225 protein-coding genes and 3 pseudogenes (2 of these 228 cut by a window edge) are annotated in these 222,973 nt (G+C 68.2%); 113 read left to right on the plus strand and 115 right to left on the minus strand.

Going from position 1 to position 222,973, the window contains the following annotated elements:
• Window positions 1-788 carry the 3' portion of a winged helix DNA-binding domain-containing protein gene (locus E0H73_RS18125; protein WP_131357351.1) on the plus strand. The gene continues 130 nt to the left of window position 1, outside the view, so only the last 788 of its 918 coding nucleotides appear in the window; its start codon lies beyond the left edge, outside the window; the stop codon is at window positions 786-788.
• Between the two features lie 32 nt (window positions 789-820).
• Window positions 821-1,636, plus strand: coding sequence for an SRPBCC family protein (locus E0H73_RS18130; RefSeq protein ID WP_131357354.1), 816 nt, complete (start codon window positions 821-823; stop codon window positions 1,634-1,636).
• Here the strand turns inward: E0H73_RS18130 and E0H73_RS18135 are convergent.
• The gene (locus E0H73_RS18135; protein WP_131357357.1) at window positions 1,583-3,889 is read right to left on the minus strand and encodes an ATP-binding cassette domain-containing protein; all 2,307 of its coding nucleotides are present in this window, start codon (window positions 3,887-3,889) and stop codon (window positions 1,583-1,585) included. The two genes, E0H73_RS18130 and E0H73_RS18135, sit on opposite strands and share 54 nt — an antisense overlap.
• A gap of 85 nt (window positions 3,890-3,974) precedes the next feature.
• Entirely contained in the window at window positions 3,975-4,508 is a 534-nt protein-coding gene (locus E0H73_RS18140; RefSeq protein WP_420323429.1) for a MarR family winged helix-turn-helix transcriptional regulator, read from the minus strand.
• A gap of 49 nt (window positions 4,509-4,557) precedes the next feature.
• Here E0H73_RS18140 and E0H73_RS18145 point away from each other — a divergent pair, with 49 nt between their 5' ends.
• The 5 genes from E0H73_RS18145 to E0H73_RS18165 all read left to right on the plus strand — a co-directional run bounded on the left by E0H73_RS18145 (window position 4,558) and on the right by E0H73_RS18165 (window position 9,590).
• Window positions 4,558-5,274, plus strand: coding sequence for an SDR family NAD(P)-dependent oxidoreductase (locus E0H73_RS18145; RefSeq protein WP_238164065.1), 717 nt, complete (start codon window positions 4,558-4,560; stop codon window positions 5,272-5,274).
• 36 nt (window positions 5,275-5,310) lie between these two features.
• Window positions 5,311-6,360 carry a LacI family DNA-binding transcriptional regulator gene (locus E0H73_RS18150; protein WP_131357364.1) on the plus strand — a complete coding sequence of 350 codons (1,050 nt, stop codon included), beginning with the start codon at window positions 5,311-5,313 and terminating at the stop codon, window positions 6,358-6,360.
• Between the two features lie 92 nt (window positions 6,361-6,452).
• Window positions 6,453-7,754 (plus strand): extracellular solute-binding protein, encoded by a 1,302-nt coding sequence (locus tag E0H73_RS18155; RefSeq protein ID WP_131357367.1) that lies wholly within the window; start codon window positions 6,453-6,455, stop codon window positions 7,752-7,754.
• 13 nt (window positions 7,755-7,767) lie between these two features.
• Window positions 7,768-8,712, plus strand: coding sequence for a carbohydrate ABC transporter permease (locus tag E0H73_RS18160; protein WP_131357370.1), 945 nt, complete (start codon window positions 7,768-7,770; stop codon window positions 8,710-8,712).
• Window positions 8,709-9,590 (plus strand): carbohydrate ABC transporter permease, encoded by an 882-nt coding sequence (locus tag E0H73_RS18165; protein ID WP_131357373.1) that lies wholly within the window; start codon window positions 8,709-8,711, stop codon window positions 9,588-9,590. The genes E0H73_RS18160 and E0H73_RS18165 overlap by 4 nt, the downstream gene beginning before the upstream one ends.
• 624 nt (window positions 9,591-10,214) lie before the next feature.
• On the opposite strand, the gene E0H73_RS18170 is transcribed toward E0H73_RS18165, so the two are convergent.
• The 8 genes from E0H73_RS18170 to E0H73_RS18205 form a co-directional block, all read right to left on the minus strand.
• Window positions 10,215-10,565 carry a YciI family protein gene (locus E0H73_RS18170; RefSeq protein ID WP_131357376.1) on the minus strand — a complete coding sequence of 117 codons (351 nt, stop codon included), beginning with the start codon at window positions 10,563-10,565 and terminating at the stop codon, window positions 10,215-10,217.
• Between the two features lie 84 nt (window positions 10,566-10,649).
• Window positions 10,650-11,093, minus strand: coding sequence for a carboxymuconolactone decarboxylase family protein (locus E0H73_RS18175; RefSeq protein WP_238164066.1), 444 nt, complete (start codon window positions 11,091-11,093; stop codon window positions 10,650-10,652).
• Between the two features lie 44 nt (window positions 11,094-11,137).
• On the minus strand, window positions 11,138-11,920 hold the full coding sequence (locus E0H73_RS18180) for a sugar phosphate isomerase/epimerase family protein (RefSeq protein ID WP_131357382.1): 783 nt from the start codon (window positions 11,918-11,920) through the stop codon (window positions 11,138-11,140).
• Window positions 11,921-12,772 carry a carbohydrate ABC transporter permease gene (locus E0H73_RS18185; protein ID WP_131357385.1) on the minus strand — a complete coding sequence of 284 codons (852 nt, stop codon included), beginning with the start codon at window positions 12,770-12,772 and terminating at the stop codon, window positions 11,921-11,923. It lies immediately after the preceding gene.
• Window positions 12,762-13,712, minus strand: a complete 951-nt coding sequence (locus tag E0H73_RS18190; protein ID WP_131357388.1) for a carbohydrate ABC transporter permease — start codon at window positions 13,710-13,712, stop codon at window positions 12,762-12,764. Before E0H73_RS18190 ends, E0H73_RS18185 begins: the two co-directional genes overlap by 11 nt.
• 5 nt (window positions 13,713-13,717) lie before the next feature.
• The gene (locus E0H73_RS18195; protein WP_131357391.1) at window positions 13,718-15,028 is read right to left on the minus strand and encodes an ABC transporter substrate-binding protein; all 1,311 of its coding nucleotides are present in this window, start codon (window positions 15,026-15,028) and stop codon (window positions 13,718-13,720) included.
• 10 nt (window positions 15,029-15,038) lie between these two features.
• Window positions 15,039-16,184: a mandelate racemase/muconate lactonizing enzyme family protein gene (locus E0H73_RS18200; protein WP_131357394.1), complete on the minus strand. Its 1,146-nt coding sequence runs from the start codon at window positions 16,182-16,184 to the stop codon at window positions 15,039-15,041.
• Between the two features lie 12 nt (window positions 16,185-16,196).
• On the minus strand, window positions 16,197-17,222 hold the full coding sequence (locus E0H73_RS18205) for a hydroxyacid dehydrogenase (RefSeq protein WP_202867438.1): 1,026 nt from the start codon (window positions 17,220-17,222) through the stop codon (window positions 16,197-16,199).
• Between the two features lie 96 nt (window positions 17,223-17,318).
• Here E0H73_RS18205 and E0H73_RS18210 point away from each other — a divergent pair, with 96 nt between their 5' ends.
• The 3 genes from E0H73_RS18210 (at window position 17,319) to E0H73_RS18220 (ending at window position 20,141) form a co-directional block, all read left to right on the plus strand.
• Entirely contained in the window at window positions 17,319-18,206 is an 888-nt protein-coding gene (locus E0H73_RS18210) for a LysR family transcriptional regulator (RefSeq protein ID WP_131357397.1), read from the plus strand.
• A gap of 34 nt (window positions 18,207-18,240) precedes the next feature.
• Window positions 18,241-19,191 carry an SDR family NAD(P)-dependent oxidoreductase gene (locus tag E0H73_RS18215; RefSeq protein WP_131357400.1) on the plus strand — a complete coding sequence of 317 codons (951 nt, stop codon included), beginning with the start codon at window positions 18,241-18,243 and terminating at the stop codon, window positions 19,189-19,191.
• Window positions 19,192-19,319: 128 nt separating this feature from the next.
• Complete coding sequence (locus E0H73_RS18220) at window positions 19,320-20,141, plus strand: putative protein N(5)-glutamine methyltransferase (protein ID WP_131357403.1); 822 nt, start codon at window positions 19,320-19,322, stop codon at window positions 20,139-20,141.
• Here E0H73_RS18220 and E0H73_RS18225 read toward each other — a convergent pair.
• Window positions 20,098-22,074, minus strand: coding sequence for an elongation factor G (locus E0H73_RS18225; RefSeq protein ID WP_131357406.1), 1,977 nt, complete (start codon window positions 22,072-22,074; stop codon window positions 20,098-20,100). The genes E0H73_RS18220 and E0H73_RS18225 overlap by 44 nt on opposite strands.
• A 337-nt stretch (window positions 22,075-22,411) precedes the next feature.
• On the opposite strand from E0H73_RS18225, the gene E0H73_RS18230 reads away from it, so the two are divergent.
• Window positions 22,412-22,732, plus strand: a complete 321-nt coding sequence (locus E0H73_RS18230; protein ID WP_131357409.1) for a phosphotransferase — start codon at window positions 22,412-22,414, stop codon at window positions 22,730-22,732.
• Here E0H73_RS18230 and pyrH read toward each other — a convergent pair.
• Complete coding sequence (pyrH, locus tag E0H73_RS18235; RefSeq protein ID WP_131357412.1) at window positions 22,729-23,436, minus strand: UMP kinase; 708 nt, start codon at window positions 23,434-23,436, stop codon at window positions 22,729-22,731. The two genes, E0H73_RS18230 and pyrH, sit on opposite strands and share 4 nt — an antisense overlap.
• 84 nt (window positions 23,437-23,520) lie before the next feature.
• Between pyrH and E0H73_RS18240 the strand changes: the two genes are divergently transcribed.
• Window positions 23,521-24,351, plus strand: coding sequence for a DinB family protein (locus E0H73_RS18240; protein ID WP_238164067.1), 831 nt, complete (start codon window positions 23,521-23,523; stop codon window positions 24,349-24,351).
• A 54-nt stretch (window positions 24,352-24,405) separates the two neighbouring features.
• On the plus strand, window positions 24,406-25,089 hold the full coding sequence (locus E0H73_RS18245; protein ID WP_238164068.1) for a VOC family protein: 684 nt from the start codon (window positions 24,406-24,408) through the stop codon (window positions 25,087-25,089).
• A gap of 12 nt (window positions 25,090-25,101) precedes the next feature.
• On the opposite strand, the gene E0H73_RS18250 is transcribed toward E0H73_RS18245, so the two are convergent.
• Together E0H73_RS18250 and E0H73_RS18255 are read right to left on the minus strand one after the other, a co-directional pair.
• On the minus strand, window positions 25,102-25,866 hold the full coding sequence (locus E0H73_RS18250) for an SDR family NAD(P)-dependent oxidoreductase (protein ID WP_131357415.1): 765 nt from the start codon (window positions 25,864-25,866) through the stop codon (window positions 25,102-25,104).
• 106 nt (window positions 25,867-25,972) lie between these two features.
• On the minus strand, window positions 25,973-26,302 hold the full coding sequence (locus E0H73_RS18255) for a nuclear transport factor 2 family protein (RefSeq protein ID WP_131357417.1): 330 nt from the start codon (window positions 26,300-26,302) through the stop codon (window positions 25,973-25,975).
• A 79-nt stretch (window positions 26,303-26,381) separates the two neighbouring features.
• Here E0H73_RS18255 and E0H73_RS18260 point away from each other — a divergent pair, with 79 nt between their 5' ends.
• Complete coding sequence (locus E0H73_RS18260) at window positions 26,382-27,185, plus strand: MerR family transcriptional regulator (protein WP_131357420.1); 804 nt, start codon at window positions 26,382-26,384, stop codon at window positions 27,183-27,185.
• Here E0H73_RS18260 and E0H73_RS18265 read toward each other — a convergent pair.
• Window positions 27,182-28,126: a helix-turn-helix domain-containing protein gene (locus E0H73_RS18265; RefSeq protein WP_165555735.1), complete on the minus strand. Its 945-nt coding sequence runs from the start codon at window positions 28,124-28,126 to the stop codon at window positions 27,182-27,184. The genes E0H73_RS18260 and E0H73_RS18265 overlap by 4 nt on opposite strands.
• Before the next feature lie 137 nt (window positions 28,127-28,263).
• On the opposite strand from E0H73_RS18265, the gene E0H73_RS18270 reads away from it, so the two are divergent.
• Together E0H73_RS18270 and E0H73_RS18275 are read left to right on the plus strand one after the other, a co-directional pair.
• Entirely contained in the window at window positions 28,264-29,052 is a 789-nt protein-coding gene (locus E0H73_RS18270; RefSeq protein WP_131357426.1) for an alpha/beta hydrolase, read from the plus strand.
• A 20-nt stretch (window positions 29,053-29,072) separates the two neighbouring features.
• A complete protein-coding gene (locus E0H73_RS18275; protein ID WP_131357429.1) occupies window positions 29,073-29,840 on the plus strand; it encodes a phosphotransferase in 768 nt (255 codons plus the stop codon).
• On the opposite strand, the gene E0H73_RS18280 is transcribed toward E0H73_RS18275, so the two are convergent.
• Together E0H73_RS18280 and E0H73_RS18285 are read right to left on the minus strand one after the other, a co-directional pair.
• On the minus strand, window positions 29,816-30,250 hold the full coding sequence (locus tag E0H73_RS18280) for a GNAT family N-acetyltransferase (RefSeq protein WP_131357432.1): 435 nt from the start codon (window positions 30,248-30,250) through the stop codon (window positions 29,816-29,818). The genes E0H73_RS18275 and E0H73_RS18280 overlap by 25 nt on opposite strands.
• Before the next feature lie 10 nt (window positions 30,251-30,260).
• On the minus strand, window positions 30,261-31,019 hold the full coding sequence (locus tag E0H73_RS18285) for an aminoglycoside phosphotransferase family protein (RefSeq protein ID WP_131357434.1): 759 nt from the start codon (window positions 31,017-31,019) through the stop codon (window positions 30,261-30,263).
• Window positions 31,020-31,099: 80 nt separating this feature from the next.
• Here E0H73_RS18285 and E0H73_RS18290 point away from each other — a divergent pair, with 80 nt between their 5' ends.
• Window positions 31,100-31,408, plus strand: a complete 309-nt coding sequence (locus E0H73_RS18290) for an NIPSNAP family protein (RefSeq protein ID WP_131357437.1) — start codon at window positions 31,100-31,102, stop codon at window positions 31,406-31,408.
• 46 nt (window positions 31,409-31,454) lie between these two features.
• Here the strand turns inward: E0H73_RS18290 and E0H73_RS18295 are convergent, their stop codons facing one another.
• From E0H73_RS18295 to E0H73_RS18305, 3 genes are all read right to left on the minus strand, one after another.
• Window positions 31,455-32,249, minus strand: coding sequence for an alpha/beta fold hydrolase (locus E0H73_RS18295; RefSeq protein WP_238164069.1), 795 nt, complete (start codon window positions 32,247-32,249; stop codon window positions 31,455-31,457).
• Window positions 32,246-32,665 (minus strand): VOC family protein, encoded by a 420-nt coding sequence (locus E0H73_RS18300; protein ID WP_131357440.1) that lies wholly within the window; start codon window positions 32,663-32,665, stop codon window positions 32,246-32,248. The genes E0H73_RS18295 and E0H73_RS18300 overlap by 4 nt, the downstream gene beginning before the upstream one ends.
• A 79-nt stretch (window positions 32,666-32,744) precedes the next feature.
• Window positions 32,745-33,686, minus strand: a complete 942-nt coding sequence (locus tag E0H73_RS18305) for a helix-turn-helix domain-containing protein (RefSeq protein ID WP_131357443.1) — start codon at window positions 33,684-33,686, stop codon at window positions 32,745-32,747.
• A 96-nt stretch (window positions 33,687-33,782) separates the two neighbouring features.
• Here E0H73_RS18305 and E0H73_RS18310 point away from each other — a divergent pair, with 96 nt between their 5' ends.
• The gene (locus tag E0H73_RS18310; RefSeq protein WP_131357446.1) at window positions 33,783-34,793 is read left to right on the plus strand and encodes a saccharopine dehydrogenase NADP-binding domain-containing protein; all 1,011 of its coding nucleotides are present in this window, start codon (window positions 33,783-33,785) and stop codon (window positions 34,791-34,793) included.
• Between the two features lie 437 nt (window positions 34,794-35,230).
• Here the strand turns inward: E0H73_RS18310 and E0H73_RS18315 are convergent, their stop codons facing one another.
• Window positions 35,231-35,422: an alpha/beta fold hydrolase gene (locus E0H73_RS18315; protein ID WP_131357449.1), complete on the minus strand. Its 192-nt coding sequence runs from the start codon at window positions 35,420-35,422 to the stop codon at window positions 35,231-35,233.
• 61 nt (window positions 35,423-35,483) lie between these two features.
• Between E0H73_RS18315 and E0H73_RS45880 the strand changes: the two genes are divergently transcribed.
• Together E0H73_RS45880 and E0H73_RS18320 are read left to right on the plus strand one after the other, a co-directional pair.
• Window positions 35,484-35,645 (plus strand): hypothetical protein, encoded by a 162-nt coding sequence (locus E0H73_RS45880; protein WP_165555736.1) that lies wholly within the window; start codon window positions 35,484-35,486, stop codon window positions 35,643-35,645.
• A gap of 15 nt (window positions 35,646-35,660) precedes the next feature.
• The gene (locus tag E0H73_RS18320; RefSeq protein WP_131357452.1) at window positions 35,661-36,620 is read left to right on the plus strand and encodes a hypothetical protein; all 960 of its coding nucleotides are present in this window, start codon (window positions 35,661-35,663) and stop codon (window positions 36,618-36,620) included.
• A gap of 4 nt (window positions 36,621-36,624) precedes the next feature.
• Here the strand turns inward: E0H73_RS18320 and E0H73_RS18325 are convergent, their stop codons facing one another.
• Window positions 36,625-37,329, minus strand: coding sequence for an alpha/beta fold hydrolase (locus E0H73_RS18325; protein WP_202867439.1), 705 nt, complete (start codon window positions 37,327-37,329; stop codon window positions 36,625-36,627).
• A gap of 80 nt (window positions 37,330-37,409) precedes the next feature.
• On the opposite strand from E0H73_RS18325, the gene E0H73_RS18330 reads away from it, so the two are divergent.
• The 8 genes and pseudogenes from E0H73_RS18330 to E0H73_RS47240 form a co-directional block, all read left to right on the plus strand.
• Window positions 37,410-37,859, plus strand: coding sequence for a helix-turn-helix transcriptional regulator (locus tag E0H73_RS18330; protein ID WP_131357455.1), 450 nt, complete (start codon window positions 37,410-37,412; stop codon window positions 37,857-37,859).
• Between the two features lie 5 nt (window positions 37,860-37,864).
• Window positions 37,865-38,275 (plus strand): VOC family protein, encoded by a 411-nt coding sequence (locus E0H73_RS18335; protein WP_131357458.1) that lies wholly within the window; start codon window positions 37,865-37,867, stop codon window positions 38,273-38,275.
• A gap of 70 nt (window positions 38,276-38,345) precedes the next feature.
• The gene (locus tag E0H73_RS18340) at window positions 38,346-40,721 is read left to right on the plus strand and encodes an ATP-binding cassette domain-containing protein (protein WP_131357461.1); all 2,376 of its coding nucleotides are present in this window, start codon (window positions 38,346-38,348) and stop codon (window positions 40,719-40,721) included.
• Window positions 40,722-40,800: 79 nt separating this feature from the next.
• Window positions 40,801-41,874, plus strand: a complete 1,074-nt coding sequence (locus E0H73_RS47235; RefSeq protein ID WP_238164070.1) for an HAD family hydrolase — start codon at window positions 40,801-40,803, stop codon at window positions 41,872-41,874.
• 27 nt (window positions 41,875-41,901) lie between these two features.
• The gene (locus E0H73_RS18350; protein WP_131357464.1) at window positions 41,902-42,297 is read left to right on the plus strand and encodes a tautomerase family protein; all 396 of its coding nucleotides are present in this window, start codon (window positions 41,902-41,904) and stop codon (window positions 42,295-42,297) included.
• 7 nt (window positions 42,298-42,304) lie between these two features.
• A complete protein-coding gene (locus tag E0H73_RS18355; protein ID WP_165555737.1) occupies window positions 42,305-43,360 on the plus strand; it encodes a serine hydrolase domain-containing protein in 1,056 nt (351 codons plus the stop codon).
• Window positions 43,338-43,676 (plus strand): putative quinol monooxygenase, encoded by a 339-nt coding sequence (locus tag E0H73_RS18360; RefSeq protein ID WP_131357470.1) that lies wholly within the window; start codon window positions 43,338-43,340, stop codon window positions 43,674-43,676. Before E0H73_RS18355 ends, E0H73_RS18360 begins: the two co-directional genes overlap by 23 nt.
• Window positions 43,676-44,212, plus strand: a pseudogene (locus E0H73_RS47240) (class I SAM-dependent methyltransferase); the annotation flags it as partial. The gene E0H73_RS18360 and the pseudogene E0H73_RS47240, both read left to right, overlap by 1 nt.
• Window positions 44,213-44,268: 56 nt before the next feature.
• On the opposite strand, the gene E0H73_RS18370 reads toward E0H73_RS47240, so the two are convergent.
• Together E0H73_RS18370 and E0H73_RS18375 are read right to left on the minus strand one after the other, a co-directional pair.
• A complete protein-coding gene (locus E0H73_RS18370) occupies window positions 44,269-45,486 on the minus strand; it encodes an RNA polymerase sigma factor (protein WP_131357476.1) in 1,218 nt (405 codons plus the stop codon).
• Window positions 45,480-45,827, minus strand: coding sequence for a YciI family protein (locus tag E0H73_RS18375; RefSeq protein ID WP_131357479.1), 348 nt, complete (start codon window positions 45,825-45,827; stop codon window positions 45,480-45,482). Before E0H73_RS18375 ends, E0H73_RS18370 begins: the two co-directional genes overlap by 7 nt.
• 99 nt (window positions 45,828-45,926) lie before the next feature.
• Between E0H73_RS18375 and E0H73_RS18380 the strand changes: the two genes are divergently transcribed.
• The 3 genes from E0H73_RS18380 to E0H73_RS18390 all read left to right on the plus strand — a co-directional run bounded on the left by E0H73_RS18380 (window position 45,927) and on the right by E0H73_RS18390 (window position 47,843).
• Window positions 45,927-46,451, plus strand: coding sequence for a putative immunity protein (locus E0H73_RS18380; protein ID WP_131357482.1), 525 nt, complete (start codon window positions 45,927-45,929; stop codon window positions 46,449-46,451).
• A 298-nt stretch (window positions 46,452-46,749) separates the two neighbouring features.
• Window positions 46,750-47,178, plus strand: coding sequence for a hypothetical protein (locus E0H73_RS18385; RefSeq protein ID WP_131357485.1), 429 nt, complete (start codon window positions 46,750-46,752; stop codon window positions 47,176-47,178).
• On the plus strand, window positions 47,175-47,843 hold the full coding sequence (locus E0H73_RS18390) for a class I SAM-dependent DNA methyltransferase (protein WP_131357488.1): 669 nt from the start codon (window positions 47,175-47,177) through the stop codon (window positions 47,841-47,843). The genes E0H73_RS18385 and E0H73_RS18390 overlap by 4 nt, the downstream gene beginning before the upstream one ends.
• A 3-nt stretch (window positions 47,844-47,846) precedes the next feature.
• Here E0H73_RS18390 and E0H73_RS18395 read toward each other — a convergent pair whose 3' ends face one another.
• Together E0H73_RS18395 and E0H73_RS18400 are read right to left on the minus strand one after the other, a co-directional pair.
• Window positions 47,847-48,623 carry a maleylpyruvate isomerase family mycothiol-dependent enzyme gene (locus tag E0H73_RS18395; protein ID WP_165555738.1) on the minus strand — a complete coding sequence of 259 codons (777 nt, stop codon included), beginning with the start codon at window positions 48,621-48,623 and terminating at the stop codon, window positions 47,847-47,849.
• Between the two features lie 11 nt (window positions 48,624-48,634).
• Entirely contained in the window at window positions 48,635-49,186 is a 552-nt protein-coding gene (locus E0H73_RS18400) for a dihydrofolate reductase family protein (protein ID WP_131357494.1), read from the minus strand.
• Window positions 49,187-49,318: 132 nt separating this feature from the next.
• Between E0H73_RS18400 and E0H73_RS18405 the strand changes: the two genes are divergently transcribed.
• Window positions 49,319-50,008: a class I SAM-dependent methyltransferase gene (locus E0H73_RS18405; protein WP_202867467.1), complete on the plus strand. Its 690-nt coding sequence runs from the start codon at window positions 49,319-49,321 to the stop codon at window positions 50,006-50,008.
• A 22-nt stretch (window positions 50,009-50,030) separates the two neighbouring features.
• Here the strand turns inward: E0H73_RS18405 and E0H73_RS18410 are convergent, their stop codons facing one another.
• Together E0H73_RS18410 and E0H73_RS18415 are read right to left on the minus strand one after the other, a co-directional pair.
• Complete coding sequence (locus E0H73_RS18410) at window positions 50,031-50,813, minus strand: LLM class flavin-dependent oxidoreductase (protein ID WP_131357499.1); 783 nt, start codon at window positions 50,811-50,813, stop codon at window positions 50,031-50,033.
• Between the two features lie 173 nt (window positions 50,814-50,986).
• Entirely contained in the window at window positions 50,987-51,877 is an 891-nt protein-coding gene (locus tag E0H73_RS18415) for an acetamidase/formamidase family protein (RefSeq protein WP_131357502.1), read from the minus strand.
• Between the two features lie 204 nt (window positions 51,878-52,081).
• Here E0H73_RS18415 and E0H73_RS18420 point away from each other — a divergent pair, with 204 nt between their 5' ends.
• The 5 genes from E0H73_RS18420 (at window position 52,082) to E0H73_RS18440 (ending at window position 58,987) form a co-directional block, all read left to right on the plus strand.
• The gene (locus tag E0H73_RS18420; RefSeq protein ID WP_131357505.1) at window positions 52,082-52,726 is read left to right on the plus strand and encodes a VOC family protein; all 645 of its coding nucleotides are present in this window, start codon (window positions 52,082-52,084) and stop codon (window positions 52,724-52,726) included.
• 70 nt (window positions 52,727-52,796) lie between these two features.
• The gene (locus tag E0H73_RS18425) at window positions 52,797-56,342 is read left to right on the plus strand and encodes an ATP-binding cassette domain-containing protein (RefSeq protein WP_131357508.1); all 3,546 of its coding nucleotides are present in this window, start codon (window positions 52,797-52,799) and stop codon (window positions 56,340-56,342) included.
• A 114-nt stretch (window positions 56,343-56,456) separates the two neighbouring features.
• Window positions 56,457-56,678, plus strand: a complete 222-nt coding sequence (locus E0H73_RS45885; RefSeq protein ID WP_272949136.1) for an amidohydrolase family protein — start codon at window positions 56,457-56,459, stop codon at window positions 56,676-56,678.
• Between the two features lie 87 nt (window positions 56,679-56,765).
• On the plus strand, window positions 56,766-57,587 hold the full coding sequence (locus E0H73_RS18435) for an SCO6745 family protein (RefSeq protein WP_131357514.1): 822 nt from the start codon (window positions 56,766-56,768) through the stop codon (window positions 57,585-57,587).
• A 167-nt stretch (window positions 57,588-57,754) separates the two neighbouring features.
• Window positions 57,755-58,987: an RNA polymerase sigma factor gene (locus E0H73_RS18440; protein ID WP_131357517.1), complete on the plus strand. Its 1,233-nt coding sequence runs from the start codon at window positions 57,755-57,757 to the stop codon at window positions 58,985-58,987.
• Between the two features lie 3 nt (window positions 58,988-58,990).
• Here E0H73_RS18440 and E0H73_RS18445 read toward each other — a convergent pair whose 3' ends face one another.
• Complete coding sequence (locus E0H73_RS18445; RefSeq protein ID WP_131357520.1) at window positions 58,991-59,560, minus strand: DinB family protein; 570 nt, start codon at window positions 59,558-59,560, stop codon at window positions 58,991-58,993.
• 146 nt (window positions 59,561-59,706) lie between these two features.
• Between E0H73_RS18445 and E0H73_RS18450 the strand changes: the two genes are divergently transcribed.
• Window positions 59,707-60,429 (plus strand): VOC family protein, encoded by a 723-nt coding sequence (locus tag E0H73_RS18450; protein ID WP_131357523.1) that lies wholly within the window; start codon window positions 59,707-59,709, stop codon window positions 60,427-60,429.
• 42 nt (window positions 60,430-60,471) lie between these two features.
• Complete coding sequence (locus E0H73_RS18455; RefSeq protein WP_131357526.1) at window positions 60,472-60,930, plus strand: NUDIX hydrolase; 459 nt, start codon at window positions 60,472-60,474, stop codon at window positions 60,928-60,930.
• Here the strand turns inward: E0H73_RS18455 and E0H73_RS46600 are convergent.
• Together E0H73_RS46600 and E0H73_RS48410 are read right to left on the minus strand one after the other, a co-directional pair.
• On the minus strand, window positions 60,919-61,200 hold the full coding sequence (locus E0H73_RS46600) for a phosphotransferase (RefSeq protein ID WP_202867440.1): 282 nt from the start codon (window positions 61,198-61,200) through the stop codon (window positions 60,919-60,921). The genes E0H73_RS18455 and E0H73_RS46600 overlap by 12 nt on opposite strands.
• Window positions 61,201-61,282: 82 nt before the next feature.
• Window positions 61,283-61,744: pseudogene (locus E0H73_RS48410) on the minus strand (aminoglycoside phosphotransferase/kinase family protein); the annotation flags it as partial.
• Between the two features lie 127 nt (window positions 61,745-61,871).
• On the opposite strand from E0H73_RS48410, the gene E0H73_RS18465 reads away from it, so the two are divergent.
• On the plus strand, window positions 61,872-62,810 hold the full coding sequence (locus E0H73_RS18465; protein WP_131357529.1) for an aldo/keto reductase: 939 nt from the start codon (window positions 61,872-61,874) through the stop codon (window positions 62,808-62,810).
• Here the strand turns inward: E0H73_RS18465 and E0H73_RS18470 are convergent.
• Complete coding sequence (locus tag E0H73_RS18470) at window positions 62,801-63,310, minus strand: cysteine dioxygenase family protein (RefSeq protein WP_131357532.1); 510 nt, start codon at window positions 63,308-63,310, stop codon at window positions 62,801-62,803. The two genes, E0H73_RS18465 and E0H73_RS18470, sit on opposite strands and share 10 nt — an antisense overlap.
• Window positions 63,311-63,384: 74 nt before the next feature.
• Here E0H73_RS18470 and E0H73_RS18475 point away from each other — a divergent pair, with 74 nt between their 5' ends.
• Together E0H73_RS18475 and E0H73_RS18480 are read left to right on the plus strand one after the other, a co-directional pair.
• Complete coding sequence (locus E0H73_RS18475; RefSeq protein ID WP_131357535.1) at window positions 63,385-64,251, plus strand: LysR family transcriptional regulator; 867 nt, start codon at window positions 63,385-63,387, stop codon at window positions 64,249-64,251.
• Window positions 64,248-64,916 carry an HAD family hydrolase gene (locus E0H73_RS18480; protein WP_202867441.1) on the plus strand — a complete coding sequence of 223 codons (669 nt, stop codon included), beginning with the start codon at window positions 64,248-64,250 and terminating at the stop codon, window positions 64,914-64,916. Before E0H73_RS18475 ends, E0H73_RS18480 begins: the two co-directional genes overlap by 4 nt.
• On the opposite strand, the gene E0H73_RS18485 is transcribed toward E0H73_RS18480, so the two are convergent.
• On the minus strand, window positions 64,909-65,460 hold the full coding sequence (locus E0H73_RS18485; protein WP_131357538.1) for a cysteine hydrolase family protein: 552 nt from the start codon (window positions 65,458-65,460) through the stop codon (window positions 64,909-64,911). The genes E0H73_RS18480 and E0H73_RS18485 overlap by 8 nt on opposite strands.
• A 35-nt stretch (window positions 65,461-65,495) precedes the next feature.
• Window positions 65,496-66,467, minus strand: coding sequence for a helix-turn-helix transcriptional regulator (locus E0H73_RS18490; protein ID WP_131357541.1), 972 nt, complete (start codon window positions 66,465-66,467; stop codon window positions 65,496-65,498).
• Between the two features lie 52 nt (window positions 66,468-66,519).
• Between E0H73_RS18490 and E0H73_RS18495 the strand changes: the two genes are divergently transcribed.
• Together E0H73_RS18495 and E0H73_RS18500 are read left to right on the plus strand one after the other, a co-directional pair.
• On the plus strand, window positions 66,520-67,056 hold the full coding sequence (locus E0H73_RS18495; RefSeq protein WP_131357544.1) for a DinB family protein: 537 nt from the start codon (window positions 66,520-66,522) through the stop codon (window positions 67,054-67,056).
• Window positions 67,057-67,114: 58 nt separating this feature from the next.
• Window positions 67,115-68,041: a helix-turn-helix transcriptional regulator gene (locus E0H73_RS18500; RefSeq protein ID WP_238164071.1), complete on the plus strand. Its 927-nt coding sequence runs from the start codon at window positions 67,115-67,117 to the stop codon at window positions 68,039-68,041.
• On the opposite strand, the gene E0H73_RS18505 is transcribed toward E0H73_RS18500, so the two are convergent.
• Window positions 68,026-68,460: a GNAT family N-acetyltransferase gene (locus E0H73_RS18505; protein ID WP_131357550.1), complete on the minus strand. Its 435-nt coding sequence runs from the start codon at window positions 68,458-68,460 to the stop codon at window positions 68,026-68,028. The two genes, E0H73_RS18500 and E0H73_RS18505, sit on opposite strands and share 16 nt — an antisense overlap.
• A gap of 93 nt (window positions 68,461-68,553) precedes the next feature.
• Between E0H73_RS18505 and E0H73_RS18510 the strand changes: the two genes are divergently transcribed.
• Entirely contained in the window at window positions 68,554-69,450 is an 897-nt protein-coding gene (locus tag E0H73_RS18510; RefSeq protein ID WP_131357553.1) for an LppU/SCO3897 family protein, read from the plus strand.
• 31 nt (window positions 69,451-69,481) lie between these two features.
• On the opposite strand, the gene E0H73_RS18515 is transcribed toward E0H73_RS18510, so the two are convergent.
• Together E0H73_RS18515 and E0H73_RS18520 are read right to left on the minus strand one after the other, a co-directional pair.
• A complete protein-coding gene (locus E0H73_RS18515) occupies window positions 69,482-69,907 on the minus strand; it encodes a nucleoside deaminase (RefSeq protein ID WP_131357556.1) in 426 nt (141 codons plus the stop codon).
• An 11-nt stretch (window positions 69,908-69,918) separates the two neighbouring features.
• Window positions 69,919-70,755: a TIGR03619 family F420-dependent LLM class oxidoreductase gene (locus E0H73_RS18520; protein ID WP_131357558.1), complete on the minus strand. Its 837-nt coding sequence runs from the start codon at window positions 70,753-70,755 to the stop codon at window positions 69,919-69,921.
• A 94-nt stretch (window positions 70,756-70,849) separates the two neighbouring features.
• On the opposite strand from E0H73_RS18520, the gene E0H73_RS18525 reads away from it, so the two are divergent.
• From E0H73_RS18525 to E0H73_RS18535, 3 genes are read left to right on the plus strand one after another with little or no spacing between them, the layout of a single operon-like run.
• A complete protein-coding gene (locus tag E0H73_RS18525; RefSeq protein ID WP_131357562.1) occupies window positions 70,850-71,311 on the plus strand; it encodes an Lrp/AsnC family transcriptional regulator in 462 nt (153 codons plus the stop codon).
• Between the two features lie 33 nt (window positions 71,312-71,344).
• The gene (locus E0H73_RS18530; protein ID WP_238164072.1) at window positions 71,345-72,190 is read left to right on the plus strand and encodes a hypothetical protein; all 846 of its coding nucleotides are present in this window, start codon (window positions 71,345-71,347) and stop codon (window positions 72,188-72,190) included.
• Window positions 72,187-72,969 (plus strand): SDR family oxidoreductase, encoded by a 783-nt coding sequence (locus E0H73_RS18535; RefSeq protein WP_131357564.1) that lies wholly within the window; start codon window positions 72,187-72,189, stop codon window positions 72,967-72,969. Before E0H73_RS18530 ends, E0H73_RS18535 begins: the two co-directional genes overlap by 4 nt.
• Here the strand turns inward: E0H73_RS18535 and E0H73_RS18540 are convergent.
• Window positions 72,953-73,393, minus strand: coding sequence for a MarR family transcriptional regulator (locus E0H73_RS18540; protein WP_131357567.1), 441 nt, complete (start codon window positions 73,391-73,393; stop codon window positions 72,953-72,955). The genes E0H73_RS18535 and E0H73_RS18540 overlap by 17 nt on opposite strands.
• A 70-nt stretch (window positions 73,394-73,463) precedes the next feature.
• On the opposite strand from E0H73_RS18540, the gene E0H73_RS18545 reads away from it, so the two are divergent.
• A complete protein-coding gene (locus tag E0H73_RS18545; protein ID WP_131357570.1) occupies window positions 73,464-74,270 on the plus strand; it encodes an alpha/beta fold hydrolase in 807 nt (268 codons plus the stop codon).
• Here E0H73_RS18545 and E0H73_RS18550 read toward each other — a convergent pair.
• Together E0H73_RS18550 and E0H73_RS18555 are read right to left on the minus strand one after the other, a co-directional pair.
• Window positions 74,267-74,701, minus strand: coding sequence for an OsmC family protein (locus E0H73_RS18550; protein WP_131357573.1), 435 nt, complete (start codon window positions 74,699-74,701; stop codon window positions 74,267-74,269). The two genes, E0H73_RS18545 and E0H73_RS18550, sit on opposite strands and share 4 nt — an antisense overlap.
• A gap of 30 nt (window positions 74,702-74,731) precedes the next feature.
• Window positions 74,732-75,391 carry an SDR family oxidoreductase gene (locus E0H73_RS18555; RefSeq protein ID WP_131357577.1) on the minus strand — a complete coding sequence of 220 codons (660 nt, stop codon included), beginning with the start codon at window positions 75,389-75,391 and terminating at the stop codon, window positions 74,732-74,734.
• A gap of 42 nt (window positions 75,392-75,433) precedes the next feature.
• Here E0H73_RS18555 and E0H73_RS18560 point away from each other — a divergent pair, with 42 nt between their 5' ends.
• Window positions 75,434-76,204: an alpha/beta fold hydrolase gene (locus E0H73_RS18560; RefSeq protein WP_131357580.1), complete on the plus strand. Its 771-nt coding sequence runs from the start codon at window positions 75,434-75,436 to the stop codon at window positions 76,202-76,204.
• On the opposite strand, the gene E0H73_RS18565 is transcribed toward E0H73_RS18560, so the two are convergent.
• On the minus strand, window positions 76,198-78,108 hold the full coding sequence (locus tag E0H73_RS18565) for a propionyl-CoA synthetase (protein WP_131357582.1): 1,911 nt from the start codon (window positions 78,106-78,108) through the stop codon (window positions 76,198-76,200). The genes E0H73_RS18560 and E0H73_RS18565 overlap by 7 nt on opposite strands.
• Window positions 78,109-78,125: 17 nt before the next feature.
• On the opposite strand from E0H73_RS18565, the gene E0H73_RS18570 reads away from it, so the two are divergent.
• Window positions 78,126-79,046 (plus strand): threonine/serine dehydratase, encoded by a 921-nt coding sequence (locus E0H73_RS18570; protein WP_131357585.1) that lies wholly within the window; start codon window positions 78,126-78,128, stop codon window positions 79,044-79,046.
• Here E0H73_RS18570 and E0H73_RS18575 read toward each other — a convergent pair.
• Window positions 79,039-79,671 (minus strand): rhomboid family intramembrane serine protease, encoded by a 633-nt coding sequence (locus tag E0H73_RS18575; protein ID WP_131357588.1) that lies wholly within the window; start codon window positions 79,669-79,671, stop codon window positions 79,039-79,041. The two genes, E0H73_RS18570 and E0H73_RS18575, sit on opposite strands and share 8 nt — an antisense overlap.
• Before the next feature lie 82 nt (window positions 79,672-79,753).
• On the opposite strand from E0H73_RS18575, the gene E0H73_RS18580 reads away from it, so the two are divergent.
• Entirely contained in the window at window positions 79,754-80,983 is a 1,230-nt protein-coding gene (locus tag E0H73_RS18580; RefSeq protein ID WP_238164073.1) for a Cmx/CmrA family chloramphenicol efflux MFS transporter, read from the plus strand.
• Here the strand turns inward: E0H73_RS18580 and E0H73_RS18585 are convergent.
• Window positions 80,925-82,340, minus strand: a complete 1,416-nt coding sequence (locus E0H73_RS18585) for an APC family permease (RefSeq protein ID WP_131357591.1) — start codon at window positions 82,338-82,340, stop codon at window positions 80,925-80,927. The genes E0H73_RS18580 and E0H73_RS18585 overlap by 59 nt on opposite strands.
• A gap of 195 nt (window positions 82,341-82,535) precedes the next feature.
• Between E0H73_RS18585 and E0H73_RS18590 the strand changes: the two genes are divergently transcribed.
• Both E0H73_RS18590 and E0H73_RS18595 read left to right on the plus strand, forming a co-directional pair.
• Window positions 82,536-83,495, plus strand: a complete 960-nt coding sequence (locus E0H73_RS18590) for a DUF389 domain-containing protein (protein WP_131358093.1) — start codon at window positions 82,536-82,538, stop codon at window positions 83,493-83,495.
• A 190-nt stretch (window positions 83,496-83,685) separates the two neighbouring features.
• Window positions 83,686-84,633: a helix-turn-helix domain-containing protein gene (locus E0H73_RS18595; protein WP_131357594.1), complete on the plus strand. Its 948-nt coding sequence runs from the start codon at window positions 83,686-83,688 to the stop codon at window positions 84,631-84,633.
• Between the two features lies 1 nt (window position 84,634).
• Here the strand turns inward: E0H73_RS18595 and E0H73_RS18600 are convergent, their stop codons facing one another.
• From E0H73_RS18600 to E0H73_RS18610, 3 genes are all read right to left on the minus strand, one after another.
• Window positions 84,635-85,264, minus strand: a complete 630-nt coding sequence (locus E0H73_RS18600; protein WP_131357597.1) for an HNH endonuclease family protein — start codon at window positions 85,262-85,264, stop codon at window positions 84,635-84,637.
• Window positions 85,265-85,376: 112 nt separating this feature from the next.
• Entirely contained in the window at window positions 85,377-86,135 is a 759-nt protein-coding gene (locus E0H73_RS18605; RefSeq protein WP_238164074.1) for a YaaA family protein, read from the minus strand.
• Complete coding sequence (locus tag E0H73_RS18610; protein WP_131357600.1) at window positions 86,135-87,079, minus strand: aldo/keto reductase; 945 nt, start codon at window positions 87,077-87,079, stop codon at window positions 86,135-86,137. The genes E0H73_RS18605 and E0H73_RS18610 overlap by 1 nt, the downstream gene beginning before the upstream one ends.
• Window positions 87,080-87,113: 34 nt before the next feature.
• Here E0H73_RS18610 and pepN point away from each other — a divergent pair, with 34 nt between their 5' ends.
• The 4 genes from pepN to E0H73_RS18630 all read left to right on the plus strand — a co-directional run bounded on the left by pepN (window position 87,114) and on the right by E0H73_RS18630 (window position 92,248).
• A complete protein-coding gene (gene pepN / locus E0H73_RS18615; RefSeq protein WP_131357603.1) occupies window positions 87,114-89,570 on the plus strand; it encodes an aminopeptidase N in 2,457 nt (818 codons plus the stop codon).
• Between the two features lie 188 nt (window positions 89,571-89,758).
• Window positions 89,759-91,102: a septation protein SepH gene (sepH, locus tag E0H73_RS18620; protein ID WP_131357606.1), complete on the plus strand. Its 1,344-nt coding sequence runs from the start codon at window positions 89,759-89,761 to the stop codon at window positions 91,100-91,102.
• Between the two features lie 204 nt (window positions 91,103-91,306).
• Window positions 91,307-91,720: a hypothetical protein gene (locus tag E0H73_RS18625; RefSeq protein WP_131357610.1), complete on the plus strand. Its 414-nt coding sequence runs from the start codon at window positions 91,307-91,309 to the stop codon at window positions 91,718-91,720.
• Between the two features lie 87 nt (window positions 91,721-91,807).
• A complete protein-coding gene (locus E0H73_RS18630; protein WP_131357613.1) occupies window positions 91,808-92,248 on the plus strand; it encodes a VOC family protein in 441 nt (146 codons plus the stop codon).
• Between the two features lie 34 nt (window positions 92,249-92,282).
• Here the strand turns inward: E0H73_RS18630 and E0H73_RS18635 are convergent, their stop codons facing one another.
• Window positions 92,283-92,666, minus strand: a complete 384-nt coding sequence (locus E0H73_RS18635; RefSeq protein ID WP_131357616.1) for a winged helix-turn-helix transcriptional regulator — start codon at window positions 92,664-92,666, stop codon at window positions 92,283-92,285.
• An 89-nt stretch (window positions 92,667-92,755) separates the two neighbouring features.
• Between E0H73_RS18635 and E0H73_RS18640 the strand changes: the two genes are divergently transcribed.
• Entirely contained in the window at window positions 92,756-93,574 is an 819-nt protein-coding gene (locus tag E0H73_RS18640; protein ID WP_131357619.1) for an NAD(P)H-binding protein, read from the plus strand.
• Here the strand turns inward: E0H73_RS18640 and E0H73_RS47245 are convergent.
• A complete protein-coding gene (locus E0H73_RS47245) occupies window positions 93,567-93,713 on the minus strand; it encodes a hypothetical protein (protein ID WP_238164075.1) in 147 nt (48 codons plus the stop codon). The genes E0H73_RS18640 and E0H73_RS47245 overlap by 8 nt on opposite strands.
• A gap of 87 nt (window positions 93,714-93,800) precedes the next feature.
• On the opposite strand from E0H73_RS47245, the gene E0H73_RS47965 reads away from it, so the two are divergent.
• A complete protein-coding gene (locus tag E0H73_RS47965; RefSeq protein WP_272949134.1) occupies window positions 93,801-93,929 on the plus strand; it encodes a hypothetical protein in 129 nt (42 codons plus the stop codon).
• On the opposite strand, the gene E0H73_RS18645 is transcribed toward E0H73_RS47965, so the two are convergent.
• Both E0H73_RS18645 and E0H73_RS18650 read right to left on the minus strand, forming a co-directional pair.
• The gene (locus E0H73_RS18645; RefSeq protein WP_202867442.1) at window positions 93,919-94,896 is read right to left on the minus strand and encodes a quinone oxidoreductase family protein; all 978 of its coding nucleotides are present in this window, start codon (window positions 94,894-94,896) and stop codon (window positions 93,919-93,921) included. The two genes, E0H73_RS47965 and E0H73_RS18645, sit on opposite strands and share 11 nt — an antisense overlap.
• 39 nt (window positions 94,897-94,935) lie before the next feature.
• The gene (locus E0H73_RS18650; protein WP_131357622.1) at window positions 94,936-95,808 is read right to left on the minus strand and encodes a helix-turn-helix transcriptional regulator; all 873 of its coding nucleotides are present in this window, start codon (window positions 95,806-95,808) and stop codon (window positions 94,936-94,938) included.
• A 131-nt stretch (window positions 95,809-95,939) separates the two neighbouring features.
• Between E0H73_RS18650 and E0H73_RS18655 the strand changes: the two genes are divergently transcribed.
• Both E0H73_RS18655 and E0H73_RS18660 read left to right on the plus strand, forming a co-directional pair.
• Window positions 95,940-99,758, plus strand: a complete 3,819-nt coding sequence (locus tag E0H73_RS18655; protein ID WP_131357625.1) for a discoidin domain-containing protein — start codon at window positions 95,940-95,942, stop codon at window positions 99,756-99,758.
• A gap of 7 nt (window positions 99,759-99,765) precedes the next feature.
• Entirely contained in the window at window positions 99,766-100,854 is a 1,089-nt protein-coding gene (locus E0H73_RS18660; RefSeq protein WP_131357628.1) for a Gfo/Idh/MocA family protein, read from the plus strand.
• A 74-nt stretch (window positions 100,855-100,928) separates the two neighbouring features.
• On the opposite strand, the gene E0H73_RS18665 is transcribed toward E0H73_RS18660, so the two are convergent.
• The 8 genes from E0H73_RS18665 to E0H73_RS18700 form a co-directional block, all read right to left on the minus strand.
• Entirely contained in the window at window positions 100,929-101,486 is a 558-nt protein-coding gene (locus E0H73_RS18665; RefSeq protein ID WP_131357631.1) for a GNAT family N-acetyltransferase, read from the minus strand.
• Complete coding sequence (locus tag E0H73_RS18670) at window positions 101,483-102,763, minus strand: ROK family transcriptional regulator (RefSeq protein ID WP_131357634.1); 1,281 nt, start codon at window positions 102,761-102,763, stop codon at window positions 101,483-101,485. Before E0H73_RS18670 ends, E0H73_RS18665 begins: the two co-directional genes overlap by 4 nt.
• Window positions 102,764-102,819: 56 nt before the next feature.
• Window positions 102,820-104,073 carry an enolase C-terminal domain-like protein gene (locus E0H73_RS18675; protein ID WP_131357637.1) on the minus strand — a complete coding sequence of 418 codons (1,254 nt, stop codon included), beginning with the start codon at window positions 104,071-104,073 and terminating at the stop codon, window positions 102,820-102,822.
• Window positions 104,074-104,949 (minus strand): NAD-dependent epimerase/dehydratase family protein, encoded by an 876-nt coding sequence (locus E0H73_RS18680; protein ID WP_131357640.1) that lies wholly within the window; start codon window positions 104,947-104,949, stop codon window positions 104,074-104,076.
• Window positions 104,946-105,827, minus strand: a complete 882-nt coding sequence (locus E0H73_RS18685) for a carbohydrate ABC transporter permease (RefSeq protein ID WP_131357643.1) — start codon at window positions 105,825-105,827, stop codon at window positions 104,946-104,948. The genes E0H73_RS18680 and E0H73_RS18685 overlap by 4 nt, the downstream gene beginning before the upstream one ends.
• The gene (locus E0H73_RS18690) at window positions 105,824-106,738 is read right to left on the minus strand and encodes a carbohydrate ABC transporter permease (RefSeq protein WP_131357646.1); all 915 of its coding nucleotides are present in this window, start codon (window positions 106,736-106,738) and stop codon (window positions 105,824-105,826) included. Before E0H73_RS18690 ends, E0H73_RS18685 begins: the two co-directional genes overlap by 4 nt.
• Window positions 106,739-106,742: 4 nt before the next feature.
• Entirely contained in the window at window positions 106,743-108,125 is a 1,383-nt protein-coding gene (locus E0H73_RS18695) for an ABC transporter substrate-binding protein (protein WP_131357649.1), read from the minus strand.
• Between the two features lie 130 nt (window positions 108,126-108,255).
• Window positions 108,256-109,032: an alpha/beta fold hydrolase gene (locus E0H73_RS18700; RefSeq protein WP_131357652.1), complete on the minus strand. Its 777-nt coding sequence runs from the start codon at window positions 109,030-109,032 to the stop codon at window positions 108,256-108,258.
• A 63-nt stretch (window positions 109,033-109,095) separates the two neighbouring features.
• Between E0H73_RS18700 and E0H73_RS18705 the strand changes: the two genes are divergently transcribed.
• On the plus strand, window positions 109,096-109,476 hold the full coding sequence (locus E0H73_RS18705) for a VOC family protein (RefSeq protein WP_131357654.1): 381 nt from the start codon (window positions 109,096-109,098) through the stop codon (window positions 109,474-109,476).
• Window positions 109,477-109,513: 37 nt separating this feature from the next.
• Window positions 109,514-109,990, plus strand: coding sequence for a GNAT family N-acetyltransferase (locus E0H73_RS18710; RefSeq protein ID WP_131357656.1), 477 nt, complete (start codon window positions 109,514-109,516; stop codon window positions 109,988-109,990).
• A 463-nt stretch (window positions 109,991-110,453) separates the two neighbouring features.
• On the opposite strand, the gene E0H73_RS18715 is transcribed toward E0H73_RS18710, so the two are convergent.
• Window positions 110,454-111,515, minus strand: coding sequence for a DUF4185 domain-containing protein (locus E0H73_RS18715; protein WP_131357659.1), 1,062 nt, complete (start codon window positions 111,513-111,515; stop codon window positions 110,454-110,456).
• Between the two features lie 190 nt (window positions 111,516-111,705).
• Here E0H73_RS18715 and E0H73_RS18720 point away from each other — a divergent pair, with 190 nt between their 5' ends.
• Window positions 111,706-112,449: an SDR family NAD(P)-dependent oxidoreductase gene (locus E0H73_RS18720; protein WP_131357663.1), complete on the plus strand. Its 744-nt coding sequence runs from the start codon at window positions 111,706-111,708 to the stop codon at window positions 112,447-112,449.
• Between the two features lie 3 nt (window positions 112,450-112,452).
• Here the strand turns inward: E0H73_RS18720 and E0H73_RS18725 are convergent, their stop codons facing one another.
• Together E0H73_RS18725 and E0H73_RS18730 are read right to left on the minus strand one after the other, a co-directional pair.
• Window positions 112,453-113,271 (minus strand): sulfurtransferase, encoded by an 819-nt coding sequence (locus tag E0H73_RS18725; protein ID WP_131357666.1) that lies wholly within the window; start codon window positions 113,269-113,271, stop codon window positions 112,453-112,455.
• A gap of 76 nt (window positions 113,272-113,347) precedes the next feature.
• On the minus strand, window positions 113,348-114,001 hold the full coding sequence (locus tag E0H73_RS18730) for a thymidine kinase (protein WP_131357669.1): 654 nt from the start codon (window positions 113,999-114,001) through the stop codon (window positions 113,348-113,350).
• A 114-nt stretch (window positions 114,002-114,115) separates the two neighbouring features.
• Between E0H73_RS18730 and E0H73_RS18735 the strand changes: the two genes are divergently transcribed.
• Entirely contained in the window at window positions 114,116-115,759 is a 1,644-nt protein-coding gene (locus E0H73_RS18735; protein ID WP_238164076.1) for a S8 family peptidase, read from the plus strand.
• On the opposite strand, the gene E0H73_RS18740 is transcribed toward E0H73_RS18735, so the two are convergent.
• The 5 genes from E0H73_RS18740 to E0H73_RS18760 all read right to left on the minus strand — a co-directional run bounded on the left by E0H73_RS18740 (window position 115,756) and on the right by E0H73_RS18760 (window position 121,068).
• The gene (locus E0H73_RS18740; RefSeq protein WP_131357672.1) at window positions 115,756-116,877 is read right to left on the minus strand and encodes an alkaline phosphatase family protein; all 1,122 of its coding nucleotides are present in this window, start codon (window positions 116,875-116,877) and stop codon (window positions 115,756-115,758) included. The two genes, E0H73_RS18735 and E0H73_RS18740, sit on opposite strands and share 4 nt — an antisense overlap.
• Before the next feature lie 4 nt (window positions 116,878-116,881).
• The gene (locus E0H73_RS18745; protein ID WP_131357675.1) at window positions 116,882-117,490 is read right to left on the minus strand and encodes a DUF5998 family protein; all 609 of its coding nucleotides are present in this window, start codon (window positions 117,488-117,490) and stop codon (window positions 116,882-116,884) included.
• A gap of 57 nt (window positions 117,491-117,547) precedes the next feature.
• The gene (locus E0H73_RS18750) at window positions 117,548-119,188 is read right to left on the minus strand and encodes an FtsX-like permease family protein (protein WP_238164077.1); all 1,641 of its coding nucleotides are present in this window, start codon (window positions 119,186-119,188) and stop codon (window positions 117,548-117,550) included.
• Between the two features lie 5 nt (window positions 119,189-119,193).
• Window positions 119,194-119,904 carry an ABC transporter ATP-binding protein gene (locus E0H73_RS18755; RefSeq protein WP_131357681.1) on the minus strand — a complete coding sequence of 237 codons (711 nt, stop codon included), beginning with the start codon at window positions 119,902-119,904 and terminating at the stop codon, window positions 119,194-119,196.
• Between the two features lie 108 nt (window positions 119,905-120,012).
• A complete protein-coding gene (locus tag E0H73_RS18760; protein WP_131357684.1) occupies window positions 120,013-121,068 on the minus strand; it encodes a P1 family peptidase in 1,056 nt (351 codons plus the stop codon).
• 73 nt (window positions 121,069-121,141) lie between these two features.
• Between E0H73_RS18760 and E0H73_RS18765 the strand changes: the two genes are divergently transcribed.
• Window positions 121,142-121,651, plus strand: a complete 510-nt coding sequence (locus E0H73_RS18765) for a DUF2087 domain-containing protein (RefSeq protein ID WP_131357687.1) — start codon at window positions 121,142-121,144, stop codon at window positions 121,649-121,651.
• Here the strand turns inward: E0H73_RS18765 and E0H73_RS18770 are convergent, their stop codons facing one another.
• Complete coding sequence (locus E0H73_RS18770; RefSeq protein ID WP_131357690.1) at window positions 121,652-124,351, minus strand: bifunctional acetate--CoA ligase family protein/GNAT family N-acetyltransferase; 2,700 nt, start codon at window positions 124,349-124,351, stop codon at window positions 121,652-121,654.
• A 42-nt stretch (window positions 124,352-124,393) separates the two neighbouring features.
• Here E0H73_RS18770 and E0H73_RS18775 point away from each other — a divergent pair, with 42 nt between their 5' ends.
• Genes E0H73_RS18775 through E0H73_RS18790 form a run of 4 tightly spaced genes read left to right on the plus strand, consistent with a single transcriptional unit; the run spans window position 124,394 to window position 128,227 of the window.
• Window positions 124,394-125,443: an ArsB/NhaD family transporter gene (locus tag E0H73_RS18775; RefSeq protein WP_238164078.1), complete on the plus strand. Its 1,050-nt coding sequence runs from the start codon at window positions 124,394-124,396 to the stop codon at window positions 125,441-125,443.
• Between the two features lie 18 nt (window positions 125,444-125,461).
• Window positions 125,462-127,171, plus strand: a complete 1,710-nt coding sequence (locus E0H73_RS18780) for an AMP-binding protein (protein ID WP_131357696.1) — start codon at window positions 125,462-125,464, stop codon at window positions 127,169-127,171.
• Between the two features lie 43 nt (window positions 127,172-127,214).
• On the plus strand, window positions 127,215-127,982 hold the full coding sequence (locus E0H73_RS18785) for an ABC transporter permease (RefSeq protein ID WP_131357699.1): 768 nt from the start codon (window positions 127,215-127,217) through the stop codon (window positions 127,980-127,982).
• Window positions 127,979-128,227 carry a DUF2630 family protein gene (locus E0H73_RS18790; protein WP_131357702.1) on the plus strand — a complete coding sequence of 83 codons (249 nt, stop codon included), beginning with the start codon at window positions 127,979-127,981 and terminating at the stop codon, window positions 128,225-128,227. Before E0H73_RS18785 ends, E0H73_RS18790 begins: the two co-directional genes overlap by 4 nt.
• Before the next feature lie 45 nt (window positions 128,228-128,272).
• On the opposite strand, the gene E0H73_RS18795 is transcribed toward E0H73_RS18790, so the two are convergent.
• Genes E0H73_RS18795 through E0H73_RS18810 form a run of 4 tightly spaced genes read right to left on the minus strand, consistent with a single transcriptional unit; the run spans window position 128,273 to window position 131,060 of the window.
• The gene (locus E0H73_RS18795) at window positions 128,273-128,695 is read right to left on the minus strand and encodes a TIGR03667 family PPOX class F420-dependent oxidoreductase (protein WP_131357705.1); all 423 of its coding nucleotides are present in this window, start codon (window positions 128,693-128,695) and stop codon (window positions 128,273-128,275) included.
• Window positions 128,696-128,712: 17 nt separating this feature from the next.
• Window positions 128,713-129,114, minus strand: coding sequence for a CoA-binding protein (locus E0H73_RS18800; RefSeq protein WP_131357708.1), 402 nt, complete (start codon window positions 129,112-129,114; stop codon window positions 128,713-128,715).
• A 21-nt stretch (window positions 129,115-129,135) separates the two neighbouring features.
• Complete coding sequence (locus tag E0H73_RS18805; protein WP_131357711.1) at window positions 129,136-129,789, minus strand: response regulator transcription factor; 654 nt, start codon at window positions 129,787-129,789, stop codon at window positions 129,136-129,138.
• Window positions 129,771-131,060 carry a sensor histidine kinase gene (locus tag E0H73_RS18810; RefSeq protein WP_238164079.1) on the minus strand — a complete coding sequence of 430 codons (1,290 nt, stop codon included), beginning with the start codon at window positions 131,058-131,060 and terminating at the stop codon, window positions 129,771-129,773. The genes E0H73_RS18805 and E0H73_RS18810 overlap by 19 nt, the downstream gene beginning before the upstream one ends.
• A gap of 109 nt (window positions 131,061-131,169) precedes the next feature.
• Between E0H73_RS18810 and E0H73_RS18815 the strand changes: the two genes are divergently transcribed.
• Complete coding sequence (locus tag E0H73_RS18815) at window positions 131,170-131,937, plus strand: ABC transporter ATP-binding protein (protein ID WP_131357714.1); 768 nt, start codon at window positions 131,170-131,172, stop codon at window positions 131,935-131,937.
• 124 nt (window positions 131,938-132,061) lie between these two features.
• Here the strand turns inward: E0H73_RS18815 and E0H73_RS47250 are convergent, their stop codons facing one another.
• Complete coding sequence (locus E0H73_RS47250) at window positions 132,062-132,289, minus strand: hypothetical protein (protein ID WP_238164100.1); 228 nt, start codon at window positions 132,287-132,289, stop codon at window positions 132,062-132,064.
• Here E0H73_RS47250 and E0H73_RS48240 point away from each other — a divergent pair.
• The 8 genes from E0H73_RS48240 to E0H73_RS18850 all read left to right on the plus strand — a co-directional run bounded on the left by E0H73_RS48240 (window position 132,186) and on the right by E0H73_RS18850 (window position 142,372).
• The gene (locus E0H73_RS48240; protein ID WP_337590323.1) at window positions 132,186-132,674 is read left to right on the plus strand and encodes an FtsX-like permease family protein; all 489 of its coding nucleotides are present in this window, start codon (window positions 132,186-132,188) and stop codon (window positions 132,672-132,674) included. The two genes, E0H73_RS47250 and E0H73_RS48240, sit on opposite strands and share 104 nt — an antisense overlap.
• Window positions 132,675-133,524: 850 nt before the next feature.
• Complete coding sequence (locus E0H73_RS48245) at window positions 133,525-133,845, plus strand: ABC transporter permease (RefSeq protein WP_337590324.1); 321 nt, start codon at window positions 133,525-133,527, stop codon at window positions 133,843-133,845.
• A gap of 133 nt (window positions 133,846-133,978) precedes the next feature.
• On the plus strand, window positions 133,979-136,441 hold the full coding sequence (locus E0H73_RS18825) for a DNA gyrase/topoisomerase IV subunit A (RefSeq protein ID WP_131357717.1): 2,463 nt from the start codon (window positions 133,979-133,981) through the stop codon (window positions 136,439-136,441).
• A 5-nt stretch (window positions 136,442-136,446) separates the two neighbouring features.
• Window positions 136,447-137,154, plus strand: a complete 708-nt coding sequence (locus E0H73_RS18830) for an LppX_LprAFG lipoprotein (RefSeq protein WP_131357720.1) — start codon at window positions 136,447-136,449, stop codon at window positions 137,152-137,154.
• A complete protein-coding gene (locus E0H73_RS18835) occupies window positions 137,151-138,848 on the plus strand; it encodes an MFS transporter (RefSeq protein WP_238164081.1) in 1,698 nt (565 codons plus the stop codon). The genes E0H73_RS18830 and E0H73_RS18835 overlap by 4 nt, the downstream gene beginning before the upstream one ends.
• Before the next feature lie 46 nt (window positions 138,849-138,894).
• Entirely contained in the window at window positions 138,895-139,836 is a 942-nt protein-coding gene (locus E0H73_RS18840) for a sucrase ferredoxin (protein WP_238164082.1), read from the plus strand.
• A complete protein-coding gene (locus E0H73_RS18845) occupies window positions 139,833-140,330 on the plus strand; it encodes a beta-class carbonic anhydrase (protein WP_131357726.1) in 498 nt (165 codons plus the stop codon). The genes E0H73_RS18840 and E0H73_RS18845 overlap by 4 nt, the downstream gene beginning before the upstream one ends.
• On the plus strand, window positions 140,330-142,372 hold the full coding sequence (locus E0H73_RS18850; RefSeq protein ID WP_131357729.1) for a beta-L-arabinofuranosidase domain-containing protein: 2,043 nt from the start codon (window positions 140,330-140,332) through the stop codon (window positions 142,370-142,372). The genes E0H73_RS18845 and E0H73_RS18850 overlap by 1 nt, the downstream gene beginning before the upstream one ends.
• Here the strand turns inward: E0H73_RS18850 and E0H73_RS18855 are convergent.
• A complete protein-coding gene (locus E0H73_RS18855) occupies window positions 142,369-142,665 on the minus strand; it encodes a hypothetical protein (protein ID WP_131357732.1) in 297 nt (98 codons plus the stop codon). The two genes, E0H73_RS18850 and E0H73_RS18855, sit on opposite strands and share 4 nt — an antisense overlap.
• 60 nt (window positions 142,666-142,725) lie before the next feature.
• Between E0H73_RS18855 and E0H73_RS18860 the strand changes: the two genes are divergently transcribed.
• Genes E0H73_RS18860 through E0H73_RS18870 form a run of 3 tightly spaced genes read left to right on the plus strand, consistent with a single transcriptional unit; the run spans window position 142,726 to window position 144,637 of the window.
• Window positions 142,726-143,355, plus strand: a complete 630-nt coding sequence (locus tag E0H73_RS18860; RefSeq protein WP_131357737.1) for a TetR/AcrR family transcriptional regulator — start codon at window positions 142,726-142,728, stop codon at window positions 143,353-143,355.
• A complete protein-coding gene (locus E0H73_RS18865; protein WP_131357740.1) occupies window positions 143,352-143,984 on the plus strand; it encodes a hypothetical protein in 633 nt (210 codons plus the stop codon). Before E0H73_RS18860 ends, E0H73_RS18865 begins: the two co-directional genes overlap by 4 nt.
• 8 nt (window positions 143,985-143,992) lie before the next feature.
• On the plus strand, window positions 143,993-144,637 hold the full coding sequence (locus tag E0H73_RS18870) for a hypothetical protein (protein WP_131357743.1): 645 nt from the start codon (window positions 143,993-143,995) through the stop codon (window positions 144,635-144,637).
• On the opposite strand, the gene E0H73_RS18875 is transcribed toward E0H73_RS18870, so the two are convergent.
• Window positions 144,630-145,382: a carbonic anhydrase gene (locus tag E0H73_RS18875; protein WP_131357746.1), complete on the minus strand. Its 753-nt coding sequence runs from the start codon at window positions 145,380-145,382 to the stop codon at window positions 144,630-144,632. The two genes, E0H73_RS18870 and E0H73_RS18875, sit on opposite strands and share 8 nt — an antisense overlap.
• Before the next feature lie 249 nt (window positions 145,383-145,631).
• On the opposite strand from E0H73_RS18875, the gene E0H73_RS18880 reads away from it, so the two are divergent.
• Window positions 145,632-146,927, plus strand: a complete 1,296-nt coding sequence (locus E0H73_RS18880) for a pyroglutamyl-peptidase I (RefSeq protein WP_131357749.1) — start codon at window positions 145,632-145,634, stop codon at window positions 146,925-146,927.
• Here E0H73_RS18880 and E0H73_RS18885 read toward each other — a convergent pair.
• Window positions 146,924-147,250, minus strand: a complete 327-nt coding sequence (locus E0H73_RS18885) for a hypothetical protein (protein WP_131357752.1) — start codon at window positions 147,248-147,250, stop codon at window positions 146,924-146,926. The genes E0H73_RS18880 and E0H73_RS18885 overlap by 4 nt on opposite strands.
• A gap of 170 nt (window positions 147,251-147,420) precedes the next feature.
• Between E0H73_RS18885 and E0H73_RS18890 the strand changes: the two genes are divergently transcribed.
• Entirely contained in the window at window positions 147,421-151,626 is a 4,206-nt protein-coding gene (locus E0H73_RS18890; RefSeq protein WP_131357755.1) for an nSTAND1 domain-containing NTPase, read from the plus strand.
• On the opposite strand, the gene E0H73_RS18895 is transcribed toward E0H73_RS18890, so the two are convergent.
• The 6 genes from E0H73_RS18895 to E0H73_RS18920 form a co-directional block, all read right to left on the minus strand.
• Entirely contained in the window at window positions 151,623-152,924 is a 1,302-nt protein-coding gene (locus E0H73_RS18895) for a Gfo/Idh/MocA family protein (protein WP_131357758.1), read from the minus strand. The genes E0H73_RS18890 and E0H73_RS18895 overlap by 4 nt on opposite strands.
• An 11-nt stretch (window positions 152,925-152,935) precedes the next feature.
• Complete coding sequence (locus tag E0H73_RS18900; RefSeq protein ID WP_131357761.1) at window positions 152,936-153,766, minus strand: carbohydrate ABC transporter permease; 831 nt, start codon at window positions 153,764-153,766, stop codon at window positions 152,936-152,938.
• The gene (locus E0H73_RS18905; RefSeq protein ID WP_131357764.1) at window positions 153,763-154,770 is read right to left on the minus strand and encodes a carbohydrate ABC transporter permease; all 1,008 of its coding nucleotides are present in this window, start codon (window positions 154,768-154,770) and stop codon (window positions 153,763-153,765) included. Before E0H73_RS18905 ends, E0H73_RS18900 begins: the two co-directional genes overlap by 4 nt.
• Entirely contained in the window at window positions 154,770-156,251 is a 1,482-nt protein-coding gene (locus E0H73_RS18910) for an ABC transporter substrate-binding protein (protein ID WP_165555741.1), read from the minus strand. Before E0H73_RS18910 ends, E0H73_RS18905 begins: the two co-directional genes overlap by 1 nt.
• Before the next feature lie 4 nt (window positions 156,252-156,255).
• Window positions 156,256-159,390 (minus strand): endo-1,4-beta-xylanase, encoded by a 3,135-nt coding sequence (locus E0H73_RS18915; protein ID WP_238164083.1) that lies wholly within the window; start codon window positions 159,388-159,390, stop codon window positions 156,256-156,258.
• A 211-nt stretch (window positions 159,391-159,601) separates the two neighbouring features.
• Complete coding sequence (locus tag E0H73_RS18920) at window positions 159,602-160,702, minus strand: LacI family DNA-binding transcriptional regulator (protein ID WP_131357767.1); 1,101 nt, start codon at window positions 160,700-160,702, stop codon at window positions 159,602-159,604.
• Window positions 160,703-160,947: 245 nt separating this feature from the next.
• Here E0H73_RS18920 and E0H73_RS18925 point away from each other — a divergent pair, with 245 nt between their 5' ends.
• The gene (locus tag E0H73_RS18925; protein WP_131357770.1) at window positions 160,948-162,942 is read left to right on the plus strand and encodes an MGH1-like glycoside hydrolase domain-containing protein; all 1,995 of its coding nucleotides are present in this window, start codon (window positions 160,948-160,950) and stop codon (window positions 162,940-162,942) included.
• On the opposite strand, the gene E0H73_RS18930 is transcribed toward E0H73_RS18925, so the two are convergent.
• Window positions 162,911-163,555, minus strand: a complete 645-nt coding sequence (locus tag E0H73_RS18930) for an HAD family hydrolase (protein ID WP_131357773.1) — start codon at window positions 163,553-163,555, stop codon at window positions 162,911-162,913. The two genes, E0H73_RS18925 and E0H73_RS18930, sit on opposite strands and share 32 nt — an antisense overlap.
• Window positions 163,555-165,639, minus strand: coding sequence for a DNA gyrase/topoisomerase IV subunit B (locus tag E0H73_RS18935; protein WP_131357776.1), 2,085 nt, complete (start codon window positions 165,637-165,639; stop codon window positions 163,555-163,557). Before E0H73_RS18935 ends, E0H73_RS18930 begins: the two co-directional genes overlap by 1 nt.
• Window positions 165,640-166,099: 460 nt before the next feature.
• Between E0H73_RS18935 and E0H73_RS18940 the strand changes: the two genes are divergently transcribed.
• Window positions 166,100-166,342: a DUF7455 domain-containing protein gene (locus E0H73_RS18940; RefSeq protein WP_238163208.1), complete on the plus strand. Its 243-nt coding sequence runs from the start codon at window positions 166,100-166,102 to the stop codon at window positions 166,340-166,342.
• Window positions 166,343-166,521: 179 nt separating this feature from the next.
• Here E0H73_RS18940 and E0H73_RS18945 read toward each other — a convergent pair whose 3' ends face one another.
• Window positions 166,522-167,997: an aminotransferase-like domain-containing protein gene (locus E0H73_RS18945; protein WP_202867443.1), complete on the minus strand. Its 1,476-nt coding sequence runs from the start codon at window positions 167,995-167,997 to the stop codon at window positions 166,522-166,524.
• An 88-nt stretch (window positions 167,998-168,085) separates the two neighbouring features.
• Here E0H73_RS18945 and E0H73_RS18950 point away from each other — a divergent pair, with 88 nt between their 5' ends.
• A complete protein-coding gene (locus E0H73_RS18950) occupies window positions 168,086-168,709 on the plus strand; it encodes a LysE family translocator (protein ID WP_131357785.1) in 624 nt (207 codons plus the stop codon).
• Here the strand turns inward: E0H73_RS18950 and E0H73_RS18955 are convergent, their stop codons facing one another.
• Window positions 168,710-170,701 carry an amylo-alpha-1,6-glucosidase gene (locus tag E0H73_RS18955; RefSeq protein WP_131357788.1) on the minus strand — a complete coding sequence of 664 codons (1,992 nt, stop codon included), beginning with the start codon at window positions 170,699-170,701 and terminating at the stop codon, window positions 168,710-168,712. It abuts the gene before it with no gap.
• 42 nt (window positions 170,702-170,743) lie between these two features.
• Here E0H73_RS18955 and E0H73_RS18960 point away from each other — a divergent pair, with 42 nt between their 5' ends.
• From E0H73_RS18960 to E0H73_RS18975, 4 genes are all read left to right on the plus strand, one after another.
• A complete protein-coding gene (locus E0H73_RS18960; RefSeq protein WP_131357791.1) occupies window positions 170,744-171,229 on the plus strand; it encodes a DUF456 domain-containing protein in 486 nt (161 codons plus the stop codon).
• 112 nt (window positions 171,230-171,341) lie between these two features.
• Window positions 171,342-171,875 carry a hypothetical protein gene (locus E0H73_RS18965; RefSeq protein WP_131357794.1) on the plus strand — a complete coding sequence of 178 codons (534 nt, stop codon included), beginning with the start codon at window positions 171,342-171,344 and terminating at the stop codon, window positions 171,873-171,875.
• Between the two features lie 69 nt (window positions 171,876-171,944).
• Window positions 171,945-172,646, plus strand: coding sequence for a response regulator transcription factor (locus tag E0H73_RS18970; protein WP_131357797.1), 702 nt, complete (start codon window positions 171,945-171,947; stop codon window positions 172,644-172,646).
• Window positions 172,646-174,139, plus strand: coding sequence for a sensor histidine kinase (locus E0H73_RS18975; RefSeq protein WP_131357800.1), 1,494 nt, complete (start codon window positions 172,646-172,648; stop codon window positions 174,137-174,139). Before E0H73_RS18970 ends, E0H73_RS18975 begins: the two co-directional genes overlap by 1 nt.
• A 126-nt stretch (window positions 174,140-174,265) precedes the next feature.
• On the opposite strand, the pseudogene ppk2 reads toward E0H73_RS18975, so the two are convergent.
• Window positions 174,266-174,997 (minus strand): annotated as a pseudogene (gene ppk2, locus E0H73_RS18980) (polyphosphate kinase 2); the annotation flags it as partial.
• Between the two features lie 115 nt (window positions 174,998-175,112).
• On the opposite strand from ppk2, the gene E0H73_RS18985 reads away from it, so the two are divergent.
• Window positions 175,113-175,931: a phosphotransferase gene (locus E0H73_RS18985; RefSeq protein ID WP_202867444.1), complete on the plus strand. Its 819-nt coding sequence runs from the start codon at window positions 175,113-175,115 to the stop codon at window positions 175,929-175,931.
• Between the two features lie 25 nt (window positions 175,932-175,956).
• Here the strand turns inward: E0H73_RS18985 and E0H73_RS18990 are convergent, their stop codons facing one another.
• Window positions 175,957-177,456, minus strand: a complete 1,500-nt coding sequence (locus E0H73_RS18990) for an MFS transporter (RefSeq protein WP_131357805.1) — start codon at window positions 177,454-177,456, stop codon at window positions 175,957-175,959.
• 134 nt (window positions 177,457-177,590) lie between these two features.
• Here E0H73_RS18990 and E0H73_RS18995 point away from each other — a divergent pair, with 134 nt between their 5' ends.
• A complete protein-coding gene (locus E0H73_RS18995) occupies window positions 177,591-178,322 on the plus strand; it encodes a TetR/AcrR family transcriptional regulator (protein ID WP_131357808.1) in 732 nt (243 codons plus the stop codon).
• A gap of 12 nt (window positions 178,323-178,334) precedes the next feature.
• Here E0H73_RS18995 and E0H73_RS19000 read toward each other — a convergent pair whose 3' ends face one another.
• From E0H73_RS19000 to E0H73_RS19045, 10 genes are all read right to left on the minus strand, one after another.
• The gene (locus tag E0H73_RS19000; protein ID WP_131357811.1) at window positions 178,335-179,390 is read right to left on the minus strand and encodes a Gfo/Idh/MocA family protein; all 1,056 of its coding nucleotides are present in this window, start codon (window positions 179,388-179,390) and stop codon (window positions 178,335-178,337) included.
• A gap of 1 nt (window position 179,391) precedes the next feature.
• Entirely contained in the window at window positions 179,392-180,234 is an 843-nt protein-coding gene (locus tag E0H73_RS19005) for a sugar phosphate isomerase/epimerase family protein (protein ID WP_131357814.1), read from the minus strand.
• Window positions 180,231-181,391: an ROK family transcriptional regulator gene (locus E0H73_RS19010; protein WP_131357817.1), complete on the minus strand. Its 1,161-nt coding sequence runs from the start codon at window positions 181,389-181,391 to the stop codon at window positions 180,231-180,233. Before E0H73_RS19010 ends, E0H73_RS19005 begins: the two co-directional genes overlap by 4 nt.
• A gap of 89 nt (window positions 181,392-181,480) precedes the next feature.
• Window positions 181,481-182,158: a YidC/Oxa1 family membrane protein insertase gene (locus E0H73_RS19015; RefSeq protein ID WP_131357820.1), complete on the minus strand. Its 678-nt coding sequence runs from the start codon at window positions 182,156-182,158 to the stop codon at window positions 181,481-181,483.
• 45 nt (window positions 182,159-182,203) lie between these two features.
• Window positions 182,204-182,464 (minus strand): DUF6412 domain-containing protein, encoded by a 261-nt coding sequence (locus tag E0H73_RS19020; RefSeq protein ID WP_238164084.1) that lies wholly within the window; start codon window positions 182,462-182,464, stop codon window positions 182,204-182,206.
• A gap of 5 nt (window positions 182,465-182,469) precedes the next feature.
• Window positions 182,470-183,789: an RNA polymerase sigma factor gene (locus E0H73_RS19025; RefSeq protein ID WP_131357826.1), complete on the minus strand. Its 1,320-nt coding sequence runs from the start codon at window positions 183,787-183,789 to the stop codon at window positions 182,470-182,472.
• A gap of 274 nt (window positions 183,790-184,063) precedes the next feature.
• Complete coding sequence (locus E0H73_RS19030; RefSeq protein WP_131357829.1) at window positions 184,064-184,684, minus strand: HhH-GPD-type base excision DNA repair protein; 621 nt, start codon at window positions 184,682-184,684, stop codon at window positions 184,064-184,066.
• 1 nt (window position 184,685) lies between these two features.
• Complete coding sequence (locus E0H73_RS19035; protein WP_131357832.1) at window positions 184,686-185,099, minus strand: universal stress protein; 414 nt, start codon at window positions 185,097-185,099, stop codon at window positions 184,686-184,688.
• A gap of 379 nt (window positions 185,100-185,478) precedes the next feature.
• Window positions 185,479-186,957, minus strand: coding sequence for a glutamate-cysteine ligase family protein (locus E0H73_RS19040; RefSeq protein WP_131357834.1), 1,479 nt, complete (start codon window positions 186,955-186,957; stop codon window positions 185,479-185,481).
• A 79-nt stretch (window positions 186,958-187,036) separates the two neighbouring features.
• Window positions 187,037-187,798: an MBL fold metallo-hydrolase gene (locus tag E0H73_RS19045; RefSeq protein WP_202867445.1), complete on the minus strand. Its 762-nt coding sequence runs from the start codon at window positions 187,796-187,798 to the stop codon at window positions 187,037-187,039.
• A gap of 36 nt (window positions 187,799-187,834) precedes the next feature.
• On the opposite strand from E0H73_RS19045, the gene E0H73_RS19050 reads away from it, so the two are divergent.
• Window positions 187,835-189,190, plus strand: coding sequence for a DNA polymerase IV (locus E0H73_RS19050; RefSeq protein ID WP_238164099.1), 1,356 nt, complete (start codon window positions 187,835-187,837; stop codon window positions 189,188-189,190).
• Between the two features lie 6 nt (window positions 189,191-189,196).
• Here E0H73_RS19050 and ddaH read toward each other — a convergent pair whose 3' ends face one another.
• A complete protein-coding gene (gene ddaH / locus E0H73_RS19055; RefSeq protein ID WP_131357842.1) occupies window positions 189,197-189,958 on the minus strand; it encodes a dimethylargininase in 762 nt (253 codons plus the stop codon).
• Between the two features lie 69 nt (window positions 189,959-190,027).
• On the opposite strand from ddaH, the gene E0H73_RS19060 reads away from it, so the two are divergent.
• Window positions 190,028-190,537 carry a hemerythrin domain-containing protein gene (locus E0H73_RS19060; protein ID WP_131357845.1) on the plus strand — a complete coding sequence of 170 codons (510 nt, stop codon included), beginning with the start codon at window positions 190,028-190,030 and terminating at the stop codon, window positions 190,535-190,537.
• A gap of 3 nt (window positions 190,538-190,540) precedes the next feature.
• On the opposite strand, the gene E0H73_RS19065 is transcribed toward E0H73_RS19060, so the two are convergent.
• From E0H73_RS19065 to E0H73_RS19080, 4 genes are all read right to left on the minus strand, one after another.
• Window positions 190,541-191,272, minus strand: coding sequence for an MBL fold metallo-hydrolase (locus E0H73_RS19065; RefSeq protein WP_131357847.1), 732 nt, complete (start codon window positions 191,270-191,272; stop codon window positions 190,541-190,543).
• Complete coding sequence (locus E0H73_RS19070) at window positions 191,269-191,661, minus strand: YccF domain-containing protein (RefSeq protein ID WP_131357851.1); 393 nt, start codon at window positions 191,659-191,661, stop codon at window positions 191,269-191,271. The genes E0H73_RS19065 and E0H73_RS19070 overlap by 4 nt, the downstream gene beginning before the upstream one ends.
• Before the next feature lie 93 nt (window positions 191,662-191,754).
• Window positions 191,755-192,891 carry a saccharopine dehydrogenase family protein gene (locus E0H73_RS19075; RefSeq protein ID WP_131357854.1) on the minus strand — a complete coding sequence of 379 codons (1,137 nt, stop codon included), beginning with the start codon at window positions 192,889-192,891 and terminating at the stop codon, window positions 191,755-191,757.
• Window positions 192,888-193,772, minus strand: a complete 885-nt coding sequence (locus E0H73_RS19080; protein WP_131357857.1) for an SDR family oxidoreductase — start codon at window positions 193,770-193,772, stop codon at window positions 192,888-192,890. The genes E0H73_RS19075 and E0H73_RS19080 overlap by 4 nt, the downstream gene beginning before the upstream one ends.
• A gap of 73 nt (window positions 193,773-193,845) precedes the next feature.
• Between E0H73_RS19080 and E0H73_RS19085 the strand changes: the two genes are divergently transcribed.
• The 4 genes from E0H73_RS19085 (at window position 193,846) to E0H73_RS19100 (ending at window position 198,736) form a co-directional block, all read left to right on the plus strand.
• Window positions 193,846-194,436, plus strand: coding sequence for a TetR/AcrR family transcriptional regulator (locus tag E0H73_RS19085; protein ID WP_131357860.1), 591 nt, complete (start codon window positions 193,846-193,848; stop codon window positions 194,434-194,436).
• A gap of 9 nt (window positions 194,437-194,445) precedes the next feature.
• The gene (gene xth, locus E0H73_RS19090; RefSeq protein WP_131357863.1) at window positions 194,446-195,249 is read left to right on the plus strand and encodes an exodeoxyribonuclease III; all 804 of its coding nucleotides are present in this window, start codon (window positions 194,446-194,448) and stop codon (window positions 195,247-195,249) included.
• A gap of 57 nt (window positions 195,250-195,306) precedes the next feature.
• Window positions 195,307-197,385, plus strand: coding sequence for a S9 family peptidase (locus tag E0H73_RS19095; RefSeq protein ID WP_202867446.1), 2,079 nt, complete (start codon window positions 195,307-195,309; stop codon window positions 197,383-197,385).
• A 391-nt stretch (window positions 197,386-197,776) separates the two neighbouring features.
• Window positions 197,777-198,736 (plus strand): sigma-70 family RNA polymerase sigma factor, encoded by a 960-nt coding sequence (locus E0H73_RS19100; protein WP_131357865.1) that lies wholly within the window; start codon window positions 197,777-197,779, stop codon window positions 198,734-198,736.
• A 119-nt stretch (window positions 198,737-198,855) separates the two neighbouring features.
• Here the strand turns inward: E0H73_RS19100 and E0H73_RS19105 are convergent, their stop codons facing one another.
• Both E0H73_RS19105 and E0H73_RS19110 read right to left on the minus strand, forming a co-directional pair.
• Window positions 198,856-199,572, minus strand: coding sequence for an HAD family hydrolase (locus E0H73_RS19105; RefSeq protein ID WP_131357867.1), 717 nt, complete (start codon window positions 199,570-199,572; stop codon window positions 198,856-198,858).
• A 58-nt stretch (window positions 199,573-199,630) separates the two neighbouring features.
• Complete coding sequence (locus E0H73_RS19110) at window positions 199,631-200,890, minus strand: CPBP family intramembrane glutamic endopeptidase (RefSeq protein ID WP_131357870.1); 1,260 nt, start codon at window positions 200,888-200,890, stop codon at window positions 199,631-199,633.
• A gap of 48 nt (window positions 200,891-200,938) precedes the next feature.
• On the opposite strand from E0H73_RS19110, the gene E0H73_RS19115 reads away from it, so the two are divergent.
• The 6 genes from E0H73_RS19115 to E0H73_RS19140 all read left to right on the plus strand — a co-directional run bounded on the left by E0H73_RS19115 (window position 200,939) and on the right by E0H73_RS19140 (window position 206,675).
• Window positions 200,939-201,904 (plus strand): Dyp-type peroxidase, encoded by a 966-nt coding sequence (locus tag E0H73_RS19115; protein ID WP_238164085.1) that lies wholly within the window; start codon window positions 200,939-200,941, stop codon window positions 201,902-201,904.
• Between the two features lie 36 nt (window positions 201,905-201,940).
• The gene (locus tag E0H73_RS19120) at window positions 201,941-203,521 is read left to right on the plus strand and encodes an ATP-dependent DNA ligase (RefSeq protein WP_238164086.1); all 1,581 of its coding nucleotides are present in this window, start codon (window positions 201,941-201,943) and stop codon (window positions 203,519-203,521) included.
• Window positions 203,514-204,197: a class I SAM-dependent methyltransferase gene (locus E0H73_RS19125; RefSeq protein ID WP_131357876.1), complete on the plus strand. Its 684-nt coding sequence runs from the start codon at window positions 203,514-203,516 to the stop codon at window positions 204,195-204,197. Before E0H73_RS19120 ends, E0H73_RS19125 begins: the two co-directional genes overlap by 8 nt.
• A gap of 111 nt (window positions 204,198-204,308) precedes the next feature.
• Window positions 204,309-205,181 carry a phosphotransferase gene (locus tag E0H73_RS19130; RefSeq protein WP_131357880.1) on the plus strand — a complete coding sequence of 291 codons (873 nt, stop codon included), beginning with the start codon at window positions 204,309-204,311 and terminating at the stop codon, window positions 205,179-205,181.
• Between the two features lie 68 nt (window positions 205,182-205,249).
• Window positions 205,250-205,738, plus strand: coding sequence for a GNAT family N-acetyltransferase (locus E0H73_RS19135; RefSeq protein WP_131357883.1), 489 nt, complete (start codon window positions 205,250-205,252; stop codon window positions 205,736-205,738).
• Between the two features lie 64 nt (window positions 205,739-205,802).
• Window positions 205,803-206,675, plus strand: coding sequence for a helix-turn-helix domain-containing protein (locus E0H73_RS19140; RefSeq protein WP_238164087.1), 873 nt, complete (start codon window positions 205,803-205,805; stop codon window positions 206,673-206,675).
• Here the strand turns inward: E0H73_RS19140 and ctaD are convergent, their stop codons facing one another.
• From ctaD to E0H73_RS19155, 3 genes are all read right to left on the minus strand, one after another.
• The gene (ctaD, locus tag E0H73_RS19145) at window positions 206,676-208,436 is read right to left on the minus strand and encodes an aa3-type cytochrome oxidase subunit I (protein ID WP_131357886.1); all 1,761 of its coding nucleotides are present in this window, start codon (window positions 208,434-208,436) and stop codon (window positions 206,676-206,678) included.
• Window positions 208,437-208,522: 86 nt separating this feature from the next.
• Window positions 208,523-209,320, minus strand: coding sequence for an LLM class flavin-dependent oxidoreductase (locus E0H73_RS19150; RefSeq protein ID WP_202867447.1), 798 nt, complete (start codon window positions 209,318-209,320; stop codon window positions 208,523-208,525).
• Window positions 209,317-210,144 (minus strand): alpha/beta fold hydrolase, encoded by an 828-nt coding sequence (locus E0H73_RS19155; protein WP_131357889.1) that lies wholly within the window; start codon window positions 210,142-210,144, stop codon window positions 209,317-209,319. Before E0H73_RS19155 ends, E0H73_RS19150 begins: the two co-directional genes overlap by 4 nt.
• 171 nt (window positions 210,145-210,315) lie before the next feature.
• On the opposite strand from E0H73_RS19155, the gene E0H73_RS19160 reads away from it, so the two are divergent.
• Window positions 210,316-210,885, plus strand: a complete 570-nt coding sequence (locus E0H73_RS19160) for a TetR/AcrR family transcriptional regulator (protein WP_131357892.1) — start codon at window positions 210,316-210,318, stop codon at window positions 210,883-210,885.
• Window positions 210,886-210,943: 58 nt separating this feature from the next.
• On the plus strand, window positions 210,944-212,131 hold the full coding sequence (locus tag E0H73_RS19165) for a Cmx/CmrA family chloramphenicol efflux MFS transporter (protein WP_131357895.1): 1,188 nt from the start codon (window positions 210,944-210,946) through the stop codon (window positions 212,129-212,131).
• On the opposite strand, the gene E0H73_RS19170 is transcribed toward E0H73_RS19165, so the two are convergent.
• Together E0H73_RS19170 and E0H73_RS19175 are read right to left on the minus strand one after the other, a co-directional pair.
• On the minus strand, window positions 212,092-212,895 hold the full coding sequence (locus E0H73_RS19170) for a TIGR02569 family protein (RefSeq protein ID WP_131357898.1): 804 nt from the start codon (window positions 212,893-212,895) through the stop codon (window positions 212,092-212,094). The genes E0H73_RS19165 and E0H73_RS19170 overlap by 40 nt on opposite strands.
• Complete coding sequence (locus E0H73_RS19175) at window positions 212,892-214,088, minus strand: MFS transporter (RefSeq protein WP_131357901.1); 1,197 nt, start codon at window positions 214,086-214,088, stop codon at window positions 212,892-212,894. The genes E0H73_RS19170 and E0H73_RS19175 overlap by 4 nt, the downstream gene beginning before the upstream one ends.
• Window positions 214,089-214,216: 128 nt before the next feature.
• Here E0H73_RS19175 and lexA point away from each other — a divergent pair, with 128 nt between their 5' ends.
• The gene (gene lexA / locus E0H73_RS19180; protein ID WP_238164088.1) at window positions 214,217-214,870 is read left to right on the plus strand and encodes a transcriptional repressor LexA; all 654 of its coding nucleotides are present in this window, start codon (window positions 214,217-214,219) and stop codon (window positions 214,868-214,870) included.
• A gap of 3 nt (window positions 214,871-214,873) precedes the next feature.
• On the opposite strand, the gene E0H73_RS19185 is transcribed toward lexA, so the two are convergent.
• The 4 genes from E0H73_RS19185 to E0H73_RS19200 all read right to left on the minus strand — a co-directional run bounded on the left by E0H73_RS19185 (window position 214,874) and on the right by E0H73_RS19200 (window position 218,211).
• Window positions 214,874-215,728: an alkylmercury lyase family protein gene (locus E0H73_RS19185; protein ID WP_238164089.1), complete on the minus strand. Its 855-nt coding sequence runs from the start codon at window positions 215,726-215,728 to the stop codon at window positions 214,874-214,876.
• 2 nt (window positions 215,729-215,730) lie between these two features.
• The gene (locus tag E0H73_RS19190; protein WP_131357910.1) at window positions 215,731-216,132 is read right to left on the minus strand and encodes a MerR family transcriptional regulator; all 402 of its coding nucleotides are present in this window, start codon (window positions 216,130-216,132) and stop codon (window positions 215,731-215,733) included.
• A gap of 56 nt (window positions 216,133-216,188) precedes the next feature.
• Window positions 216,189-217,370, minus strand: a complete 1,182-nt coding sequence (locus E0H73_RS19195) for an acyltransferase family protein (protein ID WP_131357915.1) — start codon at window positions 217,368-217,370, stop codon at window positions 216,189-216,191.
• A 184-nt stretch (window positions 217,371-217,554) separates the two neighbouring features.
• Window positions 217,555-218,211 carry a response regulator gene (locus E0H73_RS19200; RefSeq protein WP_131357918.1) on the minus strand — a complete coding sequence of 219 codons (657 nt, stop codon included), beginning with the start codon at window positions 218,209-218,211 and terminating at the stop codon, window positions 217,555-217,557.
• 68 nt (window positions 218,212-218,279) lie between these two features.
• Between E0H73_RS19200 and E0H73_RS19205 the strand changes: the two genes are divergently transcribed.
• The 3 genes from E0H73_RS19205 (at window position 218,280) to E0H73_RS19215 (ending at window position 221,491) form a co-directional block, all read left to right on the plus strand.
• Window positions 218,280-218,678 (plus strand): pyridoxamine 5'-phosphate oxidase family protein, encoded by a 399-nt coding sequence (locus E0H73_RS19205; protein ID WP_131357921.1) that lies wholly within the window; start codon window positions 218,280-218,282, stop codon window positions 218,676-218,678.
• Between the two features lie 27 nt (window positions 218,679-218,705).
• Window positions 218,706-220,136, plus strand: coding sequence for a sensor histidine kinase (locus E0H73_RS19210; RefSeq protein WP_131357924.1), 1,431 nt, complete (start codon window positions 218,706-218,708; stop codon window positions 220,134-220,136).
• Between the two features lie 452 nt (window positions 220,137-220,588).
• Window positions 220,589-221,491 (plus strand): carbamate kinase, encoded by a 903-nt coding sequence (locus tag E0H73_RS19215; RefSeq protein WP_131357927.1) that lies wholly within the window; start codon window positions 220,589-220,591, stop codon window positions 221,489-221,491.
• Window positions 221,492-221,496: 5 nt separating this feature from the next.
• Here E0H73_RS19215 and wrbA read toward each other — a convergent pair whose 3' ends face one another.
• Window positions 221,497-222,105, minus strand: a complete 609-nt coding sequence (gene wrbA, locus E0H73_RS19220) for an NAD(P)H:quinone oxidoreductase (RefSeq protein WP_131357930.1) — start codon at window positions 222,103-222,105, stop codon at window positions 221,497-221,499.
• 24 nt (window positions 222,106-222,129) lie between these two features.
• Window positions 222,130-222,570 carry a YybH family protein gene (locus E0H73_RS19225; RefSeq protein ID WP_131357933.1) on the minus strand — a complete coding sequence of 147 codons (441 nt, stop codon included), beginning with the start codon at window positions 222,568-222,570 and terminating at the stop codon, window positions 222,130-222,132.
• Window positions 222,571-222,668: 98 nt separating this feature from the next.
• On the opposite strand from E0H73_RS19225, the gene sigJ reads away from it, so the two are divergent.
• Window positions 222,669-222,973: the start of an RNA polymerase sigma factor SigJ gene (gene sigJ / locus E0H73_RS19230; RefSeq protein WP_131357936.1), read on the plus strand. 595 nt of this gene lie beyond the right edge of the window; the window shows 305 of its 900 coding nt (coding positions 1-305); its start codon is at window positions 222,669-222,671; its stop codon lies off the right edge, out of view.

A 222,973-nucleotide genomic window follows, 5' to 3' on the forward strand; every position in this document is an offset into this window, starting at 1 on the left:
TGCGAGGAACACTGCAACTCGTCGCGGTCGAGGACGCCGGCCCACTGCTCGGGCTGCTCGGGCCGAAGCTGATCAAGGACACCGAGCGCCGGTACGGCGAACTCGGCCTGACCGAGGCGATCCGGGCCGAAGCGGCCGACGTTCTCGAGGAGCATCTGCTCTCCCACGGACCGACTGGTCGCGCCGCGTTGGCCGACCTACTCGTGAAGGCCGGGTTGATCGAGGAACCGCGAGGGCAGGCGGTGTATGCGCTGATCCGGCACACCGGGCTGCTCGGGCGGCTGTGTTACGGGCCGGGACACGACAAGGACGAGACCTGGGTCGCGGTGCGCGACTGGCTGGGGAAGCCGCTCGTGCTGGAAGGCGATGTCGAGGATCTGGCTCGGCGATACCTGACGGCGTACGGGCCGGCGACGGCTCGGGACTTCGCGACCTGGTCGGGGCTGCCGGTGCCGGCCGCGCGGGCCGGAGTGAAAGCCGTGGCGACAGAATCGTTCGAGATCGAGGGAGACGTTCTGCTCGCCGTCGAGGATCTGCCCGGGAGCGAGGCAGTGCGCCTGCTGGGGGAGTTCGACGCTTATCTGCTCGGATATCAGGATCGGCGCCATGCACTGGCCAAGGAGTACCAGCGGAAGGTCTATCCGGGCGGCGGAATGCTTCGGCCGGCAGTGGTGCGGGGCGGGCGCGTGATCGGAACCTGGCGACATGCCGACCGCTCGTACGAGCTCTTCGGCCCGCGGGTGGACCTCGCCGATGAACTCGCGGATCTGGCCCGGTTCGCCGGTTGATCGTATATGCCTGATCCGGTATATATGGGGTCATGACCGAGACCTTGAGCACGGAGAACGGCCGGACGGTACTGCGGATGCAGCGGGCACTACGGCATCCGGTGGAGAAGGTCTGGCGAGCGATCACCGAGCCGGGGGAGCTGGCCGGGTGGTTCCCCGCTGCGGTCGAGCTGGACCTGCGGCTCGACGGTGCGGTCACGTTCACGTTCGAGGAGGACCCGGGTGCGCCCGTCGACCTCGAGAACGGTGGAGTGATCCGCGCCTACGAACCACCGCACCTGATCGAGTACACCTGGGGCGTCGAGGTGCTCCGCTGGGAGCTGGTCCCGGCGGGCGATGGGTGCACCTTGCACCTCACCGCGACGTACGACGATCGTCCGGGGTCCGCGAGCTTCTCCGGCGGTTGGACGCTGTGCTTCGACGCGCTCGAGCGGGTGCTCGGCGACACGGTGCCGGAGCGCGACTACGCCGTACTGCACGAGCACTTCGTCAAGGCGTACGGGCTCGACCAGGGCGTCGTGCTGGACGACGGGGGAGTGCGGTTCGAGCGGCAGTTGGTGCGGCCGAAGGAAGCGCTGTGGGAATTGATCACCGGAGCCGAGTCTGCGGCAGTCGGTAGCCCGCCACCTGCGGGGTTCGTTGCCAAGGGCATTGATCCGGGGGCAGTGACCGACGTAGTCGAGGCGGAGCGGCTCACCTATACGTGGTCACAGGGCGAGGTCACCTGGGCATTGCGCGACGGCAACGGCGGAGCCCGCCTGGTGCTCATCCAGACCGGCCCCGCCGCCGGCTACCTAGATGCTTGGCGCGACGTGATCGAGAACCTCGCCGCCGAACTCGTTCGCTGAGGTCACGTACTCGCGGAGGTGCTCCGCGGTCAGCGTGGGGCTGCTCTCGACCAGATCGGCCGGGGTACCGGTGAAGACGACGCGGCCGCCGTCACTGCCGGCCCCCGGGCCGATGTCGATCAGCCAGTCGGCGTGTGCCATCACCGCCTGGTGGTGCTCGATCACGATCACCGTGTTGCCGTCGTCAACGAGTTCGTCGAGCATCGCGAGCAACTGATCGACGTCGGCCAGATGCAGACCGGTCGTTGGCTCGTCGAGGATGTAGATCGAGCCGCTCTTGCCCATGTTGATCGCGAGCTTCAGCCGCTGGCGCTCACCACCGGACAGCGTGGTCAACGGCTGCCCGAGACCGAGGTAGCCGAGCCCCACCGTCGACAGCCGCTCGAGAATCGTGCCGGCCTGTCCCTTGGTGAAGAACTCCCGCGCCTCGGACACCGTCATCCGCAGTACCTCGCTGATGTTCTTCCCGCGCAGGCGATACGCGAGCACCTCCGCGGTGAAGCGGGCGCCGTTGCAGTCCTCGCAGGTCGACGCGACCTCGGCCATCATCGCCAGATCGGTGTAGACGAGCCCGATGCCCTTGCAGGTCGGGCAGGCGCCGACCGAGTTCGCGCTGAACAACCCGGGCTTCACCTTGTTCGCCTTCGCGAACTCCGCCCGGATCGGGTCGAGCAGCCCGGTGTACGTCGCCGGATTGCTCCGCTTCGAGCCGCGGATCGGCTCCTGCCCGGCGATGATCACGCCGTCGCGCCCGGCCAGCGACCCGTGGATGAGCGAACTCTTCCCGGATCCCGCGACCCCGGTCACGACGGTCAGTACGCCGAGTGGGATGTCGACGTCGACGTTCCGCAGGTTGTGCAGCGTCGCGTTCTCGATCGCGAGCCACCCGGTCGGGCGCCGTACGTCGTCCCGTACGGGGACGCGATGATCCAGGTACCGGCCGGTCAGCGTGCCGGACGTCTTCAGCCCGTCGAGATCGCCCGCGTAGCAGAGGCGTCCGCCGGCCAGACCGGCACCCGGTCCGAGATCCACCACGTGGTCGGCGATCCGGATCGTCTCCGGCTTGTGCTCGACCACCAGCACTGTGTTGCCTTTGTCCCGCAGTTGCAGGAGCAGGTTGTTCATCCGCTGAATGTCGTGCGGATGCAACCCGATGGTCGGCTCGTCGAACACGTAGGTGACATCGCTCAGGCTCGACCCGAGATGGCGGACCAGCTTGACCCGCTGTGCCTCACCACCGGACAGGGTCGACGACTCCCGGTCCAGGCTCAGGTAGCCGAGCCCGATCGTGACCATCGAGTCGAGCGTCTGCCGCAACCCTTCTACCATCGGTCCGACGCCCGGATGCTTGACTCCGGCAACGAACTTGGCGAGGTCGCTGATCTGCATCGCCGAGCACTCGCCGATGGTCATGCCGTCGACTGTGACCGACCGGGCCGCTTCATTCAGCCGGGCGCCACCACACGCGGCGCAGGTCTGCTGATGAACGGCCCGCTCCGCGAACGCACGAAGGTGGCCCTGCATCGACTCGCGGTCCTTGCCGAGGTATTGGCGCCGGAGCCGGATGACGAGACCCTCGAAGGTCAGGTTGCTCTTCCCGACCCGGATCTTCGTCTGCTCCTGGTAGAGGAACTGCCGCCAGGTTTCCTCGGGATACGCCTGTAGCGGCAGATTCGGATCGAACAGTCCGGAGTGTGCCATCACCTGCCACGGCCAGTCGCCTACGGCGTACCCGGGTACCGTGATCGCACCCTGGTTCAGGCTCTTGCTTCGGTCGACCAACTCGTCCAGATCGAACTCGGTGGTCCGGCCGAGTCCTTCGCAGTCAGGGCACATACCCTCGGCCCGGTTGAAGCTGAACACCGACGGCGGACCGGCGTACGGCGTCCCGGCGCGGCTGAAGAGGATGCGAAGCATGGTGTGCGCGTCGGTCGCGGTACCGACGGTGGAGCGGGCGTTGGCGCCGATCCGTTCCTGGTCGACGACGATGGCGGCGGACAGGTTGCCGAGCGAGTCGACGTCCGGCCGGCCGAGACTGGGCATGAAGTTCTGCACGAACGCGGTGTAGGTCTCGTTGATCAGCCGCTGCGACTCGGCGGCGATCGTGTCGAAGACCAGCGACGACTTGCCGGAGCCGGAGACCCCGGTGAAGACGGTGAGCCGGCGCTTCGGGATGTCGAGCGAGACGCCGGCGAGATTGTTCTCGCGGGCTCCCCGCACCTGGATGGCATCGTGATTGTCGGCAGCAAGCATCCTTCAATTGTTTCATTGAACCGGTTGTACAAAGTTGGCTCGCGGATGCAGGCTCACTCGGTCCCATGAACCCTCTACGCCCGGATTAAGGCTTGCGGGCTCGCCGGCCGACGTCGTCGAGCAACTCCTGCAGCTGGGAGGCGAGCTCGGCGCGGCCGGTGGGGGACAGCGACGCGACCAGCTCGGACTCACGCGTCAGCACCTGGTCGACGGTCCGCTCGATCAGATCGTGGCCGGTCTTGGTGAGAGTCACGACCACCGCGCGGCTTCCGTCGTCGGCACTCCGGCGGGTGACCAGCCCGGAATCCTCGGCACGTGCGACCCGCTGCGAGATGGCGCCGGCAGTGACGAGCGTCCGGCGACTCAACTCACGCGTCGTCAACTCGTACGGCGCTCCGGCTCGGCGCAGCACGCTGAGCAGGTCGAGCGTGGCGGGGTCGACGCCGAGATCGGCGAGCAGCCGCCGCCGGTCGTCGGCGAAGAGCTTGGCCAGCCGCCACAGGGGAGTGACGATCTCGATCGAGTCGGTCGGTGTCCCGGGTCGCTCCCGCCGCCAGGCGCGGGCGATCTCCGCGGCGGGGTAGGGGCTCGGTGAATCGAGGGGATAGGAGTCGGCCACGACCACCATGCTACGTTTAGAGCTAAATATTTAGACCTAAACGTGAGGGATGAACGTGACACGGACGATCGTGGTGACCGGGGGAGCGACCGGAATCGGGCGGGCGACCGCCGAGCGGTTCCGCGCGGACGGCGACGAGGTGGTGATCACCGGGCGCCGGGAGGATGTGCTGGCCAAGACCGCGGCGGACCTGGGAGTCAGGGGAGTGGTGTGCGATGCGACCGACCCGGCACAGATCGGGCGACTGCTCGACGCGCTGCCGGACCGGATCGACGTACTGGTCAACAATGCCGGCGGCAACACCGACTTCGGCGCGCCGGAAGGTGGCCTGGAGCAACTGAAGGCGAACTGGCTGGCGAACCTGGACGCCAACCTGCTCAGTGCGGTGCTCACCACGACAGCCCTCGCGCCGCGACTCACCACGGCAGTCGTCCATCTCGGGTCGATCGCCGGTGCCCGTGGTGCCGGCTCGTACGGCGCGTCCAAGGCGGCGCTGGCGATGTGGAACGTGGATGCGGCGACCGAACTCGGACCACGCGGTATCACCTCGAATGTGGTGGCCCCGGGCTTCACCGCGGAGACCGAGTTCTTCCAGGGACGGATGACCACCGAACGCCGTCAAACGTTGCTGGAAGCAACGATGACCAAACGTGAGGGTGAAGTCGAGGACATCGCCGCGACGATCCATTTCCTGGCCTCGCCGGCCGCACGCCATCTCACCGGTCAGGTCCTGCACGTCAACGGCGGGGCGCTGAGTACACGCTGACTACGTGACAACGTGGCCAGATGTGACAATGGCGGCATGCGTGCCACCGTCAAAGATGTCGCCAAGCTGGCCGGGGTGTCCCCGAAGACGGTGTCGAACGTCATCAACGGTGTCGTGTTCGTCCGGCCGGAGACGCGGGCCAGGGTCGAGCAGGCGCTGGCCGAACTCGACTACGTTCCGAACATGAGTGCACGCGGCCTGCGCAACGGCCGGTCCGGGATGATCGCGCTCGCGCTGCCCGACCTGCTCCGGCCGTACTCCGCGGAGATCGTCCATCTCGTGGTGGAACTCGCGCACGAGCGCGGTTGGGGCGTGCAGATCGAGCAGACCGCCGCAGAGCCCAAGCGTGAGTTCGAGCTGCTGTCCAAGGCCCGCGCCTACCTGGTCGACGGCCTGATCCTGAACCCGGTGAACCTCGACGACAGCGCCGTACTGTCGGCCGGTCCGCTGCCGCCGCTCGTGCTGATCGGCGACGTGGACCAGGACCTGGTCAGCCAGGTCGCGATCGACAACGTCGCCGCGGCCCGCGACCTGACCAAACACCTGCTGGCACAGGGATGCCGGCGGATCGCCGTCGTCGGTACGCCGGAAATCCCGCGCGGCTCGAGTGGTGCCGGCGTCCTGGCCGGCTCGGCCGAAGCACCGGGTACGGCGGCCTCCCGGTTGCGGACTGCCGGCTATCACCAGGCGCTCGAGGAGGCCGGCGTACCGATCGATCCGGCGCTGGAGATCGGGCTGGACCGGTGGCGGCCCGAGGGCGCGGCCACGGTGGTGGGGAAGTACCTGGCCGAGCACGAACTGCCGGATGCGTTCTTCTGCTTCACCGACACGATCGCGTCGGGCACGCTCTCGGCGCTGTGGAGCGCGGGCATCGCCGTGCCGCAGCAGACGCTGGTGGCGGGGTTCGACAACATCCTCGAAAGCCAGTTCATGATCCCGCCGTTGACCACGGTCGACTTCGACCGGCGTGCGTTCGTCGAGGCGGCTCTCGACCTGCTCGGCGAGCGGATGAGCGACAAGAACGCGGCGCCACGCCGGGTGATGGTCCCGCACCGCATCGTGATACGCAACAGCACCACACGCTAGCGGACACAATTCAGCAGAAATCCACACCGGCCTCTTGTGGACTGGATTCTAACGATGTAATCATCGGTCCCGCCGCCCGAAGGAGAGACCGAATGACATCGCTTGATCGGCACATTTCCCGGCGTCGTCTGCTCTCCGGAGCGGCCGCGCTCGCTGGTGGCGGGATGCTGTTCGGCTGCGCGCCCGGTGCGTCGCGGTCGACCGCGAATCTCGACTACTGGCACCTGATGACCGGTGGTGACGGCATCGTGATGGCCGGCCTGGTGGACGCCGTCAACGCCGCGAACCTCGGCTTCCACGCGACCCAGACGGTGCTCGCCTGGGGACCGCCGTACTACACCAAGCTGGCGATGGCCTCGGCCGGCGGCCGGGCTCCGGACGTCGCGATCATGCACGCGTCCCGGATCGCCGGCTATGCGCCCGGCGGGCTGCTCGAGCCGTGGGACCTCGATCTGCTCGCCGAGGTCGGCCTGAAGGAGAGCGACTTCCCGCCGCTGGTGTGGCAGAAGGGCATGTACGACGGCAAGCTCTACTCGATCGCCCTCGACACGCACCCGTTCGTCCTCTACTACAACACCGAGCTCGCCACGAAGGCCGGCGTCACGGACGCGTTGCAGACGATGAAGAGCCCGGAAGAGTTCACCGAGGTCGCCACCAAGCTGCAGGAGGTGACCGGGAAGCACGGTGTCTCGTACGGCTACCTGGGCGACGGCTCGCAGATGTGGCGGCTGTTCTACACGTTCTACCGGCAGCTGGGCGCGGAGATGAAGCTCGTGCCGGGCCAGAAGGCAGAGGTCGACGAGGATGCGGCGGTGAAGGCACTGTCCTTCGTCCAGTCGTTGCTCGACGACAAGATCGCCAGCCGCAGCGGCGACGGCGGTACGGCAACCAGCGAATTCCTGCACGGCGAGAGCGGGCTGTTCTTCGGCGGGGTGTGGGAGCTACCGGTGCTGAAGGACGCCAAGATGCCGGTCGACGCCCGTCCGATTCCGACCTTGTTCGGCACCGACGCGGCGTACGCGGACTCGCACACGTTCGTGCTGCCGCGGCAGTCGAAGGCGTCACCGGAACGCCGCAAGCACGTGTACCAGTTGGTCGCCGAGATCCTGAAGCGATCGGTGAAGTGGGCCGGTGCCGGCCACATCCCGGCGTACCAGCCGGTGGTCAAGAGTCCGGAGTACCAGGAGCTGAAGCCGCAGTCGAACTACGCGGGCATCCCGGCGTACGTGAACTACGACCCGGACGTGTGGTTCGGGGGCGCGGGCAGCGACTTCCACAAGTACTTCGCCGAGAACGTGCAGAACGTGTACCTCGGCAGCGGGGATCCCGCCGCCGGGTTCGAAGGTTTCGTCAAGCGGCTGAACGTGCTGCTCGACCGTCCGCAGCCGGTGTGAGAGGAGAGTCATCATGTCGACCGCCATCGACGCAACCACCACTCCGGCCGAGGTCGTTGCCGAAGGCCCCGGATCCGGCCAGGACCGGGCCAGGCGCGGCGAGAGCCTGACCGGATGGGCCTTCGCGGCACCGTTCGCCGTGCTGTTCGTGCTGTTCCTGGTGGTGCCCGCGATCTACGGGCTCTACCTCAGCTTCACCGGTGAGACGCTGACCGGCTCGGGTGGTGAGCTGCTCGGGTTCGCCAACTACGCCGAGGCGTTGACCGACCCGGACATGTGGAAATCACTGGGCAACACCCTGTGGTTCACGGTCCTCAGCACCGTTCCGCTCGTCCTTCTCTCACTCGCCTTCGCGCTGCTGGTGAATCTCGGGCTGCCGGGTCGCTGGCTGTGGCGGCTGTCGTTCTTCCTGCCCTACCTGCTCGCCTCGACCGTCGTGGTGATGTTCTGGTCCTGGATGTACAACCCGAAGCTCGGGCTGATCAACGGCGTACTGGGTGAGTTCGGGATCGCTCCGGTGGCCTGGCTGCAGGACCCGAACGTCGCGATGATCTCGGTCGTGGTGACCACGCTGTGGTGGACGATCGGGTTCAACTTCCTGCTCTACCTGGCCGCGCTGCAGAACATCCCGGAGCAGCAGTTCGAGGCGGCCGCGATCGACGGCGCCGGCAAGTGGCGGCAACTGTTCTCGATCGTGATCCCGCAACTGGCGCCGACCACCGCGCTGATCGTGACGCTGCAGATCCTGGCGTCGCTGAAGGTCTTCGACCAGATCTACATGCTGACCAACGGCGGTCCGGCCGGCGCGACCCGGTCGATCGTGCAGTACATCTACGAGTCCGGTTTCACCGGCTACCGGTTCGGCTACTCGTCGGCCATCTCGTACCTGTTCTTCGCGATCATCGTGCTGGTGTCGCTGGCGCAGTACAAGCTGATCAACCGGAGGAACGCCGCATGAGCACCTACTCGCTGGCGCGGAACATCAAGCAGGGGCACAAGCCGGGCGAGAACCCGTGGAGCGTGTCGCGGATGGTGGCGCTGCTGGTGCTGGCGTTCCTGGCCGCGACCTGGCTGGTGCCGTTCGCCTGGGCGGTGCTGACCTCGCTGAAGAGTGAAGCGGACGCCGGAGCGTCGACCATCAGTCTCAATCCGCCGGACGGCCTCGGTTTCGACGCCTATCGCAAGGTGCTCTCGGCCGGCGACATCCCGTCCTGGGCGTGGAACAGCCTGATCACCTCGATCGCGATCACATTCCTCACCGTGGCCGTCTCGGCGCTGGCCGGCTACGCGTTCTCCCGGGTCAATTTCACCGGACGGCGGTGGCTGTACGCCGCGATCATCGGCGCCATCATCATTCCGCCGCAGATGCTGATCGTGCCGTTGTTCCGGCAGATGCTCGCCTTCGACCTGGTCGACACCTACTGGGGCATCATCCTGCCGCAGACGATCGCGCCGGCAATGGTGCTTATCCTCAAACGTTTCTTCGACCAGATCCCGATCGAACTGGAGGACGCTGCCCGGGTGGACGGCGCGAACCGGCTGCGGGTGTTCTGGTCGATCGTGCTGCCGTTGTCCCGCCCGATCCTTGCGGCGGTGGCGATCTTCGTCTTCATCGGTGCCTGGAACAACTTCCTCTGGCCGTTCATCGTCACCACCGACGCGGACCTGATGACGTTGCCGGTCGGCCTGCAGACGGTGAAGAGCGCCTATGGCCTGCAATACGCGCAGAACATGGCCTCGGCGATCCTGGCGGCATTGCCACTGGTGGTGGTTTTCCTGTTCTTCCAGCGCCACATCATCAAGGGTGTCGCGACGACGGGCTTCGGTGGCCAGTAAACGCACTACCGAGGGGTATTCGTGGACAGTGGTCCCGGCACGCGGGATTCCGGTCACGATCCCTTGAAATGGCCGTCACTCTCAGCAAGGCTTCCCTGATCACTTCCGCGTTCTTTCCGAGTGCGGACCGAACGGGGGAGTGTGCGGCTGCTGCCTGCGTAGTGGCCGCGCCAAACCGCCACTCGGGGGTAACAACAAGAGAAGGGGGACGCGTGTCAGCGATGACAAGGCTCGCCGAGCAGTGCCGTGATGTGAGGAGTCACGGCAAAGAGCTCGGACGGGCTTCGATCCAACCAGCGGTCTGCACCGGCATCCACGAGGTGAACTCGTCGATTCCGTCGGGCCGGCCGCGACGCGTGGCAGTGCTCAGACTGAGCAACGGTATGACGACCACGTTGCGACTCGGCGAAGGCGCCCCGGCGCCGGAGCGAGGCGCCACCGTGTTCGTCCGGGGTGGCCGGGGCATGGGTGACCAACCTGCATCAGGTGGAGTCGTCCTCGCGTCGGCAGACCCGAGCTGAAACCCAGCGGCCAGGCACAGAGCTGAGTGACTCGCCGGTCTCAGATCCCAACGCCGAGCTGAGGCCGGCAAGTTTCTGGAGCCGTCCCTCCTGCGGACGGCGCTCAGTCCGCCATCGGATCGGTCAGCGCGCGAATCTCTATCGGTGAATAGGGAGCCTCCGGCAGCCGGGCCGCGATCTCCGTGGCCCGCTCCAGACTGCACTCGACCAGGTAGTACCCGGCCAGCACCTCCTTCGCCTCGGTGAACGGTCCGTCGGTGACTGCCGGGACGCCGTCGTTGACCCTGACCACTCGGGCGCTCGCAGTGGTCAGTCCGAGGCCGTCGACATACTCGCCGTTCGCCTTCAGCTCCTCGGCGACGACCCGATGCTGGTCGAGCACTTGCTCGATTCCGGCGGCGTTCAGGGCATCCCAGGTGTCGGTGTTGCCGTAGATCAGCAGCATGTACTTCATCGCGAATCTCCGTCCTGTCCTGGGTACGTCGGAGCGCCGGTGCCTTTCTCGACACCGGCGCCCAGACTATGCGCAGCCCAGGTCCTACCAGGTGGCTCCGGCCGGGGTGCGGACGGTGGTGTTGATCCGGTTGAACATGTTGGTGAGTGCGATCATCATCACGATCCCGGACAGCTGCCGCTCGTCGAAGTGCTCGGCGGCCGCGGCCCAGATCTCGTCGGTGACCGCACCCGGCCGGTCGGCCAGCCGGGTCGCGGCCTCGGCGAGCTCGAGCGCCGCACGCTCGGAGGCGGTGAACAGGTCCGAGTCGCGCCAGGCAGCGACCTGGTGCAACCGCTCGTCGGTCTCACCGTTCTTGAGCGCCGACTTGATCCCGCCGAACACGCAGGGGGAGCAGCCGTTGATCTGGCTGGCCCGCAGGTGCACCAGTTCGAGCGTCGCTCCCGGCGCGCCGGCCTGGGCGATGGCCTTGTAGATGTTCTGCACGCCCTTGGTGGCGTCGGGGAGGATCTCGGCGGGGTTCGTCATCCGTGCATTCATGGGAGGTTTCTCCAGGTTCCGTGGTGTTGTCTTCACTCCCTCGACGGATCCCGGCGCGATGATGTGACAGCGTTCTGGAGATCAGTTTTCACGCGTTCCTCGACCGGCACACTGAGGTCGGAGTACTGGCCGGTGAGACAGATCGGTCCGCTGTAGTTGAGCTTCTCCAAGGCGGCGAACACGGCGGTCCAGTCGGACAGTCCTTCGCCGGCCTGGCCGAAGTACGTCTGCCAGCCGTCGTCGGTGCGGACGTAGTACGCGTTCTTGAGGTTGACGATGCCGAGTCGGTCGGCGACCAGTTCGAGGGTGATGGCGGGGTCGTCACCGGCGAGCGCATCGTGCGCGGCGTCCCACACGAGCTTGAAGGACTCCGGCAGCCCGTCGAGCAGTTGCAGTACGCCGAGCGTCGACGGCACGAACCGCCCGTGATGCGGCTGTACTCCGACCTGGACGCCGTACCGCTCCACCAGTATGGCGGCCTCCTCGAGCAGCACGCGATTGCGCCGTACCGAAGCGGCGTACCCGTCCGGGCCGACGTCGGCCATGATCCGGATCATCGGTACGCCGGCCTCCGCACACGCTGCGAAGACGCGCTCCGAGAGATCGCTGGCAACGCTGATCGGCTCGATGCCCTCGGCCCGCAACTGTGCCGTGAACTTCGGCAGCTCGGTCTCTGCCGCCGCGGGAGTGATGTAGGCGGTGTCGCGGACCGGGACCTCGGCGCCGGCGAACCCGAGACCGGAGACGAGCCGGCCGAGCTCGTCTCCGGGCAGTCCGGCCCAGGGTTTGGTGAAGACGGACCACAGATAGGTCATTCAGCGGCCTCCCAGCCCACTCATGGTGATACCTCGGACGAACCAGCGTTGCGTCAGGAAAAACAGGATGATCAGCGGGACCGTGGTGACGGTGGCGGCCATCAGCAACAGGTTCCACTGCGTGCCGTTGGTGTCCTGGAACACCTGCAGCCCGACCGACGCCGTCCGGGTCGCGTCGCTGTTCGAGATGACCAGTGGCCACAGAAGGTTGTTCCACTGACCGATGAACTTGAACACCGCCAGGGTCGCGATCGCCGGGACCGCCAGCGGGACGATCACCCGGATGAACGCCTGCCAGCGGTTGGCACCGTCGAGCCGGGCGGCCTCCTCGTAGTCGCGCGGGATGCCGAGGAAGAACTGCCGGAGCAGGAACACTCCGATCGCGGTGAACGCGTGCGGCAGGATCATCCCCGGCCAGGTGTCGATGCCGTGCAGCTTCGCGACCAGCACGAACTGCGGGATCAGCGTCACCTGCGACGGGATCATCAAGGTGGCCAGATAGATGCCGAACAGCCAGCTCCGGCCGGGGAAGTTGAGCCGGGCGAACGCGTACGCCGCGAGCGCCGCCGTCACGGTCTCCAGCAAGGTCGTCCCGCCGGCGAAGTAGACGGTGTTGAGCAGGTACTTGTCGAGCGGCACCAGTTCGAAGGCGCGGGTCAGGTTCTCCGGATGCCAGCTGCTCGGCCAGAACGACGGTTTGGCGGCCATCGACTCGGCATCGGACTGGAACGCGACCAGCACCATCATCACGACCGGGATCAGCGTGAGCGCGGTGACCAGGAAGCAGGCGAAGACAATCAGCTTCCGCTGCACGACCTTGCTGGAGACCAGGGGGAGGGCTTCAGTTGTCATAGTGGACCAACCTCTTCTGGAAGGAGAACTGTGTCGCGGTGATCAGCACGATGAAGGCGAACAGCACGAGCGACTGCGCGGCGGCGTACCCCTGGTCGTAGTTCTCGAAGCCGGTCCGGTAGATGTACATGACCAGCGTGGTCGTGCGGGTGCCCGGGCCGCCGTTCGTCATGATCAGGGCCTGGTCGAAGACCTGGAACGAGCCGATGATCGACGTGACGATCACGAAGAACAGTGCTGGTGAGAGCATCGGCAGCGTGACGTTCCGGAAGCTCTGCCACGGCGAGGTGCCGTCCACGCGGGCGGCTTCGTAGAGCTGCTGCGGGATCGCCTGCAGGCCGGCGAGGAACACGACCATGCCGAAGCCGAAGCTCTTCCACACGCTCATCAGGATCAGCGCCGGCATCGCCCAGTTGTCCGAGATCAGCCAGGCCGGGCCGTCGATGCCCAAGATCCCGAGTACGGCGTTCACCAGGCCGTCGTGCGGGATGTAGAGCCAGATCCAGACGAACGCGACCGCCACCGTGATCGTTGCGTACGGCAACAGCAGGAGCGAGCGGAAGACGGCGATCCGGCGCAGGCCCTGGTTCAGCAGCAGCGCCAGCGCGAGGCTCACCAGGATCGTCAGCGGCACGCTCACGAAGGTGAAGTACGCCGTGTTGCCGAGCGCGGACCAGAAGGTCGGGTCGGGGCCGAGGCGGGCGAAGTTGCGCAAGCCTGCCCAGGTAGGTGGGCTGAACAGGTTCCAGTCGAGCAGCGAGATGACGCCGGCGGCGAGGACCGGGCCGGCGGTGAAGATCAGGAATCCGATCAGGCTCGGCAGCAGGAACAGCCAGGCGGTGAGCGACTCGCGATTGCGCCAGCGCGGCGTCGGTTTGGAGGCAGGGCTGGGAGGTACGGCGGTCGCCGCTACGGGTTCGGTGGTGGTGGTCAGGGCCATCGGGATCACCCCCTCCTGGCGGTGGCTTGGCGGATGTTGTCCAGGTGCTGCCGCATCAGTACGTCGAGACGCGGGGTCACCCCGGCGATTGCCTCGGGCACCGGAACCTGCCCGAGGAAGGTGCGAGGCAGGTCCTGACCGAGCAACTGCTTGACCTGGTTCCAGTTCGTGGTGACGTCGAACGGGTGTCCGCCGGCCACCTTGCCGGCCAGGACGTCCTGGACGATGCCGAGGTTGTCCGGCGGCGGCTGGAACGCGCTACCGGCGCTGAACCGCGCCGGGTTGTTCCGGCCGGCCTTCGCGTAGATGTCCAGAGCGCCCGTACTGGTCAGGGTCTTCAGCAGCTTCCACGCGAGGTCGAGATCGGCACCCTCGCGCACCCCCGATGGAATCGCGAAGCTCGAGCCTGACACCCGTGGCGTGCTGCCGGCGGCACCGGCCGGGAACGGGATGATGTCCCAGTCGAACTTGGCCTTGCGCACGTTGACGACCTGCCACGGGCCGTTCTGCATGAAGGCGACGTTGCCCTCCAGGAAGTTCGACAGGGAACTCTCGGTGACCAGGTTCTTGATCGGCGGCGTGACCTTGTCCTTGACGAACAGGTCGATGACGAAGTGCAGCGCCTCCAAGGCTTCCGGTTCGCCGAGGATGCTGCGGGAGGCGTCCTCGCTCATCACGTTGCCGCCGGCGCAGTAGATCCACGACACCAGGTCGTCGATCGCCGGTGCGCAGGTGAAGCCGTACTGGTCCGGCGCGTGGGTCAGCTCGACGGCCAGATCGCGGAAGGTTGCCCACGGCATCGGCTCGGTCCGGGACGGCAGCGCGATGCCCTGCTTCTGCAGGAGGCTCTTGTTGTAGTACATGACCGTCGGCGCGACGTCGAACCCGATCGCGTACGTCTTGCCGTTGAAGCTCGAGATCTTCTGGATCGGCTGGTAGAAGTCGTCCAGGTCGAAGTCGGAGTCACCCTCGATCAGGTCGTCCAGCGGCCGGTGCGCACCACGGGCGGCGTACGTCGGGATGAGCGTGCCGTTCAGCGCGGTCACCAGGCCGGCTGTCCCACTCACCAGTTGAAGGTCGAGCTTGGTCGGGTAGGGGCCGGACGGCGTCAGGGTCGGGACGGACTTCACCTTGAGCTGCTGCTCGACGTACGCGCTGAAGTCCTGCCAGACCTTCCGCTCCGCGGCGCTGCTCGACCACATGGCCCAGGTGGCCGACCCGGCCGGTGGACCGGACGAGCAGCCGGCCACGGCCAGCCCCAGACCGGCCAGGCCGCTCAATTCGAGAAAGCTGCGGCGGGACAGCTTCGTGCTCATGGTTGTCTCCTCACCGATAGAGCAGGTCGATCGACTCGGCGCGGATCCGCTCCTCGTCGACCTGAACGCCCAGTCCAGGGGCGGTGGGGACCGTTGCGACGGCCTTGGTGATGCTCAGTCCCTCGACGTACAGATCGGACAGCAGCTCCGGCCCGTTGAGCTCGGCGGGAAGGGCGAGCTCGAGCTGACTGAACACATGCAGCGCGGCGGCGAAGGCGATTCCGCAGTCGGTGAGGCCGCTGGCGAGGATCTCGAGACCGCCGGACAGCGCGGTCTGGGCGGTCTTGAGTGCGTTCCGCAGACCACCTGACTTGCAGATCTTGATCACGACCAGGTCCGCGGCATCCAGCCGGATCGCCCGGGCCAGGTCCTGCGCGGAGAAGCTGCCCTCGTCGATCGCGATCGGCAGGTCGATCAGTTCGCGCAGGCGCTGCATCGCGAGCGTGTCCGTGCTCGGCACGGGTTGCTCGACACAGTGGATCGTGTGGATGTCCCTGGTGGTCCGGTCGAGCAGCTGCCGCAGCGCGCTGGGGCGGTACGACTGGTTCGCGTCGAGCCACAAGGGCTTACCGCCGGCCACCTCGGCCACCGTGCGGATCGCCTCGGTGTCCGCGTCCAGATCACCCCCGATCTTGACCTTGTACGCCGGGTAGTCCGACGACTGAATGGCATGGTCGCGGACCGCCTCCTGGTCGCCGACCCCGATGGCCGAGCAGAGCGGGATCTCGTCGTACACCTTGCCGCCGAGGAGGGCGTGCACAGGGACACCGGCGAGCTTGCCGGCCGCGTCGTGCATCGCGACGTCGACGGCCGCGCGGGCGAACGGGAAGCCGTTCGAGACCGCGGGGCTGAGGCGCTTGGCGGCGCGCTGATGGAAGAGCTCGACGTCGAACGGGGTGAGCTCGAGCAGGATCGGGGCGAGGTGTCGCCTGATCACGACGGCCATCGTCTCGGCGGTCTCGTAGCTCCAGCTGGGCAGCGCTCTCTGCTCTCCCCACCCGACCACACCGTCCTCGGTGGTCAGCTTCACGAACACCACTGCGGCGGCCTGGTCCGGGGCGGCGCCGGGGGAGCCGACCGCTCCGCTGCCGAGCACGAACCGGCGGGCGAACGGCACCGCGACCGGGAAGACTTCGACCTGGGTGATCCGGGACATGCGGTCCTCCTTTCAGGCCGCGATCGACCAGGCTGCCGGATCGACGAAGCTGGGTCCGCGAGTGCCGTCCTCGAGCCACTTCAGGGCGTCGGCCAGCACGTACCCGGCGAGCGCGAGGTGACCTTCCGCGGTGTCGCCGGCGACATGCGGGCTGAGCAGCAGGTTGGACGCCTGGAAGATCGTCGCGTCGAACGACGGCGGCTCGGGGTCGTAGACGTCGAGGGCGGCGTACAGGCGTCCGTCCAGCACGTGGTCGAGAAGGGCTTGCTGGTCGATCGCGGGTCCACGGGAAGAGTTCACGACGACCGCGCCGTCGGGGATCCGCTCGATCAGCTCGCGGGTGATCATGCCCTTGGTCTCCGGCACGTTCGGGACGTGGATCGTCAGGAACGTGCTCTCGACCGTCTCCTGCAGTTGGGCGGTGCGGACGCCGAGCTGGTCCGCGCGCTCGGAGGTGAGGTACGGGTCGTAGACGACGAGGTCGCAGTGGAAGGGTTGCAGGAGCGTGATGAGAGCGCGGGCCGTGCTGCTCGCGCCGACGATGCCGACCTTGGCACCGGCGAGTTCGTGCCCGCGGTAGTGGGTCTGCTTCCAGCCGCCCTGGCGGATCGCGTGGTCGAAGCGGGGGAGGCGACGAGCCAGGCTGAGCATCGAGGCGAGGCAGTACTCGCCGACGGACCAGGCGATGCGTGGGCCGGCCGAGAAGACGGCGACACCCTGGTCGAGGATGACCGGGTCGATCAGGTTCTTGACCGTGCCGGCCGCGTGCGCGACCACCTTGGGTCCGTTGCCGTCGGCCCACAGTTCCTTGCCGAGGTGCGGCGTACCCCAGCTGGTCAGGAGTACGTCGGCGCCGGCGACCAGCTCGGGCACCGCTGCCGGGTCCAGCGCCGGTGGCTTGCCGGGCGCGGCCGGTCCGGCGGCGTGAGCGGACTGCGCCCAGACGACCTCGAACCGGTCCTCGAGCAGCCGGCGGGTCTGCGCGTCGACCACGTCGTCGGCGCGTTCGGGGGACATCAGGGCAACGAGTTTCGGCACCGTGGGGGCTCCTTCGCTTGGGCGTCGCTCTGACGGTAGGCGCTTTCCGTTATGCAGGTCCAAGCCCGATTTCGCATGAACCGATACCGTGCCGGTATGGACCTCTCGCTCCAGCAACTGCGCGGCTTCGTCGCCGTCGCCGAGGAACTCCACTACGGCCGCGCCGCCCAGCGGCTGAACATGACCCAGCCGCCGCTGACGCGGCAGATCCAGGGCCTGGAGCGATCTCTTGAAGTACGGCTGTTCGACCGAACCGGTCGGGGCGTCCGGCTGACTGCGGCCGGCGACATGTTCCTGGAGCACGCTCGCCGGGTGCTCGCGCTGCTCGAAGTCGCTCCGGAAGCGACGCGGCGGGCGGCCGAGGGACAGACCGGGACTCTGCGGATCGCGTTCACCGCGATCGGGGCGTACGCGGTACTGGCCGACTTCCTCATCATGGTTGCGAAGCGGACTCCAGCGGTGACGGCCGAGCTCACCGAGTTGGTCAGCCCGTCGCAGTTCGAGGCGCTGGCGAACCTGGAGATCGATCTCGGGCTGGTCCGGCCGCCGATCCCGTCGCAGTTCGAGTCGGTGTTGGTGCACTCAGAGGATCTGGTGGTCGCCGTACCGGCCACGCATCCGTTGGCGGAGGGGGACTCGCCGGTCGCGTTGGTCGAGGTGACGGACGGCTACATCGGCTACAGCCCCGAGGGATCGCAGTACCTGCACGACATCTGTGCGGCGATGATCGGGATGGATCGGTACGCCGTGAGTCAGCTGGCCTCGCAGGTGCCGACGATGCTGGCGCTGGTCAGGGCCGGATTCGGGTGTGCGTTGATCCCGCGCTCGATCAAGGCGATGGGTGTCGAGGGGGTTCGGTACCGGGAGCTCGATCCGGCCGACGCGCACTCGGTGACCCTGCACGCCTGCTGGAGTCCGGACAGCCCGAACCCGGCTCTCCAGCGCCTGGCTGAGTCGCTTCGCGAGAACCCGCTGATGGCTTGACTTTGAGCACGCTCTAACTCATAGGCTGCGAAGCATGACAGCACAGCACAAGATCGGTTCGGGATTCGGGCACGACAGCACTGCAGACGACGTTCTGGCCGGCATCGACCTGACCGGCAAGCTGGCGGTCGTGACCGGCGGCTACTCGGGGCTCGGTCTGGAGACGACCCGCGCGTTGACCAAGGCCGGCGCGCGGGTCGTCGTACCAGCGCGACGACCCGCCGCCGCTAGGGAGGCGCTGGCGGACGTGCCGGGCGTCGAGATCGACGAACTGGATCTTGGTGATCTGGAGAGTGTGCGTGCGTTCGCGGAGCGGTTCCTCGCGTCTGGGCGCAGCATCGACATCCAGATCGACAACGCGGCGATCATGGCCAGCCCCGAGACTCGGGTCGGTCCGGGCTGGGAAGCGCAGTTCGCCACCAACCACCTTGGCCACTTCGCGCTGGTCAACCGGCTGTGGCCCGCGCTGACGGCCGACGGCGGCGCACGCGTCGTGTCGGTGTCGTCGACGGGACACCGGCGCTCGGACATCCGGTGGGACGATCTCGAGTTCCGGCAGGGCTACGACAAGTGGCAGGCTTACGGGCAGGCGAAGACGGCCAACGTGCTGTTCGCCGTCCAGCTGGATGCCCTCGGCAAGGATTCCGGCGTACGCGCGTTCGCGTTGCACCCGGGTGGGATCCTGACCCCGCTGCAACGTCATCTGACCCGCGACGAGATGGTCGGCTACGGCTGGATCGACGCGGACGGCAACCCGGTCGGCCAGGGTTTCAAGTCACCCGAGCAGGGCGCTGCGACTCAGGTCTGGGCCGCGACGTCGCCGCAACTCGACGGACTCGGCGGTGTCTTCTGCGAGGACTGTGAGATCGCGGAAGTCTCCACCGACGACAGCCCGGGCGTTCGTCCGTACGCCGTCGACCCGGCGTCGGCGGCCCGCTTGTGGACGGTCTCGGCCGAACTCACCGGAGTGAACGCCTTCGGGTAAGGTGGTCAGCACCGGAACAGCGGACGAAGGAGGTGGGACCGATCACCAGTCAGGCAGGTTGGTTGCTCCCGCCTCGAGTGGTCAGCGTCGTTCGCTGACTGTGGGAGCCTCGTAGTCGAAGGGGTTCTGTGTCTGTTTCTTCTGTTCCATCATTTGACCTCGGCAGCGTTGTCGATCGGTTGCGCGCGGCCGGTTGCGTGTTCGCCGAGGACGAGGCGGCGATGATCGCCGAGACCGCTCGTGACGACGCCGAGCTCAGAGCCATGGTCGATCGCCGGATCGCCGGGCTGCCGCTCGAACACGTCCTCGGCTGGGCATCGTTCCGCGGGCTGCGGATCGCCGTTGATCCCGGGGTGTTCATTCCGCGCCGGCGGACCGAGTTCCTGGTGGCCGAAGCGTTGCGGGTGACCGCGCCGGGTGCCGTCGTACTCGATCTGGGGTGTGGCTCGGGTGCATTGGGAGCGGCGATCGCGGCTGAGCAGCAGGTGTCCTTGTACGCCGCGGACATCGAGCTGGCCGCGGTTCGGTGTGCTCGGCGCAATCTCGTGCCCTGGCGGGGCTCGGTGTATCAGGGCGATCTGTTCTCCGCGTTGCCGGATGAGCTGCGCGGGCGGATCGACGTACTGCTGGCGAATGTGCCGTATGTGCCGACGAACGAGATCCGGCTGTTGCCGCCGGAGGCTCGGTTGTACGAGCCGCATGTGACGCTCGACGGTGGGCCGGACGGGCTGACGACGTTGCGGCGGGTGGCCGCGGCGGCGCCCGAGTGGCTCGCTCCTGGTGGTCATGTGTTCGTGGAGATGAGCGAGCATCAGGCTCCGCTGGCGAGGGCGGTGCTGGCCGAGCACGGTCTGGCCGCCGAGATCGTCGCTGACGACGACCTCGGCGCGACCGTTGTGTATGGCATCAAACCCGCCGCTGCACGTGCAGGAGGTAGTCCCGCCGGTTGAGCGGGTCGTGGTCGGTGCGCGGGCGCTCCGGGATCGGTCCGGTGACCGGTTGGTAGCGCTCGAACGCCGACTCCAGCACGCCCTCGCCCCGGGTCAGGGCGGGCAACTGCTGCTCGAACTCGTACACGGCTGCCGCGGGGATTTCTCCTTCCAGGGTTGAGGTTTCCGCGGCCAGTGCCGGCACCTGCGGGATCGCGCGCAGGCGGGCCAGCGCGGCCAGGACGGCCCGGGTCGTGTCGGTCGGCATCTCCAGCCGGAACCGGTGCATCGGCTCGTGGACCTGGGTGCCGGCCTGTTGGAGCGCGGTCATCAGGACCAGGGGAGTGAGGTTCCGGAAGTCGCCCGCCGTACTCGACATGCTCTTGTCGAAGACGGCGTGCGCGTGGCTCTGCCGGGCCGAGTAGCCCGAGTGCGTCATCACCACATGCGCGTCCGGGATCTGCCAGCCGTGGATCGCCTGGTGGAGTGTCTCCCGGACGGTCTCCTCGACCGCCTTGATGAACGCGTACGGCATCGAGCCGAGCTCCACCTCGAGTTCGAACGTCACCCCGGTGTTCACCGGCGCCGGCTCGACCCGCAGGCCGACGGTGGCGAGGAACGGGTTCGCGTCCTTCTTGTTGAACTCCACCGCCGCGCCGGCGCCGAGCAGCCGCTCGATGCAGATCGTGGTGGTCTCCCGGAACTCGACGTCGATCCCGAACTCGGTCGCGAGCGTCGTCTGAATGACCTCCTTCTGCACCTCGCCGTACAGCGACACGTAGGTCTCCTGCCGCAGGTCGTCCTGCCGCAGGTTGATCAACGGGTCCTGCTCGGCGAGCTGAGACAGCGCCACCCGGAGGTTCCCCTTGTCCGACGGCCGTGCCGGCGAGATCACCGTCTCCAGGGTCGGCGGAGCGAAGAATCCGGTCGTGGTGGCGGGCGTCGGCTGGTCGGTGGCGGTGATGCGATCGCCGATCTGGATGTCGGCGAGGCCCCACAGCTTCCCGATCTGGCCGGCGTTGACCGCGAACGCCGTACCCTCGCCGAACACCTCGAGAGCGGTCAGCTTGGCCTCGCCCGTGTCGCCGAAGCGCAGCCTGTCGCGGACGTGCGCCGTACCGGAGAACATCCGGACATACGCGACCTTCTCACCGGCTGGGCCGCGCTCGACCTTGAACACCGATCCGTCGACCCGCTCCTCGTCGTTGCCGGCCAGCGGGAGGAACTCGCGGATGCCCGCGGTCAGGGCGTCGGTGCCGGCGCCGGTGATCGCGGAGCCGAAGTACACCGGGTGGACCAGCGCCTGCTTGGTCTGGCGGGCGAGCGCGCGGCGGAGAACGTCGTGCGAGAGCGCCTTCTCGTTCTCCACGAACGTTCGCAGCAGGTCCTCGTCGTTCTCGGTGAGCACTTCGAGCAGGGCGCCGTACGGATCGCCGCCGTTGTACGGCGTGAACGTCGCCTCGCGGGTGCCGAGCCGGGTGGCCGATCCCATCGGGACGATGGCCGGGGTCAGCTTGTCCGCGATCGACTTCAGTACGGCGTCGTACTGCGCGCCGGGCCGGTCGAGCTTGTTGACGAAGATCAGGGTCGGGATCTTCAGGCGCTGCAGCGTGCGCATCAGCACGCGGGTCTGCGCCTGCACGCCCTCGACCGCGGAGATGACCAGCACCGCTCCGTCGAGCACGCTGAGCGCGCGCTCGACCTCGGCGATGAAGTCCGGGTGGCCGGGGGTGTCGATCAGGTTGACGGTCACGTCGCCGATGGCAAACGAGACGACCGCCGACTTGATGGTGATACCGCGCTGGCGTTCCAGCGCGAGGGAATCGGTCTGGGTGCTGCCGTTGTCGACGCTGCCGATCTCGTCGATGACGCCGGCCGCGTAGAGCAGCCGCTCGGTCAGACTCGTCTTACCGGCATCGACATGCGCCAGGATCCCGAGGTTCAGTAATTTCACGCAGCTTCATGTCCCTTGAACAGGTGTGGATGGCTTGCACGGCGAACATGAAGCGAGGTCGCATGGCAGCTCTCCTTGGTAGACACCTGTTTCGGACGAGTTCGAGTACAGCAGCCTCCGGCCGACCCCGGCAAACGGTTTAGCCCTCCGCTACACCGTAGGGTCATCGCATGCCCACTTACTCCTGGTGTGCGCGTGCCTGACCCCCTCGACACCGCCGCCCTCGTCCTCGGCACCATCACCCATTCCGAGCCGGTGAACGGGTTCGTCATCTACGCCGGTTGCACGCGATCACCGGGGCGGCGTACGGGATCCTCGCAGAGGGTCTGCATCCGACGTGGCCGGACTTCCTGAGCACCGCGACCGAGCAGCTCGACGAGATCGTGCCGGCCGACCTGGCGCCACGCTGACGGCGATCATCGACTGGTCCGACGCGACGTACGGCGACCCGCTCTACGACCTGGCCAGGTTCTCGATCTCCGGTGCAACCGAAGCGCTTCTCGACGGCTACGGCATTGAGCTGACCCCTGCCATCGAGAAGACGTTCTCGCTGTACCGCATCGTCTGGTCGCTGATCGCGCTGTACGCCGAACACCGGGCCGGCGGCGACTGGTTCGACGCACACATCGTGCGGATCACGAAGGAACTGCCGGGCTAGTTGATCAGCGTGCCGACCGGGGTGCCGGTGCTGATGGAGGAGGCGGCCCCGGTGCGGTCGATGTCGAAGACGTGGAGCGGGAGGCGGTGGTCGCGGGCCAGGATGAAGGCGGACTGGTCCATCACGCCGAGGCCGCGGTCGATGACGTCCTGGTAGCTGAGGTGGTCGAACCGGCGCGCGTCCGGGACCTTGTTCGGGTCGGCGTCGTACACACCGTCGGTGCCGTTCTTGGCGACCAGCAGGGCATCGGCGCCGAGCTCGACGGCGCGCTGTACGGCGGGGTAGTCGGTCGTGGTGAACGGCTGACCGTTGCCGGAGGCAAGGAGGACGATCGCGCCCTTCTCGAGGTGCCGCAGGGCGCGCAGCCGGATGTAGGGCTCGGCCATGTTGTTGATCGGGATCGCCGTCATCAGGCGCGCGTCGTCAGCACCGAGCGCGGCCAGCCGACCGCGCAACAGGACCGCGTTGATGATGGTGCCGAGCATGCCGATGTTGTCGGCCTCGACCCGATCGATGCCCCAGTCCTCGGCCCGATTGCCGCGGAAGACGTTGCCCCCGCCCACAACCACCGCCACCTGTACGCCGGTAGCCCGCAACGCGATCACCTCGTTGGCCAGGTGGGTGAGCCGCTCGCTGTTGAACCCGAACGCGTCACCCCCAGCAATCGCCTGCCCAGACAACTTCACCACAAGCCGCCGATACATGCTGCTCCATCCGCTCGAAACCCGCCGCTGATCCCGCGCCATTCTGCCCTGGACGGCGCGGGGTGGGCGCGCGAAGCTGGGCGGGTGACTGAGTCCGAGCACGAGATGGTGTCTGGTGCGCGCTTCGACGACGTGGGGCTGCCTGGCGCGGCGTTCCACGATGTCAACCTGGCCGAGGCGCTCTTCGAGGACGTCAACCTGAGTAACGCACGCTTCGACGACGTGAATCTGTCTGGTGCGCGGTTCGACAATGTGAATCTCAGCGGCGCGACGATTCGTGGTGCGCGGTTGGTGGACGTGTCGCTCGACGGTGACATCCGCGGCTTGCGGGTCTGGGGTGTCGACGTCGTACCGCTGATCGATGCCGAGCTCAACCGTCGTCAGCCTGGCCGGGAGAAGATGCGCCCGACCGATGCCAACGGGTACCGCGAGGCGTGGGCCCTGCTCGAGCGGCTGTGGCCTGAGACGATCGCCCGCGCCCGCGCGCTGCCGCCGGAGCTGCTGCACGAGTCGGTGGACGGCGAATGGTCCTTCATCGAGACGCTGCGTCACCTCGTCTTCGCGACGGACGCCTGGGTACTGCGGACCGTCCTCGGCGAGCAGTCTCCGTGGGACCCGCTCGACCTGCCCCACGACGAGATGCACGACACGCCTCCTGTCCCGCGCGACCGGACCGTTCGGCCGTCGCTCGACGAGGTTCTCGTCCTGCGTGCCGACCGGATGGGCAAGGTACGTGCGATCATCGCGGAACTCACCGACGAGCGGCTGGCCGAGCGGACGACGCCGGTGGCCGAACCCGGGTACCCGGCGTCCGACAGCTACCTGGTCGACGACTGCCTGAGCTGCATCCTCGGCGAGGAGTGGGAGCACCGCCAGTACGCCGAACGCGACCTCGCCGTACTGGAGACGTCGTAAAACTGTCCGGGCGATGGCCTAGCGTTCGATGAACCGTGACTGAGGGGGTTGGCGATGGACATGTTGACGGTGCAGGCGATCCAGGATGCCGGGGTGTCGGACTGGCGGAAGCTGGCTCAACGGCTGCACGCACGGTTCCTGGTCGCGTCGTTCGCCGACGGGCTCAAGTTCCTGACCGCGATCGGCGAGACCTGCGCGGCGGCCGAGACCGAGCCGGACGTGCGGGTCGGTGCGACCTTCGTGGATGTGGCCCTGGCTAGTCCCGACGCGGTGTACCGCGATCCGGACGGCGTCGAGTACGTGTTCCCGTCGGTGACACAGCGGGACGTCGAGCTCGCGCGCCGGATCAGTGCGATCGCCGGGTCGCATGGTGTGCAGGCCGATCCTGCCGGAGTGGTGCAGCTGGAGATCGCGATCGACACCGCCGATCCCCAGAAGATCGGTCCGTTCTGGGCGGCGGTGCTCACCGGCAGCACGGACGCGCTGGGCGGTGTCGACGTCGGTGATCCGACCGACCGGATCCCGAACCTGTGGTTCCAGCGCACCGATCCGCACGAGCCTCCCCGGCAACGCTTCCACCTCGATCTGTGGCTGCCACCCGAGGTCGCTCCCGCCCGGATCGAGGCGGGGCTGGCCGCCGGCGGCACCATCACCTACGACGCCGAGGCACCGAGGTTCACCGTCCTGGCCGACCCAGACGGCAACAAGGTCTGCATCTGTACGACGGAAGGTCGCTGACAGCCCGCGCCGTCAGAGGTCGTAGCCGCCGGAGGCTTCGATGGTTTGGGCGGTGATCCAGGCACTCTCGGGGGAGAGGAGGAAAGCGATCACCCTCGCGAGATCCTCTGGCTCGCCGATGCGGCCGAGGGCGGTGCGGTCGGCGATCGGCGGGATCAGGTCGGGGAAGCGAGAGAACGCGTCGTCGCCGAGGCGAGTCCGGGTCACGCCGGGAGCGACTGCGTTGACCCGGATCCGGCGTGCGCTGAGTTCCTTGGCGAGGTAGCGGGTGAGGACGACCTGCGCGCCCTTCATGCTCGCGTAGACCGAGTAGCCCGGTTCCGGCCGGGCGCTTGGCAGAGCGGAGGTGCTGGTCGTGTAGACAATCGACCCACCGTCCGCGATCAGCGGCAGCAGTGTCTGTGTGAGGAAGTACGGCCCCTTGAGATGCACCTGGAGCATCTGGTCGAACAGTTCCTCGGTGGTCTCCTCGAAGGGGACCGGCATCTGCCCGACGCCGGCGTTGTTCACCAGGTAGTCGAACGAGGTGCGATCCCACCGCTCGCGCAGCGCCACCTCGACCGCGGTCCTGAAGTCGGCGAAGGTGTCACCGCTCCCGACATCGAGCGGCAGCGCGACCGCCGTACCGCCGTCCTTCTCGATCCGTTCGACCGTCTCCACGGCGCCGGCCTGGTTGCCGCGGTAGGTCAGGATCACCCCGACCCCGCGCTGGGCGAGCTCGAAGGCCGCGCCCTGCCCGATGCCGGAACTCCCGCCGGTGATCACTGCGATCTGCATGATTGTGTCAATCTCCTAGAACGTCATGAACAGGTACCTCTCCAGTAGACGGTCCGGTCTGGGCACGTCGGTAGACGATTCCTCGCCGACGCTTGCACGATCCTGCTCATTTCGGAGCGATGACCAGCCGGGTGATCAAGTCCTCGTTGAGGCTGAAGGTGAAGTCGAGGTCGACGGTGCCGCCCGGGAAGTTGCCCTCGAGGTGATGGGTCGCGACGTACGTCGTGTCGTCCACTTGGCGCGCGGCCACGAACTCAGTCGTGAAGGTGTACTCGCTCGCGGCCCGGCCGAGCCAGGCGCGGATTTCGTCAGGACCCCGGTACGTCGTGCCGTCGTCGGTGACCACCGCGTCCGCGGCGTACCACTGCATCGCGGCATCGAGGTCGCGGGCGGTGTGAGCGGACAGGTAGTTGGTGATCGTGGTTGGGAGGTTCATGCCGTCGACTCTCGGTGCTCCCGGCGGGCGAGGGTCAAGAAATTGACTCTCTCGCCGCGGGAGGGTGCACAGTGGCGACGTGCATCCGGGGCTGACGATCGGCGAGTTCGCGCAGGTGACGCACTTGAGTGTGCGCACGCTGCGGCGGTACCACGAGAGCGGGCTGCTCGAGCCCGCGTCGATCGACCCCTCGAGCGGCTACCGGTACTACACGACCGAGCAGATCCCGTCGGCGCAGGTCATCCACCGGTTGCGGGAGCTCGACGTACCGCTGGCCGAGGTCGGCAAGATCCTGGCGACCGACGATCCACACGCTCGCGCCGACCTGATCGCGGCGCATCTCGACCGTCTGCAGACTTCGCTCGACCGGACGCGGGCCGCGGTCACCTCGCTGCAGCGGCTGCTCCGGCCGGAGTCCGGCGATCTCGTCGTCGAGCTGCGGTCCGAGCCGACGCGAATGGTCGCCGCGATCACCGACGTTCTCGACCTGGACGACGTACTGCCTTGGTACGACGGAGCGATGGCCGAGCTGACCGCCGCCGTCCACGATCGGCTCGGGCCGCCGGGTGGTCACTACGACAACGAGCTGTTCGCCGCCGGCCGTGGCGCCGTACTCGTCTACCTCCCGGCCGCCGACCCGCCGTCGTACGGACGAGTGCGGCCGGTCGAGCTGCCCGCGGTGGAGCTCGCGGCTACCGTCCACCGCGGCTCCCACGACGACATCGACGTCACCTACGGCCGCCTCGGAGCTTGGGTTGTCGACCACACGCTCGCGGTCGACGGCCCGGTGCAGGAGACGTACGTCGTCGGTCCGCGGGACGACCCGGATCCGGCGTCGTGGCGCACGGAGATCGCGTGGCCGGTGTTCCGCCTGACCGGCTAGTGCAGTCGCCGCCACTCCTGCGGGGTCATGCCGTGGGCGGCCCGGAAGCGGCGGGTGAAGTGACCAGCGTCGAGGAAGCCCCACGCGGCCGCGATGCTCGCGATCGGGCGATGCCGGCTCGCGGGATCCGTGAGCTGCCGGGTGGCGTGCGCGAGACGCTCGCTGATCAGCCACTGCTCGAGGCTCAGCTGATTCTCGGCGAACAGCTTGTAGAGGTAGCGCACCGAGATGTTGTGCTCAGCTGCGATACGGGCGGCGCTGAGCTCAGGGTCGGAGAGCTGCCGTCGTGCGTACCAGAGGATCCGGGTGAACAGTACCTCGGCCGGCGCGGGCGGATCGTGGTCCGCGACGGAGGTCAACAGGGCCCGGACGAGTTGGCTCGTCGCCGCGCCAACCATCTCGGCCGAGGTGGTTCCCTTGATCGAGGCAAGGATCCCGGGCAAGACCGTGAGGTGATGGAGCACGAGCTCGTACAGCGGACTGGCCGGCAGGCGGTGCGCGGCCGCGCGGACCGCTTCGACGCTCAACCCGAGGTCTTGGTAGTCGATCTGGAACGCCTGGGACGCGCTGTGACCACTCCATCCGAATTCGTACGGCGCGGTCAGGTCAACCAGCATGAGTTCGCCGGTGCGGACACGCTGATCGTTGCCGGCCTGGCTGAACTGTCCCTCGCCGATCACTTGGACCGCGAGCGCGAGTCGTTCGGGTCCGCCGATGCGGACATGCTTCGGCGTCCGGACCAGCCGGATGCCGGAGCCCTCGTTGCGAAACAGGTCCGGCGTACCGAGCAGCCAGAAATCCATCCGTGCGTGGACGTTGCCGGACGGGTCCTCGTGCTCGACGCGTGACGGCACGCTCGCCGACATCATCGCGGCGTAGAACGCCTCCGCCCGGTCCTGCCGCGGGAGCGCGGCGGTATCCAGCAGCACGGCCATCGCCATCCCCCTCCACCCCTGAACCTGGTGGGCGAAGCTGTGCACACACAGCCCAGATCCGTGCACGGTCATCCTACGGAGCCCGGCGTACCCGCAGCTAGGTTGCAGGCGGGCAGTTCCGACGACGGAGGGGGTACGCGATCATGGCCGACACCATCGTTCTGGTCCACGGCTTCTGGGTCACACCGCGCAGCTGGGAGCACTGGATCACGCACTACGAGGCCCGCGGGTTCCGCGTGCTGGCGCCTGGATATCCCGGGTTCGAGGTCGAGGTCGAGGCGATCAACGCCGACCCGACCACGGTCCTGAAACTGACAGTTCCGGCCATCATCGACCACCTCGAGTCGGTGATCCGCGAGCTCGACGCGCCGCCGATCATCATCGGTCACTCGGCCGGCGGGGCGTTCACGCAGGTCCTGCTCGACCACGGGTTCGGCGCCGCCGGCGTCGCGATGTGCTCGGCGCCGACCGAGGGCGTGCGGGTCGTACCGCTCTCGCAGGTTAAGTCGACGTTCCCGGTGCTGAAGAGCCCGGCGAACCGGCACAAGTCGGTCCCGATGACCTTCGAGCAGTGGAACTACGCCTTCACCAACACCTTCGCCGAGGACGAGGCGCGGCGGCTCTACGAGCGGTACGCGATCCCGGCGAACGGCGGGATCCTGTGGGGGAGCGTGCTGGCGAACTTCCAGCCCGGTCACCAGGACACCTGGGTCGACTACCACAACGACTCGCGGGCGCCGCTGCTGTTCGTCTCCGCCTCGGAGGACCACATCATGCCGCCCGAGGTGCAACGCTCGAACGCCAAGCACTACAAGTCGAAGACGATCACCGAGACCCGCGAGTACGACGGCTACGCGCACCTCCTGATGGCCCAGGACGGCTGGGAGAAGATCGCCGACGACGTACTGGACTGGGCCCTGAAACACGCCTGACTCCTGGCACGATGTGAGGCATGACGGATCGGTTGGCGGGCGGCTTCGATCAGGGTGCGTCGCTGGTCGACGGCACCGTTCGGCGTACGCCGGGACCGTGGACCTCGTCCGTCCATGCCTTGCTCACGCACCTGAACTCGGCCGGCTTCGAGGGTGCGCCTCGTGCGTTGGGGTTCGACGGTGCTGGCCGGGAGATGGTCAGTTTCCTGGCCGGCGAAACGGTGGGGAACTCCCGGCCGTGGCCGGCTTGGACGCACAGCGATGAGGCTCTGGTTGATGTTGCCGATTGGCTTCGGCGGTATCACGCTGCGGTGGCGGACTTCGTTCCGCCGGCTTCGTCGTACTGGCGTGAGGGTGGTGAGTGGCGTCCGGGGTTGATCATCGGCCACAACGATGCCGCGCCGTACAACGCGGTCTGGAACGTCGGCGGTCTCGTCGGTTTCGTCGACTGGGACATGGCCGGGCCGATCTCGCCGGAGCTCGATGTCGCGTGGGTCGCGTTCTCGTGGACGCCGCTGCATGCCGCGCGCGTGGTTGCCGCCGAAGGGTTCACCGAGCTGGCGTCTCGGCCGCGGCGGCTCGCGCTCTTCCTTCGCCGGTACGGCTGGGCCGGCACGACTCAGGACGTTCTCGATCTCATCGCTACCCGTCTCAACCACCAACTGGCCGTCATGAACGACAACGCGGCGGGTGGCGACGCGACGTACCAACGGATGCTCGACGCCGATCGCCACCGCGACCTGCAGGTCGCACTTGAGGAGCTTCAGCGGGCGGGGCGGGAGACGTAGGCCGTCTTCTCGCCGGGGTCGAAACCGCAAGCCTTGTAGAACTGGTGTGTGGCGGGGGTGCGCGACCCGGTCATGAGCATGACCTTGTAGCAGCCGGCATCCCACGCGGCCTGCAGTGTGCGCGCCATGATTTGCTTCCCGAGGCCGGTGCCACGTCGGTCGGCGTCGACCACGACGTTCTCGATCACGGCGTACGGCGAGGCGCCGCGGGTCAGGTTCGGGATCAGATTGAAGTACGTCGTTGCCACGACGACCCCGTCGACCTCCAGCACGAACAGGCGCAGTCCGGGCGTGCGGAGGATTTCCGCGAAGACCTCCTCCTCTCCGCCGCCCAGTTGGTCTCGCGGATGTAGCTGCCGGTACAGCCGCATGACAGCGTCGAAGTCCCCAGCGTCCGCCTCACGAAACATGCTGCGCAGCCTAGTCGGGGAGTTCCATGAGTGGGTGCAGGACCTTGAAGAGCCGCGCGCGCTGCTCGAAGTCGGCGTCGGCCGGGTAGTGGTGGAGTACGGCGTCGAAGAGTTCGCTGGGGATCCTGGCGAAGTCGAGGGCGGGATCATCGATGATTGCGTCGCCGAAGTCGATCACGGCGGTGAGACCTCCGTCGACGTACCAGTGGGCTGGACGGAAGTCGGCGTGGATCAGGGTCCGGGGCGGCTGTGATCGCTCGAGTTCGGTGAGGGCTGCGCCCATTCGGAGATGGGTCGCGCCGTCGAGCGACGCTGCTTGGTAAGTGCCGCGGAGCTCGTCAAGCGTCCGGCCCTCGCGTACTCCGAAACCGCGAGCGGTGTCGATCGGGATCTCATGAAGCGCGGTCAGAAACTGAGCGAGTTCGTCCGCCGGCACCTCAGGCCCTGGTACGCCGACCACCTCACGCTCGACGATCGCGACCGGGAGGGCGCCATCTCCCGGCAGGTCGAAGGCGCTGTGCACTACCGGGAGGCCCAGGCATTCGAGGTGCCGGAGCAGCGGGGCCTCGAAGCGGCGACCGCCTCGCCACGTCCAGGGCTCGGGGTAGTCGTTCGACACTCGCACCACCCAGGCGCCGTCCGGGCCGGCGAAGCGGTACGCCGTACTGCCGATGCCTCGCCCGATCAGCTTCACCTCGGAGAAGTCGGCGTCCGGCATCCTCGAGAGGATCGCGGTGCGGATCGGCGCGGGCAGGTCGGCGGGACTCACGCGCGGGCCCGTTGGAGGGTGGTCGGCCTGGCGGATGGTGAACTGGACGTGGTCAGGGCGGTCGAGCGGAGAGGCGCGGAATGATCACGTGTGTTGTCGACTACACCATCGATGCGGCGAAGGTGGCGGAGTTCGAGCGGTTCGCACAGCGGTGGATCGAGTTGGTGAATGAGCACGGTGGGACTCATCACGGCTACTTCCTCCCGTCCGAAGGTGCGAGCGACAAGGCGCTGGCCCTGTTCAGCTTCCCGAGCCTGGCGGCGTACGAGGAGTACCGCCAGCTGTTCGGCGTACATCCCGACTTCGTTGCCGCCGACAAGATCCGCGACGACAGCGGCTGCGTCCTCCGCTACGAACGCTCGTTCATGCGCCCGCTCCTCCCGGACTGACGCCGTCATGGGCGGGCCGTCAAGCGCTGCGGAAGGTGCAGCGGGATCACTTGGCGTCGAGGAACGTCGTGACGGTGTCCTGGACGAGGTTGGTGCGGGACAGGCCGAAGAAGTGCGTGGTGCCGGGGAAGACGGCCAGTTGATTGGCGGGGACGCCGGTCATGTCGCCGTTGACGTCGCCGCCGCGGAGCTGGAGGAAGCGGACCGCGTGCTCGAGCTTGACCGCGTCGCAGTCGCCGACGGTGAAGAGTGTCGGCGCGGCGATGCCGCGAATCTCGTCGTCGGACCAGCCGTCGAGACCCCGGTCGTAGCCGCCGAGCTTGGTCAGCAGCGTCTGCAAGTGCTCGTGATCCGGGTGCGGCGACTTGGCCAGGTACTCCGCTTCCATCGGCGTACCGGCGATCATCTCGACCTTCATCTCCATGATGGCCTCGTCGCTCGAGCCACGCTCGCCGTCGCGGCTGAACGACACCGACGAGATCACGGCCTTCCGGACCAGCTCCGGGTGCTTGATCGTCAGGTACAGCGCCACCGCACCGCCGACGCTGAACCCGAACAGATCCACCTTCGGTACGTCGAGATGCTGCAGCAGCCCGACCACGTCGGAAGCGAGGTCGACCGTGCCGAGCGGCCGGTCGATGTCGTTGGTGTATCCGTGCCCCTGGAAGTCCGTCGCGATGACCTGCCGGTTCTCGGCGAGCGCCGGCAGCAACGCGCCGAACTGCAGATCGATGTTGAACAGCCCGCCGTGCAACAACAGCAACGGCGTCCCACCGGAGCCGTGGATCTCGTAGTACATCTGCAGCCCGTTGACCGCGGCGTACCCAGTCTGCTTGCTCACAGCACCCCCACGAGGAGACAGAAAGGATGTCCGGCCGGGTCGGCCAGGACATAAAGAGGCTCGGACTCTACCCCGGTCCGGTCGTACAACAGCTCCGCTCCGAGCTCCTCGGCCCGCCGCCGGTGCAGGTGCAGGTCGTCCACCGTCGGTACGGCGTAGTCGATGTGGAGCTGCATCGGTACGTCGGCCGACGGCCAGGTCGACCGTGGCAGCGAGTCGACCTTCTGGATCGCGAGCTGACGGTTGCCGTCGTCATCGACCAGCACCAGCCAGCTGTCGTCATCCGCCGCACCGTCAGCCGGCGCCTCGTCTCCCGGTCGATAGCGCAACCCCAGCAATTCCCGGTAGAACTCAGCCAGCCCACGACCATCCGTCGTATCCAGAGCCGTATGCATTCGTCGCGGATACGTCGCCATCCCACCACCCCGCTCCTCAGCGAGCCCCCATTCGACAACACCCCACCCCCCAAGGCAACCCTCGCGTGCCCGGGCCGGGTCAGGCTGAGGTGGGGGTTTTGAAGGAGCGGCGGTAGGTGTCGGGTGGGACGCCTACTACGCGTTTGAACTGGCGGCGGAGGGTGGTGGCTGTGCCCATGCCGGTGGCGGTGGCGACTGAGTGGATGCTCTGGTCGGTTGACTCGAGGAGCTCTTGGGCGCGGCGTACGCGCTGGGTCAGGAGCCACTGGAGTGGAGTCTGACCGGTGATCGATCGGAAGAGCCGGGTGAGGTGGCGTGGGCTCGTGTTCGCGCGGCGAGCGAGGTCGGTGACGGTCAGCGGCTGATCGAGCCGTTCCTGGGCCCAACCGAGTAGCTGGGACAGCATGTGATCACCCGACACAGGCACCGGCGTCGCCACGAACTGCGCCTGCCCGCCATCCCGATGCGGCGGTACGACGAGCCGCCGGGCGACGGCGTTCGCAACGGCCGCACCGTGGTCGAGGTGCACCAGGTGCAGACACAGATCCACCGCGGCGGCTTTGCCCGCGGCCGTCAGCACGTTGCCGTTGTCGGTGTAGAGGACGTCCGAATCAACATCAGCCAGCGGGAACCGCGCGCTCAGCTCCTTCGCGTGACCCCAGTGCGTCGTCGCCCGCCGACCATCCAGCAGACCGGCCGCACCCAGCACAAACGCTCCCGTACACAACGACGCGACCCGAGCACCCGCCTCGTACGCCGCCCGCACTGCATCCACCAGCTCCGTCGGCGGCGGTACGTCGACGTCCGCGCACGCCGGCACGATCACGGTGTCCGCGTCGACCAGCCGATCGAGCCCGTGGTCAGGCTTGACCGTGAACGGACCGACCTGGATCGACTCGGGTCCGCAGAGCATGACGTCGTACCAGGGCTCACCCGGCGGTGGGTTGCCGAAGATCTCGTACGCGACCCCGAACTCGAAGTGCAGCAGCTCCCCGGCGGTCGCGAGGGCGACAGTGTGCATGTCCGAAAGTGTACGCATGGTGTCGTTCCGGACTCTCACGATTTTGCCTGCCGGACGGCGAGACTCGACCCAAGAGACAGTCTGATCGGAGGAACGATGGGTGCAGTCGTGGTCTACGGAGCGACCGGGCACACGGGTCGGTTCGTGGTCGAGGAGCTGCTGCGTGGTGGGGTCGCAACGGTCGCGTCGGGCCGTGATGCCGGCGCGTTGGAGATGCTGGCGGCCAAGTGGGGAGATGTCGGAGTGCGTCCGGCCGCGGTCGATGACGCGCGCTCGTTGGACGCCGCCCTGGCCGGTGCGGATGTGGTCGTCAACTGTGCCGGTCCGTTCGCCGTCACGGGCGGACCACTCGTCGACGCGGCGGTACGGGCGGGCATTCCGTACGTCGACGTAGCCGCAGAAATCGAGGCCAACGTGGCGACCTTCGCCAACCACGCGGGGGCTCGGACTCCGGTCGTGCCGGCGATGGCGTTCTACGGTGGGCTGGGTGATCTTCTGGTCACGGCGGCGCTGGGGGAGCGGACCGCTGCCGACTCGGTCCACATCGCTTACGGTCTGAGCAGCTGGCATCCCACGCCGGGCACCCGCGCGGCCGGTCAGGTCTCGCAGGATCGTCGTGGTGGTCGTCGCCTGCGGTTCACCAACGGAGGCCTGCAGTACCACGACGACAAGCCTGTGATGCAGGACTGGGTCTTCCCGGAACCGCTCGGCCGACGTCGGGTGATCGCCGAGTTCACGATGGCCGATGTGGTGACGGTCCCGAGCCACTTGGACGTGCCGGAGGTTCGCACGGACATGACTGTCGAGGCCGCTCAGGATCTGCTCGGTGAGGACACACCGCCACCGGCGCCGGTCGACGAGCTCGGACGATCCGACCAGACCTTCGTCGTCGACACGCTGATCCGGATCGGCAACAAGGAGCTGCGTGCGACGGCGAGTGGGCAGGACATCTACGCGATCACGGCTCCGCTCGCCGTTGGCGCCGTACGGCGGATCCTGGCGGGCGAGACGCGGACGTCGGGGTTGGCGTCGGCCGGAGCGATGTTCGACGCGCGTGAGTTCCTCGCGACGCTGTCGGCGTACCTGAAGGTCGAGATGCCGGACTAGTCCGGATGCGGGAGAATTGGTGGATCCCCTGCTTCTCCCCCCGCGTCGTGCCAGGGCGCCCCGCACGCGGGCACCCAGCCGCAAGGCCCCGGATGTGGGCACCCGGACGCTATTCGGAAGGTTTTCGCCGCCTGGTGGCACCTTCTTTCCGGAAATCGCACCATCCCCGGTGCCCGAACCCTGAAGCACTCCATCTGGCCGGCGGACGTGGCCTCCACGAGGCCGGCGGAGGTCGGGCGCGGGTCGCGGTTTCCACGCCGTCTGCACCCATCGACCTTGAGCACCGCTCAACCACCCGCGGCCGGTTCAAATGGCTGGCGCGTGCTCAAGGTCGCAGCAACACCTGCAAGCCAGGTCAGCTCCGGCGGTGCAGCTCGTCCGCCGCGAGGGGGGCGAGGCCGATCTGGCGGCGTGCTGCGCACGCCGCTGCTCCGCGATCAGATCCAGCCGACCAGGGCGCTCATGAACTCCGAGAAGTGGCTGTACCAAATGCTGTGGCCCGCACCGGGCACTGACCGCACCTCGAACCCAAGTGCCGTCAGCTCGGCCGCCCTGGCCGTCGACACGTACCGACTCGGCTCGGCTCGAACCACGAGCGACGGGATCTCGGCGGTCGGTGGCTGACGCACCGGCCTTCTCGCGTGGGAGAGCTCGAGCGCTGCCGCGGTCGCACACCGGGCACCACGCTGGATGCAGGCGAGCGCCTTTGACCCGAAGATCCACGCGCAGTGCCTCGCCCTCTACAACCGCTACCAGCCAACCCCCGAACACGACGGTCAGCAGGCGATCGGTTTCGGCTGGCTCCTGGCCAACGTCGCGTACCTGAACTGGGCCGCGAAGCACCGCACCTGATGACATGATCGGCCGATGCGTCCTGACCGCGAGGCCGAGTACGTCGAGCCCGCCGATCTGTTCTGCGGCCGCTGCACTGCGATGACCGAGTTCGCCACCGCGCCGTCGACGTTCACGGTCTCGATGATCGGGACGTCACTGCTGGGGTGGGGCAGCCGCTGCCGGGAGTGCGGGTCCGACGGTCGCGTGCTGTGGTTGATCTTCGGGATTCCGTTGATCCCGCTCGGGCGGTACCGGGTGATTTCGGCCGGCGGTGGGGAGTACTACGGCCGCAAGCGGCTCGCCGGCAGACGGATCAGTGCGCTGACCGCCGCGCTGCAGCCCGCTCCCGACGTACCTGCGGAGTTGCTGGCCGACAAGACGTACCGGCAGGCCGACGAGCTGTGGTTGTCGGCCGAACCGCGGGACGCGCTCCGGCTCTTCGAAGAGATGCGCGCATCGCACGAGGCGACCTTGGCGGCTGACGATCCGGCGGTGATCCATCTGCGCCTGCGGGGGGCCCAGGCGCTGCTGGCCACTCACCACAAACATGCCGCGCTGGCCCTTTTCGAACATGTGGCGACCGCGGCCGCGCTTCGCCTGGGGCTGGATCACCCAGTCACCCGGTGGGCTGCCGAGGCGGCCGGCCGAGCGGCCGAGTCGTGGACCAGTCCCAAACAACTCGCCAGCCTGCTCGCCGCCGCGGCGGATCCGACCGCGGAGATCCCGACCGACCAGGACGTCCGCGCGGTGACGCACCAGATCCGACTCCACGCGTCAGCCGCCCGCGCCCACCTCCGCATCGGCAAGGTCAAAGAAGCCCTGTGGTACGTCGACAACGCATTAGGCGCCAGCTACGAGTTGCACGGCCCGGACCACCCCGACACCGCCGTCCTCCGCCACACCCTGCACACGGTCGCCGAGGCTGCCAACCCGCAAGACAAGAACCTCCAGGCCGAGATCCACGCCTGTCAGCAAACCTGGCAACCCAAGTAGCCGATCAGATCCATCCCTCGAGCGCGTCCATGAACTCGGCGAAATGCCCGTACCAGATGGAATGCCCCGCGCCCGGCACCGACCGGACCTCGAACCCCAGCGCCGCCAGCTCAGCCGCTCGCGCCTTCGATACATACCGACTCGGCTCGGCGCGAACCACCAGCGACGGGATCTCGGCCGTCGGAGGCTGCGACCCGCGGTGTGCCAACTCGAGCGCAACCGCGGTCGCGACATCAAACCGCTTCGCCGCCACGGCCTCCACCTCAAGATCCTTCTCCGACCACCGCGGCTTGCTGACCCGGAGCGCCTCAACCGTCCGCCCAGCCTGCGCGGACAGAAACCCTGACGTCAGCTCATCCGTCGTGCGCTGAGCCCCGTCATCAGCCAGCGGGATGTCGACGTACACAGCCCTGGCCGGCCGCAACACAGGCAACGCCGCAGCCAACACAACCCCACCTAACGAGTGCCCGATCGCCAGCTCAGGTTCACAACCGACGGTGTCCACCACCGACGCAGCAAACATCCCCACGCTCGCATCCGGAGCCGCCGGAGACCGGCCATGCCCTGGCAGAACCACAGCAACCGCCCGATATCCCCGCTCAGCCAGCGCCGCTCCAATCCGCCAAAACTGCTCCCCAGCCCCCAACATCCCATGCAACAACACAGCCACCCGCCCGCCCTCACCCCACTCCACAGTCCTCAGCTGCATGCAGGCATGTCTATCTCACGGGTGACGTCAAGTACGTGGGTGTTAGGTAAACGTCGGTGCGGCGTGGCAGGATTTTTGGGGTGACGGGTCGGGCGGATGAGGCGCAGCGGTTGGAGGATCTGGCACGCCTGCGGCGGGTCAAGGACCGGATCGATCGGGAGTACGCGCAACCGCTGGACGTCGAGGCGCTGGCCCGAGGTGCGCACATGTCGTCCGGTCACCTGAGTCGCGAGTTCAAGCGTGCTTACGGAGAGTCGCCGTACGGGTACTTGATGACGCGGCGGATCGAGCGGGCGATGTCGTTGCTGCGGCGCGGCGACCTGAGCGTCACCGACGTGTGCTTCGCGGTCGGCTGCCAGTCGCTGGGCACGTTCAGCACCCGGTTCGCCGAGCTCGTCGGGATGCCGCCGAGCGTCTACCGCGAGCGCGCGGGCGACGCGACCCAGGGCATCCCGTCGTGCGTGGCCAAGCAGGTGACCAGACCGATCAGGAATCGAGAAGCACCGGCCGGCGATCAGCACGTAGCGTGATCGTCATGGACCTCAACATCTATTCGACGTTCCTTCCACACACCGACCCGGACGCCTCCCTGGCCTTCTACCGCGACATCATCGGCTTCGAGGTGCGCAGCGATGTCGGGTACGGCGGCATGCGCTGGATCAGCGTCGGCCCGGCCGACCAGCCCGGCGTGTCGATCGTGCTGTGCCCGCCGGACGCCGATCCGGGCATCACCGAGGACGAGCGCCGTACCATCCGCGAGATGATGGCCAAGGGCACCTACGCCACCATCGTGTTGTCCACCAAGGACATCGACGGCCTGTTCGACCGGCTGCAGGCCACCGACGCCGAGGTGATCCAGGAGCCGACCGACCAGCCGTACGGCGTCCGCGACTGTGCGTTCCGCGACCCGGCCGGCAACCACATCCGGATCAACCAGGTTTCCTGACCCCGACGACCCCGACGACCGTGCCAGACGGAAGCCGCCACCGCGGCTCCGCCCGACAGATGGAGACACCATGAGCAAGGCCACGCGGTCGCGCACCGAGAACGCTGCCGACAGCCACGACCTGATCCGCGTCACCGGCGCGCGGGTGAACAACCTGAAGGACATCAGCGTCGAGATCCCGAAGCGGCGGCTGACCGTCTTCACCGGCGTGTCCGGGTCCGGCAAGAGCTCGCTGGTGTTCGGCACGATCGCCGCGGAGTCGCAGCGGCTGATCAACGAGACGTACAGCGCCTTCGTCCAGGGCTTCATGCCGACGCTGGCACGCCCGGACGTCGACGTACTGGACGGACTGACGACGGCGATCATCGTCGACCAGGAGCGGATGGGATCGAACCCGCGCTCCACCGTCGGTACGGCGACCGACGCGAACGCGATGCTCCGGATCCTGTTCAGCCGGCTCGGGAAGCCGCATGCCGGCGGCCCGCAGGCGTACTCGTTCAACGTCCCGAAGCGGATCGCGACCGGGGCGATGGTCGCCGAGAAGGGCGCGGGCGAGAAGACCGTCGTACGCAAGGCCGTGTACGCCGGCGGCATGTGCCCGCGATGCGAGGGCATGGGCTCGGTCACCGACTTCGACCTGACCGCGCTGTACGACGACAGCAAGTCGCTGAACGAGGGCGCGCTGACGATCCCGGGGTACAGCATGGAGGGCTGGTACGGCCGGATCTTCCGCGGCTCCGGCTACTTCAACCCGGACAAGCCGATCAAGAAGTACACCAAGAAGGAACTGCACGACCTGCTCTACCGGGAGCCGACCAAGATCAAGGTCGAGGGCATCAACCTCACCTACAGCGGGCTGATCCCCGCGATCCAGAGGTCGTTCCTGTCCAAGGACGTCGACGCGATGCAGCCGCACATCCGCGCCTTCGTCGAGCGGGCGGTCACGTTCACCACCTGCCCGGACTGTGACGGCACCAGGCTCAACCCGGAGGCGCGGGCATCCAAGGTCCACGGCAAGAGCATCGCCGACCTGTGCTCGATGCAGATCAGCGACCTGGCCGCCTGGGTGCGTGAGCTCAAGGAGCCGTCCGTGGGTCCGCTGCTGGAGTCGCTGGGGGAGACGCTCGACTCGTTCGTGGACATCGGTCTCGGCTACCTGTCGCTCGAGCGGCCGGCCGGGACACTGTCGGGTGGCGAGGCGCAGCGCACCAAGATGATCCGTCACCTCGGCTCGTCGCTCACCGATGTCACCTACGTCTTCGACGAGCCGACCATCGGCCTGCACCCGCACGACATCCAGCGGATGAACGAGCTGCTGCTGCAACTGCGCGACAAGGGCAACACCGTCCTCGTCGTGGAGCACAAGCCCGAGACGATCGTGATCGGCGACCACGTCGTCGACCTCGGCCCGGGTGCCGGGTTCGGCGGTGGCGAGGTGGTGTTCCAGGGGTCCGTCGACAAGCTGCGGACCAGCAAGACGCTGACCGGGCGTCACTTCGACGACCGCGCTTCGGTGAAGGACTCTGTGCGGGAGCCGTCGGGCGCGCTCGAGATCCGCGGTGCCGACCTTCACAATCTGCAGAACGTCGACGTGGACATCCCGCTCGGCGTGCTCACGGTCCTCACCGGTGTGGCCGGCTCGGGCAAGAGTTCGCTGATCAACGGCTCGGTGGCCGACCTGGATGGGGTCATCACCGTCGACCAGGGTGCGATCCGTGGGTCCCGTCGGAGCAACCCAGCGACGTACACGGGTCTGCTCGATCCGATCCGGAAGGCGTTCGCGAAGGCCAACGGGGTCAAGCCCGCGCTCTTCAGCGCGAACTCCGAGGGTGCGTGCCCGGCCTGCAACGGCGCCGGCGTGATCTACACGGATCTGGGCGTGATGGCGACGGTCGAGTCGCCGTGCGAGGAGTGCGAGGGCAAGCGGTTCCAGGCGTCGGTGCTGGAGTACAAGTTCGGTGGCAAGGACATCACCGAGGTGCTGGCGATGCCGGTGGGCGAGGCGGTCGAGTTCTTCGGCTCCGGACAGGCCAGTACGCCGGCTGCCCACAAGATCCTGGATCGGCTCGCGGACGTCGGACTCGGGTACCTGACCATCGGTCAGCCGTTGACGACGCTGTCCGGCGGTGAGCGGCAGCGGCTCAAGCTGGCGACGCACATGGGGGACAAGGGCGGCATCTACGTCCTCGACGAGCCGACCACCGGCCTCCACCTCGCGGACGTCGAGCAACTGCTCGGCCTGCTCGACCGCCTCGTCGACTCGGGGAAGTCGGTCATCGTGATCGAGCACCACCAGGCCGTGATGGCACACGCCGACTGGATCATCGACCTCGGCCCCGGCGCCGGCCACGACGGCGGCCAGATCGTCTTCGAAGGCACCCCGGCCACCCTGATCGCCAACCCGACAACCCTCACAGGCAAACACCTCGCCGACTACGTCGCCTGAGCCGTTCGACGGAGCTCGCGTAGGGGGTGGGGGTGATATTTGGTCGTGGTTGGGGGGTTGGTTCGATGATGATGTGGCGATGACGGGAACTTATCTGCGCGTGCAGGCTCGGTATCGGGGGCGGCTTGGCGTGGAGGTGGGTCTGTTCGTGGCGGTGGATCATCTGCGGCGGGCTGGGCGGCTGACGGATGAGCAGGTGGCGCTTTATCTCGACATCGACGACTGGTTTCTCGAGTATCTTCCCGAACCCGGCTTCTATGCCGATGGGAACACCCCCGGCGCGGTGACGTGGTTCAAGACGCCGCTGCCCGCGGAGATGCAGACGCGGGTGGACCGGTTGTGCGGGGTCCTCGCGGCCCACGACGTCGCATTCGATGTCGTGTACTCCGAGAGCCCTGGCGAGGTGATCTACGAGGACGCGTTCCAGGTCGGCGCTATCCCGGCGGAGCGCGGTGAACCGACACCGCTACCGGACGGACTGGTCCTGGCGCCGACCAGCGCGGGATCCAAGCGTGGAGTTGCCGCATCGCCGATCCGGCACGTGCTGTTCGACGCGGACGGCGTACTGCAGGACATCCCCGGCGGGTGGTACGCCGCGATGGAGCCGTATCTCGGTGAGCGGACGCGAGAGTTCATGCATCGGACCTGGAAGGACGAGTTGCCGATGCTGGCCGGCCAGGGGGACTACATGCCGTTGCTGGCGGCAACGCTCGCGGAGTACGGCGTCGAGACGCCCGTCGACGTCGTCTATCAGGACGTGTGGCACCGCATCGACCGCATCGACGAATCCTTCGCGATCGTCGAGCAGCTGCGCCGGCACGGGTACGGCGTACACCTGGGCACGAATCAGGAGAAGTACCGCGGCGGACACATGCGGACGACGCTCGGGTACGACGCCATCTTCGACGTCAGCTGCTACTCCTGCGACCTCGGCGCCGCCAAGCCCAACCCCGCCTTCTTCACCGAAGCCGCGCGCCGGATCGCGGCCGACCCGTCCACCATTCTGTTCATCGACGACAACCCCGACAACGTCGAGTCCGCCCGCTCCGTCGGCTTCCCCGCCGAGCTCTGGGACTTCACCCAGGGCCACGACACGCTCATCACCCTCCTCGCCAACCACGGCATCGAGGTCACGCCGGCGTACCAACGCTGACTCTCGCTGGATGAAAGGATTCGCGTCATGCCCACCGCGCTCGTCGAGGTTCGCCGCCGGTACTCCGAGGCCGAGGAGGTCGCGATCATGGACGCGGTCCACGGGGCGCTGGTGGCGGCCTTCCGCATCCCGCCGGAGGACAAGAACATCCGCCTGATCGCGCACGAGCCGCACCGATTCGCCTGCTCACCGAACCGGACCCAGCCGGAGTTCTTCACCCTGGTCACGATCGATTGCTTCGCCGGCCGCTCGGTCGATGCCAAGCGCAACCTGTACGCCGAGATCGTCAACAACCTCGCCGCACTCGGCATCCCCGCGGACCACGTCCTGATCACCCTCAGAGAAAGCACCTCCGAGAACTGGGGTATCCGCGGCGGCCAAGCAGCCTCCGACGTCGAACTCGGCTTCGAAGTACATGTCTGATTTCCCGGTGCAGACGCTTGCCCAGGTTCAGCACGGCATGGACCTGGGCTGGCACACCGGTGCGCAGGTGTACGGCTCGGTGCAAGGGCAGACCCGTGTCGACCTGGCCGTCGGCGAAGCACGGCCCGGCGTACCGATGACGACGTCGACCATCGTCGAGTGGGCCTCCGCCACCAAACCGATTCCATCGGTGGCGATCGGACTCCTGTGGCAGCGAGGCTTGCTCGACCTGGATGATCCTGTCTGTCTCCACATCCCCGAGTTCGCCGCGGCCGGTAAACAGGCGGTGACGATCCGGCACCTGCTGAGCCACACGGGCGGTCTGACCAGCACCATCACCGGCATCGCGCCGTCGGAGGAAATGGTCGCCGACATCTGCGCGGCGCCGTTGGCGGACGGCTGGATCCCGGGCACGCGCAACGCATACAACTCGGTCGCGATGTGGATCGTCGCTGAGCTGGTATCGAGAGTCAGCGGCCGGCCGTTCACCGAGTTCATCCGCAACGAGATCTTTGAGCCGGCCTGCATGGACGATTGCTGGATCGGAATGTCGGCCGACACCTACCGGGTTCACCAGGACCGGATTGCCGTCATCCCGGGCTTCGCGCCGTCCGGTACGGAAGCCTGGGTCACCTGGGGTCGCCCGACCGGTGGGGGACACGGTCCGATCGCCCAACTCGGCCACTTCTACGAGGCCCTTCTCGACGGGCGCCTACTGTCGGCGCGGACTCTCGAGGCGATGACGGCCCACCAGGTGAGCGGCGGGTGGGACGAGTACTTGCAGGAGACGGTCGATCGCGGGTTGGGGTTCATGCTCGGTTCGTCCAATCCGGCGCACGGTTACGGGACGCGTGCGTCAGCGCGCAGCTTCGGCCACGGCGGGCGGACCTGGAGCGTCACCTTCGCGGACCCCTCCGAGCGCGTGGTGGTTGCCGTCTACTGGAACGGGATGGGCGACCCGGACACTCAAGCTCGGCGCCTGCCGGACCTACTCGATGCTCTGTACGACGACTTAGCTGTTCTGACGGAAAGGACTGACGATGACGCTCACTTCGCGTGTTGAGTTCACTGCTCGGGAGGGGCGGCGGGAAGAGTTCATCCAGGCGGCCAAGGCATTGGCTGCGGCGACGCAGGACGAGCCGGGCACGCTGAGGTACGACTGGTATCAGGACGCTGACCCGGACAGCTTCGTGGTGATCGAGGAGTACGTCGACAGCGAAGCGGCCTTCGCCCACAATGCGCACTGCGACGAACTCCTGAAGCGGGCCTTCGAGCTCGGCGAGCTGACGGCGATGCAGTTGCATGGCGACATCTCACCGGAGCTCCAGACGTTCGCCGACAACATGCCGGGCACCAAAACCTTTCCGCCGTTGGCCTGATGGCGACGGCCCGGTACGACGGTGTGGCCGACTGGTACGACGCGCAACTGGACACGGCTCCGCATCGGCACGACGTACTGCGAGCCAACCTGCCGACCGGTCAAGGACTCTGCCTGGACATCGGCTCCGGGACGGGCCGGGATCTGGCGGTGATCGCGGAGTTCGGCTGGACGCCTGTCGGTGTTGAGCTCTCGACCGATCAACTGCGACTGGCGCGCCGGCGGTCGCATCGCTTGGTGCAAGGCGACGTCGAACAGTTGCCGATCAGGTCGTCCGTCGTACCGATGGCCGTCAGTTCCTGGACCTCGACCGATGTCGACCACTTCGACAGGCTGCTGTCCGAGGTCGCACGTGTGCTGGAGCCCGGGGGCCGAATCCTCTTCTACGGCGTGCATCCGTGCTTCAACGGTCCACACGTAGAGGCGTGCTCGGACGGGAGCCGGCTCGTGCACACCACCTACCGCGAGGCTCGACGGCATCTGTCGGCTCCGTGGTGGGGGACCGACGGCATCAGGACCAAGGTCGGTGGCATGCGACACCTGTCGCTGGCCGAGTTCCTCAACGCCTTCATCGCGGCAGGCCTGCGGATCGATCACGTTTCCGAGCCCGACGAGGAGCCGGTCCCGTGGGGAATCGTGGTGGCTGCCAGTTCGGTGAGACGGCGTTCGAGGAAGCGGCGTTCGGGCCCGTCTTCTGTGAGTTCCCTGGCGCGTAGGTAGGTGTCGCGCGCTTCGTCGATCCGGCCGAGGCGGCGGAGCAGTTCGGCCCTGGTCGAGTGCAGGTAGCGGAAGTCGTGCAGGCCGAGCCCGTCGACGATGCGCAGGCCGGCCTCGACTCCTTCGGTTTCGGCGATGGCGATCGCGCGGTTCAGCTCGACGACGGGGGAGCCGGTCAGGTGGTACAGCTCGCCGTACAGCGCCGCTAGTTGTGCCCAGTCGTTCGGCGTTTCTGTATGCAGTGAGGCGATGGCCGCCTGGAGTACGTACGACCCGTGGCCGCCGAGTGCGATCGCGGTGTCGAGCTCGGCGCGTCCAGCCGCGATCTGCTCGGTGTCCCACCGGGATCGGTCCTGATCGGCGAGCAACACCAACTCGCCGCCGCTGAACCGCGCCTCTCTGCGGGAGTCGTTCAGGAGCATCATCGCCAGCAATCCGTGGACTTCGGGCTCGTCCGGGAGTACTTCGGTGAGCGCCCGGCCCAGCCAGATCGCCTCGGACGCGAGTTCGTCGCGGCCGCCGTACCCCTCGTTGAAGATCAGGTACACGACAGCCAGTACGGCGTCGAGCCGCTCGGGCAGCAGGTGAGGTGGAGGCACGCGGAACGGGATCCGCGCCGCTTTGATCTTGCGCTTGGCCCGTACCAGCCGCTGCGCCATCGTGCGCTCCGGCACCAGGAACGCGCGGGCGATCTCGTCGGTGGTCAACCCACCCAGCGTGCGCAGGGTGAGCGCTACCTGGGCCTCGATCGCGAGCGCCGGGTGACAGCAGGTGAAGATGAGCTCCAGCCGCTCGTCGGGGAAGGTCGTGGTGTCCATCGGAGCCTCACCAGGATCGGGCGTGACGAGCAGACCGAGCTTCGAAGCAAGGGCCTGATCGCGGCGGATGCGATCGGTGGCTCGGTTGCGGGACGTCGTCATCAGCCAGGCACGCGGGTTGCTGGGGATGCCGTCGCGGGGCCAGCGGGCGGCGGCGATGGCGAACGCCTCTGCCGCCGCCTCCTCGGCAAGGTCGAAGTCGCCGACGATGCCGATCAGAGTCGCCAGCACCCGGCCCCATTCCTCGCGGAAGACCTGCTCCAGCGTGGCTACCAATACACCTCCGAAGGGCGGATTTCGACCGCGCCACCGTAGCGTGCGGCCGGTACGCGGGCGGCAATCTCGATCGCCGCGTCCAGGTTGTCGGCCTCCAGGATGAACCAGCTGCCGACCGACTCCTTCATCCCGACGAACGGACCGTCGGTGGTCAGGGTCTTGCCTGCCTCGACCCGCACGGTGGTCGCGTTCTCGGGTCGGCCCATCGGCAGTCCGGGCGTGACTCCTGGCGTCTCGTTGATCCCCTGGTAGTCGGCGTAGACCTGCTTCTGCTCGTCCTCGGACAACGCGGCCTGCTGCTCGAGCGCGCCGCCTTGGTAGATCAACATGATGTACTTCATTGCCTAGCTCCTTCGATGACCGGACTCGTCGTACCGAATCGTCGCAGTAAGACGAACAGCGATCCCGGAAATCGACACCTCGACCCAAGAATTCTGACCATGATCCTTCCGAAGGTCCGAGACCCGCGCCTCGTGACGATCCGCCGCGGTGGGACGCTCACCGACTCGGATCACCACCTCCTGGCACTCTGGGCGGCCACCTGTGCGGAGCACGTCCTGCCCCTGTTCGAGTCGATTCGGCCGGAGGACCCTCGGCCGCGTCAGGCGATCGAGCACACCCGTGCCTGGGTGCGTGGCGAGGTCAAGATGATGGAGGCTCGGGCGGCGGGCGGCCACGCGATGGGTGCGGCGAGAGACCTGACTGGAGCAGCACGGCACGCGGCGTACGCAGCCGGCCAGGCCGGAGTGGTCGCTCATGTCGCCGAGCACGACCTGGGTGCGGCCGCCTACGCGATCAAGGCCGCAGTCGCTGCCGTGCCCAAGCAAGAGGCCGAGGTGGTACGCCGAGCCGAGTGCCAGTGGCAGCGCGCCCAACTCCCGAAGGCGATCCGCGCCCTCGTCATCGACGACCAGCACCAACGAAACGCCATCTGCTGGTCGGTCTTCGACGCGCCTGCGCCCTAACCGACAAACAGAGTGGTGTCTCGGTCGGCGGCCCGAGTAGCGTCCGGCGCGTGACGCGGGATGAGGCACGAAGCATGGTGGCGGCGTTGGCCAGAGGACGGGCGCGATGGTTGGCGGAGACCGTGCCGACGCTGCGGGCCGACGGTGTCTGGCTGGTCGGTTCGCTCGGGTCCGGACAGGCCGATGAGTGGAGCGATGTGGACATCATCGTTGCCGGGGGAGTGCGGGCGCTCGGCCAGCCGCTACTGACGCTCGAGATGCCGGACAACGGACCTGCTGGCGGTGGGTATACGGGGCGATGTACGACGTGGAGTCCCTCCCGCTGTGGGTCGACTGGTACTGGTGGCCGCCGGGCGCGCCGATACCCCGGAAATCTCGGCTGGTGGCCGGTGCCGGCGCGGCTGGGAGCCTCGACCTGGGGGAGACGCTCGAATTGGTGGGCCGCGGCCTGCCGGGGGCTGCACCTGACCCGAATGTGTTCGCCTTGGCCATGCTGCCGTTGGCGGCGAAGTACCTCGCTCGAGGTGACTTGGAGAAGGCTGCCGCGATGGCGGCGATGCTCGATGCGCCCACCGACGTCGGGGTGGGCGCCGGGCTGTCCGCCGTACTCTCGCGGGTCGAAGGGCACGAGGACGCCTCTCCTGTGGTTGCTCGCTACCTGGAGGTCGTGAGGGCTGTCGCTGGAGCCGATTCTTGGGGGTGGGGGTCGGTAGGGTCGGTTCGGTGACCCTTTCATCGAGTGTTCAGCCAGCGGATCTCGAGGTCGTGCGGGCGTCGTACGACCGAGTGGCCGACAATTATGTAGACCTGCTGCAAACCACGGGGATGGGGGACATTCGTACCCAGCCGTGGCTGCAGGCATCCATCGACGCATTCGCGAGTTCGGTCCGCGGTCTTGGGCCTGTGCTTGATGTCGGCTGCGGTCCGGGGACTGTCACGGCGTACCTGCAGGAGCGGGGGATCGAGGTCTCGGGCGTCGACCTGTCGCCTCGGATGATCGAGCACGCGAAGCGCCTGCACCCCGAGTGCAGCTTCGCCGTCGCCTCGTCCACCGAACTCGACCTCGAGCCGAGCTCTTTCGGAGGCATTCTCGGCTGGTGGTCATTGTTCAACCTGCCACGCGAGATCTTGCCGAACGTCCTGGCCGCCTTCCATGACGCACTCGTGCCCGGCGGGCAGTTCATGATCGCGACGCACGTCGGCGATGACGATGCAGCCAGGACCGAGGCGTATGGCGGTGTCGCGGTGACCTGGACGACGTACCAATGGCGACCCGAGCAGCTGACCAAACTTCTCGAGGACGCCGGTCTCCGCGTTGTGGCAGACCTGCGGATCCCGGCCGAGGGCGTATACGGTCCCCTCGTCGTGCTCCATGCCCGCCGCGACACCTGACGCCTAGTCGGTGACCCAGTCCATGTGTTCGATCCAGCGGTCGAGCAGGGCTGGGTCGCCGTGCAGTTCCAGGTCTGGTGCCGCATCCAGCTTGCGCCGTCTGCTGATTACGAGCAGGAGGTCGGCGGCCGGGCCGCTGAGCGTGACGTCGGCCTCGGTGTGGGTATGTTCCAGCGCGACTCGGTTCTGTTCGCGGCGGGCCAGCCACTCTCCGGGTGCGTCGGTGGCGTGGAAGTGCAGGGTCTGGCCGTCACCGCGCATGGCCTTGGCGAAGTCCGGCCGGTTCTCCCAGTAGCCGCGCGACGTCATCGTGTCCAGCCAGTCCTCCAGGGCTGCCACCGCAGACTCGGGCGCCAACTCGTACCGCTTGTTGAGTGCCGCCGCCGCGTCCGCGCGGTGCACACTCGCCTCACCGAACAACCGCCGCGACCAAAACGGCACCCCCGCAGCAGCACCCGACGGATCCCACACCGGCGTGTCATCAGCCACCGACTCGAATGCCTGCTTCGCCGCGGCTGCACCCTCGACCATCCACAGGCCCCACTGCGCCGAATCAGCCGGGGCCGGAACGTAGGCAGCGAATGCCTTGCTCGGCTCACTCAACTGCTCACCTACCAGCATCGCCACCATCCGATGCGTCGCGCCGACATGGTCGACAAGATCAGCCAGCGTCCACTTCGGACAGGTCGGCACCGGGGCTGCGGCATCCCTGCCGTCCACCCACTCGGCGAACGTGCTCGTCTGGTCGACAACAGCGTTCAAATACGAGGACGTGTCCATCATTTTCTCCCTCAGGTGGCTGGCCGGTAGCGGAGCCAGACGACTCCGGACTGGTAGGTCGTGGCCGTGACCAGCTGCAGACGGATCGGGCCGACCCCGTCGAGGATCCGCGGCCCGGTCGGCCAGAGGTGCGGATTCACCCAGAACCAGAACTCGTCGACGAGACCCTCCTGAGCGAGGGTGTCGGCCAGCTCCCCGCAGCCGGACACGATCAGGTTGCCGGCGTGCATCTCCTTGAGTGCGGGGACAGCCTGGACGGCATCACCTTCGATGAGCGTGGCGTTCCACTCCAGCGGTCCGGTGAGTGCCCGCGAGGCGACGTACTTCGGCATGCCGTTGACCCGCTCTGCGTAGTGGCCCATCGTGGGGTCCTCGCCGAGCTGCGGCCAGACGGCGGCAAGTCCCTCGTACGTCTTACGGCCGAGGAGTAGCGCGTCGGCCAGGATCAGCTGCTCGAGGCCGGCGTCGCCGCTGTCAGCATCGAACTCCAGCCATTCCTCGGGCGACGGCGCCTCGAAGGCACCGTTCACAGTGACTTGGTTGTGGATGATGACCTTTCCCATGCCAGCGAGGCTAGGAGCCGGTCCACCACCCCCGCATCGGTAGAACGACTGGTGCTGTCGAACCATTGCCGGCCATGTGTCGTCTACGTGCCGTAGACGAACTGCCTACTGAAGGAGTGCTTGGTGCCGACGATGGATTACGACGGGTTCGCTGAGGCGTACGCCGCGGACAACGAGGTCAATCTGCTCAACGGCCACTACGAACGGCCGGCGATGCTGGACCTTGCTGGTGACGTGGCCGGCCGTCGCATCCTTGACGTCGGCTGTGGTGCCGGTCCGCTGTCAGCGGCGCTGCGTGACAGAGGCGCGATCATGAGCGGCTTCGACGTGAGCTCGGCAATGATCGAACTGGCCCGCCGAAGGCTGGGGGAGGACGCCGACCTGACCGTCGCCGACCTGGCCAAGCCGCTCCCGTACGCCGACGCCGCATTCGATGACGTCGTGGCCTCCCTGGTCCTGCATTACCTGGAGGACTGGACCGAGCCGCTCGCAGAGCTCCGCCGAGTGCTGAAGCCGGGCGGACGCCTCATTCTGTCGCTGAACCACCCGATCGTTCACACCGCGTTGAACCCCGACGCCGAGTACTTCGACGTCGCCGAGTTCTCGTTCGACGCCGAGCACGCCGGCCGCACGGTCGTCTACACGATCTGGCACCGGCCGCTGCAGGCGATGAGCGACGCCTTCACGGCCGCGGGTTTCCGGATCTCGGTCATCAGCGAGCCACCGATCGCCCCGGACACCCCGAGCGAACTGCGTCCACAGAACCAGCAGCACCCGGCGAGGTTCATCTGCTTCATCTTCTTCGTCCTCGAGGCCTGCTGACCCACCGTTCGTCGTGCGCCGCCTACTGTCCGGCCAGCTTGGCCACGACTGGCGCGAGGGTGTCGGCGAAGTCGGCGCCGATGACGAAATAGGAGAAGCCGATCTCTTCGCGTCGTCGTTCGATCTCTTCGGCGGCTGCCGCGCGGAGCGCTGCGGTGTCGAGGTCGGGTGGCGCCATGAACGGAGCGAGACGATCACCGACGGCGGCGATGTGCTGGGCGAGTTCGATGTCGCGGCGGCCGGCAAAGTCGCGTACCCGGTTAGTGGTTTCGATCCGGTCGTCGTCCGGCGGGAGTACGAACGTGACTGCATCAGCGACCTCGAGCGCCAGCGCCTGCGACTTCGGTCCGCTCACCGCCATGACCACCGGCGTGTGCAGATCGGGGCCGTCGAACGTACGTAGGGCGGCCACGGTCTCGCGCATTCTGGTACGACGCTCAGCGGGGGAGACGGCAGGCAGCCCCAGCTCGACCTCGATCCCGGGTCGGCCGGCGCCGATGCCCATTTCGAAGCGGCCTTCTGTGAGTACTGCGAGTGAGTGAGCCTCCCATGCTGTGCTCCACGGTTCGCGCAGCGCGGCGGCATAGACCCATGAGCCGATCCGCAGGTCAGTCAGCGCGGCCGCGGTTGCCAGCGTGGGGCCAAGCGCTGGTTGCCACGTGGGTACGTCGGGCATCAGTAACGTTGAGTAACCGCTGTCGGCGATGCGCCGTACGCGGTCTTGCCACGCCGGCAGGCCCGAACTGATCGGGGTCACGACCCCGAAGCGGAATGGTCTGGTTGCTCGCGTTGCCTGGTCGGCCATCGTGCTTCTCCTTGAGTCTGCGGGTCTTTTCGGTCCAGTTGCCCTATCCACGAACCGTCCACCCAGAATCCGACAACGGCAGTCTGAACGAGTCTTTCTACTCCCGTGAGGCAACTGGCAGGAGCGGGAGTTGATGAGCCGGGAGTAGGCGGGCGCGAGGGATCGCGGGACCATCATCTGGGGGTGTAGGGCAACAACGGCTTCTCAACGGTCAGGAGGTCTTCGATCGGGCCTAGCCAGCTCGACGGGACGAGCAGCTTGTAGGTAGGCGAGTGGGAGACGACGCTCGACACGCGGAGGTCGGCGATCAGGCTGAGGAGGGCGTTGGCCTGCTCGAAGCCGAGTTGCTGGGCGAACCCGAGGTGGTGGACGGCGTCGGAGATGGCTTGGGTGTAGGCGTCGCTCTCGGTGAAGCGGCTGCAGAGGTGGACGATCGCATTGGGGGTGCGGACGATGGGACGGTGCGCAGAGGTGGCGGGGATCACCTCGACGGTGAGGTCGCACCAGGAGGCGATCTCGATGCCCTGGCCACTCATTTCGCCATCGCCCATTGCGGCGTGCGCGTCGCCGATGACGAACCGGCCGGACCCGATTTCGTCGTAGAGATAGAGGGTCGAGCCGGGGGCGAACTCCTTGGTGTCGAGGTTGCCGCCGTGGTCCCAGGGGTCGGCGATCAGCTCGGGCCGGACCAGGCCGAGCCAGCCGAGCATCGGGACAACTGGTAGGACGTGTTGGCCGTCGAGGATCGCCTGGTCACCGCGGAGTTCGGCGCGGCCGGCGTATTCCTGGTTCGCGGACTCGCGGATGACGCCGCCCCACGGCTCCCAGGGGTTGGTGGTGGTGGCGAAGCCGTAGTGACCGACGGGGTCCAGTTCAAGGGTGCGGAGGTGGAAGGCGAGGGTGTCGCCAGGGCTTACGCCCTCGACGCGGAGTGGGCCGGTCAGGAAGGGGTAGTCCGAACCGGGCCAGGTGCGGATCCGGGTTCTTCGACCGGGCTGAAGAATCGCGGCGTCCGGGAGATCGTGGCAGTCCAGATCGACGGGCGGCGCAGCGATGGGGTCCATCACGGCACGGTAGGACCATCGAAGCGATGTCACAGGTGATTATCACCCATAAGCCAAGCGCCGATAAGCGACATTATGTCAACTAGTAGCCCGATCCTTGACAGCGCGCAGCCTCGGACGGCAGCATGCTGATGCTGCTGATGAGGGCGCGCCGGCACTCGCCGAAGGGGCTATGCCCACCTCGCGACTATTCGAGATGCGCCCATGACGAATCTAGAGAATCTGCGGAAGCAGGCCAGGCAGCTACTGCGCTGGCATCGCGAGCGCAACTACACCGTCGTGCCACGAATCCGTGCTGCGTTGCCGCAGTACCACGGGCTCAGCGATGAACAGATCCTGGCGCAGCGCTTCGTGCTTGCTGACGCGCAGCTTCTGCTGGCTCGCGAAGCTGGATTCGAAACATGGGCCGTGTTCAAGGCAGGAGTAGCCCAGATGCCCCAGGAAGCCGCAGTACCCGACCCCGACGTCCCGGCGCGGCCGGTCCTCACCCAGGCCGAACCACAACTGTTCGTATCCGACATGAACGCAGCCTGTGCGTTCTTCGAACACGAACTGGGTTTCACCGTGGTCTTCACCTACGGCGATCCGCCGTACTACGGTCAAGTACGCCGCGACAACGTCAGCCTCAATCTTCGGTATGTTTGTGATCCGGTGTACAACGGCACCGTTCGAGAAGATGATCAACTGCTCGCGGCGGCGATCAGCGTCGACAATGTCAAAGCCCTCTACAGCGAATACGCCGGGGCTGATGTCGAGTTCCAGCAAACGCTGAAGCGCCAACCCTGGGGTGCGCACCAATTCGTCGTTCGAGACCGCGACGGCAACCTGATCCTTTTCAGCGGCGAGTAGCAGCGGACCTCGGCGTCAACCTGGAAAACCGGCTGAATCTGTGCGCGGCCCGAGCTTAGGGTTCGGATTGATGACCGACCTCCTCGCGCCGCCGCCGGCCCGCACGATGGCCCCGCCACCGCCCGCCGATCCGGCTCGGCGGGTCGATTGGCGACGCCTCCGCGGGCCGGCCTCCGCCCTGGCGCTCGCGGCCGCCGCGGTCGCATCCTTGGGTTCCACGCTGGGCAGCGTGGTGGCCGGACACCTGGCGGCACAGCCCAGCTGGCGGCTGGTCGGACTGCTGATGCTGTGTGTCGTCGGCGGGGCCGTGATCAGCAGCTTCGGCAAGATCATCTGGGTCGGCGTCTCCGATCGGGTCGAAGGCCGGCTCCGCGAGGACGTGCTTCAGGCCGCCCTGCGACAGCCCTTGGCCGTCCTCAACGAACAAGCCGTCGGCGAGATCCTGGACCGGGTCGACGACGACTCCCACGAGGTCGGCACCCTGCTCCGTTCGCAGCTGTGGACGCTGGCGGGAACCCTCTTCGGGACGATCCCGATGTGGATCGTCGCCGGGGTGACCTGGTGGCCTTCCGCTGTGCTCTTCCCGGTGCTGGCCGTGATCATCTGGTACGCCGTTCACAAGCTCCTGCCCGAGGTCGCCAGGCGGAAGGTCATCGAGGAGATGGCCTGGACCGATCACACCGCCGTACTCGAGGAAGGCATCGCCGGGCGCGACGATCTCCGGACGAGCCTGGGCCAGGCGCACGTTCTGGTCCGGGTTGCCCGGCTCTCGGCCGCGGTGCACGAGACGTTCAGCTCGAGGGTCACCGTGGACAGCCGGATCGCCCGTCGGACCGGTGTGCTGTTGCACGGCCTGCTGGCGGCGATCGGCGTCGCCGGGATCGCACTGGCCGTCGACAGCCACCTCACCGTGGCACGGTTGGTGACCCTGTTCCTGGTCACCTCGACCTTCGTCGGACAGATCGCGATGCTCGCCAACAACCTGCCCGGTCTCCAGGCGGGACTCGGCGCCATCACCCGGCTGCGGCAGATGCTGGCCGCCGAACCCGAACCGGAGGGCGGGTCGGACCTGCCGTTGGACGGCCCGGTGGACCTGGAGATCCGCGACCTGGACTTCTCCTACACCGAAGGCACCTTCGCCCTCCGCGACATCAATCTGCGGGTCCGGAACGGTCAGACCATCGCCCTGGTCGGACGCACCGGCTCCGGCAAGTCGACGCTGGCGTCACTGATCTCGCGAGCCGTCGAGCCGCCGCCGCGCAGCGTGTTCCTGGCCGGTCACGATGTCGGCGATCTCGATCTGCAGAAGCTGCGTGCTGCGGTCGGTGTGGTCACCCAGAGGACGGAGATCCTGGCCGGCAGCCTGGCCGAGAACATCGCCCTGTTCAACGACGACCTGCCGAGGCCGGTCATCGAGGCGGCCGTGGTGGAACTCGGGCTCGGTGACTGGGTCGCGGGCCTGCCGGACGGCCTGGACACGCTGCTCGGCCCGGGTGGCACGTCGTTGTCCGCGGGCGAGGAACAGTTGGTGGCGTTCGCGCGACTGCTGGTCCGCGACGTCCGGGTGGTGATCCTGGACGAGGCCACCGCGCGGATGGATCCGCTCACCGAGCGGCTGGTGATCGCCGCGTCGGACCGGCTGCTGTCGGGCCGTACCGGCGTCCTGATCGCCCACCGGCTTTCGACGATCGCCCGAGCGCCGCTGGTCGCGGTCCTCGATCACGGCCGGGTCGTCCAGCACGGAGTTCGTGCTGAACTGGCCGTCTCCCCCGGCCCGTTCCGGGAACTGTTGCTGGCCGGGGGTTCCGGGCCCACGTACGACGCTCAGGATCACCACCACGATCCGGATCCGGATCGTGGGATCGATGCCCCGGGCGAGGCGGTCGGCGGTCGGCGCCGGATCGGCGAACCGCCCGAGCCGGCCGAGGTCGGCACCGGACCGAGTCTCGCCCGCGGCGTCGCGCATACGCTGCTGATCCGTCCGGAATGGAGCGTGGTCGGCGCGCTGCTGTTCCTGTTCGCGGGCCTGACCGGCGCGCAGGGAGCGGTGACCGGTCTGGTCTGGGGCCATGTCGTCGAAGCCCTGCGACACGGGCGGGCGCCGTGGTGGCTCGCCGTGGCCCTGGTGGCGACTCTGCTCACTGCCCCGCTGCTGATGGCCGAAGGCCTCCGGCGCTATCCGCGCCGGTGGGCCGAGGTGATGCTGCGGACGCGGATGTCAGTGCTCTTCGGTCAGACCAGGCAGCACCGACTGACCCGTACGCCACCGGGCGAGGTGGTCGCCCGCTCCATGGACGCCGACCGGATCGCCGTCTACGGCGACCGCTGGGTCGACTTCATCAACGGCATGGTGATCACAGTCGTCACCGCCTTGCTCGGTGGCACCTGGCTCGCAGGCGCCGTGCTGCTGGCCGTGATGGTCTCATCGGCGCTGGCCTCGACCATCGGTCGCCCCGTCGCCGGTCGGTCAGCGGCCGCGGCATCGGCGGCCAGAGCCCGTTTCGGCCGTGTGCTCGTGTCCGCGCTGGACGCGGGCCGGACGATCAAGTTGTCCGCCGCGACGTCGCAGGTGCACACCCATCTGCAGCACGTCGACAGTGGCCGGGTGAGCGCCGCGGTGCGGGAGCACCGGGTGCAAGCCTGCCTGGACGGCATCCCGGTCGTGATGGTGCAGCTCGGCGTGGTGTCGGCCTGGGCGGCGTACAGGGGAAACATCTGGAGCCTGGCCACCGCACTGCTGGTCGCCAACGCCGTCAACGGCTTTGACTACTTCGGACGAGTCGCCAGTACGGTCGTCACCGACGCGCCGGGCACCCGGGCCTGGCAGGCAGAGACCAGCCGCTTCGCCGGAGGCACCGACCTGATGGACCTGCCGCCCGGTGTCGACCTGGTCGCCGGCATCGCGCCCGGACCTGAGCCGGTGCCCCGGACCCGCCTGCGTCGGCTGGAGCTGGCCGACCTCAGCGCGATCCATGACGACGGCACGATCGGCGTCTCCGGCGTCGACCTGACCGTCGAGGCTGGGGAGTTGGTGCTGTTGGTCGGTCAGGTCGGTTCCGGTAAGTCCAGTCTGCTGTCCGCACTGGCCGGGCTGATCGATCATCGCGGCCTGATCCGCTGGAACGGCGAACTCATCGACGACCCGCAACTGTTCCTGCGTCCTGGGCAGGTCGCGCATGTTGCCCAGGTACCCCGGGTGCTGTCGGGCTCCTTCGCCGACAACGTACGGCTGGGGCACGCCCGCGCGTTCGAGGGTCCGGTCGCCGGTGCCCTCCTGGACACCGACGTCGCCACCGCCGGTGGCATGGACGCGCTGGTCGGCCATCGGGGCGTACGGCTCTCCGGCGGCCAGGTGCAACGCCTCGCGCTCGCCCGCGCTCTGGCAACAGATGCGGAACTGCTGCTCGCCGACGACGTCTCCAGCGCCCTGGACGCCACCACCGAGATCGAACTGTGGAAAACCCTGCGAGAGCGCCGCGCCACCGTCATCGGCGCGACCTCGAAACGGGCAGCCCTGGTCCAGGCAGATCGAGTGGTCGTACTGGTCGACGGCGACGTCGCCGCGGTCGGCCCCTGGTCCGAACTCTCCCCGCGGTGGTCCCACCTGGCCGGCTGACCCTCCGCCCCGAGGGGTCAGCTGCACCCTCATACGCCGCGGTGCGCGAGCTCCATACGCAGGGTCTCCGGTCCTCTCGGCCGTACGCCGGGGGCCTGGCAGCTGACGCAGCGCCTGACAGTCGATCAGGGCTTGCGATTGTTCACAATCGACGCGGCGTACGGAACCTTCGAGGAGGACGTGAAGGGCAGCCTCTCCCCCGGCAAGTACGCCAACCTCGTGATCCTCTCGGACAACCCGACGACCGTCGCCGTCGACGCGTTGCTGGACATCCAGGTGCTAGCAACCATCGTCGGCGGACGAGCGGAGTACTGCGCCGACACCGCGCTCTGCTGACTCGTACGAGAAACCGCGCAACAGGTGTCGGATCGGGGCCCAGGTGTTCGTGGCAGAGGTGAGCAGCTGTCCAACCGAGGAGCAATCATGGAGTCCACCGCCCGCCGCCTGCACCGGCTCGTGGAGCCGATCCACCTGGTCGCCTATATGTCCGAGGAGCCGACCGAGGCACTCATGGCGCTCGGCCACCGCAACTACTGGGACGGCTACTTCGCCGGACGGGCCGCGCCACTGGGACGTGTCCCGGCCGAGGTGGTCCACGCGATCTTCTACAACTTCGCGGACGGCGAGGTCGCCCGCCACATCCCCCGCGTCTGGGACACCGCCACTCCCGAGGCAGCGCTCGCCGCTCGTGAGCAGGGCTGCGTCGCCGCGCTGAGGCGGATTCTCGGCGACCTCGCCGACTCCCCCGGCCTCGCGCGTGCCGCCGACCTCGCCACCAAGGCGGCGACGAGCGCCCCGACGGAAGGACGGATCCTGTACGCCGGACTCCGAGCGCTGCCTGTACCCGAGGAGCCCGTGGCGAAGCTCTGGCATGCGGCCACTCTGCTCCGCGAGCACCGCGGAGACGGTCATATCGCCGCTCTGGTCGCCGCGGGCATCGGCGGGACGGAGGCCCACGTACTTCACGCCCTTTTCGATGACATGCCCGCGGAGAAGTTCGGCCGGGTCCATCATCTGCCGGCCGCCCAGCTGGCCGCGGTGGTCGACGGGATGCGCGCCCGTGGCCTCGTGGACGACTCCGGCTGGCTCAGTGACCTCGGCCGGAAGACCAAGGAACAGATCGAGTCCCTCACCGACGACCTCGCCGCACCGCCGTACGACGGCCTGGAGCCGAACGAGCTCGACCAGCTCATCGCGGACCTCGAGCCCATCTCCGCAACGCTCGACGCGGCCGGCTCCCGGTGACTGGGCCCAGAATGTCCTTGAAGAAATGCCCGGAGGCGGTGTCGGATCAGGGCAGAGTTGCACCAGGCGCCCACGACGGGTGCCACCCGAACCACAGGAGATTCCGAGATGCAGTATTTGGTTTCTGTGATCGATGACCAGGCCGGCGTCGAGGTGCGGCCGTTCCGGTGAGTGCGGTCGACGCGCAGCAGGCGATCATCCAGGTCCACCACGAGGAGTGGGCGCGCGTGGTCGCCGCCCTGACCAGGCGCTTCGGCGACCTGGACATCGCCGAGGAGGCAGCCGCCGAGGCGTTCGCTATCGCCGTCGAGCGGTGGCCGGCCGACGGCGTACCCCCGAATCCCGGCGCCTGGCTGACCACCACCGCCAATCGCAAGGCCATCGACCGGATCCGGCGCGAGAGCAAGCGCGACGACAAGCACAAGGAGGCTCAGATCGTGTACGACGACGACCCGCCTGAGCCTCTCGGCGCGATCGACGACGACCGGCTCCGGCTGATCTTCACCTGCTGCCACCCTGCGCTCTCGCTGGAGACCCGGGTGGCGCTGACGCTGCGGATGGTCGGCGGTCTGACCATGCCTGAGATCGCCCGTGCCTTCCTGGTGCAGGAATCCGCCATGGGTCAGCGGATCACCCGGGCGAAGGCCAAGATCAAGGCGGCTCGGATCCCATACCGGGTGCCGTCCGCGGAGGACCTCCCGACCCGCGTGTCCGGCGTACTGTCCGTGCTTTTCCTCGTCTTCAACGAGGGCTACCTCGCGACTGGTCCGGACACCGATCCCGTGCGGCATGAGCTGACCGCCGAAGCAATCCGGCTCACCCGTCTGATCCGTGCCCTGATGCCGGAGGACGGTGAGGTGGCCGGGCTGCTCGCGCTGATGCTCCTCACCGAGGCCCGCCGTACCGCTCGGGTGTCGGCCAGTGGTGAGCTGGTGCCTCTCGACGAACAGGACCGTGGGGCCTGGGACGCGGCGCTGATCGCCGAAGGCCATCAGTTGGTGCGCGAACGCCTAGCGGCCGGGGTGCCTCCGGGTCGCTACCAGATCCTCGCCGCGATCAACGCCGTACACACCTCTGTCCGCGACATCCGCGACACGGACTGGTCGCAGATCGTCGCCCTGTACGACCAACTCATCCGCATCGATCCCTCGCCGATCGTTGCCCTGAACCGGGCCATCGCGGTCGCCGAGCTCGACGGCCCGGAGGTGTCGCTGGCGGCTGTCGACCGTCTCAACGACAAGTTGGCCGGCTACCACGCGTACCACGCGACCCGCGCCGACCTGCTGCGCCGGCTGTGCCGCAGTGAAGAGGCGCGCGCGGCGTACGACAAAGCCATCGAGCTGGCGGGCAACACCGCAGAGACCGCCCACCTGACCCGCCGTCGCGACCAGCTGCGGTAGTTGTCAGGTTGCCTTCCGGGCTGCCTCCTCGACCCTTGACCGGTGCGCCTCCCAGTCGGTGTCGTCGGGTGTGGTGACCGGGCCGGATCCGACCGTCCCGTCCAGCTGCTCGCGCAGGATGTCGGCGTGCCCGGCGTGCCGGTTGGTCTCCCCGACGATGTGCACCATCACGTTGAACAGCTTCACGTGCGGCCGCGGCCACCACGGGACGAACCCCGGTGAGTCGATCGGCAACGCCTCGATCGTCGCGTCGGAGTGGGCCCAGGCGCGCTGGTATCCGTCGACGATGTCGGCGCGGGATTCCTGCTCCGCGACCCACATGTAGTGGTGGTTCGCGTAGCCCGGATCGTCGAACTGGGGCAACCGCTCGGGATACGGCCGGTCGAAGACGCCGCCGAAGTACCGCGCCTCAGACATGGTCAGATGCTTGATCAGGCCGAGCAGATTGGTCCCGGTCTTCGTCAGCGGACGGCGTACGTCGTACTCCGGCAAGCCGTCCAGCTTGAACAGCAGGGACTCCCGCACCCACCGCAGCTCGTCGTGCAGATAGGCCTTGGCAAAGTCATCGATCACGGGGTCAGCGTAGCTACGACGGCCAGGTGAGCTGGCCGCTCACCACGGGAGTCGACCGACGATGGAGGTTAATCGCGTTGCGTGCGATCGGGGGGCGGCTTAGCTTGGCTGCACTCGAGCAGGCTGCAGAGCGGAGATCCGAGCAGATGGCTACTCAACTTGTTGCACTGTCGTTCGATGCACATGATCCGGTCGGGCTGGCTCGGTTCTGGGGCGGCGTACTGGGGTGGAAGTCGGAGGACGAAGCGCAGGGCGCGGTTGCCCTGCTGCCGAGTGACGACACTGGGTTCCGGCTGCGGTTCGTTCCCAGTCAGGAGGACAAGCGCGGGCCGAATCAGGCCCACTTCGATCTGACCAGCCAGTCCCTCGAACAACAGCAGGAGACGGTGGCGCGGGCGCTCTCGCTCGGTGGCCGGCATATCGACATCGGTCAGTTGCCGGAAGAGGAGCACGTCGTACTCGCCGATCCGGAGGGCAACGAGTTCTGTGTGATTGAGCCAGGCAACAACTTCCTGGCCGACTGTGGCTTCATCGGGGCGTTGGCCAGCGATGGTTCGCAGGCGGTCGGGTACTTCTGGAGCGAGGCGCTCGGCTGGCCGTTGGTCTGGGACCAGGACGAGGAGACCGCGATCCGCTCACCGCACGGCGGTCCCAAGATCACCTGGGGTGGTCCCCCAGTGGACCCGAAGCTGGGCAAGAACCGGCTGCATTTCGACCTCGCTCCTGCGGACGGTGGTGAGCTGCAGGTCGAGGTCGACCGCCTCGTCACGCTGGGGGCGAAGCGCATCGACATCGGCCAGGGCGAGGTCGACTGGATCGTGATGGCCGACCCCGACGGCAACGAGTTCTGCGTGGTGCCCGCGGCGTAGTCCGCGCGAAAACTGTCCGGGGCTGGTGGGAGGGTCCTGGGCATGGCGATTCCCAGAGCGGCAGCAGTGGTGATGGACGCGGGCAAGGTGCTGGTGATCAAGCGGTACCTGCGCCACGAACGGGCTGACGAGTGCGTGATGTGCGAGGCGTTCAGCGCGCCCGGTCCGAAGTGCGAGGGCCACGAGTACGCCGTACTGCCTGGTGGGCATGTCGAGGAGGGTGAAACACCGGACGAGGCCGCCCTACGGGAGTTGTGGGAAGAGACGACGCTGACGGCGACGATCGAGCGGCTGCTGTGGACCGGGACGCACAATGGGCGGCCGGCCTATTACTTTCTGGTGGAGAACGTGGAAGGCGTCGCTGAATTGTCCGGGGACGAAGCGGCGGCGCATTGTGAACGCAATAGTTTCGAATTGCGCTGGACGTCGCCGGATCGGCTCGGCGAGTTGGGCCTGCATCCTGCCGACGTGCAGGTTCGGCTGACCGAATTACTCGCGTAGGGCGGCGGCGAGCATGCGGTGGCCTTGTGCCTCGAAGGGTTTGTCGCCGACCTGGTGAGCCCAGACCGTGGTGTTGATGGCTTCGCGGAGTTGGATCCGGTGCCAGGCCGCGGGGTCGCGCGGATCCGAGCCATAGCCGGCGAAGAAGGCAGGCTCCAGCGCTGGGTCGGTGGTGAATTGCTGGACCGCCAGCCGAGCGAAGTCTGAGACCGCCGGTCTGAGATCGGCTCGGCCGAAATCGATGATGCCGACGCACGGACTGGCGGGCATCGCAGCGGTGCTGACAGTCGGTGCCCCCGTCGATCAGCCAATTGCGCGGCTGCCAGTCGCCATGGGTCGGAACCAGAACGGCCGCAGGAGTCGGCCAGGATTCAATCTCTGAACGCAAGCGCGCGGTCAACTCCGGCGCGATCGTGTGCTTCTTGCCCAGGTAGGCAAGGGATCGCCGGTTCTCCCGCGCCTCGTGGGTTTCGTCCGGCACGGCGACCTGGCCGTGGAACGCCGCGAGCAGTTCACCGGCCTGGCGGTAGACATCCGGGTCCCATTCCTGCTCAGTGCCTTGCACCAACACCCCCGGCAGGAACCGCGTGAGGAGAAGCTTGGCCTCCTCATCGGCGTGGACGAGTCGCGGTGCTCTCCCCCGCGTAGTCCACGGCGTCAGCCATTCGCGATGGGCGCGGATCTCCCGGGCGATGTGACCGTCGTTCGCGTCGCCGGCCTTGGCGATGTACCGCTCGCCGTCGAGATGGAGCTCGAGGACGGCGGTCCCGACCAGACCCCAGCTGTGATCTGTCACGACCTCGGCAGCCGGCATCCACTCCTGGAGGAGCTCACGCTGGCGCGCACTGAGTTGCGGAATCACCCGCCGAAGCCTAGCGCAGCGCACAGAAATTCATCGGAAAAACCTGGACGAATTGCGCTGGATGTCTTATCCTGACCAAATGCAGAAAGCGCAGCAGAATTACACTCTACCAACAAACCTATCATCACAAATTCCGGAAATCAAGTCCGATGAATTCTGGCGGCTCGGCGACCGTGTCGTCCGGCGTATCGGATTCGGCACGAAGCGGCTCGCGGGACGCGACGGTGGCGGGGCGGACGTGCAGCAGAAGGCGATCGCGCTGCTGCGCCGCGCGGTCGAGTTGGGCGTCAACCACTTCGACACCGCCGACTTCTACCCGACCTACGGGCAGGAGGGAAACAGCCGCGAGTTCGAGGGGCTCAACTGGGCGAACGACGCGATCTTCCGCGCGTTCGCGCCGTACGACGACAACCTCGTGATCGCGACGAAGGTCGGGCCGACGATCACCGGGCTGGCGCGGCCGGATGAATTGCCGGCACTGGTCGAGAGCAATCTGCGCGCCCTCGGCCGGGACTCGCTCGATCTCGTCTACCTGCGGCAGGCCGGTCTCGACTCGATCGCCGAGCACTTCGGTGTGCTGGCCGAGTTGAGGGCCAAGGGAGTCATCCGGCATCTGGGTCTGTCGAACGTGCGGCTGGAGCACCTCGCGCAGGCTCAGGAGATCGCGCCGGTGGTCGCCGTACAGAACCGGTACGGCGTCGACTTCGGCCGGGTCAATGACGCGATCCTCCAGGCCTGCGGCGACCAAGGGATCGCGTTCGTCCCGTTCTTCGCGCTGACGGCGGACTCGCGCGAGACCGGCGGTGTGAAGCAGACCGACGTGATCGATGAGATCGCCGCGGAACACGGTGCGACGCCGGCGCAGATCCGGCTCGCGTGGACGTTGCGTCGTGGCGGCAACGTCCTGGCGATCCCCGGCACGGGGAACGCGCACCACTTGGAGGAGAACCTGGCGGCCGGCTCGATCAGCCTCTCCCCCGCCCAGCTCGAGGCGCTGGACGCTCTGCCTCAGTCGTAGTACCGGCGGGCGCTGCCGCCGATCGCGGTCACATCGGTGCCGTAGATGTGGACCGAGATCGCGGTGCTGTCCGTCGTGTTGTGCACCCGGTGGATGTCACCGGGCGGAGCGAAGCCGCTCACGTCGCCGACGTGGTTGTCGCTCTGGCCGACGATCCGGAGTTCGGCGTCGAACAGGTCCTCGTGCTCGACGCCCTGGATGACGCCGAACGCACACCAGGTGACGTGGTCATGGATCCGCGTCACCTGGCCGGGTCGCCAGACCAGCGCGATGATCGAGAACGAGCCGTCGGGTTCGACGTGCAGGGTGTGGCTGATGTAGCGCTCGGGCGAGCCGAGCCGCTGCTCGGGAGTCAGTACGTCGGGAGTGGGCAGGTTCCGGCGGAGTTCCTCGGCCACGAGTTGGGCCGTGTCGTGCCAGTCGGCGTGCTGCGCGATGGCGGTGCGGACGCCCGCCACCAGGTCGGTGAGTTGGCTGGTCGGAAGCGTTGTCGTAGTCATGTATTGAGCGTGCCCCCGTCGACCCATAACGTCTAATGCCAAGTCTTTAGGTCATCCATAGATGGAATTGATACATGCTCGATGTCACCAGGCTGCGCGTGATCGACGCCGTCGCGCGCCACGGCTCCGTCACCGCGGCAGCACGCGAGTTGCACTACTCGCAACCGTCCGTCACGCATCATCTGTCCCGACTGGAGGCAGAGACCGGGGCGCAGTTGCTGCAGCGGGTGGGTCGCGGGATCCGGCTCACCGAGGCGGGGCGCATGCTGGCTGCCCGGGCCGCGGAGATCATCGGGCGGATCGATGCGGTCGACGCCGAGCTCGCGGCCCACGTCGGTCTGACCGCGGGCAGAGTCCGCCTCGCCGGCTTCTCGTCAGCGATCGGTGCCCTGGTCCCGGGCGCGGTGGCAGCGCTCTCCGCGCAGCATCCGGGTCTGCGGATCAGCCTGATCGACACGCATCCACCCGAGGCGCTGGAACTGCTCCGCATCGGGACGATCGACGTGGCGATCATCTTCCGGTACGACGAGACCGCGCCGGAACCGGCCGGGATCCGGCTGCACCACCTGCTCGACGACCCGCTCTACGTACTGTCGTCGGACCAGGAGGTCGAGTTGTCCGGACTGCGCGACGCGACCTGGATCGCGGGCTGTGATCGTTGCCGAAGTCATCTTGTGTCGTTGTGCGCGGATGAGGGCTACGAGCCGCAGATCGGCTATACCTCGGACGACATGGTCGTGATGCAGGCGCTAGTGGCAGCCGGCCTCGGCGTCACGACGATGCCCGGGCTCGCTCTTCGCACCCACCATGCCGAGGGGGTGGTCGCGAACGAGCTGCCCGGCTCGCGGCGGCACGTCTACGCCGCCACGTACGGCGAACCACCGGATCCACCCGCGATCGCAGCCCTCCTCACCGCCCTCACCGAGGCAGCCACTCCGTGACGCTGAAGGGAGTGTTGTTCGACCTGGACGGGACGCTGGTCGAGCAGGAGTCAGCGGCTGCCGCAGCGGTCGTCGAGTGGGCGGCCGAACACGGCATCACCGATCCAGACGTCGCCGCCCGATGGGCAGCGGTGTCCGACCGGCACTACGTGCGGTATCAGCGCCGTGAGCTCACCTTCGCCCAACAGCGCCGAAGCCGTGTGCGCGAGTTTCTCGACGTCGACGCGAACGACGAAGAGGCCGATGAGTTGTTCAAGGGATACCTGCAGCGCTACGAAGCGGGGTGGACCCTGTTCGACGACGCCGTGCCTGCCCTCCGCCGGATGCGCGCCGCCGGACTCGCGACGGTCGTGTTCACGAACGGCAACACCGATCACCAGCGGTTCAAACTCGACCGCTTCGGTTTGTCCGACGAGATCGACGTACTGATCTCGTCGGAGATGTTGCCGGCCGGCAAGCCGGATCCACGCGCGTTCCTGCACGCGCTCGACCTACTTCAGCTCACGCCGTCCGAGGCACTGATGGTCGGCGACTCGCTGGAGAAGGACGTGCGGGGCGCGCTCGCCGTCGGGATCGACGCCGTGCTCGTCGATCGGTACGACGAGCATGCCGATGTCGAGGTCCGACGGATCCGATCACTGCACGAGCTCTCGCGGGTCAGCTGAAGTCGACCTCCTTGGTGGGCTGGATGCCGGCGGTGCGACCTGGGGCCGTGTGGTTCTCCCAGTAAAGGTTCGTGTGGGCGATGACCTTGTCCGGCGGCGGAGCGCCCCACTCGGAGAGGTCTTCGGTGGTGTGGGCGTCGGCGACGAGGGTCACGTCGTACCCGCGGACGAAGGCGCCGTGGATCGTGGAGCGGATGCACTCGTCGGTCTGCGCGCCGCTGACGAACAGCCGGCCGATGCCGCCCTTGGCGAGGACGTCCTCGAGGTCGGTGTCCTCGAAGGAATCGGCGAAGGTCTTGTGGACCACAGGCTCGGACTCGTCGCGGTCGAGCTCAGGAACGAGTTGCCACTCGTCGCTGTCCTTGACCAGGTGTTTGCTCGAGTGCTGCACCCAGACGACCGGCACACCGCCCGCACGTGCCTTGCCGACCAGGCTGGAGATGTTCGCGACGACTTGGTCGCGCTCGTGAGTTCCCTCGACGACGCCGTTCTGGACGTCGATCACTACCAGGGCCGTGTTCGGCCTGTCGGACAACGTGGACACGAGCGTCCCTCCCTCTGCTGGCTAGATCGATGACGCTAGACCTGTCCACCGACAGTTTCCGTCGCCCCGCACGCTCGCAACAGCCGGTGGGCGAGTTCCTCGGTCGCCTCGACCAGTTCCGGGCATCCGATCACGCGGTACGGCGTCTGGATCGCGGTCAGCTGGGAGGCGTACCAGTCGGGTTCGTCCGTGCTCGCGGTGAGCCTGGTGCGGTCGGCGTCGATGGCCTCCAGGCGGCCCATGCTGCGGGAGATCCAGCATCTGGCCCGCTCCAGCGGCGCATCGATGACGACCTCGATCTTGTACTTCCAGCCCATCGCCAGGTGCTCCTCGACCAGCGCCAGCGCATCGAGGTCGGCCGGTGGCGTGAACGCTTCGGGCCGGGTTTCGATACCGCGAACTTTGTCGACCCGCAGGATGCGCCGGGCGTTCTTGGCGAGCGACCAGCAGAGCAGGTACCAGCGACCCCGGCGGACGACGACCGCCCAGGGGTCCACCTCCATCGACCACTCCTCGCCCGGGCTCCGCTCGTACCGGAGGACGACCCGCCGGCAGTCGGCGCTGTCCGAGACCAGCTGAGCCGTGATCGCCGGGTCCGGCGTGCGAGCGCCGGGATCCGGTCCGCGGGCGCTGACCCGGCGTACGGCGTCGGTCGAACGGGCGATGGGCTCGGGGAGAACGCGGATGATCTTGCCGAGCGCGACCTCCACCGGATCATCGGCGCCGCGCGGACCCTCGAGCACCGCCATCACCAGCCCGAGTGCCTCGGTCTGGCTGAACATCAGCGGTGCGAGTCGCAGGCCGCGGCCGACCCGGTAGCCGCCGTACGGGCCGCGGACCGACTCGATCGGGATGTCGGCCTCGCGCAGGATCGCGACGTAGCGCCGGGCGGCGCGCTCGGAGACACCGAGCTTGTCCCCCAGTTGGTCGGCCGTGATGCCCGGACTGTTCTGGATCAGCTCCAGCACCATCAGGGTCCGGGCCGTCGGACTCACGTCGTACGCCATACGTCACCATTCCGGAAGTAGTCCGTCCGGAACCGAGGGTAGCGTGCCGCGCATGGACCTGAACACCATGACGGAACTGCCCGCCGCCGGCGACGAGATCCAGACGCTGCTCGGCGTACTCGACCGCAATCGCCGCACCTTCGCCTGGAAGTGCTTCGGGCTCGACGCGGCCGGTATGAACACGCGACTCGCGCCGTCCACGATGACTCTGGGCGGCTTGGTCAAGCATCTGGCACTGGTCGAGGACGACATGTTCTCGAACCGTCTGTTCGGACGGGATCCCGGCGTGCCATGGAACGCCGTGGACTGGGACGCTGACCCGGACTGGGAGTGGCGGACCGCGGCCGACGACTCCCCCGAGGAGTTGCAGGCGTTGTGGGAGGCCGCTGTGGAGCGCGCCCACGCGTCGGTGGCCGAGGCACTGGCCGACGGCGGGATGGGCAAGGTCGGCAAGACGGACGACGGGCAGAACCTGCGCCGGATGGTGGCGGACATGATCGAGGAGTACGCGCGACACACCGGCCACGCCGATCTGATCCGCGAATCGATCGACGGCCTGGTCGGAGAGGGCCAACCGCTGCCGCAGTAAGTGCTCACTCGGTGAGCGGTTTGTCTGCGAGCATGAAGGAGTGCGCGCGGATCGACTGGTGGCTGTCTTGCTGCTGATGCAGGCTCGGGGCCGGGTGACCGCTGCCGAGGTGGCCGGCGAACTCGAGATCTCGGTCGCGACCGCGCGGCGCGATCTCGAGGCGCTGTCCACCGCGGGCATCCCGGTCTATCCGCAGCCCGGTCGCAACGGTGGCTGGCAACTCATCGGCGGCGCCCGTACTGATCTCAGCGGACTGACTGCCACCGAGGCACAGGCGTTGTTCCTGCTGGTCGGTCCGGCCGCCTCGATCGCACCCGATGCGAAGGCAGCGCTGCGGAAGCTGGTGCGGGCGCTGCCAGACACCTTCCGCGAACACGCGCAGGCGGCGGCCGAGGCGGTGGTGATCGACCCGGCGCGCTGGGGCGAGCACGTGAAGGAGCGACCGGAGCTGGTGCGTCGGTTGCAGGATGCCGTCGTACGGCGGCTGAAGGTGCGGCTCGAGTACGGCGGACGCGGGCGTGATCCGTCGGAGCGAGTGGTCGATCCACTCGGGCTCGTGGACAAGGACGACGTCTGGTACTTGATCGCGTGGACCGAGAGGGGTCAGCGGACGTTCCGGGTCGATCGGGTCGCGTCGGCGGAGGTGACCGCGGAGACGTTCGAGCGGCCGGCCGACTTCGATCTGTCCGCCGCCTGGGAAGACATCGTCGACCGGATGGAGGAACGGCGGTCCGGTCTGACGGCGACCGTGCTGATGGACGAGCGGTTCGTCTGGGTGATGCAGGACCGGCTCGGGCGCAACTGCGAGGTCGACGGCATGGAGGGCGACCGGGCGCGGCTGAAGGTGACCGCGCCGACTCCCCTGATGATCGCGCAGCATCTGGCCGGCTGGGGCGGCTCGATCGAGGTGGTCGATCCGCCCTCGGTGCAAGCAGAGCTGGCGCGACTCGGCCAGGAACTCGCCGACCGCTACAGCGAGATCTGATACAGGATGAAGCCGCGGTTCTCGGCGACCTGGTCGTAGAGGCGGCGAGCAGTCGCGTTGCTCTCGTGCGTCGACCAGTAGACCCGGCCGCACCCGCGCTCCTTCGCCCAATCGGTGACGGCGGCAATCAACGCCCGAGCCGCACCCTTCCCCCGCGCTTGCGAAGCGGTGAACAGGTCCTGCAGATAGCAGGAGTCCGGCGCCGTCGTACTCGCGTGGGTCAGGAAGTGCGCGATGCCGACCAGTTGCCCGTCGAGCCGCGCGCCGAGCGCGTGGATCTCGTCGGCGCGCCGGAACCGCGTCCAGGCCTGGTCGAAGAACTCCGGTGGCATCGTGCGTCCGTAGAACTCGTTGTACCCGGCAAACAGTCGCTGCCAGTCGTCACGGTCGGTAGGTTCCAGCGGGCCGATGGTGAGCATGGCGGCACGCTGCCACACCGATGGCCCGGATGGCCCGGTGGGGTGAGTAGGGTGCCTGGGTTTGGTGTCCCTCTCGATTCTCAGGAAGCGTCCGTGACCACATCACCACCGCAACCGCCGCAGAATCCGTACCCCGGTCAGCCGGGCGGTTACGGACCTCCGCCGGAGCAGTTCCCCCAGTACACCCAGCCCGAGCAGCCGACCCAGCCGCCTGGGCAGTACCCAGGCCCACAGCCGGTCCAGGCCTACCAGCAGCAGCCATTCCACCAGGCGCCGCAGCAGCCAGGTCAGCAAGGCCAGTTCCCGCCACCAGGTCAGCAGGCTCCACAGGACCACTTCGCGCAGCAGCCGCTGCCGGCGTACCCCGGCGCGCAGATGGGTCTGCAGTGCCGGTTCTGTGGTTCCTTCCCGGCGGTCGAGGCGACCGTGCGCGGGCACCAGGGCCTGATCATCCTGATGCGGTTCCTGAAGCTGCAGGGACCGTTCTGCCGGACCTGCGGTATCGCGACCGTCCGGGACATGACCTCGAAGAGCCTGTGGCAGGGCTGGTGGGGTATCGGGTCGTCGATCATCAACCCGATCACGATGCTGATGAACATCGGCCCGATGCAGAAGTTCAAGAGCCTGCCCGAGCCGGCGCCGGGTGCGCCGGGCCGGCCGATGGATCCGGGCAAGCCGCTGTTCCGGCGCCCGGCGATCCTCGGTCTGCTGCTCCCGATCCTGGTGATCGCCGCGATCGTGATCGCCAACCTCAGTACGACCACCACCTCGGAGGCCGCCGTCGGTCAGTGCGTGGTGAACAACGGCACGGCGGACGACCCCGACGTCAAGGTGGTCGACTGCACGTCGTCCGAGGCGGCGTACAAGATCATCGGCAAGCTCGACGACAGCACGGACGACTCCCAGTGCGACCAGTTCGAGGGCGTCGAGGCGTCGTACACCGTTGAGAGGGGCTCCACGAAGTACACGCTCTGCCTGGCGCCGGTCTGATCAGCGAGGGGCCGGCCGTCGTGGCCGGCCCCTACGGGTAGTACCCGTCGACCGGTACGCGCGCCTCGTCGTACAGGGCAGGTCCTTCCTGCGGTACGGCGGGGAAGCTGCCGGTCGACTTGAGTCCGTTCAACTGCTCACCGGACAGTGCGTAGACGACCCGGCCGAGGCCGGACCGGGCGAGCGCGCCGGAGCACATCTCGCACGGCTGGCAACTGGTGTACATGGTCGTGCCCGCGGCCGCCTCGGCATCGAGGTTGCGCGCCGCCCAGACGGCGAGCTTCAGCTCCGGATGGAAGCTGATGTCGCCCTCGGTGATGCTCGTGTTCTGCTCCTCGGCCAGGACGGTCCCGTCCGGTCCGACCAGGAGCGACCCGAACGGCGGGTTGCCGGCCTGGCGCGCGGCCGCGGCCAGTTCGATCGCGCGGCGGAGGAAGCCTTCTGCTTCGGGGGTCACGTGTTCTCCCATCATCGGTGCGCGGCGATCGTCGCCAGCGCCTGCCAGGCCACCTCGGGCCGTTCGGTTTCGGCGGGATCACCCACGAAGGGGTCCAGTACGACGCTCCGCGCGCCGAGATCGCGGAGTGCGTCGAGGTCGGCGAGAACCTGTTCGAGCGAGCCCTCGCCCGCGACTCTCTCGTCATCGGGCAGCGGCTCCGTCGTCAGCCGGAGCAGGATCCGCGGCGCGAACTCCGGTACCGGCCGGTCCTCCTCGGCGGCGATCGACCGCAGCCGGTCCATTGCTGCACGCAACCAGTCGACCCGCTCCCGCAGGGGGTGCCACGCGTCGCCGTACCGGACCGCCCGGCGCATCCCCGCCATACTGCGCCCGCCGATCCAGAGCGGCGGTCGACCGCCGCCGCCGTAGTCCTTCTCGTCCGCCCACGCCTCGCGGAGCACCGCGAGCAGCTCGTCGGTCTCGCGCCCGCGGCGAGTGAAGTCCGCACCGAGTGCCTCGAACTCCTGCCGGGCCCAGCCGGAGCCGACACCGAGCACCAACCGGCCGCCGCTCAGTTGCTGGAGGTTCGCCGCCATCCTTGCCACCAGCAACGGATGCCGGTACGGCGCGATCAGCACGGTGGTGCCCAGCCTGATCCCGTCGGTGATCCCGGCGAGCCAGCTCAGCGTGGTGAACGGTTCGTAGAACGGCGCCGGATACTGCTCGGCGACATCCGGCGTGATCACGACATGATCGGACACCATCAGCAGGTCGTAGCCGAGACCCTCCACGGTCCGGGCCCAGCCGCGCAGCCGGTCCGGATTCGTGCCGGGACCGAAGTTCGGGACATTCACACCAAGTTCCACGCCATTCAGGCTATCGAGGTGAATGCCCGGTTTTGAAGGGATTCCTCCCGGCGTACGGCGGGATCGGCCGGGAAATCACCGGTAATATCGCGGCATGACCGAGACTCTCGATCCGACCGACTGGGCCATCCTGGTCGAGTTGCAGCACGACGCGCGGATGTCGCTGACCGAGCTCGGCCGCCGGGTGAACCTCAGCGCGTCCGCAGCGACCGAACGGGTGCGCCGGCTCGAGTCGACCGGCGTCATCAGCGGCTACCGGGCCGACGTCGACCTGACCAAGGTCGGGTACGCCGTGCTCGCGGTCGTCCGGCTGAAGTATCCGGGCAACAAGCACGAGCCGCTCCGCCAGTTGCTCAAGGAGCGGCACGAGATCCTGGAATGCCTGCGTACCACCGGCGACGACTGCTACACGCTCAAGGTCGCCGCGGCGTCGATGCCGCACCTGGAGGAACTCGTCAACGAGCTCACCGAGTTCGGCAGCACCACGACCAACCTCGTCTACACCCAGACCCAGCCGTACCGCGGTCCGCAGGCCGCGCCCGGCGAAACCCGGTAGCGGTCAGCGGCCGGAGTTGAGAGCGTTGGCCGGGTGACTCTGAACGTCCTCGGCATCGAGGTCTCCCCCGCCCTGCTCGCGCACTGGGTCGACTGGCTCGCGCCCGACGTCCAGCCGTTCTACGTCACCAGGCAACAGGCGAAGCAATGGGATCTTGTGACGGACAACCGTGGGCCGACGCGGGAGCAACGCGACACCTATCGCGTCTACCGGCTGGACAGCTCCGCAACCCACGTGGCCTGGCTGGACGAACCGACGTACGCCGTGTTGCCGAAGCCGACGCGGGCCGCACTGGTCCGCGCGCAGGTCCGTCACAACCGCGGCGAGGTACCGACCGTACGGCGGTGGCACTCGATGCTCGATCCGGCGATCCGCCGGCAAGCGGACGGCCACCGGTTCGTCTGGTGGAAGTCTCTGCTCGAGGACCGGGCCGAGCTCGTGCTCCCACACGTTGTCAGCGAGGACATCGGACCGAGTCGGCACACCGAGGTCCGCGAGTGGCCGTCCACGCTCCCCCGCGTCCGGGAGCTCGCCGGGACCTTCGCCGCGGGCAGCGGACCCAACTGCTTCGGAACCGTCATGGCAGCGGCCGGGGTCGAGGGAGCGGACCAGGTCTGGATGGTGCGCGAGCCCTTCGAGGAGTGGCTGGCAGGCAACACAGTCCCGCGCGGACGGGACGACGTGCCGGGGACCGTCTTCGTTTGGCGGAACCTGAATGGGCTCGTGGAGCACGCGGCGATCACCATCGGCGGCGGGTGGATGCTGCACAAGCCGTCGCAGTCGTGGATGACACCACGCAAGATCCGCACGGTCGCGGAGGTCAAGCGCAGTACGAGGACTGCCGGCTGGCGACTGGAGCGCCGTAGGCTGTCGATGTGAGGCTTCTCGTCACTGGGGCCGCCGGCTTCCTGGGGCGTGAGGTCGTGCGGCTGGCTGGGCATGACGTCGTTCCGACGTACCACAGGGCTGCAGTCGCAGGCGGGGTTCGGATGGATGTCCGGGACCGTGGCGAGGTCGCGGATGTGCTGCGTCGGGTCCGTCCCGACGGCATCATCCACGCCGCGTTCAGGCAGTCCGACTGGGAGACCACTGCCGATGGAGCAGCCCACCTCGCCGTTGCCGCGAGAGGTGCCCGACTGGTGTTCGTGTCGACGGATGTGGTGTTCGGCGGTGGCGATCAGCCGTACGACGAGGACGCGGCGCCGTGCCCGGTGACGCCGTACGGCGCGGCGAAGGCGGCCGCCGAGACGACGATCCGCGCGGTCGATCCTTCCGCGGTCATCGCACGTACGTCGATCATCGTCGGAAGCGACGGTACGTCGGCCAGCGAACGGCTCGTGCACGCATTGGCGAGCGGACAGTCGGGAGCACTGTTCGCCGGCAACATCCGGTGCCCGGTCCACGTCAGTGACCTGGCCGCCGCGCTACTCGAGCTGCTGGAGTCCGACCATACCGGCACGGCTCACGTGGCCGGCCCGGACGCCGTCAGCCGACTGGACCTCGGCCGGTTGATCGCGGCCCGCGACGGCCTCGACCCGGACACGTTGCCATTCGTGCCAGGCCGGCCGTCGGACGTTCGCCTCGACAGCCGGAAGACACAGAAGCTCCTCACCACCCGCCTGCGTCCGGTAGCGGAGTTCCTCAAGAACCCGGCGTGAGGTGGCGGGCCAGGACCTCGAGTGCGTCCATGACCTCCTGCCGGTCCTTCGGGTCGTCCGAGCCGAGCGCTGCCGTGAGAGCGTCCTCGATTCCGGTGGCCCGAACCTCCGCGACCCGGGCGGACACCGTCTCCGACTGGTGCACGAGAGCGCGCCGGCGGTCCACCGGATCCGGTGCGGTGTCCACCGACCCTGCCTCCTTGAGCCGGGCAACGGCCGTCGACACCTGACTCTGCGGCAGACCGGTCCGGGCGGCGATCTCCCCCACCGCGCTGCCGGGATGCGCGGCGATGTCGCTCGCCACGATCAGCACCATGCGCGCGCTCCCGGCGTACCGGCCTGCGCCACCCGGCGGCTCCGGCAGCGCGTCCTCACCGATCTTCATCAGCGTCCGCCCGAGCAGGAAGAGCTCAACACCGTTCACGTGCGCAATCTACATCGAATTCGATTCATTCATATTGATGTATCTGTTTCGATGGATTAATCTCAGGGCCATGACCACACTCGAGGTACCAGGCGCCGTGCTGCACTATCAGGTCCGCGGATCCGGACCGCTGCTGCTGATCTCCCAGAGCGGAGAAGGCGACGCGGATCGCAGTACGGATCTGGTCGACCAGATCGCCGGCAACTACACCGTGCTGACCTACGACCGGCGCGGGCTGTCTCGCAGCAAGGTCGGTGCGGGCGGCGCGACGATTGCCGATCACGCCGACGACGTTCACCGGCTGCTGCTCGAGGTCACCGACGAGCCGGTCGTCATGCTCGGGTGCAGCCTCGGCGCGGTGATCGGGATGCATCTGGCGGTCCGCCACCCGGAGCAACTCGCCACGCTGGTCGCGCACGAGCCGATCGCGCCCTGGCTGTTGCCGGACGCAGTGGCGAAGGCGCACCGGGCCGAGCTCGACACCATCCGCGCCGCCTATCTGGCCGACGGACTCCAGGCGGCGATTCCACAGCTCGTCCGGACGCTGGGCATCGACGCGGCGAGCGCGGCCACCGAGCCGGGCCTGACCCAGTTCCCGATGGATGCCCAGCGGATCGCGAACTTCGACTACTTCATCCGCCACGACTTCGCCGCGGCCGCGCAGGACGATCTTGACGTCGACAAGCTGGCGACGGCCCGCACCCGGATCGTCCCGGCCACCGGCACGACGACACCCAGGACGGTGTTCGACTACCAGTGCGCCGAGGCCCTGGCCGCTCTGCGCGGGCAGGAGCTCAGCATCTTCCCGGGCGGTCACAACGGCAATCTCAGCCATTCGCGCGCGTACGCCCGGCGGCTGCGTGAGGTCCTGGGTTAGGCGGTTTCGTCGACCGTGGTGGTGACGGGCGTGCCCAGCTCGACGGTGCGGCTGACCGTGCAGAGGCGGTCGTGCGACATCTTCACCGCGCGCGGCAGCGCCTCCCGGGCCTTGTCGCCGTCCTCACCCTCGGGGAAGCGAATGGTGAACTCGACGGCGAGGTTCTCCATCCGGTTGCCCTCCTCAGCGTCGCGGACCTTGTCGCCGCGCACCTCGGCACGGAACTCGGTCGGCTCCGCCCGCCGGCTGACCACGATGTCGACGTCGATCGCCGAGCAGGTGCCGATCGCGGCCAGCAGCAGCTCGACCGGGGTGAAGTCGGTGTCCGCACCGCCGGAACCGACCCGGATGCTGCCGCCGCGCGCGTTGCGGACCTCATAGCTGCTGTTCGCCAGGCGTTCGAACTGCACCTGCCGGAGTGTGTCGCTCATAGCCGTCACAATCTGTTGCTCGTGGCAACGTCAGAGAGTCGTCAAAGCCTCGGCCACCGGGGTGTCTCCGGCGACGAGTTCCAGGGTCCGGCCGATCGAGGCCGGGGTGTCACAGAGGCCGGCCAGCACCAGCGCCACGTCGTCGCGGCTGATGTGGCCGCTGCGGCCGTCGCCGATCTTGTCCGCGAGCAGCACGCGCCCGGTGCCAGGGTCGTTGGTGAGGCCGCCCGGCCGCAGGATCGTCCAGTCGAGATCCCTGGACCGCAGGTCTTCCTCGGCAGCCCACTTGGCCCGCAGATAGACGGTGAAGGTCTCGTCGTCGGTCAGCGAGGGAGCCTTGTCCGCATTGATCGAGCCGACCTGGAGATGCCGCCGTACGCCGGCCTGCTCGGCCGCGTCCGCGAACAACGCGGCCGCTCCCCGGTCAACCGTGTCCTTCCGCGCCTTGCCGCTGCCCGGTCCGGCACCCGCTGCGAAGATCGCGACGTCGGCACCGGTCAGTACGCCGGCTACTGCCGCAGCGTCAGCCTGCTCGAGATCCAGTACGGCGGCCTGCCCGCCGGCCGCAGTGATGTCGGCCTCGTGATCGGGGTTGCGGACCAGCCCGACCACCTCGTGACCGTCATCGGCCAGCAGCTTGGTCAGCCGCAGCGCGATCTGTCCGTGTCCACCCGCTATCACCACTCGCATGCCCCGAGCCTAACTCGCCGCCGCATCAGGCAGACTGCTCCCGTGCCGCACGCAACAGCCGCCGACGGGAACCGGATCGCGTACCAGGTCCGTGGCGACGGGCAACCACTGGTCCTGCTGGCCGGCCAGGCCAATAACCACACCTGGTGGGACCCGGTCCGGGCCGACTTCGAGGCGACGTACCGGACGATCACGCTGGACTGGCGTGGTACCGGGGACAGCGACAAGCCGGATGAGGTTTACAGCACGCCCGGCTTCGCAGATGACGTGATCGCGGTGCTCGACGACCTCGGACTGCCTGCGGCGCATGTTTACGGCACATCGATGGGTGGTCGGGTCGCGCAGTGGGTCGCGATCAACCATCCGGATCGGCTCAAGGCGCTGGTGCTCGGGTGCACGTCACCGGGCGCCAAACACGGCTACGAGCGGAGTCAGGAGATCCGCCGTGCGCTGGCCGATCCGCAAAGGACCGACAGCGTGCTGCTCGAGCTCATGTACACGCCGACCTGGCTGGCGGCGAACCCCGGTCCGCAGCCGGTGCTCGGTGACGCTGACATGCCGGCGTACGCGAAGGGGCGGCATCTGGTCGCGAGCAACCGGCACGACGCCTGGGACGGACTGCCGAGTATCACCGCGCCGACGTTGATTCTGCACGGGACCGATGACATCTTCAGCCCGGTCGCCAACGCGCAGCTCCTCGCGGACCGGATCCCCGGCGCCCGCGCAGAACTCGTCCAAGGCGCCCGGCACGCGTACTTCCACGAGTTCCGGGCTGTCGCCAGTCCGTTAGTGCTGGAGTTCCTGGCTCACTGACGTCGCAGGATCGGGCGGAGCGCTTCCAGCACGCTCGCGTCCTCGATTGTCGACGGCACCGCTTCGTCGCGACCGTCCGCGATCCCGCGCATCGTCTTGCGCAGGATCTTGCCCGACCGCGTCTTCGGCAGCCCGTCCACCACCGACACGTCCCGGAACGCCGCCACCGGCCCGATCTCCCGCCGTACCGCTGCCACCAACTCCTCCCGCAGCACGTCCTCCGGGATGTCGGCACCGGCCTTGAGTACGACGAGACCGCGCGGGACCTGGCCCTTCAACGCGTCATGTACGCCGATCACCGCGCACTCGGCGACGGCTGGATGAGCCGCAAGAACGGCCTCCATCGAACCGGTCGACAGGCGGTGTCCGGCGACGTTGATGACGTCGTCGGTGCGGCCCATCACGAAGATGTAGCCGTCCTCGTCGAGGTAGCCCGAGTCGCCGGTCAGGTAGTAGCCGTCGTAACGGCTGAGGTAGTTGTCAATGTAGCGCTGGTCGTCGCCCCACAGCGTCGGCAGAGCACCCGGCGGCAGCGGGAGCTTGATCGCGATCGCTCCCTCCTCGCCCGCGGGCTGCGGTGTCCCGACGGCGTCCAGGATCTGCACGTCCCACCCTGGCACCGGCACCGTCGCCGAGCCCGGCTTGGTCGGCAACGCCTCGAGTCCACGCGGGTTCGCGGCGATCGGCCATCCGGTCTCCGTCTGCCACCAGTGATCCACCACCGGTACGCCGAGATGCTCGTGAGCCCAGTGGTACGTCTCCGGATCGAGCCGCTCGCCAGCCAGGAACAGAGTCCCGAACGCGCTCAGGTCGTACTTCGACGCGAGCTCGGCCTCCGGATCGACCTTTTTGATCGCCCGGATCGCGGTCGGTGCGGTGAACAGGGCCTTCGCGCCGTGCTCGGAGATGACGCGCCAGAACGCGCCGGCGTCCGGCGTACCGACGGGCTTGCCCTCGTAGAGCACGGTGGTCGCGCCGACCAGCAGCGGCGCGTAGACGATGTAGGAGTGGCCGACGACCCAGCCGACATCGGAGGCGGTCCACCACACGTCACCGGGACCGATGTCGTAGATCGCCCGCATCGACCAGGACAGCGCGACCGCGTGGCCGCCGTTGTCGCGGACGACGCCCTTCGGCTTCCCCGTTGTACCTGACGTGTAGAGGATGTAGAGCGGATCGGTCGCGGCCACCGGGACCGGATCGGCAGGCTTCGCCGCGGCGATCAGCTCGGCCCAGTCGAGATCACGCTCGCCCAGCTCGGCCGGGGCGGTCTCCCGCTGCAGCACGATGGTGTGCTCCGGCTGGTGCCGGCTGATCTCGAGAGCCTGGTCGATGATCGGCTTGTACTCGACCACCCGCGTCGGCTCGATGCCGCAGGACGCGGCCACGATCACCTTCGGCGTCGCGTCGTCGATGCGTGCGGCGAGCTCGCGGGGTGCGAACCCACCGAAGACGACCGAGTGGATCGCGCCGAGCCTCGCGCACGCGAGCATGGTGACGGCGGCCTCGGGGACCATCGGCATGTAGACGATGACGCGGTCGCCCATACCCACTCCGAGCGACGCGAGTGCGCCGGCGAACCTCGCGACCTCGTCCCTCAGCTCGCCGTACGTGTACGACCGGCCCGTGCCAGTGACCGGGGAGTCGTAGATCAGCGCGACGCGATCGCCGTTCCCCGCCTCGATGTGCCGGTCCAGAGCGTTGTACGACGTGTTGAGCTCGGCGTCGGGGTACCACCGGTAGATAGGTGCGGCCGAGTCGTCCAGTGCCCGCGTCGGCGGCCGGGTCCAGGAGATCGCCTCCGCGGCCTCGAGCCAGAACCCTTCCGGATCAGCGAGACTCCGCCGGTAGCTCTCGTCGTACGCGCCCATTCTGATGGCCTCCCAATCGTCGGCTTCCTTCATCGTGGCAGGGTTGAGGCATGACGGTAAGGGTCGATGACGTGCGGGCGGCGGCGGAGCGGATCGCCGGACGGGTACGACGGACTCCGGTGATCGAGGTGGCGCCGGGCCTGGTCTTCAAGCTGGAACTGCTGCAGCACACCGGCTCGTTCAAGCCGCGCGGCGCCTTCAACCGGCTCCTGGTCGCGAAGGAACGCGGTGAGCTGACCGGTCAGGGCATCGTCGCGGCGTCCGGTGGTAACGCGGGTCTGGCCGCGGCGTACGCCGCCCGGGAACTCGGCGTACCGGCGCGGATCTTCGTCCCGGTCAACGCGCCCGCTCCGAAGGTCGCCAAGCTGCGCACGCTCGACGCCGAGGTGGTCCAGGTCGGGAACGAGTACGCCGAGGCGTACCAGGCCGCCGTGGAGGCACGGGACGAAGGCGACGCGCTGCTACTGCACGCCTACGATCAGCCGGAGGTTGTCGCCGGTCAGGGCACGATCGGGCTGGAACTACTCGAGCAGGTCGGATCCTTCGACACTGTGCTGGTCGCGGTCGGTGGTGGTGGACTGATCGCGGGGATTGCGACCGCGATCGGCGACAGCGCGCAGGTGGTCGGGGTGGAGCCGGAGTTGTCGGCGACGCTGCACCGCGCACTGGAGGCCGGCGAGCCCGTCGACGGCCCAGTCGGTGGGGTGGCGGCGGACTCGCTCGGTGCCCGGCGTCTCGGTGATCTTGCCTTCGCGGCAGTTCGGGAGAACGGCGTACGGTCGCTGCTCGTTGACGAGGAAGCCATCGTTGCTGCTCGCAACGAGCTCTGGCACGAGTACCACCTGGCCGTCGAGCACGGCGCCGCGGTCACGTACGCCGCGTTGAAGTCGGGCGTCTACCGCCCGGCCGATGGCGAGCGGGTGGTCGTGGTCGTCTGCGGAGCCAACACGGACCCCGCCACGCTCACCTGACCTGTCTGACCTGTCTGACCGGCTTGCGCTTCGGCCGGTCGTCGGCCAGGATCCAGGCGGCCAGGACACCGGCGATCGCGCCGAACAGGTGTCCCTGCCAGGAGATCCCGTCCTGCGGCAGCAGCCCGCCGAGCAGTGCACTCCCCCAGACCAGGACGACCACGACGCCGACCAGAACCTGGCCGATCCGGCGGTTGAACAGTCCGCGCATGATCAGGTAGGCGGCGTACCCGAAGACCAGTCCGCTGGCGCCGATCGTGATCGTGTTCGGCGGTGAGATCAGCCAGGTGCCGAACCCGCCGATCACCGTCACGATGGCGGTCACCGCGAACAGTCGCGCCGCACCGCCGACGGCGATCAGCAGGCCGAGAGTCACCAGCGGCAGCGTGTTCGAGATCAGGTGGCCGAATCCGAGGTGCAGGAACGGCGCGGTGATGATGCCGATCAACCCCTGCGGATCACGCGCGATGATCCCGTACTGATCCAGCGCGCCGTTCGTGGCCGCGTCGATGATCTCGCTGAGCCACATCAGCCCGACCAGCACACCGAGCAGCTTCAGTCCACTACCGATCCGGGCAGCATCCACCGCCCGTCCGGTCCGCTTCGCGGGGATCTGGGAGCTCATGCATCCACGATGCCGTATCCGGCCAAGTCTCAGTCTTTGACAGGCGCGGCGACAGCACACAGTGATCTCTGCGATACTCCCGGTGGCTATCGAGGTGAGGTGGGGGAACGCGATGCCGGTTGCCGTCTATGTGCTGGGCTTGAGCATCTTCGCGCAGGGAACGTCGGAGTTGATGCTCGCCGGTCTGCTGCCCGAATTGTCGGGCGATCTGCGCATCTCCATCCCGGCCGCAGGCCTGCTGATCTCCGCCTTCGCGGTCGGCATGCTGCTCGGCGCGCCGATCCTTGCGGTCGTCACGCTCAAGTGGTCCCGGCGTACGGCGTTGCTGGTGTTCCTCGGCATCTTCGCGGCCACCCATGTCGCGGGGGCGTTGACCCCGAACTACGCGATCCTCCTGGCCACCCGCGTCGTCGGCGCCTTCGTGTATGCCGGTTTCTGGTCAGTCGCGGCCGTCACGGTGGTCGCACTGGTGCCGATCGACCGGCGAGCTCGCGCGATGAGCGTCGTCACCGGCGGCCTGACAATCGCCACCATCGTCGGACTCCCGATCGGCACTGTGCTCGGGCAGAACCTCGGCTGGCGATCGGCGTTCTGGACAGTCGCCGGTTTGTGCGTCCTCGCAATGGCCGGTGTCTTCGCGACCATCCCCGGTGGCCGGCCCGACCCGGCGAGTGCGCCGCAACTGCGTGAGGAGCTTCGTGCGCTCCGCCACGCGAGACTCTGGCTGGCCTTCGGCACGACCGCACTGGTCACCGCCACCATCCTGGTGGTGTTCAGCTACCTCGCTCCCCTGCTGATCAACACCACCGGGCTGACGCCGAGCGCCGTACCGGGTGTCCTCGCGCTCTACGGTCTCGGCTCGTTCATCGGCATCACGCTCGGCGGCCGGACCGCGGACGCCCTGCCGTTCCACACCCTCTTCGTGGGCATCACCGGCCTGGGGATCCTGTCCGCGGTCCTCGCGCTCACCGCGACGAATCCCGTCGTCACCCTCGCGGTGGTCGTGCTGCTCGGCGCCTTCGGCTTCGCGACCAACCCGGCACTCAACGCCCGCGTCTTCAGCCTGGCCGGCGATGCGCCGACCCTGGCGACCGCGACCAACTTCTCCGCGTTCAATGTCGGCATCACCGCCGGGCCGTGGCTCGGCGGCCTCGCGATCGACGCCGGCGCTGGCTACCCGGCACTCGGGTGGATCGCGGTGGCCACCGGGCTCGCGGCCCTCGCGACGGTGGTGGTCGCCGCCTTCCTGCCAGTCAGTTCACGGGACCGCTCGGGTCGATGTGGCTCGGATCGAACTCGGCGTGCCGCTTGAACACGTACTTGTTCAGCAGCCAGGTGATCGCCCACAGCGCGACGCCGATGAGCATCAGCCAGCCGGCGATCTTGTAGTCCGCCGAGTCACGCCCGGACAGCGGGCTGGCCAGGTAGACGCACAGGACCACACCGAGCAGCGGGAGCGCGGTCGGGGCGTGGAAGTGCTTGTGCTCGACCCGGTCCCGGCGAAGCACCAGCACTGCGACGTTCACGATCGCGAACACGCACAGCAGCAGGAACGCCGTCGTACCGCCCAGCGCGGCCAGGTCGGCGTACCCGATCAGGAAGAACGCGAGCAGCGTGGTGAACAGGATGGCGATCCACGGCGTCCGGCGCCGGCGCAGCACCCGGCCGAGCGGACCGGGCAGGACCTGCTCGTGCGACATGCCGTACAGCAAGCGGCTCGCCATCAGCATGTTGATCAGCGCCGAGTTGGCCACCGCGAACATGGTGATCCAGGCGAACACCTCGAGCGGGAAGCCCGGTGCACCGGCCTGGACGACCTTGAGCAGCGGGGTGGCGCCCTCGTTCAGGTCCTCCGGCGACACCAGCGTGACCGCGGAGATCGCGACCAGGACGTAGATGACACCGGTGATGCAGAGACCGGTCAGCATCATCTTCGGGAAGATCCGGATCGGGTCCTTGGTCTCCTCGGCCATGTTCACCGAGTCCTCGAAACCGACCATCGCGAAGAACGCCAGCGCGGTCGCCGCGGTGACGGCACCGAACGGTGACTCGCCAGACGGGACATTGAAGTCGGTCAGCCGCGAGGTGTCGCCGTCGCCACCGGCCAGCGCCCACGCGCCGATGCCGATCACGATCAGCAAACCGCTCAGCTCGACACAGGTCAGTACGACGTTCGCCTTCACGCTCTCGCCGACGCCGCGCAGGTTGACCAGCGCGATCAGCGTCATGAATCCCAGCGCGGTGATCATCAGCAGCGACCCGCGCTCGGGGTCGATGTCGGCGGCGGTGAAGAAGTTCGCCGCGAAGGCCTTCGACGCGCTCGACGCCGAGGTGAGGCCGGAGCACATCACCGCGAAGGTGAGCAGGAAGGTGAGGAAGTGGATCCCGAACGCCTTGTGCGTGTAGACGGCGGCGCCGCCGGCCTTCGGGTACTTCGTGACGAGTTCCAGGTAGCTGGTCGCGGTCAGCAGCGCCACGATGAACGCGCACAGGAACGGCAGCCAGACCGCCCCGCCGACCTCGCCGGCCACCTTCCCGGTCAGCGCATAGACGCCGGTACCGAGAATGTCCCCGACCACGAACAGGAGTAGCAGGCCGGGTCCCATGACCCGTTTGAGTTCAGGACGCTCGCCCGTCTGAGGTTCGGCGGCGCTGGGACTTTCGCTCATCAGCGTCCTCGCTTCGCTGCGGGCGCTGACGAGCGAATCTGCTCACTGTGCTCGATGATGAACTCGCTTCGCTCGTCCATTAGGCCTCCCAGGAAGTCGGTGCGACAGTCGACCACACTCCGGGGTGCATCCGCCACAGCCAGCGACCAAGCCGTGGCCGGAAGGTGACCGGCGGCCTGGGAGCATGGGCCTGTGATGCACCTTCGTCTCATCGTCCCACCGGATCGCACCAGCCGCGTCCTGGACACGCTCGTCGACGATCCACGGGTGACCAGCGTGGTCCGGCTGCCCGGCGCCGCGCAGCGACCGGCCGGCGACGTCGTCGAGTGCGACGTGACCCGGGAAGCGACCTCGGACATCCTCGCCTACCTCAAGCACGAGGGCCTGTACGACGAGGGCTCGGTGGCGATCGCGGACGTCGACGCCGCACCGTCGCGCAACGCACGGGAGACCGAGAAGGCGGCTCCGGGTGCCCCGGACGACGCGGTGATCTGGGACGCGGTCGTCGACCAGGCCTACAACGAGGCGGCCGGCTCCTGGGTCTACTACGCCTTCCTCACGCTGGCGACCATGATCGCGGCGGTTGCCGTGGTCACCGATTCGTCGATCCTGGTCGTCGGTGCCATGGTCGTCGGTCCCGAGTTCGGTGTCGTCGCCGCGCTGGCCGTCGGACTGGCCCTGCGCAACTGGGGTCTGACCTGGCGGTCCGCGCGTCTGCTGGTGCTCGGATTCGTGCTGGCCATCGCCCTGACCGCGCTGGCAGCCCTGCTGGCCCGTGCCGTCGGCTGGATCGACGTCGAGTCCGTCACCGCGGACCGTCCCCTGACCGGGTTCATCTGGCGGCCGGACCGCTGGTCGGCGGTCGTCGCCGTACTGGCCGGGTGCGCCGGCGTCCTGTCACAGACCGCCGGACGGTCGAACGCGCTCGTCGGCGTCTTCATCTCGGTCACCACCGTGCCGGCGGCCGGGGACCTGGCCCTGTCACTCGCACTGTGGGCGCCGGGACACGTCGGCGGTGCGGCGGCGCAACTCGGGATCAACCTCGTCGGCATGACGGTGGCCGGGGTGGTCACGCTCCTGGTCCAGCGAGTGATCTGGCGGACCTACCCGCGGCTGAAAGGGCGTGGAAAGGCGGGCGCGCGCGTTGAGGCTTGACCAGACGTCCCCTGTCCGGTCCGCGCGCGCCCGGCAGAGACAGTCGTACCCCACTCGGGGTGGATTCGCACCTGCAGATCGCCTGACGTATGCCGGACATGGCGCGAAGTCGCCATTAACGGGAAAACGATTCCACCTGCATCCAGGAGACGAGATAACCTGTCCGGGATCCGGGCGATGGGAGGGACGGATGCTGGAGTCGGTGGGGGTTGATCCGCCTGACGAGGAGGCGTACCGCGCCCTGCTGACCGCGTCCGGGTGCGGGATCGCCGAGCTCGCGAAGCTGCTCGACCGCGACGAACACGAGGTCGCCGCGACCGTCGAGCGGCTGGAGACCCTTGGCCTGCTGACCACCACGTCGGACCATCCGATCCGGCTGCTGCCGACCCGTCCCGACGTCGCCGTCGACGCCTTGGTCGCCGTACGTCGTGCCGAGCTCGACCGGGTTCGCGCCGAGGCGAGGGTGCTGCTGACGGAGCTGCGAGCGCAAGAGCAGCACCGGCCGGAGAACCTGGTCGAGGTGATCGTCGGTCAGGAGGCGATCGCGGCCCGGTTCGCGCAGTTGCTGAACGGGACCCGCGAGGAGCTGCTGGTGCTCGACCGGCCGCCGTACGCGTCGAAGACCGGGGAGTCGGAGCCGCGGGTGCGTGGGCTGCTCAGCGACGGTGTGGTTGTCCGGGGCATCTACTCCCCCGACTCACTCGACCGGCCCGGTGGCGTCGACCAGGCGTACAGCGCGGCGGACGCCGGCGAGACCTCGCGGATCCATCCGCAGTTGCCGATGAAGCTCGCTGTCTTCGACCGCCGGGCGGCGTTGATGCCGCTGGACGTGGATCAACTGGTCGACAGCGCTCTCGTCGTCCATCCGTGTGCGTTGCTCGACGCACTGGTCGAGATGTTCACGCTGTTGTGGGACCAGGCAGTTCCGGTAGTGCCCGTGGTCAAGACGGATCCGCTCGACGCGCGGCTGATGACGCTGCTCGGCGCGGGACTCAAAGACGATGCGATCGCGCGGCAGCTCGGGCTGAGCAGTCGCACGGTCGGCCGCCGGGTTGCGGAGCTGATGGAGACGCTGGGTGCGCGGACCCGGTTCCAGGCCGGCATCCACGCCCAGCGTCGCCATCTCCTCGAGGACTGAGTCAGCAGGCCGCCAGCATCTGCTGCAGCGCGGTCTTCTCGGCCGACTGCAGCGAGAGTCCGTAGGTGTACTTCACCCAGATCCACTCGCGGGCGTAGATGCAGTGCACCGACGAGTTGGTCGGCTTCCACTCCGACGGGTCCTTGTCGCCCTTGGACCGGTTGCTCGACGCCGACACCGCGATCAGCTGCGCGATGCTCAGGTCGTTCGCGAACTGCTGGCGGCGGGCCGTGCTCCAGCCGTTGGCGCCTGACTTCCAGGCTTCGGCGAGCGGGACGATGTGGTCGATGTCGACACCCGAGGAGTCATTCACGTAGGTGGCGTCGTACACGCTGTACCAGCGACCGGTGGTCGGCTGGCAGCTGCTGTCGACGGTGACGCCGGTGCCGTCACGCTTCAGCACTTGTTCACGGGTGTCGCAGCTCCCGGACTGCGTGATCCAGTGCGGGAACAGGTCCCGGCTGTACCCGCTCGTCGAGCCCTCCGTCTTCACGGTGAGGCTGGCCAGCTGGGTGGCCGCCGTACCGGCCGACGGCGGGTCCGGTGGGTAGGCGAGCGCCGGTCCGGCGCTCAGGGTGAACGCCGCGGTCGCGGCGACTGCTGTCAGTGCAGCGGTGATCGAACGTCGCATAGGTCAGGCCTCCGAGGGTGGGGCGGATCCCCCCTGACGTACTGCCCTCAGCCTTCCCCGATCACAGGCGGTAAGAAACCACTCACGGATGAAGGCCGTGTGAACGGTCCGATCAGTCGTGCTCCACGACGGTGAGTGTCCAGCCGGGGCCGGTGCGGTCGAGTTCGGCGTTCCAGCGTTCGCTGACCAGCTTGTGCAGCGACTTCGGCGTTCCGGGGTCCTTGCCGGACTCGAGCAGGTGCCGCGCGACCAGGCCGCGCGTGTGCTTGGCCATGTGCGAGACGACCGTGCGTACGCCGTCGCGTTCGCGGACCACGTTCACCGAAACCCACTTGGCTGCCTGGTCGCCACTCGGACGCCACGCGGCGACATACGTCGAGGAGCGGCAGTCGACGATCACACCGCTGCTCTCCGCCAGCGCGGCCGCCAGTGGATCGCGCCACACCGACGCCAGCGGTCCGTGACCGGGCAGCGTCGTACCCATCGAGAGCCGGTACGGCGGTACGCGGTCGGCCGGCCGCAACGCGCCCCACGCCGCGGACACCACGAGCAGGCGGCTACCTGCGCGACGCTTGGTGCCGGCGGACATGCTCGCATACCCGAGGGCGTCGTACAGAACGCCGGAGTACAGCTCGGACACCGGCACGGCCGGCTCGGTGCGCCAGCGGGTGTTGCGGTCGACCTCGCCTTGCAGCGAGGCGCCGACGTCCAGTACGTCGTACGCGTCGGATGAGGCCGAGACCTTCGCCAGCGTCTCCAGGACCTGCACGCGGACGGGGTTCAGCTCCGGGAACGACAACGTGGAGAAGTCGACGGCGCGACCGCGGGACCGTCCGGTCTTGCCCTCGGACGGCGGCAGCAGAATCAGCATCAGGTCAGCTCGTCCAGCACGGCCAGGTCGGTGGCGGTCGGGTCCCACATCCCGGCCGCGACGTTCTGCGCGATCTGCTCCGGTGTGGTCGCGCCTGCGATCACCGAGGCGACCGCAGGCTGTGCCGCGAGGCCGCCGATCGCGACGTCGATCATGGACAGGTCGCGCTCGGCCGCGAACGTCTCGAGCGCCTCGATCTTGTCGAAGTCGGCGTTGGCCAGACGGTCCGGCTGGGTCGCGAGCCGCGTCCCGGCGGGTGCCTCCTCACCGCGCTTGTACTTGCCGGTGAGCAGGCCGGAGGAGAGTGGGAAGAACGGCAGTACGCCGATGCCGAGGTGCTCGCACGCGGGCACCAGTTCGTCCTCGACCTCGCGCTCGAGCAGCGAGTACCGGTTCTGGGCGCTGATGAAGTGCTCGAGGCCGGCGGTCCGGGCGGCCCAGTCGGCGTCCACCACCTGCCAGCCGGCGAACTGCGAGCTGCCGATGTACCGGACCTTGCCCTCAGCAACGAGCTCGGACAGCGCCGCGAGCGTCTCCTCGATCGGAGTGACCTGGTCGGGGAAGTGCAGCTGGTAGAGGTCGATCCAGTCGGTGCCCAGCCGCTGCAGACTCGACTCGACCGCCTTGCGGATGTACCGGCGGGAGGCGCGGACACCCCAGTCCGGGCCGTTCACCCCGTGCATGTCGCCGCCGAACTTGGTCGCGATCACCACCTCGTCGCGCCGGCCGCCGAGGGCTTTGCCGAGCAGTTCCTCGCTCGAACCGTGCTCGCCCTGGTAGACGTCCGCGGTGTCGAACAAGGTGATCCCGGCGTCGACCGCGGCGTTCACCACCACGTCCGTACGGCTCGCATCCAGCCGCCGTCCGAAGTTGTTGCAACCCAGCCCGACCACACTCACAGTCAGTCCCGAGTCGCCGAGCTGCCGGTACTCCATCTCGCTCATGTGCCCAGCCTAATCACGGCATACAGTGGCCCTCATGCCGAGTCTCACCGTGGACGGCGCCCGCACTCGGGCCGCCGCACTCTCCGTCCAGTCGTACGACGTCGACCTCGACCTCACCCAGGGCGAGCGCACGTTCGGATCCACCACCACGATCAAGTTCAGCGCGTCGGATCAGACGACATGGCTGGACGTGCAACCCGACAAGCTGTTGTCGGTGACCCTGAACGGCGCACCGGTCGACGTCACCGGGCTGAACGACGGACGGCTCGAGCTCACCGGCCTGCAGCCGGACAACGAGCTCGTCGTCACCGCCTCGATGGCCTACTCCCACGACGGTGAGGGACTGCACCGTGCGGTCGACGCCGCCGACGGTCTCGTCTACACCTACGCGATGTCCTTCCTGGACGCCGCGCCGCGCATCTTCGCGTGCTTCGACCAGCCCGACCTCAAGGCGCCGTACCGGATGAAGGTCACCGCGCCGCCGGAGTGGCTGGTCCTCGGCAACGGAGCCGCGACCCAAGTCTCCCCCGGTCGCTGGGAGCTGGCCGAGACGCTGCCGCTGTCGACGTACTTCGTCACCGTCGTCGCCGGGCCGTACCACCAGCAGACCGACTCCCACGACGGCATCCCGCTCAGCGTGGTGTCGCGGCAGTCGCTGAAGGAGGCGCTGGACCGCGAGGCCGAGGACATCTTCCGGGTCACCAAGCAGGCCTTCGACGAGTACCACCGGATGTTCGGCTACCGGTACCCGTTCGGCGAGTACCACCAGGCCTTCGTGCCGGAGTTCAATGCCGGCGCGATGGAGAACCCAGGCTGCGTGACGTTCCGCGACTCGATGGTGTTCCGGTCCGCGGCGACCGACGCCGAGCGCAGCCAGCGGGCCCGGACGATCGTCCACGAGATGGCGCACCAGTGGTTCGGCGACACCGTCACGATGCAGTGGTGGAACGACCTGTGGCTGAACGAGTCCTTCGCCGAGTACATGGCGCACCGGGTGTCGACCGCCGCGACCGACTACCAGGACAACTGGGTCGACTTCGCCTACATGCGCAGGTGGTGGGGCCTGCAGGCCGATCAGCGCTCCTCGACGCACCCGGTCGCGGCGGACGCGGTGAAGGACGCACTGTCGTCCCTCGACGACTTCGACGGCATCTCGTACGCCAAGGGCGCGGCCGTGCTGAAGCAGCTGGCCGCCTATCTCGGTGACGACGTCTTCCTGGCCGGCGTCAAGGCGCACATCGTCGCGCACGAGTTCGCCAACGCGACGTTCGCCGACCTGCTCGCGAAGTGGACCGAGGCCGGCGCCGTCGACCTCGACACCTGGGCGCAGAACTGGCTCCGTACGCCGGGCCTCGACACGATCAGCGCCGTCCGCACCGAGACCGGCATCAAGCTGCGCCGGGTCGCGCCGACCGCACACCCGGCAACACGACCGCACAAGCTGACCGTCGGTGGGTACGACGCCGACGGTCGCGCCACGACCGTCGACGTACTGCTGGACGCGGACGAGGTCGACGTACCGCTCGACTCCTCGGCCGCAGTGGTGATCCCGGACGCGGGCGACGACACCTGGGCGAAGATCCGGCTCGACGCGGACAGCCTGGCGAACCTGGCGACGGTGCTGCCGAAGATCGAGAGCGGCGTGACCCGGGCCGTCGTTCTGAACAGCATCCGGGACGCGGTCGCGGACGCCGAGCTCGACCCGAAGCTCGGCTTCGAGGTCCTGCTCAGCATGCTGCCCAGCGAGACCAGCGACATCGCGGTCTCGGCGATCGTCGGCTGGGCGCAGAGCCGGCTGCTCGGCATCTACCTGCCCTACGAGCCGTACCGCGGCCGGCTGGCCGACGTACTGGCCGAGCGATTGCGGTCGGCGCCGGCAGGCAGCAGCCTGCAGCTCGCGGTGGCCCGCGGCCTGGTCAAGCTGACCGACGACGTGGACCTGCTGCAGGGCTGGCTGAGCGGCAGCGGCGTACCCGAAGGACTCCCGGTCGATGCCGAGCTGCGCTGGGCGGTGACGCTGCAGCTTGCCCGCCTCGGTGCGATCGGCGACGCCGACATCGACGCCGAGCTCGCCCGCGACAACACCTCCGAGGGTGTCGTGCACGCGACCGAGTGCCGGGCCGCGCTGCCGACACCGGAGGCCAAGGAGCGGGCCTGGGCGATCATCATGGCCGACGCCGACGTCGCGAACTACGAGCTGTACGCCGCCGGCACGGGCTTCTGGCACCCGGCGCAGGCCGAGCTCACCGCGCCGTACGTCGACCGGTTCTTCGCCGAGATCGCCGGGACCGCCAAGTTCCGGTCCGGCTGGGTGATCGCGAGCAGCGCGAACACATCGTTCCCGCGGTACGCGATCGACGAGCGGGTGGTCCGGCTGGCTGGTGAACTGGCCGCCGACGATTCGGTCGCGGCCGGAATCCAGCGTGCTGTCGGCGACTGCACCGACGACGTGAAGCGGGCCATCGTGATCCGGAACGCGTTCGGTGGCTGAGTTCTGAGTCGCGGTCACACCGTGTTGTGACTACTGTGACTGGTGTGATCACAAGGACCCTTGTGAGCAGGCAAGATGTGATTTCGTGACAGAACCTCCACAATGACCGGGCGGCACGGCGCGCCGGTCTTGGTCAGGCAGCACGTCACGGGAGAGACTCTAGAGAACCGCACAGGAGAACAAAGGCAATGCGCGAGGCGAGGCTCGTCGGTCTGAGCCAGGATGGCAAGCAACTCATCCTGGCGCTGGCAGAGACGGGTGAGGAGTTCGCCGTTCCGGTCGACGACCGGTTGCGTGCGGCCCTGCGCGGCGACCGTGCCCGACTCGGCCAGCTGGAGATTCAAATGGAGAGCGCGCTGCGCCCACGAGACATCCAGGCTCGTATCCGCGCCGGCGAAAGTCCCGAGGCGGTCGCGGCCGTCGCCCAGATGCCGATGGAACGCGTGATGGCGTTCGCCGGCCCGGTCCTTGCCGAGCGGGACCACATCGCGAGCCTCGCGCAGCGCGCCTCCGTCCGTCGTCGTGGCGGTGCCGACGCCCCGGCCCGCAACCTCGGCGCCTGGGTCACCGAGCGGCTTCGCACGCGTCAGGTCGACCCGACGTCTGCCGAGTGGGATGCCTGGCGGCGCGACGACGGTCGCTGGGCGGTCCGGGTCTCCTACTTCGTCGCGGCCGAGGACGCCGACGAGCAGAAGGAAGAGAAGATCGCGATGTTCGCGTACGACGCTCCTGGTCGGTACGCGGTCCCGGACGACGACGAGGCCCGCTGGCTGGTCGGCGAGCAGGCACAAGTCATGCCGCCGCCGGTCCAGCCCGCGCACCAACCGGGCGAGCGCCGGCTGAGCGCGGTGGCCGACATCGACCTGTCCATCGCGCCCGACCACGGAGCCGACAGCTACGAGGCCGGCTTCGAGGACACCGTCAGCCTGCCGCGGCGAAACCAGCCGGTTTCCCGGGAGGCAAGCCCTGACAGTCACGCCACGCGCGACGCCGAGCGCGGTCCGCGCCGGGTGCACTCGGTGCCGGACCCGGACGAGGAGCCGACGCTGATCGACGTACCGGTCGAGCAGCCGCCGACCCTGCGTCCGGCCGTGCGTGCCGTCGAGCGTCCCACTCAGCTTCCGGCCGAGGCTGCTTCGATGGCTCCGCCCGAGGAGCGTGCTGCCGCGCGAGAGAACCCGTTCACCGAACGCCGTGCCACACCGGACCGCACTCCCCCAGCTCCAGTGCGCCAGGCACCCGAGTCCCGCCCCGCCGAGCGCCCGGGTGGTCGCACTGCTCCGGTGGAGCGCTCTGCGCCTGCCGAGCCGACGCCGCCTCCGGTCGAGGCACCCGCGCCCAAGCAGCCGGCCACCACCGAGCCGCCCGCGGCTGCCGCGCCCGCTGCCTCTGCCTCTGTCGACGCTGACGCCGCGCCTGCGGCGAAGGAAGATGCTCCGGCCGAGCCGAAGAAGAAGCCGGCCCGCCGCAACGCCAAGCGTGCCAGCGTCCCGAGCTGGGACGAGATCATGTTCGGCAAGAAAGCCGACTGATCCCGGCGGTCGTCTGACACATCACGGACTGTTGTCCCAGATGGCGGACGGTGTTTGGCAGGGTCTGCGTGCTCTGCCATGATCTTCGGCATGTTCATGCTGTGTTGTTGCTGTTGTCGCTGACGCGCGCCGTCTCCGGCGCACGAGGCCCTGCCCCTTTCCGTGGCCCGCCCGCCGACACCAGCACTCACAGGATTACTCCTCATGAATCTCCCGGCTTTCGCCGACCTGCTCGCAGCTCGTGGCCTCCGGCTGCTGCCCGGCTCGCACGCCGTACCGGTCGAGCTGCTCGTTCAGTTGCCTGACGCAACGATCGCCCGGTTCACCGCGCGCGGTACAACGCTCCGCCTGAGCCGCTTCGCCCCCGGCGCGCTCACCGCGATCACGATCGCCGCCGAGTGCGGTTGCGGCGACCACCACCCGCAGTCCGGTCCGGCCCGCGTCACCCTGAGCAGGTACGCCGTACCGCTCGACGAGCACACCCTCGACGGCGAACTCCTCTTCGGCTGGCAGCACCACGAGGCCGGCCTGCTCCGTCTGGCCGACGCCGCCACCCACTTCTTCACCCTCCTGGCCCACGCCGACACCCCCACCCGAGAACTCGTCGGCGTCGCCTGACCCTCCGCATGTCGAGAATGCGGTGCCGGCTCCGTCCCTGGTACATCAGCGGCCATGACGGGCCGCACGACGGAGAGGGGAATCACCGTGACGATTCAGCGGATGGACAACGTCGGCATTGTCGTCGACGACCTGGATGCTGCCATCGCGTTCTTCGCAGAACTCGGCCTGGAACTAGAGGGCAAAGCGCAGGTTGAGGGCAGCTGGGCGGACCAATGTGTCGGGCTCGACGGTGTCCGCTGCGACATCGCGATGATGCGGACCCCGGACGGTCACAGCCGGCTCGAGCTCTCGCTGTACCTCAGCCCTGTGGTCATCGCTGCCACACCGCAGAACCCGCCGCACAACACGGTGGGGATGCATCGCGTCATGTTCAGCGTCGACAACATCGAGGATGTCGTCGCCCGCCTGCGCCCGCACGGCGCCGAAGTCCTCCGTGAGATCGCCCAGTACGAAGACATCGTCCGACTCTGCTATGTCCGCGGCCCCGCGGGGATCCTCATCGGGCTGTCCCAGCAGCTCAGCTGACCGCAGTACGACCGCCCGCGGCGGGCGGTGCGGGTTATGGGCGGCGGTGGGGTGGTTCGTGGGTGTCGTAGTGGGCGCGAGACTCTTCGACCTTCGCGAGGTTCGGGGACCATTCGGCCAGCGAGTGGAAGAGTGGGGCGAGGCTGCGGCCGAGGTCGGTGATCTCGTACTCGACCCGTGGCGGCACCTCCGGGAAGTACGTGCGCTGCACCAGGCCGTCGCGTTCGAGTTGACGGAGTCGCTGGGTGAGGACCTTCGGCGTGATCACCCCGATCCGGCGCTCGAGTTCGACGAATCGCTGCCGTCCGTACTCGTTCAGCGTCCACAGGATCGGGGTCGTCCACCGGCTGAAAACCAGATCCACCACCGGCGCGATCGGGCACGCCTGCACCGGTTCGACCGCTGTGCGCTCGCTCACATATCCGCCTTCCAGCCAGTACTTTCCTCTAGGTACCTACTATGCCACGGCAAGTAGCGTCCTCGTCATCAACCGAACGAGGAGCGAACATGATCGTGATCACCGGAGCCACCGGCAACGTCGGCCGCCCGCTGGTCCAGGCGCTGGCCGCCGCGGGCGAAGTGGTGACGGCAGTGTCCCGGCGGCGCGCTGAGGTGCCGGCCGGAGTACGACACGTAGAGGCGGATCTGTCTCGGCCGGAGACCCTCGAGCCTGCGGTCGAGGGAGCCGAGGCCGTCTTCCTGCTGACCGGACCTGAGTTCCTGGCCGGCGGGAACCTGAACGACGTCATCAAGACGATCCGGGCAGCCGGTGTCGAGCGGACAGTGCTGCTGTCCTCGCAAGGCGTCGGCACCAAGCGGCACCCGTCCGACCACGAGGATGCGGTGACCCGGTCAGGCCTCGCCTGGACGATTCTGCGGCCCGGCAACTTCAACTCCAACGCACTCCAGTGGGCGGCGGCCGTCCGGGCTCAGCGAGCGGTGGAGGCGCCGTTCGCCGACGTCGCGCTGCCCGCGATCGACCCGACCGACATCGCCGAGGCGGCGGCGGTGGTGCTCACGGACCCGGCCCATGCGAGCAACACCTACACGCTCACCGGGCCGGCGCCGATCTCACCCCGTCAGCAGGCTCACGAGATCGCGCTGGCGATCAACGAGCCAGTGCGGTTCGTGGAGCTGACCCGCACGCAAGCCCGCGACCGGATGACGCGCCACATGCCGGCACCGGTTGCCGACGCGACGCTGGACGTCCTGGGTTCACCGTCGACAGAGGAGCAGCAGGTGAGCCCCGACGTCGAGAAGGTGCTCGGCCGGCCCGCACGGACGTTCGCGGAGTGGGCCGGGCGCAACGTCGGGGCGTTCAGGTAGGTCGCACGAGGGGCAGGAAGACGTCGTCGACCAGCGATGTCAGTGTCGACGCGGCGACCGGCTCGCTGGTGAAGAGCATCTCGTGGCGCAGCAGGTTGGTGGGCGCGGTGAGCACCCTGCTGTTCCTGACCGGCTTCACCCTGTACGGCGCAATGCTCCTGCTGCCGCTGTTCTACCAACAGGCCCGCGGCGAGAGTGTGGTGCCTTCGGCGCCGCGACTTTGGCCGTGGTTCTGCAGAGCAACCTCATCGGGCACCCGACGGCGAGCGCCTACGCGACCAGCTTCTGGTGGGCCATCGCGTACACCGCTGTCGCCGCCGTACCGGCCTTCTTCCTGGGGGCTGTCAAGCGTTGACGCGGAGCAGGAGTTTGCCGGTGGTCGTGCCGGACTCGATCCGCCGGTGTGCATCGGCGGCGTCATGGAGCGAGAGCGTCTCGGTCCGGACCTCGAGCTGACCGCGGGCGGCCGCTTCGACTGCCCGCCGCAACCCCGCACCTGCCGCGGCCGGGTTCGCGGCGGCGAACGCAGCGAGGTTGAATCCGGAGACCGTCTTGTTGGTGAACCACAGCTCGTTGGCCGAGATCCCGACGTCGTCGGCGCCGGACGCATTGCCCATCACGACCAGGCGTCCCATCGGTGCCAGCCGATCCAGGCTCGTACGCCGACTCGCACCACCGACCATGTCGACGACCACGTCGAACGCACCCGCGTCGGCCACGTCATCGCGCAGGATCACCTCGTCGTAGCCGAACGCCTTGGCGGCCGCGATCTTGTCCGGCCGACCGACGGTCCCAACGGTCCGGCCGGCCCCGAGCAGACGCGCCGCCTGGCCGAGCTGGCTACCCACACCACCAGCCGCGGCGTGCACCAGCACGCTCTCGCCTGGTTCGATCCGCGCCACCCGATCCAGAACCAGGAACGCCGTCGTACTGTTCGACGGCAGCGCGGCCGCCAACTCCAGGCCGAGTCCATAGTCATCCAGGGGTACGACGAGCTCGGCGGCGGTCGTGACGACCTCGGCGTACCCGCCGCTGTCGACAATCGTCAGCGCCGCCACCGGCTGCCCGACCGACAGGCCTTCGACACCGGGACCGAGGGCACGGATCCGGCCGGACACCTCGATGCCGGGCACGAACGGCAGCGGGACGTCCACCACGCCCTGCCGGTAGAGGACCTCCGCGAAGTTGGCACCCGCGTAGGCGACGTCGATCGCCACCTGTCCGGCCGCCGGGACCGGGATCGGGACGGTGTCCAGGCGCAGTACGTCGGCTGGGCCGAAGGAGGGAATGGTGATTGCGGTCATCTGCGTGTTCTCGCTCATGGCATCGATCCTGCGAGCAGGGCGGTCGAACAGGCAGTGTCAGTTCATGGTGGGTGTGTCACCACCAGGCTGCGACGCCATCAGCCGTTCGAGCCGCTCCTCGGTGTCGGTGCCTGGACGCGGGTTGTGCAGGATCAGGTGATGGCCCGGGTGTTCGAGCACCGGGAACATCGTCGCGTCGAACACCAGCAGCCCCGCCTCGGGATGCGCCACAGCCTTCACCGCGTTGAGGTGCTCGGCCGCGTCGTGCCGCGCCCACAGTTCGGCGAACTCCGGGCTGACCGCCGCGAGGTCGGCCGCGATCCGGTCGAACTCCGGGTCGTCGGGATAGCGAGCCGCATCGGCCCGGAAGCCGGCGGCGACGTCCGGCGCGGCCTCGTCCCAATGCTCGTGCAGTCCGCGGAAGCGTGCGTTGGTGAAGTACGAGACCAGGCAGTTGTGGTCGGTGTCGCCGTACCCGAAGACTCGGCGGGCGACGTCGTTGACGGCGGTGAAGTTCCAGTGCCGGTCGCGGATGTAGGCGGGGCGTGGTGACCAGGCGTCGAGCAGCCGCTGCATCTCGGGTGAGGCGGGCACTGTCGGTGCCGCCTCACGCTGGGGTGGGTTCAAGCCGGCCAGGCGGTAGAGATGGGCGCGTTCGACATCGTCGAGCAGGAGCACGCGAGCGACCGAATCGAGGACTTCTTCGGAGACCTTGATGTCACGGCCCTGCTCCAGCCAGGTGTACCAGGACACTCCGACCCCGGCGAGGACAGCGACCTCCTCGCGGCGCAGGCCCGGCGTACGACGATTCCCGGCCGCGGGCAGCCCGACCTGCGACGGGGTGAGCCGCTCCCGGCGGCTGCGCAGGTACTCGCGGAGCTCTGTCTGCCGGCGGCTGCGCGCCGCGCCTCCACGCTGATCCGTCCCCACCCGTGCCACGCTACCGGAACCCCCTTTCCGCAGCCCGATGCTGGGCTCTTGAATTAGTAACACGCTTGGTTTAACTTATCCGCGCAGCTGCTCTCGCGTGTACTTCCGGCCCGCCACCTGGAGGTTTCAGCATGTCCAGACGCCTGCTCGCGTGGGTCCTTCCCGCCGTGCTGCTCGCCAGCGTCATCGCCGTACCGGCGGCTCAGGCCGCCACCATGTATCCGAGCGGCGTAGGCGCCGACCTCGGACCGACCCCGACCACGCTCGGCGTGAAGCCCGCCGCCGGCGATGACCCCGCCGGGTTGCGTACCGGCACCGAGCAGGGCCGCACGTACTGGCAGACCAACCAGGCCGCCGGCACCGGCTACCTCGAATTCGACGTCGACCGTGACTACGTCGACGAGATTGGCACAGACGACGTCCTGGTGACGGTGACCTACCTCGACAGCGGCTCAGGCACCCTCGAGCTCCAGTACGACGCCGCCACGAACCCGCAGGCCGAGGCGACCGACGTCCAACTGACCAACACGGGTCAGTGGCGGACCGGCACGTTCGAGCTCACCGACATCGGCTTCACCGACCGCCTCGGCGACGCCGACGTCCGCCTGTTCGGCAGCGCCGACATCACCATCTCGAGCCTCCGGATCAGTACGGCGGGAGCCTCGGTCCAGCTCGGAGCATCGCCGATCCAGTCCGGCATCAGCCCGCGCGCCGGCGACCGGCCGGAGAACCTGATCACCGGGGTGCAGGACGGCCGCGCCTACTGGCAGACCGACCACTCCGCGCCGTCCCCAGGCACGAACTTCTTCTACATGAACGTCGCCGACACCTACCTGTACGACAACCACAGCCTGGTGCTGATCAGCGTCGACTACTTCGACGCCGGCAACGGGCAGTTCGGCCTGCACTACGACTCCCCCGGCGAGACGATCCCGGAGAAGTTCAAGAACTCCGAGGTGGTTCAGTACGGCGACACCAAGACCTGGAAGACGCACACCTTCGCGCTCCCCGACGCGGTGATGACGAACCGCTCGAACGGCGGCGACTTCCGCATCCACAACGGCGACGGCTCGGTCGATCTGAAGGTCGCAGCCGTCCGCGTCGCCAAGGTCGCGACCACCCTCGACGTCACCGAGGGCCTGCTCGACCTGATCGACGAGGCGGCCCGGGTCGAGAAGGCTGCCCGCGAGGGAACCAGGGACGGTCAGTACCCGGACGGCAGTCGTGCGATCTTCCGTACGGCGATCGACGCAGCCCGCGCCGTCGCGGCCACCCCCGGCGTCACCGACGTCCAGGTGAAAGAAGCGCTGCAGACGCTGCAGTCGAAGCTCGACGCCTTCACCGCTTCGGTGGTCGACACCAATTTCGCATCCGACGGCCAGGCGACAGCGAGCAGTGGTAGCGGCGCCACCAACGTCAATGACGGCAACCACGACACCGCCTGGACGAGCGGTCAGGGCGACTCCTGGCTCCAGCTCGACCTCGGCAAGCCGCGACCGGTGAACGACGTACGGGTCGAATGGGCCGAGGCGTACTCCCCCGACTACACCGTCCAGGTCTCGATGGACGGCCGGAAGTTCACCGACGTCGGACGCATCGGATCCCCCGGCGGCAACCAGATCAGCCGGACCCGCTTCGCGACCACCACCGCGCGGTACGTCCGGGTCGCGATGACGGGTGCCGACTCGTTCATCGTCAAGGAACTCCAGCTCCGGCTGAGCCCGGTCGTCACTCCAAACCCGCGGTTGGTGCAGACGACCAACCCGACCGAGGACGGCGTGATCGCCGACTTCGACGCCACCCAGTTCGGCGCCGACCGCACCGGCCGGCACGATTCGACCAAGGCGATCCAGCAGGCCATCTACGCGTGTCAGGATGCGGGCGGCGGGACCGTCTGGCTGCCGGCCGGCAAGTACAAGGTCACCGACACCATCGAGGTGCACGCGTTCTGCACCCTCCGTGGTGACCACGGCGAGAAGCTCGGGACCGGGACTGTGGTCGTCGCGGATCTTGCCTCCGGCAACGACGGGCCGAGCCTGTTCCGGATCGGCGGCAGCGCCGGCGTGCTCGGCGTGACCACCTACTACCCGAACCAGAACGCCACCGACCCGGTCCCGTACAACTACACCTTCGAGATCCCCGGCGGCGCCTGGATCGGCAACGAGAACTACATGATGGCGACCGTCGCCGACGTCACCATGCTCAACTCGTACCGCGGGATCGGCATCAGCACGATGCCCAACGACCACGGCAACGCACCGAGCTCCGGCCAGGTGCACGAGTCGAGCACGATCCGCAACATCCGTGGCACCGCCCTCTTCGAGGGAGCCCGCGCGTACAACGGCGCCGACGTCGGCACCTGGGAGAACGTTGCGTTCAGCAACTCCTTCTGGGCGGACGCACCGGCCGTCTACCACCCGCCGGCGCGGACCGCGCTGGACGCGTGGACACGGGCCAACGGCACCGGTCTCGTCCTCGGCGACCTCGAGTGGGACCAGTTCCACCGGATCTCGCTCACCGACTACCACGTCGGCATCCATGTCGTCGCCGGACAGCGAGCCCAGTTCACGGGCAGCTTCCTTCAGCCGGACGTACGCCGTACTGACATCGGCGTGCTCGTGGACGTGATGGACGACCGCTGGGGTATGACGCTCGCGGCGGGCCGGATCGAAGGCAGTGACCACGCGATCCAGAACAACTCGCGCGGCTACGTGAAAGTCACCGGGACCACGCTCACTGGCGCGGTCGACGGCATCGTGCACCGGATGTCCGGCACGGCGCCGACGTACTCGCAGGAGCCGCTGCCCAAGCCGAAGCAGTCTCTGTACGTCGTCGACGCGCCGCACGGTGTCGGGTATTTGCCGGCCGCCGACGCAACGAACGCCGTACAGAAGGTGCTCGACAAGGCTGGGCGGAACGGCGGCGGCATCGTCTACCTGCCCGCCGGGTGGTACCGGATCAGCACGCATCTCAGCGTCCCGGCGAAGGTCGAGTTGCGCGGTGCGTCCGCCGTACCGAACCGGGATCAAGGCGGCGCCAGCGGCGGGACGGTCCTCCAGGCCTTCGAGAAGAACACCGAGACTGCGCTGATCACGCTGCAGAACCGCGCGGGCGTGCGTGGGTTGCGGGTCTTCTACCCCGACAACAACCCCGGCAAGGCCGAGGGCGTCGTGCCCTACCCGTACGCCGTCCGCGGTCACGCCGGTGGGAACTACGTGATCAACGCCGGCTTCCCGAACGCCTGGAACGGGATCGACCTCAGTGGCGACGACGTCGTCGTCCGCAAGGTCGCCGGGGCGTTCTTCGACCACGCTATCACCATCGGCCCGGGCACCAACGGCCGGATCGAGGGCGTGCTCTCGAACGGGAACGCGGTCACCCGGGTCGGCTACCAGCAGCCGTACTGGATGAACGAGGGCAGTATCTTCGAACTCGTCATCGACAAGTACATGCGCAAGACCGCCAAGATCGTCACCGTCGACGGCGCCCGCGGCCTGACGCTGCTGAACGTGTTCGCGTACGGCTTCCACGACGGGCTCGTGGTGAACAGCGGTCAGGTGGACGCCTTCAATCTGGGCACCGACAACCTCGGCACCGACGGTCATACGGTCAAGGTGGTCAGCGGAGACGTCGAGGCCACCAACCTGGCCCGCTACAACGGCGCCACCCTGTCCGGGCCGGCCACGCTGCGCAACGTGATGGTGATCAATGTCGTCCAGCGCAGTATCAAGGTCCAGGCCAGCGGTCCGGGCACGGCGACGATCGCCGGGAACGAGTCCGAACCGGGCACCTACGAGGTCGGCGCGCAGGTCACAGTGACGGCGGCGGCAACATCGGATAGCGTTTTCCAGAACTGGACCGTCGACGGCGTGGTGGTCTCGACCGACGCGTCGTACACCTTCACCGTCGCCACGGACCAGGTACTGACCGCGAATTTCCAGGCCAAGTAGGAGCGAGATGGCTGACGCACAACATCAGGTCGCGATCGTGGGTTGCGGCATCATCGGCCGCACCCACGCGGACACCATCGCGGCACGGCCCGACGCGACCGTGACCGCCCTCGTCGATGTCGACGCGAGCGCCCGGGAGGCACTGGCGGCCCGGCTGAAGGAGGCGGGGCAGCCGGTGCCCCAGGTGTACGACGACCTGCCCGCGGCCATCAGCGGGTCGGAGGTCTCGCTGGTCGCGATCTGCACGCCGAGCGGCACGCACACCGAGCTGGCCGAGCAGGCGCTGAACGACAAGAAGCACGTCGTGATCGAGAAGCCGCTCGACGTCGACCCGAGCCGGGCCCGCCGGTTCGGGGCGGCGGCCGCGCGGGCGGCGAGCCAGGGTGTGGTCACGTCGGTGATCAGCCAGCACCGCTTCGACGCGGGCAGCGTCGTGGTGAAGGAGGCGATCGACTCCGGCCGGTTCGGCCAGCTCACGTCCTGCGTCGCGACGGTTGCCTGGTGGCGCAGCGACGAGTACTACGCCTCAGCGGATTGGCGTGGGACGTGGGCGCTGGACGGCGGCGGCGCACTGATGAATCAGGGCGTGCACACGGTCGACCTCATGCTGTGGTTCATGGGTCGGCCGGTGCAGATCCAGGCGCAGGCGGTGCGGTCCACGCACCACGCGATCGAGGTCGAGGACACCCTGGTCGCGACGCTGACCTTCGAGTCCGGTGCCATCGGCACGCTGCATGCGACCACCGCGGCCTTCCCCGGTGGTCGGACCCGGGTGTCGGTGCACGGCACCGAGGGTGGTGCTGAGCTGGAGGACGACCTGCTGCGGCGCCTCAACGTCGACGGCGTCAAGGATGAGGCGCCCGTCGACGCCGGTCCGCCCGGCGGCCATGAGGCGCAGTACGACGACATCCTGACGGCGATCACGAACGGCGGACAGCCCGGGCTCACGGTCCAGGACGGGATCGAGGCACTCGCCGCGGTCCGCGCCGTCTACATCGCCAGCACCCTCCAGCGCCCGGTCAAATTCATGGACGTCCTCGAAGGCCGCTACGACGACGTGGAGGTCTCCCGAGGAATCCGCCTCCCACCGAACTGAACAGCCGCCGATAGCGCCCTATGTCACCGTTGGCGTGAAGACAACGCGTCAGCGGTGACATAACCCGCCAGTCGTCAGGCGCCGGGAGCCCGCTCGTTCAGGATTCGCTGGTAGAGGTTGCAGTCCTGCCAGGTGCCGGCGATGTGCAGGTACGTCGGCGCGTGGCCGATCTGGGTGAAGCCGGTGCGCTGGAGGACGCGCTGCGAGGCAGCGTTGTTCGTCAGCGTGCTGGCTTCGATCCGGTGCAGCTTCAGCTCGGTGTCCGCGATCTCGGCCACCGTCTCCACCGCGCGCGTCGCCAGACCGCGACCGACCGCTTCGGCCGCCAGCCAGTAGCCGAGGCTCGCGCTGCGGAACGGCCCGGGAACCAGGTCGCTCAGGGTCGCCGCACCGATGATCCGGTCGCCGTCGGCCAGCAGCCACGGCACCACCTGACTGTTCTTGTACCGCTCGAGCTGCGCGGTGAGCCGCTCCTCCTGACCGGCGACGGTGAACCACTTCTCGGGCCGCGCGGGCTCCCAGGGGCTGAGGTGGTCCCAGCTGCGGGTGTAGGCGTCAGCGAGGGCGGGAGCGTCGTCGAGTGAGGCGATCCGGAGCTGGACTTCCGGGGTGAGTTGGCGGGGTGAAATCACTTCGGCAGCCTACGTGCCTGACTGGATCCGCTGACCCTAGGGGTGAACGCGTCGTGGAAGATCGTCGAGGCGGCCCCGACGGCGGCCGCGTCGGTCTGCAGCATCGACTCCTCCACCGCGACCGGCCGGGTCTCGCGGGCGACCGGATGCGCGTTCACCGCGCGGCCGATCTCGGCCAGGAAGATCTCCGAGATCTCCTTGCCGAACGCCGGCCCGCCGAGCACGACCAGGTCGATGTCGAGCAGGTCGACGAGCCCGACGGCGCCCTGACCGACCACCCGCGCGACCTGGGTGACCGCCTTCCGGGCCGCCTCGTCACCGTCGGCCGCCGCCTTGCACACCGCCTTGTACCGCTTGGCCTCGTCGGTCGCGCTCGGGTCGGTCTCGACGTACCCGTACTCCGCCGCGATCACCGGCAACGACGCGGTCGGGTTGCACTCGGGCACCATCCGCGGCCCGTTCTCCACGTCCCACTCCCCCATCCGCAGTGCCGCGATCTGGCCGAACTCCCCGGCGTTCGCCGTACCACCGCGATAGATCGAGCCGTTCAGGATCAGGCCGCTGCCGACGCCGGTGCCGAGATAGAGATAGGCGAAGTCGCGGGCCCGGGCCGAGCGGCCGATCCAGCGTTCGCCGATGGCGGCCGCCGTACCGTCCTTCTCGACCAGGACGGGGTGGTTGAGCTTCTGCTGTAGCAACTGGCGGATCTTCAGCCCGCGCCAGGCCGGCTGCAGCGGCAGCGCGAGGAGTGAGCCGTCGGCGTCGATCGGCCCGGGTACGGCGACACCCACGCCGAGCATCGAGTCGAGGTCGACCTGGCTGATACTCAGCGCCGCGGTCACGGTCGCCGCGGTCAGGTCGACCAGACGGCCGGCGTCGAGATCATCGGCGAGGTCGACGGTCTCCCGACGCACGATCGTGCCGTCGAGGTCGACCACCGCGACCGTGAGCAGCTCGGGATCGATGTGGATGCCGACCGCGTGCGCCGCATTGGAGCGCATCCGGACCGGCGTCCGCGGCTTGCCGAGCCGTTCGGCGCGCTCCTGCGCCTCCTCCACCAGCAGACCCTGCTGCAGCAGGATGCGCAGGATCCGCGACACCGACTGCTGGGTCAGGCCGGTCCGGCGGGAGATCTCGGTCCGGCTGATGGTGCCGGCCAGCCGGATCGTCTCGATGATCACGGCCTCGTTGAAGGAGCCCAGGTCGTACTGGTTCGCGCCCGCGCGCCGAAGCTCCGTCAGCCCTGCCTTCTCGCCTGATTGGTCGTCCGTGCTCATCGCCCACCTCCCCGCCTGTCCCGATTAGCCGCGATCGTACTGCGCGTGAGCAGCTGTCACGGTGCTTCCAGCGCACCGTCGGGGCGCCGTACGCCGGCCGCCCACTCGTCGTGTCCGGACAGTTGCGCGGAATAACGTGCGGCGGCCTCCAGATCGACGTCGATCCCCCAGCCGGGCGCCTCGTTCGGCCGCAGCCAGCCGTCCTCGATCCGTAGCGTGCCGGGGAACACCTCATGGGTCGCCTCGTTGTACAGGTGACCCTCTTGGATGCCGAAGGCAACAGAGCTGACGTCGAGCGCGACGTTCGCGGCGGCGCCGATCGGCGAGGTGTCGCCCGGGCCGTGCCACGCCGTACGGACACCACACAGCTCGGCCAGGTCGGCCAGCTTCCGGGCCGGGGTCAGACCACCGATGTCGGAGACGTGCGAGCGGATGAAGTCGACGCCGAGGTCGCGGACCAGCCGGACCGCGTCACCCATCGACGTCGTCAGCTCACCGACCGCCAGCGGGACGGGAGAGGCGGCGCGAACCTCGGGCAGCCGGTCCCAGTGCTCGGGCGGCAGCACGTCCTCGAGGAAGAACAGTCCGTACGGCTCGAGCGACCTGGCCAGCAGCACCGCCTCCTTCGGCGTCAGCCGGGAGTGGACGTCGTGCAGGAGCTCGATGTTGTCCGGCAGCGCCTGCCTCGCCTCGGCGAACAGCTCCGGGGTCGCGCGCAGGTAGTCCCGCGCCGACCAGCCGTTGTGGTACGGCGCGTCCGGGTAGAGCGTCGGCACCCGCGGAGCCCCGTACCCGCCGCCTCCCGGCGTCGACATCTGCAGCCGGATGTGCCGCCAGCCCTGAGCGACGAGCTTGTGCGCGTGCTCGAGCGTCTCCTCGATGGTATGGCCGCTGGCGTGGATGTAGGTGTCGGCCGCAGCCCGCACCTTGCCGCCGAGCAGCTCGTAGACCGGCATCCCGGCGCGCTTCCCGGCGATGTCCCACAGGGCCTGGTCGATACCCGAGATCGCGTTGTTCGTCACCGGTCCGCCGCGCCAGTAGCCGCTGAACCCGGCCAGCCGGGTCAGGTCGCCGATGTCACCCGGGTAGCGGCCGACCAGCAGCCGGGCCAGGTGCTCATCGATGAAGGTCTGCACCGCCTTCCACCGCTGGGTGAACGTCGCGCAGCCGAGGCCGTACAGGCCGGGCTCGGTGGTGTCGATCTTGACCACCACCAGCGGGATGCCTTGTGGTGCGGTGACGATCGCCTGGACCGCGCTGATCCGGACGTCGTCGCGTACGGGCCAGGGCTGGTCGAAGGTCGAGGGCATTCAGAGCTCCAAGGGAAGGGTCGGTAGGTCGAGTTCGTGCTGGGCCTGGAAGCCGAGCACGGTCCTGACAGCAGTCAGATCGATCGGCACCTCGCGCCCGATGAACCGCCGCAGTCGCGGCACGTCCGGCGCGAAGGCGTCCAGCAAGGCTTCAGTCTCGTACGGCGCATTGGTGGTGCCGGCGGCGACGAAGAAGGTGTGCGCGCCGGACAGTGGAGCCGTCAGCCCCAGCTCGATCGAGTACGCCGCGTCGCGGGTGTCCAGATAGCTCCAGGCCTCCCGGAAGCCGCCGGCCGGGTCCTCCCGGGCACGGTCGGCCTGCCGCTGCAGTAGCTCGCCCGAGTTCACATGCGGGAACCGGAACGCGACCACGTCGATCCCCCACCGCCGCCACGCCATCCGCGCGGTGTTCTCGTCGTTCTGCTTCGACAGCGAGTAGGGGTCGGCGACGTCGGTCGCCATCTTCTCGTCCCACGGGAAATACGCCGGCTTGATGTCGTGCGGGTTGAACGGCAGCCCGGTCGCGTTGATGCTGCTCGCGATCACCGCCCGCTTGATGCCCCGGGCACCGGCCTGGGCAAGCACGTTGAACGTCGACACCACATTGACGCTGTACACGTCGTACGGCGTACCGGCCGACGGGTGAGCCAGCGCCGCGAGGTGCACGACCAGGTCTGCGTCCTCCAGCGCCTGGGCCACGTCGGTCTCGGAGCGGGTGTCACCGACGAGGATCCGGTCGGCCTTCAGGTCCGGATGTTCGCCGTTCGACAGGGTGGTCACCACCGCGCCGAGCGCCGTCAGGTGCTCGACCGTGACCAACCCGATGCGGCCGGTGGCCCCCGTGACCGTGACCCGCCGGCCGTTGAGTGCATTCACTCCTTGATCCCTCCCGACATCCCCACACCTCTCAGGAACTGCTTCTGGAACACCAAGAACAGCACCACCGGGATCAGTACCGCCAGGAAGAGCGCGCTCATCTGCAGTGAGATCTCCGTGGTCTCGGCCACCCGGGGCAGCGCCACCGAGATCGGTTGCAGGCGCGGATCCGGCAGCACGAGCAGCGGCCACAGGTAATCCTTCCAGGAGCCGATCACGGTCAGCAGGGCGACCACCCCGACAATCGGTTTCGACAACGGCAGCACCAGCGAGGTGAAGAGTCGCAGGTTGCTCGCGCCGTCGATCCGGGCAGCCTCGATCAGCTCGCGCGGGATCGCGTCGAAGTACCGCTTCATCACCAGGATGTTGAAGGCACCGGCCGCCTGCGGCAGCCAGACCGCCCAGAAGGTGTTCTGCAGGTTCACCCCGAGCAGGGGCATCTTGAGGATCGTCATGTACAGCGGGACCAGCGAGATGACGCCGGGCAGGAACAGCGTGGCCAGCACCGCACCGGTGATGATCGGTCCCCACTTCGGCCGGAGCACGCTGAGCACGAAGGCACCCGTCGTACAGACGAAGAGGGTGGAGATCATCGAGCCGATCGCGATGATCGCGGTGTTGCCCAGGTACGAGCCGATCTGGACCCGGTTCCAGGCGTCCGGGATGTTCTGCCACTGGATCCCGGACGGCCACAGCTGCATCGGGCCGCGCAGGATGTCCTGGCTGGTGGACAGGCCGGACTTGAGCAGCCACAGCAGCGGGCCGACGCCGGCGATCACGACGCCGATGAACAGCAGCACCTGGATCGCAGGCAGGCCGTACTGGACCACTGACCGCTTCCGGTCCGCGGTCGAGATGATGCCGCGTTCGTGGCTCATGTGGTACTCCAGCGACGGGTCAGGAGGTGGTAGACGACCGACAGCACGCACAGCACCCCGGCCAGCAGCACGCTGAGCGCGGTCGCGGCACCGAAGTCGCCGTTGATGAACGCGTACCGGTAGATCAGCAGCAGGATCGTGGTGGTCGCGTTGTTCGGGCCGCCGCCGGTGAACAGGAACGGTTCGGTGAAGACCTGGAACGTCCCGATCAGCTGCAGCAGCATCATGATCAGGATGATTCCGCGGATCTGCGGCAGCGTGACGTGCCAAACCCGCTTCCAGATCCCGGCCCCGTCCAGCTCGGCCGCCTCGTACAGTTCGGTCCGTACGCCGGTCAGTGCGGCCAGATAGATGATCGACGTGGCACCGGCTCCGGCCCAGGTGGCCTCCAGCACGATCGCCGGCATCGCCAGGCTCTGCGAGTTCAGCCAGGCGAACGGCCCGAGACCGAACCAGCCGAGGATGGAGTTGAAGACGCCCGCGCCGCTGGGGTCGTAGAAGAACTTCCACAACAGGATCGCCGCCACCGGCGGAACCACCGCCGGCAGGTAGGAGATCACGTTGTAGAGCCAGCCGGTCTTGCGCAGTTCGCTGATGAAGACGGCCAGGAACAACGGGACCGGGAAGCCGAAGATCAGCGCCAGCAGGCAGAAGTACAGCGTGTTCAGTGCCGCCTGCGGGAGCTGCGGGTCGGTCAGCACATAGCTGAAGTTGGCCATCCCGACCCACTCCGGCGGGGTGACCAGGTTGTTCTTCTGGAAGCTCAGCACCAGGCCGCGGACGATCGGGCCCCAGGAGAAGTACAGGAACGTCAGCACCAGGGGCACGGCGAAGATGACGCTGCTCAGTCCGCCGGAGCGGTACCAGGTGGCAACGCTCCGGCCGGACTTCGGCGTACGCAACAAGGACATGTGACTACCGGGCCAGGCGCGCGTCGATCTTCGAGGCGGCGTCAGTCAGCAGTTTGTCGATGTCCGCGTCCTTCTTCGTCAGCACCTGCTGGACCACCGGGTCGAGCAGGGCGTAGACCTCCTGGCCCTTGTTCGACGGCTCCGGCAGCAGCTTCAGCGACTTGGTCGAGTCGATGTAGCCCTGGAACTGCTGCACCGGGACGTTCACGTACGGCTCACGCCACTTGTTGAACTGGTCGTAGGTCTCCTGGCTCAGCGGCGAGATGCCCGGGCGGCCGACGAAACCCTTGTCCGCGATCGTGGTCTTGGCGTCCGCGACCGCGACCGACTCGGTCGTGTACTTGTCGAACTGGTCGAACTTGATCCACTTCAGCGCCGCGACGATCTCGTTCTTGGACGCCTTCGGGTTGATCATCTTCAGCGAGCCGCCGGTCAGCGTGCCGTGCGGGCCGCCGTCCTGCGGAAGCGCGGCATGACCGTAGTCGGCCGGCTTCATGCCGAAGTTCTTCACCGCCATGTCGTAGGCGTCCGGCGCCTGCAGGACCATGCCGATCTTGCCGGCCGCGAAGTCCTGCCGGATCTCCTCCTGGTTGTAGAGGAAGTTGCTGCCCATCGAGTTGTCGCTCCAGCGCATGTCCTTCAGCAACTGCAGCGCCTTCTTGGTCGGCGCGTCGTTGAAGGTGGACTTCTTGCCGTCCTGGCTCTCGACCGAGCCGCCCATGCTGTAGGTCATCGTGGTCAGCATCCAGCCGCCGGTGTTGTCCTTGGTCAGCTGGGCGTAGCCGGCCTTACCGGTCTTCTCGGTGATCTGCTTGGCGTACTGCCGGACCTCGTCCCACGACGTCGGCGGCTTGTCCGGGTCCAGGCCGGCCTGCGTGAACAGCGCCCGGTTGTAGGCCAGACCGACCGAGAAGACGTCGATCGGGACACCGTAGATCCGGCCCTTGTCGTCCTGGACGATCTTCAGCACGTTCGGGTTCAGGTCCTTGGTCAGGTCGACCAGCTTCAGCTCGTCGGTGATGTCCGGGAGCTGCTTGTTCGGGATCATGTTGGCCGGTTCGGTGAAGCTGATGTTCATCACCGTCGGCAGCGAACCGCCCGCGACCTGCGCCTGGAAGGTCTGCGCGTCCCACTTCGTCTCGGTCGACTTGACCGTGATGTTCGGGTGGGCGGTGGTGAAGTCCTTGATCTTCTTCTCGAACGCCTTGATGTCGTTCGGCTTGTCGGGGGTCGGACGGTCCCCGATCGTGATGGTGACCGGCGCGTTCTCGTCGATCGCACCGGCCGCCGGGCCGGACGACGGCGTCGTACCGTCGGCGCAGCCCGCCACCGCGAGCACCAGCCCCGCCACGCCGAGGCCGGCGCTCCACCTGCTCACTCTCGTCATCGGAACTCCTCGGGTTTCCGCATGCCGCCGATGTGCTCTGAGCCACACACCGGCCAGGTCCCGAGTAAGTTAAACCAAGCGTGTTACTAATTCAATGCCTACGAGCTACCGATTCCGGCAACGGTTTGGATCAGCCGCCCAGATCGCCCATCGGCATGTATTTGGGCGACGGTGTGTCGCCGAGGAAGTCGAGCAGCAGGCCGTTCACCACTGCAGGCTTCTCCAGCGGTACGGCGTGGGAGGCGCCGGGGATGACCGCGACTTGCGCGTCCGGGATCGCCCGCGCGACGGCGACGTTGTGCTCGATGCGTACGCAGTCGTCATCTCCTTGCATCAGCAGGACCGGCATCGGCAGGTGCTGGACGTCGGCGGGCTGGATGTCCGGGATCGATCTCCACATCTGGGTCCACTTGGCGAACACGACGTCGAAGTGTTGGGGTCCGTCGGGCGACAACCGCTCGTACTCCTCGCGGGCGAATGACGCGAGTGAGTCCAGGCCCTCGGGTGTCGTCATCAGGCGCTCGTTGGCGGGCGTTCCGCCCGCCCGGGTGAGCTCGGTGCCGATCATGACCAGTTTCCGGACCAGGTCCGAGTGGCTCAACGCCATCCGTACGGCGACCTTGCCGCCGTCGCTCCAGCCGATCACGTACGCCGACTCGAGTCCGAGCGCCGCCATGAACGCGATCATGTCCTCGGCGTAACCGTCCATGGTGGCCGGACCGTCGACGTCCGGGCTCCGTCCGTGCCCGCGGCGATCGGGGATGAACACCTGATAACGCTCAGCGAGCGCCGGTGTCTGCGCCTTCCAGCTCTCCCCTGTGGTCGCACCACCGTGGATCAGGAGCACCGGCTCTCCGGTCCCCTGCGTCTCGTAGTAGATCCGGATTCCCCCCGCATCGGTCTCCATAATGTCGAACGTAGCAGCGGGTTTCCGACGTTCCCAGTGCTACAGATCCGACGAGGAGGACCCATGACTGATGCGGTTGTGCACTTCGAGATCATCGGGACCGATCCGGTCCGGCTCCGGGAGTACTACGGCGAGTTGTTCGGCTGGGAGTACGAGGTCGGCGACACCGTGTCCGAGCAGGTTTCCGAGCCCGGCAGCTACGGTTTCGTGGACGGCAGTACGACGGGTGCGCCCGGGCTGAACGGCGGCGTCGGAGGCGGGCCTGGTCTCCAGCCGAAGGCGCTGTTCTACGTCGGTGTGGACGATGTCGGCGCGGCGCTCGACCGGGCCGAGGAGCTGGGCGGCCGGCGGGTGTTCGGACCGGACGGCGTACCGGGGAAGCTCGTGGTCGGGCAGTTCACCGATCCGGAGGGCAACCTCGTCGGGGTGGCCGGGCCGAAATAGCGTCGCGGCCGGTTCGCCGGTCGGCGAGGATGGCGGCATGATCCTCCGACCGGCGACGGCCGACGACTTCACGTTCCTGACCGAGATGTTGCTGGAGGCATACAACTGGGACGGGACGCCCTGGTTCACGCTGGACAAGCTCCGGGCCGAGGACAGTGCCTGGCGGTACGTCGCCGGCTGGCCGCGCGCGACCGACTTCGGCGTCGTGGCCGAGGTCGACGGCGCCCTGGCCGGCGCGAGCTGGGCGCGTCAACTGACCGCCGATCGCCCTGGGTACGGCTACATCGCCGACGACGTTCCCGAACTCACGCTCGGTGTCGCGCCGGCCTTCCGCCGCCAGGGCATCGCCCGCGCGTTGCTCACGGAACTCATCGCCATGGCGGGCAAAACGTCGTACCGGCGGCTGGCTTTGAGTGTTGACCCGGGCAACCCGGCAGCGGGCCTCTATCGGTCGCTCGGGTTCCAGAAGATCGCGGTCAACGGCACCTCGGACACGATGGTGCTCGAGGTCTAGCTAGTCGCCCGCTGTCCACGGCCGACCTTGGGCACCGATCAACCACCAAATTCCGTCCCGCGTGACCGACCCGTGCTCAAAGTCGCGTCTCGCACGCACCCGGACGCTGGCCGATCAGCCGGGGTCGTTGGTCGCGGGCGGTGGTCGCGGACCGGCAGGCCATCGCAACGGGCGAGCCGTACGGCCCGATGGCCGATTCCCGCCTGGTCACGACACACGGGGCTGCGGTTGCATCCATTGTGATGGCCTGGCGGTCCGCAGCACGGGGCATGGGCGGACGTGCCGCACTCATCAACCACTCGGAGGCTCAGGTCGCCGCGCTCACCTGGGGCGTGGAGGTGGGCCGACGGGCACGTTGGTGAGTGGGGCACGTCCGCGCCCCGGCGCCACCGAGGATTCTCGGGCGGGTGATCGCCGCCTCGACCTGGCGAACCACCTGCACCAAGGTCATGGCCGAGTACATCTAGCCGAAGCCGCGGACGCGGAACTGCATGACTCGGTAGGGCCAGCCGGCGTCGGTCTTCCATTGGCTGACCGAGAGGTGCAGGTCGCTGAGGGTGGAGCCGGGGATGATGTAGCCGCCGTACAGCTGGGCGACGTGGTTGTCGTCCTCCTGGCCCCAGGCGCCGCCGTAGATCAGGGTCTGGCGGTACGCCGTGAACAGGTTCGACGTCGGGGTGTCCATGATGATGCCGTCGATCCGGTAGTCGCCGGCGTTGAACCACGTCAGTACCCACTTACCGCCGAGTGGTCGGAGGCAGAGTTCACCGAAGCTGCCGGTCAGGATGGGCGTGGCCGGGTTGCCCCAGGCCCAGACGCCGTCACGGAAGCCCCACGGCTCGTACGCCGCCGGGTTCGCGATCTGGTCGCTGCGGACCCGCTTGAGGATGATCGGCTTGTTCCGCTGGAAGCCGGTCGAGTAGACGTACACATAGCCGTCGTTGCCTTCACCCCAGGTCAGGCACTGGAACAGCCCGCCGTCGATGTTCGGGTCGAACTTCGCGCCGGTGTGGTACCAGCTCGCGCCAGAGTCGTCGCTGCGCCAGATCTCCGTCCACACCACGGTCCCGAGGCCCTTGTTCACCATCGCGTGCAGGTACATCGACCCGCCGATCGTGATCACGTCCGACGGCAGCACGGTCGAGAACGTCGGGTTGTCGTGCGGGTAGTCCCACAACTGCTGGGCCGCTGCTCCCCCGACCGCGCCGGACCACTGCACTCCCCCGGGCAGGTTGGTCGTCGTGGACCACAGCGCGACCGGCGATCGCCACCACCCGCCACCGACCATCGGCTGCTCGAACGTGTCCCCGAACATGAACAGCAACCGCCCGTCCGGAGTCCGGGCCGGGATCCCGAGATCGGTCGCCGCCATCCGGAACCGGTCCGTCAACCCTGGCCCGGTCAGATCGGCCACCTTGTTCGTGGTCACCGCCTGCGGGCTTGCCCAGGCCGAAGTACCAGGAATGGCCGCCAAGGCACCGGCACCGAACGCCGCGCGCAAGAACGTGGATCGCTTGATCAGCATCGACTGACTCCCATGGGTAGTTCGGGGCGGATGGGAAATCGATTTCTCATTCACTGTCCCGGACCGCAGGGGTCGGCGTCAAGGGGCCGGCGCCCCGCGAAGGTGGCGCGGGTCACGCGCAGAAACCTGTCACAGGCAGCCGACCGCCGGCATCTCATGGCCGAAACAGAGACCACTACTGGAGACGACAATGACGAATGCGGAACAGACGACGGTGCTGATCACCGGGGCGAACAAGGGGCTCGGGTTCGAGGCTGCGCGGCGGCTCGGGGTGCTGGGATGGAAGGTGTTCCTCGGCTCGCGAGACGCCGGCCGTGGGCAGGAGGCCGTCGAGAAGCTGGCGGCCGAGGGCGTGGACGTGGTGCTGGTGCAGTTGGACGTGACCTCGGATGCGTCCGTGGCGGGTGCTCTGGAGCTCGTCCGCACGCACACCGACCGGTTGGACGTGCTGATCAACAACGCCGGCGCGCCCGGTCACGGCGTCAACCCGGCCGAGGCGACGGTCGCCGAGCTTCATCCGGTGTTCGACACCAACGTGTACGGGACGGTGCGGGTCACCCACGCGTTTCTCCCGCTGCTGCAGGCAGCGGAGAACCCGCGCGTGGTGAACGTGTCGAGCGGCGGCAGCGCCTTTCACGTCGTCACCGACCCGGAGCAGCCGTTCTCGAAGATGCACGAACTGGCCTACAGCACGTCGAAGGCGGCGCTCAACATGCTCACCGTCCGCTACGCCCAGGCGCTGCCGGCCATCAAGTTCAACCTCGCCACCCCCGGCGAGACGGTGAACAAGAAGTTCGCCGCGACCGACATGAACAACCACAAGGGCCAGCTCACCGTCACCGAAGGCACCGACTCCATCGTCCGGATGGCGACCGTCGGCCCCGACGGCCCGACCGGCACCTTCGAGGACCGCCTCGGTCCGCTCGGCTGGTGATCGTCAGTCGGTGCCCGTCGCCACCGGGCGGGTTGGGTCGGTGATCCATTCGGACCAGGAGCCGATGTAGACCGTGGAGGGGATGCCGGCGACTTCGAGGGCCAGGGCTTCGTGGGCTGCGGTGACGCCGGAGCCGCAGTAGACGGCTACCTCGGTCGACTGGTCGACGCCGAGATTGGTGAAGCGGGCCTGGAGATCGGCGGTCGGGAGGAAGTGACCGCTGGAGTCGACGTTGGCAGTGGTGGGGGCGTTGACCGCGCCGGGGATGTGGCCGGCGATCGGGTCCATCGGCTCGACCTCGCCCGCGAAGCGTTCGGGGGCTCGCGCGTCCAGCAGCACACCTGACGCGGCGACCGCGGCGGCGCCGTCGGCGTCGAGCATGGGGATGTGGCCGGGCGTGGCGGTGAACGTGCTGTCCCCGTCAGCGGGGACATCCGTGGTGACCTCTCCCCCAGCCGCTTGCCAAGCAGCCAGTCCCCCGTCGAGCACGCGTACGTCGCGGACACCGAAGTACCGGAAGATCCACCACGCGCGCGCGGCCGCCGATGAGTTCGACGCGTCGTACACGACGACTGGGGTGTCTGCCGTGATGCCGGTACGACGGAAGGTCGCCGTCACGGTCGTTGCTGCGGGCAACGGGTGGCGGCCGGGACCGGGTGGACCGGCCAGCTCGGTGTCCAGGTCGACGAAGTACGCGCCGGGAAGGTGGCCGGCGTCGTACGCCTCTTTGCCGGGCGGACCGGCGAGATTCCACGTGGAGTCGATCAGCACCGGCCGCTCGGCCAGCGCGCGCAACTCGTCGACGGTGATCAGCGGACTCATCCACGTCCTCGCTTCGCTCCGGGCGCGGATGAGGTACTTCGGACGCTGTGCTTTCTGATGAACTCGCTACGCTCGTTCATGATGCGGCTCCTCCGAACGGCAGGACTTCGGGTGACAGCGTGGCACGGGCGCGCGCCTGCGTGAGCCGGCGCCGGTGGTGCCGGCGGCAGAGCACCTCGTACGAGACCTCGTGGTCGTGGGACACGATGTCGCCCACCACCAGCTGCTCGCCCTCCGTCACCATCTCCCCACCGATCGTACGGGCGTTGTGGGTGGCACGTTCACCGCACCAGCACAACGCCTCGACCTGCAGCACCTCGAGCCGGTCGGCGAGCTCCACCAACCGCGCCGATCCGGGGAACAGCGATGCCCGGAAGTCGGTCAGGATGCCGAAGCAGAACACATCGATCTGCAACTCGTCGACCAACCTTGCCAGCTGCTCGACCTGCAGCGAGCTGTAGAACTGCGCCTCGTCGCACACCGCGTAGTCGATCCGTCCACCGTGCGTCAGTTCGCTGACGACGTAGTCCCACAAGTCGAACTCGGGCCGCACCTCGATCGCGTCGGCCGACAGCCCGAGCCGCGACGAGAGAACCGACTCGCCCGCCCGGTCGTGGCTGGTGAAGATCCGGCCGATCCGTCCGCGCGCCTTGTGGTTGTGATCCATCTGCAGCGCCAGCGTGGACTTTCCGCAGTCCATGGTCCCCGTGAAGTAGGTCAGCTCAGCCACGGGCGCTCATCCTGCCAAGTCAACGGTCCGGGCCGCACGCCGGGGTGTGTCGGTTCGGGGAACAATTCCGGGCGTCGGCTTGGGTTCTGTGCCTCCGGCCGGTTTGAATGGATCGTGCGCAAAGCTCTGATCCTCTTCCTCACGGCGTGTCTGACGGCCGTCACCGCCGGATTGCCGGCCGCCGCGACGCCGGAGCGGGCCGAGGCAGGGCTGCGTGCGTACTTCGTGATCACCGAGCCGCGGCAGACCGCCAAGGTCACCGGCGCGATCACCTCGAACGGCGGCACGGTCTATGCGACGTACGACGCCATCGGCGTGATCGTGGCCCACTCGACCTCCCCGGAGTTCATCGGCAAGATGCGCAGCGTCAGCGGCGTACAGAAGGCCGGCGCGACGCGCACCTCGGACCTGCCCGGCGATGTCGGGAACCCGGCGATCCCGCCGGCCGTGCCCGAGACAGCGACCAATGCACCCGAGACCGACCGCGCCGACATGATGCAGATCGGTGCGGACCGCGCCTGGACCAAGACGCTCGGCGCGAAGACCGTCACGGTCGGCGTGCTCGACACCGGCGTGGACGACCAGCACCCGGACCTGAAGGCGAACTTCGACACCTCCAAGTCGGCCTCGTGCGCCTACGGCAAGGTCGACACCCGGCCCGGTGCCTGGCGCCCGGTCGGCGAACACGGCACCCACGTCGCCGGCACGATCGCGGCCGCGAAGAACGGCATCGGCATGATCGGCGTCGCGCCGGGCGTGAAGGTGTCGTCGATCCGGGTCGCCGAGGCAGGCAGTCAACTGTTCTTCCCCGAGGCGACCGTCTGCGCGTTCATGTTCGCCGCCGACAAGGGCGTCTCGGTGACCAACAACAGCTACTACACCGACCCGTGGCTGTTCCTCTGCCCGACCGACCCGGACCAGGACGCGATCGCCGAGGGCGTACGACGGGCGGTCGCGTACTCGGACACCAAGGGCGTGGTGAACGTCAGCGCGGCCGGCAACGAGGACTACAACCTGGCCGACAAGTCCGGTGACGACGCGAGCCCGAACGACTCCGAGCCGACCCCGCGTCAGGTGACGACCGACTGCCTCAACCTTCCGGGCGAGCTGCCGAACATGGTGACGGTGGCCTCCGTCGACGCGACCGGCGCGAAGTCCCGGTTCTCGAACTTCGGCGAGAACAAGATCAACCTCGCCGCGCCCGGCGAGAACGTGTACTCCACCATTCCGGGCGGCGGCTACCAGGCGATCAGCGGTACGTCGATGGCGTCGCCGCACGTCGCCGGTGTCGCCGCGCTGCTGCGCAGTGTCGATCCCAAGCTCACGGCCGCGCAGGTGCGCGGGAAGCTGGCCGAGCAGGCGAACGACCTGGCCTGTCCGTCGGGCTCGTCCGGTGAGTGCATCGGCACTCAGGCGAACAACTCCTATTACGGCGAGGGCATGGTCGACGCGGCGGAGGCCGTCGGGGAGGCCGCCGCGCAACCCCAGGGCGCGATCGCGATCACCGAGCCTGCGGAGCAGATCGGGTTCGGCGGTGCGCCGGCCATTCCGCTGCTGATGAAGGGTACGGGCGGCACCGGCGACATCAGCTACACCGCCCACGGACTGCCGCCGGGTCTGAGCATCGACCCCGAGCGCGGCTGGATCACGGGCGTCCTGACCCCCGGAGCCGGGCGCTACAAGGTGACCGTGGTCGCCCGCGACGGCGAGGCGAAGACCGCGCAGACCAGCTTCTTCTGGGACGTCTGGAGCTTCTAGCCGGCGTCGACGAGCAGCGGGATCGCCATCTCGTCCTCGGTCAGCGATCCGTGCAGCCCGATCAGCCCGGCCTCGTGCGGATAGCGCCGGCTTGCGACCAGCGAGACCTGACCGATGGCGGCGACGATCACGTCACCCAACCGCGGTGACACCCGGTCTTCCACGCCACCGAACCACCCACGCCCGACCGCCTCCTCACGACTGAGCACGATCGCACTGTCCCCCAGCCGCTCCCGGTACGCCGCCACGACGTCGGCCTCGGCGCCGTCGAAGCAGTACAGATGACGGAAGCGCGACTCGCCACCGATCAGTCGCAGACCGTCGGTGAGTGCGGGCTCGGCATCCAGGTCGACGCGGTCCTCGGGCGCGACGTCCATCATCCCGTGATCGGCGACGACGACCAGTACGGCGTCCCGCGGCAAGGCGGACCGCACTTGCTGGGCGAACAGGTCCGCCGCTCCCAGCTCCTTCCGCCACTGCCACGACTCCGAGCCCTGGTTGTGCCCGGTGTAGTCCAGCTGCGAGTCGTACACATAGACCAGTGACGAGCTGCCCTCACGGCTCGCGAAGCGGGTCGCGTCCAGCCGGTCCTCGACGGTGTCCGCGCCCCGGTGCGCACTCCCCCGAAACGCCGCCGCCGTCAGACCGGACGTGTCGAAGCGCGCCTTGCTCACGTTGCGCGTGGCAACACCGGCGGCCGCGATCCGGTCGAAGACCGTCCCGTGCGGCTGCCACCGCCGCGGGTCCACCGGTGCATCCCAGGACAGCGCGTTCAGCAAGGCACCGGACTCGGGCACGATCGACGTGTAGCCGACGATCCCGTGTGCACCGGGTGGCAGCCCGGTCCCGAGACTGGTCAGGCTCACTGCCGTCGTCGACGGCACACCGGCCGTCAGACTGCGCCCGGTCGGCAGCAACGACGACAAGTACGGCGCCGCGTCCGCGTTGCGCCGCAGCAGATTCCATCCCAGTCCGTCGAGCAGCAGTACGGCGTACCGCGGGGCAGGCGGCAGACCGAGGAGGTTGTGCTCGTTGGGAACCGACAGCGCACCCGCCACCGAGGGCAGCACGTCGGCAAGCGAACCACCGCCGTACTGCGGGGTCACAGGCGCGATCACGGCACTACCGACTGGTGGCGAACGACAGTGCCTGGGCGAAGTCGAGCACCTGCTGGATGCCCGCCGGGCCGTCCGCCGCGGCACTGATCCGCAGCGAGATGTCGTCGGCGGCGACGGAGCCGGTGTAGCCGTGGTCGGCCTCGCAGTTCGGGTCGGCGCAGACGGCCGGCTCGAGGTCGATCCGGTTCACCATGCCCCACCCGATGGTCAGCACCACCTCGCCGCCGCCGGAGACCGGATCACCCTTGCCCGAGTTGTAGCCGGCCGGATTGGGAACCACCCGGTTCACCACCACCGCGTTCACCCGCTGGAGCGGGATCGCCTCGGTCGAGGTCGACGCGTACGGCGCCCGGATCAGCTCGTCGGCGGCATGCTCGTCGGTGTGCCCGACGATCAGCCGGGACGGGGTCAGCGCCAGGATCGTGATGTGCCGCCGGACTTCGTCCCGATCGAACGTCGGCTCGTGTTGCAGCACGAACGCACGGATCGGCTCGCCCGCGATCGCCACCGCGAGCGAGTCCGTCACCACGTCCGGGTAGTAGCCGCAGCGGTCGATCGCCTCGCGCAGGTCCGCCGAGACATCCGCGAGCTCCGGAACATTCAGGTCACGCATGCCCTCATCCTTGCACGGACACGCCCCGGCCCGATCGCCCCTTGTGGACAACCGCGATCAGTTCGCACTTGCCTTCCGCAGGACCGGTGCTCCGGCGGTTCCGGCGACCGCGACCAGGACCAGTCCGACCACGACCTGCCCGATCAGCAGGAAGAGGCCCGAGCTGCCCTCGGTGATGACCTTCCCACCGCTGAGTGCGAGTCCGCACAGTGCACCGAAGCCGACCACCGGCAGCCCGACTCCGACCACGGGTATGAGGGCTGCGAGCCGCGAGGACCGCTCGATGACTCGCAGCGGCACTCCGGACCGACGCAGCGCGCGTGCCGGGGTCGCTTGGTCAAGCGCCGTACCGACCGCACCCGCCGCAGTCGAGGCGGCCACGGTCAGGAAGACCAGCGCCAGCAGAAGAGCTACGCCGATCCGCATGTCCTGGAAGGACGGGTCGTCGTCACCGGAGGGCATGAACACCGAGATGAATCCGGTCACGAAGCCGCTCAGCACAAGCGCAGCGACCGGGCGGAACGCTCCCTTCGGGTCATCGACGAGCCGTCGGCCGGCCAGCAGCGCCACCGGGCCGTTGGCCAGGTTCGCCAGCGTCTTGCCGATCAACTGCACCGCCCACGGTCCCATCACCCGTACGGCGAGCGCGGCGAATCCGATCCCGATCAGCAGCGGCACGACGGCCGCCTGCATGCCGTAGGCAGCGAGGATGATCGGACCGATGGCCAGCAGCCCCAGCCGCAGCGCACTGGTCGCCTTACGAGTCTGACCGCGTACGACGCCCAGCGGCGTGATGCTGACCCGGCCGAGGCCGATCAGCGCGCTGATGACCGACAGGACAGGTACGGCGGCCAGCACGATCAGCACGTTCCACCAGCTCGCGGTGATGTCGTGCACGTACCAGCGCCCGCCACCGAGTGGAATGCGAGCGATGAACGGGGTCAGCACGGTGTAACCGACCAGTCCGACAACAGCGCCGGCCAGACCGAGCACGGCCTGCTCGACAGCGCTCAGCCAAAGCACCTGAGTCCTGGTAGCTCCGGCCAAGCGCAGTGCGGCCAGCCGATGCTCGCGGCGCTTGGCTGCCACGCCGGCCGCCTGGCCGACGAGGCTCAGGATCGGGAACAGCACGAGGATGATGCCGAACGCCACGGCGATGAGCAGTCCGAACATCCGACTGTCCATCACGTCCTCGTTCCAGCTGCTCATGTACTGCGGGTGCTCGTCCGGACTGATCGAGTCGACGCCACGGATGACGATGAACTCCTCCGGCGAGGACAGGCCCTTGTCGCTGATCACTCCGGTCGGCTGCGCGACGCCGTACTGCTTGCTGAGGCTGGACCAGCGCTTGGCGACCTCGGGTGAGACGAAGACCTCGCCCGGCTTGGGTGTGTGGTCGAGTCCGGGTGGCGGTGGGAGTTCGTTCTGGTGCAGTGTGGCGAGGTCGAGGCGGATCATCGGGTGGCCGTCGACCCGTTCGCGGTCAGTCTGGTCGATGGCACCGATCGCTGTCCCCGGGTCGGCGTGATCCGCACTCCGCCAGCCGATCCGGTCGGAGCGGTGGGCCAGGCCGAGAGAGCCGGCGATCAGGAACGTGACCAGCAGGGCCACGACAGCGGTCGCGCCCAGGGCGGCGAGGTTGGCTGCCCGTCCGCCGGGACCCGGTCGGCGGACGAACCGCAGGCCGAGATCGGTCATCGGGTTCATCGGTTCGCCCCCAGCGACTCGCTCACGCGGCCGTCGACGATCCGCAGCACGCGGTGGCAGCGGGCGGCGACGGCGTTGTCGTGTGTGACCACAACGACCGCAGCGCCGCGGTATGTAGCTGCACCGACGAGCAGGTCGATGACCTGCGCACCGGTCGCCGCGTCCAGTGCACCGGTGGGCTCGTCGGCGAAGACCGCCTGCGGCTCGCCGACCAGCGCCCGCGCGATGGCGACGCGCTGCGCCTGGCCACCGGAGAGCTCACCCGGGCGGCGGCCCACCTCCGCGGCCAGCCCGACCTGGGCGAGCATCGTGCGCGCCCGGCCGACAGCCTCGCGTCGGCTCATGCCGTCCACCATCAGCGGCAGCGCCACGTTCTCGTCGGCGGGGAGCTCGGCCAGCAGTTGGTTGTCCTGGAAGACGAATCCGAGCCGACGGCGGCGGAGCACAGTCCGCGCGGCGTCGTTGAGTTGGTCGACCCGTTCGCCGACCAGCCACACCTCACCCTCGTCTGGCGTGAGGATGCCGGCCAGTACGTGCAGCAGTGTGGTCTTGCCGTTGCCGCTCGGGCCCATGACGGCAAGGGCTTCGCCGGACCGTACGGCGACGTCCACGCCGGCCAGTCCGACGACATCTCCGTAGTACTTGACCAGGCCGTGGCCGCTGAGGACGATTTGCGGCTGCGTGGGTTGGGGACTCTGGAAGCTCATACCCCAGAGCCTTTCGCGGACGTCGGCGGACTTCGTCGGCCTGCGGACCGGTCTTGCCGTCGCCTTCAGGCCTCCTTCGTCACCGCCACGTAGTACTGGAGTCGTACGTCACTCGGTCCGGAAGGCTGACGGGTAGGCGTCGCGGTAGCTGGGGATGGCGCCGGCTGGGGTGTCGACGCTCTGGGCGTTGAGCATCGCGTGCACGATCGCCCGGGACAGCGTGCGGGACCCGGCTGCGAAGACCGTCTCCAGCTGCCCGAGTGCGGTCGGGTCGGTGACGCTCAGCCGCGCCCGGTCGTCGTCAGGGATGCGGGTCGACAGGGCGAAGATGCTGTCGCCGTCGACCAGCGTGTGGATCGGATCGAGTGCCCGGGCGAGCCCGTCGTGCGCCACCATCGCCATCCGCTTCGCCGCCGCCTTCTCGAGCGGTACGTCGGTCGCCACGACGGCGATCACCGTGTTCATCGGCGGACCGGGGATCAGGTTGCGTCCGGGCGCGGCCGGCGGTGGTGCCTCGGTCGGCGTCCGCAGGTGGGTGAACTCGGTGCCGATGCCGTAGCGGGCGCCGTACAGGTTGCCGTCGGCGTCGACGGTCGAGCCGGCCGCGTTCACGATCACCAGCGCGCCGACCGTCGTACCGTCGTCGAGCCGGACGCTGGTCGAGCCGACGCCGCCCTTCAACGACCGGGCTCGCGCGCCCGCGCCGGCGCCATGATTGCCTAGGGCAACCGGTCCGTCGGCAGCGGCAGCGATCGCGTCGGCACCCCAGGACGGTTCGGGCCGGGCGCGGAAGTCGCCGCCGCGGCCGAGGTCGAAGATCACCGCGGTCGGGACGATCGGGACCACCTCGTTGTCGCCGAGCCCGACCCGCACTCCCTCGCCACGTTCCTCCAGCCAGCGCATCACGCTGCCGGCCGTGTCGAGACCGTAGGCGCTGCCACCGGTGAGGACGATCGCGTTCACACCGGCGTTCGAGTTCACCGGGTCGAGCAGGTCCGTCTCGCGTGTGCCGGGTGCGCCGCCGCGGACGTCGACACCGGCCACCGCCGTACCGGGAACGTGGACGACCGTCGTACCGGTCAGGTACGGCGCGTCGACGCGCTCGACCTGGCCGACGAGAACCCCAGGGACATCGGTGATCGCATTGTGCGGACCAGGCTGCATGACCCAGATCCTGTCACGGGGCCGGTCGACACGGCGGCGAAATCGGGTTGCGGCCGAGATTAGCGTGGAAGGCATGAACGCCGACCAACTCTGTGGACTCCTGGCCGAACCGTCGAGGCTGCGGACGTACTCCGCCGTCGTCCTCGGCGCCACCACCGCGGATGAGGTTGCCGGGAGCACCGGACTGGCTCAGCCGGTCGTCGTCAAGGCCCTGCAGCGGTTGTTCAAGGGTGGCCTGGTCACGGCCGACGGTGATCGTCTGCAGGCGGACGAGTCGGCCTTCAAGGACGCGGTCCGCGAGAGCCGTCCGGAGTGGGTGCCGCTCGATCCCGATCCGGAGCGGGACGCCGTCCTGAAGTCGTTCATCCGCGACGGCCGGCTGACGCACTTCCCGACGTTCCCGGACAAGTTCCGGATCGTGCTGGAGCATCTCGTGACGAGCTTCGAGCCCGGGCGCAGCTACCCGGAGTCCGAGGTCAACGAGATCCTCAACCGCTGGCACCCGGACCACGCCGCGCTCCGCCGCGAACTGGTCGACGCGCGCCTGCTCAGCCGCACGGACAGCATCTACACGCGGACCTGATCAGGTCAGGCGACGGGCCGGCGCGTCCTGGCGGGGCTTCTCGTTCGGGGCGATGCGGATCGTGGTGTCCAGGACCGTGGCGCCCTCGGCGGCGGCCAGCACCGACCGCAGGTCAAGGCGCACGACCTCTTCCAGATCGAGCGTCAGCCGGGATACCCGGTGCAGCAGGTTCTCGATCGCGGCGATGTCGACCGGGTCGGAGCCGCGGTAGCCGTACAGCAGCGGCGCCGCGCGAACCTCGCGGACCATCTCCGCAGCATCGCGCGTCGTCAGCGGCGGCATCCGGTACGAGCGGTCGCCGAGCAGGTCGGTCGCGACGCCGGACAGGCCGAACGTCACCACCGGTCCGAACGACACGTCCTCGAGCGCGGAGATGACCACGGGTACGCCGGGTGGCGCCATCTTCTGTACGACGAACTGGGCCCGGCCCGGATCCGCGGCGACCCCGAACATCTGCGTCATCTCGGCCCAGGCCGCGCGCATGTCGTCCTCGTCGTGGATGTGCCGCCAGATGTCGGCCAGGTCCGGTCGCATCCGCCACTGCTCCGCGGTCGCCTTCAGGATCACCTCGAACCCGAGATCCGCCGCCCGTGCCACCGCCTCGTCCGCGCTCAGCACCGGGAACGCCGGCAGCACGTTGATCCCGTAGAAGCTGAGCAGTCGCTGCCGGTCCGCATCGTCCAGGTCGGCGCCACTCGGATGCCGCTGCAGGAACTCGGCGACGAAGTCCTCGGCCCCAGGAGTGTCCACGTCCGGCAGGTCCGGGATCCGGCTGTCGGACCGCCGCCGCCATTCGCCGTACTGCGTCGCCTTCGCCAGCGCACCCACCGCGTACTGCGGATTGAGGAACGACGGGATCGACCCGCGGGCCGCACCGCCGTGCTCATCCGGGACGCGAAGCTCCTCGGGCACACTGCGCGACGCGAGGAACGTGGAGACCACGGGCTTGTCCGATCCGGCTGCGGCTGCCGCGAGGACCTGCGCGACCTCGGCGCCGTTCGACTGCACCGGCGGCGTGTAGATCACCACGACTGAGTCCACCCGGTCGTCGTCGAATACCTCCGACAGCGCTACCCCGAAGTCCTCCGCGGTCGCGTCCGCACTGAGGTTGCGCGGCTCCCCCGCGACGTCCAAGCCACAACCCGCCATCGTGTCCAGCGCGAGAAGAGTCAGGGCGTCGGAGTTGCTGACGATCGCGACCCGGCGGCCCTTCGGCAACGGCTGGTGGGCCAGCAGTTGGGCGACGTCGAACAGTTCGCCGGTGGTGTCGACGCCGATCAGGCCGCTCTGCCGGAACAGCGATTCGATCGTGGCGGCCGGCAACTGACTGCGCCTGACCATCTGGCCCAGCGGTACACCTTGGGTGGCGCGACCGGACTTCAGCGCGATCACCGGCTTGCGGCGGGCCAGCCGGCGCGCGACCCGGCTGAACTTGCGCGGGTTGCCCAGCGACTCCAGGTACAGCAGCACGACCTCGGTCGCCTCGTCGGAGTACCAGAACTGCATCAGGTCGTTGCCCGACACATCGGCCCGGTTGCCGGCCGAGACGAAGGTCGACAACCCCAGGCCACGGCCGACCATGTCGGCCAGGATCGGTACGCCGAGCGCACCCGACTGGCAGAAGAACGCGACCCGGCCCTTGCTCGGCATCAGCGGTGACAGCGTCGCGTTCAGCGACACCCCGGGTGCGGTGTTGATCAGACCGAGCGCGTTCGGCCCGATCACCCGCATCCCGTAGGACCGGGCCAGACCGACCAGGTACCGCTGCCGCTTCCGGCCTTCGCCACCGATCTCGGCGAACCCACTCGACACCACCACCAGCCCGCGCACGCCCTTGGCGGCACAGTCCAGTACGACGTCCGCCACCAACTCGGCGCGTACGGCGACCACCGCGAGGTCGACCGTGCCGTCCACGTCCCGGATCGTCGGGTACGCCGGGACGCCCTCGATCTCGGTGGCCTTGGTGTCGGTGTTGACGGCGTACAAACGGCCAGGGAATCCGCCGTCGCGCACGTTGCGCAGCAGCGCGTTCCCGATCGTGCCCTCGCGCCGGCTCGCACCGATCACCGCGACCGCGTTCGGCGTCAGCAGCCGCGCGATCGACAGTGCCTCGGAGCGCTGCTCGCGGGCCTGCATCACGCCGAACGAGGTGTCGGTCGGCGCGATGTCGAACTCGACCACGATCACGCCGTCCTCGAACTCCCGGGCGACCTTGTAGCCGGCCTCGGCGAAGACGGTGATCATCTTCCGGTTGTCCGGCAGCACCTCGGCGACGAACCGGTGGATGCCGTTCTCGCGGGCCGCCTGGGCCAGGTGCTCGAGAAGCAGCTGCCCGAGGCCGCGGCCCTGGTGCGCGTCCTCGATCAGGAAGGCGACCTCCGCGGTGTGCCGGCCGGTCCGCTCGTACCGCCCGACGCCGATCATCTCGTTACCAACGGTGACGATGAGTGCCAGCCGGTCGTGGTAGTCGACCTGCGTGAATCGCGCCACATCCCGGTCCGACAGCTGGGGGTACGGGGCGAAGAAGCGGTAATACTTCGATTGTTCGGACACGCGGGCGTAGAACGCCACCAGCAGGTCGGCGTCACTCGGAGTGATCGGCCGCAGATGCGCGGTAGCGCCGTCCCGGAGTACGACGTCCGCCTCGTAGCCGTCGGGGTATCCGGCCGGGTGGTGGAGGTCTTGCTCCGGCGGGGTCACCCGGTCAGCCTACTCAACCAGCCCGGTGGGAGGTCGTGCATTTTGATCGCGCGAATCGCGCCTGTGCTGGTGTTCCTGATCGCGGTGACCGTGATCGCCGAGCTGGCCGACGAGGCCAAGGTGTTCGACGTCGCGGCCCGGGAGGCGGCCCACCTGGCCCGGGGCAAGGTCTGGCGGTTGTGGCTGCTCGTGATCGTGCTCGCCACCGGGCTCACGATCGTGCTGTCCCTCGACACATGTGCGGTCCTGCTCACGCCGGTCGTGCTCGCGATGGCACGGCAACTCGACGTACCGCCGAAGCTGTTCGCGTTCACCACCGTTTGGCTGGCCGGGACCGCTTCGTTGTTACTCCCGGTGTCGAACCTGACGAACCTGCTCGCGCTGCATCAGTTCCGCAAGCTCGACGTCGAGTACCTGTCGGTGAGCTGGCGGCCGGCGATCGCCGCGATCGTGATCACGGTCGCCGTGCTCGCGGTTCTGTTCCACCGCGATCTCGGCCGGACGTACGTCGTACCGCCGACTCCGCACGTGGACGACAAGGTGCTGTTCTGGGGCTCGGCCGGTGTGTGCGTGCTGCTCGGACCGGCGTTCGTGTCCGGGATCGAGGTCGCGGTGCCTGCGAGCATCGCAGCGGTGGTGCTCGCCGTGCTGTTCGCGGTCCGGCGGCGCGCGACGCTCAGGTGGTCGTTGATCCCGGCGAAGCTCGTGGTCACCGTGGTCGTGCTGTTCACCGTCGTCGGGTTCCTCACCGACCACGGGCTGGAGGATCTGCTGAACCGGGTCGCCGGGACCACGTCCGAGCTCCGGTTGAGCGCGACCGCGGCCCTCGGGGCGAACTTGGTCGACAATCTCCCGGCGTACCTGGCGATGGAGCCGGTCGCGTCGAACGACGCCCACCGGATGATGGCGCTGCTCATCGGCGTCAACTGCGGCTGCCTGCTGACCCTCTGGGGCTCCCTGGCCACCCTGCTGTGGCGAGCCCGCTGCGACGCCGCCCGCGTCGACATCACCTGGTGGTCGTTCCTGTGGCGCGGCCTGATCCTCACCCCTCTCGTCGTGTCGGGATCGGTGCTCGCGCTGAACGGTTTCTGACTGGGTAATGTGCGGGACATGGCGACGGAGCGCAGTACTGCGGACGTGACGCGGGAGTTTCGGGCGGCGCGGGACTTTCTGGTGGCGCATCGGGAGGACTACGAGACGGCGTACCGGGACTTCAGTTGGCCGCGGTTCGAGCGGTTCAACTGGGCGCGGGACTGGTTCGACGCGCTGGCGATCGAGCAGCCCGAGGTGGACGCGCTGACCATCGTCGAGGAGGACGGCGAGGTCAACTCACGGACGTACGCCGAGATGGCCGAGCAGTCCCGCAAGGTGGCCGGCTGGCTCACCGAGGCCGGTCTGAAGCCGGGCGACCGGGTGCTGATCGTGCTCGGCAACACCGTCCCGCTCTGGGAGATCATGCTCGGCTGCATCCGGGCCGGCGCCGTCATGATCCCCGCCACCACGCTGCTCACCGACGCCGACCTGGCGGACCGGATCGCCCGGGGCAATGTCCGAGCAGTCGTGACCAGCAGCGCGGAGGCCGGCCGGTACGACGGTATCGCCGACCACTGCATCCGCGTCGCCGTCGGCGCACCGGTCGAGGGCTGGCTGCAGTACGACGACGCGGCGGCGTACGACGGACCGGTCCCCGAGGTCGACACCGCGGCCGACGACTCGCTGCTGCTCTACTTCACCTCGGGTACGACGAGCCAGCCCAAGCTGGTCGAGCACACCCAGGTCAGCTACCCGGTCGGTCACCTGTCGACGATGTACTGGATCGGGCTTCAGCCCGGAGACGTGCACCTCAACGTCTCCTCCCCCGGCTGGGCGAAGCACTCCTGGAGCAACGTCTTCGCGCCCTGGAACGCCGGCGCGACCGTGTTCCTGTACAACTACACCCGCTTCGACGCCGAGAAGATGCTGCGAGTCCTGCAGACGTACGGCGTGACCACCTTCTGCGCGCCGCCAACGGTCTGGCGGATGCTGATCCAGGCCGACCTGTCCGCGGTCAAGGTGCAGATCCGCGAGTGCATCTCCGCGGGCGAGCCGCTCAACCCCGAGGTGATCGAGCAGGTCCGGACCGCCTGGGACATCACCATCCGGGACGGATACGGCCAGACCGAGACGACCGCGCAGATCGGCAACCCGCCCGGTCAGCCGGTCAAGCTCGGCTCGATGGGGCGCCCGCTGCCCGGCTACAGCATCGCGCTGATCGACCCGGCCACCGACGAGATCGGCGACGACGGCGAGATCTCCATCGAACTGGCGCCCGCACCGGTCCCGCTGATGCGCGGCTACCGCGATGCCCGGGAGCTGACCGACGAGGTGATGCGTGGCGGCTACTACCACACCGGAGACGTCGCGAGCCGGGACGAGGACGGCTACATCACCTACGTCGGGCGGTCCGATGACGTGTTCAAGGCCAGCGACTACCGGATCTCGCCGTTCGAGCTGGAGTCAGTGCTGATCGAGCATCCGGCCGTCGCCGAGGCGGCCGTCGTACCGTCGCCGGATCCGGTCCGGCTCGCGGTGCCCAAGGCGTACGTCGTACTGGCCGCCGGGCATCAGCCGTCGCGGGAGCTGGCCGGCGAGATCCTGCAGTTCTGCCGCGAGCACCTGGCGCCGTACAAGCGGATCCGGCGGATCGAGTTCGCCGAGCTGCCGAAGACGATCTCAGGCAAGATCCGGCGGGTCGAGCTGCGCGCGGACGAGGCGTCGAAGGTGGAGAGCGGATCCGGCAGCGAGCACACGTACGACGAGGCCGACTTCAAGGAAGGGTGAGTCAGCGCACCCCGGACCACGGGGTGCGTGCTGAAATGGGCGGATGTCCCTCGACACCGGCCTGGGCCTGGCTGCGGTTGTCGTCCTGCCGCTGTTGATCGTGATCGGCGTGGCCGCGTCCCGGTACTCCGGAACCCGGCACGACAAGGGGATCGTCACCGCCGCCCTGCGCGCCGTCGTGCAGCTGGCCGCCGTCGGCGCGGTCGTCGGCGTCGCCCTGCAGCACACGCTCGGGGCGATCGCGTTCGTGCTGGTGATGTTCGTGGTGGCGACCTTCACCAGCACCCGGCGGCTCCATCAGACCGCCGTCATCCCGCAGCAGTGGATGTACTGCGGGACCGCGATCGGTCTCGGTGCGCTCGTCGTACTCCTGCTGCTGATCGCGCCGGGCGTCGTACCGCGCAATCCCGCGACGATCCTGCCGATGGGCGGGATCATCATCGGCGGCACGATGACCGCCACCACCCTGGCCGGACGCCGGATGCTCAGCGAGTACGGGACGCGGTTCGGCGAGTTCGAGGCCGGGCTGTCGATCGGGCTGCTGCCGCCGGACGCGTTCAAGCTGGTGGTCGGCCCGGTTGCCGGCGACGCGCTGCTGCCCGCGCTCGACCAGACCCGGACCGTCGGGCTGGTGTCGCTGCCCGGGGCGTTCGTCGGGATGGTGCTCGGCGGCGCGTCGCCCACTCAGGCCGCGGCGTTGCAGCTCGTGGTCCTGCTCGGCCTGATCGCGTCCGAGTCGATCGCGATCCTAACCATCACCGAACTCCTCGCCCGCGCCCGGCTTCCGGACGGGCGTACGGTTTCCTCATGACCGATGACAAGAGCCTCTTCAGCCGGATCGACGAGTTGGTCGCCGAAGAGCACGAGCTCCGCACCAAGCACGCCGGTGGGAAGATCGACGACGCCGACGAGCACGCCCGCCTGCGGGCCCTCGAGGTCGAGCTCGACCAGTGCTGGGACCTGCTCCGCCAGCGCCGCGCCAAGCGCGAGTTCGGCGAGAACCCCGACACCGCCGAGGCCCGCTCCGCCGACACCGTCGAGGGCTACCTGAACTGAGCACCGCGATGCCCTCCTGACTCCGGCCGGGAGGGCATCAGCAACTCAGAAACCGCGCAGTTTCTCCGGGGTGATGCGGAGCAGGACCGAGTAGTCCTGGTGGAAGCCGTCAGGCGTCATCCCGAGGCCGGCGATGTCGTCGGCGTACTTCGCGTTGTAGGCGGCCAGGGCGTCGCCGGAGAGCGGCTGCTCGTCGATCACCGCCGTACCGGAGATGACGCCGACATCTCCCCCGGTGTGGGTGGCGTTGAAGTTGAGCGCCACCTGCGGGCGGGCGGCGATGTTGCGCAGCTTGGCCGTGTTCGGCTGGCTGCTGATCAGCAGCTCGCCGTCGTGCCAGAGGAACCAGACCGGGGTCGGCGCCGGCGTACCGGTCTTGCCGACCGTGGTCAGCCACACCACGGTTTCGTCGTCCAGCTGCCGCGCGATTCGCTTGCCGAAGTCGGTGGAAGTGTCGATCGAGAACATCAAGCCCCTTGGGTTGGTCAGGACGGACCGAGGCGCCCCCACTCGATGGCCGGGCAGTGGTTCATCACCATCGTGAGTCCCGCGGCCGTCGTCCGGGCGTAGGCGTCATGGTCCACTACATCGAGCTGGAACCACACCGCCTTGGCGTTGATTCCCACCGCCTGGTCCGCGATATCGCCGGCCAGCTCGGACCGGACGAACACGTCCACGCAGTCGACCGGGAACGGAATGTCGGCCAGCGTCGCGTATCCCTGCTCGCCGTGCACGGTCTCGGCCGCGGGGTGGACCGGCACGATCCGCTTGCCGTGCCCCTGCAGGAACCGCGCCACGCCGTACGCCGCCCGGCTCGTGTTGTTCGACAACCCCACCACGGCCCAGGTCTGGCAGTCGGCCAGGATCTTCCGGATATCACTGTCCATACCTAGATCCTCTCGCGGCGCTCAACCGCGCAGATAGGTGAGTACGGCGGACACGCGCCGGTCCAGTCCCTCGTCGAGCTGCAGCTTCGCGAAGATGTTGCCGACGTGCTTGCGTACGGCGGCCTCGCTGACGACCAACTGCTCCGCTATCGACGCGTTCACCCGGCCCTCGGCCATCAGCGCAAGCACCTCCAGCTCCCGCGGCGTCAGCGCCGACAGCGGCCCGTCGTTGCGGCGCCGGGCCAGCAGCTGACGCACCACCTCGGGATCTACCACCATGCCGCCGTCGGCGACCCGGTCGAGCGACTCGAGGAACTCCGCGACGTGCCCGACCCGATCCTTCAGCAGGTAGCCGATCCCGCCGGTCGTTGTCTCGAGCAACGATGACAGGTACGCATCCGCAACGTACTGCGACAGCACGAGAATCCCGATCGACGGCAGCTCGGCCCGGATCGCCGCGGCCGCCCGTAGCCCCTCGTCGCTGTGCCCCGGCGGCATCCGGACATCAGTGATCACCACGTCCGGCGGATCCTTGCGTACGACGGCCAGCAGCGTGTCCCCGTCCCCGACGGTGTCCCGTACTTCGTGCCCGGCGCGATCCAGGATGCTGGCGAGCCCTTCACGCAACAGCAGTGAGTCTTCGGCCAGCACGATGCTCAGTCGCCGAGTCGGCACGGGCACTCCATCCTCAGTCGCGTCGGCCCACCGGATGGGCTGTCGATGACGAGTGTGCCTCCCAACGCGTCCAATCGGGTCACCAACCCCGTCAGTCCGGTCCCGGCGCCGGCTCGCGCGCCGCCGATCCCGTCGTCGGTGATCGTGATGACCAACTGCTGCCGATCGATCCACCCGGCCACTTCGCAGTGCGTGGCCTGTGCGTGCTTGGCGACGTTCGCGAGCGCCTCACTGACCACGAAGTACGCCGCCGCCTCGATCGGCGACGGCAACCGCGACGGCAACGCCATCTGCACGGTCACCGGCAGCGGACTCCGGTCCGCCACCTCCCGTACGGCGGCCTCCAGCCCGTGGTCGACCAGCACGCGCGGGTGGATCCCGCGGACCGCCTCGCGCAGATCAGCCAGCGCCGCCTCCGCCTCGGCATGCGCCTTCACCACCAACCGCCGGCCCTCCCCCTCCGGCACATCCAGCTCCGCCAGTCCGAGCGTCATCGTGAGCCCGACCAACCGCTGCTGTACGCCGTCGTGCAGATGCCTCTCGATCCGGGCCCGCTCGGTCTCGAACGCGTCCACCAGATCCAGCCGCGACCGGCGCAACTCGGCCAGGTTCCGCCGCAGTTCGTCCTGCCGCGGGCCGAGCATCGCCTTCGCCAGCGACGCCTCCGCTCCCGCGACCACACCGACCAGATAGGAGCTGACGACGAAGAACGGCGGCCCGAACGCGACCAGGAAGACGAGCCCTTCCCGGGCCGAGTCCAGGATCCACGGTCCCATCCCCATCTCGTCGTAGGCAGCGATGACCGGCGCAGCCAGGGTGATCAGCAGGATGGTCGCGCTCAACCCTGCCACCGCCGTACTGAGCGGCCAGACGAGGACGCCGAGGACGAACCCGTAGCCGATGGACCGCAGCGAGGCCTGCTCGCGGCGGCGGAACTTCAGCTTCTCCCGTACCGACAGCGACGCGGGCATGTCCGCGTGCGGAGTCTTGATGCCGTCGACCAGCACGAGTCGGGCACGCCACCGCTCGACCCGGCCGATCACGACGCCGATCAGCGGGAACGCCGTCAGCAGCAGGACTCCGATCACGATCGGGCTCAGGACGATGCTGAGGGCGGCCGCAACGATCAGGAAGGCGATGGTCAGCACACCGACCGGAACCGAGGTGAGCAGATAGGCGTAGCTGCGCCAGGGCCAGGACGACAGCAGGTAGCGCGGTGACGCGAGCGCTGCCCACGTCGCCAGCGGCCGAGCCGTCACGGATCTGTCCACCCTGCCAACCCTAGGTCCGGGATGGCCCGCCGGACGGTAGCGTGCGCGCTACCTCAGGTCTCCTCCACAGGCCAGCGTGCAAATACGGTGCCCCCGGTTGGCTGGAACCATGACCGCTACCGCGCCGACGTACCCGAGCGTCGTACCTACTGAAGCTCCGGCCTTGCTGCTGGACGGGATCACCAAGACCTACCGGTCCAAAGCCGGGGCGGTCGACGCGCTGCGAGGCGTGACGTACCACTTCGCCCGCGGCTCCTTCACGGCCGTCATGGGCCCGTCTGGGTCAGGCAAGTCGACGCTGCTGCAGTGTGCGGCGGGCCTCGACCAGCCGACCGCAGGGACCGTCGTTCTGGGCGGGACCGAGCTGAACGGGCTCAACGAGATTGCGCTCACCAAGCTGCGGCGGGAGGAGATGGGGTTCGTCTTCCAGGCGTACAACCTGCTCCCCTCGCTGACCGTGTACGACAACGTGGCGCTGCCGCTGCGGTTGACCGGTCGCCGCCCGCGTCGGAGCGACGTACACCAAGTGCTCGAGCAGGTCGGGTTGGAGGGGAAGGCCAAGCGGCGGCCGGCTGAGTTGTCCGGCGGGCAGCAGCAGCGGGTCGCGATCGCACGGGCGCTGATCACCCGGCCATCGGTGTTCTTCGCCGACGAGCCGACCGGTGCGCTGGACAGCGGAACGAGCCGGCAGATCCTCGGACTGTTGCGGGAGGCAACCGACCGGGCTGGGCAGACCGTGGTGATCGTCACTCACGATCCGGTGGCCGCGGCGTACGCCGAACGGGTGCTGTTCCTGTCGGACGGGCTGATCGCGGGTCACCTCGACCGCGGTACGCCGGGCCAGATCGCCGCCGCGATGAGCGACCTGGAACGCTGATGTTCTATCTCAGCCGCCAGACCGTCAGCCGTCACCGCTCCCTGTACGCCGGTTCGTTCGTGGCACTGGCCGTGGGAGTCTTCCTCCTCGGACTCGCTGCCACCGCGACGGCCGCCACCATCGCCTACCGCGGTCCGCTCGCCGACAGCATCACCGTGACGACGCTGGGCGGCAACGACACCGCACCGACGCAGGTCCGGGTGCCGACCTCCGCCGCGGACACCTCCGGATTGCAGGTCGTTCTCAGCATGGTCGGGACGATCAGCGGGTTCATCACGATCTTCGTCATCGCCAGCACGTTCGCCTTCGCGGTGGCGTCTCGGCGCCGCGAGATCGGTCTGCTCCGGCTCATCGGCGCGACCCCGAGGCAGGTACGGCGGATGATCCTCGGCGAAGCGTTCGCCGTCGCACTGGTGGCCGCCCTGACCGGTGCGGCTGGCGCAGTTGGCGACTCCCCTGCTGCTGCGGAAAGCGTCGTACACGGAACTGGCGCCGGTGAAGCTGGAGCCGGCCTCGCCGTGGGTGCCGCTGGCGATCGCAGTCGGCGCAGGGCTGCTCGTGGCGATGCTCGGCGCCAGGTCCGCGGCCCGGCGGGCTGGACGGGTCGGGCCGATCGACGCACTGCGCGAGGCCGCACTGGAGCCACCGCGGATCGGGCCGGTGCGGATCGTCTTCGGGCTGCTCTTCCTGGCCGGGTCGATCACGCTGCTGACGCTGATCAGGCCGTCGACCGGTGAGGGCGTTATGCCGCTGGCGATGTTTACGCCGATGCTGCTCGTGATCGCGCTGACGCTGCTGGCACCGCTGGTCGTGCCGTGGATCAGCCGGCTCTGGGCACTGCCGCTGACCGCTTGGACCCGGGTGTCCGGGAGTCTCGCGCGCAGCAACGTGGTCGCCGCGCCGAGGCGCAGCGCATCGCTGGCCGCGCCGATCCTGGCCATCTCGGCAGTCGCCGGGTCGATGGTGCTCAGCCTCAGCTTCGCCGCCGACAGCGCCGAGGTCACGATCCGCGATTCTCTTCGCGCACCGATAGTGGTGACTGGTTCGGCCAAGCTCGACGCCGGTGTGGGAACGGTGGACGCCGGGTTGCCGCTCCAGTTCGTCCGGATCGACCAGGACTCCGCCGAACTCGAGGACGCAGAGGGGATCGACCCCGCGATCGCCACGCGAACCCGCAACCTCACCCCGCTGTCCGGTGACCTGATCAAGCTCACCGGGAACACTGTTGCCGTCAGCAAAGAAGTCTCCGGCTTCGAGCACTACGAGGTCGGCGACGAGGTGCCGGTGACGTTCCTGGACAAGACGGCGGTCAAGCTCCGGATCGTCGCGATCGTCCCGGACGCCTTCGGAGTCACCCCGTCGTTCCTGGTCCCGCTCGAGCTGGCCCGCAAGTACGCTCCGACCGCGGAGCCCCAGCGGAGCTTCGTGCTCCCCGCTCCCGGTGTCACGATTGATCACGCCGTACCGGCGGCTGAGTGGGAAGCGGAGCAGGCCGAGGGCGTGCGGAAGGGCAACCAGTTCGGGTTGATCATGCTGCTCGGGCCGGCCGCGCTCTACAGCGCCATCGCGATCGCCAACACGCTCCTGATGGGCAGTCTGCAGCGGCGGCACGAGTTCATCACCTCGCGGCTGCTCGGCGCCACGCCGGCACAGATCCGCCGGATGGTGCTGTGGGAGTCCTCCCTGGTGGGCGTGGTCGCGCTGAGCCTCGGTACGGCGATCACTGTCACCGTCGGGATTCTGATCCGGCACGCCATGACGTCGGGGATGACCGACGTACCGGTGACGGTGCCGTGGGGCGTGCTGCTGGGTATCGCCGGACTTTGTCTGACCCTGGCGGTAGGGTCCGCTCTGGCCCCGACGACGTACATCCTGCGCCGGTCGCAGCCGTCCGCAGCGGTGGAATAGACCGGTATCGGGCGGATCGACCGACCCAACGGTGGGTCGTGGCCGGGCAAACCGCCGTTCACCAGGGACAATGGGCACGGCGCCGGACCGTCGCGGCGCCGTACCGGTTCGATCGAGGAGCAGTAAAACCCGCATGGCACGCCGTTCCAGCACCACCGCCGAGCCCGAGGACTTCGAGGAGCACATCCTCGACGTCGATGTCTCCGACGAGATGCGCGCGAGCTACCTGGAGTACGCCTACTCGGTGATCTACTCCCGGGCGCTGCCGGACGCGCGGGACGGGCTGAAACCGGTCCAGCGGCGGATCCTGTTCTCGATGGCGGAGAACAACATCCGCCCCGACCGCGGGCATGTGAAGAGCGCCCGCGTCGTCGGTGAGGTGATGGGTAAGTACCACCCGCACGGCGACGGCGCGATCTACGACGCGCTGGTCCGGACCGCGCAGCCGTGGTCGATGCGGGTCCCGCTGATCGACGGCCACGGGAACTTCGGCTCCCTCGACGACGGCCCGGCCGCGATGCGGTACACCGAGTGCCGGATGGCGCCGCCGGCGATGGCGATGACGACCGGCCTGGACGAGGACGTCGTCGACTTCAAACCGAACTACGACGGCCAGGAGGAAGAGCCGTCGGTGCTGCCGGCCGCCTTCCCGAACCTGGTGGTCAACGGCGCCTCCGGCATCGCGGTCGGGATGGCGACCAACATGGCGCCGCACAACCTGGTCGAGGTGATCCAGGCCCTGCGGCACCTGATCAAGACCCCGGCCGCCGACCTCGACGACCTGATGCGGTTCATCCCCGGCCCGGACCTGCCGACCGGCGGCAAGATCGTCGGCCTGGAGGGCATCAAGGACGCGTACGCGACCGGTCGCGGCAGCTTCAAGATGCGCGCCACTGCCCGGGTCGAGAACGTCACCCCGCGGCGCAAGGGCATCGTGGTCACCGAACTGCCGTACTCGGTCGGCCCGGAGAAGGTGATCGAGAAGATCAAGACCCTCGTCCAGTCCAAGAAGCTGCAGGGCATCGCCGACGTCAAGGACCTGACCGACCGCACCCACGGCACCCAGTTGGTGATCGAGGTCAAGAACGGCTTCGTGCCCGAGGCGCTGCTGGAGCAGCTCTACAAGCTGACCCCGCTCGAGGACGCGTTCCACGTCAACAACGTCTGCCTGGTCGACGGCCAGCCGCGCACCCTCGGCCTGAAGACCCTGCTCGAGGTCTACCTCGACCACCGCTACGACGTGACCCGGCGGCGCAGCGAGTTCCGCCGGAAGAAGGCACAGGACCGGCTGCACATCGTCGACGGCCTGCTGATCGCGATCCTGGACATCGACGAGGTCATCCAGATCATCCGGACCAGCGACGACGCGGCCGCCGCCCGGACCCGGCTGATGGAGATCTACGACCTCACCGAGGTGCAGACCAACTACATCCTGGACATGCCGCTGCGCCGGCTGACGAAGTTCTCCAAGATCGAGCTGGAGACCGAGAAGGGCGAGCTGGAGCGCGAGATCGAGCGGCTGACCGCGATCCTCGAGGACCAGGCACTGCTGAAGAAGACGGTCTCGGACGAGCTGGCCGAGGTCGCCAAGACGTACGGCACACCGCGGCGGACCGTGCTGCTGGAGTCGTCGGGTGCGACCAAGACCGCGGCGGTGCCGCTCGAGGTCAGCGACGACCCGTGCTGGGTCCTGATGAGCTCGACCGGTCTGCTCGCGCGGACGAACGGCGTGGAGCCTTTCGGGACCGGCGACACCCGGGCGAAGCACGACGCGATCGTGTCCGCGGTGAAGAGCACGGCACGCGGTCAGTACGGCCTGATCACCAGCGCCGGCCGGCTGATCCGGCTCGAGTCGCTGGACCTGCCCGCCGTACCGACGACCGCGAACGCGCCGAACCTGCAGGGTGGCGCGCCGGTGGCCGAGTTCGTGTCGCTGGAGCCGGGTGAGAAGGCGATGGCCCTGACCACGATGGATCCCGACTCGATCGGTGTCGCCCTGGGTACGACGGGCGGCGTGGTGAAGCGGGTCGTGCCGGACCACCTGAGCAACCGCGACTCGTGGGAGATCATCCGGCTGAACGACGGCGACGAGGTGATCGGCGCGGTCGAGCTGACCACCGGCGACGAGGAGCTGTGCTTCATCACGACCGACGCGCAACTCCTGCACTTCCCGGCGTCAGCAGTTCGGCCGCAGGGACGGACGGCGGGTGGCATGGCTGGTGTCCGCTTGGCTGCCGGCGCGAAGGTGGTCTTCTTCGGTGCTGTGAACGCCGGCCGCGACGCGCAGGTCGTCACCATCGCCGGCTCGTCGTCGGCTTTGCCGGGGACAGAGGTCGGCGCGGTGAAGGTGACGCTGTTCAGCGAGTACCCGGGCAAGGGCCGTGGCACCGGTGGTGTGCGGTGCCAGCGACTGCTCAAGGGAGAGGATGGGCTGCTGCTCGGATTCGTCGGAGCGGCTCCGGTCCGGGCCAGTGCGAGCAGCGGTGCTCCGGTCGAGTTGCCCCCGATCGACCCGCGGCGTGACGGCTCCGGCGTACCCGTTGCTCAACCGATTGCTGCGTGTGCTCCAGACAGTGTCAGTTACATGGCAGGCTGACCCTCATGAAGAGACTCGTCGCGCTCGGCGCGGTGCTGGTACTGGCGCTGGCGGGGTGCAGCGACAAGAAGGACTCCGGGAACGGCGACGGCCAGTCCGGTGACGACCCGGTCGCGATGCTCACGGCGGCCAAGAAGACCATCGACGACGCGGCCAGCGTGCACATCGTGCTGACCGGCCGGGACCTGCCGGAGACGGCGCAGGCACTGGCGTCCGGTGACGGCGTCGCGACCCATGCCCCGGCGTTCAAGGGGAAGCTGACCGTGCGCGCGGCCGGCTCGCCGATCGACGCCGATGTCGTGGCGGTCGGCGGCAAGGTCTACGCGAAGCTCCCGCTCACCGGGAGGTTCCTCGAGCTGACGCCGTCACAGCTGGCCGGCCTCGGTGCGCCTGACCCGGCCATCCTGCTCGACCCGGAGAAGGGCCTGACCTCGGTCCTGCCGACCGTGAAGGACCCGAAGATCAAGGGCGAGACCAGGGACGGCGCCAAGATCCTGACCGAGATCACCGGCGCGATCCAGGGCAAGTCACTGCAGGGCATCTTCCCGAACGCGCCCGCCGACCAGGACTTCCCGAGCACGTTCAAGATCGACAAGGACACCAAGCAGCTGGTCGCGGCGACCATCACCGGTCCGTTCTACGACGGAGCCACCAGCAGCTACGACGTCACCCTGGACAAGTACGGCGAGACGGTCGAGATCACCAAGCCGTGAGCGAGGACTCGCCCGTCGGCCGTGCGGCGCCGGTGAGCAGCCCGAGGACCAGGCTCACCCTGGCCTCGATCGCGGTCGCGTTCGCCGCCGCCGACACGTACGTCGTCGTACTGGCCCTGCCGGACATGATGGGCGGCGTCGGGCTGTCGGTGGACGAACTGCAGCGCGCGGCGCCGATCATCTCTGGGTTCCTGCTCGGCTACATCGCCGTACTGCCACTGATCGGTCGGATCGCCGACGTGGTCGGACGTACGCCGGTGCTTGTCGGCGCGCTGATCCTGTTCGCGGTCGGATCGCTGATCACGGCCGGGGCGTACGACCTCTCGCTGGTGGTAACCGGTCGGTTTCTTCAGGGTGTGGGCGGTGGTGGGCTCGTGCCCGCGACACTGGCCCTGGTCGCCGACCTGTGGCCGGCTGATCGACGTGGACTCCCCCTCGGCGTTGTCGGTGCGGTCCAGGAACTCGGGGCAGTGCTCGGGCCACTGCTCGGTGCGGCAGTGCTGGCGGTCGCGGACTGGCGGTACATCTTCTGGCTCAATCTGACGGTGGCGGTTGTCCTCGCGCTCCTCCTCCGCGGCCTCAAGCCTCCACCGCTGTCGGCCGCCGTCGGAGTCCTTGCATGCATTGCACTCGGGCTGACCATCACGGCACCCGAGCGTCTCGCGACCGGCGTCACCCTGGGCTTGCCCTTCGTACCCTTCACCGGGTCGTCGCGCCTGCTCACGCCGATCGGCGTCGTCACGCTCGTTCTGGCCCTGCTCTGGCTGGGGCTGGTCTTGTGGCGGACTCGCGGTCGGTTGAGCGCTGTGTTGTCGCAGGTGGATCTTGTCGGGGCTGGTTTGCTGGCTTTGGCGCTGGCCGGAGTGGTGTTGGCGTTCGCCACTGCTGACCCTGAGCGTGAGTTGATGGCTGCGGCCGGTCCGTGGCTGCTCGTCGCTGCCGCGGTGTTTGCGGTCGGCTTCGCGATCTGGCAACGCCGTACGACGCGAGCGATCGTGCCGCGAGGTTTGCTGAATGGCCGACCAGCTTGGGGCTCGCTGGTGGTCAGCTTTCTGGTCGGATGTGCGTTGATCGCCGCACTGGTCGACGTACCGGTCTTCGCGCGGACCACTCAGGGCGGTGGGCAGTTGGCCGCTGCGCTGGTGTTGCTGCGGTTCCTGATCGCTCTGCCTGTCGGTGCGGTCGTTGGTGGGTGGCTGACCAGGCGCTTGGGGCTTGGTCTCATCACTGGCGCCGGCTTGGCGCTGGCTGGGGCGATGTTCGTGCTGATGGCGTTCTGGGGGCGGAACGCGCTCGATCACTTCCCGGCGACCGTCGTACTGCTGGTGTGTGGGTTCGGGTTCGGGCTGGCGTTGTCACCGGTCAACACGGCGATGCTCGGCGCGACTCCCCCGGACACGCACGGTCTGGTGAGCGCACTGGTTGTGGTGGCGCGGATGGTCGGAATGCTGGTCGGGGTGTCCGCGCTCACAGCGATCGGACTACGGCGGTACTTCTCGATCGCCGACGACATCCCGTCGCCGAACGAGCTGTGCCCGTCCGCGCCCGGTTCCTGCCGGCCCTTCGTGGATGCGCTCCGCGATGCGGCCATTTCACAAGTTCACGCGATCTTCGCCGGCGCCGCGGTGTGCGCGTTCCTCGCCGCCATTGTGGCCATCCTGCTGCTCGGCCGACGTGGCGTTGTGCACAGATGATGAGCATCACGCCGGACAGCCGTCTCACCTCGCGTACCGTGATCACGTGACTGTTCGACCCGACGCGACCGGTAGGCCCGGCTTGTGCTCGACGTTCTGCCGGGAGTTGCGCGAGCCGCTCGCCGGTACGGCGGTCGTCGCAAGCGGCTGGGTCGTTGTCGAGCAGCCGGGTCCGTGGGGTGCGAAGGCACCGACACACAGTCACCTCGATCCCGAGTTCGGTGGTGCGTTCGACGACGCCTGCAAGAAGGCGGACGTGCGGTTCGGCCTGATCCGCGCTCCCGGCCGGCACTCCGACGCTGTCGAACGGTCCCACCAGGTGTACGTCGCCTCGACGCTGCCCGGGCGGAGCTGGTTGCTCGGCGGCCGGGTCGACGATCCGGCGGCGCTGCGCACGTTGCACTTGGATGCGATTGCCCGAGGCGATCGGGATGCGGTCGTTGCGTCGCTGCCTGGACTGAGTCTGGTCGACCATCCGGTGATGCTGGTCTGCACCAACGGCAAGCGCGACGAATGCTGCGCGTTGCTCGGGCGGCCACTGGTCAAGGCATTGTCGGCCGCCGCGCCGGGCCGGGTCTGGGAGGCGAACCACCTGGGCGGCCACCGCTTCGCGCCGACCGCAACCGTCCTCCCCGCGGGCACCATGCACGGGCACCTCACCGCCGAGGCTGCCGTCACCGTGCTCGCGGCCGCGGATCGCCGCGAAACCGTCCTGACCGGACTGCGTGGCCGGTCGACCTGGACCCAACGCGGTCAGGCCGCGGAGATCGCCGTACGCCGTCTGATCGGCGAAGTCTCACTGGATGCCCTCAGAGTCGCGGGCGAAGACCCAGAAGCTGTGACGGTGTGGCACCGCGACGGCCGGTCCTGGACTGTTCCGGTGACCAGCGTCGCCGCCGATCCACCCCGTCCGGAGTCCTGCGGAAAGGAGCCGTTCGCGATGTCGATCCTGCAAGCCGGAGCCCCTGTGCCAGGTGAGGCCCGATGAGCACCGGGTTCGAGGACCTGCTGGCAGCCAACGCCGAGTACGTCGCCGACTTCCACTACGGCGGCTTCGACGGTCTGGCCCACGCCGGCATCGGCGTCGTCACCTGCATGGACTCGCGGATCCCACCGCTGGAGATGCTCGGGCTGAAGCCGGGGGACGCGAAGGTCCTGCGCAGCGCGGGTGGCCGGGTCACCGAGATCACCATGACCGGGCTGGTGCTCGGCGTACAACTGCTCGGCGTCCGCCGGATCATGGTCATCCCGCACACCCGTTGCGCGATGGCCGCGATGTCCGAGGACGACCTGCGCGCCAAGGTGGAGCAGGCTGCGGGCAAGCCGGCCGGGTACCTGCCGATCAACGTCATCCCCGACCAGCTCGAGGCGCTCCGCCGCGACGTCGCCGCCGTCCGCGAGCACCCGCTCATCGGCGAGGACATCCTGGTCGGCGGCTTCATGTACGACGTCGACACCGGCCGCCTCACCCAGATCGACTGATGCCGGGGCTGACCGGGCCCGCGCTCCGGCCGTTGCCACTGGCAACTCTCCGCCCGCAGGGGTGGTTGCTGGAACGGCTGCGGCTCCAGGCGGACGGGATGGCCGGGCATCTGGACGAGTTCTGGCCGGATGTGGCCCGGAGCGGCTGGATCGGTGGTGATGCGGAGGGCTGGGAGCGCGGTCCGTACTGGCTCGATGGAATCGTCGGCGTCGCTTACCTGCTGGATGACGATCGGTTGAAGGCCAAGGTGCGGCGGTGGGTGGACTACATCCTCGAGCACCAGCATGAGGACGGGTGGTTCGGTCCACGCAGCGGCGAGGCGACGTACGCGGATCATGACACTTGGCCGCGGATCATCGTGCTGAAGGCGCTGCTGCAGCACCTCGACGCGACTGGTGATCCGCGCGTTGTGCCGGCTGCGCTGAAGTTCCTTCGGCTGCTCGACGGGATGCTGGACGAGTGGCCGCTGCGGGAGTGGGCGCGGTCGCGGTGGACCGATGTCGTCTGGGTGATCAACCAGCTTCACGACCTCACTGGTGAGGACTGGCTGCTGGGGCTGGCGGCCAAGTGCAAGGAGCAGGGCTTCGACTGGTTCGGGTACGCCGACCAGCTGCCGTTCACCGAGAAGGTGCCCGAGGCAACGTTGCTCGCGTACCAGGCGCAGAACGACGGCAACTGGATGAACGACGGGCATCTGTCGTCGCACGGCGTCAACGTCGCGATGGGTCTGAAGGCGATGCCCGTCTGGCAACGCCACGACACCTCGGTCGACCAGCAGGCGCGACTCCTGCACCTGATCGCTCAACTGGACGCTTACCACGGCCAGGCGAATGGGCTCTTCAGCTGCGACGAACACCTGGCCGGCCGTCATCCGAGCCAAGGCACCGAGACCTGCACGGTCGTCGAGTACCTCGCCTCCCTCGAAGTCGCGCTCGAATCCTTCGGCCCGGTCGAGCCGCTCGCCGAACGCCTCGAACGGCTGGCCTTCAACGCGCTGCCCGCCAGTACGACGCCCGACGAGTGGACCCATCAGTACGTCCAGCAGGCCAACCAGGTGATCTGCCACGTCACCGAGGACCGCATCTACACGAACAACGGCCCGGACGCGAACGTCTTCGGCCTCGAACCCCACTTCGGCTGCTGCACCGCCAACCGCCACCAGGGCTGGCCCCGCTTCACCTCCCACCTCTGGATGCGCTCCGACGACGGCGCCTTCACCGCCCTCTCCTACGCCCCCTGCTCGTTCTCGTACGACGGCCTAACAGTCTCCGTAGCCGGCGCCTACCCGTTCTCAGACGACATCGAAATCAGCACCCAAGGCCCCGGCCACCTCCGCCTCCGAATCCCCACCTGGGCCACGGACGCGACCCTCACGATCGACGACGAGGCACCCACTGCGCTCGACGCCGGAACCCTCCACGAGGTCGAGGTATCCGGAGACCGCACCCTCCTCCTGCACCTCGGCACCATCGTCCGCGCCGTACCCCGCCCAGCCGGCGCCATCACCCTCGAACGCGGCCCACTCGTCTTCGCCCTCCCCCTCGGCGAAGCCTGGCACCAGATCGGCGGCGAACACCCCCACGCCACCTGGGAAGTCCACCCCACCACCCCCTGGAACTACGCAATCACCCCCGAGCACACCCACCTCTCCCGGAAACCGATCAGTTCCAACCCCTTCTCCCCCACTACCACCCCCCTCCACCTCCAAGTCCAAGCCCACCAACTCCCCTGGCCCCTAAAACACGGCGCCGCAGCCACCCCACCCACCCAAACCCACCACCCGTCACCCCCGCCCAGCCCGCACCCGACCACTCACGACTCACCCGGCTCGACCCCGACCACCCCGGACCCGACCGACCCGGCGACCCAGCACCCGGTCCGCCTGGCCGCGACCAACCCGGAGCACCTGGACTGGACCACCCCAGGCGCGATCACCCCGGACTCGGCCGACTCCGGCTCAGCCGGACCGGAGCTGGAGGTGCTTACCTTCATTCCTTACGGGTGTACGACTCTTCGGGTTACCGAGCTCCCGAGGATTTAGCGCTCTTCGATTACCTCGATTTCGTCGACTGCCGACGTGCCCTCGCGGACCAGCGCGAAGGCTGCCTTCGTTTCGGCGAGCGTGGGTGCGAGCTCGCGTGCTGCCTTCAGGTCGTCGGCCGACTCCCAGCGCCACACGCCGGCCCACTGGTTCTCCCCGACCCGACCGAGCCGCGCCTCCGTCAGCCCGGGGATCGACGCCCGGACCGCATCGACCAGCGCGTTGTGCCGGTCCAGCACCTCCCCCGCATCCTCCGTCACAGCCTCGAACCTCGTGATCGCGATCAGCGACATGACTAGTGCCTTTCTCTAGAGTTGACTTATAGCGAACGAATCTAGAGATAGACTCTAGTCATGACCGTTGTCAAGCGACCAAACAAGCGGGCCGAGAAGGCACAGGAGACCCGCCGCCGGATCATCCAGGCCGCGACGGACCTGTTCGTCACCGACGGATACGGCGCGACCAACCTCCAGGACGTGGCCGACCGAGCCGGTGTCGCGGTGCAAACGATCTACTTCGTCTTCGGCAACAAACGCGCCCTGCTGAAGGAACTTGTCGACGTCACGATCGCCGGCGACACCGAGCCGGTCGCGACCATGGACCGCCCATGGTTCACTGACGCGGTGGCAATGCGCACCGCCCCCGACATGCTGGCCGAGTACGTCCCCGGCTCCACCGCCGTCCTCGCCCGCGTCGCACCGATCATGCGCGTCCTCGAAGCCGCCGCCGCGAACGATCCGGAGGTCTCCGCTCTCTGGCCACAGGACGAGGACCTGCGGTACGTCGTACAACGCGCAGCCGCGGAGGCCCTCGTCACCAAGGCGGGCCGCCGCAGAGGCCTGACCGTCGACGAGGCCGCCGACCTCCTCTACGGCATTCTCAGCCCCGAGCTTTACCTGCTCTTCGTCCGCGACCGCGGCTGGTCCCACGACCACTGGGTCAAGTGGGCCAATCAGACTCTCCGCACCCAGCTCTGCGCGTGACCGCCGAAGTCAACGAGCCGGAACTCCCGGCGCCGCAGCCACGGGAAGTGCTGACTGCCACCCGGCTGCGGCGATGGAGCGAAGCCGCACTCCTGCTGATCGGCGCCCTCGGGCTGATCTGCCTCGCGTACCCGACTTTCGTCCTCCTGGAGTACCTGCCACAAGTCGATCCCCGACAGGTCGGGCCTGTTTATGTGGGTCGACCGGGCGGGATCGACCCCCGATGGATCATCAACGCTCTGATCTCCGGACTGCTGCTGATCCTCGTTACCGGCCTGCCCGTTCGGCGCCCGACCGGCACTGGTTCACTCCCGGGTGCAGTTGCCCAGGGCCTCGGTGGGCTGGCTGTCGGCTTCTGGGCTCTCGTCGGCGCAACGATTCTCAGCCTCCACCTCAACGAGCCTTGCACCTATGCATCCTGCTGGCCGATGCACGAACAGACGGCCGCGACCCTCGCACCAGGCGCGCTGACCGCGATCGCGATGATCGTGATGGCGTGCCTGGTCAACCGGCTGGCGTGGTGGATCCGAGCGCTCGTCCCGGTCGTGGTGTGGCTCGGCACTGTCCTGATCCAGCACGCGGTCTGGACGTCGTACCTGCTGGACATCTTCCAGGGCCCGCCAAGGTGACGGTCGACTTGCCGGAGCCTGCCGAAGACACAGAACCGCCGGCGGCGCGTCCACGGGAAGAGCCGACTGCCACTCGACGGTGGCGATGGACCGAAGCCGCGCTCCTGGTCGTCGGTGTGCTCGGCCTGATCCTGGTCGGCATCGCCGGCCTCGTCTTCGTTGACGCGCTACCGCAGGTCGATCCGAGCCAGCTGGGCCATTGGCGCACGCCTCGGGGGTCAAGCATCGACGGTGGGTGGCTCGTGTGGGCGCTGATCAGTTCACTGGTCCTGATCGCGATCACCGGACTGCCGATCAGCCGACTGGCTGGACATGGTTCTGTGCGAGGTGCTGTTGCCCAGGGCATCGGTGGGCTGGTGGTCGTCTTCTGGGCGGTTGCGACCAGCCTCCTCGCCAACGGTTTCTACTTCATGGGCCCCAGCGAAGGCTGCTTCTACGACTCGTGCTGGCCACTGCACGAACAGATCTGGGCAACACTCATACCCGGCGTCCTGACCGGGATCGTGATGCTCGTGATGGCGCTACTGGTCAACCGGCTGGCGTGGTGGATCCGTGCGCTGGTTCCGGCTGTGGGGTGGGTCGCGCTGCTCCTCATCCAGCACGCCGTCTGGGTGCGCTATCTCCTGCCGCTGTTCCAGGCTCGGCCTAACTGACGTGCACCTTGCCGGTGTCGAGTTCGTAGTACGCGCCGACGAGTTTGACCTTGCCGGACTTCTCCAGGGGGCCGATCACTGGCGACTGGCGCAGCTTGGCCAGCACCAGGTCGACGTTCGCATGGACGGCGTTGGTCAGGCGGTCGCCCGGCTTCCTGGCGACTTGACGGACGGCCGGCGCGAGCGTGTCGACGATGTACCCGAGCTCACCGGCCTCGGCCGTCCGCTGCTCCGAGTCCAGCGCCTTGATCGTTGCGTCGAGCGCTCCACAGCGCTGATGACCCAGGACGACGAGCAGAGGAGTGTGCAGCTCCGCGACACCGAACTCCACGCTGCCGGTGACGGAGTGGTCGAGCGCCTCGCCAGCACTGCGTACGACGACCAGATCGCCGAGCCCTTGATCGAAGACGAGCTCTATCGGGACCCTGGAGTCGACGCACCCGAGCACGGTCGCGAACGGGTGCTGCGCCTTGCTCACCGCGACCCGCCGCGCGATCCCTTCGTCGAGTTCCTCGTCCCTGCCCGCGACGAAGCGCGCGTTGCCCTCCAGGAGCCGCCGCATCGCCTGGTTGCCATCGACAACAGCCGACGGAGCTGACGGAGACGCGGGGGGTGTCGGACCAGTTGTCGGGGGCAACGTCCCACCGGCGATCTGCTCGGCGGCAGGTGTCACCTCGGGCGAGGCGTCGTCCGCACAGCCGGTGAGGACCGCACCGGTGGCTCCGGCCGCCAGCAATCCCAGCATCCAACGACGCGACGGCCGACTCCGGGACGGCACGCTGACGGACGGCCGACTCAAGGACAGCGTGCTGAGGGACGGCGTACGCAGGGATGGCGTGTTCTGCGACGGTGTGTTCAACGGAAAGCTCCTCACAGGACCGCGGCGTGGGGCGACGCCGCCTGTTCCGAAGGTAGCTGATTGCATACAGTCTGCAATACCCGCGACATGTTCGGATCTCTCGGTTCCCGGGCCGAAATCTGATAGATACCCCTTATGAGACTCCGCCCCAGCTCATTCTCCCGTTCCTTGCTCGTCGGCGCCCTGGCCCTCACCACTGTGCTTTCGGGCGCGCCCACCGTGCACGCCGCGCCCGTCGTCACCGGCTGCCTCGACCAGTCCGTCACCGGCAGCGTCGAGGAGCAACGACTGGACAACGGCGTCGCCGGCGGTCCGTCGGTCCCGGCCCAGATCCTGCAGCGATCCGGCTTCGACCATCAGGTCGCGCTCTTCACTCGCCTGCTCTGCACGATGCCGAACCCACAGGCCGCCGCGATCCTCGTCCACGCCCAGGGCGAGGCTCTCTGGCGTACGGCGACTCACCGCGCCCAACATCCGGTCACCGGCACCGATGCACTGCCCGCCACCGACGACCGCGGCCTGTACTGGGCCAGGCTCTCGATGGCCCTGGCCCTCCGCCAGTGGCAACCGCGCTTCGGCCTCGGTACGTCGGAACGCGCCGACCTGATCCGATCACTCGAATACACCTCACGGGGCATCACGGGCAGCGCCTTCTCCCCCGGCGTACGGAAGATCCTGGTCACCGGCTTCGATCCGTTCACGCTCGACGCGGACATCCGGATCGGCAACCCGTCGGGAGCGAACGCACTCACGCTGGACGGGCAGCGCTGGACGATCAACGGCACGACGTACCAGATCCAGACCGTGATGTTCCCGGTCCGCTACACCGACTTCGACGAGAGCATGGTCGAGAACGCGCTCGCCCCGCACTACCGCCCCGGCCCGCAGCACGCGGATCTGGTGATGACGGCCAGCCAGGGCCGGGTCGGCGTCTTCGACCTCGAGGTCTACAACGGCCGGCGGCGGTCGGTCAGCTCGATCGGTGACAACAACAACCTCTGGGGTGGCGGCACCATCAACGCCCCGGTCGTCTCGCCCAGCATGCCAGCCGGCCCGGAGTGGCTGACCTCGAGCCTCCCGCTGGCACGCATGGCGCAGGCCGACGTGACGCCGTTCCGGACCCGCGTGAACACCTCGGTGCTGGAGATCCCGGCCGGGCAGACCGCGCCGGTCCGGCAGCCGCTGGGTCCGACACCCGGTTCGATCGCGTCCGAAGGCACCGGCGGCGGGTACCTGTCGAACGAGGTTGCCTACCGCAACACCCTCCAGCGGGACCTGCTCGACCCGTCGATGCCGGCCGGTCATCTGCACGTCCCGGTCCTCTCGTTCGACCCCGCCAACAAAACCGAGATCACCGACCCGACGTACGAGACCAACCGTGAAGACATCGTCCGCGGCGCCCACGCCGTACTCCGCCAAGCCCTGCGCTAGGACTCTGACAGGCCGTGCTGGTCGCGTCGGCGTAGAACGATCAGTGTGACGCCGAGCGCGACCGCGCCCAGGGAGATGCCACCCAATGCGCCCAGCGCGACGGAGTTGGTGTCGAGAGCAGTGGTTCGACCAACCGATTCGGGCGGCGCCGGCGCGGGAGTGGGGTCGGCGTATCCCGGATAACCGGTGCCTTCGTCAGGCCAGGGATCGACCTGTTGTGTCTGCGTTCGGTTCGGTTCCCACGGACTGGCCGTCGCCGGCGCGGCCGTTCCGAGGGCGATGCCGAAGAGAACGACTGCGATCGCGATGCTGCGGTGCTTCATGATTCCGTCTCCTTGTCCTGGCGTCCGGCGGAACCGCTCGCCGCGGTCCAGGTACGCCGTACGCCTGGTAGTCCCGTTGTCGCCCACAGCGGTATCGCGGCGTCGCAGGGCGGTATCACGGCGGTAACGCCGGCATTGACGGGTCGGCGAGCGAGGCTGACAGTCGGAAGGTGGGCATCGACGTACTCGGACCGGTATCGGTCGAAGGGGACCAGAAGATCCTCGGGCGCCGTGACCGGGTCGTGGTCGCGGCGCTGGCCGTGCACCCGGGGGACGTGGTCAGCGCCGAGCAACTCGCCGACGTGCTGTGGCGTGAGCGGCCGCCGCCGTCATGGCAGAAGGTCGTCCAGGGGTGCGTGGTCCGGATCCGCAAGGTCCTCGGCACGCATGCGATCGAGACGCTGCCGCTCGGCTACCGGCTGGCCGTGCCGCTCGACGAGATCGACGCCCAGCGCTTCGATCGTGCGGTCATCCGGGCCCGGGCGTTGCTCGCGTCGGACGAACCCGAGCGGTCGGCGATGGTTCTCGCCGACGCTCTCACCTTGTGGCGTGGCCGGCCCCTCACGGAACTGGACGGATGGGACACCGCCCGCATCGAGGCCTCCCGGCTGATCGAGTTGCGGCACACGGCCGACGAGTTGTACGTCGAGTCGGCGCTGCGATCCGGCCGGCACGACCAGGTCCTCGCCAAGGCGCGGGCGATGGTGACCGAGGCGCCGTTGCGTGAACGACGCTGGGTCCTGCTCGCCACAGCGCAGTACCGGTCCGGCCGTCAGGGCGAAGCATTGCGGACGATCCACCGGTTGAAGGCCGTACTGCACAACGATCTCGGTCTCGATCCCAACGCCGAAGTGAACGCCCTCGAGCAGGCGATCCTGCGTCAGGACCCGTCGCTGGTCGCGGACACTGCCCTGCCGGAGCCGAGCCCCGAGTGCCCGTATCCAGGCCTCAAACCGTACGACGTCGACGATGCCGACACCTTCTTCGGTCGTGACTCCGACATCGCGGCCTGCCTTCGCAGACTCGGCGACGTCTCGGTGCTCGCGGTGGCCGGACCGTCCGGCTGTGGCAAGTCCTCACTGATCCGGGCCGGCGTCGCCGCCACACTGCGCCGCGACGGCCGGCAGGTCGTCGTGATGACGCCGGGGCCACATCCGGTCGCAGCGCTGACAGCAGCCGTGTCCGGTACGGCGGCACCGGTCCTTGTCGTCGACCAGTTCGAGGAGGTGTTCTCGCTGTGCCAGGACGGCGACGAGCGAGTCGCCTTCCTGAACGCACTGGCAGCACGTGAGGCACCGCTGATCATCTCGATCCGCACCGACCGGCTGGCCGACGTCTCGGCGTCTCCGGCCTTCGCCCGTCTCGTGGAGCGTGGCCTCTACCTGCTGTCGGGTATGACAGAGGACGACCTGCGGTCAGCGATCGAGGAGCCTGCCCGCCTGGCATCGCTGGTCGTCGAGCCCGGCCTGGTCGACCTGCTCGTCAACGAAGTCGCAGACCAACCCGGCGCGTTGCCACTGATGTCACACGCCTTACGCGAGACCTGGCAACGTCGCGAGGGACGCACTCTCACGGTCGCCGGCTACAACGCCTCGGGCGGTATCCGGAGTGCGGTCGCTCAGTCGGCCGAACATGTCCACGAGCGGATCTCACCGGAGCAACGCACGGTCCTGCACGGCCTCTTGCTGCGCCTGGTCGTGCCCGGACCGGAGGGCGAACCGATCCGCAGCCGCCTGCCGCGTCGGGTGGTCGTGACACGTCCGGAGGACGATCAGATGATCGACCTGCTGGTCGCGTCGCGGCTGCTGACGAGCGACGCCGGCGTCGTCGAGATCGCCCACGAGTCGCTGGTTCGGGCCTGGCCCCGGCTCCGCGGCTGGCTCGAGGACGACCTGGACGGCCGGCGCATCCTGCACCATCTCGCGGTCGCTGCCGACGCGTGGAACAACCTCGACCGGCCCGCCAGCGAGCTCTACCGCGGTGTGCGCCTGGCCAAGGCGCTGGACTGGAAGGAGCGTGCGACGCCGACGCTGACCGCGACCGAGGAGGACTTCCTTGCCGCAAGCAAGCGACTCTCCGGGACCGAGCTCCGTGCGGCCGAGACCACGGCGCGGCTCCAGACCAGGAGCAACCGTCGCCTCCGCGCCGCACTCGCCGCCGGGGCGGTCCTGCTGGTCGGTGCGATCGTCGCCGGGCTGGTCGCCGTACGCCAGGCAGGGCGCGCCGAAGTCGCCGCGGACCGCGAACTGGCGCGCCAGGTGGGTGCTCGGGCGCTCGTCACCGAGGACATCAGCCCGTCCCTCCTGCTGGCCGCGCAAGGCGTCCGCTTCGACGACTCCCCCGACACGCGGGCCAATCTGGTGGCTGCGATCAACCGGCATCCGTCCCTGATCCGATCGATCAGCGCACCGCTGGGCCGGACCGAGAACGTCGACGTCTCCCCCGACGGCACCAGGATCGTCGCCGGCGACAACCGGGCCACCATTCAGCTGTACGACTCTCGGTCGGGCCGGGTGCTCGACTCGTACGCCTTGTCCCCGGTCCCTGACGACGCGGTCGTCTTCACCCGTGCCTGGTTCAGTCCGGACGGCAGTCTGATCGCAGCGATCGCGGTGGACAACTTCATGAATCCGATCGACCCGACCTGGCCGATCCGTGTGCTCCGCGCCGACACGCTCGAGCCGGTGCAGCCACAGCCCGTCTTCCGAGGCATCCACCGACCGCAGCTGAACAATCTCGCCTTCAGCGCAGACGGTCGCCACCTCGTGGCAGGAGCGCGAGATCCGAACAGCGACGCGGCGTTCGCCCTGGTCTGGGAGGTCGGCGCACTCGATCGACAGCCCCGGAGGGTCGATCTCAGCATCGGGCCGCAGCGAGCTGTCGCCAGCCCCGACGGCCGGACGGTCTACCGGTCCTGGCCGCTCACTGCGTCCGACGTGGCCACCGGCCGGGAGGTCTGGCAGCGACCCGATCTCAAGGGAGATCCAGTGGTCACCCCGAGCATCGGTCTGCCCATCGTGGAAACCTCGAAGAACGGTGAGCTGCTCGCCTACCTGCATCCCGGCCCGGTCCGTACCGAGCGGACCACGACAACCGTCGTCGATGCGCGCACCGGGAAGACCGTCTGGGCGTTGCGGACTTCCAACGACCCACCACGCGACGCTGCCTTCTCTGCCGACGGCAAGCTGTTGGCCACGGCTCACTACGGGGGCGAGGTCGTCATCTGGGACCTGGCCACGGGACAGGCGACGCAACGCTGGCGTACTGCGGAGGTCTCGTGGGGAGTCGCGCTCAGTCCGGATGGACGGACGCTGTACACGGCCGGCGACGCGGGCATGCTGCGTGCCTACGATCTCGGCGGGCAGCAGCGGTACCTGCGCTGGACCCAGATGGTGCCGACTCGCCGCTACACCCATGTCCTTGCCTCGGACGACGGCGTGCGGACGGCGTACTTCTGGGACGAAGCCGGCTCGTCGTGGTTGAGCATCGCCGACGCGACCACCGGCCAGGTCTCGAAGCCGACCCGGCTCGGCTTCGAGGTGCAGCGACAAGCCTATGCACCTGCGTCCTGGCATCCGAACGGCCGGCGGCTCGTCGTGCACGGCTTCGACGAGATCGCGACCGTCGATGCCCGGTCCGGCAAGGTCCTGGCCACGCATCCGATAGAGGCGCTGTCGGTCGCCTTCATCGACCACGGAAACCGCATCGTCGTCGGCAGCCACGACGGCAGCCACTATTTCGATCCGGAGCTCGGCCGGATCCGCGACGTACCCGGCTTCGTGGCGGATTGCTGCACCGCGTCGTCCCCGGACGGAGCGACCACCGTCCTGTTCGAAGAGGGACTGCGGGGCGCCACCATGTCCTGGGCCATCGTCCGCTCGGCGACCGGTGAGATCATCCGACGGGACAAACTGCCGACCTGGGCGAACTCCGCGGCGTACTCGCCCGACGGTCGCACGATCGCGGGCACAGGCACCGATGGCGTCTTCACCCTCGACGCCGCCTCCGGTGCACTCAAGGTCGCGCCATCCAGCGGCCACAAGGCCGAAGGAGTCAGCATCCGCTTCTCCCCGGACGGACAGCGTCTCGTGTCCGGCGCCGCCGACGGCACTGTCACCGTGTGGGACGCCCGGACGCTGGACAATCTGCTCACGGTTGCGACCAGTACAGAAGCCGACCCGATCCCCGCTACCGCGCGCTTCGGTCGAGGTGGCGAGGTCGTCTCCATCTCGTCGTACGACGGGAAGCTCTACCGATGGGACACCAGTAGCGCCCATACCCTCGCGCAGGCGTGCACGATGGCAGGGCGCAACCTGACGGCCGGCGAATGGAACCAGACCTTCCCCGACCGTCCCTACCAGCAGACGTGCCCTTAGAGATCGAGTACGTCGCTGGTCCGCACCGGCAGTCCTGTCTCGAACGACCGGTTCGCGGCCAGGCCAGTGACCAGGGCCAGCGCGGCCTGCCGGGCGTCGGCGACATCCGCTGCGTGCGTGGGGTCGTCGTCCAGCAGTGCTGCGAGCACGCGGGCATCGGCTCCGCCATGGCCGGCGTGATCGTGGTCGACTGTGTGGTCCTCGGGCGGTGACCACAGCGGCCGCAGGGTGATGCTCGTCTGGCCGGCGGTGGGTGCTGCAAGGTCGCCGTGAACGGCTCCACGGGCCGACGCAACGCGCAGGTGCGGCGTCGTCCATGTCGACTCTTCGACATTCAGTTCGAGTCGGCCACCCGATCCGTTGAACATCACCCGATAACCCTCGGCCGGCGAGTATGCGGTCAGGTGGTAGCTCATCGACGCACCGCTGTCGTAGGAAACCAGCAGCGCCATGTCGTCATCGATCGTGACGCCCGGTGCGAAGACGTTGCGGTCCCGGTAGTAGCCGTCCTCGACCTCGGCGTCGAGGTACAGCTCCTTCAGCGTCGCGTTGTCCGCCAGATGCAAGGCGAACGGATCATCGAGCGACGTCTCCGACCCGTGAGCTCGCGCATAGTCCCGTGCGTACCCGTGCTTGTGGTCAGGCCCGTAGAACGCCAACTGGCCTTGGCCGTAGACGATCCGAGGCTCCGCGCCGAGCCACCAGTTGACCAGGTCGAAGTGGTGACTCGCCTTGTGCACCATCAGGCCGCCGGAGTTCGCCTTGTCGCGGTGCCAGCGGCGGAAGTAGTCCGCGCCGTGCGACACGTCCAGCAGCCATTCGAAGTGCACCGAGTGGATGTCGCCGATCGCGCCGCCGGCCAACAGCTCACGGACCTTCCGGTGGACGGGATTGAAGCGGTAGTTGTACGCCACCGCCAGCTCGCCACCGGTCTCCCGGACCGCGTCCAGGATGCTCTGCGCCTTGGTCGCGTCGGTGGTCATCGGCTTCTCGCTGATCACCCGGACACCGGCACGCAGTGCGGCCTCGATGTAGCGGTTGTGCGTGGCATCGACCGTCGTGACCACGAGCAGCTCGATCCGCTCGACCCGGATCATCTCGTCGAACCTGGCCGGTGGCCACTGGTGGGCGGGCCGGCGACCGGCGGCCAGCAGCATCCGGTTGTGGAACGCCATCCGCACCGAGTTCGGGTCGCACAGCGCCACGACGTCGTACCCGTCGCGTTTGGCCAGCCCTTCGGTGAACAGCTGGGCACGGTTGCCGGTGCCGACGATCGCGGTCCGTACGGGGGTGGGCATACAGAGTCCTCCTATTGCTTGACCGCGCCGGCCAGGCCGTTGACGAAGAAGCGTTGCAGGAGCAGGAAGAGCAGGATGATCGGCGCCAGCGTGATCACCGTGCCGGCGCACAGCAGCGTCCACTCGGTCGAGTTCTCGCCGATGAACGCGTACATGCCGATCGCCAGCGTCCGCAGTTCCGGCCGCCCGAGGGTGAAGACCAGCGGGATGAAGAAGCTGTTCCAGGCACTGATCGCGGTGAACAACCCGACCGTGGCCAGCATCGGGCCGGACAGCGGCAGCATGATCCGCGCGAACGTCTGGTGGAAGTTCGCGCCGTCGACCTGGGCCGCGTCCTCGAGCTCACGGTCGATGGCCATGAAGTAGCCCATGAACAGGAACGTCCCGAAGACCACGCCGCCGGACGCCTGCACGATGATCACCGACCACAGGCTGTTCAGCAGGTGCAGCCGCTGCATCAGGTCGAACACCGGAATGATCGTGTAGCCGTGCGGCAGGAACAGCGTCGCCGACACCAGCCCGAGGCAGAAGCCGCGACCAGGGAAGCGTGTACGCGCAAGTACATACCCTGCGGTGGAAGTGACTACTAAAGTGACCACCACCGTCCCGAGGGTGATCACTAAAGTGTTCAGGAAGTACCTGCCGAACGACGCCTCGCGCCACGCGTCGAGGTAGTTCGCCCAGAGGAAATGCGAGGGCATCGGGTTGAGCCCCTCGCTGAAGAAGTCGTCGTCGCCCTTGAGCGAACTGCCCAGCGCCCAGAACAATGGGTAGAGCCAGGCCAGACCGCTGACCAGCAGGGCGACATGGGTCATCACCGTGACCACCCGGCGGCGCGTCATGACTTTCCTCCTGTTGATCTGCCCTCTGCTCCACGACGCCGCGCCAGCGAGCGCAGTACGAGGACCTGCACGACCGAGAACACGATCAGCAGGACGCCGTAGATGAACGACGCGGCCGACGCCAGACCGATGTTGGGCTGCACCGCGTTCGCGTTACTGCCACCGAAGGCCAAGTGGTAGATGTAGGTGTTCACGACCTCGGTGGAGAAGTACGGCCCACCGCTGGTCAGCACCTGGACCAGGTCGAAGATCTGGAACGTCCCGATCACCGCCAGGATCACGATCACCACACCGACAGCTCGCAGCATCGGGATCGTGATGTACCGGAACGTCGCCAGCGGACCGGCGCCGTCCAGCCGGGCCGCCTCGTACAGCTCGTCCGGGATCGTCTGCAAGCCGGCCAGGAAGTACACGAGGTTGTACCCGAACGTGTGCCAGATCCCGACCAGGATGATGATCGCCAGCGCGAAGTGCGGGTCCCCCAGCCAGTCGACGTGCTGGTCGATCACGTGCAGCTTGAGCAGCAGGTCGTTGATCGAGTCGCCGAAGTTCGACACCAGCAACTGGATCACGACACCGATCACCGCCGCCGACGTCACCACCGGCAGGAAGAACAACGTGCGGTAGAACGACGCGAACCGCAGCCGCTTGTTGTTCAGCACCAGCGCGAGCGCCAACGCCAGGATCAGCTGGATCGGTACGACGAAGGCGGCGTACACGAAGGTGTGGCCGAGTGAGCGCCAGAAGATGTTGTCGTGCACGATCTGCCGGAAGTTGTCCAGCCCGACGAAGTCGGACGGGTCGCCGATCCCGTCCCACTTGTAGAACGTGTACCCGAGCGACGCCACGATCGGGTACACCACGAAGGCGAGCAGTAACACCATCATCGGGGCCAGGTAGACGTACGACCACAGGTACGTCCGGCGTCGCGCCCGCCGCCGGCCGGCCGAGCGGGGCGGCTCGGCCGTGGCGACGTCCTCGCGGACGCTGACGGTCACAACCATCAGGCGCCCGGTTTGGTGGTGTACGGCTTGGTCAGGTCCCAGTCCGGGAAGGCGAAGTCCTTCAGGTTCGCACCGGTGCCGACCTTCTTCACCGCGTCGGACAGCGCCTGGTTCATCTTGTCGGTCAGCGACGTCAGCGTGCCCTGGACGTCCTTCAGCTGCCCGGTCCAGATACCCGACAGGACGTCGTTGATGTCCGGCTTCACCGCGGGCAACTCGAGCTTGGTCAGCTGTGGATTGCGGATCGTGGGCTGCGGACCGACCACAGCCGCCCCGGACATCGCGACGTACTGCGCGAAGGGTGCGAAGGTGACGCCCTTCGGGTCGTTGTTGTCCGCGTAGACCGACAGACCCTGGCCCTGCTCGACCCAGCGCTTGCCGGCGTCCTTGCTGTACAGCCAGTCGAACCACGCCCACGCCTCGTCGGCGTGCTTGGACTTCGACGACACGGCGACGAACTTGCCGCCGGGCGGCCCGTAGAACAGCGCCTTCGGGTTGCCGTCCGGCGCGGGCAGCGTGACCAGGCTGTAGTCGGTGAACTTGTGCTCGGTCCACTCCGGCTGGTTCCAGACACCGCCGATCGTCATCCCGAACCGGCCGCGCTCGAAGAACGCCCGGGCCTGCTCGTCCGAGATGCTCATCGAGTTCGGGTAGAACCAGTTCTTGTTCTTCCACTCCAGCAGCAGGTTGATCACGTCGGCGTAGTTCCGGTCGGTGCCGAACGTCCACTGGCCGACCCGGTAGTCCATCCCGTCGATCCCGCCGACGGCGGCACCGCCGGGCGAGCCGGCGCCGCGGACGAACAGATCGAGCCACCAGGCCAGGGTCGTGTTCGTCGAGTTGCCGAACCCGAACGGCGCGACCTTGCCGCCGCTCTTCGACGCGATCGCCTCGGCCGCGTGCGTCACGTCGTCCCAGGTCTTGGGCAGCTTCACACTGCCGTCGGACTCGGTCAGTCCGGCGTCCTTGAACACCTTGTGGTGGATGTAGAGCTGCAGGGACGGCGCCGGCGCCGCGAACGGAGCCGTGTAGATCTTGCCGTCGAACATGTCGACGCCCTCGACGAAGCTGCTCTGCGGGAACCGGGACTGCCAGTCCTTCGTCGCCCACTTGTCCACCGGCAGCAGCCAGTCCTGCGTGATCTGCTGGCTGAGCTGCGGGCTCTTCGGGATCATCAGGATGTCCGGCGGGTTGTTGCTGCGGTAGGCCAGCGAGACCAGGTCGGCGTACTTGTCGCTGACCTGCGTGGTCTTCTTGACCGCGATCCCCGGATGCGCCTGCTGGAACAGCTTGATCTCGTTGTCCACCCACCCGGCCTGGCTGGCGTACCAGTCCCAGTAGGTGATCGTGGTCTGGGCCTTCGAGCCGGTGCTGCCGCTGTTGTCGTCCGACGAGCAGCCGGCCAGTGCGCCGGCCGCGCCGGCGCCGGCCACAGCGGCTGCGCCCCGGAGCAGGGTCCGTCGTGAGATGCGGGATGACATTGCATTACCTCCGATGAGTACTGGCAGCCGCGCCGCACGCCGGAGACGTGGACGAGGCGGTCTGGGTCAGGGAGCCGAGCCGCCAGGTGAGTGGACTGCCGTCCCAGGTGACCGCGACGCGACGCGGGCGCTGGAAGGGCAGGAACGAGACGGTTTGGCCACGGTCGGACGGGCCGGGGCTGAAGAAGTTGTCGCTGCCGACCGGAACCGGGATGTAGTAGTTGTTGGCGTTCGAGTAGCCGAAGTACGCCGTGTAGGTGCCGTCGGCAACGTTGCGTACGACGCAGGCAGCGGTCGGCTGCACCGGGTTGAACGCGGTCTCCTCTGGGCCGGCGGGCGGGTTGGCGACGGTCTTGGCCATCGGCGCGAAGGAGGCGTCGTCGACGAGCAGGTTGCCGGCGCCTGTCGTCGTGCTGATCCACCATTCGGCCTTGGTCAGCGTGCCGGTCCAGGAGACGTTCGTGTTGGCGGCCGAGATCCGCGTCCACCCGGTCGAGGTGACCGGTGCCGAGCCGAGCCGGATCGTCGTTGATCCGGTCGACGTGGTCAGCTTCAGACTGACCATGGCAGTGTCCGATCCGCTGGCCAGCCGGACCCAGGCCGACGAATCGTAGAGTCCCCCGTTGGTGACCGGAACGCCTTGGGCCGGGCCGGCCCAGGCCGCTTCACGACCGGTCACCGACAGGTCGCCGCTACCGGAGTGCGGGGTCGTCGATGCGTTCTTCAGGGTGCAGCTGCCGAGGCAGTACCACCCCGTCGTGGCCGACTGGTATTCCAGACTTCCGTTCCCCAACACCGACGGAGTCGGCAGAGTCGGCGCGATGGCCGGTGGACCCTGAGCCGGTGGCGGGGTGCCGTCCGTCGGAGTGATCGCGAGGTCGTCGAGTGTGCACTGGGCCGAGGTCGGGTTGGGGTTGGACCAGGCGAACGCCTGGACCCACTTCGTCCCGGTCGGTGGAGTGAAGGCCGCCAGCTTCTGTGTGTAGGCGCGTTCGTCGGCGTACGTGAGCGCGTACTGGAAGGTCGGCGTACCCGCGGTGGCTCCGCCGCGCACACCGACGTAGCACTGGGTGCCGCCGGCGTTGAGCCTCCCCCACCCGGACAGCAGGTAGCTCGTGCCGGGGGTGAGACCGGTGATGTTCTGCGTCACGCCCGATCCGGGCTCGAGCGCCAGCGCGGTGTGTCCGGTGTGCGCGTTCGCCGCCGTACCAGGGCCGGTGCCGAGCGAGGTCCAGCCGCGCGTGCCGCTCTCGAAGTCGCCGTCGCCGATCGGGTTGGGCGTGTCGGTGCGGACGGTCGTGGCGACTCCGTCGGCGATGACCTTCACCGAGGCGCCGGCGGTGGTCGGCATCGCGACCTTCACCTGCTTCGAGATGCCGTTGACGGTGACCGTCACCAGGTAGTCACCGAGGAAGCCGCGGGTGCCGAACGTTCCGGCGGCGGTCGTCTGCCCGTTCACGCTGGTGTGCCACTGGCGCTTGATCAGGTCTTCCCAGACCAGCCCGTTCGGCTTCGGCGACCAGTCGTCGTTGTAGAGCGCGACGCGCGGGTTGTAGATGTTCTTCGACCAGATGCCGAAGTTGCTGATCTGGTTGACGTTCGGGTTCGAGAACATCGCGGTCATGAAGTCACGGGTGTAGTCCGCCTGCAGTTGCAGGTCGTCGGTGTCCACGTCGAACTCGGTGATGGCGACCTTCACGCCGAGGCCGGCGAACTGGTCCACGATCGTCATCAGATCGTCCGGCGAGGTCAGCTGCATCCCGTTGAAGTGACTCTCGAAGCCGACCAGGTCGATCGGCGTACCGGAGGACTTCATCGACTGGACCAGGTCGTAGACGTGGTCGCGGTGCCGCTTCTCCCAGCCGTTGTTCTCGACGATGCCGTAGTCGTTCAGTGCGAGCTCGGCGTTCGGATCGGCCTGGTGGGCGAGCCGGAACCAGGACGCGATCTCGTCCGGGCCGAGGATGTCCTGCACGTTGTGCTCGGAGTACGGTTCGTTCACCACGTCCCACTCGTCCACGATTCCGGCCAGGGCCGAGGCCTCGTCGGTGACGTGGGTGTTGATCCGGGCCCGGAGTGCGGCCGGGTCGTTCTGCAGCTTGACCAGGTCCGGCGGCATCACGCCCCACGACGGCCAGACCAGGTTGTGACCGCGGATCCGGATCCCGTGCTCCCGCATCCATTGCAGCGCCGGGAGCGTGATGGTCTCACGCTCGGTCGGCGTCTCCCAGTGGTTCCACTTCAGGTTGTTGCCCAGGGCCCCTTGGTTGAAGAGCGTCGACGCCTTGCTCTGGTACTGCTGCAGGTCGTTGCCGCTGATCCCGCCGGACGGATCGCCGATCAGTCGGGCGCCGTCCGATGCAGCACCGAACTTGAAGGCACTCGTCTGCTGCACCGCCGATACAGTCGCACCGCTGATCGGATGACCGGTCGGGTCGACGACCGAGACGGCCAGGTTGCCCTTGCGGTACTGGTCGATCCGCGCATTGGCGTCGGCCCGCCAGGCGGCGTTCGCGTCGCGGCCCGCGTACGTCGCCTGCGGGTAGCCGGCCGGTGTCCCCTGCCCCCAGTCCTGCACCGAGACCCCGGCGATCTGGAACTTCTGAGCTCCGTACCCGAGCCACAGGTTCAAGTGTGCGGCGGTGGTTGTGCCCGCCGTGTAGGTGACGGCCGCGCGGAACGGGAACTCGAACTTCTGCCAGTCCGAGCCGTACAGCATCGCCGCGTTCAGCGACTTCTTGAACGGCGACCCGTCGGTCTCGAACACCAGATGCGCGTTACCGGTCGTGGCGCCCTGGGTCGGCTCGATCGAGCGTGCCCACAGGGTCGCGACCATCGCGTCGCCCATGGTCACGGTCGCAGCGGTCGGGACGCCGAGGGTGATCTCGTACTCGCCGTCGAGCCCCGGGCTCTGCGGTCCGTTCGGGACGGTGATCTCGAGGGCCTTGGTGAAGTTGGGATTCCCGGTGATCGGGACCTGCTGCGTGGCGTCGGTGGGAAGGCTCTTGAACTCGTTGAAGTTCGCGAGCGGGTCGCTCGGCAGCACCTCGAACGGCGCTGCGTCGGCCTGCGCGACCGGCTGGACGGCCACCGCCGCAACGACGGCCAGGACCACTGCGATGATCACTTTTCTGGACATGCCGATGGTCAGTTTTCTGGACACTCTGGCTCTGGCGAGCGGAAAGGGCCTCATGCTCCGGGTTCCTTCCAGAAGGCGCGCAGCATCGCCTGACCCGACGGCCGTCGGCCGGGGTCGGTGTGGTTACTGCCGCGGGTTCTGTGGGTGGGCGGCGCCGGATCAAGCGCCAGCAGTTCGTCTGCCAGGTCGGGCGGGACCTCGATCCGGAGGATCAGGCCTTGGTGGTCTGGGATCGTCCGCGCCGGCTGCGCGTGACGGGCACCGGCCCGCAACTCGCCCGGACGATCAGGCTGGTCGGCATGACGAGACGGGGCAGGTCGGCCGAGGGCTTCTCGCCGACCGGCTCCGCGTCGGTGCCGGGGTCGTCGTCGTTCGTCCCGATCTCGGACAGCAGGAGCTCGGCGGCCCGCTTGCCCATCTCGACGAACGGCTGCTGGATGGTGGTGAGTGGAGGCCGGATCTGTGCCGCCGACTCGATGTCGTCGAAGCCGAGCACCGACACGTCCTCCGGCACCCGCAGCCCCGCCTCGGCGGCCGCGGTCATCACGCCGTACGCCGTGACGTCGGACTGCGCGAACACCGCTGTCGGGCGCTGGTCGGCGGGCAGCGCGAACAGCTCGCGGGACCGCGCACGGATCTGCTCGGGCACGAAGTCACCTGGCTTGGTGAGCTCGGGATCGGGCTGGATGCCGGCCTCGCGCAGAGCGTCCAGGTAGGCGCGGTAGCGGTCCTGGCAGCACCGGTAGCGCATCAGGCCTTGCACACAAGCGATGCGCTCGTGACCCAACTGCATCAGGTGGTCCATCGCCGTCCGGGCACCGTCGTAGTTGTCGGCGGTGACCGAGGGCAGGGCCACATCGGCATCGATGGTGTTCACCAGGACGACGGGCATGCCCTCCTGGTGGAGCTGGACGAGCGGCTCGAGCGGCTGTTCGTGGCTGACCACGAGCAGACCCGAGGACATGCTCGAGGTCAGGACCCGGTCGATCAGCGAGCCGTAGTCGCGGTCGTTGGTCGCCGTGTACAGGATGATGTCGAACCCGTGCTGCTCGGTCACGGCCGCCACCCCGAGGTTGATCGAGGCAACCATGTGCCAGGACAGGCCGGGCACGACCATGCCGATCAGCCGCGTGCTGCCCTTGGCCAGGGCGGTCGCCGCGAAGCTCGGCACGTACCGGTTCCGGCGCATCACCGCGAGCACGTGCCGCCGGGTCGCCGGGTCCACCTTCGGGCTGTTGTTCAGCACCAGCGAGACGGTGGACTTGGACAGGCCGGACAGCGCGGCGATGTCGCGAATCGTCAGCTTCGCCATCCGGCCCCTCCCTTGATCGTGGCCGTTGGACTGGTCCAACGGCTGTGCACCGGAACGTAACAGCGCGCCCGATCCACGTCAACAGGCAGTACGCCATCGTTTCCACCGCGAGGCATTGCCCTGTCACCGGTTGTCGTGCCACCATCGAGCCACCGTGTTGGACCGGTCCTACGCAGGCCGGGATCACCTGCCGGGATCGGTCCGGCACGGCTCTCACCCGTGCTCGGCCGCAAACCATTGCGCGTATGCCGATTGCCTCTGCCAGCTCGTTCACCCGTGTCACCGGAAGGCCGCCCATGCCGCCGTACTCGCTCGACGACTTCTCCTTCGACCTGCGCCGCGCCGTACCCCCAGCCGAGATCTGGGTCGGCAGCGGCACCGGGACGGTCACCCAACTGACCGGCACGGTGTGCGGGGTCGGTGGGTGGTTCGCTCCCCCGTACGCCGCCCCGGACAGCCGGCTGACGGTCTCGTTCGAGATCGACGGGCGGTCGATCGTTGATGCAGCCCGGCCGGGCGCGGGCGACCGCGGGCTGCTTCCCACTGGTGGAACGTGGCGGCCCGACCGCCTCACTCGGCGCGGCACCTACCACCACTACGCCGATGGGGAGCTCGTCTCGCTGGCTGTCGAATCCAAGCTGACGCCGCGGCACGGCTCCCCCGGCTACGAGCTCGTCCTCACGATCAGCAACCGCACGGGGAACACCCACGAGGTTGTGATCGAGCCGGAGCTGTCAGCTGCCCGAGCCCGCCGTGTCCCGCTGTCCGATTGGGGCTGGGTGCCGCCCGAGGCCGGCTCCGACGACGCCATCACGTTGACTCATGACGCCCTGACCGCGACCGTCGAGCCGCACGGCTCGGTCACGTTCACCCTCGGCGTCGGCACCACCGATGCGCCGACCACCGACACCTTGCGCGTTTGGGAGTCCCGGGTGGCACAAGCTGTCGGTCATCTCCCGACTGTCACCTCGGACATTCCCGGACTCGAGCAGTACTACCGGCGTTCGCTGGCCAGCGGTCTCGTGTGCTGGTGGGATCACCCGGAATTCGTCACCACGCCGTTCATCGCGACGTCCGGCCTCGACGGCGGCGCGCTCTGTGCCTATGCCTGGGACACCGGCGGCTACGCCCCGAACGTCCTCAGCCTGATGCTCGGCGACGACGTGCTGTCGATCATCGAGTCGTTGCTCGAAGCCGATCTCACTGACCGCTACGCGATCGCCCCCGACGGCACGGGACTCGGCGTCGCCTACGCGTACAGCGGCTGGTCCCTGGTGGCGCTCGCCCGCTCGGCCGCGGCCGAGCGGTCCCTCGACCCGGCACTCGTCGCCCGGCTGTACGACGTACTGATCACGCTCGACAAGGGGTTCCAGCCCGACGACCAGACCGGCGTACTGCGGGACTACGGCGACCAGAGCAACCTGCTCGAGATGCGGGGGTCGGGCTGGGAGCATGTCGTCGCCAGTCCGAACGGCGAGCGGGCCTGGGCACTCGAGACGCTGGCGGAGCTCTCCGACGTCACAGGCGCCGCATTGCCGGCTGACGAGTTGCGGGAGTCCGCGCAACAGATCCGGAGCGAGGTGATCCGGCAACTATGGGACAGCGAGGCGGGATGGTTTCGCAGCCGCTACCCCGACGGTCACACCGAACTCGCGTATTCGATCCAAGCGTTCGACGTACTGCGCTCCGGCGCCTGTCCACCTGACGTCGCCGATGCGCTGGTCAAGCAGCTGCGACCCGGCGCATTCCTCGGTGAGTACGGCGTCAGCAGTGTTAGTGCCGAGGATGAACGTCACTACGAGACCGCCGACATCGACTGGTCAGGCGCCGGCGCGTACACCGGCGAAGGTCCCCAACTCGCACTCACCCTGTGGGAACAGGGCCGGCCCGAGGTCGCCTGGGATGTCCTGCGCCGCCTGCTCTGGATGGGCGAGCACTACCCGTACTTTCCCCAGGACCACTACTGCGACAAGCCAGGCGCACCCGCCACCGGCCGCCGCATCAACATCATCGCCGGCCTCGCGGGCGCCGAAGCCATCCTCACCGGCCTCGCCGGCATCCGCCCACACCCCGACGGCTCACTTCACATCAACCCGAACCCAGTTGCCGCCGGCACCATCGAACTCCGCGGCCTCGCTTACCGGGACCACACGATCGATGTAGTGATCGCACCCGGCCACACCGAGATCACCGTCGACGGCCGCCCGGTCAGTCCAGGCCAGGTCGTCCCGCCAAGATGATCGGGAACGCTTCGACCACAGACTCGACCTGATGATCCGCCCGCGGCACGTCGACGGAGTGACGGTTGCCGACCCGGATCGTCCGTAACCCGGCGTTGATACCACCCGCAATGTCGTGCGCCGGATGATCGCCAACCATCCACCCGCCCTCCAGCGACGCACCAACCTCCTCGGCAGCCATCGCGAAGATCCGCGCATCAGGCTTCCGCACCCCCACCGCCTCCGAAATGCAGCAATGGTCCACCACATCAGCAATCCCGGTATGCGCAAGCTTCCGGCTCTGCTGAACCACCCCACCGTTCGTCACCACAACCACCCGCCACCCCGCCGTCCGCAACGACGCCAACCCCTCCACCACGGCCGGCTCGACCCACGCAAACGACGGATGCTCCCGGTCATACTCGTCAACCGAGATCGCAACCCCGAACCGCTCCCGAAACCGCTCGAACAACTCACCCCGAGGCGTGAACCCACCGTTGTCCTGAGCAACCAACCACTCAACCGCGCCGACATCGAGCCCGGCCCGCTCCACCCACCACCGAGCCCAGGCCAGGAACGCGCCGTCCCGATCGATCAACGTGTTGTCGAGATCAAAACAGGCCAGCCGAGCCATCAGACGTCGATGCGGTTCTCGTCCAGTTCGTAGGCGCCTTGGACCAGGAACTCCTTGCGGGGGGCTACGTCGTTGCCCATCAGGAGGTCGAAGACCTGGGCGGCGGCTTCGCCGTCGTCGACGGTGATGCGCCGCAGGGTGCGGTGGCGCGGGTCCATGGTGGTTTCGGCCAGCTGGTCGGCGTCCATTTCACCGAGACCCTTGTAGCGCTGCGGTGGCTCCTTCCAGCGGACGCCCTTCTTCATCAGTTCGGCCGTCTTGCGCTGGTACTCCGCGTCGCTGTAGGTGTACAGGAACTTGTCCTGGCCCTTCTTCGGGTTCGTCAGCTCGAACCGGTGCAGCGGCGGTACGGCGGTGTAGACCCGGCCGGCGTCGACCAGCGGCCGCATGTAGCGGAAGAACAGCGTCGCCAGCAGGCAGCGGATGTGGGCACCGTCGGAGTCGGCGTCCGCCATGAAGATGATCTTGCCGTAGCGGACCTGCTCGATGTCGAAGCTGCGGCCCGAGCCGGCGCCGACCACCTGGATGATCGAGGCGCACTCGGTGTTCTTCAGCATGTCGCCGACCGACGCCTTCTGCACGTTCAGGATCTTGCCCCGGATCGGCAGTAGCGCCTGAAACTCCGAGCTGCGCGCGAGCTTCGCCGTACCGAGGGCCGAATCACCCTCGACGATGAACAGCTCGGACCGGTCGACGTCGTTGCTGCGGCAGTCGGCCAGCTTGGCCGGCAGCGCCGACGACTCCAGCGCGGTCTTGCGCCGCTGCAGCTCACGATGCTGACGAGCGGCCACGCGCGTCCGGGACGCGGCCACAACCTTCTCCAGCACTGCGCGTGCCTGCGCCTTGTGCTCGCGCTTGTTCGAGGTGAGGAACGCCTCCAGCTCGCTCTGCACCACCTTCGCGACGATCCGCGAAGCGGCCGGCGTCCCGAGCACCTCCTTGGTCTGCCCGTCGAACTGCGGCTCGGCCAGCCGGACCGTGACGACCGAGGTCAGACCCTCGAGTACGTCGTCCTTGATGATCTCCTCGCCGTTCTTCAGCAGGCGAGTGCCATCCAGCGCGTTGGTGAAGCTCTTCGACAGCGCCCGCTCGAAGCCCGCCACGTGCGTGCCGCCCTTGGGCGTGGACACGATGTTCACGAACGAGCGGACCTCGGTCTCGTATCCGTCGCCCCAGCGGACCGCGATATCGACGTCCAAGTCCCGCTCGACGTCGGTCGGCGTCATGTGCCCAGCGTCGTCGAGCATCGGGACGGTCTCGGTGAAGTGGCCGGTCCCGGTCAGCCGGACGACGTCGGTGACCTTCTGGTCGGTGGCCAGGAACTCGCAGAACTCGCTGATCCCGCCGTCGTGCTTGAAGTGCTCCTCGGTGACCTCGTCGCCACGCTCGTCCCGGATCACCAGCAGCAGACCCGGCACCAGGAACGACGTCTGCCGCGCCCGGGTGACCAGCTCGTCGTAGTTGAAGGCGGCGTCGCGGGTGAAGACCTGCCGGTCCGCCCAGTACCGGATCCGGGTGCCGGTGACGCCCTTCTTCGCGCGGCCGGCCTTCCGCAGGCCCTTCGCCGGGGTGAAGCTCGCGCTCGCGCCCTCGGCGTCGAACTCGCCGGCGACACCGCGCCGGAACGAGGTGGTCCAGACCGTGCCACCTCGGTCGACCTCGACGTCCAGCCGCGCGGACAGCGCGTTCACCACCGAGGCGCCGACACCGTGCAGACCACCGGAGGCGTTGTACGACCCGCCGCCGAACTTGCCGCCGGCGTGCAGTTTGGTGAACACCACCTCGACACCGCTGAGCTTGGTCTTCGGCTCGATGTCGACCGGGATGCCGCGGGCGCGGTCCTTCACCTCGACCGAGCCGTCCTTGTACAGGACGACGTCGATGCGGTCGCCGTGGCCGGCCAGGGCCTCGTCGACGGAGTTGTCGATGATCTCCCACAGGCAGTGCATCAGGCCGCGGCTGTCGGTGGACCCGATGTACATACCGGGCCGCTTCCGGACCGCCTCGAGTCCCTCGAGGACGAGCAGGTTGCGGGCGTTGTACGTCGGGTCTAGCTCTGTACTGCGAGGCGTCGGGGCGGCCACTGGGCTCCTTCACTGGTTCACAAGCCAACTGCGCGCCCGGGGCCGGACCGCCGGTCCGAACGCATGTTCACAGCCTATGCGGACCGACCCCCAAAACCCGGCAGGCGGGGCTGTCCGCGATTGCGGCCTGGGTACCGGACATCCGTCACCTGGTCCGCTCCGAACCCACGGCGTGGCAGCAGGAAAGATGTTTCGGCAGGTATCGATCCGGACTCGATCCGGGAGTGGTCTTCGACATTCCGGACATGAGCGCGCTGTGAGCACTTCATGGCGCACAGTGAAAGGAGACACGCCCGGCGCCCGCCGCCACGCGAGAAATCGACGGCATCGGAAACGATTCCTCGTCAAGATGCGTCATAAGGGAACAGGTGGTTCGTCTCACATTCGGACACGCTGCCCCTACTGGGAAGCGATCCGTCTGTCAGGATGTTGCTATCTGGTGAGTACGGAACTAGATGAGATGAGGCCTCAAGTGACTACAGCACTCGCCCCGAGTTCGGCGCTGTCGGCCGCGGATCGTTGTGACCGCTGCGGTGCGCAGGCCTACGTCCGTGTCACCCTGACCAGCGGTGGGGAGCTGCTCTTCTGCGCCCACCACAGCCGGGAGCACGCGGAGAAGCTGCGCAACATCGCGATCACCATCCACGACGAGACCGGTCGGCTCGACACCACCCCGGCCATCGCCACTGAAGACGAGCGGTGATCTCGGCCTCATAAAAGCGCCAACGGCGGCGCCAAAGACCTGCAGGACTCGATGGCGGTCCACCCGGAGGGGTGACCGCCATCCTTCTGTGCGGGGAGAGAAGAAGAGAGATGTGGGGTTGGTTGATGGCGGTCCACCCGGAGGGGTGACCGCCATCCTTCTGTCTCCAGACAGATTCTTCAGACGACAGGTATGCCGGGGCCTGGGCCGTGCCGGCGGAGTTCTTGCCAAGCGGCGGCCAGCCGAGACACTGCATCGTCAAGCACTGGCTCTGCGTAAGCGAACGGCACCCGTAGGTAATCGTCATGCTCTCCGGTCGGATCCATCGCACGCCCGGCGACCACCTCGACGCCATGCCGCAACGCCACCTGCGCGTAGACCCGCGCGTCCGTCTCCGGCAGCCGGATCCACAACGCCGACCCACCTTCGGGTTCGGACCACTCCCATTCGGGCAAACGCTCGATCAGCAACTGACCCATCAGCTTCTTCCGCACCGTCGAGACCCGCGCCCGCGCCGCGGTCAGCTCCGCCAGCCGCGGCAGCAACCGCGCCGTGAGTGCCTGATCGATCACAGGACTCCCCAGATCCGCCAGCGCCTTGTGCCGCGCCAACCGCTCGGCCAGCGGTCGCGACGCGCGGATCCACCCGATCCGCAACCCGCCCCACACCGCCTTCGATACCGACCCGATCGTCAGCACCTCAGACCCCTCCGGCGCATACGCAGCCAGCGGCGGCGGAATGGAAGGCCCGGACGGATCCCATGCCGAGTACGCGTTGTCCTCCACGACCACCACGCCATGCTTCGCGGCGATCTCGGCAACCTGCCGACGCCGGTTCGCCGACATCAGCCGACCGGTCGGATTGTGGAACGTCGGCATCACGAACAACATGGCCGGCTGATGCTCGGCGAACGCCGCTGTCAGCAGATCCGGCCGGATCCCAGCATCGTCCAACGGTACGCCGACCACCCGCCCACCAGCCGCACCGAACAGATCAAAACACCCTGGCCAACTGGGCTGCTCGATGACGACCGCCGCGCCGGACCGCAGGTACATCTGCGTGACCAGCGCGATCGCCTGATGCGCACCAGTCGTGACCACGATCTCATCAGGCGACGTCGGCAGCCCGGACTCAGAAAAGTGATCAGCGATCCGCTCACGCAACACCGCCAGACCCCGCGGGTGGTACCCGACGTCGTCGAGCAATGCAGGCAGATCCGAGCTCGCCAGGTCGATCAGCTCGTCGGACAGTTCCGGCAGTCCCGGGTCGACGGCGTACGTGAGGGAGATGACCTCGCCCGGACCGACTGCGATCCGGTGGAACAGCGACTCGCCGTACCCGGCCGGCATCCGCTTGTCCGCTCGTGAACGACCACGTCCCGCCGCCCGGGCGACCGTCGTACCGCTCCCCCGGCGGCTCTCCACGAGTCCGCGGGCGCGCAGTTCGTCGTACGCCGCGACGACCGTTGACCGACTGATCGCAAGCGCCTCGGCGAGCCGGCGTTCGGCCGGGAGGCGCGCGCCGACCGGGAGCTCGGTCGAGCCGATCAACGCCGCGATGGCGTCGGCCAGCCGGCGATACAGCCCACCTGCCTGACCGGTCAGCCGGCTGCCGATCAGGTCGGCGAGGACGGCCGGGTCTCCAGAACGGTCCACTTCTCCCCCTATTGGCTCGGGTGGACTGGTTCCCGCGCCGCCAGGCTAGACGGAGAAGGCAGTCCAGTTCGAGTGGGAGGCAGGGATCATGGGGATCGGGCAATTGCTGGGATTCGCCGGCGCGACGGTGGTGCTGGTCGGGATGCCAGGGCCGAACAACCTCTACATCTCGCTCCGCAGCCTGACCCAGGGTCGCCGGGCCGGTGTGGTGTCCGCACTCGCGATCGAGACCGGCACGCTGGTCTACATCGTGGTCGCGGCCCTCGGCCTGGCGACGCTCGTGAAGGCGTCGCCGACACTGTTCACCGCGATCACCCTGACCGGTGCGGTCTATCTCGCCTTCCTCGGCGTGAAGATGCTGAAGGCGCCGACGGCCGAGCCGCACGGCGGTGTGCCGCCTGCACCGCTCGGCCGGATCTTCCGCGACGGCATCGTGGTGAATCTGCTCAACCCGAAGGCTGCCCTGTTCTTCCTTGCCTTCCTCCCGCAGTTCACCACCCGCGACGCCGGACCAGACCAGCTCCGCACCGAGATGCTGTTGCTCGGCGCCGGCGCGATGCTGATCGGTCTGTCCCTCGACCTCTGCTACGCCGTCGGTGCCGACGCCATCGGCCGCCGGGTCCGCTCAGCGCGGACGGCAAGCGCATCGCGCAACCGGCTCGTCGCCGCGGTGTACCTCGCCCTCGCGACAGCCGCCGTACTCACTATCTGATCAGTACTGGAGATCCTTCGGGGCTTCCAGCACTGTCAGCTTCCCAGCCTCCAGCCGTACCGACAGGATCTCGCCGCCGAGCCGCAGACCACTGACCTCGAGGCGCTCCCACGGCAGATCCTCGGCCGGGTTCACGACCAGCCGGCCACCCGGAACGTCCGGCTCGATCCCAAGTGCAGCTACCACCACGGCGATCGCCGAGGCAGCCGCCCAAGCCTGTGGCCGACAGGACGCCGGGTACGGCGTCGGCGTCCGCTCCGCCGTCCTCCCCCGCCCGCCGAACAGCTCCGGCAGCCGGTAGCCAAACGCCTCCGCAGCACGGATCAGACCATCCACGTACGACGAAGCCAGCGCCGCGTGACCGGTCGCGTACAAGCCCTGGACCGTCATCGCGGTGTCGTGCGGCCAGACGCTGCCGGTGTGGTAGCCGAGCGGATTGAACCGGGTCATTGCCGTGGACAACGTTCGCAGACCGAACCCACTGTCCAGATCCTCACCGGCCAGGACATCGGCGACAGTCTGCTCCTCGTCGGCGTCCAGCAGTCCCGTCCCGAGCAGGTGACCCATGTTCGATGCGCGCCCAGCCACGGCGTTCTTGGCGCCGTCGAGTGCGATGGCCGGATAGCCGTCGACCCAGAACGCGCTGCGGAACCGCTCCTGCATCGCGGTAGCCCACAGGCGCCACTCGTCGCCGGACTCACCATGCGCCTCCAGCAACTCGGCGCCCTGCACGGCTGCCGCGTAGGCATAGCCCTGCACCTCGCACAGCGCGATGGGTGCGGTGGCCAGGGTGCCGTCCGGCCACTGGACCGCGTCACCGGAGTCCTTCCAGCCCTGGTTGGCCAGTCCGTGTCCCGACTCGTCGATGTACTCGAGGAAGCCGTCGCCGTCCGGGTCGGCGTACTCCTTGATCCAGGTCAGGGCGCGGACGAGGTTCGGCAGCAGGTCACGCACCTCGTCCGCGGGCATGCCCCAGCGCCACGCCTTGTGCAGCGTCGTGATCCACAGTTGCGTCGCATCGTGTGTTCCGTAGTACACGGGCGGCAGGACCAGACCGCCGCCGTGGTCGGCATCCTCGACCCTGAGCTCGTGCGGGATCTTGCCGGGCTGCTCGGCCGTGTCCGGGTCGACCTTCGTGCCCTGCTTGGCTGCGAGCGCACGCAGCGTGCCGGCGGCGAGTTCGGGATCGACCGGGATCAGCATGCCGGAGGCGATGAGCGAGTCGCGGCCGAAGAGCGTCAGGAACCACGGCGGTCCGGCGCCGAGATAGCGGTCCTGGCCGGCTGCGAGCTGCAGCGCCCGCACATCCTCGAGCGACCGCTCCACCCAGCGCTCGACCCTCTTGTCATCGCAGTTCACGCCGAGCTCGTACTCCGGTGTCGCCGGCGGCGGGTCGATGCTGAACCCGGTGGCCGACGGCGGGAACTCGGCCGTCACGCGGACCGTGAGGGTGAACTCCTCCCCCGGTTCGAGCCGCGGCGTCGCACTCACACCGGGGTCGAGGCTCGCGCTCACTCGGGTGCCCGCACTCTCCCAGTGGAGAACGGTCTCTCCGTCATCCGAGGGCGTCAGGTCCGGCAGCTCGTCCGCCGTACCGTTGCGGACCGCGGCCATCGGGGCCAGATCGGTGCCCAGGGCAACCTCAAGCCGGCACTCGATCGCCGTACGGGACCGGTTCACCAGCGTGATCCGCTCGGTCATGCCGTGGCGGTCCACGTCGCGGGTCCGGTACAGCATCACGGTCGGGTCGTGCCGGGTGTCGCCGACGCCCTCGACCTGGGCGACGTACTCGTGGGATCCCGCACCTCGTTCATCGGCGTGCACCGGGAGCGGCTCGCGGCCGTTGATCGTGACGATCGACCGGGACAGGATCCTCCGGTCCTGGGCATAGAGGCCCTCCACACCGTTGCTCCCGGTCAACTGACCGGAACGCGGCGAGAGGACCACCCACGGAGCAGCGAGCGCGGTGACCAGTTCGTGCAGCTGGGACATGGCTCCACCCTAAGGGCCCGGTTTTGCGGCACAGTTGCCCCCGTGGACACTCTTGGCACGTTCTTGATCGGCGTGGTGATCTTCGTCGGCATTCTGGGGATCGTCATCCCGGTGCTGCCGGGCGCCATCCTCAGCCTGGCGGCGATCCTGGTCTGGGCGCTGGTGGAGAAGGGCCCGACGGCCTGGATCGTGCTCTCCGCCGCGGTCGTCCTGATCGGGGCCAGCCAGGTGGTCAAGTACGTCATACCGGAGAGGCAACTGCGCGAGTCCGGCGTACCCAGGCGGTCGATGGTCGTCGGAGTCCTGCTCGGCATCGTCGGCTTCTTCGTGATCCCCGTGGTCGGCATGTTCGTCGGCTTCCCCCTCGGCGTCTATCTGTCCGAGTGGCAGCGGCTGAAGACGCACGCGGACGCCTGGACGTCGACCAAGCACGCGCTCCGCGCGACCGGCGTGTCGATCCTGATCGAGTTCATCGGTACGTCGCTCGCCGCCGCCGTCTGGCTCTTCGCAGTGCTGTTCCTGGTCTGATTGCCAGGGTTTTCCAAGGTCCGCCGGAGCCTCGTCTCAGTTCCGTCTGGCAGCTTCGGGAGTACCAGTGCCGGAGATTCGGGCCGGCACGCAGTACGGAAGGCAGTCAGGTATGGCGACGTTGCAGAAGCTCTCGGACAAGCGCTGGCGGATCGCCGGCACGGTCGCCGCCGTCGCGGCGACCACGACCGCGGGTGGTGTCGCCTGGGCAGCGACAAACGCCGACCCGACGCCGTCTCCCTCGCCGTCGGCCTCCCCCTCGGCTCCGTCGAACCAGCCTGATCCGGGCAAGGGCCTCGGCCACCGCGGCGAGTTCGGAATGGGCGGCGCGCTGCACGGCGAGTTCGTGGTGCCGAAGGACGGGGGCGGCTACCAGACCGTGGCAACCCAGCGTGGCGAGGTGACCGCGGTCAGCAAGGACTCGATCACGGTGAAGAGCGAGGACGGCTACAGCCGGACCTACACGCTCACCGAGGACACCCTCGTGAACGCCGCCAGGGACGGGATCGACGACGTAAAGGTGGGCAACACCGTCCAGGTGACCGCAGTGGTCGCGGACGGCAAGGCGACCGCGAGCTCGGTCAACGACGGCACCGTCCGGCAGGCGGCCGGCGACAAGTGGGGGTTCAAGCGCGGGCCCCGCTGACGAGCGACTCACAGCTGATTGCCAGGAACCTTCCAGGGTTCCCACGGGTGCCGGCGGCAGACTGGGGACATGAGTCCGCATCTGCTGGTGGTCGACGACGAGCCGAACATCGTCGAACTGCTGTCCGCGAGCCTGCGTTTCGCCGGGTACGACGTGACCACGGCGACCCATGGCGCCGAGGCGCTGCGCAAGGCGCGCGAGGTCGAGCCCGACCTGGTCGTGCTCGACGTGATGATGCCCGGACTGGACGGCTTCGAGGTGGTCCGCCGCCTGCGCGGTGAGGATCGGCACGTACCGGTGCTGTTCCTCACCGCGCGCGACGCGGTCGAGGACAAGGTGCTCGGCCTCCACACCGGTGGCGACGACTACGTAACCAAGCCGTTCAGCCTGGACGAGCTCGTCGCCCGGGTCCGGGCGCTGCTGCGCCGGTCCGGCCACCGCGAGCAGTCCACGCCGGATGCCGCCGTACTGAAGTATGCGGATCTCGAGCTGAACGAGGACAGCTACGAGGTCTTCAAGGCCGGCGAGGCGGTGCAGCTGTCGCTGACCGAGTTCAAGCTGCTGCGCTGCCTGCTGGAGAACTCCGAGCGGGTGATGTCGAAGGGCCAGATCCTGTCGGCGGTCTGGAACTACGACTTCGCCGGCGACGCGGGCGTGGTCGAGTCGTACATGTCGTACCTGCGCCGTAAGGTCGACACCGGCGACCAGAAGCTGCTCCACACCGTCCGCGGGGTCGGCTATGTCCTGCGCACCCCACGAGGCCCCAACTGATGCAGCTGAACCACCGGCGCTTCACCGACCGGTACCCGCTTCGCGTCACCATCGTCGTCGTCCTGCTGACGTTGGTGGCGCTGGCGCTTGTCGCCTCCGGCGTACTGGCGACCACGATCATGCGTGGGTACCTGGTCGACCGCGTCGACGAGCAACTGCAGCAGGCCTCGATGCCGCTGCAACGCAACCCGTTGGACCGGCCGATGGGCCCTGGCGACGGTCGGCGCCGACCGCTGCCGAGTGTGTTCGTGGTTCAGTTCAACGACTCCGAGGGCCAGGCCAGTGGTGGACCGTTCCGCGCCCAGCTGGTCGAGGGAGAGGCGCCGCTGCCGGACCTGCCCACGCTCAACCTCAACCAGGTCCGTGCGCTCGACGGGCATCCGTTCAACGTCGACGCGGTGTCGGGCGGTGCGTCCTGGCGCGTGCTCGCCGTACCGCTGTCCGATGGCAGCGGTTCGGTCATGGTCGCCCAGAGCCTGCACGACATGAGCCGCACCCTGCAGCGGCTGGTCGGCGTCCAAGCCGCGGCCGGCGTCATCCTGCTCGTCCTGCTGGCCGGCGTCGGGACCTTCGTCGTACGGCGAAGTCTGCGTGGACTGGAGGACGTCGAGAACACCGCGGTCGCGATCGCCGGCGGCGACCTGAGCCGGCGAGTGCCGCAACGGGATCCACGGACCGAGGTCGGGCGGTTGTCGCTCGCGCTGAACCAGATGCTCGGGCAGATCGAGACCGCCTTCGCACAACGCACCGCGTCGGAGTTCGCCGCACGCCGGTCCGAGGACGTGGCCCGGCGTTCGGAGGAGGCGGCGCGGCAGTCGGAGGAGCGGATGCGGCGGTTCGTCGCGGACGCGTCCCACGAGTTGCGTACGCCGCTGACGTCCATCCGAGGCTTTGCCGAACTGACCCGCCAGCGCGGAGACACTGGTGACGCCGACACGATGCGCCGGATCGAGGACGAGGCGAAGCGGATGGGTCTGCTCGTCGACGACCTGTTGCTGCTCGCTCGCCTCGACCAACAGCGACCGTTGCGGATGGAGCCGGTCGACCTGCTGCCGATCGCCGCCGACGCGCTGCACAACGCACAGGCGGTGCAGCCCGAGCGGAACATCTCGCTGAAGATCCTGCCGGACTCGGAAGCGCCTGTGGTCGAAGGCGACGAGACGCGGCTGCGTCAGGTGCTCGGCAATCTGATCAGCAACGCACTCCACCACACGCCGACGGACGCACCGATCCTGGTCTCGGTCGGAACGCGAGACGGCGAGGCCGTGCTCGAGGTGAGCGACTCAGGTCCCGGGCTGAGCGACGACCAGAAGGCGCGCGTCTTCGAACGCTTCTACCGCGCCGACTCGGCGCGGACCCGCTCGACCGGCGGCTCCGGCCTCGGCCTGTCCATCGTCGCCGCCCTCGTCGCCGCTCACCGTGGCCGAGTCACGGTCACCGACGCCAAGCCACACGGCGCCACCTTCACCGTCCTCCTCCCGCTGAACCCCTAGCCCCCGCGTCGCCGCCCCTCCCCGTCTGATGGGCTGACCCAGTCGAGTGTGGGTTGGCGAACCGCACACGCCCGGTCAACCCACCGTCTCGTGGGTCAGCCCATCAGACGGGTTGCAGCACTGGGAAACCACGGTCCACGGCGCGTGGTCGGTGTGGGTGTAGTGGAACATCGCTTCCTTCGCCTCGGTGTAGGCGCCCCACTTGTCCAGCGACGCAAGGTCGGTCGGCGACAGCTTCCACTGCCGGACCGGGTCGATCTGGCGGATCGTGAACCGGGTCTGCTGCTCGGCCTGCGACACCGAGAACCACAGCTTCACCAGCAGGATGCCCGAGCGGACCAGCATCCGCTCGAACTCCGGCGCCTGCCGCATGAACTCCTCGTACTCGTCCTGCGCGCAGAACCCCATCACCCGCTCGACGCAGGCGCGGTTGTACCAGGACCGGTCGAACAGCACCATCTCGCCGGCCGACGGCAGATGCTCGGCGTACCGCTGGAAGTACCACTGGGTCTGCTCGCGCTCGGTCGGCTTCTCCAGCGCCACGATCCGCGCACCGCGCGGGTTCAGGTGCTCCATGAACCGCTTGATCGTGCCGCCCTTGCCGGCCGCGTCGCGTCCCTCGAACACGATCACCAGCCGCTGCTGCGAGCGCTTCACCCAGTACTGCAGCTTGAGCAACTCGATCTGCAGCAGCCGCTTGTCCCGGTCGTAGACCTCCCGCGCGAGCCGTTCGCCGTACGGATAACCCTCGCGCCAGGTGTCGACCGGCGTACCGTCCGCGCGCAACAGCACCGGGTCGTCGTCCTCCTCGTCGAGGACACGGAAGCCGAGTTCGTTGACCAAGTCAGGGGTGCTCATGGGCCCCAAGACTCAACTGCGTCGGTGACATCGAGGTGAACGGCCGCAGCGAAACTCCGGTGAAGGCCAGACCGAGGATCGGGTAACGTGTCGGCGACTACGAACTGGGGGCCTTGTGCAAACGTGGACCGAAGACGGCGAAGAGATCCCACTGACCGGCGGTGACGTGACCGAGGGACTCGTCCGCGTCGGCGACACCGTACGGCGTCCGCCCGGTGAGCGGACCGAAATGGTCCGGGACCTGCTGCGGCACCTGGAGTCAGTCGGGTTCGACGGTGCCCCGCGCTTCCTCGGGGTCGACTCCGCCGGCCGCGAGGTGCTCAGCTACATCGACGGCGAGGTTGCCGGGCGACCGCAGCCCGCCTGGATGGCGGACGAGGAGCGGATGACCTCGGTCGCTCGACTGGTCCGCGCGTACCACGACGCGGTCGAGGGATTCGGGATCCCCACCGACCTGCCGCCGCCGATCGAGCCGCCCGGTCTGCCCGAACTGGACGATCCGCTGGAGCTCGTCGGGCATCAGGACATCACTCCGGACAACGTCGTGTTCCGCGACGGCCGTGCGTACGCACTGATCGACTTCGACTTCGCCAGGCCGACGAGCAAGGCGCGCGAACTGGTCAACCTGATGCTCTGGTGGGCGCCGTTCGGCGACGACGCCGACCTCGATCCCGCGCAGCGTGGACTCGACCGCCCTCGCCGGTGCCGGCTGATCGCCGACGCGTACGGGCTGTCGCTGCCCGACCGTCATCGCCTGATGGACCTCTCGTCAGCGCTCACCGAGCGGGGCTTTCACACGATGAAGTACCGCGCGGAGACCCTCGGCGGCGGCTGGCAGCGGATGTGGAGCGAAGGCCTCGGCGACAAGATCAAGGCCCGGCAGGTCTGGCACGACAAGAACGCCGCAGCGATCACCGCCGCCCTGCTCAGCTAGCGCAGGACGGCGGCGGCTCTCATCGTCAGTGGATGACTACCTGCGCTTCGTCGACGACGTCGCCCTCGGGGTCGGTCGACTTCTTGTCACGGAGCAGGACGAAGGCGAGCACCGCGGACCCGAGAACGGCGATCGCGCTGACGACGAAGGTCCCGGACATCGCGTGGGCGAACGTCGTCTTGGCGACTCGGGCCAGGGCGTTGTCACCTGTGCTCGCGGCAACGGCCAGTGCCTCACCGATCGAGCCACGCGCCTGGGCCGGCGCGGACTCGGGCATCTTCGCGGTGAAGTTGTGGGCCAGTGCACTGCCCAGGATCGCGATCCCGAGAGCCGCACCCGCCTGCTGCACGGTGTCGTTCAGCGCTGAGCCGACACCAGCGTGCTCGTGCGGCACGGCACCCATCAGCGCGGCGGTCGCAGCCGGCTGCGCCAATCCGGCACCGACGCCGAACACCAACAGCGCGACGGTCACCATCCCGAAGCCGTCATCGGCGGACAGCGTCGACATGACCCAGAACCCGACAGCCAATCCGATCAGTCCGACCACCGTCATCGGCCGGTTGCCGATCTTCTGGCCGAGCGTGGCACCGACCCCGTTGACGACGATCACGCCGACCGCCATCGGGATCATCGCCAGGCCGGCCTTGGTCGGCGAGAACCCGAGCACGAACTGCATGTACTGCGTCAGCGCCAGAATCAACCCACCGTTGGCAACCTGAAGCAGCACCAGCGACAGGCTGCCGCCACTGAAGTTGCGGCTCCGGAACAGCTCGAGCGGGACCATCGGGACCGGCGTACGCAGCTCCCAGGCGACGAAGGCGGTGAGGCTGACGAGGGCGATCGCGAGCATCGGCCAGGACACGCCATGCTCGGGCAGTTCGATGATCACCCAGACCAGCAAGACCAGACCCACCATGGACAGCAGCGCTCCGAGCGGGTCGGGCTTGCGCCACGGGCTCTTCGACTCCGGCATCAGGACCACCGCGGCCGCAATCGCCAGTACGACGACAGGCACGTTGATCAGGAAGACCGAACCCCACCAGAACTTGGCGATCAGTGCACCGCCCAGCACCGGTCCACCGATCAGACCGACCATCAGGACCGAGCTCCAGATCGACATCGCCTTACGGCGTTCGTCATCGGAGAAGACCGTGATCAGCACCGACAGCGTGCTCGGCATCACGATCGCGCCGCCGATCCCCATCAGGACGCGACCGGTGATCAGCATCTCCGGACTTCCGGCGTACGTCGCGACCAGGGATGCAGCCCCGAAGATCGCGAGGCCGGTGATCATCACCTTCTTCCGGCCGTACCGGTCGGACAGGCTGCCGGCGGTGAGCAGCAGGCCGGCGAAGACCAGGATGTAGCTGGCCACGATACACTGGATCTCCTGGGCGGTCGCCCCCAGGTCCTCGGTCAGCACCGGGATGGCCACGTTGAGCACACCGTTGTCCAGCACCAGGACGAGTGTGCTCAGGCAGAGCACGATCAGAATCAGCCACCGACGCGGATGACGAGCGGTCATCACGCACCTCCTCGGGTCTTAATTGAACGGCGTGCAGTTCGCCTGAACAGTGTGCAATGCAAATTGCACACCGGTCAACTCCTGCACATCGTTCAGGTACTCGGCTACAGTGGAGGCCGACGAGGAGGATGAGGATGGCGACCGAGGAATACACGTCCGTCTGGAACCGGCCGAAGCGCGGCCGGCGGCGCGAGCAGCCCGCGCTCACCCAGGACCAGATCGTCGCGGAGGCGATCAAGCTCCTGGACGCCGACGGCCTGGAGGCGCTCACCATGCGCAAGCTCGGCGCCGCCCTCGGCGCGGTCGCCACCGCGGTCTACTGGCACGTCGCGAACAAGGAGGAGCTGCTCGAGCTTGTCGTCGACGAGGTGCACGGCGAGATCGAGGTCCCCGACGTGGCCGACGCATCGCAGTGGCGCGACGCGGCCGAAGCCTCCGCGCGCAGCCTGCGGTCGATGATCGTGCGCCACCCGTGGGTCGCGCCGACGCTGGCCGATGTCGGGATGAACTACCTCGGTCCGAACCTGATGCGCGTCTCGGACGAGATGCTCGGCATCTACCTGACTGCCGGATTCGAACTGCTCGAGGCGGACCAGGCCTCCAAGACCGTGCTCGGCTATGTCATCGGGATCGCCTCGGTCGAGGCGGCGACCATCAGCAAACTGCACCGCAGTGGCAAGGAGATGGCCGAATGGCAGGCGGCAGTGTGGCCGGCGGCCGTGCAAGCGGCCGAGCCGTACTCGCGGATGCGCGCCCTGTACGCAGCGTATGGCGGCGCCGACCTCCAAGCCGGCGCCGAAGACGGCTTCAGCTACGGCCTCGACCGCATCCTCGACGGTCTCGAGGCACGGTTGGGCCGTAGCTGAAGCCGGGCCTGCTCAGCGGGCGATGGCCACCTCGGACCCGTTCCGGGCGGACTCGTAGATGGCGGTCAGGATGCGAGCCATCTCGAGACCTTGCTCCGCCGTGGCGTCGGCCGGGATCTCCCGGCGGCAGATCTGCAGGAAGTGGTCGATCTGGTTGGCGAATCCGACCGTGAAGTCGAACCCGAGCGAGTCGATCTGCGGCTGGATGTGCACCAGCGTGTCGTGCCGCTCGGTGATCATCAGCAGCTCGGGCTCGATCTCCGCACCGCCCTTGTCGCCGTGGATCTTCACACTCGTCGAGTTCCGCGCGTGCAGCGAGTACGACGTGTCGACGTCGAGAACCGCCCCGTTCTCGAATCGGACCTGCGCGGTCGCGTAGTCCTCGACGTTGTTCACCCGGGTCTCCGACGCGGCCCGGTACCGGGTCAGGTGCTTGATGTTGTCGCGGGCACCGAGCGGCGAGAAGGTCGCGCCCGACACCGACACCGGGGCGGGCATCCCCATCAGGTACCAGCACAGGTCAATGATGTGGACACCCAGGTCGATCAGCGGACCACCGCCCGAGACCGCCACGTCACCGAACCAGCCACCGGGGTTGCCGGCGGCCCGAATGATCGTCGCCCGCGCGGCGTAGATGTCGCCGAACTCGCCCTCATCCAGGAACCGCTTGGTGACCAGGGCGTTCGGGGCGAAACGGCGCACGTAGCCGATCTGCAGCGCCTGCCCGGTCTCCTTGGTCGCCTGGACCAGCGCCTCGGCCTCGGCGACGTTGACGGACATCGGCTTCTCGACCAGCACGTCCTTGCCCGCCCGCAGCGCGGCCTCGGCGAACTTGGCGTGCAGGAAGTTCGGCACGCAGATGCTCACCGCATCGATGTCGGGATCGGACAGGATCTCGTCGACGACATCGGTCGCCTTCGGCACGCCGAACTTGTCCGCCTGCGCCTTGGCGCGGGTCCGGTCGATGTCGCACACGGCGACCAGCTCGGCCTGCGGATTCTTCTGGTACGAGATCAGGTGCTGGGTGGCGATGGAACCCACCCCGATCACAGCAATGCGAGTCGTCATGTCAGGCAGCTCCAGCCAGTCTGAGAATGTTGTTGAGCGAGCGCTCGATGGCGTTCGGAGTCGACTCCAGGCCCTCGAACTCGAGGCTCACATGCAGTTCGGGCCTCGTGCCGACCAGAGCGAGCAGGCTCGTCAGGTCCAGATCTCCGTGCCCCGCGATCGTGCCGAGCAGGTAGTCGCCGGCCAGCGTCTTCAGCCAGCCATCCCCCGCCGACCGGCGGATGTGGAAGTCCTTCACGCCCACGATGGCCGCGATGTCGATCAGTCCGGCGGCGGTCTTGCCGGGCACCTCGCCGACGCAGAGTCCGTTGCCGAGGTCCAGCGTGACCCGGAAGTTCGGGCGATCCACGGCGTGCACGAGCCGGGCCAGCCGGTCGCTCCCGTTCATGAAGAAGCCGTGGTTCTCGATCGTCGACACGATGCCCAGCTCGGCGGCGTGGTCGGCCACCGCACGGCAGCCTTCGACGACCTTCTCGAACGTGGTCTCGAACTCCCCCGGGTCCTGCTCACGCCACGACCACGGCGCAACGTCGTGCCGGAAGATCCGAGCGCCGAACCGGTGCGCGACATCCAGCTGCCGGCGGAGGCGGTCGATCTCCTTGTCCTCCGCCGTCCGCAGGTCGCCGCTGACCAGATAGTTCACAATCGGTACGCCGATGTCGCCGGCATGCGCGGCCGCATCACGGACCACACCGTCGTTCTCCAGGTAGTACTCGCCGTCCATGGCGGCGATCTCCAGATGCCCCGCGGGTGACGACGCGACCCAATCCAGTACTGCGATCAGGTCCATCTCGCCGCTGGTCATCAGGCTGCGAAAGCAGTACGAGCTGACTCCTAGCTTCACGTGCTGGTCCTCTCCAGGTCGTGAGTGATCCGGCGCCACGGGCTGGGGTAGTCGTGAACGCCGTAGATGCGTGTGCTGAACTGGTCGAACGCTGTGCCGACCGCCCCGAGCACCACTGCCTCCCGGCCCAGGGCCGAGGCGACGAACGGTGGGCGCTCGGGGAAGAGCAACTCCCTCTCGACCGCGGCCTCGAGGGAACGAAGCAGCGCGGCACTTTCCTGCGCGGGTCCACCCCGCACGACCACGATCTCGGGATCGACGACCAGCAACACCGTGGCGATGCGTCCGGCGATCTGCGCACAGAAGTCGGCGATCTCCGCCTGGGCGTCCGCGTCGCCGGCGGCTGCCGCCTTCAGCACGGCCTCACCGGTCGGGTGTGACGTCCAGATCAGCTGTCCCCGGTCCGCGTTGCGTGTCCAGCGCATGCCGCGCTGCGCTCCGAGCTCGCCGGCCAGACGGTGGCGTCCTTGCCGGATGACTCCGTTCAGGACGATCGACACGGACAACCGATGGCCGATCTGGAGATAGACGACATCGGAGTACCCGCGTCCGGCGCCGCCGCGCTGCTCAGCGAGTGCGGCCAGCTTGATGTCGTTGTCGATGGCAACCGGACGGCCGAGCTCCTGCGACACGGTCTCCGCAATCGGGAGGCCGACGAGTTCGGGCAGTGCGAGGCTGGCACGCAGGTGACCGTTCGCCTCGACCACACCGGGGAGAGCCAGTCCGACCGCACGAAGGCGTTCGAGATCGAGAGAGCTCTCGTCCGCCGCGGCGTGAATCGCGCTCCGGATCGACGAGATCTCGGCAGGCCGTTCCCGCTGAAGCTCCGTGTAGCCCAGCCGGCGGCCGGACAGGTCGCAGATGATGGCTCGCACCCCGCGCGGACCGAGGTCCACTCCGGCGACAAGCCCCGACTCCCGGACAAACCGAAAGGCACGCGCAGGCCGCCCCGGCCCCACGATCGACGGATCGGTCGGCACGACCAGCCCGGCCTCGACGAGATCGTCGAGGACGGCGTGCACCGTCGGTCGCGACAGACCGGTCTCCGCGCTGATGACGCCGACGGTTTGCGCGTCGTCGGCGTCAGCCAGTGCGCGCAGGCAGGCGACCTGGTTCGCCGATCGCTCCGCCTGGGCGGCTCCTCGTGCAGTGTCCATCGACCTCAACTTATTATGCAACCGGCTTTATTAAAGACCGTATCAGAATCAGTCAGGACGTGGCAACCAACCGTTGCTCAAGGCAACGGTCAGCGCTGCAGGATGGTCCGCTCGACGACGGTCCAGGCCGTCGTGGTGAGCAGGTAGAGCCCTGCCGCGAGCGGGAGGAAGGCAGCGCTCAGCAGCGTGCCGAAGGGCAGGATCCGGGCGAGCCGGCGGGACAGGGGCGTCGCGGTCTCGTCGAGTTGGCGAAGCTGCAGGCGAGCCGAGAACCAGGCCACGACTCCGAGCAGTACGGCGAGTACCAGGAAGGCCGGCGTACCGGTGAGGACCGGCCAGTGCAGGCCGAGTGGTGCGCCGAGGAGGCTTCCGCTGATCAACTGGTTCGACTCCCCCGCCACCATCGCGCGGGAGAACAGCGTGTACATGAGCCAGAAGAACGGGAACTGCGCGAGCGTCGGCAGCAGTCCGGCGAAGACCGACGTACCGGACTCTGCCTGCAGCTTGGCGAGCTCACGCTGGAGACGCTCGGGATCACCGCGGTGACGATCGCTGAGCTTCTTCAGCTGAGGCATCAGTTCGGCGCGGGCACGCAACCCGCGATGCGCCCGCACACTGAGCGGGACCAGACACAGCCGTACGACGAGAGTGCAGACGACGATCGCGATCACGGCGGCATAGCTGCCGGCGAGCGGTTCGATGGCGGTGACGAGGGACGTGAGCAAGTGATAGGCACCGGCGACCGGTGCCTCCAGGAAGGAAGGCACAGCAGAACTCCACGAGTGAGAAGGAACGGGTAGCGAGGAAGTCCGCTACCGTCCCGGTGCTCGTGGGCGTGGCCGGCCGGCCGCGTCGGGATCGCGAAGAGACAGATAAGCAGTACGCCGGGCGTTGGCCCGGGTGGCGCTGACGCGCGCCGGCAGCGGCGAGGCGACCGTGCCCCGCGCCGACGAGCGCGCCACCACCAGCAGAGCGAACAGCAAGGCCGCCGCCGTGAAGACGGCGGCGGCCAGAGTTGCCGTGTCGAGGACAGGCATCACCAGCGCGAGTACGCCGGCGAGTGCCTGACCCATCGTCATCAGTCCAGGTAGTCCCGCAGGACCTGCGAGCGGGACGGGTGGCGCAGCTTCGACATCGTCTTGGACTCGATCTGCCGGATCCGCTCGCGGGTGACGCCGTACACCTTGCCGATCTCGTCCAGCGTCTTCGGCTGGCCGTCGGTCAGGCCGAAGCGCATCGAGACCACGCCGGCCTCGCGCTCGGACAAGGTGTCGAGCACCGCGTGCAACTGCTCCTGAAGCAAGGTGAACGAGACGGCCTCGGCCGGCACGATCGCCTCGGAGTCCTCGATCAGGTCGCCGAACTCGGAGTCGCCGTCCTCACCCAGTGGCGTGTGCAGCGAGATCGGCTCACGGCCGTACTTCTGCACCTCGATGACCTTCTCCGGGGTCATGTCGAGCTCCTTGGCGAGCTCTTCCGGAGTGGGTTCGCGACCGAGGTCCTGCAGCATCTGCCGCTGCACCCGGGCCAGCTTGTTGATCACCTCGACCATGTGCACCGGGATACGGATCGTCCGCGCCTGGTCTGCCATCGCGCGGGTGATCGCCTGCCGGATCCACCAGGTGGCGTACGTCGAGAACTTGTAGCCCTTGGTGTAGTCGAACTTCTCGACCGCGCGGATCAGACCGAGGTTGCCCTCCTGGATCAGGTCCAGGAACAGCATGCCGCGACCGGTGTAGCGCTTGGCCAGCGAGACCACCAGACGCAGGTTGGCCTCGAGCAGGTGGTTCTTCGCCCGGCGGCCGTCCTCGGAGATCCAGTCGTACTCGTCGCGGACCTTCTCCTTCAGCTTGGCGGCCTCATCGCCCAGTTGCTCCTCGGCGAACAGGCCGGCCTCGATCCGCTTGGCGAGCTCGACCTCCTGCTCGGCGTTCAGCAGCGGGACCTTGCCGATCTGCTTCAGGTAGTCCTTCACCGGGTCGGCGGTGGCCCCGGCCACCATCACCTGCTGCTCGGGCTCGTCGGTCTCGTCGGCCTCGGAGACGACGAAGCCCTCGTCCTCGGTCAGCTCCTTCTCCAGCGGCTTGACCGCGTCCGGGCTGAAGTCGGCCTCGTCGACATCGTCCAGCGAGCGCGGCTTGCCGGTCTTGGGGTCGATCGCCAAACCAGCTTCGGAGACCGCCTTCTTCGCCGGCGCTTTCTTCGCGGCGGCCTTCTTCGCGGGGATACCGTCCTCCTTGGTGCCGGCGGCAGGCTTGGCCGCGGTCTTCTTCACTGCCGCCTTCTTGGCTGCAGGCTCGGTCACTCGGGCGCTGGTCCTCGGAGCCGTGCTGCGGGCGGTGGCGGCCACGGCCCGGGCTGACTCGGCGGGAAGATTCTCGGACGAGCTGGACGACACGAATTACCTCTCGTCTGACGCAGGGTTTGTACGGCGGTACGGCGTTGTGTTGGTGCTGGTGATGCCAGGTACTCAGGGTGTTCTTGGGTACGACTGTGTGCGGCTGCTCGCTGGTCAGGCGGCGGCAACACTACATTGTAATCCGCGAACCAAGCCCGGGCGCGCCACGACCCCCCGATCGGCGCGCTCAGGCCCCCGCCGGGCGGGTGTTCCCGCGCCGGTGGAGGCCTGGTCGGTAGCGCCGTCGAACAGTGCGTTTGCGGTCGTCCGTTCTTCAGCCGTTCCGGGTCTGCCGCAGTGGACGGGCCACCACGCGTTGCCGGACCAGCTGCTGCTCCTGCTTGAACTGTCTCACCTTCACCAAAGACGCCACGTCGATCACGTCCGCGACGGACTTGTACGCGCCGTCCTCGCCGTACGGCTCGGATGCCTCGCGCCAGCCCCGCGGCCGGACCTTGAGTTGCTTGCCGAGCAGCGCGACGAAGATCTTCGCCTTCTGCGCGCCGAAGCCCGGCAGGGCCGACAACCTGGCCAGCAGGTCGTCCCCAGACTTCACATCGGACCACAGGCCCGAAGCGTTACCGCTGTACTCCTCGTCCAGGTGCTTGGCCAGCGTCTGGATCCGGGCCGCCATCGCGGTCGGGAACCGATGCACGGCCGGCGGACCGGCCACCACCTCGACGAACGCGTCCGGGTCGTAGTGCGCCACCGTGGACGGATCGAAGGGGCCGTCCATCCGCTTGGCGATCGCGACCGGTCCCGCGAACGCGCGCTCCATCGGAATCTGCTGGTCCAGCAACATGCCCACCAGCAGGGCGAAAGGATCTCTGCTCAGCATCTCGTCGGCGTCGGGCTGCTGTGCGAGGCACAGCTTCTTGCTGCGTGTCGAAGTCACCTCAGTCCTCCCCTTCGTCGGCCTTCACGGCCAGCACCGGACACGGAGCATCGAGCAGCACCCGCTGGGCGTTGCTGCCGAGAATGAGCTTGCCGACCGGGGACCGGCGCCGAAGCCCGATCACGATGAACTCGGCATGCACCTGCTCGGCGACGGCCACCAGGTCCTCCGCCGGGTCGAGTCCACGCACCAGTTGCCGCACCTCGTAAGGCACACCGGTCGAGTCCAGCTGCTCACGTACCTCCGTCAACGCGGCATCGCTGGCCGCGGCCTCATCGCTGTCGAAACTGCGCCCACCCCGGTGTGAGTTGACCACCACCAGCTTGGCGTCGCGAAGCGTCGCCTCTTCGGCCGCTCGCCGCAGGGCCGCACGGCCCTCGGCCTTCGGCACGTAACCCACGACGATGGTCGTCATCGCCCTGCCTCACCTCCGGGTGTCGTGTCGACCCGTCTCGAACGATACTGCTCCCGACCGTGGTCGGCATCCGCTGGATTTACACCAGCTGTGTCGCGGCCGTGACGGACGGCTGATCGTCGTGCGGGTAGTACTCCACCACCGCCCCGGCCGCCGATGTGGCAGCCACGCCGGTGCCCGAGTACTACCCGCGAGAAGACTGTCTAACCTTCCGGTGGCCACACCTTTGCAGGGCTGTCACCCGACGCGCCACCCCTGTAGTCCGGGTCGTTATCGAACTCGTCCACCCAGTTGCCTTGGGCAAGGTCGTAATGGTTCCGCCGGAGGGACCTCGGTTCCGCCCTGGCTGTCCAACGTTGTCGGAAAACAACTAACCGGTTCAGTCCACCGGCCACTCGTGCACAGGCGTGTTCTCGTGCATGTGATCGCGGTAGCGATGGAGCATTCCGCGCAGCGCGTCACGCCGTCCGTGCGATCCTTTTGTATACAGTCGGTGAAACTCGTCGGCCTGCCAGGACGCTCCGTTGCGGTTGGTCAGGCACCGTTGCTCGATGATTCCCAGCAGCCGATCACGCACCGCCGCGTCGACGCCCCAGGCGTCGAGACCGCGAGAAGCCAACGGGAGCAGGCGTCTGAGCACAAGCTCGGTCGCCCGGGCGGTCCCGACGCCCGGCCAGAACACCTCCGCGTCGATGCCGTGCCGCGCCGCCTCGTGGAAGTTCTCCTCCGCCGCGCTGAACGACATCTGTGACCAGATCGGCCGTTCGTCGTCGGCCAGCGCGCGGACCAGGCCGAAGTAGAACGCCCCGTTGGCGATCGTGTCGACCACGGTCGGGCCGGCCGGCAGCACGCGGTTCTCCACCCGCAGATGCGGCTTCTCCCGGACAACGTCGTACACGGGCCGGTTCCAGCGATAGATCGTCCCGTTGTGCAGCCGCAACTCCGAAAGAGCTGGGGTGTCGCCGCGATCGAGAACGGCGATCGGATCCTCGTCGGAGGTGACCGGCAGCAGCGCCGGGTAGTAGCGGGAGTTCTCCTCGAACAGGTCGAAGATCGAGGTGATCCATCGTTCTCCGAACCACACCCGCGGCCGGACGCCCTGCGTCTTCAACTCGTGGGTGCGGGTATCGGCGGCCTGCTCGAACAATGCGATCCGCGTTTCCCGCAATAGCTCCTTACCGAACAGGAACGGCGAGTTCGCACCCACGGCCAGTTGTACGCCGGAGATCGCCTGGGCCGCGTTCCAGTACCGCGGGAACGCCTCCGGTGTCACCTGCAGATGGAACTGCGTCGACGTACACGCGGCCTCGGGCACGATGCTGTCCGCGGTCACCTGCAACCGCTCGATACCGTCGATCCCGATCTGCACGTCCTCGCCGCGGGCGGCGAAGATCTGGTCGTTGAGCAAGGCGTAGCGCGGGTTCGTGCTGAGCGCCTCGCGATGGATGTGCTCGGTCAGCAGCGTCGGCAGGATCCCGACCACCACCATCGACGAGCCGGTCCGGGCTGCCTTCTCCTCGGCCGCGTTCAGGCTGTCGCGGATGTTCGACTCCATCGTGTCCAGGCCGATACCGTCAATCTGCCCGGGCGGAACGTTGATCTCGATGTTGAACTGGCCGAGCTCGGTCTGGAACGCGTCGTCCTCGATCGCGCTCAGCACCTCGGAGTTCTTGAACGCCGGATCGCACTTCTCGTCGACCAGGTTCAGCTCGATCTCGACCCCCGTCATCGGCCGGTCGGGCGCGAACCGCGCCTCGCGCAGCATCCGCGCGAAGGCGTCGAGATTGCGATGGACCTGGTTGCGGAACGCCGTCCGATCCGCCCGGGTGAATTCGACCCGGTCGACTTCCTCACCCATCTGCGCCTCCCCTGGTGGCTACTGGCCTCAGTGTGCCTGAAGGGTGCCCACCTGTGTGAGACGCAAGCGCGTGGTGGAGTCAGACCGGATAGACGATGAAGTGATCGCGCTCGATCCGGACCGGCTCCGGGCCGGCCTCGTCGAGGACCTGAGCCAGCTCGGTCAGTACGCCGGGATCGAGCTCCAACTCGTGCTCGTCGGGATGCTTGTCCGCGCCCATCTCGAAGTCGCGGCCGGGCTCCCGGGTCATTTCGATGTGCGCACCCAGGATCTGTTCGACCGGATTGCCCGCGGCAACGAACTCGGCCAGCCGGGCCACACTCGCCCGGAACGCCGGCCAGTCGAAGACGTACAGCCGGCCCGGGTACAGCGAGTCGCCGCTGAACAGCACCTTCGAGGTCCGGTCGTAGACGGCGATGTGCGACGCGTGGTGTCCCGGGATCGGGATGATGTCGAGCACCCGGTCGCCGAGATCGAGCTGGACCACCTCGTTCGGCCAGTCGGCGATCCCGAAATACGCCGCCACGTCCTCGGCCGTCTTGCCGACGACCTGATCGAACTCGGCGTCGCCACCGACGTGGTCGCCGTGGCTGTGGGTGTGCGCGACGATCAGCTCCTGACCGGACAACAGGCTCTCGACCACCGGCCGCAGCTTGGCGTCGCCGGTGCCGGTGTCGAGCAGCAGGGCGCGCTCGGTGCCGAGCAGCAGGTAGATGAACGGTCCTTCGAAACTGGTCCGCAGCGACTGGCGGATGATCGCCGTGCGCTCGTCGTACCAGTGGATTTGGTGTTCTGGGGCGGCCGGATCGGTGCCGTCGTCCCAGTGCGCGGGGAATGTCATTCCAGAATTGTCGGTCATACCAGGGAGACTGGTGTGGTGCGAGGGGATCCGTCGGTGCTGCATGTCGACCTGGACGCGTTCTTCGCGGCGGTCGAGCAGCGCGACAAGCCGTCGTTGCGGGGCAAGCCGGTCGTCGTCGGTGGCGTCGGCCTCCGCGGTGTCGTCTCGACCGCGTCGTACGAGGCCCGCAAGTACGGCGTGCGCTCCGCGATGTCGACGGCCGAAGCCCGGTCCCGCTGTCCACACGCGGCGTACCTCGGTCCACGCTTCGAGGTGTACCGGCGGAGCAGCCAGGCGGTGATGGCCGAGATGCGGGCGTTGTCGCCGCTGGTCGAGCCGTTGTCGCTGGACGAGGCGTTCGTCGATCTGTCCGCGTCCGGGCTGTCCGGGCTGACCGTCGAGGACGTGCAGGCGATCGCCCTGGACCTCAAGGCCGCGATCCGGAAGGCGAGCGGCGGTCTGACCGCATCGGTCGGCGCCGGTACGTCGAAGCTGATCGCGAAGATCGCCAGTGATTTGGACAAGCCCGACGGAGTGGTCGTCGTGCCGGCCGGGACGGAGGCGGAGTTCCTCGCGCCGATGCAGGTCACCGTGATCCCTGGTGTCGGGCCGGCGACCGCGCAGCGGCTCAGTATGGCCGGGGTGCGGACCGTCGGCGACCTCCAGCAACTCGACGAGGACGAGCTGATCCGTCAGGTCGGCTCGGCGCACGGCAGCAGCCTGTACCGGCTGGCGATCGCGGCCGACGACCGTCCGGTGGTGAGCGACCGGGAGACCAAGTCGGTCAGCGTCGAGGACACCTTCGAGACCGATATCATCGACCGCTCACTGCTGGCCGCGATCGGCGACCGGATGGCGCACCGCGTCTCCGAGCGCCTGCAGAAGGCACAGCTGTCCGGCCGCACGGTCACGGTCAAGACGCGGATGCACGACTTCACCACGCACACCCGGTCGTCCACGCTGGCCGGGCCGACCGACGACGCCCGGGTGATCGCGCGGGTGGCGCGACGGCTGCTCGACGACAGCGAGATCGGCGGCGGGATCCGCCTGCTCGGTGTTGGTGTCTCCTCGCTCGCGGACTGGATCCAGGACGACCTCTTCACCGAGAGCGAGTACGCCGACGCCCCGGTCGAGGTGGTCGAGTTGCCGGAGCGCCCGCGCGACCAGATCGGCTTCTATCCGGGGCAGGACGTCGCTCATCCCGACTACGGGCGCGGCTGGGTCTGGGGATCGGGTCGCGGCCGGGTGACGGTGCGGTTCGAGACGGCGGATACGCCGCCGGGTCCGGTCCGGACCTTCGCGGTCGACGACCCGGCCCTGACAAAAGTTGCTATCGGCTCAGCGGAAGGAGACGAGGAACCCGAAGGCGACCAGAACGGATTGAATGAATGAATGAGGTCACCGCCGAAGACGCACCGACAGGCACGTGACACAGCCTTCGAGCTTCTCGAACTCGCTGATGTCGACGACGACCGGCTGGTAGCCGAGCTGCTCGAACAGCTTCGCGGACTCGGGCGCCGAGGCAGCCATCAGCAGGCGACCCTCCCCCAGCAGTACGACGTGCGACCCGGCCTCCTCCGGCATCGGACGGAACGACTCGAACGCCTGCGGATCGTCGACGAGCGGCTCGTAGCCGATGACGGTCCCGTCCGGTAGTGCGGTCACCGCGGACTTGAGGTGCAGCACCTTCCGCACCGGCACCGCGCGGACCTCGGCTCCCAGCGGCGCGAGGGCCTCACGTAGTTGCCGGATGCCCTCGTCATTCGTGCGGCCGCCCTGTCCGACGTACACGGTCGAACCGATCTTGAGGATGTCGCCGCCGTCCAGCGTGCCGGGCTCAGTGATGTGGGTGACGCGGTAGCCCTGCGCGGCGACGGTTCGCTCGGCTTCGGCTGCCTCGGGCCGTCGCTCGTTCGCGCCTGATCGGGCGATCACCGCGAGGTCGCCGTACACGACCATCGTGTCCTCGACGAAGACGCCGTCCGGGCACTCGTCGATCGCCGGCACCTCGATCGTGGTCCAGCCGTGCGCCTCGAGCGCGTCGACGTACTGCTGCCATTGGCGTACGGCGAGAGCGGCGTCGACCGGAGTGCGTTCGATGTGGGTGACCAGGCCCTCGGCGAGGCGCGGGCCGGGGCGTCGGACTATGGCAGACGGCATCCGTGCAGGTTAGCCGGTGGTGGCCTGGGTACTGGCCGGGCTGACGCTTCTAGATGTGGAGGGCAACCGATGCCGAAGATCCTGCCGGCGACCGGCGGTGACGTGGTCGAGATCATCCTGGCGGACCACCGGTGGTTCGAGGAGGCGCTACGCGAACTGCGGGACGTGCGCAGCGACCGGTCCGCCGTGCTGGCTGACCTGGCGACTGTCCTGATCGCGCACGCTGAAGCGGAAGAGTCGAAGGTCTACCCGACGCTGCGGCGCAAGCACGCGATCGACGCCGACGAGGTCGAGCACTCCGAGCACGAGCACGACGAAGGCAACGCGGCATTGCTCGCGCTGATGGAGGTCGATGACACCAGCAGCGAGAAGTTCAGCGAGAACCTGCACGAGCTGTCCGAGGCCCTCACGCACCACCTGGACGAAGAGGAGCGCGACGTTCTCAACCCGGCGCGCACCGACGTGTCCGAGGAGACCCGGCGCAACCTCGGCGACGCGTTCGCCGAAGAGCGCGCCCGCCTGATCGAGTCCGGCTGCGGCCACATCGCCAACGTCCGCAAGATCGTCGAGAGTGCCTGAGGCTCACAGCGCGATGGTGAGGCCCTCTTCGGCCGCGATGACCTCGCCGTCGAATTCCTGCTGCGCCTCGGCGACCGAGATCGACCGATCGGAGCCGGGCCAGAAATGCGTCAGCAGCAGGCGTTTCGCACCACGCGCATGCCGACCGGCCTCGGTCGCCGTCATCAGGTAGCGCGGCGTCGTGTCCGGTGACGGCCCTTGATGGGTCGCGTCGGAGATCAACAGATCCGTGCCTTCGGCCAGCTTCCGCAGGTCAGGCGACGGACCGCTGTCTCCGGTGTAGGCGACGGACACCTCAGGCGCAGTGAGCCGGACGCCGAAGTTGGTCTTGTAGTGCGGCAACTCCACAGTCTCGACCGCGAACGGACCGAGTTGGGCAGTCACCGCAAGGTCGTGTACGTCGAAGACGGTCGCCGGATCCGGGTCCGGCTCGAGCGCCCGCAGTACGTCGATCACGTCCGGCGGACAGTGCAGCGGGACCGGCGGAGCGTCCGGCGCCTCGTAGTAGCGAACGCGCGCGAGGCCGCTCACGTCGACACAGTGGTCGGGATGCTGGTGGGTGACGACGACCGCGTCGACCTCACCCTTGGGGCGATGCTCCAGCAGTCGCGGCAGAGCGCCGTACCCGAGATCGAGGACGACGCGGAAACCGTCGTACTCGAGCAGGAAGCCGGCGCACGCCCGTCCCGCCTCCGGCCAGGCGCCGCACGAGCCGAGGACGGTGAGCGCCCTCAACGGACGGCGAACGGCTGGTCGCTGGGCACGATCTCCTTGCCCAGCGGCAGCAGCGAGATCGGGATCAGCTTGAAGTTGGTCAGGCCGAGCGGGATCCCGATGATCGTCACGCAGAGCGCGATCCCGGTGGCCAGGTGCCCGAGCGCCAGCCACCAGCCGGCGAACACGACCCAGATGATGTTGCCCAGTACGGCGCCTGCCCCGGCGCTCGGCTTGTCGACCATGGTCCGGCCGAACGGCCACAGCGTGAACCCGGCGATCCGGAACGCAGCGATGCCGAACGGGATGGTCACGATCAGCACGCAGCAGATCACGCCGGCGATCGCGTAGCCGATCGCCAGCCAGAACCCGGCCAGCACCAGCCAGATCAGGTTGAGAAGTGTCCTCATGCTGTCAGCCTGCCACCCGATGGGGTACTCCAGAACGATCCGCGCCACAAGCCCGGGATCATTCCGGGAGACCCTGACTCGGGAGCAGGCGTACTAGTACTCGTCGGTGCTCAGAGTGGCAAACGTCATCCCGGCGTTCATCAGGCGTTGCCGCAATGCCGGACCCATCGCGGCGGCAGTGGTCGTCTGGCCGGCCGTGGTCGGGAGCTCGTCGCGAGCGAGGCACAGAGCGCTCTCGGCCAGCATCTTGGCGGTCTCGTCGTACCCGGGATCGCCGCCGGCAACCTCGGTGATCACCTGCTTGCCGCCACCACGGCCGACGAAGCGGACGTTGAACCACGACCTTGCCCGGCGCTCCGGACTCGGCCCGTCGCCTGGCTGCAGTCGCTTGAGCAGTGCGTTCCGGGCCGGCGGGATCTGGGCTGCGGCCACCAGCAGGGCGGCGCCACCGATGCCTCCGGCAACCATTGGGAGGCGCTTCATCGCGGCGTAATGCGAGTACCGGAAGTCCGGGCCGTAGTCCTCGAGCAGACGGGCGGAGTACCCGACGATCTGTGGGTCGATGGTCGGCAACGGGACTGCCCAGAAGCCTTGCTGCCGGTGGATCCTGCCGGGGACTGCCCTAGCTTTCCGGCCGTCCGGCCCCGGCTCGGCGTGGCGACGGGCGCGGTGTGCTTCGAGGTTCTGCTTCGGACGCGAGAACGCCGTGATCGCGGTATGGAAGGTGCCGCCGGACGGACGGCCGCCGGCCCGCAACAGACCGTCGACCTGGATCGGGACGCGCCGGGGCAACTGCTCGACCGTGAACTGGACACCGAGATCGTACGGAATCGAGTCGAAGCCACAGGCGTGCACGATCCGGGCGCCGGTCTCAACGGCCCGTTGGTGATAGCGCACGTACATGCGATCGATGAACTCTGGCTCACCGGTCAGATCGAGGTAGTCCGTTCCGGCGTCCGCACAGGCTGCCACCACAGGCTCACCGTACTGAATGTAGGGACCGACAGTGGTGGCGACGACCGTGGCCGACTCGGCAAGGGCCTGCAGAGACTTGGGATCCGTGACATCGGCGTGCAGGACGTCCTTGCCGAAGGCTTCGAGCTTGCCTTGGTTGCGTCCGGCAACGGCCCATGTGAGGTCCGGCGGTGCGTTCTTGGCGAGGTACTCCGCTGTGAGCGCTCCGGTGAAGCCGCTCGCGCCGAGCAGGACGACGTCGTACTCGCGGCTCATTTGCCCGCGGCCTTCTCGGCGTCGGCGCGGCCGCCGGCGCCGGTTGCGCGGGAGGAGGCCGCGGCACCGCGCGCCTGGATGTCGGCGAGTGCGGCCCGGTCGGCCTTCGGCACGCTGAATCTCGAACCCGCCTCGATGACGTGCGGGATCACCCAGCGGAACACCTTCATCGCCCCGATCCAGCCCGGCACATGCACTGTCCGACGGCGCTTCCTGATCCCGTCGACGAACTTGTCCACCGCGAAGTCCAGCGGGTACACCTTGCTCGCCAGCGGGATGCCGGTACGCATCTTGCCGAACACCGGGTGCTCGTCCGCGCCACGCACCATGTCGGTGTCGACGAAGGTCATGTGTGCGACCCCGACCCGAACGCCCAGGTGCTTGAGCTCGGGCCGCAGCGTGTCCCCCATCGCCTCCACGCCGGCCTTCGCCACGTTGTACGCCGCCAGCCCGGGGATGTGAATGATCGCCGCGAGAGACGAGACCAGCAGCAGGTAGCCCTTGCTCTCCAGCAGATACGGCAGGGTCAGGTGGACGGACCGCCACACGCCGAGCAGGTCGACGTCCACGACGCGCTCCCACATCTTCGGGTCCATACTCCGGCTGAACCCGGGCGCGGCGATGCCGGCGTTCGCCATCACGACGTCGATCCGGCCGTACCGCTCGGCCACCGCCTCGACCGCGGTCCGCAGCGACTCGGTGTCGGTGACATCGGCCTCCCACCAACCCGCGTCCGGCCCGCAGTCCTCCGCGACCTTCTTCAGCTCGTCCGGCTCCAGGCCGATCAGTGCCAGCGTGGCGCCGTCCCGCGCCAGCTTCCGGGCGACCGCGGCGCCGATTCCGCGGGACGCGCCGGTGATGAGGACGACCTGACCACGCATCTGGACCTCCAGCTTGTTGAGTGGATACTCAACAGTAAGTGCTTGTTGACCTATTACTCAATAGACTGCCGGCATGACCCAGACCTCGTCCGCCCGGCTGCGCCCCGGCGAACGCCGCAACCAGATCCTCGCGGCGGCCCGCCGCGTCCTGGTCGCCGACCCGCACCGCGAACTCACGGTCGAACTGGTCGCCGCCGAGGCCAAGGTCTCCCCCGCCCTGCTGTTCCACTACTTCGGCTCGAAGAAGAAGTTCCAGTACGCCGTGATCGAGGAAGCCGCCGCCGAGGTCATGCTGCGCACCGCGCCCGACCCGTCGCTGCCGCCCGACGAACAGCTCAGGTCCGGCATCCGCGCCTTCGTCCGTGCGGTCCTCGAAGCCCCCCAGCTGTACCGCGCCACCCTGCTGATGTCAGCCGCCGGCGACCCCGACGTACGCGCACTGCACTCCGAGATCCGCCGGGTCTTCAGCACGTGGGTCATCAGCGCGGTCGCCCAGAGCGGCATCGAGATCACCCCGACGGTCGAGCTGGCCTGCCACGGCTGGCAGGGGTACGTCGAGCAGACCCTGCTCACCTGGATCGACAACCCGACCATCTCCCCAGAGGCCCTCGAGCACCTCTGCGAACAGTCCCTCGACGCCATCCTCACGACCACCGAGGGTTAGGGTTCACGGGTGCTGACGGTTGCCACGGTGAATGTGAACGGTGTCAGGGCCGCGTTCCGGCGCGGGATGGGTCCGTGGCTGGAGGAGACCGATCCGGATCTGTTGCTGATGCAGGAGGTTCGCGCGACGGACGACGTACTGCGGGAACAGCTCGGCGGGGACTGGAACATCGCGCACGCCGAGCCGTCGATCGACGGTCACAAGGGACGTGCGGGAGTCGCGGTGGCGAGCCGGCGGCCGATCAAGGACGAGCGGGGTGACATCGGGCCGGAGCGGTTCGCCGGATGCGGGCGGTGGGTCGAGGCGGACGTCGTACTGGACGACGGTACGACGCTGACGGCGGTGAGCACGTATGTGTTCACGGGTGAGTTCGAGACGCCGCCGCGGCAGGAGGAGAAGTACGCGTTCCTCGACGCGATCACGGCACGGCTGACCGAGTTGCGCGCGGACGGGCGGCACGTGCTGATGTGCGGCGACCTGAACATCGCGCACCGCGAGGTCGACCTGAAGGCCTGGAAGGCGAACCGGAAGAAGAGCGGCTTCCTCCCCGAGGAGCGCGCCTGGATGGATCGCTTGTTCGACTCCGGTTGGGTCGATCTGGGCCGACGCTTCGGCGGCGAAGGCCCCGGCCCGTACTCCTGGTGGTCGTGGCGCGGCAAGGCCTTCGACAACGACGCCGGCTGGCGGATCGACTACCAGATCGCCTCGCCCGAACTCGCCGAATCCGCCACCGGTTGCGTCGTCCACCGCGCCCCGACGTACGCCGAACGCTGGAGCGATCACGCTCCCGTCGTGGAGACGTACGACGTCTGATCCGGAGGCTGTGGAAACCGGCAGCCGCGGCCGGTCCCGGGCGGGTAGTCTCGCGGCATGTCCGAGTTGAATTCTTCCCCGAAGCCCCCGGTCGCCGCCCGCAAGCCGATCGAACGCAGTCATCACGGCGACGTGTTCGTCGACGACTACGAGTGGTTGCGGGACAAGACCGACAACGAGGTGCTGGACTACCTGCGCGCCGAGAACAGCTACACCGAGGCCCGGACGGCGCACCTCGAATCGTTGCGTGAGGCAATCTTCAAAGAGATCTCGGACCGCACCCTGCAGACCGACCTCAGCGTGCCGGCCCGGCATGGCGGGTACTGGTACTACTCCCGCACGGTCGAGGGCAAGCAGTACGGCATCCACTGCCGGGTGAAGGTGGACGGCGACCAGCCCCCGGCCACCGACGGCGAGATCGCCGGCGAAGAGGTCATGCTGGACGGTAACGAGGTGGCCGGCGACTCGGAGTTCTTCTCGCTGGGCACTGTCGACGTCTCCCCCGACGGCCGGCTGCTCGCGTACTCCGTCGACCTCAAGGGCGACGAGCGGTTCACGCTGCGGATCAAGGACCTCGCCACCGGCGAGCTGCTGCCGGACGAGCTGCCCGAGGTGCACTACGGCTCGGCCTGGTCCGCGGACGGGTCGACGATCTTCTACACCAAGGTCGACGACGCGTGGCGGCCGTTCCAGGTCTGGCGGCACACTCTCGGCGCGACCGACGACGTGCTGGTCAAGGAGGAGCCGGACGAGCGGTTCTGGGTCGGCGTCGACCTGACCCGCAACGAGCAGGCGATCCAGATCGCCCTCGGCAGCAAGATCACCAGCGAGGTCTGGCTGCTCGACGCCAACGACCCCACCGGCGAGCCGGTCCTCGTCGCGCCCCGCCGTGACGGCGTCGAGTACGACGTTGAGCACGCCGGCGACCAACTGCTGATCACGCACAACGCCGACGCGGCGAACTTCTCCCTCGCGAGCGCGTCACTGGACTCCCCCGGCTCCTGGACCACACTGATCGAGGGCGACGAGTCGAGCCGGCTGCTCGGTGTCGACGCGTTCGCCGACCACGTCGTCCTGTACCGCCGTCGCGACGCCCTCACCGAGCTCGCGATCATGCGCCGTACCGACGGGGGCTTCGGGGCGCCCGAGGTGCTCGAGTTCGAGGAGCCGATCTACACCGTCTCCCCCGGCCGCAACGACGAGTGGCACGACACTCGCTACCGGTTCGGCTACACGTCGCTGGTCACGCCGGGTTCGACGTACGACGTGGACGTCGCGACCGGTGAGCGGCGGCTGCTCAAGCAGCAGCCCGTGCTCGGTGGGGTCGACCTCGGCGCCTACACGCAGTACCGCGAGTGGGCGACGGCGAGCGACGGGACCAAGGTGCCGATCTCGCTGGTGGCGCGCAAGGACGTCGCGAAGGACGGCAACGCGCCGGTCGTGCTGTACGGGTACGGCTCTTACGAGAGCTCGATGGACCCGTGGTTCTCGATCCCGCGGCTGTCGCTGCTGGACCGCGGCGTCGTGTTCGCGATCGCCCACGTGCGCGGTGGCGGTGAGCACGGCCGGCACTGGTACGACAACGGCAAGATGCTGGCCAAGCGGAACACGTTCACCGACTTCATCGCCGCGGCCGAGCACCTGGTGAAGGACGGCTGGACCCGGCCGGAGCGGATCGTGGCGCAGGGTGGCAGCGCCGGCGGCCTGCTGATGGGCGCGGTGGCGAACCTGGCGCCGGAGGCGTTCGGCGGAATCGTCGCCGAGGTGCCGTTCGTGGACGCGCTGACGACGATCCTGGATCCGTCGCTGCCGTTGACGGTGATCGAGTGGGAGGAATGGGGTAATCCGCTCGAGGACCCCGCGGTGTACGAGTACATGAAGTCCTACTCGCCGTACGAAAACATCACCGCCCAGCGGTATCCGCGGATCCTCGCGATCACCAGCCTGAACGACACCCGGGTGTTCTTCGTGGAACCCGCGAAGTGGGTGGCCAAACTCCGGGCGATCGCCGATGCCGACGTACTGCTGAAAACCGAAATGGAGGCCGGCCACGGCGGCCGCAGCGGGCGGTACGACGCCTGGCGCGAGATCGCCTTCAGCCTGGCCTGGGAACTCGACACCCTCGGCCTGGCCTGACCCTCGTTTCGGGCGGGAACACGGCGGGTACCTGCGGCGTTGCTGCTGGTTGGAGAGGTTGGAGGCAAGGTTCTGCCGGCACCACGTACGGCGTGTGTTGTGCAACACACAAGGCACCGGAGGCGGTGGTGATTCTGGCAGGATTCTCAGGTTTCTTCCGTGGGGTGCCGCTGGGCACCGCAGGCGAATTCCCGCGCAAAGCAACGGGGAATTCGGACGCGCGGACGCAAAGGCGGTCGGGAAGCGGACACGAGCGGCTCCTGGACACCGGTTTCCAGGGCGCGATCGTGCCAGGAACTCTCAGGGAACCTTCAGGGTGTTTACACACTCGTCGTGGAATCTTGAACCTCACTCGAGCGTTGCTCTCCATGTAACGACGAAGGGAGTTTCGGTGGCTCGCATGGCTCGTGTCCGCTCGGCGGACGACGGTATCGACGGCAAGGACAGCGTCGGTCTCTACCTCGAAGAGATCGCGCGGACGCCTTTGCTGACGGCTGAGGAAGAGGTCGAGCTCGCTGAGACGGTTGAGGCAGGTCTCCTGGCGGAGCAACTGCTGGCCGAGGGGCGGGTTGGACGCAAGAAGGGCGGAGCGCCCAAATATGCGACGGAGGAAGAGCTGGAGTGGCTGGCCGAAGAGGGCCAGCGCGCGCAGCAGCGGTTCGTGACCGCGAACCTCCGGTTGGTGGTGTCGATCGCGCGCCGGTACGGACGATCCCAGATGCCGCTGCTGGACCTGGTCCAGGAGGGCAACACGGGTCTGATCCGGGCGGTGGAGAAGTTCGACTACCGGAAGGGATTCAAGTTCTCGACGTACGCGACCTGGTGGGTGCGGCAGGCCATCACCCGCGGTATCGCGCAGCAGGCCCGAGTGGTCCGGCTGCCGGTGCACGTGGTGGAGCAGCTGAACCAGATCGGGTCGGCCCGGCGGACGCTGGAGCGCAAGCTCGGCCGTGAGCCGGAGATCGACGAGATCGCGGCGGAGCTGGACCTGGACGTGGATCGGGTCACCGAGTTGATCCGGATCGGCCGGGACCACATCAGCCTGGACAACCCGATCGACGACGAGGGCGAGACCTCGCTGGGCGACCTGATCGCGGCCGAGACCGCGCCGGGCCCGGACCAGCTGGTCGCCGACGCGTCGGACCGCTCGGGCCTGTTCAGCCTGGTCGACCAGCTCGACCCGCGGTCGGCCGACGTGATCCGGCGGCGGTACGGCCTGCACGACGGCCGGCAGGCCAAACTCGCCGACATCGGCGCCGTGCACGGCATCTCCGCCGAGCGCGTCCGCCAGATCGAGCGCGAGGCCCTTGGCCGCCTGCGCCTGCTGGCAGACCCGACCCTCGCCGCGTAACCCCCACCCCGAAACCCCTCGAAGGACCCCCAGCCCACCGGCTGGGGGTCCTTCATTTCTCAGCTCTGTCACTGTCGCCGGTTGGCTGCCGGCGGTGGCGCATCGAACACGTGATGTAGTCAGGCGACGGCTTTGTTCCAGGTGTCGATGAGGGCCGGGAGCTCGGACAGCCGCTGGACGGTCGCGTCCGGCTCGCCCTCGGTGTGACCGATCTGCTCGACCGGGATCGCGCTGTGCGGGATGTGCGCCGCCCGCATGCCGACGTTCTGCGCGCCCCAGACGTCGTCGAAGAGCCGGTCGCCCACGAACAGGCACCGAGACGGCTCCGACTCCCCCACCGCCCGCATGGCCGACAGGAACGCCTCCGGGTGAGGCTTCGTGTACGGGATCTCGCTGGTGTAGACGGCCCCGTCCAGCAATTCCAGTACGCCGTCCCGCTCGAAGATCTCCTCGTGGCGGCTGCGCGACCAGATCGTGTTCGACAGCACTCCGACCTTGAGCCCGCGGGCCCGCAGGTCGCGCAGAGTGTCGATCGCGTCGGACTCGAGTTCGGTGTGCGGGTGCCACTGCCGCTCGTACTCAACCTGCGCCGCCGGGGTCATCACCACATCGGCCAGCAGGCACACCTCCTCGAGCGTGCTGCTCAGGTGCCGGTCGCGCGACCGCGCCCAGACCGAGGCCTCCGCCTCGAACAGCCGGCTCGCGAGCTCGTCCGCCCGGGCCTCGTCGATCACCGCCGCCACCGTCCGCCAGACGGCGTACAGGTCGACGGTGTGCCAGGTCGCCAGTGTGCCGCCCCAGTCGAACAGGACGGCCTCGATCTTCGTGTTCGTCACGCGCCTACCCTGGCAGACGGCCCGGACAATTCTCGCCCGGTTTTCGTCAGCTCACCGGTCAGCTCACCCGGGCGATCCGGTTCCGCTTCGACACCCACACCACGGCGGCCGCGTAGAACGCGAGGCACGGGATGTCCAGCGCCAGCAACGTCCACGGGGCACCGCCCTGCTGGTCCCAGCCGTCCAGCTGTCCAGTTGCCGCAGGCAACAAGAACGCGAACAGGTTGTTCATCGCGTGCAGCGCGATGCCGGCCTCCAGCCCACCGGTGCGCACCGTCAGCCACGCGATGGTGACCGCGAACAGGAAGATGTCCGCCATCGCCCAGCCTGTGTACCCGTGCGCCGACACGAACGCCAGGCTGCTGAGCACGATGCCCGGCCAGGGCGAACGGAACAGCACCCGGAGCCAGCGCGCACGACCCTCCGGCCGGTCCGGACCGTAGGCGCCGATCGCCTGGAGCAGCCAGCCGCGGAACACGAACTCCTCGGCCGCGGACTGGAACGGCACCAGCAGCAGGATCACCACCGCCGGCACGATGAACGCACTGAAGCCGACCCACGAACCGTCGTCGGTCGCCGTCGCGTCACTGTTCGGGAAGATCGCGTCGGCGAGGATGCCCAGCCCGTAGGACAGCACCAGGTAGCCGAGACCGGGCAGGCAGCACAGCCCCAGCCAGCGCCAGCGGATCCGGTTCAGGACGGACGCCACGCTCCAGGCCGGCCGTCGCTGGATCACCCAGGCGGTCAGCATGACGAACGGCGTCAGGACTCCGAGCATGACCAGGGTGACGGCCAGGTTCTCGGTGTCGCTCGGGAAGATGTCATTGCCCTGCGGCTCGACGAACTCGCCCGCGATGAGCGTGTGGACGATCTCCCAGCCGACCAGCACCGCGGCGGTCAGGAAGAAGGCACCGGAGGCGAGGAACAGCGTGCCGACGATCGGCCGCCACCACCTGTGCTTCGGCGTCCGCGCGAGCCGGTGGTACGGCGTACCCGCGGGAGCCGGGACGATGCGCGGCTCGCGGTAGGCGTACTGACCCGGGTACGGCGGCGGTGCGCCGTACTGCTGCTGTTGGTGCGGCCCGGGCCACTGCGGCTGGTAGGGCCCGGGCTGCTGGTACGGGCCCGGCTGGTACGGGCCGGGACCCTGGTAGGGGCCGGGCTGTTGGTAGGGACCCGGTTGGGGGTAGGGCGGGGGCGGCGGGTAGTGACCGGGCTGCGAGGATGGGCCCGGTTGGTACGGCGGGACCCACGGGTTCGGTTGGTTGCCGGGGGGCGGCGAGTCCTGTGGGCGCGGTTCGCCCGATTGCGGGTCCATGAATGGACTCTAGAAGATCGGGCCAAGGAGCTGGAGGAGAACACAGTGGTGACTGATCCGACCCTTGGTGCAGCGGCCACGACGCGGGCCTTGCCGCAGTCGGTGCTGATGCCGTTGACCGGTTCGGCGATCTTCCTCGTGGTCCGGATCGAGCCGGGCGGCGAGGAGACCACCCGCGATCTGCTCGAACGGGTCAGTGGTCTGATCCGGTCCGTCGGCTTCCGGGTGCCTGCCGGGAATCTGTCGTGCGTCACCAGCATCGGGTCGGACGTGTGGGACCGGCTGTTCAGCGGACCGCGACCCGCCCAGCTGCACCCGTTCATCGAACTCAACGGCGCCAAGCACCGCGCCGTCTCCACCCCTGGCGATCTCCTCTTCCACATCCGCGCCGCACACCTGGACCAGTGCTTCGAGCTGGCCGGTCAGATCATGAAGGCCCTCGACGGCGCCGCGACGGTCGTCGACGAGGTCCACGGCTTCAAGTACTTCGAGATGCGCGACCTGCTCGGCTTCGTCGACGGCACCGAGAACCCGGCCGGCTCCGAGGCCGAGGACGCCGTACTGGTCGGGGCCGAGGACCCGAACTTCGCCGGTGGCAGCTACGTCATCGTGCAGAAGTACCTGCACGACCTGAAGGCGTGGAACGCGCTGACCGTCGAGCAGCAGGAGCTGGCGATCGGCCGGACCAAGCTCGACGACATCGAGCTGTCCGACGGTGACAAGCCGAGCAACGCGCACATCGCGCTGAACGTGATCGAGGACGAGGACGGGAACGAGCTGCAGATCCTGCGCGACAACATGCCGTTCGGGACAATCGGGACGCAGGAGTTCGGCACCTACTTCATCGGCTACGCCAAGACCCCGTCGGTCACCGAGCTGATGCTCCGCCGGATGTTCATCGGCGAGCCCGAGGGCAACTACGACCGCATCCTCGACTTCTCCACCGCGGTCACCGGGTCGCTGTTCTTCACCCCGACCGCCGAGTTCCTCGACGACCTGCCGCCCGCACCCTGATCCTTGGATTTCCGGGTCCGCCGGACTGTCGGTGGGATGGGTGAGACTGGGGTCATGTTGCTCACCGAGGTGGTCGAGACCTCGACCGCGCTTGCCGGGACGCGGTCGCGGCTGAAGAAGGCGGAGTTCATCGCCGGGCTGCTGTCACGCGCGACCGAGCCGGCCGAGACCGAGATCGTGGTCACGTACCTGTCCGGTGAGCTGCGCCAGCGCCGTACGGGCGTCGGGTGGCGGACGTTGATGGACGCGCCGACGCCGGCCGAGAGCCCGTCGCTCACGGTCGAGGAGGTCGACAGCGCGTTCGCCGAGTTGGCCGAGATGTCCGGGGCTGGGTCACAGGCCCGACGGCGAGAGGCGATCGACGCGCTGTTCGGCCGCGCGACCGAGGACGAGCAGCGATTCCTGCGGCTCCTCGTCGGCGGTGAGCTGCGGCAGGGTGCGCTGGACGGCGTGATGGCCGATGCGGTCGCCCGTGCGACCGGGATCCCGCTGGAGAAGATCCGGGCCGCGACGATGCTGCGCGGCGCGGCCGCGCCGGTCGCCGTCGCCGTGCTGACCGAGGGCGAGGCAGGGCTGGCGCAGTTCGGGCTGGAGGTCGGGCGCGGCGTGCAGCCGATGCTCGCCCAGTCCGCGACGAGCGTCGCGGAGGCCCTGACCAAGACCGGTACGCCGGCCGCCCTCGAGTGGAAGCTGGACGGGATCCGGATCCAGGCGCATCGCGACGGCGACGACGTCGTGGTCTACACCCGCACGCTCGACGACATCACCAAGCGCGTGCCTGAGGTGGTCAACGCCGTGCTCGCGCTCGACGCGCAACAGGTCGTGCTGGACGGTGAGTTGATCGCCTTGCGACGGGACGGTCGGCCGGAGGCCTTCCAGGTCACCGGGTCGAGGACGGCGACTCGGGCGGCGACCGGGCCCGAGTCGGTGCCGTTGACGCCGTACTTCTTCGACATCCTGCACCAAGACGGGCAGGACCTGATCGGTCTCGACGGTGCCGCGCGGCATGAGTGGCTGAGCAAGCTCATCCCTGAGGAGCAACGGATCCCGCGGCTGGTGACCGACGACGCGGACGCCGGACATGAATTCTTCCTCGACGCGGTGAAACGCGGCCACGAGGGCGTGATGGTGAAGTCGCTGACCGTGCCGTACGAGGCCGGCCGCCGCGGATCCGGTTGGGTCAAGGTGAAACAGACCCACACGCTCGACCTGCTCGTGCTCGCGGCCGAATGGGGCCACGGGCGTCGTACTGGCTGGCTGTCCAACCTGCATCTGGGCGCGCGGGACGAGGCGACCGGCGAGTTCGTCATGCTCGGCAAGACGTTCAAGGGGCTCACCGACGAGCTGCTGCGCTGGCAGACCGAGCGGTTCCAGGAGCTCGAGGACCACCGCGACGAGTACACGGTCTATCTCCGGCCGGAGGTGGTGGTGGAGATCGCCTTCGACGGCGTTCAGACGTCGCCGCGCTACCCAGCGGGCATGGCGCTGCGGTTCGCCCGGGTACTGCGCTATCGCGACGACAAGAGACCTGATCAGGTTGATACCGTCCAGACGGTGCGAGCCATCCACGAAGGTCTCGAAGCCGACGCGAAGCGGGAAGGTGGCGGGGATGCCTGAGCCACAGGAGGATCCGGACGTCGTGTCGCGCCGGATCGCCCACGAGTCGCTGTCCCAAGACGATCCGACCGGCTGGTTCGATCGGCTCTACTCCGCGGCCGAGGACGGTGGCGCCGTCGTCCCGTGGGATCGCGGTACGGCGCATCCGATGCTGACCGAGTGGATCGACGAGTCCCACCCGGACGGGACCGGGAAGACGGCGCTGATTGTCGGAGCCGGCACCGGTTGGGACGCGGAGCTGATCGCGGACCTGGGCTATGAGACCACCGCGTTCGACATCTCCCCCACAGCCGTCCAGGCCGCACACCGCAACCATCCCGACTCCAAGGCGCAGTACGTCACCGCTGACCTGCTGGCCCCGCCGGCCGAGTGGCACCGCGCCTACGACCTGGTCGTCGAGATCTACACCGTCCAGGCGCTGCCGATCGACCTCCAGCCTGCCGCCATCAAGCAGGTCGGCGAGCAGGTGGCCCCCGGCGGGACTCTCCTCGTCATCGCAGCCTCCCGCCCGGACGACGTTCCGGACTCCGACGTCGAAGGCCCGCCCTGGCCGTTGACCCGCGCCGCCATCAAGTCGTTCGCGACGCCGGACCTGCGCCTGATTCAACTCGATCAGTCCCCGAGCCCGGTCGATCCCACCATCTTCCGCTGGCGCGCCGAGTACCTCCGCGACTAGCCACCACCGCGCTGCCGGGAGGCGGTCCGCAACCGACCGCAGACCCTGCGGGACGTAGGATCCGTGCGTCACGAGCAGACTCTGCGACCCCCACTGGAGGCGACTCGTTAGATGACTTCTTCCGCCTGGTCACCGGTCGAACGGCTTGATGCGGCACGGATCGCCGCCGAGTTGGAGGAACAGACCGGCCTACCGCTGGTTGTCGAGGGGCTTGGCGCCGGCGGCAATGTGGGTGCTGCTGTCGTGCGGTGGCCGGACGGGCATCGCTCGATCCTGAAGTGGCGGCCCGATGTGCGACTGTCGGACCTCGAAGCGGGTCCGCTGGCGGTCACCGAGGCGGCGCGGGTGGCGGGACTGCCGGCGCCGCGGACCGAGTTGGCCGTCCAACTCGGTACGGCGATCGCGACCGTCCAGGAACTGTTGCCCGGAGCACCTATCGGGCGACTCGACGACCACGGGCTGACGCAGGCCCTGGACTTCAACTCGCTGCAGGCCGGCTTGCTCCGGGATCGGCCGGATGTGCCGGCCTTCGAGCTGTTCCTGGACCACGATGGGCCGGGCTTCTGCCTGCACGGACCGCTGCGTGCGCACAACCGTCGTACCGCCCGGATCGACGACTGGGTGCGGGAGGTCGGAACGGCGTACCCACCGCTGGTGGAGGGGGTCGACGCGGTTCACTCCGACTACCATGCGAGCAACCTGCTCGCCGTGGACGGGACCATCACGGGCATCATCGATTGGGACGGCGCCTCGCGTGGGGACCGTCGATTCGACCTGGTCACGCTGCGGTTCGGCGTACATGCTGAGCCACCGCTCGGGCGGGTGACTCCGCGGCTCGACGCCATCCTGGATGCGCTGCCGGCCGACGTACTCCGCCCGCTGTGGGCCGTGATGAGCCTGCGCATGGTCGACTGGGCGATCCGCCACTTCACTCCGGCAGCGGTCGAGCACTATGCGGATCTCGCCGAGCAGCGGATGGACTAGCGGACGAACCCGCCGAGTCATTCTTTAGTCGGTTGAGGATGGGCCATCGTGCTGGTTGAGTGCTCGCCATGGATACCCGCACTGCACGGCTGAGTCTGCATCCGGTCGATGAGCTGGAGGCGCGGCGTATTCGCGATCGTGCGCCGGACACCGACGACACGTGGGCGGACGACTACCCGTTCGACGGAGACCTGGCCGCGATCGGTGGCTTCCTGCGCGCGACCGAGCAGAACGGCGACCAGCGTCCGTTCGGCTACTACCAGATCAGGCGTCAGTCCGACGGGCTGGCTGTTGGTGGCATCGGCTTCAAGGGCCGCCCCGATGGGGACGTCGTCGAGGTCGGCTACGGACTGGCGCCCTCCGCGCGAGGACAGGGCTACGCCACGGAGGCGCTGATGACCGTCATGCAGATCGCCGCCGCACACGGCGTGACGACGATCCGCGCAGACACCGATCTCGACAACGTTGCGTCACAGCGCACCCTCGAAAAGGCAGGCTTCGCCCAGGTCGGAGCCGACTCCGAGCTGTACTACTTCGAGGCCCGGATCGCCCGATAGCAGGCCGGCTCATCCCGTCGGATCTCATGGGAACATATGTTCGATAATGCTGTAGACTCGTTCTATGGCGGGGCAAGGTGTTGTTGGGCCGACGGCGTTACGGATGATGCTGGGCAGTCATCTGCGGCGTCTGCGAGAGCGAGCCGGGGTGAGCCGGTCCGATGCCGGGTGGACGATCCGGGCGTCGGAGTCGAAGATCAGCCGGCTCGAGCTCGGCCGCGTCGGGTTCAAGGAGCGCGACGTCGAGGACCTGCTCAGCCTGTACGGCGTGACCGAGGCGCGCGAGCGGGAGCGGCTCCTGGAGCTGGCGCGGGAGGCGAACAACCGCGGCTGGTGGCACCGGTACGGCGATGTCACCCCGGACTGGTTCGACGCCTATCTCGGCCTCGAGGCGGCGGCCGAACTGATCCGGACGTATGAGATCCAGTTCGTTCCCGGATTGCTGCAGACTGCCGACTACGCCCGCGCCGTTGCCCGGCTGACGCCGGGCAACGCGCGGGCGGACGAGGAGATCGAGCGGATCGTCGCTCTGCGCACCCGGCGCCAACGTGTCCTGGATCGTGAGCCGCCGCTGAAACTCTGGGCCGTCATCGAGGAGTCGGTCCTGCTCCGCCCCATCGGTGGCTTCGATGTCCTCCGCGACCAGCTCGACGCGCTCCGTGAGGCAGCCCGCCGTCCCAACGTCACGCTTCAGATCGTCCCGCTCCGCAGTCCCGGCCACGCCGCAACCGGTGGCGCCTTCACCCTGCTGCGTTTCCCTCAGCACGACCTGCCCGACATCGTGTACCTCGAGCACCTCACCAGCGCGCTCTACCTGGACAAGCGCGACGACGTCGAGACTTACACCCAGACCCTGGACCTGCTGGCCGCGACCAACCCCGCACCCCAGCACACCGAGCAACTCCTCACCGAGCTGCTCGACCGGATGGCCGGCTGATCACTCGGACTCGCGCTCGGTCTCGATCTCAGATTCGGTGTCGGGCTCAGGGCCGGGTTCGGTCCCGGCCTTGGTCAGCAGGTTGGACTGCGGCTCGCCTTGCGCGTACTCAGGGTGATGGAAGTCGAAGGCGGGGCTGTCCGAGCGAATGCGCGGCAACTGCTCGAAGTTGTGCCGCGGCGGCGGGCAACTGGTCGCCCACTCCAGCGAGCGGCCCCAACCCCACGGGTCGTCGACACCGACCAGAGGCGTGCGGCGGGACTTGTAGACGTTGTAGAAGAACGGCAGGATCGACAGCCCCAGGATGAAGGCACCGACGCTCGACACCTGATTCTCCGTGGTGAAGCCTTCGTTCGCGCCGTACGTCGCGTAGCGCCGCGGCATGCCTTCCACGCCGAGCCAGTGCTGGATCAGGAAGGTGGTGTGGAACCCGATGAACAGCAACCAGAAGTGCAGCTTGCCCAGCCGCTCGTCGAGCATCCGGCCGGTCATCTTCGGCCACCAGTAGTAGAACCCGGCGAACATCGCGAAGACCACGGTCCCGAACACGACGTAGTGGAAGTGCGCGACCACGAAATAGCTGTCGTTGAGCTGATAGTCCAGCGGCGGCGAGGCCAGGATGATCCCGGTCAGACCGCCGAACAGGAACGTCACCAGGAAGCCGACGCTCCACAGCATCGGCGTGTCGAACGAGACAGACCCGCCCCAGATCGTGCCTATCCAGTTGAAGAACTTCACCCCGGTAGGCACCGCGATCAAGAACGTCATGAACGAGAAGAACGGCAGATTCACGCCGCCGGTGACGAACATGTGGTGGGCCCAGACCGCGATGGACAGCGCGCCGATCGAGAGGGTGGCGGCGACCAGGCCGATGTAGCCGAAGACCGGCTTGCGGCTGAAGACCGGCAGGATCTCGGTGATGATGCCGAAGAACGGCAGCGCGATGATGTACACCTCGGGATGCCCGAAGAACCAGAACAGGTGCTGCCAGAGCAGCGCACCGCCGTTGCCGGCGTCGTATACATGAGCTCCGAGTAATCGATCCGCCTCCAGCATCAGCAACGCGGCAGCGAGGATCGGGAAGGCGATCAGCACGAGGATCGACGTGACCAGGATGTTCCAGCAGAAGATCGGCATCCGGAACATCGTCATGCCGGGAGCCCGCATGGTGATGATCGTGGTGACGAAGTTGACGCCACCGAGGATGGTGCCGAGGCCGGCCATCCACAGCCCCATGATCCACAGATCACCGCCGACTCCCGGCGAACGAACGCCGCTCGAGAGCGGCGCGTACGCCGTCCAGCCGAAGTCGGCCGCACCACCGGGAGTAGCGAACGCACCCAGTGTGATCAGTCCGCCGAACAGGAACAGCCAGTAGCTGAACATGTTCAGCCGCGGGAACGCGACGTCGGGAGCACCGATCTGCACCGGCATGATCACGTTGGCGAACCCCACGAAGAGTGGGGTCGCGAACAGCAGCAGCATGATCGTGCCGTGCATGGTGAAGAGCTGGTTGTAGACCTCTTCGTCGACGATCTGCAGACCAGGTTCGATCAGCTCGGCGCGGATGATCATCGCCATCACGCCGGCGATCACGAAGAACGCGAACGAGGTGACCAGATACAGCTGACCGATCACTTTGTGGTCAGTCGTCGACAGCAGCCGACCGATCACCTGCCCCACGGGCTTCCGCGCCGGTGCAACTCCCACCGACGGGCCGGTACGTTCAGTGATCCCGGTCTGTTCGCTGACGCTCGCCATTCGACCTCCCGTGACGCCCACCACGCCACCCACGGTCTTCCGATTACACACCCGCCTGGGCCTGGGGCAACAGAGGCAGGGCCACCTCAGCGCGGCGGGCCTGCGTTCAGGACAGCGCGTACGTCGGGTAACCGCAGCGTCGACGGGTCGAAATCGGTGAGGCACCAGGTGGCGGCAGCGTACGGCGCCGGGTCGGTCGTGGGAGGTAGGGAGATGACGATGTCGTAGTTCGTGAGGTCGCCGCGGATGGACTCGAGGGCGGCGACGGACTCGGCCAGTTGGTCCGGAGAGGTCAGGTTGACCGGGAAGTAGCCGTCGTAGCGCGCGGCCCGGCGGAGCGGTTTGAGTTTGCCCGGGAAACCGCCGACCCAGAGGGGGACCCGGCCGGCGACCGGGCGCGGCAGGAAGGCGACCGAGGCGACGGTGTAATACGTGCCGTGATGCGACACCGGGTCGCCGGTCCACCCGGCGGTCAGGATGTCCAGGGCCTCGTCGAGTTGCTCGGCGCGGATCCGGTCGTCGACCTCGTCACCCGACCGGGAGAACTCCCCCGCGAACCGGTCGCTGCCGAGTCCGACGCCAAGTGTGAGCCGCCCACCCGACAGTACGTCGAGCGTGGTTGCCTCACGCAACAGTTTCACCGGCCGACGGCGCGCGACCGGTGTCACCATCGGCCCGAGCCGCAGCCGTTCGGTGACTGCAGCCATCGCGGCCATCGTGATCCACGGATCCGCCACCGAGGACACCGGCGCCCGCCACCACAGTTGGTCCCAGACGAACATCCCGTCCCAGCCGGCCTCCTCCGCCTCGGCCGCGAGGCGCGCCACCACGCGCGGGTCGGCAAGGTCGTCGAAGAGCGGAACCCACAGCGCGAAACGCATCATCGGCTCGCGGTGTGATCGGCAATCGCGTCGACGAGATCGTCCCAGCGCGCAGCCGGGACTCCGTGGCCGACGTCCGGCAGAACCACCAGGCGTCCGTTGGGGACGGCGTCCCGGAGGGCTTCGCCGTGCGCCAACGGGAACACGGGATCCAGCCCGCCGTGCACCACCAGCACCGGCATCGTCAGATCACCGAAGCCACCATTCACCGGACCGTCGAACGACATCGCGTAGTGGTTGGTCAGCGACGCCTCGAAGTCCCGCGCCCGCGCCATGTCCCGTCGTACCAGGTCCCGGGCCGCGGCCTCGTCGAAGTGCCCGAGGTACTCCGCCTCCATCGACCGTACGACGTACTCCTCGACCGAGGCCGGGTCCGTGAAGTCGGGCGGATCGAGGTGCGGCATCGACTCCGACGGCGGCAGGTCACCCGCGCCAGTGGATGTGGACACGAACGTCAGGGACGCCACCCGCGACGGATGGTCGACGCCGATCACGAGCGCAGTCCCACCGGACATCGACTGCCCGACCACGTGCGCCTGATCGATGCCCAAAGCATCCAACAGCCCGACCGCGTCGGCGGCCAGGTCGCGCATCGAGTACCCGGGCCGGCCAATCGGGTACGACGTGGACAGGCCGGTGTCACGCTGGTCGTAGCGGATCACATACAGCCCGCGGTCGGCGAGCTTCCAGCACAGCCCGCTCTCCCACCAGAGCATTGACGCCGATCCCCCATGGATCAGCAATACCGCCGGGTCGGCCGGATCACCGAACGTCTCCGCACACAGCTCGACACCATTGACCGAGTACAGCTTCTCCGAGGTCGTCATGTCCTCGACCGTAAGTCGACGTGAACCATCCCGAAAAGCGATTCTTCCCGATCAAACCGATCGCCATCACCGATAAACACTCGGCCGCCACCGCTCGGCGCGGTGGCGGCCCAGGGCCTCGATCCACTCCGTTTTGGATCGTTCAGTCCATAACGTGCTATTGTCGGCAGCATGGCCAGGCCGAGGACGTTCGACGAGGAGCGTGCTGTCGATGCCGCGATGAAGGTGTTCTGGACCTTCGGGTACGACGGCACCTCGACCCAGGACCTGTGCGAGGCGACCGGACTCGGCCGGAGCAGCATCTACAACACCTTCACCAGCAAGCGCGATCTCTTCGACCGGTCGCTCCGGCACTATATGGACGCCCGGACCGGTGGCCAGCTCGAGGTGATCGAGAGCGACCTGCCGATCAGGGAGCGTGTTCGCCGCATTCTCTGGGACGCGGTCGAGCCGGATCCCAACGATCCGGCTGGTTGCCTGGTGGTGAACACGCTGGTCGACCTAGCACCGAACGACCCCGAGATCGCCGCAGCACTGGAGCGCGACCACGCCAACCGGCTGGCTGCGCTGACCACGGCAATCCGTACCGCGCAGGCCGCGGGCGAGATCGCCGGCCAGGATGCTGCCGGTCTCGCGGAGTACGTGTTCGTCGTCCTGAGTGGCCTTCGAGTCGCCGCCCGTGGTGGCGCGACACGCAGTGCGCAGGAAGCCGTTGTCGCGGCCGCGCTCCGCGCCTTCTGAACAACTCGGTCACCGCTGCCCGCGTTGTGAACTGCTTGATCCAATACGAGAGGAACTCATGCCGCTCGCGGTCTACGTGCTCGGTCTGGCGATCTTCGCCCAGGGCACGTCCGAACTCATGCTCGCCGGTCTCCTGCCTGAGATCGCCGGCGACCTGAACGTATCCATCCCGGCCGCCGGTCTGCTGATCTCGGCGTTCGCCGTCGGCATGCTGGTCGGCGCACCGATCCTTGCCGTCGTCACCTTGCGATGGACACGGCGTACTGCGCTGCTGGCCTTCCTGGCTGTCTTCGCACTCACTCATGTCGTCGGCGCGCTGGCGCCGGGTTACGGCATGCTCGTCGCCACACGCATCGTCGGTGCCTTCGTATACGCCGGTTTCTGGGCCGTCGCAGCGGTGACAGCCATCGGCCTGGTCGGTCCGGAGGCGCGCGGCAAGGCGATGAGCATCGTCGCCGGCGGCCTCACCATCGCCACGATCGTCGGCCTGCCCGCCGGCACCGTCATCGGCCAGCACCTGGGCTGGCGAGGAGCGTTCTGGACCGTTGCCGTCCTGTCAGCGCTGGCCATGATCGGCGTCATCGCGACGGTTCCGGGTGGACGCTCGGGCGCCACGCCTGATCTTCGCGCCGAACTGCGCGCGATGATCAACCCAAAGCTCTGGCTCGCCTATGGCACGACGGCCGTGTCCACAGCGGCGTACCTGGTCATCTTCAGCTACCTCGCTCCCCTGCTCACCGATTCCACCGGCCTCACCGAAGGCTGGGTCCCGGTCGTACTCGCGTTGTACGGCGTTGGCGCGCTGGCCGGCATCACCATCGGCGGCCGGACCGCGGATGCCCGTCCTTTCACGACCTTGCACGTCGGCATCGGTGGCGGCATCGCGGCGTCCATCGTCCTTGCCCTGGGCACCGGTACGCCGTGGCTCGCGGTCATCGCGATCGTGCTCGTCGGAGCGTTTGGATTTGCCAACAACCCCGCGATCAACACCCGGGTCTTCGGCCTCGCCGGGTCCGCGCCGACACTGGCGGCGGCGTTCAACATTTCGGCCTTCAATGTCGGCATCACCATCGGACCGTGGCTCGGCGGCTTGGCCATCGACGCCAACGCCGGCTATCCCTCGGTCGCCTGGATCGGCGCAGCCCTGGGTCTCGTTGCCCTGGGCACCGTTCTGCTGGCTGCCGTACGCACTCCCCGGTCCATCGATCAGGTGAAGGAGAGCGCAACCTCGATGGCTGGCCGGTAGCTCTCGAGCCGGATGGTGGTCCACGTCTCGGGTCCACCGACGGCGTCGTCAGTGGTCAGGCGATAGATCAGGGCACGGACCAGCATCTGGCCCCACTCCGGCAGATGCGCCCAGCGGGCAGCCAGGTCCGGCGTCGCGCCGTACCAGCAGAGGGCGTCGGCGACCGCGACGGCCGACGCCCACGACGGCGGTCGCCAGTACACCGGCCAGTCGATGATCGCGGGCGGCAGCCCGTCGGCGAACATCACGTTGCCCGGAAGATCGCCGTGCACCACCTGCGACCGCAACTCCACCGGCCGCCGTGCCTCGACGAGCTTCCGCACCACCTCCCGGTACGTCGGACTGCCGTCCGCCGGCTGTTCCTCCCAGGCCACGCGATCGCCGGTCGCCCACGGATCGTCGCGACGGTCCAGGAAGTCAGGGCGAGGTAAGTCCGCGACCGCCTCGTGAAACGCGACCCCCGCGGTGAGCACCTCGTCCTGCCGGCTCACGTCGGTCTGCCCGTCCAGCAGTTCGGACGCTTCCCAACCTTGGGACGTCCACTGGCCGCCCCGGGCGCGCACGGGGCGCGCGACCCGGAAGGCAGGCGAGGCGGGTAGCGCCGAGAGCACACCTGCTCGCCACTCGGCCTCGGCGGCGAAGCCGGCCGGCTTCAGCACCACATCGCCCACACGCCACGTCTCACCCTGACCACCAGGAAGGAGTACAGGGACTCCGGTCAGGTGAAACGCGTCCAGGACAGGATCGGGCGGGGGTGTGGTCACCGGCCCGATCCTAGGGACGCGCCTAGCTGCGCGTCTGCTTCTTTTGACCCGCGCGTCAGCAACCGGCTATTGAGAGCGACACCCGCCAGCAACGGCAGCAGCCCGGTGAAGGTCCAGATCAGCCCGGCCGCGACGGCGATCCAGCCCACGACGGCCGGTCCGATGAGGACTCCGGCGTACGTGAAAGTGGTCAGCCGGGACACCGCGGTCGCGGCGGCCGTCCCGCCCTCACGGCCGACCGCGCTGAAGATCAGCGGTAGCAGAACCGATCCACCGAGACCGACCAGTCCGAATCCGGCGATCGACATCCACCACACCGGTACGGCGACCACGACGCCCAAACCGATCATGGCCACCGATGCGGCAACCCGGAACACGGCTGCCGCGCCGTACCGCTCGGTCAGCCGGTCACCGATCAGGCGGCCCGCCGTCTGGCATGCCGTGTACGCCGTGAACGCGAGACCCGCGGTGGCCAGGTCAGCACCGCGTGACTCATGCAGCAGCACTCCACTCCAACTGATCACCGCTGCCTCGCCGATCATGACCACGAAGCCCATCGCGCCGAAGATCAGCACCGGGCGAGTCCATCCCGACTTCCAGCCGGTCCGCTGCTCGCCGTCCGTCGTACCCGACGATCGGTCTGCTTCGGGCGGAAGAAGATTCCGCGTCGCAAGTTGACCGGCGACCAGCAGTACGGCGGCAACCACCAGGAACTGCGGACCGATGCCGACCCCCGCGCGGGTGACCGCAGCGCTGACAAGGGACGCGAGTACGGCGCTCACGCTCCAAGCGGCATGGCAGCCGTTCAGGATGGGCTTCTCGCGAAGACGTTCGACCGCGACCGCGTGCGCGTTCATCGAGACGTCCACCGCGCCATGCACCAGACCCATGAGCAGTACGGCGACGCCGAGCTGCACCGGGTTGCGGGCCAGACCGACGCCTGCCAGGAGGATCGGGAGCGCGGCCAGGCCGACCTGGATCAGCCGCCGGCTGCCAGAACGCGCGACCAGGCTCCCGACGAACTGCATCGACACCAGCGCGGCCGCGCCGAAGAGCGTCAGGATGATGCCCAACTGGCCCTCACTGAGCTGGTGCTCGACCTTGATCGACGGGATCCGGGCCAGATAGCTCGACACCAGGCACCCGTTGACGAAGAACACCGCTGTCACCGACCAGCGCGCCCGACCTATCATGACGACCTCCTTGAGCGCGCCCGCTGCGCGGTCTCGGACCGGACGTCGGAGCAGGTCGGAGGATGTTGCCAATTCGGTGCGGCGGGTCGGGTGCGGGCCGGAGCGGTACGGCGCTCTAGGATCTCGTGGTGACTGATCTTGATCTGTTCGGGGACCTGGACACGGCGGCGCTACCGGAGCGGCAACAGCGGATCCTGGTGGTGATCCGGGACTGGGTGATGCGGCACGGGTACTCCCCCAGCACCCGCCAGATCGGTGACGCGGTCGGCCTGCGCTCCACCTCCTCGGTGTCGAAGCACCTGGCCGCTCTCGAGGACAAGGGGTTCCTGCGCCGCAGCCCGTCGGTCTCCCGGCCGATCGACGTACGGATGTTCTTGCAGGACCCGCCGGCCCGGCAGTCGGGCGAGGACTCGGTGCCGGTGCCCGTCGTCGGTGACATCGCGGCCGGTACGCCGATCGCCGCCGTCGAGCACGTGGACGACGTACTGCAGTTGCCGCGCGGGCTGACCGGCCGCGGGAACGTGTTCGGTCTGCGGGTCCGAGGTGAGTCGATGATCGACGCCGCGATCTGCGACGGCGACATCGTGGTCGTCCGGCAGCAGTCCGAGGCGCACTCGGGCCAGATCGTCGCCGCGATGATCGACGAGGAGGCGACCGTGAAGGTCTACCGCCGCCGCAACGGCCACGTCTACCTCGAGCCGCGCAACCCGGCGTACGAGGTCATCGACGGTGACAACGCAGTTGTTCTCGGCATCGTGGTCTCGGTCCTGCGCAGCGTCTGACCGTCACTCCTCCAGCAGGTGGCCGAACAGGCGGACGGCCAGGTCCTCGGCTTCCCGCTGGTTGATGATCTGCCCGGGAACCTGCGGATGCGCGGCCGTCCAGGCCTCGGCTGCGGCGCGGGTCGCGAAGAAGTTGAGGTAGTCGCAACAGCAGTCGGCGGACGGCCCACCGCCTGGATCGGCGCCGATGAAGACGACCGCGCCAGCAGGATCCCAATGGGTGGAGCCAGTCCGGCGGACGACCGTGATGCCACTCCCATCGGTGGGGTCGGCGGACTGGATCACGGTGTCCTGCCCCAGCATCGGCGCGATGCCGAGCGCGTCGACCGCGCACATCGCGTACACGTCAACCTGGTCGGCGATCCGGACCCGATGCCTCGTTGGGGTGGCCGAGAACGGGTAGGCGACGGCGATCTTCCCCTCCGGGCTCAGGCGGATCGCGTCGAGCTCGTGCAATGCCTCCAGGGCCTTCGTCGTCCCACCGACGGGCGGAGCGCCGCTGGCCGCGAAGGCGCGAAGTACCTCGCGGTGGGCCGTTCGCGTGACGGCATCCAGCGGTACGGCGCGCCGCCGCCAGGTGCTGAGGATCTCGGTCGCCGGCCGACCCGACGCGTTGATTGCCTCGCGCAACTGCTTGGTCGACGGGACGGAGAGACGGCAGGCCAGGCTTGGTGTTGCCCCCGCCTCGAACGGGTTCTGGCCATCGACGAGCAGCGTCGGTGAGCCAGCCATGCCGAAGCGTTCCGCGTCCGCCGGCGACTCGATCGTCCGAGTGCTGATCGGAAGGTCGGTGACCTGAGCGAGACGCTCGAGCAGCGGCAGCAGATTCGGACAGTCCGCAACATGCAGAACCTCCATCCTCATCGCTCCGCCTCCGGTCCGAGCGCCTCCAGCAACGCACAGCTGCGGTCGTCGCGTGGCAAGTCGCACGTCGCGATCAGCCCAGCCAGCGAATCGTGCATTCGCTGGAGGTCCCGGATCCGCGCCGCCAGATCCAGGCGCCTGTGCTCAGCCAGCGCTCGCGCCGCGTCACACCCGACCGGACCGCCGGCGTCCAGGTCGAGCAACTCCTCGACCTCGTCCAGGCTGAAACCGAGCTCCTGGGCGCGCTTCACGAACCTCAGCAGCTCCACCGCCGAGGCAGGGTAGTCACGGTAGCCACCAGTCGTGCGGGGTGGCTCGTCGAGGAGCCCGCGGCGTTCGTAGTACCGCAGCGTCTCGGTGTTCACGCCGGCGTGTTCGGCCAGCTCTCCTGTCCGCATGCCTCCATCGTGAACCCCGGACCCAGGTCCGAGGTCAACCTCGTACGGCTGCTCCCTCAGGGCGTCTTCCTTCGCTCCGTCGAGCCGATGCTCACCTGGGCCTGACGCTTCACTCCGAACAGCACCGACACCCCAGGCAGGACCGACAGGACCCACGCGAGTCCGGCGGCCAGCACAAACGCGGTCGGCAGCAGTACGGCGTACTTCGTCCACAGGTTCGCGTCCCAGCCGACGACGTAGTACGCGACCGCGAGAATGATCGGCTGGTGCACGATGAAGAACGGCATCGCTGCCCGCGCGAGCGGTGTCGGCAGCGGCCGCTGAAACGCGGGCGCACGCATGCCCAACGCGAGCACTCCCGACAGCCAGCCCCACACGGCGAAGGTGATCAGCGTCGAGTACCAGACGTAGACCCACGAATAGCCCGGTTCCTCCCACCAGCCGTCGAGGAAGTCGATGATCCCGGTCGCCACCCCCAGCAGGAACGCGCCGAGACCGAGCACCAGTGCCGGTACGACGTCTCGTCGTACGGCGGCCATCAGCCGGTCGTCCGACATCACCAGACACCCGACCACGAAGAAGTCGAAGAAGAACACGAACTCACCCCAGCCGTGCTCCGGCCCAGGCGCCGCGAGCAACACCAAGTGCACCGGGACCAACGGCGCCGCCAGCAGCAGGATCCGTCCGCGCCGCTCGCACCGCCGCGCGATCCAGTCGACCATCCGCCGGCCCTGTGCCCCGCGCAACCAGAGGAACACCGGCAGACCGAGCAGCGCGAACTGCATCAGATAGATCAAGAACCACAGGTGATAGGTGTCCCGCAGCCACAACGGCGCGTGCCCACTCAGGTCACTGAAGAAGGTCTGCACATCCCCGAAGAACGACGCGTCGGACCGTCCCTTGTGGTGCTCCTCGATGAAGTACTGCGGCGGCGACAGCAGCACGTACGCGACCACGAACGGCACCAGCAGCCGCAGTACGCGCTCGCGCAGGAAGCCGCCCGCGGTCCGCCACCGCAGGGCCAGCCACGCACCCGCCCCGGACAGCATGAAGAAGAACGCCAGCCCCCACAGCCCGAGGAACGCGATCGCGATCGCGATCCCCTCGCTCGTCTGGGCGTTCTTCACATGCCAGTCGGCGTCGTCGAACGGCCGCAGCGTGTGGAACACGAACACCCCGAACACGGCCAGTACACGTAACCAATCCAGGAAGTACAGCCGCCCACCCTCGTCACCCATGCGCAAAGAATGGTGCCTGCGCCGGGCCACCGCCACCCGAATCCGGACCGTCGGTCCCGAAGTCCCGGGCCTTCCGGCCCTGCCGCCACGAGTACAGCCGCGGCTTCCATGGGAGCACCGCTGGGAGGGGAGTCCAATGACAGCCGACCGCGACCCTGGGGCGGCGGCGAGAGTCGCCGGGTGGTCAGGTTTTCGGCCGGCGCTTGGCGCGCTCGACGGCGTACACGGCGGCCTCGATCCGGCGCTCCATGCCGAGCTTGCGGAGCAGCCCGGACACGTAGTTCTTCACAGTCTTCTCGGCCAGCAGCATGCTCTGTGCGATCTGCCGGTTGGTCTTGCCCTCCGCGATCTCGTCGAGGATGCGACGCTCCTGATCGGTCAGCGACTGGTATCGCGGGTCGTCCTGCTCGTGCTCCGGGTTCCGCAGCCGCTCCAGTACGGCGCTGGTCATCGCGGGATCGAGCAGCGACTCCCCCGCGGCCAGGCGTCGTACCGCTCCCACCAGGTCCGTGCCACTCACCTGCTTGAGCAGGTAGCCGGCCGCACCCGCCATGATCGCGGTGAACAAGGCCTCGTCGTCCGAGAACGATGTCAGCATCAGGCAGGCCGGTGGATCCGGCATCGACGAACGGATCTCGCGGCACACGGTGATCCCGTCCCCGTCGGCGAGCCGGACGTCCAGTACGGCGACGTCCGGCTGCAGCGCCGGGATCCGCGCGGTCGCCTGGGCCGCCGTCGCTGCCTCCCCGACCACGTCGATATCCGGCTCGTTCTCCAGCAACTGGCGCAGACCGAGCCGGACGACCTCATGGTCGTCGAGCAGGAATACCTTGATCGCCATCGCGCCTCGCTTCCCCCCAGGCCGATCGTCACGCTCAGAGTAGACCCGCACCACCCCCGGAGGTCGTGATGCGAACCGTACGGCGCTGCGCCCCGGCCGGACCCGATCTGCTCGAGGACCGCGAGTGCCTGCGCCTGCTCCGGACCGTGCCGGTGGGCCGCGTCGTGTTCACCCGCGGCGGTCTGCCGGCGGTGCGGGTGGTGGGTTTCCGGGTCGATGACGACACCATCGTCTTCGTCGCGGACGACGAGGAGGAAGGGATCCGGTCCGCGTTGCGAGGCGACGTTGTTGCCTTCGAAGCGGACGCCCTGGATGCCGATCAGCACCAGGGCTGGACCGTGACAGCGGTCGGACACCTGTCCGTCGTACCTCTGGAAGAGGCGCTTGAACTGGAGCCTGCCGAACCGGGCCGGCAACTGATCCGGCTCGGGGTGGAATCACTGCGCGGCCGCCGACTCCTCGTGTAGGCGGTGTCCCGCCCTTACCGTGGGGCCGTGGGTGGGAAACCGAGCACGGCCTGGGATGACGGTGCGCTGGACCGCATCCTCGCTGCGGCGTGCGCTCTGGCCGGGGCCGGCTACGGTGTCCTGAAGGTGTTCGGCCCGGACGGAACCGGGATCGTCCATCGCAGCGTACTTGGCGATGCCTCGCCGGCCTGGCGCTCCATCGACGTCCCCATCCATGGCCGGGACGGAGTCGTGGGCAGCCTCTCGTTGAGTGGCGGGACCGAGTTCGGCCCGGACGACGAGAGGGCCGTGAAGACGAGCGCACTTGCTGCCGGCGTGGTGATCGACAACGTCTGGTGGCACGCCGACACCGAGCGGCGCCGCCGCTGGTACGAGGTGACGGCCGAGATCACGCAGCTGATGCTCAGCGCCTTCGAGCCGCAAGAGGCGCTCCAGCTCATCGCCCGGCGAGCGCGCGAGGTCTCCGGCTCCCTGCTCGGTGTGGTGATGCTGTCCGCCGAGGACGAACTGATCATCGAGGCGGTCGACGGTCCGGACAGGTTCAAGCGGTACGTCGGCCGCCCAGTCGTTCTTCCGATGATGTACGACGTGATGCGCGGTGATCGCCAGGTGCTGATCGAGGACATCGTCGACGTCGCGAAGAGGAGCGGACGGATCGACGAGATCCCCGAGGTCCGATCACTGGGACGGACCGTACTGGCACCGCTGCCCTCCGGAACGCATGTGACCGGCGGACTGTTGCTGGTGGCCGCCGAGCGAGGCGCCGTACTCGAGGTCAGCGAAGGGACCGACCTGGTCCGGATGTTCGCCAGTCAGGCGACCCTCGCCCTGGACCGGGCGCAGGCTCAGCGCGACCAGTCGATGATCGCGGTGCTGTCGGACCGCGATCGGATCGCCCGGGACCTGCACGATCTGGTCATCCAACGTTTGTTCGCCACCGGCCTGCAGTTGCAGGGCATGCAGTCGATGGTGCAGCCCGAGGGGCGGGAACGGATCACCCGGGCGGTCGAGGACATCGATGCGACCATCCGGGACCTGCGGGCCGCGATCTTCGAGCTCCATCATCAGCCGCGCCGGCGGTCGCTGCGGGCCGACGTTCAAACGCTTGTCGCGGAGTACGCCGGTCCGCTCGGCTTCCGGCCGGTGCTGACGTGTGCCGGACCGCTCGACCTCGCCGTACCGGCGCTGGTCCGGCCACAGATCCTGGCCGCGATCCGCGAGTCGCTGTCGAACGTCGTGCGGCATGCCCGGGCCTCGGCCGTGTCGGTCGAGGTGATGGTTGCCGAAGGCGAGGTCGTGACGCGGGTCAGCGACGACGGCGTCGGGTTCACTCCCGGAGAGCGGCAGAGCGGGCTGCGCAATCTGCGCGAACGGGCCGAAGCCCTGGGCGGCGCCGTCCGGCTCGAGAGGAGACGGCCGCACGGCACCATCCTCGAACTCCGCGCCCCGCTGAACTGAGTTCGGTCGGCCGGTGCCGTGCGGCCGATGAGGCCAGGCCGCACGACACGCGGTGCTGGGGACACGCTCCTCCACGCAGCCCCAGCGATGCGGGAATCGACCCCTGACGACTCCCCCGAAAACCCAGCCGTCCCACCTGAGCGATTCCCTTTTCGCCCCCCGGGAGAGAAGCCGTCCCCACCCATCGGCTCCTACCCCGGCGGATCAGGTGCCCTCCCCCTGCGACTCCTGCCCCGGTCTGGTGCGAATGGAAGGAGGCCGGGACTCGCGATGCAGTGCCCGCGGTGGCTGTTCTGGATCGGCCGGGCACCGCATTCGCCGGCCTCCCTCGCCCTTCTATTCCAGCCCTCGGTCACTGTGCGGATCAGGGCCAAAGGTCCCAAATCCCCCGCCACACGGCCCGCAGGAGGCCGGCGTACGACGATCTCCGGTCCTGCGTGGGACGCTGAGACATGCGGATCGTCATCGCGCTCGGGGGGAATGCGTTACTGCAGCGGGGCGAACGGCCCGATGCCGAGATCCAGATCGCCCGGCTGGCCGCCACAGCGCCGTCGCTGGCTGCGATCGCGGCCGAACACGACGTGATCATTGTCCATGGCAACGGCCCGCAGGTCGGCCTGCTGGCATTGGAGAGTACGGCGGACACCGGGCTGTCGAGGCCCTACCCACTCAGCGATCTGGTCGCCGAGACGCAGGGCGTGATCGGGTACTGGATCCAGCAAGCGCTGAGCAACGCCGGGCTCACCCGCCCGGCCGTCACGCTCGTCACCCAGACCGTCGTCGACGCGGACGATCCGGCCTTCGGCATCCCGACGAAGTACGTCGGCAGCGGCTACACCGAGGACGACGCGCGGAAGCTTGCCCTGACCAACGGATGGTCGATCCGCCAGGACGGCTCCGAGTGGCGTCGCGTGGTCCCGTCGCCGGTGCCGCGACGGGTGGTCGAGCTCGACGCGGCCGAGATCCTGCTGCGCAGCGGTGTCACCGTGATCCTCGGAGGCGGTGGCGGCGTACCTGTGGTCGAGGATGCCGGCCGCCTTCGCGGCGTCGAGGCTGTTGTCGACAAGGACCTCACCGCGGCCCTGATCGCGACCGAGGTGCGGGCGGACCTGTTCGTGATGCTCACCGACGTGGACGCGGTCTTCCTCGACTACGGCACGCCGGCCCAACGACCGTTGCACGACGTCACTACCGCGGATCTCGCGGCCATCACCTTCTCAGCGGGATCGATGGGTCCCAAGGTCGCGGCCGCCCGGCGCTTCGCGGAGGGGACGAAGGGCCGGGCGGCCATCGGGTCACTCGACGACGCCACTGCGGTCATCGCGGGCACTGCCGGGACCCAGATCGCGCTCTGACCGGATCAGGCTGCGCGACCGGCCTTGAGCGCCGCCGCCGTCTCGACGGCGCGACGCGCCTGGTACCGCGCCGCCTCGAGGTGGATGTCGTCGACCGGGCCGTCGCCGGTGACGTGCGACGTGCCGTAGGGGTTGCCGGTCTTGTACTGGATCTCGTCGGTGTAGCCGGGCGGCACGATGATTCCGCCCCAGTGGTAGAAGACGTTCGACAGCGAGAGGATCGTCGACTCCTGCCCACCGTGCTTGGTGCCGCTCGCGGTGAACACGGAGTACACCTTGTCGGCCAACTGGTTGGCGACCCACAGCGGTCCGGTGCTGTCGATGAACGCCTTGAGCTGGGCGGACGGCGTACCGAAGCGGGTCGGCGTGCCGAACAGCACCACGTCAGCCCAGGCGATGTCGTCCAGCACTGCCTCGGGTACGTCGGCGGTGGCGTCCAGGTGCTCACGCCACTCGGGTCTGGAGTCGACCGCCTCCGGCGGCGCGTTCTCTCTGACCTTGCGGAACCGGATCACGGCGCCGGCCTTCTCCGCGCCTTCGAACGCGGCCTGGGCGAGCGTGTGCACAGTGCCGGTGGCGCTGTAGTAGATGATCGCGGCCTTCACGGGTTCCATCGGAAACTTGGTCCTTCCAGTGATTCAGGGTTCGAGGTCCAGCAGGGCTTTGCCGGTCGGGAAGTCGACCGGCACCGACACCTGGTCGTGCACGATCAGCCAGGCGCCGTCGAGCTTGCGGAAACAGGCCGTCCAGCGCACCCAGTAGTCGGTCGAAGCGCCGTTGCGCAACGTGCCGCTGATGTGGTTCAGGCTGTAGACGACGGCCAGATCGCCGCTGACCAGCACGGTCAGGTCCCGCACCTCGTAGCTTGGTGGCTGCTGGTACGCCGCGAAGACGTTGACCCAGTTCTGCCACTTCTTCTCGGCGCCCAGGTGCCGCAGCGGCGGTTCGATGTCGAACGAGACGAGATTCGGCGCGAACATCGTCTTGAGGCCGTCGAGGTCACCTGCCTGGACCGACGCGACCAACGTGTCGATCCGTTGCCGGATGTCTACTTCGTCTACCGCGTTCTGTGTGGTCATGATCGGTACGACGAGACAGCCCTCCGAACTGTGAGCTCACACTTCGGAGACCTGCCTCGTCGGACACAGTGAAGGCAGCAGACGTCGAAGGGAGCATCATGACCGGGTCGGATCCGAGCCTCAGCGCGATCATGAGCGAGCGGCGGCAGCTGATCAACCTCGCCTACCGGCTGCTGGGCTCACTGGCTGACGCGGAAGACGTCGTCCAGGACACCTACGCCCGGTGGTACGCGATGTCCGGCGAGGAGCAGGACGCGATCGACAACCCGGCCGCCTGGCTGACCAAGGTCGCCAGCCGCATCTGCCTCGACCTGCTCCGGTCGGCCCGCGCCCGGCGTGAGCGGTACGTCGGCGAGTGGGTTCCGGAGCCGGTGCCCGACCAGGCCGAGTGGCTCGGCGATCA

Source organism: Kribbella pittospori (assembly GCF_004331465.1).
Classification (GTDB): Bacteria; Actinomycetota; Actinomycetes; order Propionibacteriales; family Kribbellaceae; genus Kribbella; species Kribbella pittospori.

Excerpts from the sequence above, each read along its gene's own strand:
- E0H73_RS18130 (WP_131357354.1), top strand. The coding sequence starts at position 821 with ATGACCGAGACCTTGAGCACGGAGAACGGCCGGACGGTACTGCGGATG.
- E0H73_RS18135 (WP_131357357.1), bottom strand. The coding sequence starts at position 3,889 with ATGCTTGCTGCCGACAATCACGATGCCATCCAGGTGCGGGGAGCCCGC.
- E0H73_RS18145 (WP_238164065.1), top strand. The coding sequence starts at position 4,558 with ATGAACGTGACACGGACGATCGTGGTGACCGGGGGAGCGACCGGAATC.
- E0H73_RS18150 (WP_131357364.1), top strand. The coding sequence starts at position 5,311 with ATGCGTGCCACCGTCAAAGATGTCGCCAAGCTGGCCGGGGTGTCCCCG.
- E0H73_RS18155 (WP_131357367.1), top strand. The coding sequence starts at position 6,453 with ATGACATCGCTTGATCGGCACATTTCCCGGCGTCGTCTGCTCTCCGGA.
- E0H73_RS18160 (WP_131357370.1), top strand. The coding sequence starts at position 7,768 with ATGTCGACCGCCATCGACGCAACCACCACTCCGGCCGAGGTCGTTGCC.
- E0H73_RS18165 (WP_131357373.1), top strand. The coding sequence starts at position 8,709 with ATGAGCACCTACTCGCTGGCGCGGAACATCAAGCAGGGGCACAAGCCG.
- E0H73_RS18170 (WP_131357376.1), bottom strand. The coding sequence starts at position 10,565 with ATGAAGTACATGCTGCTGATCTACGGCAACACCGACACCTGGGATGCC.
- E0H73_RS18175 (WP_238164066.1), bottom strand. The coding sequence starts at position 11,093 with ATGACGAACCCCGCCGAGATCCTCCCCGACGCCACCAAGGGCGTGCAG.
- E0H73_RS18180 (WP_131357382.1), bottom strand. The coding sequence starts at position 11,920 with ATGACCTATCTGTGGTCCGTCTTCACCAAACCCTGGGCCGGACTGCCC.
- E0H73_RS18185 (WP_131357385.1), bottom strand. The coding sequence starts at position 12,772 with ATGACAACTGAAGCCCTCCCCCTGGTCTCCAGCAAGGTCGTGCAGCGG.
- E0H73_RS18190 (WP_131357388.1), bottom strand. The coding sequence starts at position 13,712 with ATGGCCCTGACCACCACCACCGAACCCGTAGCGGCGACCGCCGTACCT.
- E0H73_RS18195 (WP_131357391.1), bottom strand. The coding sequence starts at position 15,028 with ATGAGCACGAAGCTGTCCCGCCGCAGCTTTCTCGAATTGAGCGGCCTG.
- E0H73_RS18200 (WP_131357394.1), bottom strand. The coding sequence starts at position 16,184 with ATGTCCCGGATCACCCAGGTCGAAGTCTTCCCGGTCGCGGTGCCGTTC.
- E0H73_RS18210 (WP_131357397.1), top strand. The coding sequence starts at position 17,319 with ATGGACCTCTCGCTCCAGCAACTGCGCGGCTTCGTCGCCGTCGCCGAG.
- E0H73_RS18215 (WP_131357400.1), top strand. The coding sequence starts at position 18,241 with ATGACAGCACAGCACAAGATCGGTTCGGGATTCGGGCACGACAGCACT.
- pyrH (WP_131357412.1), bottom strand. The coding sequence starts at position 23,436 with ATGTATCGGCGGCTTGTGGTGAAGTTGTCTGGGCAGGCGATTGCTGGG.
- E0H73_RS18245 (WP_238164068.1), top strand. The coding sequence starts at position 24,406 with ATGGACATGTTGACGGTGCAGGCGATCCAGGATGCCGGGGTGTCGGAC.
- E0H73_RS18250 (WP_131357415.1), bottom strand. The coding sequence starts at position 25,866 with ATGCAGATCGCAGTGATCACCGGCGGGAGTTCCGGCATCGGGCAGGGC.
- E0H73_RS18255 (WP_131357417.1), bottom strand. The coding sequence starts at position 26,302 with ATGAACCTCCCAACCACGATCACCAACTACCTGTCCGCTCACACCGCC.
- E0H73_RS18265 (WP_165555735.1), bottom strand. The coding sequence starts at position 28,126 with ATGGCGATGGCCGTGCTGCTGGATACCGCCGCGCTCCCGCGGCAGGAC.
- E0H73_RS18270 (WP_131357426.1), top strand. The coding sequence starts at position 28,264 with ATGGCCGACACCATCGTTCTGGTCCACGGCTTCTGGGTCACACCGCGC.
- E0H73_RS18275 (WP_131357429.1), top strand. The coding sequence starts at position 29,073 with ATGACGGATCGGTTGGCGGGCGGCTTCGATCAGGGTGCGTCGCTGGTC.
- E0H73_RS18280 (WP_131357432.1), bottom strand. The coding sequence starts at position 30,250 with ATGTTTCGTGAGGCGGACGCTGGGGACTTCGACGCTGTCATGCGGCTG.
- E0H73_RS18290 (WP_131357437.1), top strand. The coding sequence starts at position 31,100 with ATGATCACGTGTGTTGTCGACTACACCATCGATGCGGCGAAGGTGGCG.
- E0H73_RS18300 (WP_131357440.1), bottom strand. The coding sequence starts at position 32,665 with ATGGCGACGTATCCGCGACGAATGCATACGGCTCTGGATACGACGGAT.
- E0H73_RS18305 (WP_131357443.1), bottom strand. The coding sequence starts at position 33,686 with ATGCACACTGTCGCCCTCGCGACCGCCGGGGAGCTGCTGCACTTCGAG.
- E0H73_RS18310 (WP_131357446.1), top strand. The coding sequence starts at position 33,783 with ATGGGTGCAGTCGTGGTCTACGGAGCGACCGGGCACACGGGTCGGTTC.
- E0H73_RS45880 (WP_165555736.1), top strand. The coding sequence starts at position 35,484 with ATGCAGGCGAGCGCCTTTGACCCGAAGATCCACGCGCAGTGCCTCGCC.
- E0H73_RS18320 (WP_131357452.1), top strand. The coding sequence starts at position 35,661 with ATGCGTCCTGACCGCGAGGCCGAGTACGTCGAGCCCGCCGATCTGTTC.
- E0H73_RS18325 (WP_202867439.1), bottom strand. The coding sequence starts at position 37,329 with ATGCAGCTGAGGACTGTGGAGTGGGGTGAGGGCGGGCGGGTGGCTGTG.
- E0H73_RS18335 (WP_131357458.1), top strand. The coding sequence starts at position 37,865 with ATGGACCTCAACATCTATTCGACGTTCCTTCCACACACCGACCCGGAC.
- E0H73_RS18340 (WP_131357461.1), top strand. The coding sequence starts at position 38,346 with ATGAGCAAGGCCACGCGGTCGCGCACCGAGAACGCTGCCGACAGCCAC.
- E0H73_RS47235 (WP_238164070.1), top strand. The coding sequence starts at position 40,801 with ATGACGGGAACTTATCTGCGCGTGCAGGCTCGGTATCGGGGGCGGCTT.
- E0H73_RS18350 (WP_131357464.1), top strand. The coding sequence starts at position 41,902 with ATGCCCACCGCGCTCGTCGAGGTTCGCCGCCGGTACTCCGAGGCCGAG.
- E0H73_RS18360 (WP_131357470.1), top strand. The coding sequence starts at position 43,338 with ATGACGCTCACTTCGCGTGTTGAGTTCACTGCTCGGGAGGGGCGGCGG.
- E0H73_RS18375 (WP_131357479.1), bottom strand. The coding sequence starts at position 45,827 with ATGAAGTACATCATGTTGATCTACCAAGGCGGCGCGCTCGAGCAGCAG.
- E0H73_RS18380 (WP_131357482.1), top strand. The coding sequence starts at position 45,927 with ATGATCCTTCCGAAGGTCCGAGACCCGCGCCTCGTGACGATCCGCCGC.
- E0H73_RS18385 (WP_131357485.1), top strand. The coding sequence starts at position 46,750 with ATGTACGACGTGGAGTCCCTCCCGCTGTGGGTCGACTGGTACTGGTGG.
- E0H73_RS18395 (WP_165555738.1), bottom strand. The coding sequence starts at position 48,623 with ATGGACACGTCCTCGTATTTGAACGCTGTTGTCGACCAGACGAGCACG.
- E0H73_RS18400 (WP_131357494.1), bottom strand. The coding sequence starts at position 49,186 with ATGGGAAAGGTCATCATCCACAACCAAGTCACTGTGAACGGTGCCTTC.
- E0H73_RS18405 (WP_202867467.1), top strand. The coding sequence starts at position 49,319 with ATGGATTACGACGGGTTCGCTGAGGCGTACGCCGCGGACAACGAGGTC.
- E0H73_RS18410 (WP_131357499.1), bottom strand. The coding sequence starts at position 50,813 with ATGGCCGACCAGGCAACGCGAGCAACCAGACCATTCCGCTTCGGGGTC.
- E0H73_RS18415 (WP_131357502.1), bottom strand. The coding sequence starts at position 51,877 with ATGGACCCCATCGCTGCGCCGCCCGTCGATCTGGACTGCCACGATCTC.
- E0H73_RS18420 (WP_131357505.1), top strand. The coding sequence starts at position 52,082 with ATGACGAATCTAGAGAATCTGCGGAAGCAGGCCAGGCAGCTACTGCGC.
- E0H73_RS18425 (WP_131357508.1), top strand. The coding sequence starts at position 52,797 with ATGACCGACCTCCTCGCGCCGCCGCCGGCCCGCACGATGGCCCCGCCA.
- E0H73_RS18435 (WP_131357514.1), top strand. The coding sequence starts at position 56,766 with ATGGAGTCCACCGCCCGCCGCCTGCACCGGCTCGTGGAGCCGATCCAC.
- E0H73_RS18450 (WP_131357523.1), top strand. The coding sequence starts at position 59,707 with ATGGCTACTCAACTTGTTGCACTGTCGTTCGATGCACATGATCCGGTC.
- E0H73_RS18455 (WP_131357526.1), top strand. The coding sequence starts at position 60,472 with ATGGCGATTCCCAGAGCGGCAGCAGTGGTGATGGACGCGGGCAAGGTG.
- E0H73_RS46600 (WP_202867440.1), bottom strand. The coding sequence starts at position 61,200 with ATGCCCGCCAGTCCGTGCGTCGGCATCATCGATTTCGGCCGAGCCGAT.
- E0H73_RS18465 (WP_131357529.1), top strand. The coding sequence starts at position 61,872 with ATGCAGAAAGCGCAGCAGAATTACACTCTACCAACAAACCTATCATCA.
- E0H73_RS18470 (WP_131357532.1), bottom strand. The coding sequence starts at position 63,310 with ATGACTACGACAACGCTTCCGACCAGCCAACTCACCGACCTGGTGGCG.
- E0H73_RS18475 (WP_131357535.1), top strand. The coding sequence starts at position 63,385 with ATGCTCGATGTCACCAGGCTGCGCGTGATCGACGCCGTCGCGCGCCAC.
- E0H73_RS18490 (WP_131357541.1), bottom strand. The coding sequence starts at position 66,467 with ATGGCGTACGACGTGAGTCCGACGGCCCGGACCCTGATGGTGCTGGAG.
- E0H73_RS18495 (WP_131357544.1), top strand. The coding sequence starts at position 66,520 with ATGGACCTGAACACCATGACGGAACTGCCCGCCGCCGGCGACGAGATC.
- E0H73_RS18505 (WP_131357550.1), bottom strand. The coding sequence starts at position 68,460 with ATGCTCACCATCGGCCCGCTGGAACCTACCGACCGTGACGACTGGCAG.
- E0H73_RS18525 (WP_131357562.1), top strand. The coding sequence starts at position 70,850 with ATGACCGAGACTCTCGATCCGACCGACTGGGCCATCCTGGTCGAGTTG.
- E0H73_RS18545 (WP_131357570.1), top strand. The coding sequence starts at position 73,464 with ATGACCACACTCGAGGTACCAGGCGCCGTGCTGCACTATCAGGTCCGC.
- E0H73_RS18550 (WP_131357573.1), bottom strand. The coding sequence starts at position 74,701 with ATGAGCGACACACTCCGGCAGGTGCAGTTCGAACGCCTGGCGAACAGC.
- E0H73_RS18555 (WP_131357577.1), bottom strand. The coding sequence starts at position 75,391 with ATGCGAGTGGTGATAGCGGGTGGACACGGACAGATCGCGCTGCGGCTG.
- E0H73_RS18565 (WP_131357582.1), bottom strand. The coding sequence starts at position 78,108 with ATGAAGGAAGCCGACGATTGGGAGGCCATCAGAATGGGCGCGTACGAC.
- E0H73_RS18570 (WP_131357585.1), top strand. The coding sequence starts at position 78,126 with ATGACGGTAAGGGTCGATGACGTGCGGGCGGCGGCGGAGCGGATCGCC.
- E0H73_RS18575 (WP_131357588.1), bottom strand. The coding sequence starts at position 79,671 with ATGAGCTCCCAGATCCCCGCGAAGCGGACCGGACGGGCGGTGGATGCT.
- E0H73_RS18585 (WP_131357591.1), bottom strand. The coding sequence starts at position 82,340 with ATGAGCGAAAGTCCCAGCGCCGCCGAACCTCAGACGGGCGAGCGTCCT.
- E0H73_RS18590 (WP_131358093.1), top strand. The coding sequence starts at position 82,536 with ATGCACCTTCGTCTCATCGTCCCACCGGATCGCACCAGCCGCGTCCTG.
- E0H73_RS18595 (WP_131357594.1), top strand. The coding sequence starts at position 83,686 with ATGCTGGAGTCGGTGGGGGTTGATCCGCCTGACGAGGAGGCGTACCGC.
- E0H73_RS18600 (WP_131357597.1), bottom strand. The coding sequence starts at position 85,264 with ATGCGACGTTCGATCACCGCTGCACTGACAGCAGTCGCCGCGACCGCG.
- E0H73_RS18605 (WP_238164074.1), bottom strand. The coding sequence starts at position 86,135 with ATGCTGATTCTGCTGCCGCCGTCCGAGGGCAAGACCGGACGGTCCCGC.
- E0H73_RS18610 (WP_131357600.1), bottom strand. The coding sequence starts at position 87,079 with ATGAGCGAGATGGAGTACCGGCAGCTCGGCGACTCGGGACTGACTGTG.
- pepN (WP_131357603.1), top strand. The coding sequence starts at position 87,114 with ATGCCGAGTCTCACCGTGGACGGCGCCCGCACTCGGGCCGCCGCACTC.
- sepH (WP_131357606.1), top strand. The coding sequence starts at position 89,759 with ATGCGCGAGGCGAGGCTCGTCGGTCTGAGCCAGGATGGCAAGCAACTC.
- E0H73_RS18625 (WP_131357610.1), top strand. The coding sequence starts at position 91,307 with ATGAATCTCCCGGCTTTCGCCGACCTGCTCGCAGCTCGTGGCCTCCGG.
- E0H73_RS18640 (WP_131357619.1), top strand. The coding sequence starts at position 92,756 with ATGATCGTGATCACCGGAGCCACCGGCAACGTCGGCCGCCCGCTGGTC.
- E0H73_RS18645 (WP_202867442.1), bottom strand. The coding sequence starts at position 94,896 with ATGAGCGAGAACACGCAGATGACCGCAATCACCATTCCCTCCTTCGGC.
- E0H73_RS18655 (WP_131357625.1), top strand. The coding sequence starts at position 95,940 with ATGTCCAGACGCCTGCTCGCGTGGGTCCTTCCCGCCGTGCTGCTCGCC.
- E0H73_RS18660 (WP_131357628.1), top strand. The coding sequence starts at position 99,766 with ATGGCTGACGCACAACATCAGGTCGCGATCGTGGGTTGCGGCATCATC.
- E0H73_RS18670 (WP_131357634.1), bottom strand. The coding sequence starts at position 102,763 with ATGAGCACGGACGACCAATCAGGCGAGAAGGCAGGGCTGACGGAGCTT.
- E0H73_RS18675 (WP_131357637.1), bottom strand. The coding sequence starts at position 104,073 with ATGCCCTCGACCTTCGACCAGCCCTGGCCCGTACGCGACGACGTCCGG.
- E0H73_RS18685 (WP_131357643.1), bottom strand. The coding sequence starts at position 105,827 with ATGAGCCACGAACGCGGCATCATCTCGACCGCGGACCGGAAGCGGTCA.
- E0H73_RS18690 (WP_131357646.1), bottom strand. The coding sequence starts at position 106,738 with ATGTCCTTGTTGCGTACGCCGAAGTCCGGCCGGAGCGTTGCCACCTGG.
- E0H73_RS18695 (WP_131357649.1), bottom strand. The coding sequence starts at position 108,125 with ATGACGAGAGTGAGCAGGTGGAGCGCCGGCCTCGGCGTGGCGGGGCTG.
- E0H73_RS18700 (WP_131357652.1), bottom strand. The coding sequence starts at position 109,032 with ATGGAGACCGATGCGGGGGGAATCCGGATCTACTACGAGACGCAGGGG.
- E0H73_RS18705 (WP_131357654.1), top strand. The coding sequence starts at position 109,096 with ATGACTGATGCGGTTGTGCACTTCGAGATCATCGGGACCGATCCGGTC.
- E0H73_RS18710 (WP_131357656.1), top strand. The coding sequence starts at position 109,514 with ATGATCCTCCGACCGGCGACGGCCGACGACTTCACGTTCCTGACCGAG.
- E0H73_RS18715 (WP_131357659.1), bottom strand. The coding sequence starts at position 111,515 with ATGCTGATCAAGCGATCCACGTTCTTGCGCGCGGCGTTCGGTGCCGGT.
- E0H73_RS18720 (WP_131357663.1), top strand. The coding sequence starts at position 111,706 with ATGACGAATGCGGAACAGACGACGGTGCTGATCACCGGGGCGAACAAG.
- E0H73_RS18725 (WP_131357666.1), bottom strand. The coding sequence starts at position 113,271 with ATGAGTCCGCTGATCACCGTCGACGAGTTGCGCGCGCTGGCCGAGCGG.
- E0H73_RS18745 (WP_131357675.1), bottom strand. The coding sequence starts at position 117,490 with ATGCGTGACCTGAATGTTCCGGAGCTCGCGGATGTCTCGGCGGACCTG.
- E0H73_RS18750 (WP_238164077.1), bottom strand. The coding sequence starts at position 119,188 with ATGACCGATCTCGGCCTGCGGTTCGTCCGCCGACCGGGTCCCGGCGGA.
- E0H73_RS18755 (WP_131357681.1), bottom strand. The coding sequence starts at position 119,904 with ATGAGCTTCCAGAGTCCCCAACCCACGCAGCCGCAAATCGTCCTCAGC.
- E0H73_RS18760 (WP_131357684.1), bottom strand. The coding sequence starts at position 121,068 with ATGCAGCCTGGTCCGCACAATGCGATCACCGATGTCCCTGGGGTTCTC.
- E0H73_RS18765 (WP_131357687.1), top strand. The coding sequence starts at position 121,142 with ATGAACGCCGACCAACTCTGTGGACTCCTGGCCGAACCGTCGAGGCTG.
- E0H73_RS18780 (WP_131357696.1), top strand. The coding sequence starts at position 125,462 with ATGGCGACGGAGCGCAGTACTGCGGACGTGACGCGGGAGTTTCGGGCG.
- E0H73_RS18785 (WP_131357699.1), top strand. The coding sequence starts at position 127,215 with ATGTCCCTCGACACCGGCCTGGGCCTGGCTGCGGTTGTCGTCCTGCCG.
- E0H73_RS18790 (WP_131357702.1), top strand. The coding sequence starts at position 127,979 with ATGACCGATGACAAGAGCCTCTTCAGCCGGATCGACGAGTTGGTCGCC.
- E0H73_RS18795 (WP_131357705.1), bottom strand. The coding sequence starts at position 128,695 with ATGTTCTCGATCGACACTTCCACCGACTTCGGCAAGCGAATCGCGCGG.
- E0H73_RS18800 (WP_131357708.1), bottom strand. The coding sequence starts at position 129,114 with ATGGACAGTGATATCCGGAAGATCCTGGCCGACTGCCAGACCTGGGCC.
- E0H73_RS18815 (WP_131357714.1), top strand. The coding sequence starts at position 131,170 with ATGACCGCTACCGCGCCGACGTACCCGAGCGTCGTACCTACTGAAGCT.
- E0H73_RS48240 (WP_337590323.1), top strand. The coding sequence starts at position 132,186 with ATGGTCGGGACGATCAGCGGGTTCATCACGATCTTCGTCATCGCCAGC.
- E0H73_RS47250 (WP_238164100.1), bottom strand. The coding sequence starts at position 132,289 with ATGAGCCGGAGCAGACCGATCTCGCGGCGCCGAGACGCCACCGCGAAG.
- E0H73_RS48245 (WP_337590324.1), top strand. The coding sequence starts at position 133,525 with ATGGGCAGTCTGCAGCGGCGGCACGAGTTCATCACCTCGCGGCTGCTC.
- E0H73_RS18825 (WP_131357717.1), top strand. The coding sequence starts at position 133,979 with ATGGCACGCCGTTCCAGCACCACCGCCGAGCCCGAGGACTTCGAGGAG.
- E0H73_RS18830 (WP_131357720.1), top strand. The coding sequence starts at position 136,447 with ATGAAGAGACTCGTCGCGCTCGGCGCGGTGCTGGTACTGGCGCTGGCG.
- E0H73_RS18845 (WP_131357726.1), top strand. The coding sequence starts at position 139,833 with ATGAGCACCGGGTTCGAGGACCTGCTGGCAGCCAACGCCGAGTACGTC.
- E0H73_RS18850 (WP_131357729.1), top strand. The coding sequence starts at position 140,330 with ATGCCGGGGCTGACCGGGCCCGCGCTCCGGCCGTTGCCACTGGCAACT.
- E0H73_RS18855 (WP_131357732.1), bottom strand. The coding sequence starts at position 142,665 with ATGTCGCTGATCGCGATCACGAGGTTCGAGGCTGTGACGGAGGATGCG.
- E0H73_RS18860 (WP_131357737.1), top strand. The coding sequence starts at position 142,726 with ATGACCGTTGTCAAGCGACCAAACAAGCGGGCCGAGAAGGCACAGGAG.
- E0H73_RS18875 (WP_131357746.1), bottom strand. The coding sequence starts at position 145,382 with ATGCTGGGATTGCTGGCGGCCGGAGCCACCGGTGCGGTCCTCACCGGC.
- E0H73_RS18880 (WP_131357749.1), top strand. The coding sequence starts at position 145,632 with ATGAGACTCCGCCCCAGCTCATTCTCCCGTTCCTTGCTCGTCGGCGCC.
- E0H73_RS18885 (WP_131357752.1), bottom strand. The coding sequence starts at position 147,250 with ATGAAGCACCGCAGCATCGCGATCGCAGTCGTTCTCTTCGGCATCGCC.
- E0H73_RS18895 (WP_131357758.1), bottom strand. The coding sequence starts at position 152,924 with ATGCCCACCCCCGTACGGACCGCGATCGTCGGCACCGGCAACCGTGCC.
- E0H73_RS18900 (WP_131357761.1), bottom strand. The coding sequence starts at position 153,766 with ATGACGCGCCGCCGGGTGGTCACGGTGATGACCCATGTCGCCCTGCTG.
- E0H73_RS18905 (WP_131357764.1), bottom strand. The coding sequence starts at position 154,770 with ATGGTTGTGACCGTCAGCGTCCGCGAGGACGTCGCCACGGCCGAGCCG.
- E0H73_RS18910 (WP_165555741.1), bottom strand. The coding sequence starts at position 156,251 with ATGTCATCCCGCATCTCACGACGGACCCTGCTCCGGGGCGCAGCCGCT.
- E0H73_RS18915 (WP_238164083.1), bottom strand. The coding sequence starts at position 159,390 with ATGTCCAGAAAAGTGATCATCGCAGTGGTCCTGGCCGTCGTTGCGGCG.
- E0H73_RS18920 (WP_131357767.1), bottom strand. The coding sequence starts at position 160,702 with ATGGCGAAGCTGACGATTCGCGACATCGCCGCGCTGTCCGGCCTGTCC.
- E0H73_RS18925 (WP_131357770.1), top strand. The coding sequence starts at position 160,948 with ATGCCGATTGCCTCTGCCAGCTCGTTCACCCGTGTCACCGGAAGGCCG.
- E0H73_RS18930 (WP_131357773.1), bottom strand. The coding sequence starts at position 163,555 with ATGGCTCGGCTGGCCTGTTTTGATCTCGACAACACGTTGATCGATCGG.
- E0H73_RS18940 (WP_238163208.1), top strand. The coding sequence starts at position 166,100 with ATGAGGCCTCAAGTGACTACAGCACTCGCCCCGAGTTCGGCGCTGTCG.
- E0H73_RS18950 (WP_131357785.1), top strand. The coding sequence starts at position 168,086 with ATGGGGATCGGGCAATTGCTGGGATTCGCCGGCGCGACGGTGGTGCTG.
- E0H73_RS18955 (WP_131357788.1), bottom strand. The coding sequence starts at position 170,701 with ATGTCCCAGCTGCACGAACTGGTCACCGCGCTCGCTGCTCCGTGGGTG.
- E0H73_RS18965 (WP_131357794.1), top strand. The coding sequence starts at position 171,342 with ATGGCGACGTTGCAGAAGCTCTCGGACAAGCGCTGGCGGATCGCCGGC.
- E0H73_RS18970 (WP_131357797.1), top strand. The coding sequence starts at position 171,945 with ATGAGTCCGCATCTGCTGGTGGTCGACGACGAGCCGAACATCGTCGAA.
- E0H73_RS18975 (WP_131357800.1), top strand. The coding sequence starts at position 172,646 with ATGCAGCTGAACCACCGGCGCTTCACCGACCGGTACCCGCTTCGCGTC.
- E0H73_RS18990 (WP_131357805.1), bottom strand. The coding sequence starts at position 177,456 with ATGACCGCTCGTCATCCGCGTCGGTGGCTGATTCTGATCGTGCTCTGC.
- E0H73_RS18995 (WP_131357808.1), top strand. The coding sequence starts at position 177,591 with ATGGCGACCGAGGAATACACGTCCGTCTGGAACCGGCCGAAGCGCGGC.
- E0H73_RS19000 (WP_131357811.1), bottom strand. The coding sequence starts at position 179,390 with ATGACGACTCGCATTGCTGTGATCGGGGTGGGTTCCATCGCCACCCAG.
- E0H73_RS19010 (WP_131357817.1), bottom strand. The coding sequence starts at position 181,391 with ATGGACACTGCACGAGGAGCCGCCCAGGCGGAGCGATCGGCGAACCAG.
- E0H73_RS19020 (WP_238164084.1), bottom strand. The coding sequence starts at position 182,464 with ATGGGTCAGGCACTCGCCGGCGTACTCGCGCTGGTGATGCCTGTCCTC.
- E0H73_RS19035 (WP_131357832.1), bottom strand. The coding sequence starts at position 185,099 with ATGACGACCATCGTCGTGGGTTACGTGCCGAAGGCCGAGGGCCGTGCG.
- E0H73_RS19040 (WP_131357834.1), bottom strand. The coding sequence starts at position 186,957 with ATGGGTGAGGAAGTCGACCGGGTCGAATTCACCCGGGCGGATCGGACG.
- E0H73_RS19045 (WP_202867445.1), bottom strand. The coding sequence starts at position 187,798 with ATGACATTCCCCGCGCACTGGGACGACGGCACCGATCCGGCCGCCCCA.
- ddaH (WP_131357842.1), bottom strand. The coding sequence starts at position 189,958 with ATGCCGTCTGCCATAGTCCGACGCCCCGGCCCGCGCCTCGCCGAGGGC.
- E0H73_RS19060 (WP_131357845.1), top strand. The coding sequence starts at position 190,028 with ATGCCGAAGATCCTGCCGGCGACCGGCGGTGACGTGGTCGAGATCATC.
- E0H73_RS19070 (WP_131357851.1), bottom strand. The coding sequence starts at position 191,661 with ATGAGGACACTTCTCAACCTGATCTGGCTGGTGCTGGCCGGGTTCTGG.
- E0H73_RS19075 (WP_131357854.1), bottom strand. The coding sequence starts at position 192,891 with ATGAGCCGCGAGTACGACGTCGTCCTGCTCGGCGCGAGCGGCTTCACC.
- E0H73_RS19080 (WP_131357857.1), bottom strand. The coding sequence starts at position 193,772 with ATGCGTGGTCAGGTCGTCCTCATCACCGGCGCGTCCCGCGGAATCGGC.
- E0H73_RS19085 (WP_131357860.1), top strand. The coding sequence starts at position 193,846 with ATGACCCAGACCTCGTCCGCCCGGCTGCGCCCCGGCGAACGCCGCAAC.
- E0H73_RS19095 (WP_202867446.1), top strand. The coding sequence starts at position 195,307 with ATGTCCGAGTTGAATTCTTCCCCGAAGCCCCCGGTCGCCGCCCGCAAG.
- E0H73_RS19110 (WP_131357870.1), bottom strand. The coding sequence starts at position 200,890 with ATGGACCCGCAATCGGGCGAACCGCGCCCACAGGACTCGCCGCCCCCC.
- E0H73_RS19120 (WP_238164086.1), top strand. The coding sequence starts at position 201,941 with ATGGGTGAGACTGGGGTCATGTTGCTCACCGAGGTGGTCGAGACCTCG.
- E0H73_RS19125 (WP_131357876.1), top strand. The coding sequence starts at position 203,514 with ATGCCTGAGCCACAGGAGGATCCGGACGTCGTGTCGCGCCGGATCGCC.
- E0H73_RS19130 (WP_131357880.1), top strand. The coding sequence starts at position 204,309 with ATGACTTCTTCCGCCTGGTCACCGGTCGAACGGCTTGATGCGGCACGG.
- E0H73_RS19135 (WP_131357883.1), top strand. The coding sequence starts at position 205,250 with ATGGATACCCGCACTGCACGGCTGAGTCTGCATCCGGTCGATGAGCTG.
- E0H73_RS19140 (WP_238164087.1), top strand. The coding sequence starts at position 205,803 with ATGGCGGGGCAAGGTGTTGTTGGGCCGACGGCGTTACGGATGATGCTG.
- ctaD (WP_131357886.1), bottom strand. The coding sequence starts at position 208,436 with ATGGCGAGCGTCAGCGAACAGACCGGGATCACTGAACGTACCGGCCCG.
- E0H73_RS19150 (WP_202867447.1), bottom strand. The coding sequence starts at position 209,320 with ATGATGCGTTTCGCGCTGTGGGTTCCGCTCTTCGACGACCTTGCCGAC.
- E0H73_RS19155 (WP_131357889.1), bottom strand. The coding sequence starts at position 210,144 with ATGACGACCTCGGAGAAGCTGTACTCGGTCAATGGTGTCGAGCTGTGT.
- E0H73_RS19160 (WP_131357892.1), top strand. The coding sequence starts at position 210,316 with ATGGCCAGGCCGAGGACGTTCGACGAGGAGCGTGCTGTCGATGCCGCG.
- E0H73_RS19165 (WP_131357895.1), top strand. The coding sequence starts at position 210,944 with ATGCCGCTCGCGGTCTACGTGCTCGGTCTGGCGATCTTCGCCCAGGGC.
- E0H73_RS19175 (WP_131357901.1), bottom strand. The coding sequence starts at position 214,088 with ATGATAGGTCGGGCGCGCTGGTCGGTGACAGCGGTGTTCTTCGTCAAC.
- E0H73_RS19185 (WP_238164089.1), bottom strand. The coding sequence starts at position 215,728 with ATGGAGGTTCTGCATGTTGCGGACTGTCCGAATCTGCTGCCGCTGCTC.
- E0H73_RS19190 (WP_131357910.1), bottom strand. The coding sequence starts at position 216,132 with ATGCGGACAGGAGAGCTGGCCGAACACGCCGGCGTGAACACCGAGACG.
- E0H73_RS19195 (WP_131357915.1), bottom strand. The coding sequence starts at position 217,370 with ATGGGTGACGAGGGTGGGCGGCTGTACTTCCTGGATTGGTTACGTGTA.
- E0H73_RS19200 (WP_131357918.1), bottom strand. The coding sequence starts at position 218,211 with ATGGCGATCAAGGTATTCCTGCTCGACGACCATGAGGTCGTCCGGCTC.
- E0H73_RS19205 (WP_131357921.1), top strand. The coding sequence starts at position 218,280 with ATGCGAACCGTACGGCGCTGCGCCCCGGCCGGACCCGATCTGCTCGAG.
- E0H73_RS19215 (WP_131357927.1), top strand. The coding sequence starts at position 220,589 with ATGCGGATCGTCATCGCGCTCGGGGGGAATGCGTTACTGCAGCGGGGC.
- wrbA (WP_131357930.1), bottom strand. The coding sequence starts at position 222,105 with ATGGAACCCGTGAAGGCCGCGATCATCTACTACAGCGCCACCGGCACT.
- E0H73_RS19225 (WP_131357933.1), bottom strand. The coding sequence starts at position 222,570 with ATGACCACACAGAACGCGGTAGACGAAGTAGACATCCGGCAACGGATC.